This is a genomic window from Mycobacteroides sp. CBMA 271 (assembly GCF_009729205.1).
Classification (GTDB): domain Bacteria; phylum Actinomycetota; class Actinomycetes; order Mycobacteriales; family Mycobacteriaceae; genus Mycobacterium.
The window spans coordinates 229,270-454,690 of sequence record NZ_VTHB01000005.1 but is presented as its reverse complement, the minus strand read 5'-3'; the positions used below and the strand labels follow the sequence as shown (position 1 = coordinate 454,690).

Below are 225,421 nucleotides of genomic sequence, written 5' to 3'. Positions count from 1 at the left end.
TTGTGGGGAGGCAGGTCAAAGACGGCATCGTGCAGCGGGAAGTACCGCGAATCGCGGGATATCAGCTCGCCGCCGGAGTTCCAGAGGGCGCGGATGGTGGCAAGGGCTTCTTCCAGCCTTGTTACCGGCTTGGACCAGTCCACGCCGTAGGGTTCGTTGCCTTCGCGCTCGCCCGTTCCGATTCCCAGGATCGCCCGTCCGCCGGTGAGCAGATGCAGTGTCGCGACCGCTTGAGCAGTGACCGCGGGGTTTCGGCGACCGGCGTCGGTGACGCTGACTCCGAGCCGCAGGCGCCCGATCCGATTGCGCGCCGCGAGATTGCCAAGCACGGTCCAGGGTTCGAGGATCGCGTCGACCTTCGGGACCAGACGTGCTGCACCGACGTAGCGGCGCGTGCCGATCGAACGGGGGAACAAAGAGTTCAGATGATCGCCTACCCAAAACGAGTCCGCGCCGGCGGCCACCGCGCCAAGATAGTTTGCACGCAACGGCGCAGTCGGCCATGGCTGCGCATTGACGATCTGGTCGAACACTCCGACCCCGAAGCGGCTCTTCGAATTCGACCGTAGCCCCATAGGTCTCTGTCCTTTCCCTGTGCGCCGCTGGACTGGCCACCTTCGAGCATGGACAGCGCACCAGGTACTCGATGGTGTTCGTGCCAAGTATTGCGGGTGCCGAGGCGACGTGGAGTGCGATCTCAGGAAGATCTCGGCAGCCGGACTCGGCTTGTATCTAGTGCTGTGCAGTCACCAAAGCTCGCCTTTGTATGGCATCCCGCTGCCGTGTGGGTCGATTGGAAACTGGATTGCGGCGGCCTGGATGAGGTGGTCCAGGCTGCCGACCATGCCGCGGGTACGCAGATGCACGCACCCGCGGATCTTTCGCTGCCAAAGTCATTGTGAGGAAAGGGGATCCGTGACTTAATCGTCACAGTGACGTAATGGCGGCGACTCCCCCCCGTGGAGGGCTCGTCGGTGGGGTAGTGCTGCTCAATCACTTATGGGTGTCCGGTTAGGCTTCGGTCGACGGGGGTCGGGGCGCACCTTATTGGCGGTGCTTCGTCACAAGGCGGTCGTCATGTCGTTCCGCGTAAGTCGGCATTGCCCGGGCCCGGGTCGATTCGGATGAGTATCGGACGTTCTCGGCTTGGCTGGCGATTGGTTGCCGTCCCATGTGCGATGGGTTGACGCGGCGAGGTGAGCCCACCTGGGGATCCTCAACCGAACGAAACGTCACAGTGACGGTTCTGGGCGGTGGGGCTGGACGGCCAAATGTGGGCCTAATCGTCGAAACAGGTTGTGCGCGAGCAGTTTTAGGCACATGGTTGGCCGGCGCTGTTCGGGTAGTCGCGTCGATGTATGACGCACGCCCAGCAACGCGGACGCGCGGACAATCATTCCTGGCGGCGGGTGGGTGAAATCGGTTTGGGTGAACCCGAGGGCTGTACTGCCGGAACGCTCCTGATGGCGCCCCAGCATGTATCTAATGCCGATAAGACACATTATGTCAGTTAGAAGTCTGATTATTGCAACGGATGCATGATCTGCCCCTGCTGTCCTTGTCCTTGTCCTTTCCGGATTTAGTTGGCCATTTTCCGGATGATCATGGCCATCTACGGATCCGGTGGTGGTTTCCGCATATTAGTGGCCACCGCATGATCGTCGATCTGCGAGCCGAAGCATGCAGTCATCCCTGAGCGAGGCAAGAGACGCCTCGATGCCGTCGAGTCGCTGGCGGGGGCCAGTCCGGGCCAGCTAGGCCGATTGCGAGCGCTGTCGGCTATGCGGTTGCGTGCTAGAAGTCCGCTCCCCGTCAAGCCGCTGAGCATGTGGCGCATGTTTGTGCCACCAGTTCTGGGTGGAGGTGTCAACGGCGACGACAGCGGCGCAGGAATCGTCGCGCGGATGGAAGCCAACACGGTAGATACGCCAGGCCTTATGACGCCGCATCTTGCCGATTCGGCAAGATTATTTGCCAACAACGTGGACAGGTGATCAGGTTGGAGGTATAGCGAAACAGGTTCCCGTCCTCACGCGAAGGCCCTGATTGGTCTGAGCACTGGAGATCCAGACGGCACGCAGGGTTTGTGCCCGTGGCGCTTTGGGCAAGAGTCCGCCGAATCTTGAAAGCGATTGTCAAAGACGAGACTTCGACTGTCATGTCGAGGTGGAGATGAAGGAGCGGAACCATATGACAGCAACAACGGGTCAGCCAGCCGACCGCGGGGCTACTCCAGCGACGATGCCGAAGTCTGGAGCGGAGTGGGATGGGCTATACGCCAGCAAAGCTGAATTCTTCAGCGGGGAGCCCAACTTCTCATTGATGGAAGAGGTGCGTGAGGTCCCGCCCGGCGGCAAAGCGCTAGACGTGGGCTGCGGTGAAGGCGCCGATGCCGTATGGCTGGCACTACAAGGCTGGGCAGTTACGGGACTGGATGTTTCCCAGGTTGCATTGGATCGAGCCGCGGCGCGATCCATACATGCGGGAGTGCAGGTGCAGTGGGTCTGCGCCGGCCTTCTCGACGCAGCGTTTCCGCCAGCTTCTTTCGATCTGGTTTCTGTGCATTACCCCGCATTGCGCAGCTCTGCACAGCGCGACTGTGAACGTGCACTGCTCGAAGCGGTGGCGCCAGGCGGGTTGTTGCTGATGGTCTATCACGCTGGATTTGACGGAGACGAAGCCAAGGCCCGCGGGATCGATCCGGCTGAATATGTACTGCCCGCCGACATGATTGCCGCCCTTCTACGTGGAAACTGGCACATCTCCATCGATACTCTGGTCCCACGAGAATCGCCGACTAGCGGTGCTGGACACGAACTTGCCCATAACGTGATTCTGAGGGCGCAGCAGAAGCCTTCAGTGGCCACCGATTGAGTCCGAGTTTGGTTGGTAGGCCACAGTTCTCACGCCGCATTCCCGGCTGCAAAACCCGCCAGTCTTGCGCACAATCTAGTCCCTGCTGAAAGGCCACCTGCAGCGCAACATTCAGACGCTTGCAAGTTGTCGTCTGAAACAGCGTCCGCACTCGGCCAGATTTATTGGACGGGAAAGGGGCGGCGATATCATGACATTCGGTCTGTGCAAACAGATCGGTCCGCATACCCAGGGCATCGCGTATTCATCGCCGTCAATGGCGCGCGATCCGGCCGCATCGCATTCAGTTGCCCTCTGCTCAGCATCCGCATCAGGAGTCTTGAGAAATCTCCGCACAGTTAGGTGCAGCCGGGACACCGTTGAATCGGTCGGTGATCCAGGCGATGCTTCTCTCGCCATCGACGAATTGCGGCAGCAGGCTGTTGATGTCGAGTTTATTGAACAGCGGCGGTTCTTCGTTGGTCCAGAACGTGACGTCCGCACCCATCGCGCACCAGTCTTTTGCAGTCTGGCGAGCAGATTCGTAGGGCGAGAAGGGGTCCCACCGGTTATGAGTGATGTAGACCGGTCCCCTGGGTCTGATGTTCCCGATCCGTTGCGCGGCCAGGATGCCCTTGAAAGGGTCGGTTTCGATCAGTTGATTTAGGTCCGGTTTGAACCAGAACTGCAGATGGCGGAAAGCGTAGTCGATCCCGCCCTGCATGAGGCAGGTGTGCCCGCTCCAGTCGAGCATCTGCAGACCCCGGGGTGTCAGCGAATCCCGTAGGGGCTCTTGAGTCTCTGGGTACGACGCGATGGTGCCCCGCAAAAGGTAGCCGGCAATCACTGCTAGGAAGTTACCGTCGATCCCGGGAATGGCTGCGGCGATATCGGTGGGCGGCGCTGCTGCGTATGTCCCGGCAACATTGAGTTCCGGCGCATAGGTGGGTGTCAGTTCGGCAGCCGACAAGGAGGCCTGCCCACCGGATGCCCAGCCCCAGAATGCTATGGGCCCATGCGGATTTAGCGATGTACCCGGTAGTTTCATTGCGGCCCGCGCGGCATCGATCAGCGCGGTTCCTGCCGCGACACGGTTCAGGAACTGGGGCGAGGACTGGGAATGGATGCCCATCCCCACGCCGTCAGTGACCACGATCGCAAACCCGCGCGCAAGTAAGGTTGCGATGAAGCCTTCCTCGTAGTTGAACATCAGGTCAAAACCCTGGGAGAAATGGATACCCTGACTGAACATCCGCGATGGTGCGCATTGCTCCCCAACCCCATACGGTCCGGTCGCGTAGGCCAACAGCGGCCTCGGGCCGCTGCCGGCCCAAGGGACATCAGGCTCGATGTAGGTGCCGGTGACAGCGACGGGGTTTCCTCGGGCATCGGTGCTGCGGTACATGATCCGCATTCCGGTTCCAACGAATTCGCCCAACTGACCGGACGGCTCCAACACCATGCGTGAGGGCTCAGAGCGGATAACGTCCCCGGGCCGACCCGACGGGAGCGGTTCCGGTGGCGTGTAGAACTCCTCAAATTCACGGTCATCGGCGCGTGTGTCCGGGGCTGCTGTGAGCCCGAACATCGTGAGAAGAACGAGAATTACTGTGGCAGTGAAGAATTTAGATCCCCTACCTCCCCAGTGGCGCGGGCAGGACATGTAACCTGAAGCGGCCAATGCACGCTCTCTTGTGTTCCTCATGGTCCTGAAACCTTTCTTTCGTCATGCACCGCAGGCAGGACGCCAGCAGGTATTCACTCGAGTGCCGTTGTGTGAAATGCACTGGTTCAGGGCATCAGCGAACGCGACAGGGGAACGCACTCCCCTGCTCCGGACGAAGGGATGAAGATTTACGAATGTGTGTAGGCATCGAGGCAACCCCCGTGCAGGGAACCGGCATGAAAGACCAATGGGGGTCCTCCAAGAACTTCAAAACTCTCGATCTCGCCGAGAACTACGAGATGGTCGCCGGCCTCTAGACATTGCGCGGTGCGACATTCGAAGCGTGCCAGGACATCTGGTAGCACTGGCGTGCCGCCCTTTCCTTCCACCAATTCCAGCTGGGCGAACTTGTTCGCGGCGGGGGTGGAGAACTGCCGGCACAGGTTGTCCTGGTCTGCGGCCAGGAGGTTGACAGCGAAGTGGGTGGCCTCGACGAACGCGGGCAAGCTGGGCGCATTCTTGCCCAGACACCACAGCACCAGCGGGGGATCCATCGATACCGATGTGAAGGAGTTCACCGTCATCCCGACTCGGCGTCCGTCAGCGCCGCGGGCCGTGATGACTGCGACCCCGGTGGCATACTGACCGAGTGCGCACCGCAGATCCTGGGCCTGGAACCGGCCCGCGTGTGCGACACGTTTCTCGAATTGGATGCGGGTGGCGGCCTCGGCGTCGAACCACCACTGAAAGAACTGGCGCGGATCGTCGAAGCCGTCAGCGATCGCGGCTGCCAGTGCGGGATTGACGCTGGCCTCGCCCAGAAGCGCAGTTTGGTGGCCGGCCAGAGGTTCCAGCATCGAGTTTGTCCATTCGACAGCCCATTGCGCCCAACCACGCCAGAACTTCTCGAACGTGGCGCGCATCCAGGTTTCGTCGAAGCCGCGACCATTGTGGCGGTTTATAGCGTCGAGGTAATAGGTGGCGGCCTGCGCGGCCAGGTTGGCGCCCTGGGCAGTCACGGGATCGTTGAGGACGACCGCATCTCCGATCCCCAGCACCGCGCGACCTGACGGGAGGGTGGCGACCGGTCCGCGTACGCGCGGGGTGAATCTGCTCCGCAGTACTCCTCCGTCGTCGGTGAGTGCGATGTCGTGGCAACGATCGAATTCGGCGGGTGCGAATTTCGCGAGCAACTCCAACGAGCGTTCGAGGTGCCCGTCGGCGTCGGTGATGTCGTCCCAGCAGTCCATCGGGCCGCCGGGAACGCCTTCGAAGACCAGGATGTCGCAAGGACCGCTGGCGGTCAGTGCAGGCAGCGTGATGAGCTCTCCGACGCCGGGTACCAAGGTGAAAGCGACCGTGGCGTCGTCGGATCGGGGTCGCATCCCGGTGATGTAGGTCAGAGCCAGCACTCGCTGCGGACGATCGAAAGGCGATCGCTCGTGGTCGGGGGGAAACAGGCGTCCGATGTCGCCGCGACCGGTCGCGATGATCACGAGGTCGTGAGTGCGGGCGCACTCTTCGAGATAAGTGACGTCGGCACTGCGCACCACAAGTGTGCCGCCCCGTTCTTGCACCTCTTCGGCCCATGTAGCGCATTTCACGCGCTGATCGACAGCCTGCGCCGGCGCCGACAGCGGAGCCGACCATGTGCTAGGGGTGGCGCCAGTCACAGTTATAGCGACAGCGTTGATGTCAGGGCACGCGCCGCGCCAGTGATCGAGACCTAGCTCTCGCTCGGTGGTCAGCGCTGAGTCGAACATGCATTGGCTCGATAGCACTGGACCCGTGCGGATCTCATCGGGTGAGCGGTCGCTGACCAGTGTGACTTCGTGGCCAGTTTGGAGCAGGCCAAGCGCCAGTTGACACCCGGACTGACCTGCCCCCACAACCGTGATGCGGGCCATCAGGGGCTCGTCACCAGTTGTGCGAGGTAGGCCCCGGCTTGGTCGGGATCCATGTACCAGTCGAAGAAGTCGCGGGCATTGTCGAACCCGCGGCCGAATCGGGTGGCGATCTCGGGCGCGTGCTGGGCGGCGGTCAGCAGCTCGATAGCGTGCGGCGGTGGTGGGGTCAGCATGAAGTTGGTCCACGTACTGACGTAATAGGCGTATTCCCAATAGTTTTCGAACGTCTCTTGCATAAATTTGTGATCGAACGATCGATCACCGTGACCGAGGATGCTGGAAAGGTAGCTTGCCGCGCACTTGCTTGCGTTGTTGGCGCCCTGCCCGGTGAGCGGATCGTTGAGGACCACGACATCAGCCATGCCGAGCACATGGGCCCCAGATGGCAGGGTGGCCACCGGATGACGTACGGTAGGCGGAAATCTTCCCGACACGATCCCTAAATCATCTGTCAGAGAAATGTTTTCACATCGTTCGGCCTCCCAGGGGACGAATGAACGCAGGATCTGCTTGGAGTGTTCGAGGTGTTCTTCAGGTGACTTCACCTCATTCCAGTGGTCCATGGGACCGCCGGGGACACCTTCGAACACCATGATTTCGCACGGGCCGGTCAGTGTGAGCGCGGGGAATACGAAGTATTCACCGATGCCGGGAATCACGTTGTACACCACGGCGCTGAACTCCGGCCGCGGCACCATCCCGTGTACGTAGCTCAAAGCCAACGCGCGCTGCGGCTTGTCGAAGGTGGAACGTTGATCGTCGCGGATGAATGCCTTGGCGATCTCGCCTTTGCCGGCAGCGACGATGACCAGATCCGATTCGCGAGCGTATCGTTCGAGGTCGGCGATACCGGCTTCCTCGACAACGAACTCCCCTCCGCGGCGGATAAATTCGTCAATGAAGCGGGGCATCTTGACGCGTTGGTCCACCGATTGCGCTGGTGTGTCCAACAGTGCCGACCAGTCGATGGCTTTGCCGCCCGCGTCGAGACTGTCTGGGGGCGCTGGGATAGAAAACGACACTCCGTCGATGTCGGGTGCCTCATCGGCCCACAAGTCCAGCCCGAGTAGGCGTTCGTTGTTCAGCGCGGTGGCGAACATGCATTGGCTCGAGGTGACCTGGCCCCCGGCGATGTCGGTTCCGGTACGGTCGCTGATGACCCGAACCTGGTAGCCGTGGCCAATGAGGCCGATGGCCAGTTGCAGACCGGACTGACCGGCCCCGACGATGGTGACGCTTACTGTGCGCGACATATGATGCACTCCAAGGATGCGGTAGGGAAGCTCTGGGATTGTGTTGCAGTTTTCGGGGTTTGGCCTATTCGGCGAGCGCTCCGGCGGCTGACACCGCCTGCTCAGGGCCCATCGCGGAGTAGCCGCCATCGACGGCCCAATCAGCACCAGTCACACCCGCAGCCGCCGGCGAGAGCAGAAAGCCGATCACCTCCCCGATCTCGTGCGGATGTCCGGTACGTCGGTTGAGATGAAACGGTGCGGCCAGGGAATCGATCTTGGAGCGGTTCCCGTCGACCATCTGCTCCATACCCGAAGACCAGGTCCATCCCGGGCTAACGGAGTTCACGCGGATGCAGTCGCCAGCGAAGTCCATGGCCATAGAGCGGGTGACCTGAACTAGTGCGGCTTTACTAGCGGGATAGACCCAGCGCCCCGTCTGGGCCACTTTCGACGAGATCGAGGTGACGTTAACGATGGCGCCGTGGGGTGAGGCTGCCAAGTGGGGCCGGAGCTTACGCGCCACTGACACCGCACTGACCACATTGACGTCGAAGGCGGAGTGCCATTGGCCCCGAGTCGATTCCGCCCCATCGTCTGCGTAAATGCATGCGAGATTCACCAGCCCATCGACTCGGCCGAACCGTTGCACGGTGCGCGTCAACGCCGCGTCGACTTGAGCGTCGTCAGTCACGTCGGTCAACTCGAACATGACCCGCTCCCCTAGCTCGTCGATTAACGAGCGCGGACCCTTCGCATCGATATCGAAGATCGCCACGGCGGCGCCCGCTTGATGCAGCGTGCGCACAACTCCACGCCCTATGAGAGTGGAGCCGCCCGTCACGACGACGGTGTGCTTGCGCAGATCGGTCACCAAACCTCCATTAGCCATCGGCAATACATCTGAATGCAAACTGAAGTTAGTAACGGGCGAACGTGTCTGCTATCCGCTCAACGCGGCCGTTGTCCATCCGACGTGGCGTACGCCACATCCGCCGCTAGAGCTGTGCGCTGGAGGCCCGCTGCGGAAACCGGTGTCGCGAAACGTATTCATCGAGATGCACCCGACATTCGGTCATCGAGGTCAGTAAGCATGTCCCCTCGCAGCGATCGCGCATCGTCATCGACTCGATGACTGAACTGCAACGCCGGCAACGCACGAAGGTGAGCGCAGCGCCCGGTCATCACGCATTACATCCATGGGTAGGCCTGCCTCTCTGGTCCTTGAGATCTGGGCAGGAGCGGCTAACGTCCGCCCGAAGTTCGAGGGCGTGCGCTACATGCAAGCCGCGGATCAGACAGTCTCTGAACTGACGTCGAGAATGTAGCTACGGGCCGAAATCTCGCCGCGGGCAGCGCGCAGCAGTCGATAGTGCGGACAACCGCACGCGACGGAACGTTTGCTGTTGCTAAAGCGCGCGATGCGGTCTCGGCTCGATCGAGGTGGTCTGTCAGGCCTCCCGGGGACGCGGCGGCGGTAAGGCCAGCGATGAACTGTGGTGGGTCGGGCACAGAAACCGTGTAATCAGGCTCCGCGCTCCCCGGAGTAAGGGTCTCGGCGGCGGCGACCGTCCAAAGTAGCCTCACCGTTCCTACGACTCCGACGATGGTCCACTAGCTATTTCGTATGTTCTGGAGGTGACTGAAGGACGATCTAGGCATCACTCCCCCGGATGGTCTGACGCCGAACGGGCTAGCCCGCTTGGGCGGTCGATGTAGGACGGAAAGACGATTGTGCATGGCCTACCGATCTTGTTGCGCACCTCGATGACACGGCAGGTCTCGCTTCGCTGAGACCTGCCCGACGTCACCGCTACCGGTCGGGAACGAATTGTTGACCGCAGATCTGAAGAAGCAACGGCCAATGCGTCACCCAGCGCGCTTTGCGCCACTGATTAGATCGGCGGTAATCGAACTTCTGAGGGCATCGGCGTCGGACGTTGCGTCGCTGTTCATCAGCACAGCGACAGCGTGGCGCTGATCTTCGGTCAGCACCACCATGTTTGTGGCGCCGACATCGACGCCTGAATGCCCGACGAGAGCCGTTCCGGCGATCGTCTCTTCAGTCCAGCCTAGGCCCTGATAGTGCACGATCGAGGGCTCGACCTGTCGGCGCAGCATCGCAGCCACCGCGTTCGGCGACAAGATCGCTGGCTCGCCGCCGAGCATGGCGCGAAGCGACGTAGCAAGGTCGGCCACCGAGCAACGGAGCATTCCAGCAGGGACGTCCAGATATCCTTGCTGCGGCAGCTCGACGAACTCGCCCTTCTCGTATGCGTAGGGCTTCGCAAGCACATCCGGCGCGAAATCTTTGAGGTACCAACGTGCATTGTGAATTCCGAGCGGGCCCAGCACATGGTCGTAGACATACGAAGCGAAAGGCTGTTGGCTGACCTGCTCGACCACGTACCCCGCCAAGGCCACGGCGACATTGCTATAGGACCACAGGCCGCCTGGTTTCGTGCGAAGGAAAGTACCGGACGGCGAATAGGTGGAGCCACCTTCTGAGAGATAGTCCCGCAAGAAGCGCGACAGACTTTGCGTGGGATCTCCAGCTCCAGATGTCTCGTACCGTTCTTCGTACCCGCCGTCGGAGATGCTGGACGTGTGAGTGAGTAGCTGTCGAGGTGTGATCGGGTCCCGTGGATAGTGGGCGTTCTTTACCGAGAAGTCGATAAAGTCATTGATATCACTGTCTAAATCTCGGCCGCGCTCCTCGAACAGGTGAACCAGAGCGGCGGCCGTGAATAGTTTGCTCACCGAAGCGAGATGCACGGGGGTGTCGACGGTCAATCGTCGCCCCCGATTCACGTCAGCGAAACCAAACGCCGCCGTGTAGTGCGCTCCAGTGCCTTTGGACACGATCGCGACTTCTACCCCAGCTACCCCTGCCCCCTTCATACGGACCGGAACGCCGGCTTCAAAGCCACGGCGCCAGCCTTCGAATGACTGGTTTGCATTCTTGGTACCGCATGCCGACAAAGCCGCGGGGACAAGGAATCCGGCGGATACCAACCTGAACACCGAGCGTCGCGTGAGATTCATGATCGAAAGCTCCTTGCACGGAAGAGATCTGATGGCGGCCAGCGGACCGTTGGCTTGAGTGCATGACTACGGTGAAATCGACACAAATGTCAGATGCCAGCTTGCAGTGCCATGTAGCTAAGACAACGCTGCTCCATTACGGCGTCATACGCCATCGGTCCTGCGATCATGGCCTCCATCCAACTCGATGTAGTTCTATCCAGTTGACGCCCGAGGGGATTTTTTCCCCGTACATCGGTGACACTTCTGCTGTAGTGGCGGTTCCTATCGAGCCCATTCTTCTTGCCCCCAGCGGTGTCGGGTGCGCCTGGCCCGAGTCTGACGACCACCCTGCAAGGTGTCGTAGCTACAGATCTAAGGTCAGGCGAAGACAGTTGGCTCGGCTGATACAGATCATGATGGTGTCTCCGCGGGCGCGCTCTTCGTCGTCGAGCACATCGTCGCGATGATCCGGCGTCCCGTGTAGAACAGCCACCTCGCAGGTTCCGCAGACGCCCTCTCGGCAGGAGTATGCCGTGCCAGGGAGCACACCGAGGACTACATCGAGGATGGTGCGGTCCGCGGGGACCGTGAGGACCTGTCCGGAACGGGCAAGTTCGACTTCGAACTCGTTGTCTCTGTCAGTGAGCGTTTCGGCCGATGTAGACGCAGCGGCGAACCGTTCGACGTGCAACGCGTCTGACGCGAGGTGCTCGGTGCACAACGCCTGCACCGCAGTCAGCATGGGTTCGGGGCCGCAGCAGTACACCGCCGTCCCGGGCTCACAGGTTCCGATGACCCGGTCGAGATCTGGTATTCCATGTTCATCTTGCGGGAACAGTTCGAGTTCACCGCCGAGCGCCGTCAATTCGTCTACGAAGGCCATGCTTGTGCGGGACCGGCCGCCGTAGATTAGCGCCCAGGGCTTGTGTCGGCGCGTTAGTTCACGTGCCATAGCCAGAATAGGTGTCACCCCGATTCCGCCAGCGATCAACAAATACCTTTGCGCATCTTTCAGACTGAAATGGTTTCGCGGACCACCGATTTCCAGCAGACGGCCGGTGAGATTGGAGTCATGAACTTCCCTGGATCCTCCGCGGCCCTCGGCGGCGCGAAGCACGGCGACTCGATACAGAGTCGAGTCCGCCGGATCTGAGCACAGTGAATACTGGCGGATGAGCCCGGATGGCAGATGCATGTCGATGTGAGCGCCGGGCCCCCAGCTGGGCAGCTCCTCGCCTTGCGGATGGCGCAGTTCCACGGAGAGCACATCGGCGGCTTCGCGGTTGATCTGTGTGACGAGTAGCTTCTGCGGCCCCGCTGTCATACGGCACTTCCGCTGGGCTGAGGCCGCCCGATAGCGGAACGCTCTGCCTGTAGCAGATCACGCATCACCCGTTTGGCGAACTTGCCCGCGCCCGTTTTCGGGATGGCGTCTACGAAGCGTATCTCGTCGGGGAGCCAGAACGCCGGAAAGCGTTCGCGCAGATGATCACAAAGCTCCTCGCCGCTGGCTTTCGCGCCGGCGCGCAGCGCGACGAAAGCGAACGGCCGTTCTACCCAACGGGCATGGGGCACCGCGACCACGGCGGCTTCAGCGACCGCGTCATGCCCCATCAACGTGTTCTCCAACTCCACTGAGCTGATCCATTCACCGCCTGACTTGATCAGATCCTTCTTGCGGTCAACGAGGGAAACGAAGCCATGCTCATCCACGGTGGCTAGGTCCCCGGTGGAGTACCAGCCGTCCCGGAACACGGAATTCGTGGCCGCATCTGCGCGGTAGTACTCATCAGCGATCCATGGGCCGCGCATCTGGATTTCGCCAATCCCTGCGCCGGAAGCAATTACGTTGCCGTCGTCGTTTACCAAACGCATCTGCAGGCCTGGCAGCAGCCTTCCCTGTGTTGAACGCACGTCCAGCTGTTCATTGCGTGGATGGTCGGCCATCGCACGCGGCGCCCTGCAGATGTGAGTGCACGGCGACGCCTCGGTCATTCCGTATGCCTGAATGAACAAGGTGCCATAGCGGTTTTCGAATTCGTCGGCCAATGCCCTGGGGATGGCCGAACCCCCGCACATGATGCGGTCGAGGGTGGAGAAATCGCGTTCCCGTTCGCGCTGGGCTTCCAACACGCCAGTCCAAACCGTGGGCACCCCCGAGGCTACGGTGACTCCGTGAGCCTCGATCAGGTCGGCGATGTCGGCTGATGTTGGCCGCGCACCTGGAAGGATTAAGGTGGCGCCCGTCATCGTCGCCGAGTAGGGCAACCCCCATGCGTTGGCGTGGAAGAACGGTGTCATCGGCAGAATGACGTCCCGCCCCGAGATGGCCAATGCGTCGGCGGTACACATCGTGGTGGCGTGCAACACTTGTGACCGATGGGTGTAGATGATGCCTTTGGGCCGGCCAGTGGTCGCGGACGTGTAACACAGCCCGGCCGCACTGCGTTCGGCGACGTCGGACCATTGATAGTCAGTGGACTCCGTGTCCAACAGCTCGGCGTAACTATGAACTTCTCGTCGAGAGATGTTGGCGCCGAGAGCATCTGGCAGCGGGCCGACTACCACGATGTGACGCACCACGGAGATGCCGTCCAGGGCTTTGTCGAGCAGGCTGAGGTGTTCGGCGTCAACGATCACAACCTGGTCATCGGCGTGGTCGATCACGTAGCGAAGATCTTCGACTGGCAGGCGGAAGTTCAAGGTGTGCAAGACAAAGGCGGCTGCGGGGATTCCGAGGTAGCACTCAAAGTGTGCAACGGTGTTCCAGCACAGCGTGCCCACGCGGTCACCCGCACGGATCCCCAGCCCGTGTAGGGCCGCAGACAGCCGACGGGCCCGTGCGATCGCGTCGCCGTAGCAGGTGTGCCGATCCCCGTGCCGGGTTCGTTCGATGATCTTCGTTGTCGCGTACAACTGTTCGGCGCGTGTGACATACGACCCGAGGGTCAGATCCGTATCCATCATCGGCGATTAGCCTTGCGCGGAGAAGAAGCGGGCGACTTCACTGCGAAAAGCCTCGGCGCGCTCGACCTGGGCCCAGTGCCCGCATCGGCCGAGGACAACGAGATCGGCATTGGGTAGCACCTCGACCAGTTTTAGCGATGTTGCTGTCACCGGGACGACGCGGTCGGCCACGCCGTGGATCAGCAGCGTCGGCGTAGCGATCTTCTCCAGCGTCGTGAACGGCAGTGATGCGTCGTCGATGTGGCGTTGCCGCGGGGCGGGAAACAGGTTCGACCATTGTTCGGCTACGCCGGGTGCCAACGTGGCCTCGTAGCGTGCCTTCACTAGTTCTGGGGTGACGTGTGATTTGTCGTAGGCCATAAGTTCGAATATTCCCCGCATATTCTCCTCGCTCGGGGTGTAGCCGTAGAGCTGGTCGACCTCGCGGCTTACGGGGAATGTCACTCCCGCCGAACCCATCAACACCATCTGCTCGACGAGTTCGGGGTAATGGGCCGCGATGCCTAGAGCGATTCCACCGCCCATCGAGTTGCCAACCAGTCTTGCCGGCGCAAGATCTAGTGCGTCAAGGAATGAAGCGACGTGCTCCACCCGGTTGGCGTGGGTGAAGTCGATCGATGGCTGCTGCTGGGTGCCACCGTAACCGACAATGTCCGGTGCGATCAGGGTGAAGTGTTGGGCCAGTTTGGATGTCATCGTTGCCGCCCAGTTCGCCCGTCCCGACACGCCGGGCCCAGAGCCATGCAGCAGAACGATCGTCGGGCCCACGCCGGATTGTAGGTACTTCGTGCTGTATTCGTCGTGCTGGATCGTCTTTTCGATGATCGTTGAAGAATCGGTCGTATGTGTCATGTTGTGCTTCTCCGTTCATAGATCCCATGGGTGATGTGCTGTGCGGCAAGCCGTAAGAGTGAGCTCAATGCGGGGAGTTCACCCCATGGAGGTCACGGGGTTTCTCGCAGAGTCGCGTCGAAGAACGCAAGCAGTTCCCGCCACGCGTGTGTCGCCGCGTCCTCGTGATAGGTGTCCCGGGCATCGTTAAAGAAGGCATGGCCCGCGTTCTCGAGAACCAGATCGGCCTTCGCGCCGGCGGCTTGGGCCTTGGTAACGAAGGCCACGGCGTCTTCGGCCGGGATGAGGGTGTCTTGGCTTCCGTAGAACAGCTTCGCTGGGCAAGATAGATTGGCCGCCCGCGTCAGCGGGGACGGCTCGGGGGGCGCACCCAGCGTCCCGTACCCAGCTGGCGGTCCGTAGAAAGGCGCTGCGGCTGCCCACCCGCCGTACGGGTCTGTAGCCGCCAACAGTGCGAGATATCCACCGAAGCAGAAGCCGACCACGGCGACCCGTTGCGGATCCACACCTGCTAGCGAAACCAGCGCCTCGCGCGCCGAGTTGAGGCCGCTCACGAGCTTGTCAGGGCCCAGATCGAAGATACGGCTTAGTGCACTGGGATAGTTGCCTGCAGCCGCATCTTCGACGATTCCACGGTCACCAGCGAACATATTTGGCGCGATCGCCGAGTAACCGCACTCCGCGAGCCGATCGCATAGGGACGCGAAATGATCAGTGAGTCCCTCGATCTCGTGAACGATCACCACACCCGCACCGGTGTTTTTCGTGGTCGTCGTAGCCAGGTAGGCGTCGGCGGACTGCTGATCGCCGAGGCTGATGGTGACGCGCTGGGTCATTGTGCTCCTTTACGGTGACTGGGTTCAGCGCGGCCCGCAGGAGACGGAGCCGCGGCACCCGAGGGTGCTGGACTTTGGGTGAAGGTCAGCATGCGGAGGTGCCGGCCTGACCGCTCATATCCAAGGCAATATCGACGATCATGTCTTCTTGGCCACCGACCAGACGCCGACGACCGACTTCGAGCAACAACGCGCGGGCGTCGACTCCGTAGCGCTCGGCGGCCCGTTCGGCGTGCCGCAGAAACGAGGAGTAGACGCCCGCGTAGCCGAGAGTTAGTGTCTCGCGGTCAACCTGGACCGGCCGGTCGCGCAATGGTCGGACCAGATCGTCAGCGGCGTCCTGAAGTGCGTATAGATCGCAGTTATGTTCCCATCCAAGAAGATTGGCCACAGCGACAAAAGGTTCGATTGGGCAGTTCCCGGCTCCAGCGCCCTGCCCCGCCAGGGATGCGTCGACCCTTGTCACCCCTTCCTCGACGGCTACGATGCTGTTGGCCACTGACAACGACAGATTCTCATGAGCGTGCACGCCGATTTGCGTGGCGGGGTTCAAGGAGTCCCGGTAGGCGCGGACACGGTCACGCATCCCGCGCATCGTGATACGGCCTCCGGAATCGGTGACGTATACGCAGTTCGCGCCGTAGGTCTCCATCAGCTTCGCTTGTGCCGCAAGCTCAGCGGCGGACACCATATGGCTCATCATCAGGAACCCGGAGACATCCATGCCCAGTTCGCAGGCGGTGGAGATGTGCTGGGCGGAGATGTCGGCCTCAGTGCAGTGAGTTGCGATCCGCACTGACCGCACTCCTAGGTCGTAGGCGCGCCGCAGTTCGGTGATGGTGCCGATCCCAGGTAACAGCAAGGTGGTTAACACCGCACGGTCGATGTTGGCGGCGGCCGCCTCGATCCACTCCCAATCGGTGTGGCTGCCAGGACCGTAGTTCACCGAACTTCCGGCCAGGCCGTCGCCGTGGGCGACTTCGATGGCGTCGACGCCGGCGGCATCGAGCGCAGCGGCGATACGGCCAACGTCAGCAGGGTTTATGCGATGCCGGACAGCATGCATGCCGTCACGCAGAGTGACGTCTTGCACATAGACGGTGGTGCTCATCGGATCACCCCCGCTGATGATGTTGTACTGTTGTGCAACAACTTGTTTCGAGAGCCGATAGCATCGGCGACGCGCAACGCGGCAGACGTCATGATGTCGAGGTTGCCGGCGTAGGCAGGCAAATAGTGTGCAGCGCCTTCGACTTCAAGGAACACCGAAACTCGAGTGGTTACCTCATCCGCAGCGCGGGCCGTCAACGTGTGGATCGGCTCGACAGGGTCAACTGGGGTGAACTGAACTTCCTGCTTGAGACGGTAGCCGGGCACATACTGTGCTACTCGCATGGCCATGCTGGCGATCGAAGCTCTCACCGAGTCGTGGTCGACGTCGCCAGTCAAACAGAACACGGTATCGCGCATGATCATTGGTGGTTCAGCAGGATTGAGGATGATGATCGCTTTACCGTGCGCTGCCCCGCCGACCAATTCAATTGCGCGGGAAGTTGTTTCGGTGAATTCATCGATGTTGGCCCGGGTTCCCGGGCCCGCTGAGCGGGACGCAATGCTGGCGACGATTTCGGCGTAGTGGACCGGCGTGACCGCGGCGATGGCGGCGACTATCGGGATGGTTGCTTGTCCGCCGCAGGTGACCATGTTGAAGTTGTCGGTGCCGGCGTTGAGGTGCTCTTCGAGATTGACCGGCGGCACCACGAAGGGTCCGATCGCCGCAGGGGTTAGGTCAATGAGTGTCTTACGGTGGGGTCTTAGTTTTTCGGCATTGGCGATGTGCGCCTTGGCCGAGGTGGCATCGAAGATGATGTCGATGTCGCCGAAATTCGGCAACGCGATCAGTCCGTTGACACCGTGGTGGGTGGACGGAACTTTGAGCCGGACAGCTCGAGCCAATCCGTCCGAGTCGGCATCGATGCCGACCATCGCCCCGACCTGCAGGGTGTCGGATAGGCGCATCACTTTCATCATTAGGTCGGTGCCAATATTGCCCGAGCCGATAATCGCGACTTGTGTCTTAGCCACAGTGCTCCTTTGCGGGGAAATTTGCTGACACCGATCCCAGTACGCCGATATCAGCGCGGACGTGTGTACCTGGTGGTGTCGCCACCATCGGCCCGAGGGCTCCGGACAGAATGATCTGCCCGGCACGCAGTGGCTGGCCGTACTGCCTGGCGGTGCGCGCCAGCCAGGCTAAGGCGTTGAGTGGGTCACCCAGGCAAGCGGCTCCGCTGCCCTCCGAGACCTGAACATCGTTCGCATACAGCTGCATCGGAACATCGCGTGGTTCGAAGTCGTCGACGGACAGTTGCTTATGGCCCAACACAAACAGCCCGCTTGATGCGTTGTCTGCGATGGTGTCAGTGATGGTGATATCCCATTCCGCGATGCGGCTATCGACGATCTCGAGTGCGGCCACTGCGAAGTCGATGGCGCCGCGAACCTGGCCTGCATTGAGGTCGCCCTCGGCGAGGTCATCCTTCAGGATGAAGGCGATCTCCGCTTCAGCCTTGGGCTGCAAGAGCCTTCCGCGTGGGATCGATTCTGCGCCAGTGATATCCATATCGGCGAACAGCACTCCGAAGTCAGGCTGGTCAACTCCGAGCTGCTGCTGCACCGCTTGCGACGTCAGGCCGATCTTGCGGCCAACGACCACGCCGCCGGTCGCTTCCCTGCGCCGAGTCAGTTCTTGCTGTACGGCGTACGCGAGGTCGATGTCCTCGCCTCCGATCAGTTCACGTACCGGCGGCACCATCTGGCGCAGCCGAAAGCCTTGGGCAAGGCGGTCGGCGACAAGGGCAACGAGATTGGTGTCGATTTCGGTGGTGCTCATGGCTGCGGGGCCTCCGTAGTGCTGGTCGCGTGCGGCGGGCCGATTTTCGTCCCAGTGGTCAACACGGTTGCAAGCGAATGGTTCTGGATTGTGATTGAAGTTAGTGATGAGCGTCGGTAGTCGCTATCCACTCGACGCGGGCGTTGTCCACAGGCTTGTCGGTGCGAGGTGCTACGAATGCACATCTGCGGCCGTGGCGGTCCCGTTCCAGCCTGAGACAAGTGATAGATACTCAGTGGCGGCGTGCAGGTTTCGCTGAGCGCGATGATGCACTGTCTGCCGACGGCGGCGAGGGTGAACGAGACGGAATCGGCAGACCTTCGCTGCTTGCCCAGTCGGCGGCCATGAGCTCGTTGGATGGCAGCGTCTCGTCGAGCGCCTTTCGGGCCACTTCGACTCCGGCTACGGGCAGGTCCGTGCCGAGCAGCCCCAGTTGGACCAGCAGCGAAGCTTGATCCCAATAAATGTGCTCATGGTGCAGCTTGTCGCCGCGGAACCCGACGACAGACACGATCGGGATTTCCACGTACTTCCCGGTCGGCGCGACACCTGGTAGAAGCCAAGGTATTTCGCGATCGTGAGTCAGGCAGGCAACGAATTCATCGACAACCCGGGTCGGCCCGACGGTGCGCGAGATGGGAATGACCCGTTGTTCGGGGTTGTGGTCGACGAAGTGATACTTGTAGAAGCGGGCGAGCAGTTCGAACCCTGTGCCGCCGGTCATGGTGGGGATGTGATTCACGTAGGGCTCGCTGACCATGGTGGTCAGCGTCGCGCCGGCGTCCTTGGTTTCGAATTCCAGCCGCAGATGTTCATCCCATAGCGCGTTGAGGTCATAGTGGGGTCCCATTGTGGCCCTGAGGAGTTCGATCATGCGAGCGAATCCGAGATCGGTGGCCCGCACATCGTAGCCGGGCTGTTGCGGGTTGGCGAACAGATGCCGCGCGCCCTCGTAGATGTCAACGGACACGGAATCATGCCCGTCGGCGGCCGCTGCCACGGCGGCCTGCGCTGCCTCTGAACTGTGTTCGTCGTCGCCGGCAAGATGCAGCCCGAAGGGAATTGAGATTTCCATCAACTCCTGCAGATGGCGGTCTAGGTCGAGGGGGTAGAAACTCACGCCGCAGTCGATCCGGGTACGCGCGGCCGTTAGCACCGCCAATAGGCCACCCATGCAGTAGCCGACGGCGGCGACCTTTCCGACATGTTCAGGTCGCGCCCGCAGGTACTGCACGATGCGCACCACATCGCCGACAGAGCGGTCGATGTCCAACGATCGGTATAGGTCGGACTGTTGTTGCGGTGCTGCGGCGTCATCGCCCGGTTCGGCGCTCGGCGCTACCCGCCAATACAGATCCGGGACTACGACGACGTAGCCCTCCTCTGCCAACAGATCAGCGTGCTGACGGATTGCGTCGGTGAGACCCCAGACCTCGTGCAGCAGAACGATACCGGGGCCCGAACCTCTACTCGGCGTAGCAACGTAGGCCCGCAGCACGCGGCCATCCTCAATCGCCACATCGACGTATTCGCTCATTGTTGACCTCTTTTCACTGTAAGACCTGCCGCGCTACAAGAAGAAGCTGAGATTGGCGATAGGTTCGTCGGCGTTGATCAACGTGGCCTTCTTGCGCGCGATCAGCCAGGAATCGTCGTTTGCGGTCAACATGTACTCGTACCGGCCGGCGAAGGTGTGCTGCTCATGGCGGCGCAGCTCGGTGAGGTTGAAGTTCGCATAGACGGCGATCGTGTCTGGGTTTGCGTCGTCTTCTATCTCGATATTGGCCAGGATCCGGCTCATCCGCGATGGAGGATCTTGGGCATAGGCCTGGCCGCTGTTGAGCCGCATGATGCGACCTTCCAAGCCCTTGCGATCGAGGTAGGCGATCGCAATGTGCTTAAGCGGATCGTTGTCACCATCGTTGCAGGGCACCCAGTATTCGGCTTCCGGAGCCCATAACGCCATCCATTCGGTGTAGCGGCTTTGGTCGAGCAGTCGCGCTTCGCGATAGAGGAACTGGCGCACCTGCTCGATCCCGAGCATCATCGTCATTTCTCAGACTCCGATCGTGTCGTGGACATTCTTCGACAGCACGTCGCGCCAGTAGTGATACAGGCCGCGCGCGTTCGCTTCGTCGGTGACTTGCGCTGTGACGGAACCGTCTTCATGGTGCGTTTCTCGATGCATACCGCGTCCCAGGTATAGCCACGGGTTGACATTGGCGGCCAGGCCCATCTGGATGCGCTCGAAGACGTCCTGGTCGTCGCTGCCGCCCATGCCTGCCGGCGGGAAGAACCCCTCATGTCCACGCAGCCGGGCGGTGTTGACCGCATCGGGCACGCCTTTGAGTAGCGCCGGAGTGAGGATGACTTCGGTCAGATCGACGCTGATCGGGCGCAGCCTCCGAACCATGCCCGAGAGGACGCCTAGGTTGGGCCATACCCCCATGTGGCTACCCCCAGCCATCATGAGCTCGTCTGCCCGTTCCTCGCCGTGGTTATCCTTGAGCGACTGGATGTAGTCACCTTGCGGTCCACCACCGCGCAGCACGTGGTCGCGGACCGAATCATGGTGCAGCCGGTTGTAGGGCCTGATATCCATCATCGAATGCCCACTACCGAGGTAGACGTTGCGGGCTTCCGATGTCTCGCTGCTGACCTCACTGATGTCGATGCCCTGCTGCTCGGCGAGCACATCGAGCAGAGATCGATGCAGCAGGTTGACGTGGTAGAAGTCGGCGGTGTTGTCGAGCTGCAACTTCCAATTGCCTCTGAAATAGAACCGGTTTACTCCGGCACGGCACTCAATTTCGCCAAGGGGCGAGAGGTCCAGGAACAAATCGATCTGCTCTTTGACCAGCGGGCCCAGATGCTCGTCGATGCCTGGGCCATCTTCGGCCAAGCTGGCGAAGATGAAGCCGCGGTAGAAACCCACCCTGGGCGGCTTGGGCAGATCAAAGTCAGATTTGCGAAAGTCCGGGCCATAGCCGTCCGGGTAGGGAACGCCGATTAGCTTGCCGGAGTTTCGGAAGGTCCACAGATGGTATGGGCAGCGGAACGTTCGGGTGTTGCCCGACTCTTCCGTGCATAGGATCGCGGCTCGATGGGTGCAGCGGTTCATCACCACATGGATCTCGCCAGCAGCATCGCGGGAGAAGATGATGGGTTGGCGACCGATGAAGCTGGTGCGGAAGTCCCCAGGATTGGGAACCTCGCTTTCGTGTCCGATATAGGCCCAACCGCGCTCGAAGATGATCTCCATCTCCGCGTCAAAGATCGCGGGGTCGGTCAGCGCCTTGCCATGAATTCGGTCGGGCAGCACTAAGGCGTCGATGTCATCCGCTGTCAGCTGTCGTGCTGTCACGAATTTCTCCAAGTTTCTCGTCGGGTTGGGTTGATTCCCGGTCGGCCGGTGTCTCAGAGCCACCGGAAGAAGATCCGGGCGGCTTCCCACAGGTCGCCTTGCCACGTACGACGCTATGACGTGTTTGCGAGTGGCACTATCCGCCCAGCGCTGCGGTTGTCCAGATGCTGTCGCAGACCCGAAAGCGCGCGAGGCCAGCACCTTTGGGGCTCGCTATAACAGTGAATGCCGTGGACCGGTGTGATCCAACTAGGCGACAAGAGGGGGCTGGTCAGCGCCTTAAGGTCTGGGAAGGAGACTCGCCGAAACGTCTGCGGTACTCCACCGAGAAACGTCCCAAGTGCATGAAGCCCCAGTCCAGCGCGATGTCGGTGACGCTGGCTCCCGATCGAGGATCGGCGCTGGCGAGGGCGTCGCGGGCCCGGTTGAGACGAACCTCCCGTAGGTAGGCCATCGGCGAACAGCCCACCAGGTCGTGAAACCCCTGCTGCAGAGCCCGCACGCTGACACCCGCGTCATTGGCGAGTTTTTCGATGGTCAGGGGAAATTCCGGGTGCTTCTCGATGCGTTCCAGAGTGCTCTTGATCGGGCGCGGAGCTGCTGGGTGCTGTTGAGCTCGCAGCGCCGCGCTGTAGTTGTGTCGATGTGCGAGGAGCAGTCCGGTCAACAAGACGGACTCGAGTTGCGACTCCAGCAGCGGGTGCTCCAAAAGCCCTCCTGGGCGCTGCATTTCAGTTAACAGCAGGTCGAGTGCGGCACGCCAGCTCCGGCCGCGACTCGATCGCAGATCCATCGCGAGTTCGAATCGAAGTGGCTCAGATGCTGGCCGCCCGATAAGTGATTGGAGATGTCGCTGCAGGTGCGCGTCGTCAACGCGCACGATGACCTGCGTGCACTCCGGCGCCCACTGCATCGAGCAGTGCCGCCGGGGATCGAGCACAGAAGCGATGTCGGAGGTTGAGGTCATCTCCTCGCGGCCCGAGACGATAACCGCGCTGCCGCGCACCGGCACTTGGATCAGGTGAAACGGCAACTTAGGAGCATCGGCCTCGATCCTGATTGCGGTGCCGTATTTCAGTCGCATCACGCCGAGGTTGTTGATCTGCACCGCGCTGAATCGGGCGTTCACGTCCTCCTGGCCGAGCCGGTCGAGCCGGTGGGTGGTGATGGCGTTCGTCACGGCTTCTCGGACACAATCAAGGTCATCGGTGTGCACAGCATGCTGCGCGATTGCGGGGCTGACACCTGTCATCGCCGTACTCCTTCGCGGAGCCAGTCCGACCGACTATGGATGGCCTCATCTTCAGATGGCTCCGAACCTCTAGTCTCCCCCGCTGCCAGCAAAGACTCAAGACCCGGGACAGTCCCGTTCGCGGCTGCCGTACCCATGGTGTTTAAGCTGGTGCCGCAGCATTGAACACCGCGAAACACTTGTTCGAGTTGAAGACATCGGTGGTCACGAAAGAAGACCAGCTCAGTCCAAGTCCCAATTCCTCCATGGCGCCAGCCAGGCAGAACCAGTTGAGCATCTCGTGCTGCCCCGCATCCACCAGGTCTCGGGAGGCGGTCCCATTCCAAGTCGCCCAGTCGCGGCGCACGAAGGCATCGTAGAGCCGGCGATCAGCGTCAGTGTCCGGGCGCAGGTGCCACGCCTTGTCATTGAGAAAGGCGTGTGACCAGCTTGAGGAGGCAACGAGGGCGACCCTCTTGTTGGTGTGATTCAAGGCCCGGGCCACCGCGGCACCGAGGGCGTAGCAGCGTGACGGTGATGGGCCTACTGGGTCCAGTCGTTCGTCATGAATCTCGGCGAATCGGGCCAACCCGCCGCGGCGCACGATGGCGTGCTGGCCGTAGCAGTTCACTGTGATCGGCAAAATCGGATACGGAAACTGTCGGCCTGCATGGGCGTAGTCCAAGAACAGCTGGGTGTTGGCGATCGCGTGCGGGAAATGCGTTCCCTCACGCTTCTGATAGGAGTAGGCGATATCGAAGCCGTCCTCGATCAGATCGTTTGCCAACTGGCGTGCACCCGCTTGGTCTCCACGCAGCGTGAACGTGGTGTCGTCGGGCAATCCCCACACATTCGGCACTCCCCGTTCGTTCATGACTGCGAACGCCTCGACTTCGCTTTGCCCATAGGCAAGCACACAGAACGGCGGTACCACTTCCTCACGGAAATTCTCGTACTGGTCATCGCCCCACACCACGACCACATCGGGCTGGAACGCATCCAGTGCTTCGCGGCAGCGCCGCATCCCCTTGAGCAGTTCATGGCGATGCCCGCCAGCTGCGGCCGTCCCGCCATCGTCGCCCCATTCACGTTGCATCAGTTCTGGCCAATGCGACGAGTCCTTCTCAGCCTCGGGAATGCCAGGATCGGTCAGCGTCCAGCGCAGTAGATCAGCCATGTGAGGATCGGGCACGGTTAGCAACGGATAGTGGGTCAGTCCCAGACCCAGAAACTGCGCCATGATGGTGTCTCCTTCGTTGTCTCGTCGAATGTCGGCTAGCGGGGTTGGCCTAAGCCATCCGCTGCAAATCGGTGACCGGTCAATGCGTAGGCGTTGCGCCATCCGATAGCCGCGCACATATCGGTGTCAAGGCGTTCGGTGGGCCCGGCCAGAACCGCCCCGGCTGGGGTTTCCTTGGCCGGGAACGGATAGTCGCTACCGAACAACACGTGATCGGCGGTAAATCGATGGACCGCCAGGGCTAAGCTCTCGGCGTCATAGGTCAGCGAATCGCTGCACAGCCTCCGGGCCAGGGCTGAGGGCAGCCGTTCAGCGGGCAGCGTCGGGTCTTTCAGCATTGCGCCCCGATCTAAGCGCGGCAACAGCCAGGGCAGCGTCCCGCCACCATGGGCCAGGCATAGATGCACCGCAGGGCGACGTTCGAATGCTCCACTGCTCAGAAGTTCGGCCGCGGCCATCCCTGTCTCAGAGGGCATGCCCACCCCGAAACTCATCACCAGCGACGTCAGCCTGGCGTCGAGCATGTTGTCTGCCGGATGAATGAGTACGAAAGCATCGAGTTCAGCTGCTGCGCTGAAGAACTCATCGAAGTCTGGGTGGGACAATTCGCGGTCGCCCACGCGGGTGCCGATCTCGACACCGCGAAAGCCCAACTGGCTCATCGCACGTTCCATCTCGGCTACCGCCGCCCTTGGATCCTGCATGGGCACCGCACCCAGGGCCGCGAGACGGTCTGGGAACCGTCCCGTCAGATCAGCGAGAAAGTCGTTCTGTGCCTGCGCCAGCGCGATGGCGCCCTGCACCGGCGCGTCGTGACAGAACGTGATCGGTGTCGGTGAGACCAGCTGCACCGCAACGCCGTCGGCGTCCATATCGGCAATCCGACGTTCCGCAGACCAACACCGATCGTCGATCTCACGGTATGGGCGACCACCGACCTGGATCTGGGCCGTCGTTGACGTGTGCATCTGCACCGATGGCCAATGTCCCCACGGGAAGAGCGTCTCCAGATCCGGCAGCGACGGCGCGATCGCATGAGTATGGATATCTACCAACCCGCCGCTAGCGGCGGGTTGCAACCCCTCGGCATCCACATTCACATCCATCACGTTGACTCTCTCCCTGATCCAGCGGTCGGTGACCTGCGTCTCACAATTCTATAGGCAAGATTAGCGCTATCGCCGATAGATTCGTCAACACGCCTTGGTGTTAGCGCTTCTACATGGGGGTTTCGGTAGTAAACTTCACACAGAAATGCGCATGTTTTGATGCACACGAGAGGAGTGCTGATGGGACAGATCCCGAAAACCAGCGGTGGGCAGGCTTCTCGACAGTCCCGGGCGCAGCAAGTGGCGTCCAGTATCGAGGGTGAAATTCTTGAGCAACGCATGGCGGCCGGCGCCCGGGTCGGACTACGGACCGACCTCATCAGACGTTTTAACGTGAGCGCCACCGTTATCAATGAAGCTCTCGGAATTCTGCGGGAGCGCGACCTCATCGAAGTCAAACCCGGCCCTAACGGTGGAGTCTTCGTCTTCAATCCCCCACCGCAGGTCCGCTTGGGCGGCATCGACGTATGGCACCAAAATCTCACCGTCGATCCCGAGGATCTGTTCGAGGCACGCCGCTACCTCGACAATCTGTTCGCCCCCGTCGCCCTGCAGCGGGCACAGCCCGAGGACATCCAGGCCATGCAATGGGCTCTGGACGACATGAGCGCCGCTCAACACGATGCGAGGGCGTCGCTGGCGGCCACCATGCGACTACACCTGGCCATAGCACGAGCCTCGCGAATTGAAGTCCTGGTCGGCATCTATCAGACAATCACGACCACCCTGACTGCGACCATGACCGAGGCGCGCTTTGTCGCCGGGATGGCCGACGTACGGGGACGCCACCTTCAACTACACGCCGACATCGTCGCCGCGATCCGCGATGGGGATCCCATCGCTCTCGAGAAACTTATGTCTCAACATCAGGAGAACATGACTCGCATCGTGTGAACGTCGGCAACCTGACGCCGATGGCCGTGGAGCTCTTGCAATGCCAAGAATCCGACGTCGTGCCCATCCATCCGTCAACCCCGAATCCAAAGCGCAACACAGTGTCTTGAACAACGCACTCTCGAGGTCCAGTCGATCAAACAGCTCTGTCCCACAAGCGTTGTCCGTACGAAACCCTAGGTAGGAAACCATGAGGATCGCCAAGCTTCGGTTGCAACACTTCCGCGGTTACGAAGAAGAAACAATGATCTTCCACCGCCACGCGGTGATCTCAGGTGAACCACGCGCAGGCCGGAGCGATCTCGTTGAGGCCCTGCGTCGAGTTCTTGATCCGCGAAGCACACACGGCCCTGTCGACCCGCTCGACATTCATCGAAATGGGGATGACCTGGCCGATGAGCTCACACTTACGGAAGTGGAAGTCACATTGCTCGACCTTGGAGTCGAGCTGGAAGACCTGCTATGGGAACACCTGACCACCTTCAACCCTGACACTGGTGAGACAGCATCCTCCGGCGACATGCAGACGGCCGTCCGAGGGGTTGCGCTGTGTTACCGAGCGAGTTACGACCTCGAAACCGATACCGGAATGCACTGGGTTGATTTCCCACTCTTCAGTGCACCAGATATCGGTGATTTCGCACGAGTACGCCGCGACCTTCGGGACGCGATACCAGTCTTGTTTCTGAAAGCCGGTACACCACTGCAGATCCGCTCTGACGGAACGCTACGTAGGTTGGTGTCAGACTCCGATCCATTGGGCCTCGCTGAAGCGCTCACTGTTCTGGATTCGGACGTTCGGGCAGCTACCCAAATGTTTTCGCGATCATCGGCAATCGCCGGCGGTATCGAAAGCGTGTTGGCCTGCGGGGTCCGGGATCTACTTGGGGTCATCAATGAAAACTCTGTCGAGCTTGTGCCTGAAGACGGGACACTCGCTGGACTTCTTCGCACACTCGAACCTGTCCTGACATTGGATTCGGCTGGGGCGCTTCCCGTTCGATCTCATGGATCGACTGTGCAGAGCATAGTGACGACCGCCGAAGCGGTCGCGACCACCGCCGCACAAGGCGGAAGTTGCGTTGTGGTGGCAGACGATTTCGGAGATCGCCTCGATACGGCAGCAGCCCAATACTTGGCTCATCGACTTCAAACAACCGCCGACCAAGTCATCATTACAACGCGCCGCCCAGACGTCGTACGGGCCTTCGCTCCCGAAGAGCTCATACGCCTCACACGACGCGACGGGCGCCGCAGGACTCATCGCCTCGACCACACACCCGACAAGAAAGAACGCTTGCGTCGGCGGCTCATTCTTGATCAATTCATGGCCGCGATCACCTACCGGACAATCGTGCTGATGGAAGGCCCCACCGATGTGGAAGGGTTCGGCGCTGTTGCTCACCGTATGGCCAAGGAAGGAAACAATAGTCATGGCAACCTTGAGGCCCGATCTACACGATTGGTGTCTCCGCCCGGTAGCGACGGCGGCATAACTCGGCTCCCGGGATTCGCTCAACTCGCGCTGACCCTTGGGTTCCGCGTCCGTGTGGTCATAGACAACGACAAAGCTGGGCTTGAAGAGAACATCGACAAACTCCCGGCCAACGTGGAGCAAGTCGTCATACTGCCTCCGAAGACCGCCGTTGAAGCAGCACTTATTCGGGGATTGCCCTTCGAGGTACTAGAAGATGCTACTACCGCACTCGTCGACGCCGGAGAAATCGACGCAATACCCGAATCAGTCGATGACCTCACCAAGTACCTGATCAAGTCAAAGACACTCAAGAACAGCGCCGTGCATGTCGCATGGGCTCATCTCGTGTCCGAAATACCTCCAATAGCAAGACAACTCATCGAGATTCTGTGCCAGCCTGCGACGCAACAACGCCTCGATCTGCCCGACATAGAGCACGCGCCGTGACCGAGCCATTCGTCGCCAATGGACCCGAACAACAACAGGTGATCTCCACAGAGGCGCAAATGACGGTGGTCCTTGGCGGGGCCGGAACAGGCAAATCTACGTGCGCATTGGCCGCCGCCCGAGCACACCTGGAACGGGCAACAACCCCCAGACGCGATCGGGCGCTCTTTCTTTCGTTCTCCCGGGCGGCAGTAGCACGACTAATCGAACACAGCGGGGGCATCCTCGGTGAGCACGCCGAGAGAGTCGACGTCTTGACCTTCCATGCACTGTCATATTCGATTGTTCGAAGGTTTGGCTCACTCCTAGACCAACCTGGCGTTGTCTTAGTTAACAAACACTGCGCGGCGATCAGAGATCTAGCCCCCCATGAGATCGGGTACGACGACCTGCATCCAATGGCGCGCGAGATACTGGAGTACTGCCCCGCGGCGAAAGAAGTCATCCAAAACCGTTGGAGTCTAATAATTGTCGACGAGTTTCAAGACACCGACTCTGATGAAGAAGCACTCCTGGCTCTGATCGCCGTCGGCGCTCGCCGTATTCTGCTCGGCGACCCGAACCAATGCATCTACGCTGACCTTCCGATGCGCACCGGCGTTCGCGTTGAGCGAATACTCGAGGCTTGTACCGCTGCCGGATCCGCGAACGTTATCGCGCTCCCAACACGGTCACATCGCGATCCTACTGACGTTATCCCCTTGCTGGCCCAAGAAATACTGAATCGGCGGTTCAATTCCAAGCCCGTGATCGAGGCAATCGACCTTGGGCGCCTGAAGATTTGGCGAGGAATCAGTGCTAACAACGAAATTGAAGTAGTTGATGACGCCATCCAGGACCTGCGCGCAGAGGGGCACAACGTTGCGGTCTTCACCCATCACGTCGATACGCTCGCCAAGCTCGCTGACGGACTCGAGAAACGAGGAATCCCCGTCGACGTGGCAGGCTTGAGCGATGCCCTCTCATGCGCACTCGACGCTCAAGTGGCGATGCTGAAGTACGCCGTCGAGGACATCAAATGGGAGAAGGTGTTGGAGGCGCTAGGAATCTTTGTAATTAGCGCTCAACGCGGTAAACAACGGCCGCCGCTCGTCGATCATCTCGTCTATGGCGGGGGGTCGGCCATGTTGTGGCGAAAGCTCACCAGTCTTAGGGAACTCCTGGAACTGACAGAGGGAATCTCCGAACTCATGGCGATCACATCGGACGCCCATCGATTGATCGGTCTTCCGGCGAAGATCTCCGCATGGGAGCGTGCCTCATTGCTGTTACGTCCGATGCGTGCCCGTGCGGCCCGCCAGCTTGGGACGGGCGCTGGCCTGCGACTCATCGTCCGAAACATCGCCGCTGCGGCACGGGAAACGAGCGCTGCCGAGCTGACACTGTCACGAGCTGACTACGAGGATCCGGAGCGGATCCAACTCATGAACCTCTATCAAACCAAGGGCCGAGAAGCGGACGCTACGGTAATCATTTTGCGTGAAGATGATTTCATGGGCAAAGAACGCGAACCGTTCCCCAACACCAGCCGATTGCTCTATGTCGTGTTTACGCGAGCCCGCAAACGTATTGTTGTGTTGCTCATCGGCAACGGGCTTCCGCCAGCGGTCACGCCACTCCTGAGTTTGGCGCACTGGGCACCGCACGGTCGCCTACCGGCCGTGTAGAACAGTGCATCCTGCACGTGAACTTCTCACTACCGCAAAGAGTCTGACAGCCATCCGACACTACCGATAGCTGTGCCTTTACAGGTCCGCATTCAGCGTGAGCGACAGTGAAGTACGCCTGGCCATCGCTCGAAAGATGAATCCCTGCGGTGATGACCCCTGACGCACCGAAGATGCTCTACGGCAACCTAACTGAACTTTGATAGCCCACAGTTCCATCGTGCCGATCGGACTTGAGTTCCCCATTGGCAGCCATCGTTTCGAGCAGGGGCTTGACCTGGCTCGCCTTAAACACGGTGCGGTACAGAGCGAAATGGCGAAGGTCGCGTACGGTGGTCCATTGGGTTCCCGCTGCTCGTATGCGCGCTGTTATCAGACGTTTGAGCGGCTCCGTGTTCGGTTCGAACTCAATTTCCAATGTCTGCTGATCAGGGTCACGTGGATCGCGGTAGCCGGCCCCGGACACCGAATCCACGTCCCACATAGCCTCTTTCATCTTCTCAAGTCCGCGGACGTGGGTGGTACCGAAAACCAGATACAAAGATTTGCCTCGAAGATCGATGAGTTCGAAGTCGAGGATGTACTTGAAGCCAGCGCCTCGAATCGTGTCGCGATAGTGCTGTAGTAGCCACCGCGCCTTCATCTCGGATGGTTGTTCGGCTATCTGCCTCCACCCCGTTCCCCCGAATACCTCATCGCCCTGCGTGAGATCGGTGACCTCGGCGAAACGCGAAAAGTACTGGGGCAATATGGTAATGATGACTTCGCTGTTGCCGTTTTCTGCGACACGGCGGACCAAGTCCAATGGCACCGCGCTGCCCCATGTGTCTAGCACCACCAGCATGGGCCGCCCCCACGCCGAATGGGCGGTGAGCAACTGCTCCAGAGTGGGAACGCATTCGCCGGTCTCGATATCGACAGTGATCCCGTATTTTGGGAGGTTCTGTAGCGCGACAGGGGCCGCGGCCACAGCGAGTCGCTCATTTAGCAGCGTGGTGCACCTGGGGTCATGGTCGACGAACAACAGTCGCATCTTGCGGCTCGTGGTTCGCAACTTGGGGTCATCGAGGATGGCGCGTAGAGCGATAACTGGCGACCCATGCGCGCCATCGGTATAGATACCCGGTCCGGCGAACCCCTCTGCGTAGGTGACGTCACCGCGCCAACCCCGCGCCATGATCGTGGCCGAGCTCCTCGGCTACAGCTACCAAGTCGCTCACCTACACGCACAAAAAGCAGCGCAAACCTGGTCTCAATACGCTGCAGGTACGGCCAGCAGCAAGCGAACAAAACAGGTCAGGCGATTGCCCGAGATCCATTGAGAATGAACAACGTTGGCGCTGCCGGACTGCTCGACCCGCCTCTGATCATCGAGCGGCGACACCGCCGGGAGCCGTCCGTGCGGTCCGGAATTCCAGCGGTGTGACACCTGTGCGCCGCCGAAAGAAGCGGGTGAATGTGGTGGGTTCGGCGAAGCCCACGGAGCGGCCGACGGCCTGCACTGGTGTGGTGTCGTGGGCAAGGAGTCGTTTGGCTTCGAGCAACGTCCGTTCGTCGACGAGTTGTTTGACGGTAAGTCCGGTATTGCGCAGAGCGCTGCGATTGATCGTGCGCGCCGAGTAGCCCAGCTGCCGGGCGTAGTCGCCGGTGTTTCTTGTTGCGGCGAAGTTGGCGTCGATCGCTGCGCTCAGCGCCTCGAAAAGACCCTCTGCTGGACGTGGCACAGCGTCGTCGGCCGCCGCCGGATCGGCCAGAGCGAGTTCGACGATCAGGACGCCCAGTACGCGCGCCACGAGTTCTTCGTGCATTTCCGGTGGTATTGGACGGGCCGCGGTCTCGATGAGGTCATCGAGACGTCGCCGACCCGCAGATGCATCCGCGGTGGCCTGGGCCCATAGAGCCCGCCGTTGAAACGATCCCCTGAGCGAGCGTGCCCGCTCGTCGAGCCGGGTGGGCTGAAACAAAACGACCGTCGCGGCGACGGGTTCGGGATTTGTGGCTGTCGGTGTATGTGCGGCATCGACATCGAACCACTGCCATTCCTGGACCTGCCCTGCGCGCACCCAGAGCACATCTCCGGGGCTCATCGCGTACTCGACGAAATCCACGGCGTGGTGCAGCGTTCCCGTGTGGCACACCAGTAGCAGATCGAAGTCGACTCGCTGAGGCCGCAAGAACTGCTCTCTCTGCGGCTGGGCACGTGCACGCAATTTGGCCAGTGACAGCACTTCGATCGCCGGCCGTGTCGTCGAGTACCCGACATTCCAAATCCTGGCTTGTCCAGTTTTGTTCACTATATGACCTCAAATCACCATGACATCTGTGTCAGCGAGTCCAACAATAGAGTGCGTCACCTAGCGAAGATTGAGGACACCATGAACAATCCATCCTTGGCGATCACCGGTTCGACCGGCCATGTCGGTGGGCTCGTCGCTGGCCAGCTTGCACGCGAGGGCATCGCGCTGCGCCTGCTGTCCCGCAACCCACACAACGCCCCCACGCTTGGCGGCGCAGTGGCCATCCAGAGCTCTTATGCCAACGACGACGCCACGCGCGCCAGCCTGGCCGGAGTTGATGTCCTGTTCATGGTGTCTGGCTCCGAAAGCGCTGATCGTCTCGACCAGCATCGAGCATTCATCGACGCGGCCGTCTCGGCGGGCGTCGGTCACATCGTCTACACCTCGTTCGCCGGCGCAACGCGCGACGCCATCTTCACCCTGGCTCGCGATCACTGGGCCACCGAGCAGCACATCCTCGGCAGCGGCATCTCGCATACGTTCCTGCGGAACAACTTTTACATCGATGTGCTCCCAGAGTTTGTGGGCGAGGACGACGTCCTACGCGCTCCCGCCAGCCACGGGCGGCTCGCTGCCGTCACCCGCGCTGATGTGGCACGTGTGGCCGCAGCCGTCCTAAAGAATCCGGCCGCGCACGCCAACGTGACCTACACCCTGACCGGTCCGCAAGCGCCGACATTGTCAGAGGTAACCCAGACAATCTCCGAGGTTTCGGGTCGCTCGGTGACCTATCACGACGAGAGCGTCGAGGAGGCCTATGCCTCACGCCGCCGGTGGGAAGCCCCGCAATGGCAGTACGACGCCTGGGTGTCGACCTACACGGCCATCGCCGCCGGGGATTTCGAGCGCGTGACCAACGACGTCCGCACAGTCACGGGAAACGGGCCCGAGAGCCTGCGCCAGTATCTGCAGACCCGTCACTGACGAAAATCGTTCTGTCGCAAGCCCAGTAGGCCTTCCGTATCGCTCACCTCAATCAACTCCTGCGCAACCACAGCGCCGGGTTGTTCCACCCTCAATGAAAGGAACCGTCATGTCCTCCCAGAAGCAACAGGTCGTCGAGCTGCTCAACGCCATCGCAACCGGCGCGCCCGAACCAGCCGACGTCATCAGCACCGACAAGTACATTCAGCACAACTTGGCAGCCGCTGATGGCCTCGCCGGCTTTCACGCGCTGCTCGACGCCGTGCCCCAGGGTGCGTCAGTCAACACCATCCGGGTGTTCCAGGACGGCGACTACGTCTTCGCCCACTCCGACTACAACCTCTTCGGGCCACAAATTGGTTTCGACATCTTCCGATTCGAGAACGGACAGATCGTCGAGCATTGGGACAACCTGCAGGCGACGGCCGAACGAAACCCGAGTGGCCGCAGCATGATCGACGGTCCGACCGAGGCCCGAGACCTCGATAAGACCGACGCCAACAAGGAGTTGGCTGAGCGCTTCGTCCAAGAAATTCTCGTAGCCGGCCAGATCGACGCCCTCGCTGATTACTGCGACGGCGACCGGTACATCCAGCATCACCCCCTGATTGCCGACGGTGTGTCCAATCTGGCCGCAGCGTTCAAAGCCTGGGCCGACGCCGGCATCGTGGCCAAATACGAGCGCATTCATCGTGTGCTGGGTGAGGGCGATTTCGTCCTCGTCGTCAGCGAAGGCCACTTCAACGGCGAGCACACGTCGTTCTATGACCTGTTCAGGATTGAGAACGGCAAGATCGCCGAGCACTGGGACGTCGTCGAGACGATCCCCGCGCGAAGCGAATGGAAAAACGACAACGGCAAATACTAGGTTGCCGCAACCTCTTCAGCGGCATCCGAGCATTGCAGGCGTCGATCACCTCGACGGCCTAACCGGCGCTGTGATACCTGTCCAGATGGGCGCGGGCCTGCTCGGCAGTGATAGTTCCGCGCATCAGCTGATCCATCAATGGCAGACGCCCCTGGTTGAGCTGACCGTACCAAAGGCGCAAGGTTAATTCCTGGGGCGTGAAACCCGCTAAGACCAATGAAATAACTTCTCTAGGAAGCAGATTGCGGCGATGGAACGTGCGGATCCACTCGGCGATCGTGTCTTCATCCAACAGGCAATGCATCTCAAAAACTGGCCTCAATCCACTGGTGATAGTGGCGTTTCGCGGCGTCAAGCTCATCTTGGAAAATCACGCCGTGATCGCGAACTCGGTCCCCGTTGCTCTCGACGTACGGCTCTGCAAGGAGCTGCACCACCTTGTTCAGTGGAGTACCGCCAGGACGCCAGGCAACAGGCCACTTCTTCCTACGAACTGAAGGACGGCCCGGCATGAAGCCATCCACGGTGCCCGCGGTCAGCGAAAACTCCCCTGCCGCATGGGGTGTCTGATGAGGCGACGGCGGGCTGGCACGCAGCTGCACTGCCGCCGGATCCCCCTTCGACTATCAGGCCCGAGAACGAACTCACCGATCGCGCACAACGCAGTGACGGTGTCCTCGGGGCTCAGTCCGAGTTCAGCAGCCAAGTCACTAACGGTTGTTGCCATGGGCTTCCCCTTCGGCGGAAAGTCAATACCCTGCCACCAATTCTATCGGGGCAGCGTGACAACACCGGGGTCTACCGAGACGCTCTCAAACCGACGCTGTAGCCGGTGGCGGGTCGTCGTTGCTTGCTATTGGCAAGTTGGACTCTTGATATCGAGAGCTATCTATGGGCCGCCTCTTGTGCGATTTCTTGGATGGTCGCAACGACGATGGCTGGCTGCTCAAGGTGAATGGTGTGGCCGGCATCGACGTGAATGTGCCTGCCGTCCGGTGTGCTGGTCGCCAATTGTTGATGTGCGGAAAGCATCTCTTCGTGGGCCGCGCGCCCGGCCGACCGCCGGGGCCGGTTGACAGCCGCGCCAGAAATCCAGGGGCGTCCGCATTTTTGCTCAGCGGAAAAAAGGTTCAACCGTGCCACTGAGCTTGACGACCATCGGATTTCCGCGGCGATCCTTCGCGGTGGGGACTTCAACACGCACCCAACCCTCGGCCACGTTGTATTCGTGAACATTGGTTTTCTCGACACCATTAAAGCGAATACCCACGTCGCGGCGAAGCACCTCTTCGCTATAGAAGGCGCTACGCGGATCGATGGAGAGGTGATTCGGCGGAACGCCTGTGTTCTGATCCTCGGACATGATGGCCTTCGTTGAATGCTGCGTTAGGTGCTCGGATTGTTCTCGAAGAATCTACGCGACCCTGCAGTAGTGGGTTGCGCGTAGGTCTAGGAGGGCCGCTCTCCCCTGCCGCTTCTGATGAATTCCGCACGTTCGTATCGGGAGGAATGCCCCACTCTCCCATCGTGCGCATCCACCAAGCTGAGTACCGCATCTTCGTAGGCGATCAGCGCCTGCGCCATCGACGTACCCCACTGTTGCTGCATGGTTGCGTGCCTGGGTGGCGACTCGAACTGGCGTCTGGCTAGGCGTCGTGACCACTGAATGCGACCTGACTGCTTGGGGGGCACCACTTGGGTGGACACTATGACGTGGCCCTTTCTGCAACAGTTTTCAAAGTCGAACTTGGCGTCTCCGATGTCGATCACGGTTACTACGCCGATCACGCACTGACCGTGGCCCGTCATCCCAGCGAGACCGATGAGCGGATGGTGGTGCGCTTGTTGGCGTTTGGGCTTCGTGCACACCGACTCGGCGACGTCGACGGCGAGTTGGCGTTCGGGCCAGGCCTGTCCACTCCTGGTGTACCGGACTTGCGGCTCGCCGACTACACCGGCCGGATCCTGGAGTGGGTCAACGTCGGCCAGCCCGATGAACGCGCCTTGGGCAAGGCGGCCGGCCAGGCCGACCAGGTGCTGCTGTTCCCGTTCGCCGCTGGCGTGGCCACCTGGTGGCGCACCGTCGGCCCCAAAGTGGCGGGGCTGCCGAACCTGTCGGTGATGCAGATACCGCACGCACCGGTGCAGCAACTGGCCCAGACTGTCGATCGACGGGTCTCGGCGCAGGTGATGGTGATCGAAGGTCAGGTGACGATGACCGTGGGCGGAGTCGACGTCACCTTCACGCCCGAGCCATTGGAGTGAACGTTTGAGCCCAAGGTGCTGGTCGATGGCGCAGGCGCCATGGACGCTGACGCCATCATTGTCGGGCGGCCCTGGCCGGACTGTGAGACACAAGATCTTGGTGTCGAGGAGCCGATGCGCTGCACACCGGAGCAATACGGCGGTATCGAATATGCAGGGTTACCAGTAGAAGTCTGATTATTGCAACGGATGCACGGTCTGCCCCTGCCCCGGCTCCTGTGGGCGCTTGGTCAGCCGTTGTCGAGACTCGCGCTGAGGCGATCGACTAGTAGCTGGGTGCGTCGTTTCGTGGTGCTGGTATTGATCGGTAGATCAGTGAAGTCGGCGGCCGTGAGAGTTCTACCGAGGAGCTCTTCGACACATGTGATGCAAAGGTTCCCATCGATAGCAGGATTCGCTTGTGCCCACACATCGTTTTGCAGCATGTAGTACTCGTCGACCGTGGACATGTCGAGACCACAGCCGAGGCATCGCCAGTCGCAGATAAAGAGCTTCCACCGATATGTAATTCTGGAGCCGTCCCGAAGATTGATATCGCGACCACCAAAGGTATGTACGACGCGAGCTACCGCAGTGCCGTGCTCGTCCAGGCATGCATTTACAGCCTGCTCAATCTCCAGAGTGGTCTGCAGAACGCTGCGTGACGATTCGGTGGCGGCTGTCGCCTCAGAGTCTGCGAAACGGCTCATGTCGAGTACCCATTTCACGGTGACGCCAGGTTCATAGATCACCTCGGCGCTATTCACGATGTCATCTGGCTCTGTTGTCACTGCGTCCCTCGATCGTGTCTGCCCGCGTCACGGAGATGGAGCGATCTGCTTCTGGGCGTTGCCCACTCAATATTACGGGGTCCACGAACCGGCCGATCACCCCGGATCGACCGGATAGCCGCAAGCATCGAGGCGCACGTAATATTCACGGGCCGAACGGATCCGGTTCGACCACCTTGCCGATGGAGCCCTTCGCCGACACAATCCATGACATATTCGGTTGTGTCCCAGAAGATCTCACCACGGTGAAGGCAACTGAAATGCAGCGCTGAAAGTCGTGGACTCCCCAACGTTGTCGAGATCAACAAGCCCGCGCGGCTGCGCCGCGCCCGGGTGGTCAGCGGCGATGTTGTCAAAGCTCATGATCAGACCGATTGTGCTCATCGAAAAACCTCCATGAGCTGTCGGCCGTCGGTGACACGGCCAAAGCAGAAAGATTGTTGACGCAACTGTTGCGAACGCAACTATTGGATGCTAGGTTGGCTATACCGGTTAGGGATAACCCGATCGAGTAGACAGGGAGGCCAGGGTGCATGCAAGCAATCGTGCTTGAGGATTTTGGGACACCAGAGCGGTTGCTAGTTCGCCATGACTTGTCGACGCCGCCGGCGCCTGGCGTTGGCGAGGTTACGGTGAAAGTACTTGCCACAGCGTTGAACCCGATTGACAACAAGGTGCGAACCGGGAGTATAGCCAATGTCATTGGCGCTAGTTTGCCGATGGTTTTGGGGTGGGATCTAGCTGGTGAGGTCATTGAGACTGGCGCGGGTGTGACTAGGGTTGCGGTGGGCGATTTTGTGGTGGCGATGTCGGCGCAGGCGGCGACCGGGATTGGTACATGGGCAGAACTTGTGAAGTTACCGGAAGACTTGGTGACTGCCGCTCCGGTGTCGACAACGGTGGCGGAGGCGGCGTCGATACCGCTGGCGGCGGTGACAGCATTGCAGGCCGTGGATAAGTTGGGGCCCCGCAACGATCGCGCGTTGTTGTTGGTGTCGGGCATTTTGGGTGCGGTGGGCCGCTACGTTGCAGAGCTGGCCGCGCTGAACGGTTGGGAGGTGGTCGGGCTGGTGCGAGACATCTCCAAAGTTCCACCGGGATACGGTTTTACCACTGTCGATGCTGCATGTGCCCCCTTGTTCGACGCGGCTGTTGATACCGCGGGTGTTACTGAAATCGCGCAGGCAGTCGTTGACGGTGGCGATATCGTCTCGCTGGTGCCCACCGCTCTCCCCCGCGTTGAACGAGGTATTCGACTACATCAGTCGTTTGTCGAGGAGAACGTGCGCCATCTGGCGGAGATAGTCAATCTCGTTGATAACAAGGAACTCTCAACACGAGTACATGCCGTCTATCCGTTCAGTGCCGTTGTGGACGCGGTCACCGCTTTTGAGGCGGGTGGCCAAATCGGCAAGACCATCTTGGTTCCTGACCATATCTACTACGCATAAGCGCAACGTCGGTGTTTGTTGCGCCCGAGCACTTCACCCGAGAGCAGGTACCGAGCTGATTTGTCCGCACCACTTCAGTCAGATTTCTAGCGTCGAAAACCATTGAAAGGTAATCATCATGAGCAACGAAGTAACCGAAATTGAGAACCTGCTGGACGACTACGCAAAGTCACTCAACGACGGTGATGCCAAGGCTGCGCGGGCCGTCTATGCCCGCGATGGAGTGTTTTACCCGTACAACCTGCCTACATCCAAGGGCGAGCAGCTCGAAGCTACCTACCAGGATATCTTTGACACGATCCAGCTGGGCGTGAAGTTCAACATTCACGAGATCGCCGTCGCGGGTGAATTCGCCTACGCTGTCACCGATTCGCGAGGTACGGTGAAGGTCAAATCGATCGACGCCTCTGTCCCGGAGGAAAACCGCGAGGTGTTCATCCTGCGTAAGGAGAACAGCGAGTGGAAGATCGCGCACTACTTGTTCAACAAGCCGGCCGCACCGCCCGTACCCGGCGCTTAGGTCATTGTGTGCGGTGGAGACCGTCGGGGGCTCCACCGCACACAATGAGAAGAAGCAGGATTCTGCGGCAAGAAGATAGGAGCATGTCTGTGGTGGAGCAACCAAAAATTAGCCCCAAAAAGGAACGTGCGTGGCGAGACTTCCGACGGGCGCAGGCTCTTGTCGACCGCTATCTGGATGAGGACCTGCGCGCGCATCAGGGGATCAGCATGCAGATCTACGACGCGCTGGTCCAACTTTCGGAGGCACCCGATCAGCGGCTCCGCATGAATGAATTAGCCAGCGCGCTAACATATTCCGCTAGTGGCATCACTCGGCTCGTGGATACTCTCGAGCGCCACGATTACGCTCGCAGAGAGCCTGACGCAGCCAGTCGGCGTTCGATCTTCATCAGGCTTACCGCAGCCGGTCTCGATAAGCTTCAATCAACTTGGCTCACACATGTTTCCGGCGTCCAGGAGGCATTCGCAAGGCATCTCACCGATACCGAGGCCGCCACCTTCAGCAAAGTCTTCCAGAAGATCATTTCGCATCGCGAATGATCGGCCCGGACAGCCATGACAATCCGCGGAGGAAATTATGCTTGCCGCTGTTCTGCGCCGATCCGTACCATCTTCAGTCCTCGAAGTCGAAGAACTCCCAGTCCCTGTCGTCAAGGGGCCCGGCTGGGTTCGCATTGCGGTGAAGGCCGCCGGGATGAACCGCTCAGATCTACATTTGCGTAAAGGTCTGAGCGATATGCGCGTATTCCCGATCATCCCTGGCATTGAAGCTGTAGGGACCGTTGATGACGAGCTTGAGACAGGCCTGCGGCCTGGCCAACAGGTCGCGGCAATGCTCGGGGGAATGGGCCGGCTTTTCGACGGCGGGCACGCCGAGTTCACTGTTGTTCCCGCCTCTACAGTCGTCCCGTTCCGGTCCGATCTGCCCTGGGCGACAATTGGACAAGTGCCCGAAACGCTGCAAACCGCCTACGGAAGTGTGGTTAGGACACTGGCGATAGAAGCCGGTCAGCGGATCCTGGTGCGGGGAGGCACCTCGGCATTGGGGTTCGCGGCCACCGCGATTGCCAAAGAGCGCGGGGCAATCGTGCTCTCAACGACCCGCTCCGCGGACCGCCTCGACACCCTTGCGCAATGGGGCGCCGATGTCCCGATCCTCGACACCGGCAACATTGCGGCGCAGATCCACGAGATGGCGCCGGGCGGTGTTGATGCAGCCCTGGAACTCGTAGGTGCGCCCACGCTGCGTGACACACTGCTCTCGACACGCCCCGGCGGGACCGTCTGCTTCACCGGAATGCTGTCCAACTCGTGGATCATCGAACAGTTCTACCCAATAGATTTCATCCCCCGTGGCGTCAGGCTCACATCTTATTCCGGAAACGCCGCAGACCTGCCTCCCTCACTTCTGCAGCGATACCTCGATCGCATCGAACGGGGCGAGTTTTGTCTGGGACCGCGAACGGACTACCACCTGCGGGACATGCAACAAGCCCTCCAGGATATCGACAGCAACACCGTTGTCGGCAAAGTCGTCATCGTCACCGGCAACTGAGACTCGCTACTAACCGATACAAGCGAACACCAACATGATTGGAGCACGAAGTGCGCGCAGTCTGGTACACGGGCCGAGGTTCCGCCGATGACGTTCTTCAGTTCGGGGCACAGCCCAAACCTGTCCCGGGTCCCGGCGAAGTGCTGCTGCGAATCCGCTACTCCGGCGTCAACCCAGGTGATGTCAAAAAACGATCCGGATGGCAAGACGCACCGATGCCCTATCCATTGGTGATTCCACACAGCGACGGGTCCGGATGGATCGAAGCCGTCGGCGAACATGTGGACCCCAGTCGCGTAGGGCGGGCCGCGTGGTGTTTCGGAGCACAGTCCTACCGGCCAAAAGGCACGGCCGCCGAATACGCGGCCGTACCAGCAGATCGCGTGATCGACCTACCCGGTGAACCGACCGATGACATCATGAAAAATGCTGCCTGCCTGGGTATCCCGGGGATCACCGCCCATTATGGACTATTGGCAGATGGACCCATCAACAACAAAGCCGTCCTTATCTACGGGGCCGCAGGTCGCGTCGGGCTTCTAGCTTGTGAGATCGCCAAACACCATCGCGGACACGTCATACCAGTGGTCCGGCGGCCAGAACAGCACCGGGCCCTCACCACACGCGGATACACCCACACCGTCCTCGACGACGGCAACGATTTCATTCCGCAAATCAAGGAACTGGCCCCCACAGGCATCGACCGAATACTCGACGTTGACTTCACGGCACACATTGAACAGAACACCAAAATACTCGGCACCAACGCCACAATCGCGGCCTACTACTCATCGAACTCGAATCCGCCAATCCCCTACTGGCAATTGGGATTCGCCAACACAACTATCCGATTCCTCGGCAGCGACGACTTCCCACTCCAAAGCAAACAAGACGCCGCACACGACCTAACTGCACTTCTGAGCGAAGGGCTCACGCTGCCCATCGAAGGGGTATGCCCGTTGAGCGAGACCGCCACCGCCCATAAGGCCGTAGAAGCCGGAAAGCAGCTCGGATACACCCTCATAGGCGTCGATTGAGGAGATCTGGCTTCTCGATCACTCCGCAATGATGCCGTTCTATCGCTCGCTGGAATCTTTCACGAAACACGCACATGCACAATATATTTCGACAGATGGCCCATGTGTCGGCACTGTATTTTGGCAGATCGTAGGCCTGCTTGAATTGACCGGGGTGCTGCCTTGTGGTCGGTACCTACGAGCCGGAATCAATGCTGAGGCCGCCAAGGCCCGCAACCTGCGTGTCCCTTCACGCGACTGACAGGGTGGCTAATCAAGCACCCATCTTCAAGACGGTTACTGCAATAGCTCCATAACGAGAGCCTCCGGGCATTAGCTTCCCCGGATCATCCCTTGCGGGCCTGCTCAGAGGAACGGTTCGGCGGGCGGGTTAGGATCGCCCATGAAGTACTCATCAAAGGGCATGTTGAACACGGCTAGACAGACAGCGTCGCTGTTGTCGGTGGCGCCGTGCTCCATCCAACCGCCGGCGGGAAACCACACCCATGATCCTGGACCGTACACCTTGGGTCCGTGCATTCCGTTGGTATAGAACTCGCCCTCCTGCACATACATACCGTGACTTGCGTGATGGCAGTGCCAGATGTTCACAGTCCCAGCCGGGTAATGCACCATCTGTACTGACATGCCGGTCACTGGGTCGTCGGTGAGCATTTTTGTGTAGTAGACCTCCCCCTTGATCTTCGGCTCAACAGTCTTAACCCAGGCGATGTCCGGCTCATACGTGCCGTCTACGTCACTGAGGTTTGTTGGGGTGGAACCTAATTCATAGTTCATGACTAATAATTCCTATTCCATAGGGAACTGCATGTGTCATGGTTGTCGAGCCGCTTTGAGCGTAAGTCTTTGTACCCGAACAGATACCGTTATACACGAGAAGGCGCGAAGCTGTCGCTAGTCTTGATTCAATGCTCAACTACACGCTACTGAAAGTTCAAAGTCATTACTGCACAAGAGTAAATAGGCACGCTGAAGTTTTCACTTGCTAGTGTTGTCGTGTACAGGTGGTCCTCGGTGTAGTAGCTACTTCATATCGAAAAGACCTAAAGCGCAGGTTAACTGGGTATGCCTTACCGCCAAGTGATCAGGAAAGTTTCCAAACTTGGTTGGCGTCTACCCAGTCCGCGTCGCTGTCACGCCAAGCTCTTCTGATGACAAGGTTGACAACCTGGCCACCTCGGGAGCGCGCATACTGCTACTCGCCTAACAACCGCGTCAACCGCTATGGCAATCGCTGACTGGAGATCCGGTCGGGACGTGTGGAATCGTTAGTGATCGGTCTGGAAATATGCTTGACCGTTCGTGGATCTTAGTTTCGGCACTCATCGCGCACTCTCCGTTCGTGCAATGGTCACTTGCTTGTACACGGGCTCACGCAAGCTTCCCCCGCCCTGGCCGAGGAGTTTTTTGGTGATCTGCGCAGCCTCAGGATGGGTTGACCGCTGGCTGGTGTGCGGTTCTAGTTACAGCGCTTCAACGGCGGGTGGTTTCCAGGTGCCTTCGGTGATGCCGGGTTCGCCCCAGTAGGCGCGGATGTAGAGGGAGAACGGCCCGTTCGGGGCAGGTAGCCAGTTCGACTCGTTGTCCGGTCCAGGAGATTTCGCGCTGGCGTACAGCGTCAGTGACCCGTCGGGGTTGCGTTTGAGGTTCTTGTTCTTCGTCCCTAGCGAATACCGCTTCAGATCGTTGGGGTGGAACAGGTGCTTGTCGTTATACAACGTTAGTGACCAGAACCCCTTCACCGGCGGCTCCTGTCCGGCGGCGAAGGTGACCTTGTAGGCCTTCTCGCCAACCATCGCAACACCGGTGGCGTCGTTATCGGTGTAGAAGTACTGAGTTTCCGTCGGCCGGTTGTCGAACATGTTCGATCGTGCTGTGCCGGTCCGGTCAAAGTAATCGATGCCGAACTGCGCGTTATTGGTGGAGCGGTTCCAGCCGTTGCCTACGGGCCGCCCGTTGTGGGCCCACTGGAAAAACGGCCCGATGACATCTCGTTCGGTGGCCACCGCGGTGTCGACGAGGACCTTCTTGATGTCGGGGTTCTGATTCGCCGAGACCAGCAGCGCCCGGAACTGCGCGTAGAGCGCTTCCTCGCCGGGCAGAGGCGAGACCTGATCCAAGACCGCACCGAACTCGTCGAAGAACTTCTCCGGCACAACCCATTTCGTTTCACCGGCACCGGCATCGGATGGCGGCCCGGCAATAGTGGGGGCCTTTGCCCATTCGGTGGTCTTCATCTTGCCGTCGAAATCGCTGAGCGGATAGAAGTCGATCTGGTTGATGACGGACTGGATCGCGACGTGGTCCTCGGGGGTGTCATCCATAAATACGCGTGGTACTACGTTGGCCAGCGATGTGGAGCTTCTGATCACGGCTTGCACACCGTCAGGGGTGTTGCCCTTCCAGTTCGGTCCTGCAACCAGATAGAACCCGGGCTTGGTTGCGTACGGTTTGCCGAGTTCGCCGAATTGATCGGTGCGCGCGTCGTAGAGCGCATATACCCAGAATCGGTCGCCGAAATCGGGTACCTGGGCGATGACCGGCTGGTCATCGAGCGAGAAGTACCCCAGTCCGTACACCACGTCTTGATTGGGGCAGGTGACGAACGTCTCGGCTGGATCAATGTAGTTGGCGAGCATGCCGAGACGGCCCTGTGGCGCCACCGGTAGGACGCCGTTGAGTAGACCGGGGTGTGGAGCCTGGGTGATCTGGGTGCGCCGGTTGAGCATGTTGATCATCGGCCATCCCCAGACATAGGCGAACTGGGCGATCGTCTGCGCGTAGCCGGGAAACATGCCGACACCCGAAGCCGGCTGAGTGAGGTCTGGCGCACTGGCCGGTGCGTTAGGAGCCGCTGGCGATCTGGAGCTGTTGGCTTCTGTGTCCTTCGAGCCTGTGTCTGTCGTGCACGCGGCGATGGCAGTGGCGACACCGGCGGTCGCGGCGGCGATCCCCGCACTTCGAAGCACCCCACGTCGGGTCATTCGCGTATCCATTGTCCCTACCTCTCCTCTTCCCGGTTCTGGTATTGCCAACCGTATTCAAGTCGACCCTGGCCGGGCGCCCGTTGCACGATGGCCTTTCAGATCTATTGAATGTGGCTGTGCCGGTGGATATCAGGGCCAATTCCGGAGCTATCACCCTGACCGGACGATACCACTGGGCGAGGAGCGGTTAGTGCTCCCGGTACTGCTGCTGGGGTTTGCTCCCGACAGTACCGCTCCCGTTCTGATGAGCCCCGTCAGCTGCCTTGGAGCGCTGGCCATTGGTGACGGCCTGACCCTGTGCAGCCTGGGTTCCGCGCTGTTGCGGGGAGCAGAGATACGCCGCCCGTCGTCATTGAGATTCTCCTCCCCCCGGCCGCTCTCGTGGAAGTATTGCCGCTTACACGAGTTTGTTGATTAGTCAGATCCGATTGATGCGGGTCACCGCTCCCCGTCCGGACCTGCCGAGTCTTCGTCCCAGATTTGAATAGCACAGAAGGAGGCGGAGCAAGCTTCTCTCTGCGTCGGGATCGCGACATGTGATTGGTGCCGACGCGCCTACCCGGCCGCGAAATAGGGCAGCCATCTCTCCATCATCGAGCGGTAGCGAACGGTTGCGTCGAGTTGGGCGCTGATGGCGAATGTTCCGCCAAAAACTCTGGCGTACATAAGAAAATCTCTCGGTGGCGATACGCGGGCAACTTGGCCGCTCCTGTCTGCTCTTCCGATGTAGGGTGCCATGGCCTCGGAAAACCAGTCTCTGGAAACGTGGAAACGCTCGGTGCGGGCGGGCCCGGTGAATAGATCAAGCTGCTTGCGCAGTTCGTTGGCGTCCAACGATCCAGTCTCGGAGAGAAAGTTGATCTTCCGCAGTCCTTCGACTAGCAGTTCATCGTCATCCTCAAAAGCTAACTCCCCCATGGTCCACAGAGCATTACTTGCTTCTTTCGAGAACGGTGTGGCTGCGCCGAAGTCGATCACCGCCATCCGGCCGTCGGGCAGCATCAGGAAATTTCCTGGGTGTGGGTCGCCGTGGACCAGTTGAGTTTTCGCCGGGGCCGCCAAGACGAATTCACACAGACGCTCGGCGGCCAGGTTGCGTTCGTCTTGACTACCCGTATTGATTAGTTCGCTGATCGGCGTTCCTTCGACCCATTCGGAGACAATCACTTTCGGCGAACTGGCTAGAACAGCGGGGACAAAGAAGGTGGAATCGTTGCGAAAGGCTCGCGAGAACGCGCGTTGGTAGTCGGCTTCCTGCCGATAGTTCAGTTCAGCCTCGGTGCGTTGGATGTACTCGTCGATGAAGCCTTGCATGTCAATGCTGGGAGCTATCTTGACGATCAGACCGTTCATGCGCGCCATGACCTTCAAGTCGCTACGCAGTGCGCCATCTACTCCGGGGTACTGCACTTTGATCGCTACCACACGCCCGTCGGACCAAATCCCTTTATGCACTTGACCGATGCTCGCCGCAGCGACCGGCTGATCGTCGAAGGACTTGAAACGTTCGCGCCAGCGGGTCCCCAATTGCCCGTCGAGAACCGAGTGGATTCTTCGGGCAGGCAAGGGCGGCGCTTGGCTTTGCAGTTTGATCAATGCTTCGCGGAAGGGAACCGCCAACTCGGCTGGTATCGCAGTTTCCATGACGCTCAGCGCCTGCCCGAACTTCATGGCGCCGCCTTTGAGCTCGCCAAGGACTGCGAACATCTCCTGTGCAGCCCGCTCAATCAATTCTGCGTTGACGGTCTCTCTCGGGCTTCCGGCGGCGCGTTTTCCTATGGCCGCGGCAGTCCTTCCGGCCATTCCCAGTGAGAACGACGCGATTTTGGCGCCGCGGCGCAGGCCTCCTGACCGGGGATCGTCCATGGCTACTCCCCTAGTGTTCTTTGGCGGCAAGGATTTTGCGTTCGGCCTTCTGCAGTTGAATCTGCAGCCATCGTGTCTCCCAAAAATTTTCTCCTGCGGCGCGGTCGAGCAGTTGTCGGTGTGCGTCTCGACTAGCGGTCCACGCACCGATGTGCGCCGGGTCCGCAGTCAGGACTACCTCCGCGAGGTGCAGTGCTCGTTCTGGTTGGTTGTCGACGATCAGTTCCTGCGCGATCTGCGCTGGATCAGCCATTTCGCACTGGTGGTAATCGAACGCACTAAGGTCTACGTCGTACTCGGAAGCGTGGGAGCGCCGACCTGTAATTGACACTGCTGCACCAGCTTCGGCGAAGGCGCCCGCGACAGCAAGGCCTGTGCCGCTGGTGCCACCCGTCACCAAAACGCGAGTGTCGGGGAACGAAAAAGACACCGTCATGCCCTCGCCCCCTCCGACAGCACAATCGGCGCGACGAATCGCTCAAGAAGGCGGCGCTCATCTTCAGCGGTATCGCCGGGAACGATCAGGAGTGACAAGATGATGCGCGACAAATACTGAGCCCGCTCTCGGGCCTCGGCGGACTCGTCATGAAGAAACGCGCGGATCATCGCACCAATCACCTCTGAAGACATGGCGAAGTCTCGCCCGATCTGCAGGTCTTCACCACTGAACCATGCTGATTGAGCGGGGTTTTCGCGCACCATTGTCACTGCCAGCATGACTGCGTCGATCAGACGCTTCGCGGGATTGCGGATGCGTCTCACCGCTGTGGCGACATCGGTGCCGATCCGCTGCGCCTCCCGGTGTGCGAACGCGGTGCGCAGAGCATCGCGGTCATCGAAGTACCGGTAGATCGTCATCCTCGAACAGTTGGCCTCGCTGGCGATATGACCAATCGTGGTCTTGCCGACACCAAACTCTAGAAAGCACCGCCCCGCCGCGTCGAGAATCTGGTCGGCCGCAATCGATGCCTGATCATCACCTGTCAGCCAGTTTTTGACCACCGAATACTCACCTCTCATCACCGTCTCAACTGCGAGACATGTTACATGTTCCGGCTAGGGTCACACATGATGACATGTTTGGCAATATGTAACATACGGCAGCGACATCGATCGCTGGATAATTCACCCAACTACGCTGTTAATCAATCGATTACGTGATTTACCGTGCCGCTATTGCGAACTTCCGTTGGAGGAACGGGAGTACTGGCCATCTGTCTTTGGCGGGCACGACGACCTGTGTGCTTGCTATGCGAGCCCGCGAGCGCCGGCCAAGGTACCGACACCTGAAAACTAGCCACCGTTGGTGTCGTCGCTGTTGCTAACGTTGTTGATGTGTTGGGCATCAATGCGGCCGAATGGGTCGGTCGACCGACGTTAGAGGGTGTGCGGGTTCGACTGGTTCCGTTGGCGTTGGAGGACGCCACCGGACTTGCGGCTGCTGTGGATCGCCCGGTCGCCTTCGAATGGACGGTCGTGCCGCGGGATGTGCCATCGGCGCAGGATTACATCACTGCCGCCCTGAACACACCCGACCGATTCGCGTTCTCGGTGACAGATCGGCGGTCGGGCAAGATCGTCGGGACTACCAGCTTCTACGACATCAACGCTTACCATCGCTCGCTGGCGATCGGGGCCACGTTCTACTCGGCAGCCAATCACGGCGATGGGGTGAACCCGGAAACGAAGTATCTGTTGTTGCAGTATGCCTTTGAGCAGCTCGATGCCGTTCGCGTGGTCTTTCATACCGACGAGCGGAACGAGCAGTCGCGAGCCGCGATCCTCAAGCTGGGCACTACCTTTGAGGGGGTGCTGCGCAAGCAGTTCCCCCGGCCGGATGGCACCTGGCGGACCACTGCCCAGTACTCACTGATCGATGACGATTGGCCGAACACCAAAGGACTGCTGCAAGAGCGGATTCGGAGTTAGCGGCTTAGCCCACGGACACCTACGCCGCGGAACCCGGCGATATCGACGTCAGCTGAGCGGCCACCTTGACTGCGCGCCCGGCCTGGTAGCGTGCGGCGTCCAAGGCGTACTCCGTGGGCGGGATGCCGAAGCCGGCGACGTGCCCGGCCCCGTGGGGATTGCCCCACTGCAGCTGCTGGGCTATCGGAACCGGGGCGGTGGCGCCGGGCGGCACGATGATCCCGCCCCAGTGGGTGAAGATCGTCGTGAAGTTCGTCAGGGTCGTCTCCTGACCGCCGTGCGTGCTCGCGCTGGAGACGAAGGCCCCGTATACCTTGTCGGCCAGCTTGCCCGCCCGCCACAGGTCGCCGGTGCTGTCGATGTACGTCTTGAGTCCAGCGGCGATTGTGCCGTAGTGGCTGGGCGTCCCGAACAGGACGACGTCGGCCCATTCGATGTCGTCGGTGCGGGCCTCGTCGGCTGGGAGTAGGCGCACGTCGGCCCCCGCCTTGGCTGCGCCCTCGGCGGCGGCTTCGGCCATCCGCTTGATGCTGCCGGTCTCGCTGTAGTAGATCACCGCGACGTTAGCGATCGTCTGCTCACTCATGCCGTCGATCCTGGCGCGGGACCACGTGAGCCGTCTAAGACCAACTGGGTGGGCCGCGATACTCCACAGGTATCGATCCTGGTGAGGGGCGGATACGATGCCCTGGTGGAGACGCGAGAGTTGCGATACTTCGTCGCTGTCGCCGAGGAGTTGCACTTCGGACGAGCGGCGAATCGGCTAGCGATCGCGCAACCACCGCTGTCGCGGGCAATCCAGCAGCTCGAACGGCGACTCGGAGTGATACTGCTGCACCGCAGCACCCGCCCAATATCTCTCACGGCGGCCGGGCAGGTGCTGCTGGCGGAGGCCCGGGCCACGCTCGACGCGGCCGACGCCGCTGCGCGCCGCACCCGCCGCGCCGCCACCGCGAAGCCCGGTGTGGTGCTGGCGACGAAGGCCGGAGCTTCCAGTGAGCTGTTGGCGAGGCTGCTGGCGGCCTACGCTGCGGAACCCGGCGCTGTCGAGATCGAGGTGGTGCTGTGTGGACCCGGCGAGCAGGAAAGACTGCTACGTGACGGGCGCGCCGATGTCGCGCTACTCCAGCGGCCCTACGACAGCACGGCGGGATTCGACGTCGAGGACCTGCACACCGAACGGCAGGTCCTCATCCTCCCCGCGGGCCATCCCCTCGCTGACCGGCCACACATATCGACCGCCGAGGTGAACGCCCTGATTGACCTGCCGCTGCCGCGCTGGCCACGACCGGACGGGAGCTATCGCGACGGCACTGGCCCGCAGGTGCGCGATCACACCCAGCTGTTCCAGCTGATCGCGCTCGGACGGGCTTACGCGTTTGTGCCAGAGTCGGTCCGGTCAGCGTTGAGCGATGCTCATGCCATCGTGGTGGTGACGGACGCACCAGCCGTTACCACCGTCATCGCCTGGCCGCCACACAGTCGATCCCAAGCCGTAGCCGACCTAGTCCGCGCCGCGACATGTCTATAGCCGACAATCCGCCACGGACACGTGGCGGAATCTGGATTGCCATGTCGGCCTAGAGATTACGGAACGGCAAGGGTGGACAGCATCTTGGCGGTAACGGTCGTCAACTGCTGCTGTGAGATACCTGGCGGCGTTGCAACACCGATCCGGTAGCTCATCGCGAGGCCTGCAGTGGCGAGGACAAACGCACGCGCCTCAAGCTCGGAATCCGGCAGCGGCCCCAGGTGTTGCAGGAGGTACGTCCGCGTCAGCATCTGGAGTCTCTCTTCGACTCCTCCGAAGATGCCGACCCGCGTTCCCTCGGATTCGAACGCGCGCACCAAATCGCTGTGCTCGCTGAGTGTCTCGGTGATGACACTAAGGCATTGCGCGACCGCCTCGGCGGGCTCAAGGGTGATGGTCGCGAACACGACCTGCGTGAAATTCCGTTCGAGGGTCTTGGCGAGTCTGCGTTGAAGAACGGCCGCGATGTCCTCCTTGTTCGCAAAGTATCGGTATAGCAAGCCGATGCTCATATCGGCCTGTTGAGCGATCCTGTTGGTGGACGTGCCTGCGATTCCCTGTTGTGCAAAAAGGTGAGCTGCGGCCTCCAGTATCCGCTCGCGAGAATTGTGTGCACGCTGTTGTACCAGGTTACGGCCTCTAGGCATGATCGATCCAATTAGAGTAGAAGGTGAGTTATCGCTCATCTTATTCTGTCGACATGGAATCTGCTACATCGATCGCAACACCGGAGTCGGGTGACGGATGAGCGGGCTCCGAGGAAATTGTGTCGCCTACCACACTCGGAGCATTCGGCGAGAAGCTCTGTCCTGCAAAGAAACTGAAAACACCGATGCGGAATTCTGGCCGGTCGGGGAACTCTGCAAAACGGGAACTGTCAGTCGCGCTACTACAAATGGAGATTCTCATGGTCAGTGTTGAAAACTCGACACCCACTGCCTTCCGGTGGGAAGAGCGTTCTCGATCCAGTGACGCATCGGCTCAGAGGCGGCGGATAAAACGTCTGACCGGCTTCGACGTTTTCCCACGCCCGGAGGTTGCGTCCGAGTGGGCCCGCCTTCGCACCGTCGGTGATCCGGTGGCCGAACAGTTTGTGGCCGAGACGATCTACGGCGAAATGGGACGCGAGAAGACCAACGAACTCGTCGACCGTGCTCTCGCCGGTTCGGTTGATGATGTTCCAGAAGCGCCTGAATCGATGCGTGCATTGTTCGCCGAATTCGAAAACATTCCAGAGTGGGTCAACCCCGAACTCGTAGAGGCCGGCGCAGCTGTATGGCGCCGGTGGGCTTATCACATGGGCGCCATGGCAAATGCCGCGACGATGGATACATACACGGAGGGATCACTCGCTGTCCCCCTCGTGCTGGCAGGCGGCTATGCCGGACAGAGCGCGCTACACCGCTACCTGGAAACAAGCCGCTGGTGGATCGAGTCGTGCAAACCCGGCGCCGCGTTGACTCCGGGCTCCCGCGCCCGCGCAATATCAATGAAGGTTCGGATCATGCATGTCAGCATTCGGAAGGGCGTGCGACAGCACGCCGAATGGGATGCCGAGCGGTGGGGCTTGCCAATCAGCCAAGCGGAGATGCTCCTCACGCTCATGGGCGGGAGCGTGGCGCCGGGTCTGGGCCTGTGCGCGTTGGGCCACATAACGTCTAAGCGTGAGATCGAGGCCTGCATGCATTTCAGTAGGTACCTCGGGCACATGCTCGGCGTACGGTGCGACGCGATCTACCCCACGAATTTAGGGGACGGCATTCGCATCCTTTACATGTTCGGTACAGCACGATCCTATGATTCGGGGGAAAACGGTCGGCAGCTGATTGAGTCATTCGTGCCCTCATTCTCCCCCGCTCCGAATGCACGCCTTGGCGATCGCCTGCGCGCGGCCGCGCACCTTCGGGTGCAGGCGGCGCACGCACGCCTATATGTCAGAGCCCGCATTCGCCGACAGCACCACATCCCGGCGCCGGGAATTGGGCTCGTATACCTCGCGGCCCGAATCCCGCTGACTCTGGCGCTTGAGGCCGCCCGAAGGGTCTGCCCGCCGGTCGACCGCCTCTGGCAGTCAATCAACATGCATGCATGGGAACGCTGGCACGCATGGGCGCTGGGCAATGAGACCGAACAATTCACCGCACCGGAGCTTCAGCGCTAATCGGAAAGCGTTGCACCGGAGATCGGCATGGACGGTCAGCTCTCGGGAGGGGCGGCTAGAGTTTGGCCAAGAGTGGCGGGCCGAACAGTTCATAGCGGATGTCTTCGGCGGCAACACCTTTGAGTGCAAGTGCGTCGGCGACGTGTCGGATAAACGGGCGGGGCCCGCAGATGAACGCGACGGACTGCTGATCGACTGCGATCTGCTCGCCAAGGATCATGCGTCCGGCGGTCGCGCCTACGCGGTCCTTCTGCAGCGTGGTGTACCAGCTGTGCAGGCGCGCATTGGGCAGCCGGTCCACCAGCGATGTCAGCTCATGTCGGTACGGATGGGACGACATAGCTCTGTCCGCGTGCAGCACGCGGATGTCTCGGGTGGACTGCTCGGCGACCAGGTGATGCAGCATCCCTAGCATCGGTGTGCAGCCGATTCCTGCGGAAATCAGCAGGAGCGGGCGCCCGGATTCATCGAGCGTGAGTTCGCCGGCGGGTATGGAGATGCGAAGTTCATCGCCTTCGAACACGTTCTCGTAGATGAAGTTTGATACCTCGCCCGCTGGTATGGCGCCATCGCCGGGTAGACGTTTGACTGCGATGCGCCAGCTGCCCTGTGATGAGCTGTGCGCCAGGCTGTATTGGCGGCTTTGTCGTGCACCGTCGGCCAGCTGCACTTGGACCGAGATGTACTGTCCGGGGAGAAAGTCCGGAAATTTCCCGTTCAGGGGGGCCAGTTCCAGGCTGACGACATCTGCCGATTCGAGGGACCGCGCCGTGACGCGTGCTTGTCTCCAGATGTCGCCGGCCGCCACACCTGCGCTGGTGTAGAGCTCACGCTCCCGAGTGATCAGTTCGTGGGCCATCAACCAGTAAAGCTCGGTCCAGGCCTGCACCACGGCCGGTGTGGCCGCCTCACCGAGCGAATCGGCGATCGCCGAAAACAGATGCTCGTACACGACAGGGTATTGATCGGCCACCACACCCAGGGATGCGTGTTTATGGGCGACGCGGTCAAGCACGACGCCGTAGCGGTCGCCGTTGTCCTCGAGGAGAAGTTCGGCGAACGCGACAATGGATGCGGCCAATGCTCGGGCTTGATCGCCGTTGGCCTGATTGCTCCGATTGAAGAGGTTGCGTCCCAGCTCAGGATGCGCAGTGAACAGGCTGCGGTAGAACTTCGGCGTGATGTCATCGAGTGCGCCGGCGACCACCGATGCGGTGGCTCTGACGGTCGTCAACGATTCTGCAGAAATCATCGGGTGGCCCCTTCTGTGATGGTCAACGGTAGTTTTCGCAGCAGCGGCCCCGTCGGCGCCGCTACGAGATCCTGCACTGTCCAGTCGTTCAACTTGTCGTAGAAGGCGGACTGCGACACCCGCAACGCGCTGCGCAGATGACAGCCCTTACTCAACGGGCACGCGGCTGACCCCTCGCATGGGATGACCTCCCGCTCCCCTTCTAGGCCGGATGCGAGCCACCCCACCGGACTGCGCAGCCCGGCTTCTGAGATCCGTATTCCGCCGTGGCGCCCTCGGACGGTTTCCACGACCCCCAAGGCGCCGAGCCGCGCCACCGCCTTGGACACATGCGTATACGGAACCCCCAGCTTGACGGCCACATCAGCGGTCAGCAGCTGACGCTCATGGGTTTGGGCCGCCAGCAACATCGTGATGCGCAGACCGATATCGGTGAACTTGGTCAGCTGCATGCACCAGACGCTACCTAATAAGTATAAAATATGCATATTAAAGTGACTTTTGACACCCTGGGGCGGCGACGAATTCTGCCCCGCGGTCGGCATGGAGGTGGACCCTCGATGCAATGAAAAACTTTGCAGCACTGCGCGTCTCCGAGAACCCACCTAGGTTTGGTACTGATACCGCGGCGCAACCCGAGAACGAACTCGCCGATCGCGCACAACGCCCTCAGGCATGATCAGGAACAAGGAGATTCGACAATGAGGTTCGAACTCAGGGCAAGTCCGTCGTCATCACCCTGGCTGGTCGCCTGACCGCCGGTGTACTCGGCCAAGCAGGAAATCGCCGAAGCAGGAGGCGATCGCAATCACCTGTGCTCAACGAGATCCACCATTGGCGCGCGAGCTACGTGGTCGAGCCTTGCTGCGCAGTCGCCCTCAGCTGCAAGGGTATTGCCCGTTGAGAACACAATTCAACGGTGGTGTGTAGGAACCGCTCAGCACGCCTCTCATGCCACCTGTAGCGGAACCGCCTGGTGCGATGGTGCGATTCCAATTCGCGGGGCCAAGAACGTAGTGCGTGCCAGACTGTGCAAGGCTGCTACTCCAGGTGTGTTGGACGGACTCTCCCATCGGCAAGTCGAATTCAAGCTTCCAATCGCTTAGCGGCACTGTGCTCAAGTTGGTGATGGTGAAACGGGCGATAAAACCGGTCTGCCACGTCGAAGTCACCGACAACGTCGCCGTGACCGCAGCCGCGTGAGCAACGGGCGCGCCGGGGAGCCCGAGGACGGAAAGGACCAACGCCGACGGGGCTACGGAAAGTGCTGCACGCCATCGTTTCACGTACCTGTCAAGTCTGGCCATAGCAGCCAACATTAAAGCCAGGCGTGCGATGTCGGCTCACGCATCGCGGCTACGCTGCAGTACCTTTGCTCAACTGAGACCGTCATGAAATTTAACCTCGTTCGACCCCGAACTTCGCCTCGGTCCGGGGTCGAACGCCCCTCAGGCTGGATTCACTTTGAAAAGTGCTGTGCTAGTGCAGATTTCTTACGATCAGCCCCAAGTTGGCGACGCCTGAACCGTAATCGACGAACTCGATTCCGGTGACGACTCTTTCTGAACCGTGAGAACGTCAGCCATCCACACGCGGTGTTCCTGTCCAGTTGCGGATCGCGGCGACGAACTCGTCGGGCGCATCCGACTCCACGTATGCGCCTGCGCCCTCGACGATCACGGTCTGGTGGTTAGGGAACGTCGCTTCCAGCCGTTCGCGCTCCTGGGTGCGGAGGCCGATGTCGGCAGTGCCCCACACGATCAGTGTCGGCAGGTGGTTGAGTTCCGCCAGGCCGGCCTCGACCTTGGCGAAGAAGGTCTTGCTACCGATGATCTGGCCGGGGAGCACGGCGGAGGCCCGGCGCCCCTCTGGGGTATCCAAAGCCCGGCGATAGTGGGCCATCTCGCCGAGAGTTGGCTTACGCCTTCGGTGGCCCATGGGTATGAAGGCGTTGACGAGTAGGTTCAGGCGCTGGGCCAGGAAGCGCATCGGAAGACCACCGATGATGCGAGAAAACCACTCGAAGTGAAAGACGCCGTTGACCGGCCATGCCCAGGTGTTGGCGAGCACCAGTCGGTCGAAGACACCAGGCCGCTGTTGGGCGGCAGCCAACCCGATCGGGCCGCCCCAGTCCTGGCCAACCAGAGTGACACCGTTAAGGCCGAGCGCGTCGATGAACCCGGTGACCACCTCTGCGTGCTCTTCGGGAAGGTAACGGTAGCCGGGCTTCGGCGCGGACAGCCCGAATCCCGGATAGTCGAGGGCGATGCACCGAAAGTCTGCGCGCAGCGCGCAGATCACATCGCGCCAGAGGAACGACCAGGTCGGATTGCCATGCAGGAGTAGCAGTGTGGGGCCCGACCCCTCGTCGACGTAATGCACTGCGTGCCCATCGATGTCGACGAATCGGCTCTCGAACGGGAACAGGCGGCTGTCGACCCAGGACGGTCGTGCGTTCTTGGTGGTCTCGGCCATGCGGGCCCCCTCTTGGCTCGGTATCAAGGTAGACTTGAGCATGTCACGCTTACTTTAGATAATCAAGCATGAGGGAGAATGATGCGTAGCTACGGCCAATACTGTGGGCTCGCCCGCTCTCTGGAGATCGTCGGCGACCGCTGGAATCTGCTGATCATCCGCGAGCTCCTCATTGCCCCTGCTCGCTACCGTGACTTAAGCGACGGCCTCCCCGGCATCGCGACCAACCTGCTCGCCGACAGGCTCCGCGACCTCGAGGCCTCCGGGGTGATCGAGCGGCGACTAACCGGCGAGGGCAGTGTGGTCGAGTACGTTCTTACGCCGTGGGGTGCCGAACTGCGCCAGCCGATCGAGAGTCTGCTCCGCTGGTCTACCCCGCTTATGGTCCGCGGCCCCGCCGACGATGACACCTTCCGCCCCGAGTGGCTCGCTCTTGCCGTCCCCGCCCTGCTCAACACCCGGGTCAAGATTCGCTCCTCGGTGACGATAGGCCTTGAGATCGGCGGCCCACGTCTTCAGCTCCGCGCGACGCGCTCGGGCTTCGAGGTCGGTGTGCACGATGGGCGTGACCTTGACGCCACCGTCCGCGCGGACCCCGTCTACATCCTCGGCCTCGCCGCCGGCGCACTCCCCCTCAACGACGCGCGCACCCTCGGGCTGGTCGAGGTCGACGGCGATGAGGCTGCGGCCCGAACCGCCTTCGCTGCCTAACGGACGCCGAGTTCCTTGAGCAGTACCCGAACTCGCTGTTCGATGTCGTCGCGGACGGGGCGGATCGCCTCGGCGGATTGTCCAGCGGGGTCGGCCAGATCCCAGTTCTCGTACCGCTTCCCGGGAAAGTACGGGCAGGTGTCTCCGCAACCCATGGTGACCACGACATCGGCCGTCTGTACGGTTTTATCGGTCCAGGGTTTGGGGTACTCGCCAGTGATGTCGATGCCGACTTCGCGCATGACTTCGATTGCGGCCGGGTTTATTTGGTCGGCCGGTTCTGAGCCTCCCGACATTCCGATGGCGTTGCCCCCGGCGAGATGTGTGAAGTAGCCGAGGGCCATCTGCGAGCGGCCAGCGTTGTGGGTGCACAAGAACAGCACTGTCGGTTTTCCGTCGGTCACCGTTCTGCTGCTTCCTTGTGCGCATTAGGAGGTGAAACATGTTCGGGTTCGGGCGTGAATCGATGCCGCAGCGTCAGCGAGACGTACACCAGGGCCACCAGGACCGGGACTTCGATGAGGGGGCCGACGACGCCCGCGAGGGCTTGACCGGAGGTGGCGCCGTAGGTGGCGATCGCGACCGCGATGGCCAGCTCGAAGTTGTTCCCCGCCGCAGTAAACGCCAGCGTGGTAGTGCGCGAGTACCCGAGCCGTAGCGTCGCGCCGAGCAGGTAGCCGCCGACCCACATGATCGCGAAATACGCCAGCAGCGGTACCGCAATCCGCGCCACGTCCCACGGCTTGGCAATGATCTGATCACCTTGCAGGGCAAAGAGAATCACGATGGTGAACAACAGCCCGTACAGCGCCCACGGGCCGACCACCGGCAGGAACTTCGACTCATACCAATTGCGGCCCTTGGCCTTCTCTCCGAGGCGCCGCGACAGGTACCCGGCCAGTAGCGGGATACCCAGGAAGATGAGTACCGATTTGGCGATCTGCCAGGGTGAAATACTGATCTCGGTTTGGGGCAGGTTCAGCCATCCAGGCAACACCGACAGATAGAACCAGCCCAGCACTGCGAACATCAATACCTGGAACACCGAATTGAGCGCCACTAGGACGGCGGCAGCTTCGCGGTCTCCGCAGGCCAGGTCGTTCCAGATGATCACCATGGCAATACATCTCGCCAGGCCAACGATGATCAAGCCGGTGCGGTACTCGGGCAGATCGGGCAGCAGCAGCCACGCCAATACGAACATCAGCGTCGGACCGAGCACCCAGTTCAACGCCAGGGAGCCGATCAGCAGCCTGCGATCTCCGGTGACGGTGTCGAGCCGGTCGTAACGAACCTTGGCCAGCACCGGGTACATCATGATCAGCAAGCCGACCGCGATTGGCAGTGAAATGCCGTCGACCTGAATCTTTTCCAAGACTGTGTTCAGGCCAGGGACGTTGCGGCCGAGCAGCAGTCCCGCGGCCATCGCGACACCGATCCACACCGGCAAGAACCGGTCTAGCGTCGAGAGTTTTGTCTGGCTCATCGAGGAGAGCAGCACGACGGTGCCGAGGCGGGGTCGTCGCTGCCGTCTTGGGTGATCAATTCGGGATTGGTGCCGAAGGTCTCCGAATCGGCCAAAACCGTATATATCTCCCACTTCTCATGGTCTGGTGCGGTCACCCACACCTTGTCCTGGGTGGCGAAACAGCACGTGGTGCCGATCTGTTCCTCGGTGAACATGTCCGCCTCGGTCAGGCGTGCGATCTCGGCGTGCACCTGTTCGCTGGAGTCCACCTGCACCCCCAAATGGTTGATGGTGCCGCCGCGCCCCGGGTTCTCCAGCAGCACCAACTTCAGGGGCGGTTCGTCGATGGCGAAGTTCGCATAACCCGGCTTCTGCTTCGCCGGTTCCACTCCGAACAGCTTTGAATAGAACTGAATTGACACATCAAGGTCATCAACATTCAGGGCCAGCTGCATACGGGACACCGGAGCCACCTCCACAACTAATGAGATATTCGTCGAACTGGTCGGACGGCGCCAGTCTGCCACATCTTTGACATATGTCAAAGCATTCGGGATGCTGGCACCATGCCCAAGGCACTCCCCCTCGTGGACACCTCCGCTCCGGTCTGTTGCGCACCCGTCGCGGCCGGCCCCATGGGCGATGAACAAGCACTCGAGGTGGCGCTTCGGCTCAAAGCGCTGGCCGACCCCGTCCGGGTAAAGATCATGTCCCAACTGTTCAGTGCACCCGACGGCGAGATCATCAGCGGTAACCTGGCCGTCATCCTCGAGCTGACCGAATCGACAGTCAGTCACCACATGAACCAACTGCGCAAGGCTGGGCTCGTGGAGTCGGATCGCCGCGGCATGAACGTCTTTCACCGCCCCCGTCCCGACGCGCTCACCGCGCTGTGCGCAGTTCTCGACCCCAATTGCTGCCGGTGATCAGTACTACCGTCTAGAGCGCGGGTGGTACGACCTTGCAGTTGACTACAGTGAAATTGGTTGTAGGGCAGGTCTATCCGCCGATTGTCACTGATAGTTGGGTGTTACCACGGCGCAAATAAGTTCGATGATCGTGGAACTGAGTTCGACGACGGTTTCGGCGCCTTTGTGTGCGAGATGTTGGACGATCAGTTCGATGGCGCCGGCCACAACCGCATTGCATAGCCCCAGACTCAAAGGCGGCAAGGAGGTTTCGCTGCTAGCGTGCAGCTGCTGTAGGAGCGGGGCGATCCCCGAAACGAACTCTGCGATCGCTTCGTTGCGCCGGGCGCGCACCCGCGGACCCGCTCCTAGTGCCTCTAGGAAGAACATTCGTGCCGCGGCCGGTGCCGCTGCGATGACCGCGAGCAATCTGTTGACCGAGGCTGGCAATGTGGCCAGGGTCAATTCCGGCTCGCCCTCTTGGTCTTGGTCTGTCCGCGCTGCAGCGGAGATGAGCAGCTGAGTGCAGCGGTAGGTGTGCAGGAAGATAGCTTCCTTGCTGTCGTAGAGGTCGTACACGGTGCGACGCGACACCCCGGCACGGTCGGCAATCTGCGCCACCGTGGTCTCGGCGTACCCGCTATCGCCGAACAGCTCGACGGCGGCGGCCAGGATTCGCGCAGTCTGCGAGGTGAGGACTTCGTCGCGACTGAGTTGGTGGCGGTGCCTGGGCAGCGGTTCGGCGGCTCCCCCAGCCAACAGCTCGAACGTGGCCTGGGCCAACTTGGCGTCGTCCCTCGCAACGTTCGAGTCGGCGATAGTCATCTCGGCCATCCTATGTCGGCCGGAGAAACGCAATGTGCATTTTCTTCAATATAAACACGCTCTGTGTATCTATATGAGTGCACGTCAACGCCTCAGAAGGGGGATTTCCGTGGTCCTGGCCCGCGCGGGCCTTGCTCTCATGCCGCGTCACATCAACCTTGGCGCGGCCCGCTTCGCTGTAGTGCCAAACAGGGCCCGCGTCATGCAGGTAGTCGCCGTGGCGTTGGCGGCTAATTGGCCTTCTTGCCAGTATCTTTCAAGAATGTCGGATGCGCTGGACCTTCGGGCACTGTTCAGCGACCTAGTCAGATTCGAGACTGAGCTTTGGGCCGCTGTCGATAGGCGCCTTCGCGCTGAATGCAATCTGCAGCTGGCCTGGTTTGAGCCGTTGCAGGTAGTGGCCGAGCACGGTGCGTGTCGAGTGCAAGATATCTCGGAACATCTTGCGATCACGGTGGGTGGAGCAAGCAAGCTTGTAGACCGAATCGAAGGCGCGGGGCTTTGTCGCAGACGATCTAACCCCGACGACCGGCGTTCCTCGCTCGTGGCGCTCACGCCGGCCGGCAAGGAAGCGATGCGGCGGGCGAGCAAGGTATTCGAGACCGAATTGCGGACCCGCTTCACGGCCGCCGTGTCCGAGAAATCGCTTCGGGATTTTGCCGAGACCCTGGGAAAACTACGTTCGGCGAGTTGGGCTACTGAGTTGAGCAATGATCGATAAAGCTAAACCGTGCCTAGATGATTGGGTTATCTGCACCAACTGTTTGGGGTGAGGATGGCTCGCCTCGGTGGGGTTAGGCGAGCCACCCTCACCCGGTCTGGATGACTTCGGCTATCGGGCTAGCTCGACTTGTTGAACATGTATCGGGCGATCTTCCACTCGTCGTCCTCGACCCGCAGGATGAAAAGTTCGCGGTTGAACTCGGGATGCTCCTCCGCCGTTCCATTGACACGGACGGTTCCGTGACTTTGGGTCAGGACGTAAGCATCGGTCTCGCCGACGAGGCGCAGCTCATCGATGGCAAAACTTACGTTCAGGTGAATGGCCTCGAATGTCTGCTTGTACGCGGTGCTCAACTCCGGCCCCACTGAGGTCGGCAATGTACTCGGCATAAAGACCCCGTCGCTTGTGTAGGACGCGACGGCGGCATCCACGTCATCCTCATTGAGGGCTTGAAAGTAACTGGTTAGGCGCTCGCGGATCTTGGCCTCAGCGCTCATGGCGCACTCTCCATCTTTGTGTTGGTAGGTAACTTCCTGTGCACCCCTGCCAACTACCTTCCGGAGAAATATATTCCACGGAATTGAAATGAGGGTTCTAGCGTCGCGGACATCGAGGCGGGCTGTAGCGTGTTGGCCGTGAACTCCTCGCGTGTGTATTCCTCTGTTGCGACTCTGACCTGCGCCGCTTCGTTCGTCGTGGCGCTCGCTGGGTGCGGCTCCGATACGAAAACGCCTACCGCAAGCTCTCTTTCGGTCACGGGAGCGGCCACATCTTCCGTCGCCGCGGCGAGCGCTTGCCCAACGGCCGCGCCGCAGAGCGGTGGCACACCCGAGTGGACGTTGGCCGGATCCAACGGCAGTGTTGCCGTCACCGGGTCGACGGATACGGCGGCGCCGCGGGTCACCGTCACCGCCCCGTTCGGTGTCACGGAGACTCAGGTTCACACGCTGCGGGCCGGCGACGGCCCGGTCGTGGCCGATACCGACACAGTTTCGGTCTGCTACATGGGCGTTAATGGTCGCGACGGGTCCGTGTTTGATAGCAGTTACGAGCAGGGCGCCCCGGTTGAGTTCCCGCTTGACGGCGTTGTCGCGGGCTTCAAGAAGGCCATCGCGGGCCAAAAAGTCGGATCCACGGTCGGTGTCGCCATGACCTCTGCGGACGGCTACCCGAACGGCCAGCCCCGGGCCGGAATCAAGGCGGGCGACACGCTCGTTTTCGCGATCAAGATCCTCGCAGTCTCGCAGTGAGGCGAGCCCGTCCGAGCGTAACCATCTGACGCTGCAGGCGGCCACCCTCAGTCAGCGGCTCATGAAGCCTCAATAGACTTCTTCGCCATGACAGATAGAGACAGGGCGGAATCTGCGCCGACTCAAGCCGAGGGCATCGTCCTCGATGAGAACGGCTCCGGGGTCCAACCGCCGGTCTCCGACCGGATCCGTCGGGCGTTCTGGTGGCTGGAACGACTCGCGCCGGCCATCGGGTCGCGGTGGGCGGTCGAGTTGTGGTGCACCCCACCGGTTATCGAGTCGAGTCTGCGGATGCCCCCCGGCGTCCCTCCAAGCACACCGCTGGAAGCCCACTGGGACGGGCATCGAATTGTCGGCGAGTCATGGGGCGAAGGGCCGACGGTCTACCTCGTCCATGGCTGGGGTGGGCGTCGGCCGCACCTCGGAATGTTCATCAAGCCACTTGTCGCGTCCGGCCATCGTGTGATCGCGTTCGACCTGCCCAGCCACAACGAATCCGCCGAGGGTGCGCTGGCCCCAGGGCGTACCACTCTCATCGAGTGCGCCCACGCGGTCGCGGCGGTCATCCAGGCGCACGGGCCCGCCCGTGCGGTCGTCGCTCATTCCCTCGGCGCGAACGCCACGACATTCGCCGCGGCGCAGGGCGCGCCAGTCGAACGATTAGTGTTCCTGGCGCCGATGGGCGATTTCCCCCTGTACCTGGATCTCTTCGCCGCGCGTCACGGCTTCGGTCGCCGGATCCGTGCGGGCCTGCAACGACGTCTGGAGCGACGTATCGGGATGGTGCTTTCCGAGACCGAGCTTGTCCGGGTCGGCGCCCGCACCGGGCATCCCCCGCTGCTGCTTATCCACGACCCCGATGATCCGGACACGCCCTATGCGTGCAGCGAGCAGCTAGTCCGGTCCTGGCCGGGCGCACAGCTGATGACGACCCGCGGGCTCGGTCGGCTTGCGCATTTCCGAATCCTGCGGCATCGACCGGCAATCACCGCGGGCATCGAATTCATAGGCGCCGCCGGGGACCGCGAGTGAGGCGAACGTGATTAGCCGGCCTGCGCCGGCGTCATGGACTGCTCGTGTTGGGCGGCGCCAAACATAGCGACCGCTACTGCCGAGACGATCGCGACGAGGAAGGCCACGGTCACCAGCCAGCCCAGCCCAGGGCGGGCGGTGTCACCCAAGAGCACTACGCCCGTGACACCGGGTACGACCGTCTCACCGACAACCAACGCTGCCGCGGCGCCGTTGACCGAACCCACCTGCAGCGCAACGGTAAACAGGTAGAAGCCGCCCACTCCCGCGATGATCAGCGCGTAAGCCGCGGGATCGGCGAACAGCACCTTCGGGTGCAGCGGATCAATGCCGTCCAGCACACGTACCGCGACGGCCATTGCGCCATACAGAATCCCCGCCGACAACCCGGCCGGGATCGCGGCGCGGGTCCCGAGCAGGCGAATGAGGCCGATGCCGGTGAGCAGCACGGCCAGCGCGACCACCAGCACGCCCCAGTGAACGGAGGGTGCCACGGCATCCTCGCCGCGATGACCTGCGGTCACGCCCAGCACACATAACGACAGCAGGACGGCGGAGATCGCCAGCCAGTCTCGTCGGTGCAGCCGTACGCCCAGCACCGCGATGCCGAGCACCGCGGTGATCACCAGGTTGGCACTCATAATCGTTTGGGAGAGAAACAGCGGAATTAACCGGGCCGAAACCAGACTGCCTACGAACCCGACGACATCGAGAACCATCCCCGCGATGAACGCAGGAGTGAGCACGGCGGCGACTGTCGACCTTAGTGTTGGGCCGTGGTTGCTCGGTGGCCTCTGGTTCGTGACGGATTGACGAGCGCCGTAGCCCTGCAACACCGAGGCGGTCCCGTATCCGGCGCACGCGAGCAGCGCCGCCGCGATACCAATCAACATGAAACAGCCGCGGCGTGGCGGACGATGGTCGGCATCGGTCGATTGTATTTGCCGTCCGCCGTCGTCCCCCACCCTCCCGGCGACAGCAAATGAACCCGTCGACGCCGGGTCTTTGTGGAAATTCGCATTCGCCAACTCGCGTTCAGCGTCGGCACTCGTACAGTCGTTGCCCGTGCGCTTGTCGAATACGGACGATTCAAAACATATCGGGTTGTCGCCAGCGGCGAATCAGTAAAGCTCCTTGTGTTCCAATGTAATTCGCTCGTGCTGTCTCAGAAAAGCCGGCGGGCTTCGTAAAACAACTGGCGCTTGCGAGCGCTCGCATTTCTCGACAGGCGTAGAACTAATGCTCGGCCGAAATGTGCAGTAGGTTCTTTTGCAAGGAAAACAATCGAGCCGGGGGGTGATATGACGCTTACGCAGGTATTCGATCGGCGCCGCAATGCCTTGACGTTGTGGCGTTTCATTCTCGCGACTGGTGTGGTCTTCTGGCACTCTTGGCCCCTGACCGGCCGCGGGATCAGCTACGAACCGGTGGTGCGATTACTCGGCGACATATTCGCTGACGGATTCTTCGTCATTTCTGGATTCCTCATCACGGCCGCGTGGATGCGCCGGCCACATGTGAAGGAGTACTGGGTTTCCCGCCTCTTACGAATTCTTCCGGGCCTCTGGGCGTGCCTGCTTGTGACTGCATTCGTGATCGCGCCGATCGCTGCCAGAATCCAGCACGCCTCAATCACATGGTCGTCCGAAGTCGGATATGTCGTCAACAACGCCCTGCTCAATGTGGCCTACGAAGGCATCGACGGCACCCCGACGGATGTGCCGTATCCGGGGGTCTGGAACGGATCCATCTGGACCCTGTTCTTTGTGCTGGTTTGCGACCTCATGGTGTCTGTGCTCGGATTTGTCGGTCTACTGAAGCAGCGGTGGGTGATTCCGACACTGTTTGTCCTGGCGACATGTTGGTCGGCTTACGTCTCGTACACACCGCCGCTGTACAGCATGGCGCAGGTGTTGGCTCGATTCTTCGTAGTGTTTCTCGCGGGCGCCCTCCTGTATCAGCACCAGGACAAGGTGCCGGCCCGCTGGTCGTTGGTTGTACTCAGTGTCGCCATCGTGGTGGCGTCCGGGTTCACACAGAACTATCGAGTTATCGGTGCCCTGCCCCTGGCCTACGCCGTCGTGGTCTCGGGTGCACTCGTGCGTAAAGCACGGCTACGCAACGATTTTTCGTACGGCGTCTACATCTACGCATTCCCGATTCAACAGCTGCTGGCCACTTGCGGCCTCTCCCGCTTGAATCCGCTCGTGTTCTTTGTGGTCGCGACGACGGCCACCTTGCCGGTTGCCGCGGCGAGTTGGTTCGTGGTGGAGAAGCGTGCGGCGGCCCTGAAGTCCCGGATTTTCCGGAAGACGGCCCACGTGCGTGCTGTTGCCGCAGACGGTTCTGCCGCTACCGGGAGCCGTACGCGCGCGTCATCACAGTCGTCAGATGGCTGATGATGTCCTGTGGTGGAGTCCGATCGGCGATGAGGTGCATGACAATTGCGCCGCGCAGCGTGTTGAGGGTGAGTCGGGCGTCGATACCCGGGACGGCCTCGCCCCTGGCAATGGCTTGTTCGATGATCACCTGAAGTTGATGTTCAAGCGGACTGAGTGTTCCCGCCTCCAATCCGGGCATGTCCGTCGTGGCATCGCTATCGGCCATCAACCCGATGATTCCGGCGCGCACCGCCGGATCGCAGGCGTATTCGACAATGCGGCTGATGAATTCGTGCAGGTCGGCCTGCAGGTTCCCGAATGATGTTGTGGTCCAATCGGATGCGAATTCGCCGAACAAAGTCTCAGACACCAGCGCCGCCCGGGTAGGCCACCACCGGTAGATTAGATGCCGAGTAACGTTTGCCCGAGCGGCGACCCGCGAGAAGTTCAGCTCGGTGTAGCCGCGTTCGGCGAGAATCTCGCGGGCCGCGGCCAGCACGGCCTGGTGTCGTGCCGTATCGCGCGGTCGCCCAGATGTTTTGATGATCTCGTCGGCGTCCATGGCCTCCATCATCTCAGTCAGGTTTGATTGAGCTCGCCAACGACCTGGCCGGACAGTGCGGCCAGGGCTCTGCTGACCACGACGGGATTGTCGTACTCCTGCCACCGAGCGATCAGCCCATCGGTGAGTTCGAACAAACCGATGTACTCGTTTCGGTAGGCGGTGCCCTGACCACGCACGCTGCAGTCGCCGGTGTACGTGGCGATCACTATCGTGGGGTCGAGGAGATCGAAAACCTGGGTGACCGTTATCTCGAACTTATCGAAGGTGGCGAAGATGCCTTCGAGCAGTTGGATGAACCCGTCCCTGTCCAGGTCCGGCACGGCCTCCTCATAGGGCAACCGGAAGAACAGCGTCTCGTGCAGTTCGGCTCGCACCTTGTTGATGTCGAGGGCCGTGATTCCGGCCAACGCGCGCACGACCGACTCCTTATTGCTCTCGCGGATCTGGATGTGATCAGTCATCGCAGTGCACCTTTCGCTATTGCTGACTATGGCGCGCCATCACGGCGCCCAGGCGTTGTGTGGTTGCGATCCATTCCGTGACGATGTCGTGCACCAGATCACGGGCGGTCCGGATTTTGTCTATCGATCCGACAATCTGCCCGGCAGGTGACCCGGAGAGCTCCGGAGACTGGGCGCGCATGAACCGTCGATATGCGCGTCCGTACACGATCCCTTGTAAGGGCATGGGAAGAGTTCCGGGTGAGTCGGGCCCCTCCCACGCCGCGGTCCACGCGGTGCGAATCTGCCGGGCGGGCTTGCCCGTCATGGATCGGGAACGCACGGTATCTGTGTAGTCAGCGCGCAGCAGGTTCTGCACCACCCACGGCGCGGTTGATGCTTCCGCGACAGTGAGCCAGATCGATCCTGTCCATACGCCTTGCGCGCCGAGAGCCATTGCGGCAGCCATCTGTCGCCCGCTGCCGACACCGCCGGCCGCCAGTACTGGAACATCGGGGCCGACGGTGTCCACGACAGCGGGCACCAACACCATGGTGGAGATTTCGCCGCAGTGCCCACCGGCTTCGGTGCCCTGCGCGATCACTACATCCACGCCGGCGGCCACATTGCGCCGCGCGTGCTCCGGTGTGCCGCACAGCGCTCCTACCAAGATGCCCTTCGCATGGGCAGCGGTGATCGCGTACTCCGGCGGCGGCCCCAACGCGTTGATAATCATCGAGACCGGGTGATTCAGTGCCGTTTTCAGCTGCCCGGGCACCTGTACTTCGACACGCAGCCCCGTCGCCACCACGGCTGCGTCATCGTCGTCGGGTGACGGCGGCACGCCATGGTCGGCGAGCAGTTTTTCAGTGAACTCGCGATGCTCAGGCGGGATCATCGCTTCTAGTTCTGCGGGACTGTGCTGCGTGCCTTGGCCGACGAACTTCTGCGGCATGGCGAAATCGACTCCGTACGGCCGCCCGCCGGCGTGTTCGTCGATCCATGACAACTCGGCCTCTAGCTGTTCGGCATCAAATGCCAACGCGCCCAACACTCCGAATCCTCCGGCGCGGCTCACCGCGGCCACTACGTCGCGGCAGTGCGAGAAGGCGAACAGCGGGAACTCGATACCCAGCCGTTCCTCGATCGGTAGCGATCGGTCAGTGTGCACTGACCGTCATCTCCTCGAAATCCGCTTGCACAGCGGGGATATGCGCGGCGCCGTTGGGCAGTACCCAAAACTGGCCGGTCTTCACCGCCGCAACCACCATCGCCGCCGCATCGTCGGGGGTCATCGAATCTGGGTTCGCTCGAACGTCCATGAGCTGCAGCATCACGGTGGTGATCTCGTCAACTTCTTGTCCGGAGGCGAGGACTCGCGACTTCATGGTCTCGGCGATGGGAGTGGCGACCATACCCGGACACACCACGCTGACCCCGATGTTGCTATCGCCAAGTTCTGCCCGGAGGCCCTTCGACAATCCGACCACGCCGTGCTTTGCGGTCGCGTAGGGGCCGATGAACGGCCCGGTGAGCAGTCCACCCATCGACGCGATGTTGACGATGTGGCCTTGCTCGCCCGACTCCAGCATTCGGGGAATGAACGAGCGCACCCCGTTGATTACGCCCCACAGGCAGCAGTCCACGACCCACTTCCAGTCGGCGAGAGACAGTTCCCACTGGCGGCCCATTGTCGAGACGCCCGCATTGTTGCAGACCAGATGTGCGCTGCCAAAGATGTCAAAAGTTTTTTGCGCCAACGCTTCCACGGAAGCGGGATCACCGACATCCGTCACGCTCCCCTCGCATTCCACCCCCCGGCTACGCAGCCCCTCCACCGCCGCCTGTAGCCGATCCGGATTGATGTCGGCCAGCATCACCCGCATCCCCTGAGCGCCGAAGGCGGCGGCCATCGCGGCGCCGATCCCCGACGCCGCGCCCGTCACCACGGCGGTCTTGCCTGCGAGGTCCTCGATCACGTCGGCTCCGTTCCGGTCGTCGTTGACTTTCCACACAGAGTGTGTCGAAACACGGTGGCTGTGGCAAGCCCCAGTTTTCGCTTGCGACAATGGACGCATGGTTGAGCAGAGTCTGTGGATGCAGAAGGTCGCGGCCGATCCTGGCCATTCGCAGTGGTACATCGAACGCTTTCGCTCCTTGGCGCGTGACGGTGAGGATCTGTCCGGTGAGGCTCGGTTCGTGGATGCGATGGTGCCGCGCGGTGCCCGCATCCTCGACGCGGGTTGTGGCGCCGGTCGGGTGGGTGGATCCCTTTCTGCGGCAGGCCATCACGTCGTCGGTGTCGATGTCGACCCGGCGCTTATCGAGGCGGCCGGACAAGACCACCCGGGACCGCAGTGGTTGGTTGGCGACCTTGCCGAACTCGATCTGCCCGCACGTGGCATCGCCGAGCCGTTCGACGTCATCGTCTCGGCCGGAAATGTCATGGCGTTTCTCGCTCCAAGCACTCGTGTCCAGGTGCTAGGGCGATTGCGGGCCCATCTCGCCGAGGACGGTCGGGCCGTAATCGGGTTCGGTGCCGGCCGCGACTACGCGTTCACCCAATTCCTCGACGACGCGGCAGCGGCTGAGCTCACGCCGGATCTGCTGCTCTCCACCTGGGACCTACGGCCTTTCGTCGATAACTCCGATTTCCTCGTCGCGGTGCTTCGGGAGGGAAACGCACGTCGTGAACGCTGAGGCCCACGGCACGGCGGCCGCGCCAGGCAAGTCGCGATCACTGGGATGGAGCAGCGCAGTTTGCAGCGACGCTCGGCGTGTCGGGACGTGATCGGGCGGGTGTCACGATTCATGCCACGCCCGCCCCGGAAATTACCGTGAGTCGCCGACGGGTCGTTATCGCCGGGCTCGGCGACAGCGGTCTGCTCACCGCAATCCGGCTCGGCCAACATTGCGATGTTGTGGGGATCTCGGTCAAGCCCGGCTTGGTCAGCGGCCAAGAGCTGGGTGTGCGGTTGTCGCGCCCCGACGAATGGGCGCGCAACTATTGGGTCCCATTCGACCGGTTTCGCGGACTGGACCGCGTGCGTACCCTGCACGCCGCGCTCACCGGCGTCGACCTCGGCGCCCGCACGGTTTTCGCCCGCAGCGCCGACGGCTCAGCGTTGGCGGAACCGTATGACACGTTGATTATCTCGACCGGTGTCAGCAATGGCTTCTGGAGACAGCCGACTCTGCAGTCGAGTACCGAAGTGGCTGCGGACCTACGCGCGGCACACGCGTGCCTGGCCTCCGCACACACGGCAGTCGTCATTGGCGGAGGGGCCGCTGCAGTGAGTAGCGCCGGCAACCTCGCGATGACGTGGCCGAATCTGCAAGTCGACCTGTACTTCCCCGGCGAGCGCGCGCTGACGCAGCACGCGCCGCGAGTGTGGGAACGGATCCGTCGGCGGCTGAACGAACTTCGAGTCGGGCTACATCCCGGGCACCGCGCGCTCATCCCCGAGGGGTTCGCCGTGAACCGGATCACGGACGAGCCGGTTCAGTGGAGCTCCGGGCAAACGCCGGCACGTGCCGATGCGGTGGTGTGGGCTATAGGTCGCGTCCGGCCCAATACCGAATGGCTTCCCACGGAGGTACTCGACGAGCACGGCTTCGTGCGTGTGACACCGCAGCTGCAGGTCCCCCGTTATACCGACGTATTCGCGGTCGGCGACGTCGCGGCCAGCGACCCGCTGCGCACCTCTGCCCGCAACCGCGCCGATCGGCTTGTTGCCCACAATGTTCGCGCCCGGTTCGCGGGGCGGGCCTTGCGTGCATATCGCCCGCCGAAGCATCGATGGGGTTCGGTACTCGGAACGCAACCCGACGGGCTGGAGGTCTTCACACCCTCGGGCCACGCATTCCGCTTCCCCGCGTGGTCGATAGACCGCGTACTGCAACCCTGGATCGTCAGGCGCGGTATCTATCGCGGCATCCGCCACAATTCGCCGTTTTCGTCCATCGACGAAGCGCTCGAATCACCCCGAAAGGATTGATCGCATGAACGTCGGTAGCAAGAGCGTCATTGCGACCTGTGCTGGCCTTGCGGCTCTGGCCACGGCGTGCGGGTCAACTCCCCCGACCTCGCGTGAACCGGTCAGCCGCACCGACTTACAGCGCCACGATCTAAGCACTCCGGGGCACGAGGCCCTGCAGACACGCGTCGATTTCCAGCCGGGCGCCACCGCCGCGCGCCACAAACATCCCGGCGAGGAAATCATCTACGTACTCAAGGGCACGTTGGTCTACGACATCGACGGTCAGGGATCGAAGACCGTCACGGCCGGTGACGTACTGTTCGTCCCCCCTGAGACCTTCCATTCCGTCCGCAACATCGGCGACGACGAGGGTTCGGAACTTGCCACCTACGTCGTCGAGAAGAACAAGCCGCTCGTCGTTCTGGCGAAGTAGGAGAACTAGCCAGTCGTCGGATTGGAATAGACACGGCGGGGCGTAATGAAGACTGCCGCCCGCCGTTCCTCGGCCATCACGCGGTCGTAGGTGTCCCAGTCGTCATGGGTGCCGCCGGCAGCCTGAAAGATGGTGCGCAACAAAAGCCGTAGGGCTTCCCCGTCGACGCCGGGATCGGGGTCGTCAGGTCCGAGGATCTCTGCGGAGCCTTCGACGGTTGCCCACTGCCATCCGGCGCGAACCACGATGGTGGCCCGCGGGTCGGTGCGCAGGTGGTCCAGCTTCCGGGTGCCCCCTGCCGCCACCAACGCGACGATCGGTGCTCCGGTACGTGGATGCGGCATGACGCCGGCATTGATCACCGACGATTGAATCCCGCCGTCAGCGCGCAGCGTGCTCAGCACGCACAGCCCATTATCGAGTTCAACCAACTCGGCGAACGCGGTTATGTCCGTCACGATGGGGATTTCCTTCCCGTACTTCCCCCGCGGTTACCGCCACCAACTGTAGGCGTCGTGGCCCGAGCCTGGACTTACTTGCCGGTGCGCTCGCGGTGCTTGCATCCGGGCCAGCAGCAGGGGCGGCGCTTGCCTTCTTCGAGTTCCTCCTGGGTTCGCCGAATGCGGCGCTCCCGGGTGACCTTCTGCTTGGCGTCCTCGACCCAACAGATGAACTCGTTGCGTCCCAACGGCGTGATGTCCTGCCACAGGGCCAGCGCCGTGGGGTTCCCGACGAGCGCGGTACGCAGATCCGTGGGCAGCGTGTGCACTACCCCGCCCTCGACCTTCGGACCACTCACGGGGCCGGGTTTTCCGGAGCCGGACCTGTCGGCTCATACCCGGGCGGCGGCGGACCGTTCAACGACTGGTACCCGGGTGGCAGTGGCGGACCGCTGGGTGCCGGTCCGGCATACGGGTCTCGCGGCGCCCTCGGGGTCGACGAGCCCGGATCGGTCATCGAGATGTAGCCCGGGGGCAGCTTCGGCGCGGGACCGGCTCCGGCGGGTGGCGGCGCGACCGTTCCCTCCTGGACTCCGGCAGCCCCCTCCATGTTGCCGTCGCGCGCTTGATGCCAGAGATCCCGAATCGTTCCGAGCGGGCCGGACCCGGTCCCAGATCCGTACACCGGGTTCGCGATCTCGGGGACCTGCGGTCCGCCAGGTGGTGGAGGTGGCGGCGGACCGAGGGGTTCGGAGGCCGCAGCTGCCGCGTCGGGGGTCGACGGCCCAGGGCCCGGTGCCACAGGATCCGCGACGGCCACTGCGGACAGAGATAGCGCACTACCTGCGATGATCACGGCTGCGAACGCTGACTTTGCCGTGCTGACTGCCGGCCTAACGCGCTGTCCTTCGGTCATGAATCCGGGTGTCCTCTCTGCCGGAACGTTCAGCCATGGTCGCACAGGTATTCGCGGGTGTGCAGTGCACGATGCGGCAGACTCATTTTCGTGGAAGCACCTCGCACGTTCAACAGACGCGGTTTCTCCAAGGTGGTGCTCACAGCGGCGGCCGGTGCTGCGACGCTCGCCGCGTGCAGTGGGGCGACTGTCGAGACCACGCCCCAGCCCCCGCAGTTCCCGCCGCTCAAACAGATAGACGCGGGTCTCCTCAACGTCGGCTACATCGAGGACGGCCCTCCCAACGGGACGCCGGTAATCCTTTTACACGGTTGGCCCTATGACATCCACAGCTACATCGACGTGGTTCCGCTGTTGGCGGCACGGGGATTTCGGGTGCTGGTGCCCTATCTGCGTGGCTACGGCAGCACCCGGTTCCTGTCCGGCGAGACGTTTCGCAACGGTCAACAGGCCGCACTAGCCACCGATGTCATCGACTTCATGGATGCGCTCAAGATTCCGTCGGCGGTGATCGCCGGATTTGACTGGGGCGCGAGGGATGCAAACATTGTCGCCGCGATCTGGCCCGAGCGGGTCAAAGCACTTGTCGCGGTGAGTGGTTACCTCATCGTGAACCTGGAAACCAACCAGCAGCCGCTGTCACCGCAGGCGGAGCTGGGCTGGTGGTATCAGTACTACTTCTCCACCGACCGCGGTCTGCGCGGCTACCGGCAGAACACCCACGAATTCAACAAGCTGATCTGGCACAACGCCTCGCCGACATGGAAATTCGATGACGCCACCTATGACCGGTCGGCAGCGGCATTCGACAATCCCGACCACGTTGACGTCGTCATCCACAACTACCGTTGGCGCCTTGGGCTGGCTAAGGGGGAACGGCGTTACGACGGCATCGAAACCACATTGTCGGCCAAGCCCACCATCGCCGTGCCGACCATCACCATCGGCAGCGATTTCGACGGACCCGCCAAGGACGGATCGCCCTACCGCAAGATGTTCACCGGCAAGTACGCCCACCGAATACTCGACGGGATCGGACACAATGTCCCGCAGGAAGCACCCAGAGAGTTCGCCGCCGCGATCGCCGACGCCAACGCCCTCTAGAATCGCCAAGGAACAGGCGAACAGGTAGGGAATGAATTCACTCGGATTGTCGATCGGGGCTACGCAGCTGGTTGCCACCGATGGCAACGCTGACGGCGTTCCCGTCGTGCGAAGTTCGATACTGACACTGCACGAGGACCGGCCTTCGGAGGTCGGGATCCCGGCCGAGTCCGGCCTGACCCTCACCGGATTCGTCGACCGAGTCGGAGACCCGGTGGGGATCGTCGGGGCAGACGGATCCGTGCACAGCGCAGATTGGGCACTGGCCGAGGCCATCCGTGTCCTCATCGCCGACGCGGCGGTCGACGCGCGATTCGACACTCCCCCCGCGCTCGCGGTCGCGGTGCCCGCGCATTGGGGCGCACAGTCGGTCGCTGCGCTCCGTGCCGCCATCGACCGAGTGCCGGCGCTGGCACCCGGTGGGCAACCGACGAAGCTAGTGCTCGACGCGCAGGCAGCGCTGGTGAGTTCCCGTGATCGCCTCCCCGATCGAGGCGTCATCGTGGTGTGTGATTTCGGCGGCACCGGGACCAGCATCACGCTGGCCGATCCCGCAGCCAATTTTGAACGGATCGGCGAAACGGTTCGCGATCGCGACTTCTCCGGTCAACGGATCGATCAGGAGCTGTTGCTTCAGGTTCTCGCCGACCTGAACCAGGACCCGGACGGAACGGCGTCGTTGGGCGCCTTGACTCGGCTGCGTGATCGGTGTCGCGCCGCCAAGGAACACCTTTCGACAGACACCGCCACGGTGGTCCCGGTCGAGCTGCCCGGTATCAGCGCCGACGTGCGGCTCACTCGAGGCGATTTAGAGGACGGCATCAGGGAGCCGCTCGCCGCGTTGATCGTCAAGGTCCGCAAGGTCTTGGAGCAAAACGACATTCAGCCCGCCAGCGTCTCGGCCGTTTTCACCATAGGCGGAGGATCTGCTATACCGCTTGTTACCCAACAGCTTTCGGAGCACATGCGAAGCCCGATCATCCCCGCGCCGCAGCCTAGGCTCGCCGCCGCGCTCGGGGCGGCCATCATGGCCGGTCAGCCCGATGACCTGCCGTCGCTTGAACAGACGCAGATGAGGCCGGTGCCCACCGGTGACGACACCGCGAAGAGCCCAGCGTCTGCGCCCATCGACACAGTCGAATCGGGTCTCGCGTGGTCGCAGGCCGACACGTCCCCGGAACTACAGGAGTTTCAGGACTACAACACACCGGTCACCGCTGCTCGGCCGGAGGTCACCTTCAGTCCCGGACCGGGCGACTACCGCGACGCCGAACGAATGCGTTGGTTCCAACGGCCCGTGCTCTGGTTCTTTGTCGCGGCGGTGTTCTCCGCGGCGGTATTCACCGCGCTTTTCATCGCATGGCAAGACCGCGACGACGACACCGCGCCGTCGACGACGCGCTCGTCGCCCACGACGACAGCGTCAAGTACACCGCACCCCTAAGGCGGGCTCAGTCGCGCGAAAGCGGAAACAAAAAGCTTCTGAAGCGATTTCATGAGTCGCGCGCGCGGGTATGTGTCGGGATCGGTGAGCAGCAGGCGCCCGGATTCCAACGCCGCGGCCAGCAGATGACGTGCCAACAGCTCGTGGTCTTCATTGGCGTCGAAATTGCTTGATTCCCTGAGTATTTCCGCGAGTTGATATGTAATTGCGGCCCTGCCGCGTTCGACCCGTTTGTGGAATGCGGGTGTGCCACTGTCGACGACGAGGTAGATCGCCCGCCAGCGCAGCGGTGCGTCGGCGACCGCCCGTAGGAAGGTGTCGAGCAGATGGTTCATCGCCTCGACGAGGTCTGTCTCCCCCGCCGCCGGGATGGCGTGCGCGATCTGTTCGAAGACCCGCTTCTCTTCTCTGTCGAGTGAGCTGCGCAGCAGGTGGTTGGTGTCGGTGAACAGGCCATAGACGACGGGTCTGGTGACGCCGGCGCGGCGGGCGACCGCATCCATGCTCACTGCTCCGACACCGTCGGTGTTGATGATGTCCAGCACCCCGTCCAGGAGCTGCTCGCGTCGTTCCTCCGGCGTCATCCGCGGCGCATAGGCGCGATTGCGTCGCGGTGTGACGGCGGGCATCGGTAGGCGCATCCTTCCACTGTTCATCGGCGACGGGTTGCAAAGCTACATAACTGTATCTTATAGTCCCTCTCCAAAGCTACATATCTGTAGCTTTGGAGAGGATTGGCATGACGGTACCCGCTTCCAGCGGCCGGTTTTGCATCATTGGCGCTGGTTATGTAGGTAATGGGATGGCCCGTGCGTTCCGGCAGTCTGGAATTGACTACGACCATTTCGAAGCCACCGACGCGATCGGCGGGAACTGGTCACACGGGGTATATGACTCGACACACCTGATCAGTTCGAAGGCCTCCACTCAATACGTCGAGTACCCGATGCCCGCGGACTATCCCACCTTCCCCAGCGGGGCACAGATGCTTGCCTACCTCAACGACTACGTAGATCACTTCGGATTACGGGACAACATCGAGTTCGGCACCGAGGTGGTCAAGGTCCGCCCGTTGGATCGCAAAGGCATGACAGGGTGGTCGGTCGAGTTGGCCACCGGCGAGGTCCGCACGTATCTAGGTGTCGTGGTCGCCAATGGCCACTACTGGGAACGGAACATCCCGGCTTATCCGGGCAGGTTCACCGGCCGACAATTGCACTCCAAGGACTACAAGCGGCCTGCAGATTTTGGTGACGGTGAACGGGTACTCGTTGTTGGCGCGGGTAACTCGGCCAGCGATGTGGCCGTCGAGGCCTCGGCGACCTTTGGTCATGCCGACATCTCGATGCGCGGCGGCTATTGGTTTATCCCCAAAACGATCTGCGGCATCGCCGTTTCTGAACTGGACCGGTTATGGGTGCCCATGGCGGTGCAGCGACCGGTATTCAAGCTCCTTCTGAGGTTGTCGTACGGCTCGTACCGCCGATACGGGCTCGACGCGCCCGATCATCGGCTGTTCGAGAAGGACGTGACGGTGAACTCCTCGCTGATGTACGCACTACAGCACGGCAGGGTTTCGCGCCGCCGGGAGATCGAGCGATTCGACGGCACTACAGTGAATTTCGTCGACGGAACCGCCCGCGACTATGACGTCATCGTCTGGGCCACCGGTTTCCGCACCCGATTCCCGTTCCTCGACGAGTCGATGTTCGTGTGGGAGAAGGGCAACCCGCTCCTCGTCGAGCATGTACTGGTCCCTGGGTACGCCAATATCTATCTTTGGGGCCTGGTGGCACCGCGATCCGGTGCTGGACGCATCATCTCCGCCGGTTCGGAATTCATGGCTGAAATCGTTGAGCTACAACGGCTCTTCCCGGTCCCGCTCGCGGACCTGGCTGCCTCGCGCCTAAGTGCCCGGTCTTCGATGCTCGCGGGTTCGGCCGAAATCTTGGGCCGGATTCGCCTGCTACGGAGCGCGATCCGTTGGTATGCGCGTCGAGCTCGAGTGCTCGGGGGCAGCCTAGCCGCTCGCACGCTCATCTCGTTGGAGTCGAGTCAGCCCGCCCCGTATGTCCCAGAATCCATCCCGAGTGAGGAGCCAGTCGCATGAGCCTGCCCACCCCTACCCCGCGCAGTCGCGCGGTGGTGACCGGAGCATCGTCGGGAATCGGCATCGCGTTGGCCGAACAACTCGCGCAAAGGGGCTATTCGCTCATCGTGGTGGCCCGCCGCGAGGATCGGCTCCGGACACTCGCCTCGCAGCTGCAAGATGCATACCGAATCGCCGTGGAGGTCCGCGCATGCGATCTCGCGGACCGCGATGCGCGCGGGAAGCTGGCCGATGAACTTCGTGACCGCGAGATATCGATCCTGTGCAACAACGCGGGCTACGCAACCTACGGCGATATTGCCGAACTGTCCGTGGAACGTGAGATGCGTGAGGTCGAGGTCAATTCCGTTGCAGTGCATGAACTGACGCTGGCAGTGCTGCCCGGAATGCTGGAACGCAAGGTCGGTGCCATCCTCGTTACAGGGTCCACGGCGGGAAACCAGCCCGGCCCGGGCAACGCCACCTACGCTGCGTCGAAGGCATTCGCCAACACCTTCGCCGAGTCCCTGCATGGCGAGCTGCGTGGTACCGGGGTTTCCTGCACCCTGCTGGCCCCCGGCCCGGTGCGCACCGAGTTCAGCGAGGTCGCCGAACTGTCGAATCTCGAACGCCTGCTGCCCGATCCACTGTGGGTGAGCGCCGAGCAGGCGGCAGCGGTCGCCATCGCGGGAGCGTCCAAGGGCAAGCGGCGCGTGGTGCCGGGTGCCTTCGCCAAGGTGCAGACCGTCAGCGGTCAGTACACCCCCCGCCCGATCATCGGGCCGATACTGCGGGCCGTCTACGGAAAGGTCAGATAGTGGACTGGGAACCTACCGTCCGTACCAATGGTCGCCGGATCGGGAGTGACATCAGGCGTGCCCTCGCCATCGGAGACCCACGGCGCACGCTGTACCGCGATGCTCATTACTTCACAGCCACCGTCGAAGTAGACCCTGATCGGATGCGGCAATGGCTGCCGGCCGGGGTGCGACTCGCCGAACCTGGTCGCGCAGACGTATTCACGGCGTACTTCCCGGACTGCAACTACGGCTCGGTCTATCACGAGGCGGGACTGTTCGTACACATCAAGGCGCGCGGAAAGACCGGGATCCATTGCCCGTGGATGATTCTCGACGATGACGTTGCCCTCATCCTGGGTCGTGAGCTCCTGGGATACCCGAAGAAGCTCGGTGAGATCGACTGGCAGCTGGGCGAGGACACGATCCGTGCGACCGCGACGCGGAGGGGGCAGAGGCTCATCACGATGGGCGGTCGCCTAGGCGAGGTGATGACGGATGCGCCGCCCATCCTGGGACGCCCACACCGCAACGTCGCAAGTCTGACCGGCGCATTCCTGCCCTGGGTGCTGGCATTCACCCCGGGTGAAATGCCCATCGAGGTGCGCCGCATCGAGGATGCGCACCTGGAAATCGGTGGATCCGAACGGGATCCGATCGATCAGATGGGTCTGGGCCGCATCGTGGAGGCACGCCTGCATCGCGTCGACCTCACCGCCGGACTGCCCCCGATCCCCATCAGGCCCCTCACTCCCCTCTTCACCGCCACCCGCCTACGACCGAGAGTTCTCTGAGACATGACCAACATCCTGAATGAGACCGTCGAATTACCTTGTGGTACACAACTTCCAAACCGCATCGTGAAGGCGGGGATGAGCGAGCAGCTCGCGGCGAGAGACGGCAGTGTCACCGACGAGCTGCTGCGTCTGTATGCCATCTGGGCGCGCAGTGGGGCCGGGCTACTGATCACGGGCAACGTCGTGATCGACCGCACCGGATTGGTGGAACCCCGCAATGTCATCGTCGACGGCGAGCGGTGCATCCCCGGCTTGCGTCGCTGGGCCGATACGGTCCACGAAACGGGCACGAAGTTGTGGATGCAGATCAACCACCCGGGACGTGTCGCCACCGTGCCGTTCAACCGCCGCCCGGTCGGACCGGCCGCGATCCGCGAGCCGGTTCCGGGCTTCAATTTACGCAAACCGCGTCAGTTGTCCGCGGTCGAGATCCGAGCGCTGGTTGCGCGCTATGCCCGCAGCGCAGAGCTGGCGGTGGCCGCCGGTTTCGACGGTGTGCAGATCCATGCGGCGCACGGATTTCTGCTGTCCCAGTTCCTTTCTCCGTTGGCGAACGCGCGTACCGACCAATACGGCGGCGACGCGGCCGGCCGACGCCGGATGCTCCTGGAGACGGTCGCGGCGGTGCGCAGCACGGTGGGACCGGCGGTGGCGGTCTCGGTGAAGCTGAACTCCGGCGACTTCCAGCACGGCGGGTTCACCGAGACCGAATCCCTGGACGTGGCAAAGGCGCTCGCAGACGCCGGCGTAGACCTGCTCGAAGTGTCGGGCGGAAACTACGCGGTACCCGCGATGGAGGGCGTGGCCCACCGCGGCCGTGCCGCCACCACAAATGGATACTTCCTCGATTTCGCGACGAAAGTACGTGCCGCAATACCGATCCCGCTCATGCTCACCGGCGGACTGCGCACCCGGGCGGCCATGGAAAATGCGGTGGCAGGCGGTATGGACGCGGTGGGCATTGCCCGGCCGATGGCGTTCGTTCCCGATTACCCAGCACGCATCCTGTCCGGTGAACTCGAACCGACACTTCCGTCAGGCCCCCGCACACTGGGCTACCGCCCGGTCGACGGCTACCTCCAGCTCGCCGCGCACAACCATCAGTTCCACCGGATGGCTGCCGGGCTCACCCCGCAGCACACAGCCGGATACGGCACCGTGGTGAAAGCCCTGACACGGATTGGCATCTCGGGCGCCACTCAGGCAATCATCCCGAGGAGCGTGCGGTGAGCCTGACGGACCGACTGCACACCGAACCATTATCGATCCCCCGACCGGCGAGTATCGCGCCGTTTCCGCACATCGATGTGTTCGACAAGGCGCTCCACGCACCCGGTGGATTCGGCGCGCGTCTGCGTACCGCGCGCACCGCGGCCACAGATTTTCGGCGCGAGTTCTTGGCCAGCGGACACCCGGACACTGTCACGACCCATGACCTGATCTCGCTGCCCTACCCCACGCGATACGGGCTCTTTCGGGCCGCGCTGAGCCCGACGCCATTCCTGACGATCACCAACCGGATGCTGGCAGTGCGCTGGACCGAGACCGACGGCACCAAACGCACACTTCTCTTCGAGCCCAGCGACCACGAACTTGATTCCTACACACCCTATTTCGCCGAATTGGATCGGAAGACCCCGGCCCCCGCGCGCCGGTTGTTCGTCACCGAGCACTCCGATGTGCTGACCGCATGCCGGAACGCGGGCATCGACCCCGCCGATGTCGACTATCTGGCATTCGACCATCTGCACACCCAGGACGTGCGGCGCTGGCTGGGCACTACGCGTCCACAGGCCGATATCAGCCCGGATCATCCCGTGCCCGCAGCCTTCCCGAACGCCGTACTGCTGGCGCAGCGCGACGAGCTGGAAGCCATGGCAGATCTCCACCCCTTCCAGCGCCCCTGGTACCAGCCGGCCACGTTCGTGGACCTGCCGCCGGAGAAGATCCTGCCACTGAATGGCAGCGTGCTACTGGGACCTGGCGTGGCACTGCTCGTCACGCCAGGCCATGCGGCGGGCAACCAGTCGCTGGTGCTCAATACCGACACCGGCATCTGGGCCGTCAGCGAAAACGCCATCGCCGCGGAATGTTTGACACCGGAGCACTCGCGGATACCAGGGCTCGCGCGCTCCACTCGGGCCTGGGGGCACGAGGTGGTGCTCAACGCGAACACCGTCGAGACCACCTACGAGCAGTACAACTCGCTGATCATCGAGAAGAGCATCGTGGACCGCTCGCAGCTCGATTCACGATTCTCGCAGTTCTTCCCATCCAGCGAGCTCACACCTGCGCGCCTGAACCCCGGGACGGCACCGACCTTCATGCACAAGGCGATTCGCCACGGATGACACGCCTTCCCTTCTTGTCTCCGGGGTCGGTCAGGTGTTTCGTGCCCGCTGATACCGCGCGGTGTGGAAGTCGCGGTTGCCGAATTCGGACTCAATGACGGTGAGACGCTTGAAGTAATGGCCGATGGCCAGCTCCTCGGTCATGCCCATGCCGCCATGTAACTGCACGGCCTCCTGGCCCACCAGCCGGGCCGCACGCGAGATCGTCGCCTTGGCCGCGGATACCGCACGAGCCCGGCGCGGACCATCGAGGTTGAGTGAGGCGAGGAGCGAGGCCGCAACCGACTGCTCGACCTCGATATGCATATTCACCATGCGGTGTTGTAGCGCCTGGAAATTGGATATCGCCACACCGAACTGCTGACGCTGCTTGGTGTATTCGACCGTATCGGCCAGCACCTTGCGTAACATGCCCACTGCTTCCGCCACGGTGGCGGCGGTTGCTTCGTCGAGGGCCGCGTCGATCGCCGGCCAGGCGGCGTCCACCGCGGAGACGCGCGCCGAATCCGGCACGCGCAGACCGGTTATTACCAGATCGCTGGCATGGTGATCGTCGATCGTGCGGTAGTGATGTGTGGCCATGCCTGCGGGCGGATCGGCGGGATTGAACGGCACCGCGAATAGTGTCAGGCCCGCGGCATCGGCGCTGGCGCCGGATGTTCGCGCGGTGATGAGCAGATGGGTCGCGATGGGTGCATCGCTCACCACGATCTTCTCACCGTCGAGAACCCAGTCTTGTCCCTCGCGGCGGGCGGTGGTCCGCACGGAATGGAACGATTGCCCGGACGTTGGCTCCAGGGCGGCGAATCCGGTCACAACCTCGCCCGCCGCGATACCCGCGAGAAGTTCCGCGGCCAGCGTGCCGTTCGAGCGGCGCAGCAGGCCGCCACCCAGCACCACGGTGCCGATGAACGGCTCCACAACGAGATGCTGTCCCAGCACCTCAGCGATCACCAGAACCTCTTCTGCGCCGCCGCCAAGCCCACCGTGGTCCTCCGGGAGAGGTGCGGCCAAGATGCCGAGCTCTTCGGCGAAGGACTTCCATACCTTCGGCTGCCAGCCGATATCCGAGCGCGCGGCGCGTCGGCTGGTATCCAAGGCATACCGGGTGGACAGGAAGTCCGAGACGGAGTTCTTGAGGAGCTGTTGTTCGTCGGTGAGGCTGAAATCCATGGTGATATTCGCTCTTCGTCTATCAGAGGCCCAGTTGGGCCTTGGCGAGGATGTTGCGTTGAATCTCGTTGGAACCGGCATAGATTGATCCGGCCCGATCATTGAAGTAGTGCAACGGCGCCACCGCTTGCCATAGCTCGCCGCTGTGGTACCCGTCGGCAGGCGGGGTGTATTCCACCACCGGACCACCCGGCTTCGTGACATGAGGCTGATACACCCGCCCACGCGGGCCCGCGGCCTCGAGTGTCAGCGTGGTCAACGCCTGCGACAGCTCGGTGCCCAGAATCTTGAGCATCGAGGATGCCGTTCCGGGATTACCTCCGCTCGCCACAACCGCAAGCACCCGATGTTCGAGCACCTCCAGCACGTCGACTCGGATGGACACATCGGCAAGCTTGGCGGCGAACACGGGATCGTCTGCAAGTACGCCATTTTCGGTGGGCATGACCTGTGCCGCGGCACTCAGCTGATCAAGTCCTACCTGCAGCATCGGGGCGGCAGCCCCGCCGCCACGTTCGAACTCGAGCAGGTACTTCGCGACGGTCCACCCATCGTCGATCTCGCCGAGGACGTTGGCCTTCGGTACGCGAACGTTGTCGAAGAACACAACATTCTGCACCTCCTCCCCTGAGCTCATCACCAGCGGCCGGACCTCGATACCGGGCGAGGTGAAGTCGATAAGGATGAAGGTGATGCCGAGCTGCTTCTTCGGACCCTTGGTGGTGCGGACCAAGGCGAACATCCAATTCGCCTCGCGCGCATGGGTCGTCCAGATTTTGGAGCCGTTGAGGATTAAGTCATCGCCGTCGGCCACCGCCGACATCTGCAGCGACGCCAGGTCCGAGCCGGACTCGGGCTCGCTGTATCCCTGGCAGAAGAACACCTCGCCCGTGAGAATCCGGGGCAGGAAGAAGGCCTTCTGCTCGGGCGTGCCGAACTTGACGATGGCATGTGCGACCATACGAATTCCCATGGGCGACAGCGCAGGTGCGCCGGCAAGCATCGATTCGACCGCGAAGATGTAATGCTGCGCAACACTCCACGGCTGGCCTCCGTGCTTGACTGGCCAGCCCGGCGCCGCCCAGCCCTTCTCGTGGAGGATCGCCTGCCACGTCATGCTGGCCTCGTGGTCGCTGTACACGCTCGTTTGCAGGCGTCCGGCGGCGCGTAGGTCCTCGGTGAGGTGCCCGTTCAGGAATGCCCGGACCTCCGTGCGGAATCGTTCATCCTCTGCCGAGAAGGCCAGGTCCATTTGTGCCCCAATGTCCGTTAATCTGGATGCAAGCGCATTCAGATTAACGTCCATGCTGTTCCGCTGCAACACCGCATCCTGTAAGACTGGGCGAGTGTCATCCCCCGCCGGCCGCTCGTACAGCGGCCTCCCCGCCGACGAACGCCTGGCCCGGCGTCGGCAACAGCTCCTGGACGTGGGGCTGGACATCCTCGGTGCACCGGACGGTCCGGGTGATCTCACGCTGCGTACCGTCTGTCAGCGTGCGGGCCTGGCCCAGCGTTACTTCTACGAAAGTTTCACCGACAAAGACGATTTCGCAGTGGCAATTTTCGACTGGGCCATCGAGGGCCTGACATCCACGATCGAAGCAGAGGTGGCGGCGGCGCTGCCGCGCCAGCAGGTGAGAGCGGGTATTACCAGCGTCGTTCGCGCCATCGGCGCCGACCGTCGTATCGGACAGCTGCTCTACAGCCCGAGTCAGGTCAACCCTGTTTTGGTTCGCAAGAGGTTCGAGGCGACGGCGTTGTTCGTATCGCTGTTCGCGCAGCACCTGCGGGACTGGTTCCGTCCCGACGATCGCGGCAACCTGCCCGTGCTCGCGCATTTCGTGGTGGGCGGAGTGGGGCAGGCCGTTGCTGCATGGCTGCATGGGGATGTCGCCGTCAGCGAAGAAACCCTCATCGACCAGCTCGTCGAGATGCTGCTGGCCCACGGTCCGGAGCGCTCCGCGCATTAGACCCGCAATGGCCTCTAGGTCCCTATGGCTCGAGAACGCGGACGACCGGAAATGGGCGGGTTGCGAGGTTCACGATGCCGAACACGCGCCCGGACTTGAGCGACACTCGGAAAAGGTCTTGAGTACACCCGCCGCTACTTCGAAGATATGGGTGTGAACTACGGCGAGGTGCTCGAGAAATTGGTCGCATGGGCGCTGGAGACGGAGAACGTCCGGGCGCTCGTAGTCACCGGCTCCGCGGTCGCCGGGGATGCGCATCCCCTGTCGGACCGCGATATCGAAATCTACGCGGCCGATCCCGATGAGCTTGCCGTGGAGGATTCCTGGTGGTCATCGCTCGGCGAGGTGCTCGTCGTCGAACGCCTCGAAGACGAAGACCTCGGGTACCCGACCCGCCTGATCCACTACGCGGGCGGAAAGCTCGACTTCACTCTGATTCCCGCGGAGGACCTTGGTGAGACGGAGCACGTCCGACCGTTTCACGTGCTCCTCGATAAAGACGGCAGCGCACCCGATCCGGCGTCTGTGCGTCCGCTCGACGGCGAGCTGCCCGACGAAGACGAGTTCGAGGAGTGTATGCACTGGGGCTACGCCGCGGCGCTGATGTGCGCGAAAGCCGTAACACGCGAAGAACTCTGGTCGGCGAAGCGGCGCGATGAGGACCTCAAGGAAGAACTGCTTCAGATCATCGAATGGGACCACCTCATGCGATATGGGACGAGTCACGACACCCACTACCTGGGCACGCGCATGAACGGCTGGATGGATGCGGACATCCGCGACGAACTGGGCGGCTGTTGGGGCCACCTCGATGCCGCCGACACCGCGGCGGCATTGCGTCGCACGGTGGACCTGTTCGCCCGCTTGGCGACGCGCACCGGAAATGCGCTCGGTTTCGAACCGTTCCGTCACGAACGGCTGAGAAGTGAGATTGAGCAGATCCTGGCGCTACGCGCCTAGGAGGTCATAACACCAGCACCCTCCTCCCCCTCGACATGGATGACACGCTCGAAGCCTGCGCTTGGGCCCTGCATGATGGAGGTCATGGAGTCGTCCCGCGCCGATCGGTGGCTATGGGCGGTCCGGCTGATGAAGACGCGGCCGGACGCCGCTGCGGCGTGCCGGGGTGGGCATGTCCGGATCAACGATCGACCGGCGAAGCCGTCGACGATGGTGTCCCCCGGTGACGAGGTTCGCGTGTTGGTGGGTGATACGACGCGAATCGTGAAGGTGGTAAGGGTGATCCAAAAGCGGGTCGGTGCCGCCGATGCCGTGACCTGTTACCTCGACCGAACGCCGGCCCAGTCTGAGGGTCTTCAGGTTCTGGTGGCTGTGCGTGATCGTGGTGCGGGGCGGCCGACTAAACGGGATCGGCGAATGTTGGAGAGGTGGCGTGCGGGCCGGGAATGAGCCCTTAGTAGACGTCGCGAACGTATCGGTGGCTCTTGATGAGCTCGTTGACGTACGCGTGTGCTCCGGCGGCATCCATCGCCCCGCAGCGGGCGACGATATCGTGCAGCGTGGCGTCGACGTCCTTGGCCATGTGGTCGGCATCGCCGCACACGTACACGTATGCACCGTCCTGTAGCCAGGCGAACAGCTCTGTCGCGTTCTCCAGCATGCGGTGTTGGACATACTGTTTCGTGTCCCCGTCACGGGAGAACGCAAGGTCGAGGCGGGTCAAAGAACCCGAATCGACGAAGCCCTGAAGCTCCTCGCCGTAGAGGAAACTGGTGGCACGCCGCCGGTCTCCGAAAAACAGCCACGAACGCCCAGTGGCACCTGCGGCCTGGCGCTCCTGCAGGAATCCGCGGAACGGTGCGATACCGGTCCCCGGACCGATCATGATGATCGGCACGTCCTCGGCGGGCAGCCGGAACGTGTGGTTGGGCCGCAGATGTACCAGCATCGTCTGCCCGCGGTCGGCCAGGAATGTCGATGCCACACCGCCATACGTGCGATCGGCGTCGGCGTATCGGATGGTCGCCACGGTCAGATGCACGGTGTCGGGGTGGACGGCCGGGCTCGAGGCGATGGAGTAGTCGCGGAACTGCAGCGGGCGCAGGTTGTCGACCAGATCATCAACGGTCAACCCCCCCAGTCTGATCAGGTCCAGGACATCCTTGCCGTACAGCCACGAATCAGGTGCCGGGGTGACATCGCCGGTGAGGGCGGCGACGGCGTCGGCATCCTCGGTTCGATCGGCGACTAGCGCGCGAAGCGTCCGTGACGGGGTGCGGATCTCCAGATGATCGGACAGCAGCGCACCGAGCGACTCGTCGTGACCGGCCACCCGATGCTCGGCCGCGACGCCCAACTCGGCCAGGATCGCCCGGACGAGAGCGGGATCGTTGGTGGCGTGCACGGCGATCGAATCGCCTGCCTCGTAAGTGATCCCGGAACCGGAGAGATCTACCTCGTAGTGGCGCACTTCCTTATCGGATTCGGGGGCGGTGAGCACCCGATTGGCGACGAGTCTGGCCTCGACGGGTTCATGGCGGTCGCGCTTGTGCGGGGCGGGCGCCTCGGTCACCACGGCAGCCGCCGCAGGGCTGGAGTGCTCGGCGGCAAGGAGTTTGACCAGATCGGTCGTCCAGTCCTTCGATGGCCCAAGATATGGTCCGTCGACATCGACGCGTTCCGTCAGCCGTGTCGCACCGAGGACCGCAAGGCGGTCATCGAGCAGCAGGCCGGCATTGCAGAAGAATTCGTAGCTGCTGTCACCGAGTGCGAGCACCGCGAAGTTCAGATGCTCAAGCCGATCTGCCGCCTCGGCGCTGAGCGCCTCCCAGAACAGCAGAGCGTTATCGGGAAACTCACCGTCGCCGAATGTCGACACCACCACGATGAAATGGGTAGCCGATTGCAGGTCCGTGATATCGACCTGATTGAGCTCGATGGCCTCGGACTTGACGCCAGTGGCCTCCTCCAGCGCCTCGGTGAACGACATGGCGGCGTCCTCGGCATTGCCCATATCGGTGCCGTAGCCGACGACGATCGAGAAATCCGGCTGGGCGGTCACTGCGCTCCCTCGCTCACACGCGGGCCTATCCCAGCGTTGGGTAAGGGGGACCTTACTTCAGTGGGTCCCGATATGGCGATCCCCCTGCCTCGGGGTCGGCACGCCGCTACCATCCGACCGTGGCCTGGCTGAGCACCTGGTGGCAGTTCGATGTGATCGACGGGTACAAGGGCCCGCTGCTGCTGGGCTTTGTCGCCTATGTGGTGACCTTTGTCGTCACGCGGACCATCACGAGGCTGATCCGCGCCGGTAAGGGGCCATTTCGCAATATCAGCAGCAGCGGTGTGCACCTCCATCACTCCACCCCGGGTGTGGTGTTGCTGATCGTGGGCGGATTTACCGCGCTTGGGTCCCCGCCGCTGTCGATCTGGACCTACATCGCCGGCGCACTCGTAGGAATCGGCGCGTCGCTGGTCCTCGACGAGTTCGCGATGATCTTCCGGCTCCAGGATGTGTATTGGACGCAAGAGGGTCAGCTGTCGGTCAGCGTGGTCATGCTGGCCGCGGCGTGCGTGGGGCTTGCCGCCGTGGGTGTTTCGCCGGTCAACGTGGACGGCCTGACCGGAATGGTCTTACTGGCCCGCGGTACCGCGGTAGCGGTACTGCTCATCCACCTGGTGCTGGTGGCGGTGACTGCACTCAAGGGCAAGTACCCGACCGCGTTGGTCGGCCTCTTCATCGCCCCGATTGCATGGGTTTCCGCGTTCCGGCTGGCACGCCCGACATCCCCGTGGGCACGGTGGCGTTACTCGGAGGGCAAGCGTGATCGAGCGCAGCGCCGGACCGTCGAATTCGATGGCCGGTGGGGCCCGGTGCGTCGGCGCTGGGAGGACCTTATCGGCGGCACTCCCACGGCCGGGTCTTAGTCGCAAGTAACAGGATCAACCGACCGATTGGCGCACTCGCCCGGCGATGTCGCTCAGGGCGGAGGTGTCGTGCACCGGCGTGTCCCACTCCGGGGCGATAGGCAGTTGCACCCAGCTCGTGCAGCCACCGTGTTCCGTGGTCCGGATCACACGAATGGGTGCGGCCAGGGGGCACACCCGCACCACGAGCACCGTCAGCCGATGCTTCGGCCGGAAGTCCAGACGGTCGGCACGGATGGATTCGGCAGTCCAGATATGCAGTGAAGCAATCTCTTCGAGCCCTTCCGGTCGGTTGACCTCGACGGCGGCCATTACCTCGGCGCCGGCACGCACAATGACTTCGGTTGCGGTGCTATCGGTTGCGGCGGCTTTCAACACATCGTGGTGCTCCGGGCGCACCCGCTCGGCGTGGCCGTGGACAGCGGTCGGGAACAGCAAGAAACGGGAGTCGGCGACGGTGAAGCGTTTCTCGTGAATTCCGCCCTTGCGCAGCAGAATTGTCTGGCGACCGTCGAGCATCGCATGCACCGCTGCGCTCCATTCCTTGAGCGCGAGCTGGGTGCCAGCGGCAACGGTCATGGCCAGACGTTACGCCGCGAGGCCCTATTTGCGCGCCCGTCAGGTGTCGGGGAATCCTGCTAGCGTTGTTGAGTAACGAGATTTCACGGATTGTCGATATGCACGTCGGGGGACGTGGCGGAAGGTAAATGAGAATGCCCTTGACGGCGAAGTTGATTGTTGGTTCTGGCGCAGTGGCGTTGTCACTGTTCGCAGGCAGCGGGATTGCCTCCGCGGAACCGGATGTGAGTGCCATCGTCAACACCACATGCACGTACCCGCAGATCATGGCGGCCCTGAACGTGCAGTCACCCGAGGCGGCTCAGCAGGTGAACGCCAGCCCGATCGCCGGCGCATGGCTTCAGCAGTTCGTCGCTTCTCCGCGGGTCAAGCGGCAGCAGATGGTCGACGAGGTCAAAGGCATGCCGGCGGTACAGGAATACACCGTCCTGATCAATCAGGTTGCCACTTCCTGCCGCAACTACTGACGGCAGTTCCTCACACCGGGTAGTTCCCATGGTGTGAACGGATCGAGATGTGTCGGTGAAACGGCGGCAGTGGCTGGGACATCTGTCGGCCCTATGTTGTCCACATGAACGGCGATCTGATCAAAGTCGTCGACCTGAATCCGCAGACACATGATGCGGATCTAAGGCAGGCGCAGTACTTTCACGATCTGCTCGGCGAGCAACGGGCGGTGGCGTGGCGAGAATTGGCCAACCACATAGCATCGCTTGAACGACGACAACAGCGCGGCAAGCCATCCAGTCATGCACGCCTGCAACGGCTTATCGGTGCCAAGCGTTCGGAGGTCGTGGTACTGGACCAGCTGATGTGCGCGCTGAATGACAGGTTCCCGATATCGCTTGTCGCTCAGTCGGATAACGGCGAATACCCGGTACGCATCTCGGGCTGAGAATCCTCCAAGGGCGTGAGGATGGTGGCGAGCCACGTGATCGTCAAGGTGATGGCGGCAAGCGAAGCGGCCAACGTCCACGCCACCGGATCCGATCCATCCGCGGTCTGATGCCACCACAGGGCGGCCAGACTGATCACCGTGCTCAACGCGGCGGTATAGGCCGCGGCGCAACACCAGCGGAAATACCGTCGACGCAGCGCCACCGCGGACACCACGCAGGCCACCAGGAACATGATGGCCGTCCCCGGTACCACCGCATCGACATGCAGGGTCGGATTGGCATGTGCGCCGAGATTGGACCACCGGCCCACCGCGGCCACGCCTAAGACGACCGTCGCCGCCAACGCCGTCCGTCGCCGAGCCGGGCTCATCCACACGTCTTCAAGCACCTGCAGCTCGATCGCGCGCAGCGTGTCCTCGATCCCGGCGTTGCTCCGCTGAGTACTCACCCGATGCCTCCTGATTCCGAACAGTCTCGACATTAGAGGTCGTATGGATGGCCGTGACAGTTCCCCAACAGGCGAGCACCGGCTTCCCCGGATAGAGCGAGCAGTGAGCCACGTGCTGGCTGACCGTAACGTCACGCCAGAATTCTGCTCGTTTTCCCAGCGTGACGTTACTGTCGGGAGGCATTCGACGTGTAACTAGACGGGCCGACCATTTGCCTGGGACCGCGGCTAGCATTGGGACATGACAACGCAGTTTGACGCCGTGATCGTCGGGGCCGGCTTCGGCGGTATGGGCGCGGCCATTCAGCTCAAGGAGCTGGGGCTGAGCAATCTGGCGATCCTGGATCGCGAGGACGACCTCGGCGGTACCTGGCATGTCAACCACTACCCCGGTCTGGCGGTCGACATCCCCTCGGCGACCTACTCCTACTCATTCGAACCGAATCCGTACTGGTCGCGGTTGTTCGCGCCGGGCGCCGAGCTCAAGCAGTACGCCAGCCACGTGGCCGACAAGCACGACCTGCGCAAGTACATGCGTTTCAACACGCCGGTGTCCGGTGCGCGCTGGGATGAGGAGGAGCAGCACTGGGTTGTCACCACCGAATCGGGCGATACCGTCACCGGCAAGTATCTGCTCACGGCCACCGGCTACCTATCTCAGCCGAAGATGCCCGATATCGAGGGCATCGAGTCTTTCGCCGGGAAAATCATTCACACCACCAAGTGGGATAACAGCTTTCGCGCCGCTGGCCACAAGATCGGCCTGATTGGCACCGGCGCTACCGCCGTCCAGCTCATCCCCGAGCTGGCCAAGGATGCGCAGCAGCTGACGGTGTATCAGCGCACCCCGATCTGGGTGGTGCCCAAGGCCGACGCGAAGGTGCCCGGCGTGATCAAGAAGCTTTTCGCAAGGGTCCCGCGCACTCAAAAGATCGCTCGCACAGTGGGTTCAGCGATTCTCGAAGTGATCATGGTGGGCGGCGTGTTGCATTTCCGCCAGTTCCGGCAAGCCAACAATGGGGCCGCGATGCTGGCCAAGGCGCACTTGTTTGCGCAGGTGCGCGATCGCGAGCTACGTCGCAAGCTGACACCCGACTACGACTTCGGCTGCAAGCGTCCGACATTCTCGAACACGTATTTCCGCGCGTTCGCCAAGAAGAACGTGAGCCTCGAGACGGCATCTATCGAGCGCGTCGAACCCGATGGCATCGTGACCTCCGATGGTCGCAAGACCGTCATCGACACACTGGTTCTGGCCACCGGTTTTAATCTGTGGGAGTCGGCCTTCCCGGCATTCGAGGTGATCGGTCGCGAGGACTACAACCTCGGAAAGTTCTGGCGGGACAGCCGTTTCCAGGCCTTCGAGGGTATCACCGTGCCGAAATTCCCGAACCTGTTGACGCTCAATGGGCCGTACTCCTACAGCGGATTGTCCTACTTCGACACCATCGAGTCGCAGATGAGGCACATCAAGCGGCTCTTCGGCGAGATGGCGCGCACCGGTACGGAAACCTTCGAGGTCACCGATGAAGCCAACGCCGAATTCCTGAACCGCATGGTCGGTAACCTGGACAATTCGGTGTTCTATCTCGGCAGCTGCCAGACGGCGCGAAGCTACTACTTCAATCAGCACGGGGAGGCCGCACTGCTGCGCCCGACCTCGACGGCCAGTGCGTACAAGGAGCAGGAGTCTTTCCCGTTGGAGGCCTACCAGCTCGCCTAGGAAGCCGGGCCGGGCTTGAGGTTAGGACTCAACGAAGAACACAGTCACCGCACACCGCCGAGCGATTGTCGGTGAGCTGGTAGATGAGGCAGCAGCTGCGTCGCCGGAAATCCGGCCCCGTGCGCAGCGCACCATCATCGATGCGTGGGTCGCGAAGATACATGTCGGCCACCGCGCGGGCGGCGTCGGTCAGTTCGGGTCGTGATGCGGCGATGAGGTGCGCGGCACTGTTGACGGCCGATCCAACGTTTCCCCACAGCACCCGTTCACTGACCCCGGTCTGTTGGAGGACCTGTTGAGTGAGCGCCTCGATTGCCGGCCCCAGACCGGGGACCGCGGATCCGGTTCGCGCGGTGACGGACAGCGGAAACGGACCACCCAATCGGTCCTGCCACCACAGGTCATCCGCGGACTGCGAGATATCGACCCGACCGCTCGCCGCAGCGCCGATCACGGGCGCAACGATGCGGGCGACGAGCCCGAGATGGGCGATGGAGGACGCCACGCGGAGGTCGACGCCATCGGGGTCTCCCCCAATGCGTGCAGCGAGGCTGCTGCGCACCGCATCGATTCGTGCGCGTAGCGTCCCGGATCCATCCACCAATTCGGCCATCGGTCGCCACGGTGCGTGCGGCGAATCGCCGATATCGTGTGTCTCGACTGAGAAGAACGGCCCGAACGTGGCCAGCTCGATGGACAGGGGCGGTGGTCCCAGGCTCAACGGGTCCTCCTTCTGTCGCGGACGATGCTGTGTGTCTTATCTTGCTGCACGAGTCGTGGGTTGAGGATAAGTTGGATCTTGACTGGCCGTTCGCGGGAAAGGTGGGTTGGTGACTGAGCAGGTCGGGGACCTCACATCAATCGATTTCGAGTATCGCTACTCTCACCCCGCCGCCAAGGTGTGGTCGATGTTGACCTCGCCGTCCTTCTTCGGGCAGTGGGTCAAGGACTTCGCCCCGGCGCGATATGAGGCAGGAGTTTCCTTCTCGTTCAACGTGTTTCCGTTCGTGAGCACCGGATTCGTCGGAGAGGTCGACGGGCGGTTTACCGAGGTGATCGCCGACCGGGTGTTGGCTTACCGGATGGCCACCCGTGACGGTTCCATCGCGATCGACTCGCGCTGGTCGCTGAGTCCGGACGAAATGGGGACACGACTGGAGATCGAGGCGTCCGGATTCGATCCGGACGATCACGACCAGATGCGGTTCAGGCAGTTGTGTTCGGTGGGCTGGCCTGCGGTGCTGGCCCGGATCGACGATGTGCTGCGCGAGGGCTGATAGCGCGGCGCACCGCGAAGTAGCGCGGTTACTCGACGACGCGAACCAGGTAAGGGGTCATGTCGTTGAAGCGCACCGCTGACACCTGCACCGCGGGTTCGGATGCTTCCAGCATCAGGTTGTTCCCCAGGAACATCGTGACGCTTTGGCTGCCCTCGGGGCCGTAGAAGATGAGGTCACCCGGAAGTGCCTGTGACGGAGGAATTTTCCGCCCCACGTTGTACTGATCGCTGGACCTGCGGGGCAGCTTGATGCCGGCTGCCGCGTACGAGTACACCATGAGCCCAGAGGCATCGAATCCGGGAACTTTCGGCGCCGGTGCGGCAGCCGGGGCGGGAATCAATCCCAGCAGGCTGGTGGTCGACGCGGGTGCGGCCGGCGTGTTGTCGGTACTGGTGGTTGGGCCGTCGGTGTTGCCCCCGCCATAGGTGAAGGGCACGCCGCGTTGAGACAGGCCTCTGGCGATCACTGCGTCGATGGTCTTCTGAGTGTCCACGGGACGTTTGATGACGTCGGCGGAGGCCAGCCCAGGCGTGGTGAACAGTAGGGCGATGCCGAGCATGGCGGCGTACGTGCGTTTCATGGGATTGTCGCTTCTCTCCGGCCGTGAGCTCGTACCCGTGGGTGGTTCCTTCCGGCCGGCGACGACCACCACGATCCTTTGTACCTGCGCCTCTTGCAATATCCCAATTAGGTTCTGCGACATAGCCAATGAGTTGTCGTACCGTGACCGAATGGTGATACAGAGTCCATGCCCGGCCGCGTGTCAACCCATGCACTCAACGTTTCTTGAGCGCCGTCGGCGTGCCGGTCGTAGGCTGACGTCATGACCGATCACGACCGCCTTGCTACCCGCCGCGAGATTGCCGACGCGCTCACCAGTGCATTCGAACGGCGTCATGAAGTCCTTGATCTGATTGTGGAAGCCGATGACAGAAAGAGTGCGATCGATGCGATCGCTGCCTTACTGGGAACCTCCCGTTTGGGCGGCGAGGCGGTCATGGGTATGTCGTTCGCTCAGCTGACCAAGGACGCGCGCCGCAAGAACGCGGCGGAGCTCGAGGATCTCAACAGCCAGCTCACCTTCACCCTCATGGAGCGCCCCGCGAGCTCGGGCGAGAGTCTCGAACTGCGTCCGTTCTCCGGAAACTCCGATGCCGATATCTTCGCGATACGCACCGAAGAGGTGGGCCAAGCGGGCGACGGCTCCGGTGCCCCGGCCGGTGGCCTCGACGACGAGCTGAAGGCCGCGCTGGCGCGCATCGACGACGAAGAGGCGGCCTGGTTCGTCGCGATCGAAGGGCCCAGCAAGGTGGGCATGGTCTTTGGTGAGCTGGTCGACGGCGAAGTGAACGTCCGGATCTGGGTTCACCCCGACCATCGGAAGAAGGGGTACGGCACGGCGGCTCTTCGGAAGTCGCGGTCGGTGATGGCGGCGTACTTCCCCGCCGTCCCGATGGTGGTGCGGGCGCCCGGGGCCGACCTCGCCTGAGCGACGCGCACCGCGCGCGAGATCCGAATTCGCCGTTAAGGTAATTGATTAACGTATTTGAACACCTAGACACGCCGCCGCGGTCGCATCGCTTCGGATCGTTGAATGTCGAAACATTTCGGCTACTGTTGTCCGCGTATGAGCGCGTACGAGGAAACTCCGATGGGCATCCTGGTGTCGCAGATTTACCGACTGCTGTGGTCGCGCGCGACGCTGATTGTGCGCGACTTCGGTGTGACGGTTCCGCAGATGGAGTGCCTGGCCGTGCTCCACGCGCAACCCGGTGTATCCAACGTGGAGATCGCCGCCGAACTTCGGATCACCCCCCAAGCGGTGAGTCTGGTGCAGCGGTCGCTGGAAGAAGCCGGCCTCGTGTGCCGTGCGCGCCGGGTGGCGGATGCCCGCGTGCTGACCACACAGTTGACCGCGAAGGGCCGGAAGCTCTTCGAGCATGCCGACGCGACTCTTCGCGAGGACGACGACGAGATTCTCGGTGATATGACCGCGAAGGACCGCACCCAGCTACGCAAGCTGCTGGGCGGGGTGATCGAGGCGATGTCAGCGAAGTAGCCCGGCCGTCCCTGATATGCAAAAGCGCTCGGTGTCAACGCTATTGATGATGTTTGTTGGGTTCTTGATGCCGGCCTGGCCGGTTTCTAGCTCTTTTGGGAATTCCTGGACTCATTCCAGATAATTGGTGCATACTGGCGTTGTGGCCTTCACCCCGGATGAGTACGCGGCGCTGCTGCGGACGGCGGATCTGCGCGTTACCCGCCCCCGGGTCGCGGTGCTGGAAGCCGTGGAGGCGAACCCGCATGCCGATACCGAAACCGTCTTCGGCGTGGTGAGAGCCGGTCTGCCCGAGGTGTCTCGACAGGCCGTTTACGACGTATTGGCGGCGCTTACCTCGGCCGGCCTGGTGCGCAGGATTCAGCCCTCGGGCTCTGTCGCACGGTATGAATCGCGGGTCGGTGACAACCACCACCACGTCGTGTGTCGAACCTGCGGTGTCATCGCGGACGTCGACTGCGCTGTCGGTGCGGCACCCTGCCTGACCCCGTCGGACTACAACGGTTTCATTCTCGAAGAGGCCGAGGTCATCTACTGGGGCCTGTGCCCCGACTGCGCTTCCGGGGAAGCGCACACACGAATTTCGGGATCACACACGTGATCACAGCCCACATCACTACCCACTCCCGAAAGGAACGCTGTGTCTGAGAACGTAGAGAACACCGAAAGTGGTTGCCCCGTCGCCGGAGGACGCCTGAACTACCCCTCCGAGGGTGGTAACGCCAATCGCGAGTGGTGGCCCAAACAGCTCAATCTGGGCATTCTCAAGAAGAACCCGCCCGCGGCGAACCCCTTGGGTGAGGCATTCGACTACGCCAAGGCCGTGCAAACCATCGACGTCGACGAACTGAAGAAGGACGTCGAGCACGTGATGACCGCCTCGCAGGACTGGTGGCCCGCCGATTTCGGTAACTATGGCCCGTTCTTCATCCGCATGGCATGGCATGCCGCGGGCACGTACCGCGTGGGCGACGGCCGGGGCGGTGCCGGTGCCGGCATGCAGCGGTTCGCGCCGCTGAACAGCTGGCCCGACAACGTGCTGTTGGACCGGGCGCGTCGGCTGCTGTGGCCCGTCAAGAAGAAGTACGGCAATACCCTCTCCTGGGCCGACCTCATCGTCTTCGCGGGAAATCACGCCATGGATGCCATGGGATTCAAGACATTTGGTTTCGCCTTCGGCCGCGAGGACCGCTGGGAACCCGAGGAGGACGTCTACTGGGGCCCCGAACACACGTGGCTGGGCGACGAGCGTTACACCGGTGATCGGGACCTGGAGAACCCGCTTGCTGCCGTGCAGATGGGTCTGATCTACGTCAATCCCGAAGGCCCTAACGGCAATCCGGATCCGTTGGCCGCGGCGATCGATATCCGTGAGACATTTGGTCGGATGGCGATGGGCGACGAGGAGACCGCGGCGCTCATCGTGGGTGGTCACACCTTCGGCAAGACGCACGGCGCCGGCGATGCTGGCCTGGTCGGTCCCGATCCCGAGGATGCGCCGCTGGAGCAGATGGGCATCGGTTGGAAGAGCTCGTACGGCTCCGGCAAGGGTAATGACGCGATCGGCAGTGGCCTGGAGGTCATCTGGACTCACACTCCGACCAAGTGGGACAACAGCTTCCTGGAGATCCTGTACGGCAACGAGTGGGAACTGGTCAAGAGCCCGGCCGGTGCGCACCAGTGGCAGCCCAAGGACGGCGGTTGGGCCAATTCGGTGCCGATGGCCCAGGGCACGGGCAAGACGCATCCCTCGATGCTCACCACCGACCTGTCTATGCGCTTCGATCCGATCTACGAGGAGATCACCCGGCGCTGGCTCAGCCATCCCGAGGAGCTCGCCGATGCCTACGCGAAGGCCTGGTACAAGCTGATTCATCGCGATCTGGGGCCGCTCAGCCGGTATCTCGGTCCGCTACTCCCCAAGGAGACCTTGCTGTGGCAGGACGTCATTCCCGCCTCGGAAACCACCGTCGGCACCGATGACGTCGCGGAGCTGAAGAAACAGATTCTCGCATCGGGTCTGACTGTGCCACAGCTGGTTTCGACCGCATGGAAGGCGGCGGCCTCGTTCCGCGCCAGCGACAAGCGCGGTGGAGCCAACGGCGGGCGAATCCGGCTGCAGCCGCAAGCAGGCTGGGAATCCAACGAGCCGGACGAGCTCGCCCAGGTGATCCGTACTCTCGAAAGCATCCAGGATTCGTTCAACGCGGGCGGCAAGAAGGTCTCCTTCGCCGACCTGGTGGTGCTCGCTGGCGCCGCGGGTGTCGAAAAGGCGGCCAAGGATGCCGGATTCGACATCTCGGTGCCGTTCACCCCGGGCCGTGGCGACGCAACGCAGGAGCAGACCGACGTGGAATCGTTCTCCTACCTGGAGCCGACCGCCGACGGATTCCGCAACTACCTCGGCAAGGGCGCGCAGATTCCTGCCGAATACAAGTTGATCGACAAGGCCAACCTGTTGGCCCTCTCGCCACCAGAGCTGGCTGTTCTCGTGGGCGGCCTGCGCGTGCTGGGTGCGAACTACCAGGGCTCCGAGCTCGGTGTGCTCACCGACAAGCCCGGGACGTTGAGCAACGACTTCTTCATCAACCTGGTCGATATGGGCACGCAGTGGACACCGTCATCGGCCGACGACGGCACCTACGTAGGTACCGACCGCGCCACGGGTGTGGCGAAGTGGACCGCCAGCCGGGTGGACCTGGCCTTCGGTGCGAACTCGGAATTGCGGGCTCTCGCCGAGGTTTACGCACAGGACGATGCCAAGGAGAAGTTCGTCAAGGACTTCGTCGCCGCATGGGTCAAGGTGGCCAACGCCGACCGGTTCGACGTGAAGTAGGCAGATAAGTGCAACGGCCGGTTCCCGCATCGGGGGCCGGCCATTGCGCTATCGGGACTAGTCGTCCTCGGGTAAGCGAAGAGTCGTCAGCGGCACGCCGGCCTCCTCGAAGATCTCCTCGATCGCTGCCCAGTCCTTCTTCCCCACCGCCGACGCGATCTGTGCGACGTTGTGCAGGACGAACCGAAAGGGTTCGTCGTCGGGAGTGCCGAATCCTCCACGCAGGCAATCGACAAGGGCGTCCAGATTGCTGCCGAAGTAGCCACCTGGCCCATTCACCGCGCGCCCGAGCTCGGCGAAGAGGTCTGCCCGCGAATGGATATGGGAGCCGTCTACGACATAGGTCTTCATGCGCCTTCAACCTCACAGAATGACTGGTAGTGATCGCCCGTGTAGTAGACGTGCGGCGGATCGCTGCGCGGGGTGCCGCCGGTGATGATGCGACGGGTACCGCGCGTCTTGCTGCCCGGTGTGCGAACGGTGTACTCGTGGTAGTACCCGCGAGGTTCCGACGGCAGGATGCGTTCACGATTCTGGAACACGACACCGTCGTTTCGCGGATGTGGAAACGGCCCGTCGGCATGGATCAGGTCCAGTGTTGCCGAGGCCTCGGAGGGCAGACTCGACAGCGCGCACCGGGCAATGGTGGCGCGTGCCGGAGTGGGCTCGGTACAGCCGATAAGCACCAGCGCCAGGATGGCGGCACCGACGGCACGCAAACGCTGCGACATGCCTCGACCGTACTGCACGTGCAGCGGTGATCTGCAGAGCTATCGAGATCCTCCCTGTAGCACAGCGAGTTCCGCACGTTGGGCATCATGCTCGGCGTCCGTCAGTGCGCGCTGCTCGTCGGCGGGGTCAGCGAACAGGAAGGAGCCGGTGCCGGGTGCCCCGGCCAGCCCGAGCTTGTTCATCCGCTTCGGCACCGCCGCGCCCTGGTATTCCAACGCAATGGCGTGGCCGTGCTCGTCGGCACCGGCCAGTGGCTGGTGCAGCTCGACGTACTCGCCATGTGGAAGCCGTTTGATGATGCCGGTCTCGACGCCGTGCTCCAACACTGCCCTATCGCTGCGCTGCAGACCAATGGCCCATCTGTAGGCGACGTAGTACACGACTGCCGGCAGGACGACGATGCCGATGCGGCCGATCCACGTCGTGGCGTTCAGGGAGATGTGGAACTTCAGTGCGATCGTGTCGTTCATGCACGACAGGGTGAGCAGGATGTACAGGGAAAAGGCTGCGGCCCCAATGGCGGTGCGGACCGGGGCGTCACGCGGTCGTTGCAGCAGGTTGTGATGTGCGTTATCGCCGGTGAAGCGTCGCTCGATCCACGGCCAGGCGACGATCACCCCGAACGCGAGCATGATGCCCAGGATTCCCCACAGCACCGCGGGGATCGTGTAGCCGAAGGCTGATAGCTCCCAGTCCGGCACGAGCCGCAGCAGACCGTCGGTCCACATCAGGTAGATATCGGGTGGTGACCCGGCCGCCACCTGGGATGGCTTGTAGGGGCCAAGGTTCCAGATCGGATTGATCTGAAGGAGTCCTCCCATGAGTGCCAGGACAGCCGTCACGATGGCCAAGAATGCGCCGGATTTCGCCGCGAACACCGGAACAATCCTCACCCCAACGACATTGGACTCGCTGCGGCGCGGACCAGGAAACTGGGTGTGTTTCTGGTACCACACCAGTGCCAGGTGCACGGCGATGAGCGCGATCATGATGGCGGGCACCAGCAGTACGTGCAGGACGTAAAGTCTTGGCAGGATGACGTTTCCGGGAAAATCGCCGCCGAACAGCGCCCAATGCATCCAGGTGCCGATGATCGGCAACGACATCATGCCCTGGGTGACCACACGAAGTCCGGTGCCGGACAGCAGGTCGTCGGGTATCGAGTAGCCCGCGAACCCCTCCGCCATGGCGAGTATGAGAAGGACCGAACCGATTGCCCAATTGGCCTCGCGCGGGCGCCGAAACGCCCCGGTGAAGAAGATGCGGGCCAGGTGCACCACGATCGAGGCCGCGAAGAGCAGCGCCGCCCAGTGATGGATCTGTCGCACGAACAGGCCGCCGCGTACTTCGAAGCTCAGATTGAGAGCGCTTTCGTAGGCCTTCGACATCTGCATACCGCGTAGCGGCTGATAGACGCCGTTGTAGGTGACCTCGGCCATCGACGGGTCGAAGAACAGCGCGAGGTAGGTGCCCGAGATCAGCAGCACCACGAAGCTGTACAGCGCGATCTCCCCCAGCAGGAATGACCAGTGTGTCGGGAAGACCTTGTTCATCTGTCTTCGTAGACCCGATGACGCGTGATAGCGCGAATCGACTGCACCGGCAAGCTTCGTTGCTTGACCCATAGCTGCTCCTGGGGGAAGAGACTTTGTGCCTACTACGGAGAGTAGTACGTAATTACTACTCGCGGTAGTAGGTATGGCGATCTGCTGTGCTGATCGCCATCCCCGGGCTACTGGTGCAGCGGCGCTAGTTGCGCTGCACCGATTGGTAACGGACGAACCATCCCGGTAGCGCGCCGTACCACAGGGACCAGGCCACCATGGGGCCACCGATGGCAATCACGCCGCTGGCCGCGTTGAGCGGGCCCGAAACGGTGAAGAGTCCCCCGATCGCGCACAGATTTCCAACGATCGCCAGCGCCGAGATGACGACGAGGTATGACGGAAAAATCTTCGTCGCCCGCTGCAGACCGAGGATGGCGGCGAAGTAGGCCACGCCGGCGAATGCGACCGGGGCGGCGATCACGAATCCCGCGACGTGCAGGACGTACAACGCTTCGTCGCTAATTCGGTCGGCGAGCAGGTGAGCGGTTGCCCACACGCCGATCTCAACATTGAAGACCGTCATGAACATCAGTTCTGCGCCAAAGGTTATCCATGCGTACGGCCCCTCCCCCTCCGCGCGTCGGATAACGGTGGTCAGCCATCCAAGCGACCAGATTTGTGCGAAGAAGAACACCGTGAAGGCGACCAGACCCAGGAGTATCCACTGCGACCAGCTGTCGTAGAAGGTTCGCACGGTGCTTTGTTTGGAAGCGTCCGGAAAGACGGAGAGCGCCATGAATGTCGCGACGATGACTCCGGTGGCCCCCAGAACGGCCACGACGTCAACGACTTTGGAGTTCCTGCGAAGAGCTTCGGCATAGCTGCTGGGCACTGTTAATCCTCTCGGTTTGCTGCGGTTGTCTTCATTGTCGGATGATTGGGGATGGCGATGGCACGCACGATTTCGGTGAGATCGTCTGTGAGATAAGGCAATTGGCTCGGGCTATGAGCGGCCAGGAATTCGGTGATCAGCTCGACGCTGGCGGCCACGATGAGGTGACAGAGCCGTCGACTCAAGGCCGGAAGTTGTGGGTCTAGGCGTCTACGTAACTGTCGGTAGCCGGGCGTAATGGCGTCGACGAACTCATCGATCGCCTCGTTGCGGCGTACGCGCACACGGGGGCCCGCGCCGAGGGCTTCGAGATAGAACATCCGCGTCGCAGATGCGTTGGTGCCCATCGTTTCTAGCAGCGCCCGTATCGAATCGCGCACGTGATCGAGACTGGTGGGATGTTCCCGCGAGGTGGTACCCAGTCCAAGCTTCGTCAACAGCGCACCGAGTGTTTGGTAAGCGTCGAGGAACACCGCCTCTTTGGTCGGATACATCTCGTAGAACGTCTTGCGTGATACACCGGCCCTTTGGGCGATGTGCAGGACTGTTGTTGTCGCATAACCGGTTTCCGCGAACAGTTCGATTGCCGCGGCGGAGATCCTGGCGCGCTGCGCGTCGAAGACATCTTTGCGGGACAGCTGGTGACGGTGCCGCGGTAGCTGCCGCGGCACGCCCGCCGTCAACAGGTCCAAGATTGGCGAGGATACCTTGGCGCTCATCTTGTCCGTGTCGATGACATTAGACGCCGGAAGTCTGTGGATTGGGGTGGAAGAGCACCCGTGTTCCGTTCTTGGGCACCAAGACCACGGACTGTCGAACGACTCGTTCTTGTCTCTCGTGAGCGGGCTGGAAATCGCCATGGCGCAACATCGTGTGCAATACAGTCTGCAGCTCTAGCATGGAGAAATTCGCTCCGATGCACCGCTTGATTCCGCCCCCGAACGGTAGCCATGCGTACGTCTGCGGTTTAGCGTCCAGGAATCGTTCGGGCCTGAATTCGTCAGGTTCCGCATATGTTTCGGGGTGATGGTTTATCGCGTTGATGTGGACCACAATGTGCGTGCCGGGCGCGACGGTGTGATTACCCATGCGGAATGGGGCGGCGGCATAGCGGCCGGTGAAGGGCACCGGGGGCCGCAGCCGCAACGTTTCGTTGATGACCGCCGTCGTGTATGTCGCGTCGCCATTGATTGCTTCGGCGCGTACGCGGGCGAGACTCGCGGGATGGTGCAGTAGCAGGTCCATGAGCCAAGCAAGTGTGGTGGCGGTGGTCTCATGGCCGGCTAACATCAGGGTGATCAGATCGTCCCGAATTTCGCTGTCCGACAGGCCATTGCCGTCTTCGTCGGTGGCTCGCATTAGCACGGCGAGGACATGGTGCCGCTCCCCCAGCTGTGGGTCTGTGCGTCGCTTGCGGATCAGTGCTCGGACCGTTTGGTCGATGTCGTGATTGACCTTGGCCAACTCCGGCCACCACCGCAATGCGCCTGCTCGACGAAGCGCGTAGCGCAGCGTGACCTGTTCGGATACGCCGAGATCTAGTAGGCGCTCAAACGGGCCGCCAATACGACGAACCTCGACGGGGTCGTCGACGCCGAAGATGACCTTGACGATGACGTCAAGCATCAGATGTCGTGCGGCATCCAGCATCGGGAATGGACGGTCGGTCGGCCACGATCGCATCGCCTTCTTGGTCGCGCGCTCGATCACGGGGGCGTAGCCGTTCAAGGCCGAACCGTGCAGTGGCGGTATCAACAACTTTCGTCGCCTGAGATGCTCCGGTTCCTCCTGGACGAACATCGACCCCGGCCCGTAAATCGCTTCGGCCGGGCCCACCCCCTTGCCGCCGAGGAGAACGTCCGGCGGCGCCGTCAACACCTGCTTGGCCAACCCAGGGTCGGAGACGACCACGATGTCCCCGAAACCGAGAACGGTGGCCTTCATCGCCGGTCCAAAATGTCTGAGAACCGGACGCAGGAGCCGCTCGCCGCCGGCAAGGTAGCCCGCCCCGTACAACGCGCCGAGCAGGCCTTTCAGGCCGCGTGGCTGCGGTAGTCCAGGTATGGGCGTCGAATCGGCCTGCGCTGGTCCGACGTGCAGATCTGTTGCCACCTCAATGTCTCCCGGAATCCTCGCATAATCAGAAACAGTCTGTTTCTCGTTAATGAGAGTACACAGTGATTCTCTAATTTCAAGAAGGTGGGTGCGGCCAGTAGATAGCAGAGCAACTGCTCTGTTATCGTCGGTGCGTGCCGCGCCCGCGCATCCACTCCGTCGACGATCTCCTCGATGCCACTGAGCAGATCGCGGTCCACGCCGGCCCGTCGGCGGTCACGGTGCGGGCAGTTTCGCAGGCGACAGGAGTTTCCAACGGTGCCATCTACCACGCCTTCGGGTCGCGGGGCGCCATGGTTGGGCAGGCGTGGTTGCGTGCCGCTGCACGGTTTCTCGAGATGCAGCGCGCCGCGGTCGATGAGGCTTTCGCGGCCGGCGAGCCCGCTGACACCGCCGCGGTGAACGCCGTCGTTGCGGCCGCCGACGCGCCTGCGGTCTTCGCGGAACGGTTCCCCGAATCCTCGTTACTCGTGCTCGGCGTGCGGCGCGAAGATCTGCTGGGCTCCGACATTCCGCACGATGTCGCCGAAGCCATGGGGGGGCCGGATGCGGCCCTCGTCGCGCTGTTCATGAGATTGTCCCGCGCCCTGTGGGGCCGGGACGACGGCCGCGCGGTCCGGGTCATCGAGGACTGCATCGTGGGATTGCCGACAGGGCTACTGCTGCGCGGCCGTCGCCCTCCCGACGCGGCATCACGATCTCGACTGGAGGCCGCGGTGCGCGCCATCCTTGCCCTAGATCCCCCCCGCCCAACAGCCCGATCCCCAAAAGCGGAGGGCGCCAACATGAAAGGAAATACGCCATGACAGCCTCCCTTGAACTCCAGGACACGATCGCCGTGCTCAATCTCGGTACGGATGAGAACCGCTTCTCCCCCGACTGGCTCGATGCCGTCGACGGCCTCCTCGACGACGTGCTCGGAAGCGCGCAGGCCCTTGTCACCGTGGGAACCGGCAAGTTCTACACGAACGGTCTGGACCTGGATTGGCTTATGGCCCACGGAGATCGAACCGACTGGTACATCGGACGCGTGCAGGCGTTGTTCAGCAGGGTCCTCACCTTTCCGCTGCCCACGGTCGCCGCGGTGAATGGTCACGCCTTTGGCGCCGGCGCGATGCTTGCCGTTGCCCACGACTACCGGGTGATGCGGTCCGACCGGGGCTACCTGTGCTTCCCGGAAGTCGATATCCAGATCCCGTTTACCCCGGGAATGGCGAGCCTTATCCAGGCCAAGGTCACCCCGCAGACCGCGGTCACCGCTATGACCACCGGGCACCGCTACGGCGGCGATGCCGCCGTAGCCGCGGGCCTGGCAGACCGGGCCGCCGCAGAAGACGAAGTTCTGAGTGCCGCGCTCGACCTGGTGAAACCATTGGTAGGCAAGGACAGCGGAACATTGGGCGCCATCAAGTCGACGATGTTCGCGACCGCTATCGCGGCCCTAGGAGCCTGATTACTGCGGAGGGATTACCGGCGGGCGGCAGACGTTGCCCACCGGATCCCACCACCAGCCGTTATCGCACGCCAGCGGAGTCGTCGCGACGGGTGGTCGACAGATGTTGGCGGCCGGATCCCACCACCCACCAGGGCAGTCGGGCACGGCAGAACTGACTGCGGGCGCTATCGCCGCGACCGCCGCGAAGGGGAGCAGTGATCCCGCAGCCGCGATAGCCACCCGGCGGATAAGCATCTTCATTCGGAACACCTCCGAAGATCGGGTATGTAGTGCGTGCGAGCCTACTCCGTCCCGATAGTGCGGCTCCGTATCTCCAGTAGGCGGCGCGCGATGATGTCGAGCCCGTACCCGAGCAGCCCGATGACAAGGATGACCGCAACCACCTGATCGTAGGCGAGTTGGTCGCGTGCGTTCAGGATCTGGTATCCCAAACCCGATCGCACACCTAGCATCTCGGCAGGGACGAGGACCACCCAGGCGATGCCCAGCGCGATGCGCACTCCGGTGTGAATATGCCCGCGCACCGCCGGAAGCACCACCGAGGTAAGGACCTCGATGCGGGTGGCATGAAACGAGCGCGCCACATCCAGGTAGCCGCGCTCGATGCCGTGGACACCGGCGGTGGTGTTGAGCAAGATGGGCCACACTGCCGCCGCGGCGATGAGGAAGATAACGGGCTGGCTCCCGATTCCGAAGACCGCCACCGCGATCGGAGTCCACGACAGGGGAGATACCATCCGCAAGAACTGGATGACGGGGCGCGCGGCCCGTTCAGCGGTGGTGCTTACGCCGAGCAACAATCCCGCCGGGATTCCTATCAGGGCCGCCAGGGATAGCCCGATAAGTAGTCGCCACAGGCTGATTCCGATATCCGGCAGCAGCACACCGCGCTGCAGCAGCGCGGCGACCGCGAGCAAGGCCTTGTCTGGAGCCGTCTGGCGCAGGAGCGAATGCGGCTCACTGAGCACCGAGCTAGCGAGCCACCAGAGTCCGATGCTGGCCCCAATGGCAAGTGAGGGCGGCCAAATCTTGTTCAGCAGCAGCAGTTTCCGGCTGTCATGTGCGCGCACCGGGGCCGTCGCGGGAGGGCGTTCGATGATGCTCATAATGCCTGTACCTGTTCGATTCGGGTGAAATCGGAAGCGATGCCGAACACGTTCGGTCCACCGTGGGCGGCTATCGCCTTGCGAACAAAGGTGTCGTCGACCAGCTCGTCGTGTACCCGCGCCGGATCCAGGCGGTCGAGGAATCCGCGGTCACCATCGACGACGGTGTCGTGCATCGATTCGACGAGTCGCTGCGTAAAGCTCCGATACGGAAATGGCTGGTAGCCCAGACGATGCGGACGCCAATCCGGATGTTTCAGCGGATACGGCGGATTCGGATACGTCAGCGCCGTCTGTATGGCAGGTACGGGCTGCGGCAGGTACTTACCGCCGCCGAGTGCACTCGCCGCGTACTGCCGGTCGGCATCGATACGCAGCTGTGCCGCGACCACTGCATCAGTGACACCCTGAACGGCGGAGGAACGACTGGCGATCACGTCGTCGCGCGTGACGAGTACACAGCACGCATGATCGCGCCAGACATCGCCGAGAAATGTGTGAATCCGCCCAATCTTCTTGATCTGCGCGATGGCATTGAATGGGTCGGCAACGACGTATCCCCCGATGGATCGATTGGCCAGCGCCGGCACCATATCGGAGGGGCTCATCACGACGAGCTCGACGGTGCGCCGGGCCCGCGACGCATTGCTCCTGATCACTGGGCGCAATCCGTGGGTGCGCAACAGCTGTTGCAGCACGATGTTGTGAATCGACCACCAGAACGGAATGGCCACCTGTGATCCCGCGAGATCGTCCAGATGCTCGATATCCGGTGCGACGGTGAGCGCAGATCCGTTGGTGTGATTCCAGCCGAGGACCCGCACGCCGTGCCCGAGCACCTGACGGAGCTGGATCGCCATGGGCATCAACAGATGTGCGATGTCGATCTGGCGCGCCATGAATGCCTCCGCGAGGGCGGCCCAGCTGCGGAACAGCACCGGTTTGGCCGCACTGACCGTGCCGGCGGGAAACAATCCCGAGGAATGTGCCACCAAGAGCGGAGCCGCGTCGGTAATCGGCAGATATCCGATCCGCAGTTGACCAGTGGTATTGGTGGCATCGGTGGTCGCGGCGCGGACCAGTCCCGCAGCGCCGAAAAGACCTGCTGCGGTCGTTATTCCGGCGGCACCCGCCAGCACGGAGCGGCGCGAGGCGGTCGCATTCACTCGGCACCTGCTGCCGGCTGATACTGGACAAGTATCTCTCGGCGTATCCGTTCGTGATGGCTCGCGGAGTCGTCGCCGAGTGACCACTCCTGGCGTATTCGTCCGTCATCGCCGAGTAGAACCACCCGGTGTGCCAGTCGCAGTGCCTCGTCGACGTCATGGGTTACCAGGACCACCGCGACGGCCAACTCGGCGGCTAGATTCGCCAGCCACGATTGCAGATCGGCTCGGGTCGCGGGGTCGAGAGCGCTGAACGGCTCGTCGAGTAGCAGGAGTTTCGGGCGGGTCGCGGCGGCGCGCAGAATGGCGACCCGCTGGGCCTGGCCACCGGAGAGTTGGTCCGGATACCGGTCCGACAGGTGTTGAAGCCCGAAGTGCCTGACCAGATCTTTCACGTAACCGTGGTCGAATCCGTTGCGGTGCAGTGTGAAGCGCTTCGCGAACGCGATGTTCTCGGCAACGGTCAGCCACGGCATCAACAGGGCATCCTGGAACACAACGCCGGTGCGCGGGCGTACCCCATCCGACGTCCAGACGGCCGTTCCCGAAGTCAGTTCCTCCAAACCCGCGAGCACACGCAACAGGGTGGACTTACCGCTCCCGCTGGGTCCCAGGATCGCCAGGAACTCGCCAAACGTGGCATGGATGTCGACGTCGCGGAACGCCACCGTCGACCCGAAATGCAAGGTGGCATTCGTTATTCGTACTGCGTCAGTTCCCACCGCAGTTGTCCTTCCGAGGGTGACTGAATGGGCAGGAAGGCGGCCTCGCGGAAGCGCCGGTTCGCCGCGGTCCCCAGCGCGTATCCGGCACCCCCCGCCAATGTGACCTCCAGCCGCGATGCCTCACCGGCCAGCGCAGCCGCGTCGAGCCGAAGCCGAAGAAGATCGGCGGTACTGGATTTCGACGGAGTGGACGCATAGGAGTAGAGACGTTCTCGTTGCGCGCGATTCCGCTGCGTGAGCTCTTTGAGCTCCATGGCGAACTCCCCGGCGCATACCCCGCGTGCGGTGTGTGCGCCGTGTAGAGCGGCGTCGCTAACCCCGGAGCAGAAGGCGGTCTGCAGCAAGAGAAATGCCGGCCGGATCCGGGCGACGAAACCCTGCAGGTCGGTGCTGATGACGTCCTCGGCGGGGACGTGCACACCGTCGAGGTGCAGGGACGTCGAGGCCGTCGCCGTCAAAGCCATCAGATTCGGCGGCTTATCGATGTGCACCCCCGGTGTGGCCACGTCGACGACCACCACATGGGTGCTGGTATCGGCCATGCGCACCGGGAGCACCATCACGGCATCGGGGAACACGTTGGAGGCCCAACGGATTGGGCCGGTGATGCGCAGCCCATCGCGGCAGGTCTCGGCACGCAGCGGTACCTCCCCCAGCCCCGCAACCTGTTTGAGGCCGGCCGCCATCGCGGTGACTCCGGGGCGGCGCCCACTTCCCAGAGCTGGCAAGTACGCGGCGCGCAAGGATTCCGGAGCAAGATTCAGGTATTCCATGGTCATGCGATGCGCCCAGGCCGAGAAGCCCACGGCCAGGCTGCTACCCGCCACCCGTTCGATCACCTGCACCATCGGTGTGAGGTCTGTACCGGCGAGACCCGCGTCGAAGAGGCCCTCCTCGCCCAGGGCCGCTATGTCGGCGCGCACGTCGGTCTGGCCCGAGTCGAGAGCTGAGGCGCGGGCGGAGACCAGCTCGCCGACACGCTCGAGCACCGCGCCCGAGTCCTTGGCCAGAGCGGCCGTCATAGCGAGATGTCTCCCAGCCCATGCAGTCTGTCGACGGGGGTGTCGACGGCCTGGCGTGCGCGGAGCACAGCAGTCTCATCGGGGGCGTCGTAGAAGCACAGGCATTTGTCCATATCTTCGCGGACATACGTTCGCAAGAAGCTGACCTCGGGCACATCGGCGTACCTGGGTGCTTTGGCCTTCTTGCGGGCAAGGTACGTCTCCATATCCAGGTCGGCGGGCAGATCCCATTCCACCAGGTACCCGGCGACCGGACGCGCGGACTTCAGTTGGTCGAGGTCGGCACCCACCAGACGAACCGGGTGTGGCCCAGAGACCGAATCGGCCCTAAGTGAGTCCGCGTCCAGTAGCGGAGCGTCGCGGTGGAATTCGGCGATGACGAATAGGCGGCGCGCCTCGCGTGTCACCTGCGCTTCGATCAGTTCGCCGCCGTCGCGGTGCAGTCGCCCATCGACCTCCTTGAGGAGTTGGGTGGCATCGATGTTGTCGGCGGGGTCGAGGGCGATCTCGTAGAGGTGCAGCGTCACGGAACTCTTCCTTCTTCGGTGGGCGACACCAAGACCGTCGCATGGACAGACCGGTCTGTCTATGGGGCTTGGTTGAGTTACCCTGCTCGCATGAGCCCCATGTCAGCACCGCCGGCCGCCGAGGCCGTTTCGACTGCCCGTGTGCTCGGTCCCGCCGATCGGCTGTTGCGTGCGGCCTCGGATCTCTTTGCAATGCAGGGTATTCGCGCGGTTGGGATCGATCAGATCCTGCGTGAGGCGGGCGTTGCCAAGGCGAGTTTGTACAGCACCTACGGGTCAAAGGATGCACTCGTCATCGCCTATCTCGAAGAATCGGATCAGCGCGATCGGAACCGGTGGAATGACGCCGCGGCGGCGCGGCGTGATCCCACCGCGAAGATCCTGACCTTCTTCGATCTGGCGGCCACGGCGGCGGAAGCGAGGGACTTTCGGGGTTGTCTATACGCCAATGCCGCCACCGAATTCCCCGGTATGGAACTCGAACCAGTACGTGCACATCGTGAGTGGGTACGCACCACCGTGGTGGCACTGCTGCGCGGATCCGGGCGAGCGCGTCCAGACACCATCAGCAGGCAGGTGCAGCTGCTCTACGACGGAGCTCTCACGGCGTCGAAGATTGAGCGATCCGTAGCGCCGATAACGTTGGCACGCAAACTGGCCCGTGAATTGTGTACCGCGAGACCTTGACCTCTGGTTGGATTGGGCCATGACTGAGGACATCAAGGTGGTGTCGGCGAGCCGCGATGTGGACGCACCGGCAGCAGTGATCTTCGAGCTCATCGCCGATCCTGCGCGTCAGCGTGAATGGGATGGCAACGAGAACCTCGGCGATGCCGCCATCGGTCAGCGCGTGCACGGCGTCGGCGGCGTGTTTGTCATGAGGTTGACCACGGGTGCCGATCGGGAAAATCGGATCGTCGAGTTCGGCGAGGGGCGCCTGATCGCCTGGCTTCCCTCGGAGATAGGCGGGCGACCGCCCGGGCATTTGTGGCGCTGGGAGCTGCAACCGCTTGGCGACGCCCGTACTCGGGTCACTCACACCTACGACTGGACGAACCTCACGGATGAGAAACGGCTGCCCCGCGCCCGTAGCACCACTTCGGAAAGGCTGCAGGACTCGGTAGACAGACTCGCTGCGCTGGCCGAGCAGTCGTAGCTCAAAAAACTGGGCGCCTAGGCTTGACCTCAAGTTAACTTGAGGTTGAACACTGGGCTCATGGCCACGAAGACACCGAATCTGCACCAAATCCGGCCCGATCTGTGGGAGACCAGGACCTACACTCCCTTCCCCGGTCTGACCACGCACGCCTACCTGTGGACCCGCCCCGAGGGGAATGTGCTCTTCTACAGTCCGGCCACCGATGCCGATTTCGGGGCCATCGCAGAGCTGGGTGGGGTTGCCCACCAGTACCTGTCGCACCAGGACGAGGCAGGCCCGATGCTGGCGGTCGTGAAGCAGCGTTTCGGGTCGGCATTGCACGCATCGGCCAAGGAACAGACCGAGATCGGTGAGCATGCCGAGCTCGACGTCGCCACCGACGAGCGCCACGTCGATACCAACGGCGTGGAAGTGATACCCACACCCGGACATTCGAGAGGCAGCACAAGCTATCTGGTGACCGGCGCCGGCGGCGACAAATACCTCTTCACCGGAGACACCATGTTCCCGACCGAGGGCGGGTCGTGGTCGACCTTCCTGGTACCTGGGCGAGGCGATGCGGACGAACTCTCCGCGAGCCTGGAGCTGCTCGGCAGTCTGGGCCCCGACGTCGTCATCTCCAGTGCCTATGGCGGGGATACCGCGGTGTACGAACTGCCCGACGGCCGCTGGCGCGACCTCATCGCGCAGGCGCAGCAGAGCGTGCGGCGCGACTAGGTGTACTGACAGCTAGGGCCGGACGGCCTGCGGAAAGCCGAAGACCCCGTTCGGATCGTACGTCGAGGCAATCTGCCGCAGCCGCGGCAGATTGCCTTGGTAGTAGGCCGAACCCCAGTCGGGCATGCGCGGGTCGATGTAGTTCACATAGGCGGCGCTGCCGCAGATCTCGCCGAGCCGGTCGCGCGCCTCGTCCACGCGGTGGGACGCGGTCGTGGAATCCGTCCCGACGCCGTGGTAGATCTGGATGGACGCGGCGGCCTGTCGGTGCGGGAAGGCGGTGGCGTCAGCGGGAATTCGGCGCACCGCCCCACCCAGGCTGTCGAAGATGAGCGTGAGGCCGGGTGGGCCGGTGAGGAGTGCCTCGATCCGTGTGGTGTCCACGCCGGAGTTGGGGACCATTCGTGAGGACGCCACGAAGGCTTCCCGCTGCAGTTGCCCGGGCGCGGCGCCTGTCCACGATGGATGGCATTGAGCCACGGTGAGTGTGGAGCAACCGCCCATGAACATCATGGCGTCAAGGAAGGTCTTCTCGGCATCGAAGCGTTCCACGGGCCTGATACCGACGGCGCTGCTGAGATCGTCGATGAGTGCGCGTGGATGCGTGGTTTCGGCGATACACCCGACGATCCTGCACTGCGGTGTGGCCCCGCCGATGGAGTGCAGGGTCGTCCACAACTCATCGGGTGCATCGGCCATGAATGTCAACCACCCGTGCATGATCGCGGCCGTATCCCCCGGCGCGTAATCCAGGGTAAACACCGTCAGATTGGTGGAGGGCGCGGTGGCGAAGGTGAACTCCGTTGCCATGCAGAAGTTCCCGCCACCGACTCCGCGGATTGCCCAGAACAGGTCCGGTTCGGAATCCGCCGACAGGACGCGGATTTTGCCGTCAGCGGTTACCGCGCGCGCCGAGACGAGCTGGTCGCAGGTGAGCCCGAACTTTCGGGTGAGCACCCCTATTCCGCCCCCAAGGGTCAACCCCGCGATCCCCACGGTGGGACAGGATCCGCCTCCGAGCATCCGGCCGGCGTCGGCGATACCCGCGTACACGTCGATGAGTCGCGCGCCGGCCCCCACCACTGCCAGCGGCCCGGTCACCGAGACCGCGGACATGCGCCCCAGGTCGACGACCAGACCGTCATCGGGGATGCAGTACCCGGCATAGCTATGTCCGCCAGCACGTGCCGCAAGAGGAATCGAGGCGTTCGACGCGAACTCGACACATCGCGCCACGTCCTGTTCGGAGGTGCAGAAGGCCACCGCGCCGGGGCGATTCACGTCGAACAGTGGATTGAATGCCCAACTTGCCTCTGGCGCCCCGGCTTCCCCGCGCACCACTAGGGATCCGGATATCTTGCTACGCAGGTCTTCCCATCGCGGGGCAACGGGCGTGTCCGGGGATTTACGTCGAGAACACCCTGCGATCGTCGCCCCGCCCAGAGTCAAGGCCACCGCGGCGGACAGCACGGTACGCCGGCTAATCGGCGGTGGTGTCATCATCGGCCTCCTGTCAACAATCCCCCATCCTGTCGCTTTGAGCGGGCGGGCGTGCCGTACCCCGGTAGATTGACCCACATGACGGTGAGCCCGGCACCTGATCCGGCCGCAGACATCGCGATCAGCCCCGCCGGGCCGCAGGTTGGAGCCTTCTTCGACCTCGACGGCACCCTGGTGGCCGGATTCACCCCGACGGCGCACGCCCGTGATCGCATGCTCCGCCGACAGGCAAGCGTTGGAGAGATTCTCGGCGTGCTGGAGGCCACCTTTCGGTACAAGTTGGGCCGCATGGAGTTCGAGCGCCTGGTGGTGCGCGCGGCCGGATACCTACGCGGCGACCCGCTCACCGACCTAGAGGACGTCGGTGAGCGAATCTTCCACCAGCACAACGCCTCAATGATCTACCCTAAGATGCGCGAACTCGTGCAGGCACACCGGAGGCAGGGGCACACCGTGGTGCTCAGTTCCTCGGCGCTAACCATTCACGCCGAGCCGGTGGCGCGCGACCTCGGGATAGCCCATGTGCTGTGCAACCATTTCGACGTCGACGCCGATGGATTGCTCACCGGCGGAATACGCAAGCCCATCGTGTGGGGGCGCAACAAGGCGACCGCGGTCAAGCGTTTCTGCGAATCCAATGATGTTGACCTGCAACGCAGTTACTTCTATGCCGACGGTGAAGAGGACGTCGACCTCATGACCCTGGTCGGCGCACCCTGCCCCGTCAACCCCCGTGGCAGGCTTGCCGTCATGGCAGCCGAACACGGCTGGCCCGTCCTGCGATTGGACGATCCGAGGCCACGTGGGATGGGCGCATCACTGCGCCGTTTCGTGCACCTGGCTCGGCGATAGGCTTGCGGGCATGACGGGGCGCTATGTGGCACTGGGAAGTTCGATGGCGGCCGGGCCGGGTATTGCACCGCGTGCGGCTGGCTCACCGCGGCTGGCCGGGCGTTCGGCGCGCAACTATCCTCACCTGGTCGCCGAGCGCACAGGCCACGGCCTTGTCGACGTCACCTACTCGGGCGCAACCACCGCGCACATCCTGAGTGATCCCCAACACACCGCGCCTCCCCAGATCGACGCCCTCGACGGCTCCGAGGAATTGGTGACCATAACCATCGGCGGCAATGACGTCGGCTACGTGCCGTTTCTGATGGCGGCCTGCCTGCCGCGCATCCTGACTCACCTGCCGGTCGTCGGCGGAGCGCTGCGCGACATCCTGGACCCCGGCGCGCGGGATGCCGCTCTGGCCCAGATCGGCGTGTCCCTGCGTACCGTCGGTCAACAGGTACGACACCGCGCACCACACGCCCGGGTGTTTTTCGTCGACTACCTATCGCTGCTGCCCCCACCCGGCGAATCCGCGCCGCCGTACACACGCGCCGAAGCCGATACGGGGCGGCACCTTGCGACCGAACTTGCCGCCGCCACCGCGGCGGCGGCGCGAGACACTGGCTGCGAGATGGTCGCGGCATCGGCCGCAAGCTCCGGCCATCACGCCTGGTCGGCGCGGCCGTGGACCACCCGCCCCGGACTTCCCTGGCCGTGGCGAGCGGCGCCGCTGCACCCCAACGCAGATGGGATGGTGGCGGTCGCCGATCTCGTCATCTCCGCATTAGACACAGCGTTTTAGACGCGACGTTCAAAGCTTGAGGTTCCGTGATGACCGCCCGTGCCGCATTGCAATACTGACCGGGTGCGCACACGTCGTCTGTTGATCGTCCTCGCCGTCGGAGTCGTCGCCGGAATCGGATTCGCGAGCCCGGCCTCGGCCGTCGCGCCGCCGGCAGACGGGACATACCGGCTGATCGAGCAGGGCGGCGGCGAGGTCGCCTGGAAGCTGTCCTCGGTGTGCGTCCAAGCATCGGGCACTCGCATCCAGTCCGACTACACCGATCCCACCATCCAAACCGAGGGATGCACGCTCAACGTCACCAGCTCGACCCCGGACATGCTCAAACACAGCGACAAGATCCAGAACTACTCCACCAGGGCCAAGATCTCCGACGGACAATGGACATTCATCCAGGCCCAGCCGCAGGGCATGACCTGCCCGGACGGCTCCTTCGCGCCCACGCAGGAGAAGTTCGTCCTCAACGACGAGACGATGACCGGGGTGCACACCACCATCCACAGCGCCGTGTGCGGCGGCCAGCCCGGACTGACCAGGACGCCCTTCAGCCTGCAGTTTGTGGCACCGCCCGGCACACCCGTCGAACGCTTCCCGCTGTACTGCGACGGATTCGCCCACTGCTGGTGACCGGCTAAGGCAGCAGCGGCACCCGCCAGAGCGACGTGCCCGGACCGATGACCCACAGCCGGGTCATCGTCAACCGAGTAATCAATAGCGCTCCACGGATCATCACCGCAGCCAGCGGCAACTCGGCCAGCACGGCGGCCAGAATCGCCCACCGCAGCTCTGCTGGCCCTGCGGTCATCACGTCGAACCAGGCATCGCAGATGAGCAGCACACCGGTGGTGAACGCTGTCAGCACCAGCAGCTGGCGGCGCAGCAGACCCAGTACCGCGGTGGCCGCCATGAAGGTCACCAGCAGGATGTCGAACCCGACCCATGTCGCCGTCCACCGCTGCGCCACATAGTTTTCCGGCAGCATGAACGCCAGATAGGTGATCCACGGGATCAGCGCGACCGATCCCCCGATCATCAAGCTCAGCCGCAGCACGCGAAACCTGGCCAGATTCGGCGGTGCGACCTCGCTGAGCGGGCGTTCCAGCCGTTGGATCAGGTCCTTGCGTTCGGATGCGGACAGGGCCGCGATCGTCTCGTCGGACAGATAGTTCTGGGTCATGTCCAGCTTCCTCCCAGGAATCCTCATCACAATGTCACCGTGCCACCAACCACGCCAACACCCGTCCCGGCGCCGACACCGATCCCACAATTGCCTGCCAACGACTTTCATCAATACAGTCACGGTGTCTCGGCACTCGGCGGCTGGTTCCCCGTCACCGTCCAGGCGCTCGCGATCGTTGTCCTGCTGGCGGTCATCGGATGGCGGACACGACGGTGGCGTCTGCTGGGGGTGCCCGTCAGTGTCGTCGTCGGCGCACTCGGCGCTCTCGCGGCGTGGATGTACATGAGCTCCGAGGGGCTGGCGTCGGATCCGGCGCCGTTCGCTCTATGGGTGTGGATCGGCGTTTTCGTGGCTGCTGTGGCCGTTGCCGTCATTGGCTTTCGCGGCGCACGGTGGTGGCGGCGTGGCGTATCTGTACTCGCCATCGCACTCACCCTGCTGGCGGCTCTGGTGTCGCTGAACCGCTGGGTGGGTTACTACCCCACCGTGCAAGCAGCGTGGGGCGCGGTGACCGCAGGCCCCCTCCCCAATGAGACCGATATGAGCGAGCTTGCGGGACTGCGCAACTCGCATCCGGCGGCCGGCAGGCTCGTCCAGGTGGAGACTCCCAGCGATGCGAGTGGCTTCACACACCGCGGCGAGTACGTCTATCTGCCACCGGCGTGGTTCACCGGGGACACTCCGCCGCGGTTACCCGTGGTCATGATGATCGCCGGTGAGTTCAACACCCCGGCCGACTGGGTTCGCACAGGTAATGCCACCCAGATGATCGATGACTACGCCAAGACGCATGAGGGTCAGGCGCCGATTTTCGTGTTCGTCGACGTTGCGGGCAGCTTCAACAACGACACCGAATGCGTCAACGGGCCGCGCGGCAACGCTGCCGATCACCTCACCGAAGACGTTCGCCCCTATGTGGTTTCACAATTCGGAGCCTCGGCCGACCCTGCCAACTGGGGCGTTGTCGGCTGGTCGATGGGCGGGACGTGCGCCATCGACCTGACCGTCATGCACCCCGACCTGTTCTCCACCTTCGTTGACATCGCCGGCGACCACGGTCCCACCGCCGGAACCAAGCAGCAGACGATCGAGCGGCTCTATGGCGGCGACGCCTCCCGGTGGGATGCCTTCGACCCCCGCACCGTCATGGCCAAGCACGGCCCGTATGCCGGAGTGGCGGGATGGTTCGAGGACGCGATACCGCCCGCCGGAAGCACGAAGCCCGGTGGCGCGAAACGGCCTACCGCCAACACCCCCACCGGGATGGGCGGGCACGATGAGGTGACCGATGACGATCGGGAAGGCGCCGCCGCGGACCTGTGCGCCGCGGCCCAACAGGTCCAGATCTCCTGCTCGATTCATCAGATGATTAGCGGTCACACCTGGCAATTCGCCAGCCGAACCTTCTCGGATGCGCTGCCGTGGTTGGCGGCGCAGATACGCACGCCAGGATCCGTCGGCTGACTCGGCGCTACAGAATGATCCGTCTTTAGAGGAAATGCACCATCGATACCGCGCCCGCTAGCAGGCAATACACGGCGAACGGGGTCAGTGTGCGCGTGTGGAAGTACTTGGTGAGGAAGCGGACGGTCAGGTACGCCGCCACCGCCGCCACCAATGAACCAACTAACACCTGGCCGAGAATGCCTTCACCCTGCGGCCCGGCCAAGGTGGGAAGTTTGAGCACACCGGCAGCCAGGATCACCGGAGTGGCGAGCAGGAACGCGAACTTGGCGGCGTCTTCGTGGTCGAGCCCGCGAAACAGTCCGCCGACCATCGCAACACCCGAGCGACTGATGCCGGCGAGCAGCGCCAGGCTCTGTGCAAGGCCAATGCTGCCCGCATCCACGTAACTCAGATCAGAGATCTGCTTCGGGCTTTCGGCGCTGTGCGCGCTGGCGGTCTGCGCTATCTGCCGCCTGCGTAGCACCTCTGCTCCGGCGAGTATTAGTCCGTTGATGAAGAGAAAGGCTCCGGCAGCGCCGGGTTTTGCGAACAATGCACGCAGCGAGTGCTCGAGTAGGAGCCCGAGTAACCCCACCGGAATGGTCGCGGTCACGATTAACCAGCCGAGTCGCTGGGTTGAGGTCTCGATCTTCCGGGTGCGCAGCGATGTCACCAGGCCCCCGATGATGTTCACCCAATCACGCCAATAGAACACCAGAAGTGCCAGCGCGGTTGCCACGTGCAGTCCGACGACGAACGCCAGATATGGGGTGCCTGTGTCCGAATCTCCTTGCGTCACCAAGTTTTGCCACGAGCCACCGATCCATGCCGGCACCAGCACCGAGTGGCCGAGGCTCGACACGGGAAACAACTCGGTGATGCCCTGAAGTGCTCCGATGACGATGGCCTGGGTGTAAGTCAACGCGGACAATGGGCCCTCCTTACGGGTGGGATGGCGGGAATGGATCGGGAATTCGGCCCACACCCTGCCACAGGAACCTGGGAGAGCGCCGGTCTGGGTGATGCGCGTCGTTCCTCACGCCAGATGATTGCGCAGCGCATCGAGCAGGTCCTGCCACCACTCGCCATGCCGCCGCAGGAACAGCCCGTCGGGAAAGGTGTGGCGCGCAACGTGATCCTGTGGGACCGTCTCCCAGCCGAGATGTTCGACCGTCACCCGCGTCTCGGCGTTGTCGTGGCTCACCGGTTCGAACCGGACCTCAACGGCGGTCATCTGGTCGTCGGTGAAGCTCTCCTGACGCCAGGTGAGACCGAGGCGGTTGCCGGGCTCCCACGTTGTGACCCTGCCGATTTCGAAATCCGAGCCGTCCGGATACGACTCGACGAAGCGACCGCCAAGCTTGGGTTCGATGGTGAGCGTCCCGCGTCGGTGCCGGGTGAATCGGAAGAGGGTGTTGGGCCGCCACCACATCCCGATATCGCTGACGAATACGTCGAACGCCCGCTGCGGGGTGGCACGCACCCGCAGCGACACCAGGATCCGCGAAGTCACGAACGGTTCCTTCTCTCTTCGCGCAAGCGGCTCATCGGACCTGTTGCTCTTCGCGCAAGCGGCTCATCGGACCTGTTGCTCGACGTGTTCCTTGAACGCCAACAGCTGTATGGCCCAGAGCTTCTCGATCTCATCGAGCCATGCCTTGAGTTCTGCCATGGGAGCCGGCCGTAGCGTGTAGATCCGCACCCGGGCATCGAACTCTGGGTGAGATTCCTCGACCAGCTCGGTGGACTTGAGGGTGCGCAGATGCCTGCTGAGGGCCGCGGGGCTCAGCCCGACGACCTGCGCGATCTCCCCAGCACGGCACGGGCGGTCCCGCAGCAGCTCGACGATTCTGCGCCGGTTGGGATCTGCCAGTGCGGACAGCGTGCGATCTATGCTCGAGGGCTGGGTCAAACCCAGCCCTCGATGCTCAGGCCGCTGGCCTTCTCGGCTTCCTCTCGCGAGACGGTCTTCACCGTCTGGCCAAAGGTCCAGACATGTCCTTCGGGGTCCCGGGCCCGGTAGACACGATCGCCGTAGAACTGGTCGGCGGGCCGCATCAGGATCGTGGCGCCTGCCGCTTCGGCTTGTTCGCAATGCAAGTCGATATCGCTGTCCGCGGCGTTCAGATGGACGTGGACGGTCTGCGTACACCTACCGCCCACCGATTTTGGGCTGCCTACGCTGGCATCCCACTCCGACCCCACCATGAGATAGCTATCCCCGAAACGCATTTCGGAGTGTTCGATCTTGCCATCGGTGCCGGTGATGACCATGGACCGTTCGAAACCGAAGGCCTTTTCCAGCCAATCGAGAGCCGCCGACGGATCCTGGTAAACGACCGCCGAGGCGAAACTTGGACGTGTGCTCATGGTTGATATTTAACGCTTGCGTTGAATATCTGTCAACGGTTGCTCACGGAGCGAAACTTAGGGGTTGACCTTGGCGATGACGCGTTCGGCGAAGCTCTCCAGGTTCTTGATCTTGGTGTCCAGCGGCTCGGTGTCCGGACCGACGATGTAGGGAATACGGAAGCCGACGATGACGTCCGTTATGCCCTTGTCCTCCAAGCGCTTCACGCCGTCAACGGTGAACCCGTCGATCGAGATGACATGAACCTCGAACGGCTTGTCCGCCGTCCCCTCTTCCTCGCGGAACCGGTTGAGCTTGGCCAGCAGCTCGTCCAGGTCCTCGGTGCCACCGCCGTGCATCCAGCCGTCGCACCGCGCGGCGCGACGTAGCGCGGCATCGGCATGTCCGCCGATGAGGATCGGGATCGGCTCGGTGGGGGCCGGGCACATCTTGGTCTTGGGGATGTCGTAGAACTCGCCGTGGAACTCGAAGTAGTCGCCCGTGGTGAGCCCTTGGATGATCGCGATGCACTCATCCATGCGCTTACCGCGCTTGGCGAACGGCACATTCATGAGTTCGTAGTCCTCGGGCCAGGGGCTCGTGCCCACGCCCAGTCCGAGGCGGTTGCCGGTCAACGCCGCGATAGACGCGGCCTGCTTGGCGACCAGGGCCGGCGGACGGATCGGCAGCTTCAACACGAAGATGTTGAAGCGCAGCGTCGAGGTCACCGCACCGAGCGCCGCGGTGAGCGTCAGCGCCTCGATAAACGGTTTATCTTCGAGGAATTCGCGGTTCCCGTCGGGCGTGTATGGATACTTTGCATCCGACTCGTAGGGATAGGCCAGGCTATCGGCGATGGTCATGCCGTGGTACCCGGCCGCCTCGGCCGCCTGAGCCAGCGGGATGTAGTACGACGGATCGGTCATCGCCTCGGCGAAGGTGAACCGCATGCAATCCTCCTAGAGAGCCCTAAGACAGCTCCGGTGCTGTCGCTAGTACGCACTCTAGCGGTTCGCGAAATCTGAACTCGCGTATTGGTTTTGCTATCGCGGTGCAGCCCCGGATCGAGCCGATTTCACCTTCTCGTCGGCGCCGGCGATGACGAAAAATAGTGTGGGAATAACGATTTCGACGGCGAGCATGACGAGCCAGAACGGGTGTGGTTTCCCCAGGTCGATCAGGGAGGCCACTCGGCCGAGCCCGCCCACCAGCAGGCCGGCTGCCAGGAATCGGATGGCTAGCGCGGAGATGGGCGTCTGGCGTGCCACCCAGATCCAGGCCAGACCGTAGACCGCGAACAGTCCGGAGAAGAACCGTTCCTGGCTGTCCGTGCTTGCGGTGACCTCTCCCCCGCCGATCACCGTTACGGGCCCGCCGATGAGGTGATAAAGCCCGATGGCCAGGCAGATCGCGCCGGTCAGCACCGCCAGGTACTTGAGCACTTTGTCCATCTCCGCAGCCCTTCCGTGGATCTGCACACTTGATAGATCGTTCTAGTGGGACCGTACAATGCGTGGCAGCCGGAGACAAGGCTTCTGGAAAGGACAGGCCATGCCCGCCGATACCCGCGACCGCATAGTCGCCGCCACCTGTGAGCTGTTTCGCCGACAAGGAATGACCGGTACCGGGCTCAAGCAGATCGCGCAGAGCGCGGGGGCGCCGTTCGGGTCGATCTACCACTTCTTCCCCGGCGGCAAGGTGCAGCTGGCCGACGAGGCCATCCGAACCGCCGGCGCGATGTACCGGGACCTGGTGCTGACGATCTTCGAGGATGCCGGTGCCGCCGATCTGCCGGTCATCATTCGGACCGCCTTCGACGCCGCGGCCGACAACCTGGTCGCTACCGATTACGCCGACGCCTGCCCGATCGCGACGATCGCCCTGGAGGTGGCGAGCACCGACGAGACACTGCGGGTGGCCACCGCCGAGGTCTTCGCGGACTGGATCGACCAGGGCGCCAAGCGCATTGCCGGATCGGGTCTGCCGCGCGAGACCTGCCGGAGTCTCATCCTGGGTTTCATTGCCGCGCTGGAGGGTGCGTTTGTGCTGAGCAGGGCGCTGCGCAGCATCGAGCCGCTACGGGCCGCCGGCGCCACGGTATCGGCGGCGGCGGCAACCGCCCTCGCTACGCATCGTATGGAATAAAGCGGACTACGGTCCGGTTATGCTGGTATCGGAACAACCATCAGGAGGTTCTCACATGCCAGCCATTACTCCGGCCGCTCTAGGTCTGGACATCTTGACGCTGCCGCGCATACCGGCGCCCGAGCCCGCCGACGCCGAGCGTCCGGTGCGGTCGATCACCACCGGCCCCCGCGGATACGAGGGCGAAGGATTCCCCGTCGTGCGCGCCTTCGGAGGCGTGTCGTCGGCCGAGTTGGACCCATTCATCCACATGGACCAAATGGGTGAGGTCGAGTACGAACCGGGTGAACCACGCGGGACCGATTGGCACCCCCACCGCGGCTTCGAGACCGTCACCTACATGATCGACGGGAGGTTCGCGCACCAAGACTCCCATGGCGGCGGCGGGCTTATCCACGACGGTGCCACCCAATGGATGACGGCAGGGTCCGGAATTTTGCATATCGAAACTCCCCCAGCGGAATTGGTCGAGAGCGGCGGAATCTTCCACGGCATTCAGCTGTGGGTTAACCTGCCGGCCCGCGACAAGTTCCTCACCCCTGCCTACCAGGCCATCGAGGGGCCGGAGACCACGCTGGTCAGTTCCCCCGACGGCGGCGCACTGGTACGGATCATCGCCGGTGACATCGGCGCGCACCACGGTCCGGGCAGCACCCATACGCCGATCACCTTGGCGCACGCCACTATCGAACCGGGAGCGCAGTTGAACGCGCCGTGGAACCGGGATTTCAATGCACTCGTCTACGTGCTGTCCGGACGTGGCACGGTCGGTGCGCTGGGGCATCCGATCGAGCAGGGGCAGCTTGCGGTACTGGGCCCCGGCGACCGAATCACGGTGCAGGCCGACGCCGGCCAGGACGGAAATCGCCCGGCGCTGGAGGTGCTGCTACTTGGCGGCCGGCCGATCCGTGAACGCGTAATGGCCTACGGGCCCTTCGTGATGAACACCAAGGCCGAGCTGATCCAGGCCCTGCAGGACTACCAGGCGGGCCGCTTCGGCGTCATTCCGCCCGACGCGCTGATGCCACACGTCGCGCGCTGACCGTGAACCGCCTACCGCCGGAATGCCCGGCGGTAGGCGCTCGGCGTTGTTGCCGTCACCTTCCGCAGATGCGTTCGCATGGCGGTAACGCTGCCGAATCCACACTGCGCGGCAATGGATTCCATGGTCATATCGGTGTTCTCCAACAGTTCGCGGGCGCGAGTAGCGCGCTGCACGTCCAACCACCGTTTAGGCGTGGTGCCCACCTCGTCGCCAAAACGCCGGTTGAAGGTGCGCAGGCTCAGATGCGCGTGCCGCGCCAACGTCGACACATCGTCGATCTCGGCGAGACGTTCGGTGGCCCAGCTCAGCGTCGGGCCCAGACCGCTGGCATCGTGAGAAGTCGCGCTGGGCGGGATGAACTGAGCCTGGCCGCCATCGCGGTGCGGTGCCATGACATTCCAGCGAGCCAAATTTGACGCCGCGGTCGCGCCCAGCTCGCGTCGCACCACATGTAGGCACAGGTCCATACCCGCGGACAGGCCCGCGGACGTGAGGATGTCACCGTCATCCACATACAGCGCATCGGGTTGCAAGTCGACCCGCGGATAGAGCCTGCGCATGTCGTCGCAGTACTCCCAATGTGTCGTGGCCCGACGCCCATCCAGCAGGCCCGCTGCGGCGAGAACGAACGCACCCAGGCAGATGCTGAACACCACTGCTCCGCGCTGGTGTGCGCTCACGAGAGCCTCCAGCACGTCGTCCGGCGGCGGATAGTCGTGCGGGGCCCGCGCCGGAACGACGACGATATCGGCGGTCTGGAGCGCATCAATGCCGTGCTCCACCTGGAGAGTGAAACCGTCTGGGGTCCAGACGGTTCCGGGTCGGTGCCCGCACGTCAGCAGGTCAAAACCATCGGGCTGTCCGGCACGCCCCGGCCCTCGCCGGAACATCTGCACGGCACATGCCAGGTCATAGGTGATGACGCCGTCGAGCGCCAGTGCGGCAACCGTCTTGGTACCCATGCCCCACTATGGCATGAATCCGAGTATCTATGGCATTCATGCCACTGGCCGATGTTCACGTACCCGCATGTACTGATGGGGTGGCGACGACAGAACTGGACTGGCAGTGGGCGACTCGGACCGGCGGAGAGGTCTCGGCATCCCAGCGGCGGGCGCTATTGGGACGGCTATTTCGTGCGCTACCCGGGATGGTTACCGACGCGGTCAAGACCCGGATCGGTCGCCGCGGTCAGGGGCGGGTGACCTTCGGAACGATCGCGGTGCCCGATTCGGCGCTCGCCCTTGCCGCTGAGCAGGAGGCGCGTGACGCGGTGACCCCGCACGTGCTCGAACACTGCTATCGCACATACTTTTTCGGAAAGGCGCTCGCCGCGATGGACGGTGTGCAGGTCGACGACGAGTTGGTGTACGTCGCGAGCCTGCTGCACGATCTGCAGCTTGAGCACCCGACGCCGGGGCGGTGCTTCGCCGTCGTAGGCGGTGAGCGTGCCGCGCGGTTCGTCAGGGACCAAGGGGCCTCGGAAGAACGTGCAGAGGCCGTCGGCGCGGCCGTCGCGGCGCACATCACCCTCGGTGCCAGCGAAAACCTTTCGGACCCGGGAGGTTTCGTATCGGCCGGCGCGGGAACCGATGTGTTTGGGCTCCGGCTCTCCGACCTCGACGCCGCCTGGGTGGACGAGCTACTGCGGCGGCACCCCCGATTGGAATTCAAGCAGCACATGCTCAAGGCCTGGGCGGCGGAGGGTGCCGCGGTTCCGAACGGGCGCGCGGCATGGCTGACCCGCTATGCGGCATTTCCGATGCTCGTCAAGGCCGCTCCCTTTTCGGAGTAGTCCGCGCCGGCTACCCCTGCAGCAGTCGGCGCAGCAGATGCAGGGCCACGGTGGTCGCGCGCTCACGAATTTGGTTGCGATTTCCCGGGATCACGACCCGAAGCTCGGCCTTCTCCCCCGCTGCGGTCTTGGCGCAGAAACACACCGTGCCTACCGGCTTCTCCGGGGTGCCGCCACCAGGCCCGGCCACACCCGTCGTCGACACCGCGACATTGGCGCCCAGCGCCTTCAGGGCACCGTCCGCCATGGCCTCGGCGACCTGGGGCGATACCGCGCCGTGGGTGGCAAGAAGCTCCGGATCTACCTGCAACTGGCCGACTTTGACATCATTGGCATAGCTGATGATGCCGCCCAGGAAGTATCCCGAGGAGCCCGGTACGTCGGCGATCCGTGCGCCCAGCAGTCCGGCAGTACATGATTCCGCCACCGCCAGGCGCTTGTCGGCGAGGAGCCGCGCCACCTGCTCGTCGACCGTCGAACCGTCGGACGAGAATAGCGACGGCCCGTGGCGCTGCGCAATGAACCCGTAGAGGCTGTCCCATAAAGGCTGGGCCGATGGTTCGAATCGGGTGACTACCTCCACCTCGCTGCGCCGCAGGCACGTGGTGATCTCGAGTGCGGCAAGGTCTCCCAGCGCTGTCTCGGCGAGGCGCAGGGTCTCGGCGATATCGGGCTCGGTGATGCCGTACAACCGCAGGGTCCTCTGCTCGATGGCCACGGCATCCTCGCCGATGAGTGCACGGAAGCGCTCAGCGTCGACCGCCGCCGGCCACATCCGCTGCAGCTCATGAGGAGGCCCCGGGAGTACCACGACGACCACTCCGGCGGCGCTCAGCACGGCTCCCGGCGCGGTACCCACCGGGTCGAGTACCTCCCCTGCTGCCGGCACAAGCGCCTGTTTGGCGATGCCGATACGCAACGCCTCCCAATCGACGTTTTCCCATCGGTTGGCCATCGGCCGTAGCCGATCCATGATGGATTCCTCCAGGGATTCATCGAAAACCATTGTGGTACCGGCAAATTCGGCGACGGTCGGCAGGGTCATATCGTCCGCGGTGGGGCCCAAGCCGCCTGATGTGACGATGACGTCGACACCTTGGCCGGCGAGAAACTTCAGCTGGGCCGTCAGATCCTCCTCGCGGTCTCCGCACACGCAGATATGCGCTACGTCCACTCCCACTTCTCGTAGCCGCTCGGAAAGCCACGGGCCGTTGGCATCGGCGACCCGCCCCGTGAGGACCTCCGTGCCAGTGACGATGATTCCCGCTCGCAGCATGCCAGCAGCCTAGGCGGGTCGGTCCCGCGTCACGGCTGAGGCATCGACGAGGCCACGGTGATCGAGTGCGGCAGGTGAACGGACCGCGCCATTGGATGAGCACCCGGGACTGGTACGTCCGTCCATTTCTGCCCCGGTCCTCAATTCGAGAAGAATGGTCACGACGGTATGCCAAAAGTGGTAAGGCCGCGCAACAAGAAAATGCCGGTGCGAGAACGTCGACCTTTTCAAGAAGTCGACACCGTCAAGATCGTGCAATTACCACAATTAGAAAGGAGACGGCGCTAATCTTGCGGAATCACAGCGGCATCCAACGTCGGAGGTTGTGCGATGAACAAGGTCATCAAGGTCGGGCAGTTCGTATTAGCAGCTGGCTTCATCGCCGCCCCGATCGCTCTTCTGAGCGCGGGCCCGGCGTCGGCGCAGCCGACACCCGCCCCGGCGGATGTGTGCTTTAACGGACCGTATCCCTCACCCCCGCCCCCGTGGGGGCCGGGAAACATGGAAGGGTGTGTCAACCCCGACAGCTGGTTCGAGAACTGGGGCTGGCGGTACGGCGGTCGCGACTGGCGGGGTGAAGGCGGGCGACTGCCGGCCGCACCCCCCAACTGGAAGTATGTGGGCCCGGGTTGCGAATACAACAGCAACCCGAATTGGCAGTACACCGGCCCGGACTGTCAGCGCGAAACTCCGTAGTCAGGCCTGAGCTCTCAGCGGCTATGTGAACGAGCCGCTGAGAGCGAGTTCCGCCTCATGGGTCAAAATGGTCGCCAAGGCCTGCGGATTCGACCAATAGAAATAGTGCCCGCCCGTCACCAGGATGCTCGTGAAATCCCCCGTGGTGTACGGCTCCCATCGGCGTGGCGGCGCGAACTTCGGGAGCACCTCGTCGTCCTTGGCGCTCACCTCGGTGATCGGCGTGGTGATCCGGCGACGCGAGATCGATTGCAGGCCCAGACTGAAATCGGTCACCGCATTGCGTCGCGCCTGTTCTAGCAGCGATTCATCCGAAATTTTCTTCGGCGGCCAGTGGCCGCGCTGCTCATCGGCCTTGAGCCTCCAGAGCGCGTGTTCCTGGGGGTTATGGCCTCGGGTCTTGGCGTACAAAGCGTCCATTCGCCACAGCGACGGGTGCCCGCTCACCACCGGGACGAATCGGCCCACCGCGAAGTCGCGCGACTCCAACGCCTGACACACCGCGTAACCGAACAGTCCGCCGAAACTCTTCCCAGCAAGGACCGGTCGACGGCAACCGAGTCCGATGACCGCCGACGCGGATTCTGCCGCAAGCGCGCGCAGATTCTCCGGTGACGGCTCCTGGGATCGGGTGCTGCGTCCCGGCATCCGCCACACCCCGAAGTTCACCCCGGCCAGGAAAGGGACGAGGTGTTGCTCGCCGGCGTGGTTCGCCCCCGCGCCGGGGAAAAAAAGCACGGTGGGCAAGGACTGTTGATAGGGCCTGGGCCACCACCAGCACTCAAGCGGGGCGGCAGATGGAGTAACGGTCACGATCAGCTAGTTCCCATCGAACTCGGACTCGCCGACCCCTTGGGCGATGAGCAGTGCGACTCGCGCACCGACCGCCTCAAGGGTCAGGTCGGGCGTGAACTGGAACGCCGTGATCTGGATGTTCAACTGCTTCCCGGCACGAGCCGCGAACTCCACCGCCATGAGGGAGTCGATTCCCAGGTCGGCTATCGGCCCGGTGGGGTCGATGCTGTCCACATCGACCTTGAGCACATTGGCGAGCTCCTTAGCCAACTCCTTGGTGACCATCGGGCCGCGCTCCTCCTCCGGCAACGCCAGCACCGCCGCACGGAAGGCGGCCTGCTCATTGGACACGGCGGCGGCTTCCGCGGAGAGATGCGCGAAACGTGTGCTCTTGCCCGTCGAGGGCAGCGGAGTGCGCAACATCCCCCAGTCGACATTCGCGATGGCGACGTGGGGAAGCGGGAAACGGGAGCACTCGTGCATGAACGCCGCCCCGTGATCCATGTTGACCCGACGCAGCCCCACCGAGTCGAGGAACGTCAGAATGGCCTCCGATGTCTCGGCCATGCCGCCGCCGCTCATTGGGCCCCAGCTCACCGACAGGGCGGAAAGCCCAGCCGCGTGCCGTGCCGCAGCGAGTCCGTCCAACACGCTGTTGGCCGCCGCGTACGTCAGCTGAGGCACGATGCCGACGAGGCTGCTGATTGACGAATACAGCACGAAGTGATCGAGCTGGGAGTTGCACTCACGCGTGGCCTTGTCCAGGTTCAGCGCACCGCCGACCTTGGGCCCGAATACCTTGTGCAAGGACTGTGGCGTGATGTCCCCGATCACATCGTCATGGGCGACCGCGGCGGCATGGAATACGCCGCGCAGCGGGTGTCCCGAGGCCTCCACCTTTCCGATCAAATCCACGACCTGGTCGTAGTCGCTGATATCGATCTGCTCTTCCCACACGTCGACGTCCACGGCGCGCAGCGCGTCGATCTGCGCCCGTGCGACATCCGTTGCTGCTCCGCTGCGGCCGGCGAGGACCAGATGGGTAGCCCCGGCCTTGACCAACGAGCGCGCGGTGGCCAACCCGAACGCACCGAATCCGCCGCTGATGAGATAGGAGTGGCCAGGACGCACCGGAGCCGGATCGGTCTTGCGAGGCAGCAGCTGGGGGGTCTGATTTCGGAAATCGAGCACGATCCGGCCCATGTGCTCCGCGCGGAACACCGCCTCGAACGCACCAACCAGCTCGCCGATCGGGAACCTCGTGTACGGGAGCGGGGTGAGCTTGCCCGACATGAGCATCTCGGTGCACTCGCGCCGCAGCTCGCGAAACACCTCCGGCCGCAGTCGCAGCATGCGGTCCATATCGATCGAGTGAAAGGTCAAGTTGCCGCTGAACGGCTTGAGCTCCATCGCCCCGCCGAAGTACATGTCCGCCTTCCCGATCTCGATGATCCGGCAGAACTCGCCGGCCACCGCGAAGTTCTGGGCGATGACCTCGCCCGGCAGCGAGTTGTAGATGACGTCTACTCCGCGCCCTTCGGTGATCCGCAGGATGTCGTCGACGAAGCCGACCGACCGTGAGTCAAACGCTGCTGTCGCGCCGAGTTCAAGCGCCGCACGCCGGCGCTCCTCGCTCCCGGCGGTCGCGTACACAACTGCGCCCATATTGGCCGCGACCTGCACGGCTGCCATGCCCATGCCGCCCGCCGCGCCATGCACGAGGACCGTTTCTCCCGGCTGGAGATCTGCAAGCTTGTAGAACGCATACCCCGCGGTGAAGAACGGGACACCCGAGCCCACCGCAAGCGGATCGAAGTCCTCTCGTTGAAGATGCTCTTGGGCTATCGGCTCCCATGCTGCGCCGCCGTCCAGGTCGAACGTCAAGTAGCGACGTAGGAGACCTCGCTCGGCGACCGCGATGCTTTCGCCCACCCGAAGCTCGTCGACCTGTGCACCGACGCGTGTGACGACACCGAAACCTTCCATGCCGGGGTCCAGCTTGAAATATGTCTCGCCGAGCTCGCGATCGGTCAAGATGCCGAGGACCTTCAACGGGTCCTTGTAGTTGAGCCCGACGGTCTCGATGCGGACCTCCACTTGCCGGGGTCCGGGTTCGATGCGCTCGCATGCTCGGAGGGTGAGGTCCTTGAGCGACCGCGTGCTCGGGATCTGCACCTCATAGGCCACCTCAGGGTCGGCGGGCTCGAACGGCTCCTCCCACGGCGCGACCAGCTCAGATAGCGACCGGCGCATCCGCTGCGTTTGTCGTTGTCCTGCACGTACGGCGACTTCTTCGGCCCTCGTCATCGCGCTGATTTCTGCGGCCACCTCCTGCGCCGTTGCCGAATCAGTGAGATCCACCAGGGACCATTTGGCGGGGTGCTGCTCGTTCGCCAACACGCGCCGCGCTCCCACGAGTGCGGCCTGGTCCAGGTTCAGGCACGGTTCTTGGTCGCCCGGCGCGATGAAGGCGCCCCGGCTTACGAGGACTACCTGCACGTCCGGATTCACGACGCCGCGCTCGGTCTCCGCCTCCATCACCGCCGTCAGGGCTTGGGCGACCGTGACGACGTGGCAAACGTTGGCCTCCGAGGCGTTCCCGGAGCCAACCGCCACGACGACGCGCAAGAAGTTATCCCTGTCCAGCGCTGCCGCGAAGACCGCGGCAAGTTCGGCTCGTTGTGCGGCGTCGCTCAGGCGCGTGATGGAAGCATCGCTGCTCGCCGCGCGTCGGGCTCCGTCGACGACGGCGGCGCTAACCTCCCCGATCTCCACGAGTGCGTTCACCGGGTGGGCCGCGGCGGGAGATACGACAGGTCGGCTGTGTTCTCCGTCGACCTCCTCGTCGAAGGGTTCCCAACGCGGCTCGTAGAAATAGTGGTCCAATTCGGACAGCGGGTCCGCGGCCGTCCCGACAGGACGCAACGTCACCCCGGTCATGGCCAAGGCGACATCGCCATCGCGGGACGCGAGATAGGCATTCGCGCGCAGCGGCTGCGCGCTGATGATCTCGACGATCGCGATCGGGTCGTCGGGCACCTCGTGATAGAGCCGCACGCGGTCTACCGACGCCGGCACATGGGCCACCGGGGGAACATCGAGCTCCGGACGCGCCGCCAAGAGGACCGCGATGCACTGCAGTGCCGCATCGGCAAGAGCGGGATGGACGGTGTGCCGTAACTCGGGCGCCAGAGCCGTACCGTCGTAGGCCATGCGGCTCGGCGGGCTCGTCAGCTCCGCGACGCAGCCGGCGGAGCTGATACGCACACTCCGGATTCGCTGGAAAGCCGGACCGTATGGAAGCCCGACCGCGGCCAATCCCTTGTAAACGTCGTCACTCTCGAAGACCCTGTCGCGCGCGGAGAGCGTCGGGACGTCGATCCGCAAAGACCCGGGGTTCGCCTCGACCAGTCGGCCGTTGGCGTGCGCCGTCCACAGCTGGGTGTGCGCGGAGCGGCCATGGATGGTGAATCGCTTGGTCGTCTCGTCCACGGCGAGACGGGTGATTGGTGCGTCGTGTTCGGCGACGACCAACGGCACCGCAAAGACCACCGAGTCCAGTCCGGCGTGGCCGCGGCCAGTGCGTTGGCGCACCGCCGACATCGCCGCATCGAGATATGCGGCACCTGGCAACACCACCGAACCGAGGACCGTGTGGTCGGTAAGCCACGGCAGGTTGGCCGCGGCCAAGGTGACCTCCCATTGGGGTGTCACCCCGTCTGCTCGGTCGCCGAGGAGGGCGAAGCGATCGGCGTCGCCGTAGCGTGCGCGCAGCGTCAGGGGGTCTTCCTCCCACAGCTCGTCTTGCGACCACGGGTACTTCGGCAGGTTCAGGTGCGGGATCGGGCCGGTCTCATAGACGTCAGCCTCGCCGGGGGCGTCGATGGCGCCGACCGCGTACAAGTCGGTGATGGCTTGGAGCACTGACTGCTCGTCATCCTGATCGCGGTGCAGGGTCTGGATCGCAGCGCCGGAGACGCTGTGCCGCACGAAGCTCTCGCGGATGTTTCCGATGAGCACCGGGTGCGGTCCGAGTTCGAGGAACACCCGGTACCGGTCGGCGATGAGTGTGTCCACGGCCTTCGCGAAAAGGACGCTTTCGCGCACGTTGTTCACCCAATAAGCCGGGTCCGCGAACGCCTCGCCGTCGATCTTCTGGCCAGTGACCGTCGAGTACAGCGGTACATCTGACGGATGCGGTACGAGCCCCCTAAGTGCGGTCGCGAGCTCATCGAGAATGGGGTCCATCAGTTGGCTGTGATACGGGACCTCCACGTGCAGCATCCGGGCGAAGACCCCGTTTTCCGCAAGCTCATCGTGCAATGTCTGCAGTGCCTTCGAGTCCCCCGACAGCGTTGTTGCCGAGGTGCTGTTGACCGCCGCGACACACACCGCGCCGCCAAAACGTGCGGCTCGGCGTTGGGCCTCCTCGGCGTCGAGACCGACCGCGAGCATGCCGCCGGAGCCCGCAGTTTTCGCCTGCAGGCGGGAGCGATGGAAGGAGACGGCGGCGGCGTCCCGCAGGGACAATGCGCCGCTCACATAGGCCGCGGCGACCTCACCAACGCTGTGCCCCACCACTGCCGTGGGTCGGATCCCGAACTGTTGGAGGTGCTTAGCCAGTGCGGACTGGACGAGGAAGTTTGCCGGCTGGGCGATCTCGGTGCGGGTGACGCGAGAGTCTCCTCCCGATCGCAGGAGCTCCGCGATTACCGACCAGCCCGAAACCTCCTGGAAAACCGCGTCGATCTCGGCGGCCGCGTCAGAGAAGACACGGGAGACGCCGTCGGTTTGCAACAAACCGCGTGCCATTCCCCACCACTGCGGGCCCATGCCGCTGAAGACGAACACGGGATCGGAGATCCCTTCGACCAGGGCACGAGCCGGAGCAGCTTCGTCGCTCTTGGCGTAGGAATTCAGTTGGGTGAGAAGGTCATCCGCGTCGCGGTAAATGAAGCCCTTGCGGAGGTAATGCTGTGCCCTGCGACCGGTGACTGCGGTCTTCAGGCGTTGCACCGTCTCATCGGAGACTGTGTCCCCCGTGCCGCTTTCGGAGCGCAGCAGCTCGGCATAACGGCCGGCGACCTCGTGGAGCGCGACGCCACTGCGTGCGGAGACCGGGAAGATCCGGATGCTGTCGCGAACTGGAACGGCGGGAGCTCCAACAGCTAGGGGCCGCGGCGGCTCCTCAACGATGACGTGCGCGTTGGTCCCGCCGTACCCGAAGCTGTTGACCGCCGCATACGCCGGGGTGCCCACGTCGGGATACTTTTCGATCTCGGTTGGGATCCGGAGCCTCAGCTCGTCGAACGGGATCTCGGGGTTGAGCTTGTCGAGGACGACCTGCGGAAGGATGGTCCGACGCTGCACGGTGAGCGCGGCCTTAATCAGCCCGGCGACACCCGCTGCGGCCTCCGTGTGCCCGAAGTTGTTCTTCACCGATCCGATCACCAGCGGTTCGATGCGGCCGGCCGCCTGGCCATAGGAGCGACCTAATGCTTCGGCCTCCAACGGATCTCCGACGCTCGTGCCCGTGCCGTGCGCCTCAACGTATCCGATGAGGGCCGGATCGACGCCCGCCTCTTTGAGTACCCGCTCCGCGAGTCGCTGCTGGGATACCGGATTCGGGACGGGCAACGCCAGTGTTCTGCCGTCCTGGTTCACGCCGCTGCCCCGGATCACCGCATATATGCGGTCGCCGTCGCGCTGCGCCTGCTCAAGGTTCTTCAACACCACGATGCCGACGCCCTCGCCGCGGCCGTAGCCGTCGGCGGCAGCATCAAACGACTTACTGCGGCCGTCGGCAGCGAGGAACCTGCCTTTACACATGGTGATGAACGTTTCCGGCTGGAACATGATGTTCACCCCGCCGGCGAGTGCCACATCGCATTCGTCGTTCGCGACCGCCCGCACCGCGAGGTGCGTCGTAACGAGGGAGGACGAACACGCCGTGTCCACGGTCATGCTCGGCCCCCACAAGTCGAGCGCATGAGCGATGCGGTTAGACAGCAAGGTCTGGGACGCGCTGAAGGCGGCGAAGTTGTTGATCTTCTCCAGGTTGCGGGCCAGCGCCCGGCTAACCATGTTGTCGTTCATGAAGCCGCCGATGAACGTCCCCACGTTCCCGCCCAGGGCTTGTCCGGCGATGCCCGCGTCGTCGAGCGCCTCCCAGGTGGTTTCGAGAAGAAGTCGCTGCTGCGGGTCCAGCACGGCGGCCTCGCGGTGTGAGATCCCGAAGAAGTCCGCGTCAAACCGGCGGAACGACTGGGTGAGGAAGCTGCCCCGCCGCGTGTACATCCGGCCCGGGGTGTCGGGATCCGGATCGTAATATTTGTCCGCGTCCCAACGGTCCTTCGGAATATCGGCTACGGCGTCGCCTTTGCGAGACACGAATTCCCAGAAACTGTCCGCGTCCTCGATGCCGCCAGGGAACTTGCACCCGATGCCAATAATGGCCACTGCGACCACTGCGGTGTCCTCTCGTCACGACCAACGGATCACCATTATGGGCTCGTCCGGGAATTGCCGACGGGCTTATCTGGGAATTATCGAGGGGCCATGTGTGGGCATGCCCGTAACCCAAAAATGATGCGTCTTCTAAGCATTTCGACCTCGCGAATTTGGCACCGAATTTGCACAATGAAGACACCAGTCACATGCAAGACTGACGGGGCCGTTTCATAGATACGACCCGTGAAGGAAGCCCCTCATGAGAAGCGCGTGGGTGTATCTGGTTGTACTGGCGGTCCTGGCCGTCGCCGCGGCGTTCATTCTCAAACTGCGTTCGAGTGAAATCCCGGATGAGGCAATGGGGACCGTGAGCCGCCTTCCGATGCTGGGCAGCCTCACCGAGCGGACAATCGCATACGAGGCCATTGGGTCCCCCGGGACTCCCGCGACAGTGTCCTATCTTGACGACAGCGGCCACAATCAGAACGTCGAAACGGTCCTGCCCTGGGAGCAGGCGCTGCGCACCGTGGAGCCATCCCTTGTGACCAGCATGGTCGTGCAATCCAACTCCTCGGGAGTTGGCTGCAGGATCACCGTCAACGGGAAGGTCCGCGATGAACAAGTGGCGACCGCCACCGGCGGCATTGCGAGCTGCAAGGTGCAGGTCGCGTGACCAGGGACGAGGCTGACGCCGACACCGGACCGATACAAGCTGCTGGTGAAAGCGCCGGGTTTGTCTCGCGCTCAAGGGGATTCGGCCGCCGAGTGCGCAACGAATTCTCCGTGCCGTTCCGTCGGGAGACATATACCGCCGGTGGTGAGCAGCGCAGACCGCTATATGCCCGACTCTTGTACGGACTCTCCATACCCATCGTTGTGCTGTGGGTGCTGCTCGCCTGCGGGCTCAATGCTGCAGGCCCCCAACTAGAGAAAGTGATCGAAGGGCATGCCTTGTCCTTCCTGCCCGACGAAGCGTCGTCGGTGCAGGCGCTCTCCAATATGGGCAAGTACTTCGGCAACGGCGGCACGAACAACTTCGTGGCCGTGCTGGCCGAGGGAGACAAGCCGTTCGGCCCGGAGATGCACCGCTACTACGCGGAACTGATGGAGAAGTTCAAGGCGGACAAGAAGCACGTCATCACGACGATCGACCTATGGTCCGATCCCTCATTCGCGCCGGCATTCGAAAGTCAGGATCGGAAGGCCTCCTTCAGTTACCTCAACCTGGGCGGCAACATGGGCACCGCGCTGGCCATGGAGTCCACCCAGGCCGTGCGCGACATCGTCAAGGAGTACCCGCCCCCTGCGGGCGTCAAGATCTATGTGACCGGTCCGTCGGCCGTCGTCAACGACGAACTGCTCGCGATCAACCGGTCGATCCTGCCGATCATCATCGCGTGCGCTATCTGCATCACCGTCATCATGTCGTTGACCTACCGCTCACTGTTTACGGCCGCGATGCCACTGCTCGTGGTGGCGGTCGCGTTGGTCACGGCCCGGCCGATCGTCGCCCTGCTCGGCCAGCAGGGGATCATCGGCATCTCCATTTTCGCGTCGAGCCTGCTGGCCGGAATTGTCCTCGGCGCGGGGACGGACTACGGCATCTTCCTGCTCGGCAGGTATCAGGAAGCAAGACGGGCGGGCCAGGATCCGACCACCGCGTACTACACGGCATTAGCGAGCGTGCAACGCATCATCTTCGCCTCCGGGCTGACCGTGGCGGGCGCGACCGCGTGCATGACTCTCACCAGGCTCGCCGCGTTCTCCACCTCCGGTCTGCCTTGCACCATCGGCATCCTCACCGCTCTCGCTGCGGCGTTGACCCTCGGTCCCGCACTGCTGGCGATCGGATGCCGGCTCGGCCTTTACGAACCGCGCGGCGACCGTGCCGTTCGGCGCTGGAGGCGTATCGCCACCCACGTCGTCCGTTGGCCCGGACCGGTACTCGCGGGCAGCATGGCCGTGCTCGCACTCGCGATTCTGGTCCTGCCGTCGTATGTCATCAGCTACAACGAACGCGCGGCCCAACCGGACAACACGGAGGCGAACCTGGGTCTGGTGGCCGCGGATCGGCACCTGCCGCCCAACCTCCTGAACCCGAACCTGCTGTTCATCGAGGCCGATCACGATATGCGCAATTCCGCGGACTTGATCGCACTCGCCAAGCTGACGAGCGCCGTGTACTCCGTGGAGGGAGTCCAAGCGGTACAAGGCATTACGCGCCCGCTCATCTCGCCGCTGCCCCAAGGAACCCTGACCTATCAAGGCGGATATGTCGGCGAACGGATGGCCCAGATAGCCGAGATGGTCAGCACTCAGCTCAACGGCATCGCCAAGATCACCGGTGAGATCGATCAGCTCTCGGTGGGTGTCAAAGAGGTCCTCAACGATCTCCAGGTCGTCCAGCGCGCCGCCGAGCTGCCCGGCGGTGGCGTGCAGGCCACCCGAAAACGCCTCGTCGAACTGTTGAAAATGGCGAAGGCGATCCATAGCCAGATGAAGCCGGTCGCCGCGAGCGGAATCGATGCGGCAGGCCAGCTCGTCGATATGGTCCCCGACTGCAGGGAGGTGCTGCCCTGCAACGCGGCGCTCACCGGACTCACCGTTCTCGATGGACTGAACCAGGCGGGCGAGCGCAAGTTCGAGGACATGGTGGACGCCTCGCAGGTCGCCACGCAGTCGTTGCCGAGATTGGTTAATCAGGTCCGGATGCTTGACGGTTTCCTCAACGACGCCCAGCAGACGCTCACTCCGATCCGCGGCATGGCCGACTCGCTGCTGGTGCAGATGAACGAGGTGACGGCGTTCCTGCGAGAGATCGCCGACACCTACATGAAGGGAGACCCTGGCGGGTACTTCTTCCTTCCGAGCCAGGCATTCGAATCGCCCCTGTTCCAATCGGCTCTGTCCGTCTTCTTCTCCCCCGACGGCAAGATCACCCGAATGCTCGTCATGGGCGATGTGAACTCCTTCAGCCGAGAGAGCATGGATTACAGCGCCAAGATCGTCCCTGCGGCGAAATCGGCACTCAAGGGCACCTCGCTCGGCGGGAGCACGGTGAGTATCGGCGGCGCCGGGGGCACGTTGCTCAACATCGCGGCCTTCGCCAAGGAGGACTTCATCACCAGTGCCGTAGCGGCTTTCGCGTTCGTGTTCTGCGTCGTGCTGCTGCTGTTGCGCAGCTTCGTTGCGGCAGTCGCCGTTGTCGGGACCGTGGGATTGTCATTTCTTTCCGCGTGGGGACTTAGCGCTGCCATCTGGCAGTACGGCATCGGTCTGCCCTTGCACTGGGCGGTCGTACCGTGCTCCTTCATCTTCCTTGTCGCGGTCGGCGCCGACTATAACCTGCTGCTGGTCGCCCGGTTCAAGGAAGAGCTCCGCGCCGGAATCAAAACGGGGATCATCCGTGCCATGGTGGGGACCGGCAGCGTGGTCACGACCGCGGGCCTGATCTTCGGTTTCACAATGTTTGCGTTGATCGCCGGGTACTCCAGCACCCTCGCGCAGATCGGTACCACCGTCGGCGTCGGACTTTTACTCGACACGCTCATTGTCCGTTCGCTCGTCATCCCGTCCATCGCGACCCTCCTCGGGCGGTGGTTCTGGTGGCCCATGCGGGTGCCCTGCCGTGCACTGCGGGAGACGGACCCGGCAGTGCGCGCGTGATTCGATCCTTCCGATCGCGGATCAAATTGCAATGCAACAGCTTTCGCCACTATCACGGAAGCGGAGACCGGGCGTGAACAGTCGTCGTCTTGATCGTCGGGCGAGTTTTACGGCGCAATCTTGCGCTGCCCAACGGGCAGCGGAGACCTTGCAGCCGGCGGGGCGGCGCCTTCTCAATGATCCGTACTCGCGGCATTTTGTTCGCAGCCCCATCTTGCGGGCCTGGTTGATCCATCCGCTGGCGGCTCGCCTCTTCATTGAGGGTCTCAAGTATGTGTTCGGTGCTGCCGGACATCTCTTCCTGGTCTTGAGGGTGCGCTACACCGATGACATCCTCGAAGCTGCTCTCAACGACGGCGTCACGCAGGTTGTGCTGCTGGGTGCCGGATTCGACACCACCGCATTGCGTCGAGCCGTAGGCGGCCCCGTCAAGATTTTCGAGGTCGACGCGCCTACCACCCAAGCGGACAAACGCGCCGCCGCGGAACGTCTCCAATCAGCCGAAGGTGACGACGAGACCGTATGGGTGCCCTGCGATTTCGAACACGACGTGCTCCGTGAAAGACTCCTCGCCAACAACTTTGATCCCACCCGGCCAAGCCTGATCATCTGGCTCGGCGTGACCGCCTACCTGACCCAAGACGCGCTGGACGCGACACTCGCCGATCTCGCGACGCTCTGTGCGCCAGGCAGCCTGGTGGTATTTGACTACCTCGATACCAGTGTCGTTACCGGAGAGAGCGATTCTGTTCGCGCCCGGCTATGGACGGGGGCGGCTGCACGGTTTGGGGAGCCGTATCTCACCGGCCTCACCGCGGCCGACGCCGATGCGCTGCTGGCGGCGCACGGTTTCCGGTGCCGCCAGCACCTGACCACCCGCGAATTGCTGCAGCATTATGCGCCAACGTATGTCAGTCGATTACCTGTCGACGGCCGGGCGGCGATCACCACCGCGCAGCGCAGCTAGCCGCGAATCAGCGTCCACATCCGGCGCGGCACGCCTTCCTCGCCGAGGCTCGGTGGCGCGTCACCTTCATCGATGAAGCCAAGAGCGACAAGATCATTGGCGATCGCGGAGTCTCCAGCCCGGATCGTGACGACCGTCCGGCGTGACGCGCGCGGGCCCTCCGCCAGCTGGCGGGCAAGCTGGGCCACCGCCGCTACCCGTGCGTCTTCCGGTACCCACGAACTGATGTGCGGCACTAGCTCGCTGGTCGAGGTTCCCGCATCGGAGTAAACGTCGATCGAACCGGCCGGGCGCTCGCTCATCGTGACGCGGTACCGATCATGGCTGGAGGGCTCGAGGCGCACCACTTCCCCATTGGCGGAGGGTATTTCGAGAACTGGCGGGCGGGGGCGAACATCCTTTGCGGTGCGAAGTCTTTGTCGCGCACGGCGCACGAGGTATCTGCCCCAGGCCGCGATATATAGCGGCTGCGAGGCGCGGGGCGCAATGGGCTGGGAATCGGCTCTGGCGCAGGGAAGTGCCAACAGCTGACGCCTCATCGCATCGCGACTCGCGGCCGTATTCACCAGAATCCAAATGTGGTGGTCCGATATCTGACCGTCGTAGCTGCGCAACTGGTGCCGAGTCTGTAGCTGAGTCCAGCCTAGCGAGGAGGCGAACATGTTTGCGCGAACATTCGACACCGCGACGGGTATCAGCGCGTGTGGGATGGCAGGGTTGCCCTCGAAGGCCGACAGTGCGGACGTCAGCTGAGCCCATCTGCTCACTACCGGGGAAACGTCGGCGGACCAGATGGAGATCTCGGCGCCGCCCGTGCGCGGATCTCTGCCGGTCACCGAGAACTGGCCCACCACTTTTTCGGTGTCGTTGTCGATCCGTACCAGCACATAGGATACGCCTCCGGCCTTCGCATCCCCCAGGGCCGCACGCCAGGTGTCCGCCCACATCACCGGTGAATGTGCGGATTCCCAGTCCATATCGTCGCGGCCGAATGCCGGGGAAAGCCTGGCGGCGAACCTCGACGCGGTCTCGCGCCACGACGGACCGTCCGACAGTCGAGGTGCTCTCAGTGCCACGGTGACCCCATCGATGGTGACGGGACCCCGGTCAACCCCCCGCGGGAAGCGGGATTTGCTGTGCACCGCGCAAGGCTACAGGACAGTAGTAACCAATCGATAGCCGTGAACGTGCTGTCAGGTGGCCGGCACGAGCACGAGCGGAATTCGCTTTGCGCCGATCAATCGATGGGACACCGAATGCCCAAGTAATACGTCGAGTGCTGATACGGGCCCGCCTCGTGGGCTGCCCAGAATGATCATGAGAGCCTCGTTCTGCTGTGCCACCTCGAGAAGCTGAGCGGCCGCGGGGCCGTGCGCGCGGTGATACTCCCAGCGCACGTCCCGCCCCGCGAGCTCTTCGCGAGCTCTGGCCTCGGCAGCCGATACGGCCTCCTGGGACTGCGACTCCCAGCTGTCCGTATCGGGATCCAGTGGCTCGTCGTCCATGTCCAGAATGTGCACTACGTGCACACATGCATTCAATCGCCCGGCCAAATCCGTCGCGAAGCGCAACGCGGCCGTACTGGGTGGCTGCCGATCCCATCCGACCACCAGATGGGCCACCGGCGACTCGGTCATACCTACATCCTCACGCCAGCAGCCACCCGAGCGCCAGCCCCGCGGCGCACGCCGCGATGCTGGCGAGCAGCGCGCCGAACGTGTTGTACAGGGCGAGGGACCAACGGCGCTGCTCGATCAATCGCACGGATTCGACGCTGGCGGTACTGAAGGTCGTATAGCCGCCGCAGAAACCGGTGCCGAGGATGGCGAGCAGTCCGGGCGACGCGTCGTGGAAGATCACCAGGCCGGCCAGCATGCCGATGAGGGCCGATCCACTGACATTGATGAGCAGAGTGGTCCAGGGAAATCGAGAGGTCCGGCGCTGCTTGATCGCGGAGTCGACGACGAACCGCACCACGGCGCCCAGGGCGCCGGCCAGGATCACGACAATGGCCATCATGTGGTGTCCCCCGAATAGCGGGCGAGGGCCCGCGCCGCGGTGGCTATCCCGGCCAGCGCGGCTGCCAAACCCGCTGCGACGCTGACCAATGCGTACCCCACGCCGATGCCCGTGAAGCCGTGGCGGGTGAGCGTGCTGACTTCCAGCGCGAGCGCGCTGTAGGTGGTGAATGCACCACACAGACCCGTCCCCAGACACAGCCGGAGGCGTTGGCGCCAGCCCGCATCCGGCCCCAGCAGCGTGAGCGTCTCCAGCAGCGCGCCGAGGATGAACGCCCCGGAAAGGTTGGCCGCGAACGTCCCCCACGGCCATGAGGTGCCCGAGGCCGGCCACATCAATTCGAACCAGTACCGCAACGCGGTCCCGACCATGCCGCCGAGGAACACCCACAGCAGCGCGGACGGTTGAAGATGTAGGGGTCGCGTGGACTCATTGCGCTCTTCGCGGTATCCACCTGCCACATTCGGTCCCATCGTGTTACGACACACCAACACAGGAACTATCAGCCATCAGTGGCGGTTCGGGACAGGCCCCGGCGAGATCCATCGCGCGTGACGAATATAGCGCGGCGGCTCAGTAGACGTCGCGGACGTAGCGTTTCTCGGCAACCAGTTCCTTGCGGAACTCGAGTGCCTGCTCCCCCGACATCCGTCCGTGTTTCTGGGCGACGGCGAGCAATGCGCCGTCGACATCCTTAGCCATGCGGCTGGCGTCTCCACACACATAGACGTGCGCGCCCTCGGATAGCCACTGCCACAACTGCGCCCCCTGCTCCAGCATCCGGTGCTGCACGTAGATGCGTTTGTGCTGGTCACGTGAGAATGCAAGATCGAGACGGCGCAGCGAGCCGTCTCGCAGGTACCCGTCGAGCTCGTCGCGGTAGTAGAAGTGCTGGTTGCGGTGCTGATCACCGAAGAACAGCCAGTTGCGACCGGTATGCCCTAGCGCGCGACGTTCCTGCAGGAATCCGCGGAATGGCGCGATACCGGTTCCGGGGCCGATCATGATCATCGGCGTGTCCGCCGTATCGGGCGGTCGGAAATGCGGTGAGCGCTGCAAGAAGATCGGGACAGGAAGGTGCTGCGCGCGGTCGGCCAAGAAGGTCGACCCCACCCCGCCCCGCGCCGACCCGTCCGGCCCCCGATATCGGACGATGGACACGGTCAACGCGACGGCCCGCGGGCTGACCAGGGGGCTCGAGGAAATCGAGTACTGGCGCGGGGTGAGCCGGATCAGGACCTGTTGCCATTCTTCGATATCGGCACGGATGGGAAACTCGCGAAGTACGTCGAGGGCATTTCGGCCCTGCCGCCACAATGCGCGCGCCTCGGTGGCCGAGTCGCTGGTGCCGCGCAGCAGCTTTTTCGCTGGTTTGTCGGTGCGTCTCTCGGCGATGAACCGCAGCAGGTCGTCGGTCACTCGGCAGATGTCGTAGTGACTGGCCAGGGCGGTGGCCAGCGGAAGCTCGCCGCCGTCGATCGTAATGGGCAGCGCGCCATCGAAACCGGTTGCGGTAAGCCAGCGTTGGACGTCTTCGTCGCGATTGGTCGGGTAGATTCCCAGCGCGTCGCCCACCGAGTAGTCGACATCGTGACCGGAGAGGTCGAACTCGATTCGTCGCACCTCCTTGCCGGAGCCGGGGGCCGAGAGAATCTCGTTGTGCGACAACGCCGCCAGGATGGGTGCGCCCCGGGTGAAGCGTTCCGGTGCGGTCACCGGAAGCCCGTTGCTGCGTAGTCGCCGGACCGCCTCGGTGCTCGCGGCGGTCCCCTCCCCAATTGCCTCCAGCAGGTCTGCGGTCCACGACGCGATCAGCGATCGGTCGGCGGCCTCGCCATCGACCCGGCCGAGGACCGGGGTGGCGCCGAGCTCCTGCAGGCGCGTGTCGAGAGCTTTCGCGTGGCCGCAGAAATCTGCGTACGCACGATCCCCGAATCCCAGCACCGCGTAGCGCATGTGGTCAAACGGGTGGGTGGTCCCCGGGATCCCTGTCAGTGCCGACCAGAACCGTGCCCCGTTATCGGGCGGTCCGCCTTCGCCGAAGCTGCTCGCGATGACCACTGCCGTGCGGACCGCGCCGAGATCGGCGGGGTCGCACTCGTCCATCGCGGTGAGCGTCGCCGATATCCCCGCGGTCTCCAACAGTCGATGCACCGAGGCGGCCGCGTTCTCGGCGTTGCCGGTCTGCGATGTCCACAGAATCGCTATGTCCCCGAGCGCTTGTGTTGGCGCGTCGACTGCCTCCTTGAGGACGGTCCGACCGGTGGGGCGCAGCATCACGGCGCTGACTTTGAACTCCGGCTGTAGCGAATCGGGGTCGACGGCATCGTTGGTCACGGCGTTGATCGTCAGCCCGGGCCCCTGGATGTCATTCCAGTGGAAGGGTGCAAAACAGCTGCCCCGCTTGACCCTATCGCTGACGACCGCGGGAAGCTCGGCACTGCCGCGACGCGAGGCGACTTCGACGATATCGCCCTCGTCGATTCCGAGTGTCGCGGCATCGTGAGGATGAATCTCGATAAAGGGCGACGGATGGAGCCGATCGAGTGTCTTGATACGTCCGGTCTTGGTGAGGGTGTGCCAATGATGTTGCAATCGACCGGTATTCAGGATCATCGGATAACCGTTACCGGGGAGCTCGGCGGGATCGCGATGCGCTCGGGCGTGGAACATAGCGCGGCGTGAGGGGGTGGCGAACGCCAGCCGCGGCACGTGGCCGTCCTCGTCGATGTACAGGTCCTGGCTGATCCCGTCGTTCAGATACCGAATCGGATTCCTGTCTGCAGAATTCCCCGAATCGCCCGGCGGGCAGGGCCATTGCGCAGGACCTTGCCGCAGCCGTGCGTAGCTCACCCCGCGCATGTCGTAACCCGTGCGCGGATTCCAGAATGCGCGGATCTCGTCGAATATCTCCTCGCTTGTGGAGTAGTCGAAGGCATCGCCGAATCCCATCGCGGCGGCCACATCGCAGATCAAACGCCAGTCGGGCTGGGCGTCGCCGGGCGCATCGGCGGCCCGGTTGGTCAGGGTCACCGTCCGCTCCGAGTTGACCGAGACGCCGTCGGATTCCGCCCACAGCGCGGCAGGCAACATGACGTCGGCGTACTCGTTGGTGGCCGTGGACAAAAACGTGTCCTGGGTGATCACCAGCTCGGCTCGACGCAGCCCGTCGATCACGTTCTGTCGATTTGCCACCGAGGCAACTGGATTGGTGCAGATGATCCAACACGCCTTGACGCTCCCGGTCGCCATCTGGGCGAACATGTCGACGGTGCCGGTACCGAATTCCTCGCGGATGGTCCCCGGTGCCAGCTGCCACTGCTGTTCGACGAACTCCCGATCGGCGGCGGATTTCACGGAGCGCTGGCCGGGTAGTCCGGGCCCCATGTAGCCCATCTCCCTGCCGCCCATCGCATTTGGCTGGCCCGTCAACGAGAACGGTCCGCTACCCGGCCGGCAAATCGCCCCGGTCGCCAGATGCAGATTGCAGATTGCGTTGGTGTTCCAGGTGCCGTGGGTGCTCTGATTGAGGCCCATCGTCCATAACGTCATCCATTCGCGGGCCTCTCCGATCCACCGTGCGGCGGTGCGGATGTCGTCCTCGGCCAGCCCTGTGACCGCGGCGACCGCGGCGGGTGGATAGGCGGCGAGGAAGTCCGGCATACCCGACCAGCCGTCGGTGTGTTCGGCTATGAAATCGGAGTCGATGTCACCGTTCTCAACCAGCAGATGCAGCAGTCCGTTCAGCAGAGCTAGGTCGGTTCCCGGCGTGATCTGCAGGTACAGATCGGCTCGTTCGGCGGTGGCGGTGCGTCGCGGATCCACCACGATCAGCCGCGCGCCACTGGCCAACCGGTCGGCCATGCGCAAGAACAGGATCGGGTGGCAGTCGGCCATGTTCGCGCCGATGACGAGGAACAGGTCGGCCTGCTCGATATCGGCGTACGAACCCGGAGGTCCGTCCGAGCCGAGGGATTGTGTGTATCCGGTGCCGGCACTGGCCATGCACAGCCGAGAGTTGGATTCAATCTGCGTGGTGCGGATGTACCCCTTCGCGAGCTTGTTCGCCAGATACTGAGCTTCCAAGGTCATCTGACCGGACACGTACAGGGCGACGGCATCGGGGCCGTGCGTGTCCAGGATCTGCCGGAGCCGGCGCCCCGCGTCGACGGTCGCCGCGGCGAGCGGCGTGGGGACGGGCTCTTGTCCGCGTTCGGGACGGATATACGCGCTGGTCATCCGGCCGTCGGCGGTCATCAGCTGCGCATGGGTGGCGCCCTTGGTGCACAGGCGGCCGTGGTTACTCGGGTGCAATGCGTCGCCCTCGACCGTGGCGATGGTGACCGGGCCCTTTCCGTTCACGGTCACCGTGCCCGATGTGGAGCGCACCACCACTCCGCAGCCGACACCGCAGTACGAGCACGCGGCGCGGTGCTCGACGGGCGGCGCACTACATTCGGTCACCCCGCCATGGTGAGCGAATCAGATTCCCGGAAGCTTCCGCGCAGGTTATCCGGGCGTCAACGCGTCCTCACCGGCGTCACTATTTGATCGTGAGGTTGCTTCTTCGCCAACTACGGTTCGTTACAGCGCCGACGGGGCTGGAGTTCCACTAGCATCAGCACCGGGTCGACGCTCGTTTCACCAGCAACACATATTCGAAGGAGCTAGACATGGTTATGCACGTGATCTGGATGATCATTCTTGGTCTCATCGTGGGGTTCGTCGCGCGACTGATCGTGCCCGGCAAAGAGAACTTCGGTTGGATCATGACCGCAGTGCTGGGCATTGTCGGTGGGTACGTCGGTGGGACGCTAGGGAGCCTGGTGTTCGCCCCGCACAAATTCACGCTTACCCCGCCGATCAACCACGCCTTCCTCGGCGCGCTCGTTGGCGCGGTGATTCTGCTCGCTGGCTACAAGTTCATCGCGGGAAAATCGTCCTAGAGCCAGGCAGCGTCAATTCTGCTTTCGCACCAGCTTGATGAGGGACAGCAGAATTGTTGAACCAAGCAGCGCGGCGAAAAAAGTGAACCACTTTCCGCCGTTGGCGGTCTCGTAGTAGAAGCTCAGGAGAAATCCGCCAAGTAGTGCTTCGGCGACGCCGACCACGATGTACCACGGCCACCGCGAGGGCGATCGTTCATCCTCCTGCACGGTGCTGAGTGGACCAATAACAAAGCGGCAGTTCGCGAATGCTAGATCCGCGGACTGCCGCTTTGTTCGATGTCAGACCGGGACCCCGGGTGCAGGCGCGGGCGCGGGCGCCGCAGGAGGTGCGGGTTGGCCAGGAGGCGCCGGTTCAGGAGTAGCCGCGCCCGGAGCCGCGGGGGCCGGCGGTGGCGGCGGTTGGTTGGGATCGGCCGGCGGTGGCGGTTGGTTCGGGTCCGCCGGCGGTGGTGGCGGTTGGTTGGGATCGGCTGGCGGCGCGGTCGGCGGAGTCGGCGGGGTCCAGGGGCGAATCGACCCGGTCAGTGCCTTGGCGATTCCCTTGTCTACCGGTGAGGCCGAGGTGCCTAGCCACACGACGAACCAACGGTCCTTGCCCTTACCCACCGCTGCGGCCCAGATCTGGCCGGTTTCCTTGGCGGCGTCGTCGAACTTCACCTCGTAGTACGAGGAGGCTGCGGGCATGCCCGCCACCTCGAAGCTCTGGTCCTCCATGTTGACGCGGTTGCCGGGGTACGGCATGAAGAACTCGCCCATATCCGAAGCGAGCCTGCGGGAGGCCTTCTGGTTGTCGGGCTCGGCGCCGGCGAAAAGCTTGAGGTCCAGGCGCCCCAGCAGGATGCTGCCGTTTGGTGCGGCCGGATTGGTCAGCAGCGCCGATCCGTAGGTCAGCCGGCGTGCATCCGATTGCGTCCAGCCTTGGGGCACAACGTAACTAAACCCGCCCTGGTCATTGTTGACTCGTCCGGCGTCTGCCGGAGCTCCGGGCGCAGGCGTGGTGGTGGGCGCGGGGGTGCCGGGCGCCGGGGAGGCCGGAGCCGTCGTCACGGTGGTCGGCGACTCCGGATTGGGAGCCGGCTGTCCGGGGGCGGGCGGTGGAGGCACATCTGTGGTGACCAAGTGGATATCCGCCGTGCGTAGCGATGGCAGCGCCTGGTTTGCCGGTGCGGCGGCGAGCGAGATGGCTCCTGCTCCGGACAGCGAGGCGACCGCGACGGCCGCTGCGATTACTCGTGTCCGTTGCGCCCGCTTGGCCGCCGATGTTGCCCGTGGTTGCTGCATGTCCATGAAGGTACCGTCTTGTCGAGCACGTGCAAGCGTTAGCGGCAATCGGCGCGCCCAATGTGCCGAAAGCCGCCAGCGGCGCCAGCCCAGGGTCATTCGACGCGGTGGCAAGGGGTTTGGCTGATCGGACGCAAACATAGGCTTCCTCTCGAAGTCCCCGTTTCCAGCTATTGCGCCGCCTGAATGACGACCTCGTGGGCCTTCACGGCAAAGTATGCCGACGCTTCGGGTGTCAGCCGTAGTTCTGCCGCGGCGACCGCGGTGATATGCGCCGTGAATATCGTGGTCCCGGCGGTTGCCGTTACAACGACGGTGTCGCCGTGCGCGGTGAGTGTCGTGATGGACACGGCGATAGCGTTCCGAGGGCTACCTCCCGGCGGAGACATGTGCACACCGACGGTTCGCGGCCCGAACACCGCGACCGCATGCTGTCCGGACGAAGCGCTCCCGGTGCCGGCCCACACGCCATGGATGACCAGGTCGCCGGCACGCAGCGCGCCATCCTCGTCCATCGTGCCCTCGACAAGGTTCACCCCCGCGAACCGCGCCCCAAACTGGCTGCTCGGACGGGCCAGGACCGTGGTGGTGTCGCCCAGTTCGGTGATACGACCGCCCTCCAGCACCATCACTCGGTCGGCGATGGCAACCGCGTCCATGATGTCGTGGGTCACGATCAGGGCGCTGTGCCCGTCACGGCCCAGGACCCGCCCCAGTAGTGCCCGAATCGCGGGCGCGCTGTCGGCATCTAAACCGGACAGCGGTTCGTCGAGCAGCACCAAATCGGGTTCGGTCGCCAGCGCACGTGCGATGGCCACCCGCTGCGCCTGACCTCCGGACAGCTCACCGGGACGACGCCGGGCAAGATCGCCCGCGCCCACCGACTCCAGCCAGCGATCGCGCGACGCGGAGATGTCGCCGCGGTGGAGCCGCCGGGCGCGCAACCCGAATTCGACGTTGGCCGCCACCGTCAGGTGCGGGAACAGCAGCGCTTCCTGTAGGAGAAGCGCGGTGCGACGTTGGTGGGTAGGGACGAAAGTTCCTGTGCCACAACTTGTCAGCACGTGGTCGCCCAGCCGGATCTCACCGGTGTCGGGTCGTAGCAGACCCGCGATCAGTGCAAGCAGCGTGGACTTTCCGGCACCGTTGGGGCCGACAACCGCCACCGTCTCCCCCGGTGCGACCGTGAATGCGGCGTGCACCCCGCGCCCGGAATGCCCGGCGTCGAATCGCAGCTCACTCATAGCTGCCCTCGCCAGCTCCGCGCACCAACGACAGCAAGGACAGCCGCTGCCACCGCCACCAGCAGCAGCGAGAGCGCCACCGCCGATTGGGCATCGGATTCGCGTTGCAGGTAGATCTCCAGCGGAAGGGTGCGCGTCACGCCCTGCCGGGAGCCCGCGAACGTCAACGTGGCGCCGAACTCACCCAGCGAGCGTGCGAAGGCCAGCACGGTGCCCGACGTCAGCGCGGGCATCACCAAGGGCAACGACACGCGCCGCAGCACCGTGGTGGGTGGTGCACCGAGGCTGGCGGCGACGTGGTCATACCGCTCCCCTGTCGTGCTCAACGCGCCTTGCAGGCTGATCACGAGGAACGGCAACGACACGAAGGTTTGAGCCAACACCACGGCGGAGGTCGAAAACGCGATTCGGATACCCGCTGCGTCCAGGTAGTGGCCGAGCAAGCCCAACTTGCCGAAGGCGTACAGCAGCGCGATGCCGCCGACGACCGGTGGCAGCACCAAGGGCAGCAGGATCATCGGCCGCAGCAACCGGGTGAGCCACCCGGGACCGCGGGCGAGAACGAGGGCCAGTGGGACGCCGAGCAGCAGGCATAGCGCCGTGCTCGCCAGGCACGTCCTCAGGCTGAGCAGGAGTGCAGCCTGGGAGGCGGGACTGGTCACGAGCGCCGGGAATTGGAGCCAGTCGGCCCTGACTATCAGTGCCAGCAGCGGCAGCACGATGAGCACCGCGCCGAGGGCTGCCGGTAGGTACATCCATCGGGGCAGGCCGTGGGCCGGCGTCACGGCGCAGCGAATCCCGCCGCCGCGAGGATCTTGTGCCCCGCGTCCCCGGTGACGGTTTCGATGAACTGGTTCGCACGTTCGGGGTTGTGAGTACTCGCCGTCACCGCGATCGGATAGGTGTTGACGATGGTCCGCGCCTCAGGGAATGCGACCGCCGCGACCTTATCGCCTGCCGCCTTGGCGTCGGTGACGTAGACCAAACCGGCATCGGCCTGTCCTGCGGTCACCTTGTTCAGCACGTCGGTCACCGAGGATTCCTCGCTGACCGGATTCAGTTGTACACCAGTCTCTTTGGATGCCGTCGCAGTCGCTGCTCCGCACGGAACCTGCGGCGCACACACCACCACATCGAGGCCCGGACGGGCCAGGTCGGCGAAGGTGGCAATCCCCTTGGGGTTACCCGGCGCCGTCACGATCGTCAGCGTGTTGGCGGCGAAGTCGACGGGATTGACGACGGAGTGCGCCTTCCATGCCTTATCCATGTTGGCCGAGTCGGCGGTTGCCAGCACGTCCGCCTCGGCGCCCTGCGTGAGTTGGGTGACCAGATCCGACGAGCCGGCGAAGGTGAACTCGACGGTTGTCCCGGGGTGTGCGCTTTGGAACGTCTTGCCGATTTCGGTGAACGCTCCACGCAGCGATGCGGCGGCTAGCACGTGCAACCTGACGGCGGCCGTGTCCGCGCCCGTCGACGCGGCTCCTGTGCTGCTAGTGCCGCCAGGGGATGTCGTTTGCGTGTCACAGCCGGACAGGCTCAGCGAACCCGCAAGGAGAACCGCTGCGAAGGACTTCAGTGGACTCACGATCCGTCTGCTGGTCACCGGCACAACCCTAGCCGCCGCCCAAGGACGGCACGGCGGTCAAGGGTATTGCTACCGTCCAGTAATATTGGGCCTCAAACCCGCGCGACCCGGCTGCCAAATCCGGGGTATGAGGTCCGGTTTGTGCCACGATCAAGCTGATCAGGCCTGGCCTCAGGTGTAGATGGGCAAGGCTTGCAGGAAAGGTGAGGAAGGTACCGCCATGGACGTACTGGTAACCGGAGCGGTTAACGAAGTCGGCCGGGCGGTGGCTGCGGAGTTCCGCAACGCCGGCCATCGGGTCGTCATCACCGGCCCCAACGCCGATGAGCTGGAGATCGCCGCCAAGGAGCTCGAGGTCGACGCCATCGTGTGCGATAACGGCGACCCGGACAGCCTGGAGGAGAACGTCGAGCTGTTCCCCCAGCATCTCGATGCCATCATCAACATCCCCAACCCTGTCTGGAGCGAGCCCGGCCCGCATCTGGGCACCCTCACCGACACCGGCGAAGCATGGCTGTCCCGGTACGAGTCCAGCGTGCTGACCGCGGTGCTGACGGTGCAGTCCATCGGAGACCACCTGCGGTCCGGTGCGGCCATCGTCAACCTGTGCACATTGGGCACCCGCGACCGGTCGGGCGCAACCAGCGCCGCCAAGGCGGCACTGTCGGCGTGGACCGCCGAACAGGCTCAGCGGATGGGCACCCGCGGGATCACCATCAACACCATCGCTCCCGGGCAATCGGCCGACGCCAACTACGACGGTCTGGACAGCGCCGACGATGCGCAGGATCTCGTCGTTGCCGAGATCGCTCGCCTGGCGTTGTTCCTCACCAGCGCGCAGGCACGTCACATCACCGGCCAGACCCTGCATGTCAGCCGCGGCGTCCCGGCCGGCGTTAGCTGACCAAAGCTGGAGTGCACTCCAGCTATAGAACATCGAATTGCCTTGCGAGGCAAGACGCTAATGCCGCATCGGCCGGCCGGGCGTAGGCTGACCGCGTGACCATTCGGCTCGGATATCAGATCCCCAATTTCTCCTACGGCACCGGCGTCGCCGAACTCTTCCCCACCGTCGTCCGACAGGCGCGTGAGGCGGAGGCGTCCGGCTTCGACACGGTCTTCGTGATGGACCACTTCTATCAGCTGCCCATGATCGGAACCCCGGACCAGCCCATGCTGGAGGCCTACACGGCTCTGGGTGCACTGGCGAGCGCTACCGACACGATCCAGCTCTCCACGCTGGTCACCGGCAACACGTACCGCAACCCGACGCTGCTGGCCAAGGCCGTCACCACTCTCGACGTGGTCAGCGGTGGACGCGCAATTCTGGGTATCGGTGCGGGCTGGTTCGAACTCGAACACCAGCAGCTCGGTTTCGAGTTCGGCACCTTCACCGACCGTTTCGAGCGGTTGAGCGAGGCACTCGAGATCATCCCGCCGATGCTCCGCGGCGACCGGCCTACCTTCGAGGGCAAGTATTACCGTACGGAGACCGCGATGAACGAGCCGCGCATCCGGCCGAACATTCCGATCATGATCGGCGGTAGCGGGGAGAAGAAGACGTTCGGTCTGGCGGTGAAGTACGCCGATCACCTGAACCTTCTCAGCTCGCTCGATGAACTCCCGCACAAACTATCGGTGCTGCGGCAGCGCTGCGAGGAGGCCGGACGCGACCCTGCGACCCTCGAAACCTCCGCCTTCTTCTCGGTGTTCATCGACGACGATTCGACGACGGCCTGGAAATTGGCCGCCGAACAGTTGCGCAAGAACGGTCTGGACCTGGAGACCCTGCCCGACGACGTTCGGGCGCAGGTGCTCGGACGCACGCTGGTGGGTAGTCCCGATGAAATCGCCGAGCAGGTGCAAACTCGAGTCCTCGACCAGGGAATCGACTCCGTGACCCTCAACGCGACGGCCAACGGGCACGTTCCTGGCGTGGTGGAGCTGATCGGCAACACTCTTCGCCCGCTGTTCAAGGACTAGTCGGTCGGATTCGGCCTGTATCGCGCGATCCTTCGGCAGGATGTGCGATATGGACGCACCGTTCAGCTTGCAGCCCGCCGCTTCGGCCGTAGCAGCGCTTCTTCCCGGAGTGTCGGACGACCAATTGAGCGATCGGACGCCGTGTACCGAACTCACGGTTCGCGCGCTGCTCAATCACCTGATGGGCCTGTCGTTGGCGTTCCGATACATGGCTGCGCCCGAGGAGGCAGCGGCGGCGGGCTTTGAAGCGTCGGGCCCGTCGTTCACCGAGGATCTCGATCCGCAGTGGCGCACGCTGCTGCCGCGGCGCCTGACCGACCTCGTCGAGACCTGGGCGCAGCCAGGGTCGTGGGATGGCGAGTCGACCGTTGCCGGAAACGTCATGCCCAACGATCAGGTGGCGATGGTGACGCTGGATGAATTGGTGCTGCACGGCTGGGACTTGGCGACCGCGACCGGTCAACCGTTCGAGCTGCCCGCAGGCACCGATCCGGGTCTGTACGGGTTTGTCAGCGCGCTTGCCTCCGACAGCGGCATACCCGGACTGTTTGGACCGCAGGTGCCGATTTCCCCGGGTGCCCCACGGTTCGACCACATGCTCGCCATGTCGGGACGTGATCCGGGCTGGCGGCCCGAGAACATGTGAGATATTTCGCTAAACTAACTGACGCGACGTGCATGGAAATCCCGACTACGGTTGGGGTGTTGCACCAAGTGTCAACCAAGGTGAATAAGCCCAGTTGAGACGCCATTCAATGAGGAGTGATCGATGAGCACGACACCGGACGCCGCCGGCCCTGCGGTGCCTACTGTCGCCAATTCCCAGCCCGATGTCGCCGGCATTGCGGCTCCGAAGTCCAAGATCAAGGACGCGCTGACACCCACCCACCGGGTGGTCATCATCGGCTCGGGATTCGGGGGCCTGACCGCCGCCAAGACACTCAAACGCGCCAACGTCGACGTCACCCTCATCGCGCGCACTACGCATCACCTCTTCCAGCCGCTGCTGTACCAGGTCGCGACGGGGATCATCTCCGAAGGAGAGATCGCTCCGCCGACCCGTCAGATCCTGAAGGATCAGCACAACGCGCAGGTGGTGCTCGGCGATGTGACGAGCATCGACCTGAAGAATCAGATCGTCCACTCTGCGCTGCTCGGTCATGACTATTCGACGCCGTACGACAGCCTGATCGTCGCGGCCGGTGCGGGTCAGTCGTACTTCGGGAATGACCACTTTGCCGAGTGGGCCCCGGGGATGAAGTCCATTGATGACGCTCTCGAGCTGCGCGGACGCATCCTCGGCGCCTTCGAACAGGCCGAACGGTCCAGCGACCCGGTCCGGCGCCGCAAACTGATGACCTTCACCGTGGTGGGTGCCGGTCCCACCGGTGTTGAAATGGCCGGGCAAATCGCCGAATTGGCCAACGAGACCCTCAAGGGCACCTTCCGCCACATCGATCCCACCGACGCTCGGGTCATTCTGCTGGACGCTGCGCCCGCAGTGTTGCCGCCCTTCGGTGCGAAGCTGGGCGCTAAGGCCGCCAAGCGGTTGGAGCAGCTGGGCGTGGAAATCCAATTGGGTGCGATGGTCACCGATGTGGACCGCAACGGACTGACCGTCAAGCATTCCGACGGCACCGTGGAGCGCATTGAGTCATGGTGCAAGGTGTGGTCTGCGGGTGTCTCGGCGAGCCCCCTCGGCAAGAATCTGGCCGAGCAGTCGGGTGTCGAGCTGGACCGCTCCGGCCGCGTCAAGGTGGAGTCGGATCTATCGATTCCCGGTCATCCCAACGTGTTTGTGGTTGGCGACATGATGGCGGTCGATGGCGTGCCGGGTGTCGCGCAGGGCGCCATTCAGGGTGGGCGCTATGCCGCCAAGCAGATCAAGGCAGAGCTGAACGGTCGCAGCGCGGAGGACCGCACCCCGTTCAAGTTCTTCGACAAGGGGTCGATGGCGACGGTGTCCCGCTACAACGCGGTCGTCAAGATCGGCAAGCTGGAGTTCAGTGGATTCATCGCCTGGCTCAGCTGGCTTGCGCTGCACCTGGTGTACCTCGTCGGGTTCAAGAACAGGCTGGTAACCCTGATCCTGTGGTCCGTCGCTTTCATGACGCGCTCGCGCGGCCAGATGGCGATCACCGAGCAGCAGGCTTGGGCGCGAACACGTTTGGATCAACTTGAGGAGCTTGTCGCGGAGAAGAGTGGCGATGAGGAATCCGCGGACGAGGTTGCGCGGGAAGCGGAAAAGGCCGCTAGCTAGATCTGGGGAGCTATTCTGTGCTGCTCGGCGGGTAGGCGCCGTCCCTGCCAGGTGAGTAGGGTGGCGTCGCCCGCGAGGTGCAGCACGGTGGCATCGGCCGGCTGCTGGTCGACCAGATGCATTGTCGGATAGCGCAGTTCGCTGATCAGTGCGAGCGGACTGCCCAACTCGTCATCGGTCACCGATCCCGCCCCCAGTTCGATGCAATGCCGCAGCAGGGGACGATCATCGATGTCGGCATCGAGCTGTCCGCTCCAGAACCCCGAAAACTTTCCAGCCTCCCCCGTCCTGCCGATCTGCACGCGTTCGCGCAGGCGCAGAGTCGCGCTCGCCTGTGCGTGCACGGTGACGTGGGAATGATGGGATGCGTTGGCCGCCACAATGGTGAGTGCCGGATCGAGATCCAGGTCGCCCTGGACCGTGCAATTCCACGTCATCGACGATCGGACCGTCGTGCGGCCGGGTAGCGCCACCGCCGCCGCCACCGATCGCACCCGCAGCGCCGCGCCCTCGCCAACGTCGATGCGCACAGAAATCTCGTCGCCACCAAGCGGATTCGCGGCAACTCCTACTAGGTGAACGGTATCGGTGGCGGTGAGTCGAGCCTGCAGGCTTCCCGAGCAGCGCAGCCGCGGCAGTCTGCCCTTCTCCGCGATGATCTCGACGTCAGTGCGCATGGGGATTTGTTGATGTTCGCGCAAGCGGCTCACCCAGATGGCTACGCACCCATGCCAGCACCTCGGCGGCCGTCGGATCCTCGGTCAACGAGATCATCGCAGTAGGGCGTCCCTCACGGACCGCCGTCGCGTCGCGCGCCATCACGCCCAGATCGGCGCCCACCATGGGAGCCAGGTCGGTCTTGTTGATGACGAGTAGATCCGAGAAGGTCACGCCGGGACCGCCTTTGCGCGGCACCTTGTCACCGCCGGCGACATCCACGACGAAGATCTGCACGTCGATCAGGCCCGAGGAAAAGGTCGCCGTGAGGTTGTCGCCGCCCGATTCGACGAGGATGAGGTCGAGCGGATCGTTGGCGGCGATCAGATCTTCGATGGCATCCAGATTCGCCGTGATGTCGTCTCGGATGGCGGTATGCGGACAGCCGCCGGTTTGCACCGCGGTGATGCGCTCATCGGGAAGCACGGCGTGCCGACGCAGGAAGTCAGCGTCCTCGGTGGTGTAGATGTCGTTGGTGAGGACCGCCACCGAGATCTCGTCGCGCAGTGTGCGGCACAGCGCGGCGACCAATGCGGTCTTACCGGATCCCACGGGTCCGCCCACCCCAATGCGCAGCGGCTCCCCCGGTTGGCGAATGCGTCGCGGCCGGTCGATGTGCTGGTGCGGCTGGCCGTCCAGGAGGTGTGGTGGCATTTTAAGATCCTCGGTTCCAATCTCCATTAACTACGAAACAAACAGGGGCCGTTCGCGTGTCAGGTGTTGCTCGGCAAGCGCGTCGAGCAGTGGGTCGGACAGGCTGGCAAGTTCGGTGGCGGCCAGGGTTGCTGTCTCCTCACACAAAACCGTCAGGGCCAGTGTGCCCACCGCTACCTCGGCCGGGTCCAGAGCCAGCAGTCGCTGGCCGGCGGTGGCCGACCCGGTGAGCGTGGTGTAGACGACCACGAGGGCGACGTCGCGTCCCGTCAACCCCGTTGCCGCTCCGATGATCCCGTACACGACCGCCAGATGGGGCTGCGAACCGTGCGGGCTCCAATCGATATGTGGCCAGGCGCGCGCGGCCAATCGCCGCAGCCCACGGCCCTGGGCGCGGGAGGCGTCCCGGGCGGCCCGGGACGGTGTGCGCGCATCCGTTTCGGCATCGGCCCGTATCGGATCAAGCCGACCGGTCGTGATGGCCGCGGCAAGAGACCCGGCGACCAGGCCGTGGGTCCGGATACGCCGTCGCAGATACGCATTGAGTGTGGCGCAGTCCCGGACGAGCCCCTGGGCGATGGCCTCCTCCACCCCGCCGGAGTGCACATGCGAACCAGTAGGCAACCGGGAATCGGCCAGTGTCAACAGCAGTGCGGTGGTCGCGCACGTATCCGAGGCGCCCATCAGAACAGGAAATATCGCTGCGCCATGGGCAGCTCGGTTGCCGGCTGCTCTTGCCATACTTCGCCGTCGATGCGCACCGTGAAGGTATCGGGATCTACCCGGATATCCGGCATCGCGTCATTCATCGGCAGGTCTGCCTTGCCGCGATGGCGCACGTTACGCGTGGGAACCAGCCTGCGCCGCAAGGAAAGCCGGGCCGCCAGGTCGTCTTCAATCGCTGTTGGTGACACAAAATGCACGGCCAAGCCGGGCGCCACGTTGGGCATGGCGCCGAACATCGGCCGTGGCAGCACGGGTTGTGGGGTGGGGATGGAGGCATTGGCGTCACCCATGGCGGCCCATGCGATAGCGCCACCCTTGATGACCACGTGCGGTCGCACGCCGAAGAATGCGGGTTCCCACAGCACTAGATCGGCCAGCTTGCCGACCTCCACCGAACCCAGCTCGTGGTCGATGCCATGGGTAATCGCCGGGCAGATGGTGTATTTCGCGACGTACCGGCGCACTCGATTGTTGTCGTTGCCGTTGGCCCCGGAAGGGTCTCCTTCCAGTGCGCCACGGCGTTTCTTCATGACGTGTGCGGTCTGCCACGTGCGCATCACCACTTCGCCGATGCGTCCCATCGCCTGGCTGTCGCTGCCGATCATCGAGATGGCGCCGATATCGTGCAGCAGATCCTCGGCCGCGATGGTGGACGGACGAATCCGGCTCTCCGCAAAGGCAAGATCTTCCGGCACGGCGGCGTTGAGGTGATGGCAGACCATGAGCATGTCGAGATGCTCGTCGAGGGTGTTGACGGTGTGCGGGCGCGTGGGATTGGTGGAGCTCGGCATCACATTCGGGTGGCTGGCCACGGTGATAATGTCCGGAGCGTGGCCTCCGCCGGCGCCCTCGGTGTGGTACGCATGAATCGCGCGCCCGCCGATCGCCTCGAGAGTGCCTTCGACGAAACCTGTTTCGTTGAGGGTGTCCGAATGCAGCGCGACCTGAACGTCGGCTTCATCCGCGACGCGCAGGCAGGCGTCGATTACCGCGGGGGTGGTACCCCAGTCCTCGTGCAGCTTGAAACCCGCTGCGCCGCCCCGTAACTGCTCCCACATGGATTCGGGGTTGACGGTGTTGCCCTTGCCGAGCAGCAGCACGTTCACCGGCCACTGGTCCAGGGCTTGCAGCATTCGCCCCAAATGCCATGCGCCGGGCGTCACTGTGGTGGCTTTACTACCCTCGGCGGGGCCGGTGCCGCCGCCGATCATGGTGGTGATGCCGCCGCCGATGGCTTCGTCGACCAGCTGCGGACAGATGAAGTGGACATGACAGTCGATGCCGCCCGCCGTGATGATCCGGTCATTGCCGGCGATAATCTCCGTCGACGGTCCGACGATCAGCCGAGGATGTACCCCGTTCATAATGTCGGGGTTGCCGGCTTTGCCGATGCCGACGATGCGGCCATCGCGAATGCCTATGTCGGCCTTGATTATTCCCCAGTGGTCGATGATTACGGCGCCGGTGATGACGGTGTCGGGGGCTCCTTCGGCGCGTGTCAGCCGGCTCTGCCCCATCGACTCCCGCAGCACCTTGCCGCCGCCAAAGACCGCCTCCTCGCCCGCCAGGCCGGGTCCGCCGCAGCGATCTTCGGTGATCTCGATGAGTAGATCGGTATCGGCCAATCGGATGCGATCACCGGTGGTGGGGCCGTACAGCTTGGCGTAGTGCTCTCTCGTGAGCCTGGTCATGCGGGGTCACCTTTGTTCGACGCTCTTCGCGCAAGAGGCTCATCGACGTTCGATGTTCTTTGCGCAAGCGGCTCATCAACGTCCAGCTTGCCCGGTGCATCGAGGGTCAGCCCGTGGACCTCCCGGCGACCGCCCAGCGGTACCAGCCGAACTCGCTGGGCGATACCGGGTTCAAAACGCACCGCGGTACCCGCGGGGATGTGCAACCGATGGCCGTGTGCGGCGGCGCGGTCGAAGTCGAGGGCTGGATTGGACTGTGGGAAGTGAACGTGGCTGCCCACCTGCACCGGTCGGTCTCCGGTGTTTACCACGCCGAGCTCGATGACGGTGGCGCCCGCGTTGAGCTCGATGTCGTCCTGCGCGAACAGGTATTCACCCGGGATCATCTGACTCATCCGATCGGGTGATGCACGGTAACGAGTTTCGTGCCGTCGGGGAACGTGGCCTCTACCTGGACATCCGGAATCATCTCGGGCACACCGTCCATGACGTCTGCGGGACCGAGCACCTCGCGACCACTGACCATCAATTCCGAGACCGTCCTTCCGTCCCGGGCACCTTCCAGGAGATGGTCGGTGATGATCGCAATGGCTTCGGGATGGTTCAGGCGCAGGCCTCGGGACTGGCGTCGTCGTGCCAGTTCCGCCGCGTACGAGATGAGCAGCCGTTCCTGCTCGTGCGGGGTCAATCGCATAAGGGGCGATCCTGCCACGAACCGGGTCACCGGGCACTTTCACCGCTGGACTACAACAGCGGTGAGTTCTGCCGTGCAGTCGCGATCTTGAATGCGAGAATCCTCTTCAGCTCGTCGTGTGTGGAGTCGATCAGGAGGGTGCGCGATGCGGTACGGAACGATGTTGAGGTGCGTGGCGTCGGCCGCGGTGCTGATGACCGGGTGCAGCCAACCTAGCGAGGGGATAAAGCCGGTCGCGGCGCCATCCACAAGTGCTGCCGATATGCCGATGACCGCAGGCACGTCGACTCCCCAGTCCGTCCCCACCACCACAAAGGCGCCTGCACCCCCACCTCTGGTAGTCACACCGGACAAGATCGACTCGATCCTGAGTTCGCGCGCCGAGGTCGGGAAGATTCTGGGAACCACCTTCGAGTACGACAACAACCAATCGACACCGGCAACCGATGTGATCAATGGTCCACCGGAGTGCACGAATCTGGACTATCCGCGGGCCCGCCAATTGGGATCCGAATGGACGACCTACCGCTGGAATTATTACCGCGAGTCGAAGGACAACACCGCGTACATCGTGGGTCAGGTGGCCGTCCTTTACGCCACTCGTGAGGAGGCTGCCGCGGCATTCGCTCAGGCGTACCCCGTATCCGCACTGAAAACGTGCCCGGACGCGCAGATTTCCACGGGGGATGACAAGTGGAAAATCAGCGGCATCACGGAAATTACCGATACTGCGGCCAAATGGGCACAGCTTCAGGTCAAAGAAGGCGGCTCCCCCTGGCATTGCTTCTTCGACTTCCGCACCAAGAACAACGTGCTTTTCGGGGGGTACCTATGCCAGTACGGCGACGGCGTTCCGGGGCTCACAACCATTACCGACCGCATCGCCGCATGGATCCCGGAGTGAAAGGAATGATCGTGACGAGACGTTTGGTGCACCGGCAGGCCGTCGTTGCCGCGTGCGCGGCGGTTGTCCTGGCGGGATGTTCCTTCTTCGGAGATGCTCAGCAGAAACCGGTGACATCCGTGCCGTCGCCGGTTTCCAGTGCGTCGAAGACGTCGACATCCGCTTCGGTAGGCACGATCACTCCCGAGAAGGCCAACTCCCTCATCATCCCGAAGGACGACGTCGCCGAACTTGTCGGGTCCGCGCTCGATTACGAGGGCAAGGCCTCGGATCCGCAATCGTCGACCGCGGAGGGCAAGGCATCGTGCCGAGCTCTACTGGTGCCCTTGACAACTGACATCGGCAGTAAATGGACGACCTATCGCAACGTGTGGTACCAGGAGGCCAAGGACACCTTCGATCACTTGGTCATTCAGCGTGTTCTGCTGTATCAAGCGAAAGATGATGCGCGGGAAACCTATTCGAAGGAGTTCCCCGCCACAGTACGTGAGTGCACGGGTGAGGAACTGAAGACAGATACGGCTACCTGGCGGGCAAATGTGCGGGAAGTCACCGAAGACCGTGCGCTATGGGTACTTGACCATCTCGCCGACGGTCAACCCTCGGGGTCACGTTGCGCGACAGAGGTGCGCATCATCGACAACCTGCTCTTCTCGGCGATGGTCTGCCAGCAAGGAAACGGAGTGCCCACGGTCAAGGCGATCATGGACAGGATGGCGGCGGCCACCAAGCCGAAGTAAGTCAGTCGTCGGGACGGGCGTGTAACACTAGGCGCGAGCGATCCGATGTAGCCATGATTTGGGTCGAATTGCGTCTGATGTCGACAGGGAGGGATTTGGATGCGTCACGTGTTGGCCGCCGCAGGGGTTGGCCTGGTAGCGATGCTCGCGGTGAGTTGTGGCACCGACTCGGGCGGGATCAAACCGATTCCGGTAGGTGCGACCGCGACATCGACCGTGCAGGGTGACTCGCACGACGCCTTGTCCCCGACGAGCCCCAAGACCACTGCCCCGTCCATCACGACGTCGCTGGAACCGCCTCCGCCGGTGGTTGTTACCCCGGAGAAGGCCGAAGCCATGCTGATCTCTGCCGATGACGCCGGCAAGATTGTCGGCTCGCCGCTGACCTTTGAGGTGAAGAGTTCGCGTCCGGAGGATTCGCCGAGAAGCGGCAAATGTCAGGCGCTGGCGGGACCGTTCACCGACGTTCTGGGCGACGAGTGGACGACGTACCGGCACACCGTTCAGAAGGAATCAAAGGATCGGTACGACCACATCGTGTGGCAAGCCGTGGTGCTGTTCGCCGATGCGAAGACCGCGGCCGACCAGTTGAAGAAGGCCTTTCCGGACTCCTTGAAGAGCTGCGTCGACACCGAACAGCCGACCGGCGACCTCGACTGGAGGGTGGAGAGTTTTGCTGCTGACGGGAAGACGGCGAAATGGGTCGAGCAGCAGCTCAATGACGGGAAGCCATCGGCGTGGCGGTGCTTTTTCGAGTACCGGGCCAAAAACAATGTGATCTTCGGTACGCGGCTGTGCCAAGCGGGCAATGGAGCGCCGGCGTTGACCGCGATCGTTGACCGCATGGCGGAATGGATTCCGGCATGAGCGCCACGAGCACGGCAGGGGGCCGGATGACACGTACTGGGGTGAAGGTGTTGTGCGCGACGGCGGTCGGCGCACTGGCGCTGGCTGGATGCGCCGGTCGGCAGGAGGCCACCGAAACGTCAACGGCAGCGTCCACTACGACATCGCGGACGGTCAACGCGCCGGCTCCGGCGCCCACCAGCAGTGGTCCGGCCGGTCTGACCGGATGGCCCGGCCAGGACAAGATCTCTGCGGACGCCATGGTTTCGGCGATGTTCACCGACGAGGAAATCTCGACGGTCTTCGATACAAATGTCGCCAAGACAAACAAGCGGGACAAGCCCTTCACGGCCACCGAGTCCGACGACGCGAGTTGCAATGCGACGCAGGGGCTCACCGTGGAGTCGGTGGGGACCGATTTCGAGGCGTTCCGCGCGACCGAGATGTTACTCGGAGACGATGCCAAGAAACCCGATGCGCAGGTCTATCAGGGGATCGCGGCATACAAGGACCGGGACGCCGCACAGAAGCAGTTCGAGCAGGCTGCTGGCGAGATAAAGGGTTGTGACGGTAAGACATACAACTTCACCGATCCGGCCGGGCAGAAGGTGCCCATGACGGTGTCGGTCTCGGCGTCGACGTCCAAGAAGGTGACCTGGTCGGTCGCCTACGGCTCGAGTAACTTCCGCTGCTTCGTGTCGTACAACGGCGTCGCGAATGTGATTGTGCAGACGCAGGTTTGCGCACAAAGCAACTCAAAACTGCTGGTGCAGAAGATGGCCGACAGGATCGTCGACAAGCTGCAGCTCAGCTAGCAAGAGCTCCCCGGGTCCAGGTGGGGACCTTGGATCCGGGCAGGGGGACGAGGGTGGCGACCCGACCATCGGGGGGCTGGTCGCCATCTCTCGAAATGAGCTCGGGTGGGCGCACGGGGGTCGCGCCCACCCGGGTCTCACAAGTTCTGCAGCCGCACCTGACCGCGTGCGATCGTCCGATCCTCGTGGTCGGCGATGGTGACGAGCCACAGCTGCTGTCGTCTGCCCCGGTGAATCGGGGCTGAGGTCGCGGTGAGTGTGCCCGCGGAGATGGCACGAAGAAAGTCGGTGTTGTTGTTGACGCCGACCACGGGGCTTTCCTCCCCCAGCACATTGGCCCGCCAGATGAACCCCGACACGCTCGCCACGCTCTCCACCACCGAGCAGTACACGCCGCCGTGCACGATCCCATTGGGTTGCAGCAGGCTTTCGGTGATGGTCAGGGTGGCCGACACTCCGTCGGGTGTCAGCGATGTGTATTCGAGGCCCACCAGTTTGTCGAATGGCGAGGTGGGCATCTTGCTGAGGTGCTCCGACGTGTCTGGCATTCGATGTTCATATCAGTGCAGCGCCCGACAACGAAGAAGGGCCCCACGTGCCGAAGCACGTGAGGCCCTTCCTTCGTATGGACCGGGGGTCTCTGCAGCCCTCAGGACTCCGCGGCGGTCCGGGTGTCTGGTCGCGCAATTGCGCGTTCGACATAAATGAGGATAGGCAAGGCTGCCCTAAATTGCAATACCTTTGTGGCGGACAGGCAAGCCGAGTGTCATGAAGCGGTCGAGGATCGCCTGCCCACGGCGCATCCCGTCGGTCTCGCTCGACCGTGCCAGCAGCGGGACATGGGTCGCCGCTCCTACCACGGTCGAACCGACCAGCTGCCACATCTGGCCGATTTCCATTGCGCCGGAACTGATGTCCGACAACCGTGTGAACAACGGGGCCAGGGCGCGGTGGCATCGATGTGCGGTCCAGGCGGCGAGTGCGTCCTCGCTGGGAAAGACGACAACCTGCTCGCGGTCCCGATCTGGATCGTCGGGCAACACGCGCAACGTGGGGTCGACGACGCCGGCCCAGTCGATGCACCCTTCGGAGTCGAAGTAGACCCATAGGTTACCCAGGCCCGGATCCCAGGCGCGTCCTTCCAGGACGACCAGGGCCACCAATCTGCCGACCACGGTGTGAACGAGGGCGTCCGCGAGCTGATGAACGGCGACAGAGTCACTGCCGGTCTCCTCGATGGCCCGGGCGTACATCTGCTCAAGCCGATCGGTGTTCAGCGCACGAGCGAGCGGCCACCAGCGGCGCCGTCCCACATCGGACATCACTGCTACGCCGTAGGCCCGCGGACATTCCGGGTACAGCTCGCGGAGCCGCACGCTGGATTCGTGCAGCGCCAGTGATTGGCGGATGGACATCCCCGCAATAAGTGGGTCGTCGAGTGCCAGCGTCACCGTGGCAGCCTCCCTTCACGTAGACAAGATAGGTAAGCCTAACCACATGTAGGATGACATCGCCAGGTGCGGGTGTTGTGACAGCCCTCACCGAAGCTCCTGATCATCGGGCTGCGCCGATAGGTGGCCGCCCGCAGCGCGGGAGTAGAGCGAGACCGGATCGGCCCGAGGAACAAGGTCGCGTCCCGGTTCGTTGGCTGTCAGGAGTAGTACGACTCCATGTAGTACGGCATTGCGTCGGAGGTGAACGTAGAATGTTCGGAATGGCACGCCTGGGCGAACTCGAACGCGCGGTGATGGACCATCTGTGGTCCTCGCCCGAACCCCAGACTGTGCGTCAGGTCCACGAGGCATTATCGGCGCGGCGAGACCTCGCCTATACGACCGTGATGACCGTTTTGCAGCGTCTTGCCAAGAAGGACCTGGTGGTCCAGCATCGCGACGACCGTGCGCATCGCTATGCCCCGGTTCACGGCCGCGACGAGCTGGTGGCGGGCCTGATGGTCGATGCGCTAGCGCAGGCCAACAATTCGGGTGCTCGCGAGGCGGCATTGGTGCACTTCGTGGAGCGCGTAGGCCCCGATGAGGCCGATGCGTTGCGTCGCGCCCTGGCCGAGCTCGAAGCGAAAGATCCATCTGCTGGCGGTCGCCCCACCCCGTAAGGGACACTAGTGATGTGTCCGCCCTGGCGTTCGCGATTCTCGCGCTGCTCCTGACCGGTCCCGTACCGGCGTTGCTTGCGCGTGCGCGCTGGCCGTACCGCGCACCCCGGGCCGCCATGGTTCTGTGGCAAGCCATCGCCGCTGCTGCTGTTCTCTCGGCATTCAGCGCCGGGCTGGCGGTGGCGAGCCGGCTTCTGGTCCCAGGCCCAGATGGTCACCCGACCGCCACGATCACCGGTGAAATCGACCGTCTCGGTTGGGGTTTGTGGCTGTTCTACGTGGCGGTATTCGCCATCACGATTCTCATCGGTATTCGGCTGATGGTGTCGGTCATTCGCGTGGGTGTCCGGACGAGGCGCCGCCGGGCCCACCATCGCGCGATCGTCGATCTGCTCGACCACAAGGGTTATTGCGAGAACTGGCGCGGTGGTTACGACATTCATCGCCGTCGCGATCACGACGTGCGCGTGCTCGAGGTCGACGAGCCCCTGGCCTATTGCCTGCCGGGTGTGCGCAGCCGCGTGGTCGTCAGTGAGGGGACGCTGAGCACGCTGGGACATAACGAAGTGGCCGCGATCGTCGCGCACGAGCGTGCCCACTTGCGGGCGCGCCATGACCTGGTGTTGGAGGCCTTCACCGCCGTCCACGACGCGTTCCCCGTGATCGTCCGTAGCAAGAATGCGCTGGACGCGGTCAAACTGTTGGTCGAGTTGCTTGCCGACGACGCCGCGGTACGCACCGCCGGGCCCACTCCCCTGGCCCGCGCGCTGGTTGCGTGTGCGGGCGGACCAACCCCGGTTGGCGCGATGGCCGCGGGTGGACCTACCACTCTCATCCGGGTCCGCCGCCTAGGCGGTCGCGGCAACAGCCTGGCGTTGTCCTGTAGCGCCTACGCCGCCGCTGCAGCGATCTTGGTGGTGCCCACATTGGCTGTTGTCATCCCGTGGTTCACCGAACTGCAGCGACTATTCAGTCAGTGACCCCCCAGTAGGTGACCCGCGCTCGCGGGTTGAATGAGCCTGCGCGAGAATCTGGCTATGAGCCGCTTGCGCGAAGAGCATCGGTTCAGATGAGCCGCTTGCGCGAAGCGTGAAGGGCTTGGAGCACAACACGTCAACGAAAGGATGTGCTGGTGACGGCTGCAGAAGGTAAGGCACAGATCGGCGTGACGGGTCTGGCCGTCATGGGCTCGAACATCGCGCGGAACTTTGCGCGGCACGGATACACCGTCGCCCTGCACAACCGGTCGGTCGCGAAGACCGATGCGCTGTTGGCCGACCATGGGTCCGACGGAAACTTCATCCGCAGCGAGACGGTCGAGGAGTTCGTTGCGGCCCTCGAACGCCCGCGTCGGGTCCTGATCATGGTCAAGGCCGGTGACCCGACCGACGCCGTCATCGAAGAGCTGGCGGCGGCGATGGAACCCGGCGACATCATCATCGACGGCGGTAACGCGCTGTACACCGACACCATCCGTCGAGAGGCCGCGCTGGCCGCTCGCGATCTGCTTTTCGTTGGCGCCGGAATCTCGGGTGGTGAAGAGGGTGCGCTGAACGGTCCTGCGATCATGCCGGGCGGGCCCGTCGAGTCCTACAAGGCGCTTGGTCCCCTACTGGAATCTATTGCGGCGCAGGTCGATGGCACACCCTGCTGTACGCACATCGGCCCCGACGGATCGGGGCACTTCGTGAAGATGGTGCACAACGGCATCGAATACTCGGATATGCAGCTGATCGGCGAGGCTTACCAATTGCTCCGCGACGCGCTGGGCATGTCGGCGCCCGATATCGCCGAGGTCTTCACCGAGTGGAACGGCGGCGAGCTGGAGAGCTACCTCATCGAGATCACCGCGGATGTGCTGGCGCATACGGACGGCAAGACTGGACAGCCCTTGGTCGACGTCATCGTCGATGCCGCCGAGCAAAAAGGCACAGGTCGCTGGACCGTGAAGTCGGCCCTGGATCTCGGGGTGCCGGTGACGGGCATTGCGGAGGCCGTGTTCGCGCGTGCGTTGTCCGGATCGCGTCCGCAGCGTGCAGCGGCGGCCGGATTCACCGCCGGAAAGCTCGGCGAGAGGCCAAGCGATGCAAAGCAATTCGTGGAGGATGTGCGTCAAGCGCTGTATGCATCGAAGATCGTCGCCTATGCGCAGGGGTTCAATCAGATCGCCGCGGGCAGCGCCGAGTATGGCTGGAACGTGAAGCCCGGTGACCTGGCCACGATTTGGCGGGGTGGTTGCATCATCCGTGCGCAGTTCCTGAACCGGGTCAAGGACGCATTCGCCGAGCAGCCGGATCTGGCAACTCTGATCGCCGCGCCGTACTTCCGGACCGCGGTCGAGAACGGAATCGACAGCTGGCGACGCGTGGTGGTGACGGCAACGCAGCTGGGCATCCCCGTCCCCGGCTTCGCCTCGTCGCTGTCGTACTACGACGGTCTGCGCACCGATCGGCTCCCCGCCGCGCTCACCCAGGCCCAGCGTGACTTCTTCGGCGCGCATACCTACGAGCGCGTCGACTCCCCCGGCAAGTTCCACACGCTGTGGAGCGGCGACCGCAGCGAGGTAGAGGCCTAAGGGCCAGAGTAAGAGGCCTAGGGCGTGACGTTATGAAGTTTCTGGATGGACAGCGACCACCGTACGACCTGACCTATGACGACGTCTTTGTGGTTCCGAATCACTCGGATGTCTTGTCGCGGTTCGACGTCGACCTAACCACCGCCGACGGCACCGGCACCACGATCCCGATCGTGGTGGCCAACATGACGGCGGTGGCCGGGCGACGGATGGCTGAGACGGTCGCCCGCCGCGGCGGAATCACCGTGCTGCCACAGGATCTTCCGGTGCAGGCGGTCGCGCAGACCGTCGAGTTCGTGAAGAGTCGCGATCTGGTCTACGACACCCCGGTGACGCTCTCGCCCGATGACTCCGCCGGTGAGGCGATGGCGCTGATCCATAAGCGGTCGCACGGGGCCGCCGTGATCATCGAGAACGGCAGGCCACTGGGGCTGGTCACCGAGCAGGCTTGCACGGGGATTGATCGGTTCACCCGTGTTCATGACATCGCGGCTACCGATTTCGTCACCGCGCCCGAGGGAACCGACCCGCGGGCGGTCTTCGACCGATTGGGTGAGGCGCACGTGCCGGTGGCGGTGCTGACGCGTCCCAACGGAACGATGGCGGGGATCCTCACCCGTACCGGCGCTATCCGGGCCGGTTTGTACACCCCGGCAGTCGACGCGGCTGGGCGCTTGCGTATCGCCGGAGCGGTCGGCATCAACGGCGATGTCCAGGCGAAGGCAACCGCGTTGGTACAGGCCGGCGTGGATCTGCTGGTCATCGACACCGCACATGGGCACCAGCAGAAGATGCTGGAGGCGCTCGCCTTGGTGGCGGAGCTGTCACTAGGTGTGCCGATCGCCGCGGGCAATGTGGTGTCGGCACAGGGCACGCGGGATCTGATCGAGGCCGGTGCGAGCATCGTGAAGGTAGGCGTGGGCCCCGGTGCCATGTGCACTACCCGGATGATGACCGGCGTGGGACGCCCGCAACTCTCGGCGGTCATCGAATGTGCCGCCACAGCAAGGGAATTTGGTGCCCACGTGTGGGCCGACGGTGGCGTTCGGCGTCCGCGGGATGTTGCCCTGGCGCTCGCGGCGGGAGCCGCCAACGTGATGATCGGTTCCTGGTTCGCCGGCACCCACGAATCCCCCGGCGACCTACAGCTCTCGGCCAGCGGTCGTCGCTACAAGGACAGCTTCGGTATGGCGTCCAAACGGGCGGTGGCGGCCCGCACCTCCGGCGACAGCGCCTTCGATCGGGCCCGTAAGAGCCTGTTCGAGGAGGGTATTTCGACCTCCCGGATCGAATTGGACCCGCAACGTCCGGGCGTCGAGGACCTCATCGACCACATCATCTCGGGTGTGCGCAGTACCTGCACGTATGTGGGTGCACGTACCCTGACCGAGCTGCATGAGCGGGTGGTGCTGGGCGTCCAGTCGGCCGCCGGATTCGCCGAGGGGCGCCCGCTTCCCGAAGGTTGGTGACCTGCCGGCAACCTGCACGGTTACCATGAGCATCACGATGGTCACCGTGTTTGATCAATCAAGCGTGACCACGCAAGCCTAAGGGGGCCAGCCAGCGGTGACGGTCTTACTCACCGGGCTGAGTCTGTTTGCGTTCATCGCGCTGACCGCAGGAACCGCACTCTTCGTGGCGGCCGAGTTCTCCCTGACCGCCTTGGAGCGCAGCTCCATTGAGGCGCGCGCCAAGACCGGCGACGGCCGGGACCGGATGGTCAAGCGGGCGCACAGCACCCTGTCGTTCCAGCTCTCGGGTGCGCAGCTCGGCATCACCATCACCACACTCGTCACCGGTTACCTGGCCGAACCGGTGATCGCGCGCCTGCTCACACAGTTGATCGGCTACGCGGGGGTCGCGGTGAGCGGAGCGATATCGCTGGCGCTGGCCCTGCTCATCGCCACCTCGGTATCGATGATCTTCGGTGAGCTGGTACCGAAGAACTTCGCGCTGGCGCGCCCCATCTCGACCTCGCGCGTCACCTCAGGGCCCATGGTGCTGTTCTCGGCCGTGTTCAGCTTCGCGATCCGTGCGCTCAACGGTGTTGCCAATTGGGTGCTGCGCCGAATGGGTATCGAACCCGCGGAAGAGCTGCGCTCGGCGCGTTCACCGCAGGAGCTGGGGTCCCTGGTGCGGACCTCGGCACGCAGCGGTGCGCTGGACGAAACCACCGCGGTGCTGGTCGATCGGTCGTTGCGGTTCGGGAGCCGCACCGCCGAGGAGCTGATGACTCCGCGCACCGAGATCGAATCGCTGGAGGCCACCGATACGGTCGCGGATCTGGTCGCTATCGCTGTCGACACCGGCTTCTCCCGGTTCCCGATCACCGAAGGCGACCTGGACGCGACGATCGGCATCGTCCACGTCAAGCAGATCTTCGAGGTGCCACCGGATCAGCGCGCCACGACCACATTGGCCAGTCTGGCCCGGCCGGTTGCGGTGGTGCCCTCGACCCTCGACGGCGACGCGGTCATGGAGCAAGTCAGGGCGAACGGTATGCAAACCGCGCTCGTGGTCGATGAGTACGGCGGCACCGCCGGCCTGGTCACGGTCGAGGACATGATCGAGGAGATCGTCGGCGACGTCCGGGATGAGCATGACGACGCGACCCCTGACGTCGTCTCCTCCGGCAGAGGCTGGGTGGTCTCGGGGCTGCTGCGCATCGACGAGGTCGCTGCGGCGACCGGGTACCGGGCTCCCGAGGGTGAGTACGAGACGATCGGCGGTCTGGTCCTGCAGGAGCTAGGCCACATTCCGACGGTGGGTGAGACCGTCGAGCTGTCGGCGGTGGTGCCCGACCATCCGCTGGCCGAATTGCCGAGCTGGCGTGCGCGGGTGGCGAGTATGGACGGGCGCCGGATCGACCAGATCGAGCTCACCGCGCTGTCCGAAGACCACCCAGCCGACGGTCGGGAGGAATGACCACCATGGGCGGTGACATACTCGGCGTACTCCTTACGGCCGCATTGCTTTTGGCGAACGCGTTCTTTGTCGGTGCCGAATTCGCGCTGATCTCCGCTCGTAGAGACCGCCTGGAGGCGCTGGCGGAGGCGGGCAAGAAACGCGCGGTGACGGTGATGATGGCCGGCCAGAAACTGTCGCTCATGCTTGCCGGCGCCCAGCTCGGCATCACGATCTGTTCAATCCTGTTGGGCCGCATCGGTGAACCCGCCGTCGCGCATCTGCTTGAGCGGCCCTTCGACCTGATGGGCGCACCCGCCGCGGTGACCCACACCGTCGCGTTCGTGGTTTCGCTGTCGATAGTGGTGCTGCTGCACGTGCTGCTCGGTGAAATGGTGCCCAAGAATATCGCCATCGCCGGACCGGAGTCGGCGGCCATGCTGCTGATTCCGCCGTACCTGGTGTACATCCGGCTGGCGCGGCCGCTGATCGGCCTCTACAACTGGTGCGCCAACGCCGTGCTGCGACTATTCAAGGTGCCGGTGAAGGACGAGCTCGAAATCACGGTGTCCACGGTGGAGCTCTCGGAGATGATCGCGGAGTCGCTGTCCGAGGGGCTTCTGGATGAGGAAGAACACACCAGGCTCCGTCGTGCGCTGCAGATCCAGCATCGCGTGGTCGCCGATGTTGTGGTGCCCGCTAACCAGATTCGATCGATCGCCGTATCGGGGTCGGCGCCGGGGCCTTCGGTGGCCGCCGTGGAGCGCGCGGTGATCGAAACCGGGTATTCGAGATTCCCCGTCATGGGGCCGCGCGGGGATTACCTGGGTTATCTGCACATAAAGGACGTCTTGACGTTGGGTGACGACCCGGAGGCGATCGTCGACCAAGAGTTCATTCGGCCACTGCCCCGCTTGCATGGTTCTGTTCCGTTGCCAGAGGCTCTGTCGACACTTCGCCGTAGCAACAGCCATCTGGCCCTCATGTCGACCACGGACGGGAGCATAGTGGGCCTTGTCACACTCGAAGACCTGGTAGAAGACCTCGTCGGCACCGTGCGTGATGGAACACACCGCATATAGATCGGTTTCGAGGTGATCGCTACCAATGAGTAGGATCAATGTTTACCGATTCGCACGAGCGTCCGGTCCCAGACCCCCGACAACACAGAGGAGTTGCGATGAGTGATCGCGTCGATGTGGGCAACCTGCGAGTGGCGCGGGCGCTGTACGACTTCATCACCAATGAGGCACTGCCGGGCACCGGTGTGGATGCCGACACCTTCTGGACCGGGGTCGACAAGGTAGTCACCGATTTGGCTCCGCGGAACCGCGAGCTCCTGGACCGCCGCGACGACCTGCAAACACAGATCGATCGCTGGCACCGCCAGCGTGCGCTGGAGCCACTGGATCATGCCGCGTATCGGGAGTTCCTCACCGAGATCGGGTACCTGGTGCCCGAGCCCGAGGATTTTGCGATCACCACCGCGGGCGTGGACGACGAGATCACCACGACGGCCGGACCGCAGCTGGTTGTTCCGATTCTGAATGCGCGCTTCGCCCTCAACGCCGCCAACGCGCGCTGGGGTTCGCTGTATGACGCGCTGTACGGCACCGATGTGATCCCGGAAACCGATGGCGCCGAAAAGGGCTCGTCCTACAACAGGATCCGCGGCGACAAGGTTGTTGCCTACGCCCGCGAGGTGCTCGACGGCGCAGTGCCGCTGGCGGCCGGATCGTGGAAGGACGCGGTCGGCCTGAAGATCGATGACGCCCAACTGCTCATCGAATTCGGCGACGACTTGTCCTCGGGATTGGCAGAACCCGAGCAGTTCGTCGGGTACACCGGCAAGCTCGGTAAGCCGCAATGGTCGGTGCTCCTGGTCAACCATGGCCTGCACCTTGAGGTCCTCATCGACCCCGACTCCCCCGTCGGGTCCACCGACAAGGCCGGTATCAAGGATGTCGTGCTCGAGTCGGCGATCACCACGATCATGGACTTCGAGGACTCGGTGGCCGCCGTGGACGCCGAGGACAAGGTGCTCGGATACCGTAACTGGCTGGGGCTCAACAAGGGTGACCTTTCCGAAGAGGTGGCCAAGGGTGGCAAGACCTTCACCCGCGTGCTGAACGAAGACCGCGTGTTCACCGCCCCGGACGGCAAGGGTCAGCTGACCCTGCCGGGCCGCAGCCTGTTGTTCGTCCGCAACGTCGGTCACCTGATGACCAATGACGCCATCGTGGATTCCGAAGGAAACGAGATCCCGGAGGGCATCCAGGACGCGCTGTTCACCAGCCTCATCGCCATCCACGGGCTGCGGTCCGGCAAAAAGAACGGCGCGCTGAAGAACAGCCGCACCGGGTCCATCTACATCGTGAAGCCCAAGATGCACGGGCCCGAGGAGGTGGCCTTCACCGCCGAACTCTTTGGCCGTGTCGAAGAGGTGCTCGGACTTCCGCACGCCACTCTCAAGGTCGGCATCATGGACGAGGAGCGCCGCACCACCGTCAACCTCAAGGCCGCCATCAAGGCCGCCGCCGATCGCGTGGTGTTTATCAACACCGGCTTCCTGGACCGCACCGGCGACGAGATCCATACCTCGATGGAGGCCGGGCCGATGTGTCGCAAGGCCGCCATGAAGAAGCAGCCGTGGATCCTGGCCTACGAGGATCACAACGTCGACATCGGGCTGGGCGCCGGCCTGGCGGGCAAGGCGCAGATCGGCAAGGGCATGTGGGCCATGCCGGACCTGATGGCCGATATGGTCGCGCAGAAGATCGCGCAGCCCCGCGCGGGCGCCACCACCGCCTGGGTGCCATCCCCCACTGCCGCGACCCTGCACGCGCTGCATTACCACGAGGTTGACGTCAAGGCGATCGACCAGGAGCTGGCGGGTAAGCACCGCGCTGAGCTGGACGATTTGCTCACCATTCCTCTGGCCGAGTCGCGCCAGGACTGGACCGCCGAGGACATCCGCGAGGAGATCGACAACAACTGCCAGTCAATCCTGGGCTACGTGGTGCGCTGGATCGATCATGGCGTCGGTTGCTCCAAGGTCCCGGACATTCACGATGTGGGCCTCATGGAAGACCGCGCCACCCTGCGCATCTCCAGCCAGCTGCTGGCCAACTGGCTGCGCCACGATGTGATCACCGAGGACGAGGTGGTTGAGGGTCTGAAGCGGATGGCTCCGGTTGTGGACCGGCAGAACGCCGGCGACAAGGACTATCGTCCGATGGCTCTGGACTTCGACAGCAACATCGCGTTCCAGGCCGCCAAGGAGCTCATCCTGGAGGGCGCCGACCAGCCGAACGGGTACACCGAGCCGATCCTGCACCGGCGCCGTCGTGAGTACAAAGCCGCGGCGGCCACATAGCCGGACGGCGGTCTTTACGTGCGTCGACTTCGTGCTGCCGGGTACGGCGGCGTGTCGGTTTGGACGCGGTTTGGTTGCGCGCGCAGGGGTATCGGCGGTCTGGGACAGTAGACTCGGGCGCACGCGCAGCGGGGCTCGTAGATAGCCGTAGACAGGTACGCAGCACAGGATGAGAAGGGTCGCGACGACACATGGGCAGGCACAGCGCATCTGGGTCGGGTAGCCCGGACGGTCGGGACGAGAACGACGATTGGGAACCCGAGCACGAACCGGAGTACGGGTCGAGTGCCGGGCCGGAGTTCGACGGCACCGGATCTGGCGGTTCAGGCCTTGATACGGGCAGCTGGCAGCGTTCCCATCGCAGTGGTGGCAGTAACTGGGGTGTCAGCAAGGGGTTGATCGGCGCGATCGCGGCGGTGCTCGTGGTGGCCGTGTCCATTGGACTGTGGTGGTACTTCGACAGGCGGACCACCGACAACCAAGCCGAAGCCGCCGCGACCTGCGTGCACGGGAACAACACCATCGCCGTGGTTGCCGACCCGTCGATCGCGGACCGGATCGGCGAACTTTCCGAGCGATTCAACAAGAAGCACGAGGTGATCGGCGACTACTGCTTCACGGTGTCGGTGCGTCCCGCGGACGCCGCCAACGTGATCAAGGGGCTGACGGGCCAGTGGCCCGCCGAGCTCGGTGCGCAGCCCGCAGTGTGGATCCCGGGGAGCTCGATCTCGTCGGCGCGCCTGAAAGCGGCATCGAAGACCAATATCGTGAGCGACAGCCGGTCGTTGGTCAGTTCACCGGTGGTGATTGCGATGACGCCGAAACTGCGCCAGGCGATCCCCAACGATAAGACGTGGGCGGATCTTCCTGCACTGCAAAGCGTTCCGAACTCACTGGACGGCTTTGGGCTTCCCGGATGGGGCTCGCTACGACTAGCGCTGCCGTCGAGCGGCAACGCCGATGCACCGCAGCTAGCCGCGGAGGCGGTAGCCGCGGCAAGCGTCCGCCAGGATGAGTCGCCCGAGCTCGGGTCGGGTGCCGCCGCGGCGTTGGCCGCGACCGCTCCCAAGCTGCCCGCGAACAGCCTCGCTGATGCCATGGGAGCGCTGCTGGACGGCGGCGAGCAACCCGGCGCTGCCGTGCATTCGGTGGTCACCACAGAACAGCAGCTCTACGCCCGGACCCGCAGTAACGCCGACGCCAAGAAGGTCGTCGCCGCGTGGCAGCCGGCAGGCTCGACACCTATGGCCGACTACCCCACCGTGCAGCTGGACGGTGCGTGGCTGTCCGAAGAACAGCACACCGCGGCAAGCCAATTCGCGCGTTATCTCGGCGAGAAGGACCAGCTCAAGGATCTGGCCGCGGCTGGATTCCGTGCCGAGGGCGCGGACCTGCCCAGCAGCGACGTGGTGAGCTTCGCCAAGATCGAGAAGCCGCTGAGCGTCGACGACAAGGTGCGCGTCGCGCTGGCGGACGGCACCTCGGCCACGCCCGGAACGACCACGATCATGCTTGCTTCCTCGCCTGCCCCCGACGTCAAGCTCGCGGATATCACCGGGGCGTTGGCCAGCCGGGTGCGCGCCATCCCCCAGAGTTCGGGTGTCGGCCTGTGGATTTACGACGGCAAGGAGGGCAACACCGTGGTGCGGCTCGGCGGCGCCGGCGATGACGTGGAAGGCGTGCCCCGGTCGCAGAGCGTTGCCGATGCGCTGACCGCGCTGCAGCCGACCGGCAACGGTGCGGTGGCCTACACGACCCTGCGCGCGCTTTATCAGGACGCGGTCGGTGGCTTCCGCCCGAATCAGGTCAACTCGGTGTTGGTGGTGGCCGGGCGCTCGCACACCGATCAGTCTCTGGACGGACCGGGCCTCATCGACACCATCAACCGCCTCAAGGATCCGGCGAAGCCGGTGCGCATCAACGTGATCGACTTCGGTGGCGATTCGGATCAGCAGACGTGGCAGTCGCTCACTCAGCAGACCGGGGGCGTCTACCAGAACTTGCCGGCATCGAACACCCCGGAGCTGGCCGCCGCCATCGCCCGATTCGTGTCCTAGCTTTTTTCGCGAGCAGACACGTATTGCACATAAAACCCGGTGGGCCGTGCAATACGTGTCTGCTCGTGAGGGAGTTTCTACTCCGCGAAGGCCTCGATCGGCGGGCAGGAGCACACCAGGTTTCGGTCGCCGTAGGCACCGTCGATGCGGCGCACCGGCGGCCACACCTTGGGGCGGAAGCCCTTACCGAGCGGGTAGGCGGCCTCGGTCCGGCTGTATGGGTGATCCCATTCGTCGGCGGTGAGGGACTCGGCGGTGTGCGGGGCGCCGCGCAGCGGGTTGTCCTCCACGGGCCACACCCCGGAGCCGACCTTGTCGATCTCGCCCTTGATGGCAATCATCGCCGCGCAGAACGCGTCGACCTCGGCCAGGCTCTCGCTTTCGGTGGGCTCCACCATGAGGGTGCCGGCCACCGGGAAGCTCATGGTCGGCGCGTGGAATCCATAGTCGGCCAGGCGTTTTGCCACGTCGTCGACGGTCACTCCGGTGTTCTTGGTGATCTCACGTAGATCCAGAATGCACTCGTGGGCCACCATGCCGTTGTCGCCGGTATAGAGCACCGGGTAGTACTCGTCGAGGCGCCGGGCCAGGTAGTTGGCCGAGGCGATGGCGGTCAACGATGCCGCGCGTAGGCCGTCGGGTCCCATCATGCGGATGTAGGCCCAGGTGATCGGCAGGATCGACGCCGAACCATAGGGAGCCGAGGAGACGGCGGCGCCACCGGGCAATTCGCTGGCGTACGGGTGTCCGGGCAGGTACTGCGCGAGGTGGTTACGCACCGCGACCGGTCCGACACCCGGCCCACCGCCGCCGTGCGGGATGCAGAACGTCTTGTGCAGATTCAGATGGCTGACGTCACCGCCGAATTGTCCGGGACGGGCGAGTCCCACGAGGGCATTCAGATTCGCGCCGTCGACGTACACCTGTCCCCCGGCGTCATGCACGGCCGCGCAGATGTCGGCGATGTCGTGCTCGTAGACACCGTGGGTGGACGGGTACGTGATCATGATCGCGGCCAGGGTGCTGGCATTGTCCGCGATCTTGGCGCGCAGGTCATCCAGGTCGACATCGCCGTTCTCGCGACACGCCACCACCACGACGCGCATCCCGGCCAGCGCTGCGGAGGCGGCGTTGGTGCCGTGCGCGCTCGACGGGATTAGGCACACCACGCGATCGCTCTCGCCGCGGTCGATGTGGTACTGCCGGATGGCCAGCAGCCCCGCATACTCGCCCTGTGACCCCGCGTTGGGCTGCAGACTCACCTTGTCGTACCCGGTGATATCGGCGAGCCAGCCTTCAAGATCGGCGATCACGGTGCGCAGGCCGCGCGAGTCGCTCGCCGGGGCGAAGGGGTGCTGTGCGGCGAACTGCGGCCAGGTAATGGGCTCCATCTCGGCGACGGCATTGAGCTTCATGGTGCAGGATCCGAGCGGAATCATGCTGCGGTCCAACGCAATATCTTTGTCGGACAGGGCGCGCAGGTACCGCATCATCTCGGTCTCGCTGTGGTAGCGATTGAATGCCGGATGTGTCAGGTACTCCGTGTCGCGGGTGGAGATATCGGAGGTGTGCGGGGCTTCCAGGGTTTCCTCGAACATATCGGCGCCGAACGCCCGCAGCACCGACACCAGGTGCGTCAGCGTCGTCGCCTCGTCGCAGGCGATGGACACGTGGTCATCGTCGGGGCTCCAGATGTTGACGCCCTCAGCCTTGGCGGCGGCCTGGATCTCGGCGGCCTTGCCCGGGACGTGTACCAAGACGGTGTCGAAGAATTGCTCATGCACCACGGTGTGGCCGCCGCGGGTCAATCTGGAGGCCAGTAGCTGCGCGTTGCGGTGCACCCGAGTGGCGATGGTGCGCAAACCTTCCGGGCCGTGGTAGCTCGCGTACATGGCGGCCATGATCGCGAGCAGCACCTGGGCGGTACAGATATTGCTGGTGGCCTTGTCACGACGGATGTGCTGTTCGCGGGTCTGCAGTGAGAGCCGATATGCGGGCGACCCGTCTGCATCGACCGACACTCCGACCAGACGTCCCGGCAGTTGCCGGGCGTGGGCGGTGTGCACGGCGAGATATCCGGCGTGCGGTCCGCCGAATCCCATGGGCACACCGAAACGCTGGGTGGTGCCGAAGGCGACGTCTGCGCCGATGTCTCCGGGCGGTGCGATAAGCGTCAAGGCCAGCAGATCGGCGCCCACCGACACCAGCGCGCCGCGTCCATGGGCCGCGGCGATGAGCTGGGTCCAGTCGCGCACCACCCCGGATGCGCCGGGCAGCTGCACGATCACCCCGAAGAATTCGCCGTCCGGCAGCCCCTGGCTCAGATCGGCGGTCACCACCTCAATGCCGAGCGGTTCGGCACGCGTGGTGATGACGGCGGCAGTCTGCGCGTACAGATCGGCGTCGATGACCAACCGATTGGACGGGGACTTCCCGGCGCGGTGCATGAGCGTCATCGCCTCGGCGGCGGCGGTGCCTTCGTCCAGCATGGAGGCGTTCGCAATGTCCAGGCCGGTGAGTTCGGCGACCATGGTCTGGAAGTTCAGCAGCGCCTCCAGACGGCCCTGGCTGATTTCGGGCTGGTACGGCGTGTAGGCGGTGTACCAGGCCGGGTTCTCCAGGATGTGCCGGCGCAGCACGGGCGGCGTCAGCGTCTCGAAGTAGCCCTGCCCGATCATGGACACCGCGATTGTGTTGTGGCTCGCCAGCTTTCGTAGTGCGTCCAGAGCTTCGTGCTCGGAGGCGGCTGCCGGAAGGGCGTCGAGTCCGGTGGCCCTGGGTCCGTCGGAGCCACCGTGCAGTGCATCGAGGATGCTGGCCGGAACCGCCCTCTCGGCGAGTTTGTCGAGGCTTGCCACTCCGATAGTGGCGAGCATGGTGTCGATATCGGCGGCGGTGGGACCGATATGGCGATCGGCGAAGGACATGACACTCCCGGAGGGCCGAGTCGCGCGGCAGGCGCGCGACAGCATCTCCCCTCCCTCTGTCATCAACCCGTCACGGGCGCCTGAGAGATTCAGCTGCTGGCCGGGTTTCAGCCCAGGTCACAGCCTTTCCCCGTCGGCGGGTGGCCTGGTCGTGGGACCAGCTCACCGCTTTCCAGAGGCATCGGGGCCGAGAGCGGTTCGGGGGCCTGAGAGATTGGCGGAGAGGTGTTGCTCCTTCGGCGGCCATGACTGGCGATCATGGCACTCTCCCGCCCACGGGCGATGCGCGACCAGTTTACGTGAATCAAGCGTCTGGTCCAGACCAGTGAGTGCGTAGAGCCGGATCAGCCGATCTTGCGGGCGCGATCCTTGCGACGTGATGCCAGCTCGTCCTCCGGCGCCGCGACGGACTCGCCGCCGTCGGCGCGCTCCCCCGGGAACTCGGCGATGGCACCGGTCAGCTCCCGCATGGCGCCGCTCACCGCGATGCCGAACACGCCCTGTCCACCCTGCAGCAGATCGACAACCTCTTCGGCGGAGGTGCATTCATAGACGGTGGTGCCATCGGAGAACAGCGTGATGTTCGCCAGATCCTCGACGCCGCGTAGGCGCAGGTGCTCGACGGCGACCCGAATGTTCTGCAGCGAGATTCCGGTGTCCAGCAGTCGCTTAACGATCTTGAGGACCAGGATGTCCTTGAACGAGTAGAGGCGCTGGCTGCCCGATCCGGCGGCACCGCGAATCGAGGGAACCACGAGTGAGGTGCGCGCCCAGTAGTCCAGCTGGCGATAGGTGATGCCGGCGACCTGGCACGCGCTGGGGCCGCGGTAGCCGACGAGCTGGTCGGGCACCGAGTCATCCGGGAAGAGGCCAGGCTGTACGGGCCCCATGGAAGCAGAAGACTCAGCGGACTCAGCCACGCCGTTGCCCAAAGACATCTCTAGCTGCCCCTGCTGCGGCTCTTCAACCACTTCTGCTCCCTCTCGCGATCGCTTCTTCGGCCATTCGTCCCGCGGATCCCGTCTGGATCCGAGTTCGCCGTAGTGCGTTCGTCCAAGCACGAATTCTCCGAGCATACGCTCCTTGCGTTGCCCCGTGCCGGCCGCTGAGTCAAATTATGACCTCCGCAAAATCTCGGTCAACGCGACGCGCCCGGGGTGTGACTGTCAAGGTCAGGTTGAGACTTTCTCGTTACTTTTGGCCCGACTACGGGCCTTCGGTGGCCTTGAAGTCATCGGGCGACACGCTGTCCAGGAACTCCTTGAACTTCTCCACCTCGTCTTCGCGCAGCGCTCCGCCCGAGTCTTCGTCGTTCTCGTCGGGAATGATCAAACCCGCTTCGGCGAGCACGGCCTCCTCGACGTAGATCGGTACCCCAACACGCAGGGCGATCGCCACCGAATCCGACGGTCGCGCCGACACCCGGATATCGCTGTCAAAGACGAGGTCCGCGTAGAAGGTGCCCTCCTGCAGATCCACGATTCTTACTTCTTTGAGCGAATGCCCAAGGGCACCAATGAGATCTCGAATCAGATCATGAGTGAGAGGTCGCGAAGGCTCGACTCCCTGCTGCTCCAGGGCAATGGCTGCGGCCTCTGACTGGCCGATCCAAATGGGCAGGTAGCGATCACCATCGGACTCGCGCAACAACAGCACCGGCTGGTTCTGGGGCTGTTCCACGCGGATTCCCACGACTCGAACTTCACTCATCGTGCCTCCAACACCAGTACTTCTGTCGTACCGCGAGTCTAGTCCTCAGCGATCGAGGACGCCGCGCACCGCGGACTTGATCATGGCGCCGTGGAGCGCGATCGACAGCGCTGCCACCTCCCGGATCAGGTCATCGGCGCGGTCGCGGGCTCCCGCCTTATTGGCTTTGACGGTTGGGCCGACAATTTGGGCGATCAAATCGGTCTCGCGGTCGACGGCCGACCGGAAGGTGCGCAGATGCCGCGGCTCGACGCCGTAGTCGGCCAGCTCGGCGGCGCATTGGACGATCAGGACGGTGTATTCGTCGAAGAAACCGCCCGGGCCGGCGGTGATGATCCCCGCCTTGATGAGCGAGGTCAGCAGCACTTCGTCGGCGCCGGACCGTGACAGCAGGTCTTCGCGGCTTAGCCGCGTGGGGCGCGTGGACGGAATTCCTTGATGGGCAACACTGTTGGCGCTGTCACTATCAGTGATGGCAAAAAGACGAGGGCCGCCGGTGAATCCCGCCAAGTCGGGCAGCGCTCCGTCCGGCTGCGCGTCGAGTTGTTCCTTGATCACCTTCAACGGCAGGTAGTGATCTCGCTGCGCGGTCAGGATGAACCGGAGTCGCTCGGCGTCATAGGCCGAAAACCGGCGATACCCCGACGCGCTGCGCGACGGGGTAACCAGTCCCTCCGATTCGAGGAATCGAATCTTCGAGATCGTGACGTCCGGAAACTCCGGACGCAATAGGTCGAGTACCGACCCGATCGACATTCCGGTGAGAGTCGGCCGGTCGGGAGCTGTCACCGGTCGATGTTCTTCGCGCGGGCGCTCATCACAGCCCTTGGTTCTTCGCGCGGGCGCTCATCACTGGCCCCCCGCAGCCGCCTCGTCGCCGGCTGACTTCGGTCCGGTGAGGAAGACCAGACGGAACTTCCCGATCTGTACTTCGTCGCCGTTGGCGAGAACCGCCGAATCCACGGGCTCGCGGTTGACGTAGGTGCCGTTGAGGCTGCCCACATCGACAACCTGGAATTCGTCACTGTCAAGCCGGAATTCGGCGTGACGACGGCTTACCGTGACGTCATCGAGGAAAATGTCGCTATCAGGGTGCCGTCCGGCCGACGTGGTTGCCTGATCAAGTAGAAAGCGCGATCCGGCGTTGGGTCCGCGTTTGACGACCAACAGCGCCGACCCGGCGGGCAATCCCTCGACACCCGACACATCGTTACCGGCCTGCGCGGGCGCCTCCAGCTCGGTGGCGAAATCGGCGCGGAACACTGAGGTCGTCTCCGCGGTGACCTCGCCTGACGTGTCGTCCTTGTCGTTATCGGTCACCATCGCTCCTTCTTCCTCGCCCCTGGAGGATTCGATTGTCAGTGCGGATCTCGCTGAGCCTGATGCTCGCCGCGACCCTCATGCCGCTCATTTCCGACCGTACCGTCTGACTGCCCGTAACGGGCCACCTCTGCCGTATCCGGCAGCGGTCAACCCGAAATCGCGGTCATCGGACTGCATGGAGGACAGGTGCCCTCCTAATCGGTGGCGTCACCATATCCCGATGCGTCTAAGAGGTCGTTAAGAGCGGCGTCGAGATCTGCCGCGCTGGCGACTTCGAGGTCCACCAACCAGCCCTCACCATAGGGATCGGAATTTACCAGCTGTGGGTTGGAATCCAATTCGCCATTCGCGGCAACGACTTTCGCTGTAATGGGCGCGAACAGGTCTGATACCGACTTGGTGGATTCCACCTCACCGAATGTCGAGCCCGCGGTGAAATCGGAACCGGCGTCCGGCAGCTGGACAAACACCACATCACCGAGCTGTGACTGCGCGTAGTCGGTGATTCCGATGCGCACGGTGGTGTCTCCCGTGCGCCGCACCCATTCGTGCTCCTCGGTGTAATGCAGGTCGGCGGGAATTTCGGTCACGGTGAGTGGTCCTTGCTCTCGGTGAGTGTCTGCGTGGGCTGCATAGTTTAAGTGTCGTGCTCTGGCTACTTGCCGGGCTGAGCGTATTGGCGCGGTTTCGGTTCTCGCAAGGTGGTGATGTCGACACGCGCCGGCTGGTCGATGGTAACGCTTCCGCCCACGCGCGAGACGGTATCGACTGCGCCGCCGGGAATGTTCATCGCGGCCGCCAGAGTGGGCGGATCGCCTATCGCCAGAAGCGAATACGGAGGGCTCAGCGTCATCCTATCGACGGTGAGCTGTCCGGGGGCCCCGGTGACCCACGAATCGGCCCCGATGCGCACGGATTGGTCGTTCGCCTTGATCTCGATGGCCTCGGCCCCGGCCGCCCGGAGTTCGTTGATGATGTCCAGGAGCGCCTCGGGGCCGAGGCCCTGCCCGGGGTCGTTGATGGTCAGGACAACTCCCGGGCCGGTGGCACCGACCGTCCCCACCATGATCGACAGTGCGGACAGGCGGGCCTTGGCGTCGTTGATGACTGCCTGATTGCCGGTTCCGCTGGCGCGCATGGTGATAAGGCTCTGTTGCAGGTCCGCGATCTCCTTGTTCAAGGTGGCGTCGCGCTGTTGCAGCGAGTCGAGCAGCACCAGCAGGTCGGCTGGGCGCGCGGCGTCGAGGCCATCACCCGATTCGGTTTGGCGTACCTGGGTGGTGATCGCGAGGCCTAGCAGCGCGCACAGCGCCACTCCCAGCACGCCGAAGGTGATCTGGGAGCGAGTGGGTGGCCGCCGCGTCTTGGGCATCTCATGCTTGCCGGGGTGCGCGGCGCTGTCCGCGGCCCTATCCAGGTCGTGCGGTTCGGGTTGTGCATCGTTCACGGGCTCACGCTCCAAACAGCCTGCGCCGCAAGGCGGCAGCGTTTCCGAAGATGCGAATGCCGAGAACGACAATGATGGCTGTTGACAGCTGTGTGCCGACCCCAAGCTGGTCGCCCACGAACACGATCAGGGCCGCCACCAGCACGTTGAACACGAAGGACACCACGAAGACCTTCGAATCGAAAATTTGGTCCAGGTAGGCGCGGGCGCCGCCGAACAGCGCGTCGAGCGCGGCCACCACCGCGATAGGCAAGTACGGGGCGACGGCGTCGGGCACGTTCGGGTGAAACACCAGCCCCAGAACCACGCCGATCGCGAGCGCGACTATGCCGATCATCGTCTACTTCCTCTCCACATCACGTTCCGCTCAGAATCATCTGAATCATCGACTACCGGCCGGAATTTCTTTGGCGTACTTGACGTCCCGGTTGACTGCCGGAGCCATGTGCACGTTCTCTTCGGTCGCCAGCGTGAGCCGTATGCCGTAGGACTTCTGCAACAACCGCATCCGCGCGATGCCCGGACTGCGCTCGAAGGAGGACTTCATGGTGTTGGCCGGACCGATGGCCACGATCCGGTACGGCGAGCTGATGGGCTGGTTGTCCACCAGGATCGCTCCCCCCGCCTGGCGCATCGTCACATTCGGGCCAATGCGTATGTCCGAGACCGAAACCGCCTCCGCGCCACTGGTCCACAACGAATTCACCACGAGCTGCATGTCGCGGTCCAGGATGACCTGCTGGCTGCGCGGGATGCGCTCCTTGGAGACGTCCGACAGGTCGCCGGTGCTGCCCGGGTCGGCCAGTGTGACAATGAGTGCGGGTCCACTTACCTCGGTGGTCGCCGCCGCAAGGCCCAACTGGTCCAATCGATTCAGCAGGTCCTTACCCTGCTCATTGCCTTCCAGTTGGCTACGCCTAGCGCCGGCCACCTCGGCCGACAGTCCGTCACGCGTGGACTCCAGCTCTCCTGAATCGCGCTGCGTGCTGCGGATGCTCGCCAGCAGCCCCTGCTTCTCCTGCTTGACCCCGGGTGCGATCCGAGTGGTTTGAGCTACGGCGACCGCGAACACCGCGGCGATGGCGATGGCAGCGATTGCCTGCCAACCCCATTCGGCCCATCGTGAGCGTGGTCTGGCTCCGTGTTCCCGGGCAGCGGCGGCTTCGGTGTACCCGGCATCCAGGTGATCGGAGAGCAGGGTGCGCAGAAGGGAGGGCACCGGATTGCGTTTCGGTCGGTTAGCAGTGTGGTGGCCCAAACCCTCGTCGGGCTCGAAACCTCCCATGAGGTGTGGTCCGTTGCCGTGTATGGGGTCCGCGGCCGCGCCTGATCCTCTTCGCGCAAGCGGCTCATCGGCCATCAGGTGCTTACCTTCGGCAGTTGCCGGACGATCATGACGATCTGCGCGATGTACAGCACGAACGTCCACAGATAGATACCCAGCCCCCAGATGAGGAACGCCCACCCGCACGGTCCGATCACCCTGCCCCACAACGAATCCCATTCGCCGATGAGGATCAGCGGGAAGGCGGACATCAACGCGAAGGTAGCGGCTTTGCCGAGGTAGATGACCGGGAGCGCCTCGATTCCGCGGCTGCGCACGATGGGCAGCCCGAGCGTGAGAATCAGGTCGCGGGCCAGCAGCGTCAGCACGATCCACCACGGCACGATGTCGCGGATCGCGAACGCGATCGGGGTCGTCACCATATACAGCCTGTCGGCCGCGGGGTCCAACAGCGTTCCGAGATGCGACGACTGGTTCATCAGTCGCGCGATCTTGCCATCGGCCCAGTCGGTGAAGCCACTAAGCATCAGGATGGCGATGGCCCAACCGTCCGAGTGGGTCACCAACACGAGATAGAGAAACAGCGGGATGAACGCCAGCCGAATGACGCTGAGCACGTTCGGGACCGTCAGAATCCGGTCGTCTCGGTCCGACGTGTCGCGCCCGACAGGCTCATCACCGGTTGACGGTTCCCTGCCTTCTGACGCTCGTCGCGTTAGCGGCTCATCGGCACCCATCCGGCCAGCCTCTCATATCCGCGGAGCGATACCCCGCGTAAATTACGAGCCTGTCGTCAGCTGAAGACGCCCGGCAGGTTCAAGATCGAGAGGCTGTCGTTCTTGCGCGGATCGTCGTGGATCATGTACGTCCACGTCGAGGTCGGCCGCGCGAGCTTTGAGAGATCCAATCCCTGTTCCTCGTCAACCAGATTCGCGGTTTCGAAGGTCTGCTGCGCTGCTTCCACCGCGTCGGCAGCCAGCGACGCGAATGCGTCGACGGCCAACCGGTGGAACTCGTCGATGGGATTCTGCCGTCCGAGCGCCCGCAGATGAATGCTCTCGCGCACGTCGGACAGGTAGGCCAGGTTGTCGGCCCAGCCGCGGTCGAGGTGGTACAGCATGATCTGCCGCGAAATACGTTCGAGCCGCTCGTCGGAGAGTTCCCCGGCCAGCTCCTCATAGCGTTCCGCCGAGCGCTCCTGCAGCTCCTTGCGCGCGGTGTCGGTGCGCAGCAGGGTCTCGCGGCGGTCGGAGATGATGGCGCGCTGCTGGGCGATCAGCTGGTTGTACCGCCATGTGTTGGCGTGCAGATCGAGCATCGCGCCCTCGGCGATGCGCTGGGCGTGGTCGATGAGACCGCCTGCCTTGGTGCTGACGATCCCGCCGTCCTCGTCGGTTTCGGTGGGTAGTTTGGCCGAATCCAGGTGCGCCACAACGACCTCGTCCTCCCAGCTGGAGAAGAAGACCGACGACCCGGGGTCGCCCTGGCGTCCCGAACGTCCGCGCAGCTGGTTGTCGAGCCGCTCGGTGCGATGTCGCCCCGTACCGACGACGTGCAACCCGCCCACCTCCACGACGGCGTCGTAGTCGGATTCGTCGGAGCCGCCCAGGCGGATATCGGTACCGCGCCCGGCCATCTGTGTGGAAACCGTGACGGCGCCCCGCGCTCCGGCCTCGGCGATGACGCGGGCTTCCTCGGCATCGTTCTTGGCGTTCAATACGACGGCGGGGACACCTGAGCGCACCAAACGGTGGTGCAGCGCCTCGGATTCGGCGACATCGTGAGTGCCCACCAGTACCGGCTGGCCGGTGGCGTGGATCTCGGCGATATGCGCGACGATGGCGTCGTTCTTGCTCGCCTCGGTGATGAACACGCGGTCGGGCTGGTCCTCGCGGATGTTTGGGGTGTTCGGCGGGATCGGCGAGACGCCAAGCTTGTAGAACTGCCGTAGCTGCTCACCGGCCGCCAGCGCAGTACCCGTCATCCCGCAGACACGTGGGTACCTGTTGATGAGGGCCTGCACGGTGATGGTGTCGAGAACCTCACCGGTGTCGGTGGTTTCGATGCCCTCCTTGGCCTCGACCGCCGCCTGCAGGCCATCGGGCCAGCGTTGCAGCGTCGCGATGCGACCGCGTGAGGAGTTGATCAGATGCACAGCCCCGTCGCGCACGATGTAGTGCACATCGCGTTCGAGGAGCACGTGTGCGTGCAGGGCCACGTTGACTTCGGTGAGGGTGGTCCCGACGTGATGCTCGGAATACAGGTCGATGTTCCCCAGCTGCTTCTCAAGCTTCGTGGCGCCGACGTCGGTAAGGAAGATGTTGCGGCGGTCGTTATCGGCTTCATAGTCTTCGCCCGCGATCAGGTCGCGTACCGCCTCGATGACCTCGGAACTCGGGGCTTCCCGATGGCTCGTGCCGGCCAGCACCAGCGGCACCAATGCCTCGTCGACCAGCACCGAGTCGGCTTCGTCGACCACCGCGACATCGGGGCTCGGTGAGACCAGGGCGTCCACGTCGATGGCCAACTGGTCGCGCAGCACGTCGAAACCGATTTCGTTGACCGAACCGTAGGTGACATCGCTGGCGTACGCCTTGCGACGCTCTTCGGCCGTGGATTCCTCGGTGATCCAGCCGACCGTCAAACCCATCCGCTCCAGGAATGGCCCCATCCATTCGGCGTCGCGTCGGGCCAGATAGTCATTGACGGAGATGACGTGCACGCTGCGCCCGCCCAACGCGTATCCCGCGGCGGTGATCGCGCCGGTAAGGGTCTTACCCTCGCCGGTGGCCATCTCGATGACATCGCCGTCAAGCATCCGCAGCGCCCCCAGCAGCTGAACGTCGAATGGCCGCTCTTCGATGGTCCGCTCGGCGGCCTCCCGCACGATCGCGAGAAACTGGCCGATGTCCTTGGACTCGATGCCCTCGGCAAGGTCGAGCTTCTTGGCCGCCTTGGTGAGCTGTTCGTCGGTGAGGTCTTTGGCCTTCTCGTCGTACTTCTTCGAGGCTTCCACGAGGTCCAGCGACTGGCTCTGGTTCTTGTCGGTGGTGGCCCCGAGTAGTTTCCAGAACTTCCCGGTGAACCGTGAGGCGGTGTTCGACTTGCGCACATGCACACGGTACGCGGTGCGGTGGGCTGTCCTCTCCGTGAGCGGGCGCTCGGCGATCACAGGTCGATGACGAGCTCTCCAGTTCCGGAGCGGTCAGCACAACGCGATACGCAGGGCAGCATGCTGCCCGTGTCGCGTTCGGGTCCGGTGAGCAAGGTGTCGCGGTGCTCAACGGCACCACCGGTGACCCTCACTTCACACGTCCCGCAGAAGCCCTGTGCGCACGAGTACGGCGCTTGCGGATTGTGCCGCAGGATCGCAGCCAAGGCACTCTCCCCTGCCGATACATTGACCCGCTCGCCACTGCGGGCCAGGACGACCGTGAAGGGCGCGCCGTCCACGACGGGCGGCGCCGAGAACCTTTCATAGTGCAGTTCCACGTCGGGACGGTCGATCAGTGCTGTGCGGAGCAGCTCGAGCATGGGGGTGGGGCCGCAGCAATAGACCGCGGTGGCGCCGGGGATGTCCCCGAGAAGGTCTGTGGCTGACGGCAATCCATGTTCGTCGTCGGTGCGTACGGTGATCTTCTCGCCGAAGGTCCGGAGCTCATCCAGGAATGGAATCGAGTCTCGACTGCGCCCGGTATAGACCATCGACCAATCCAGGCCGAGTCGTTCAGCGGTCATGAGCATCGGCAAAATCGGGGTGATACCGATACCTCCGGCAACGAAGCGAAGGCGCTGTGCGGGCGACCCGTGGCCAGGCACGGCCATCGGTAAGCCGTTTCTCGGCCCTTTTACCCGGATGAGTGCCCCGACATGCAGGGTGTCGTGCACCTCGATCGAACCCCCACCACCGTCGGGCACTCGGCGGACGGCAATCCGATAGCTGTCGCGCACGGCAGGATCCCCGCAGAGGGAGTACTCCCGCATGCGGCCGGAATCCAGGAGGAGATCCAGATGTGCCCCGGCCGTCCACGGTTCGAGCTCACCGCCTTCCGGAGCGGTCAAGGTCAGGGCGACAACGTTCTCGTCATGGGCGACGACCTCTCGGCGGGCGACTCGCAGGGTCTGTACCCGGTTGACCTCGATGGGCTTGGTGACCCGCGTCAGTCGTGCGAAGAGGCTGAAGGATGCCTCGACCACCCCGCCAACGACGACCAGCAGTGGATCGCGGGAGTACTTGCCGCGCAGCGTCGGTGGCACCTTAGTGATCTCGGCGTCCAGCGGTAAGAAGTAGGACTTAGCCGATCGTTTCGATGTGGTGCTCGTGCTCACAACGCCGCGCTCCGTGCACCCGGCGAGGATGCCAAGTACGCGACTGCTTGAGCAGTGGAGCCGATCTCATCGGGATGGAAGCTGGGCCGGAAGTAGCCGAGCGTCGAGGTAACCAGCCACCTGAGCTTGGGCAAGAGCCCGCGGTGTGCACTCCTGAAGTACTGGAGCCATATCCGGGAACGGGAGTAGTGAACTGTTGGATCCTCGCGCATGATGAGGAACGCGCCGCGCAGGACCAATACGGCCAGCCCTAACATCGCGAGCACCATGGCGCGGCTTCGCTGAAAGTAACTTGTGCTGAAGTAGTTCGCGACATCGTGGGCCACACTGCGGTGTTCCATTTCCTCCGCGCCATGCCATCTCAAGACGTCGGTCATGGTCGGGTCCGCACCGTGCTCGGTCCAGGTGGCGTTAAGGGCGAAGTCCCCGAGCACAGCTGTGTAGTGCTCGATGGCGGCGATGAGCCATAGCCTCTGGACCAGGTCGCTGTGGCGCACCCGTGCGGACCGAGATTGCCTCGGCGCCAGCACCTTGCGAAACAAGTATTCAGCCTGACGCAAGTACGGGCCGGTGCTGATGCCATGGGCCTCTAAGAACTCGCCCACGGCCCGGTCATGAACCTCCGCGTGCATGGCTTCCTGCCCGATGAAGCCGCGCATCTCACGAGCGAGCTTCTCGTCCTTGACATAAGGCAGTGCCTCAGCAAATACCTCGCAAAACCATCTTTCCCCTTCGGGAACCATGATGTGCAGCGCACTGAGGGTATTGGACGCAACGGGTTGACCGGGGATCCAGTGCAACGGGGTGTCACTCAGGTCGAACGTGACATCTCTTGCGCGTATCTCGATGCCCTGAGGTTCATGGACCGCCGTCATTGAAACCGCCTCTCAACACTGAAAAAGCGAGCAAGAGTGACATTCTTCACTCGAATTGACCGAACGGTAACATGATGGGCACGGCCGGGTCTATGGCTCACGTGTCACATAGCGCGGCAGTATGTGCCCTATGTCACCTTCGGGAGTCGCTCGCGGGGCGGCAGGGGGACGGCGGATCTCTAGCAATATGACCGAGCGGTTAGGTGGCGTTTGCGCAGAACTGCTGGACCTCCAGAAAATGCGAGGTCCAGCAGTTCCCTAGGCCGTGGTTTATCCGGCTAGCAACCCCTTGGCGATATGCGTGATCTGAACCTCGTTGCTGCCGGCGTAGATCATGAGCGACTTGGCGTCGCGCGCCAGCTGTTCCACGCGGTACTCGGTCATATAGCCGTTGCCGCCGAAGAGCTGCACGGCGTCCATCGCGACGTCGGTGGCGGCCTCCGAGCAGTACAACTTGATGGCCGAGGCCTCCGAAAGTGACGGAGTCTTGTCCTCGGACAGGCTTTCGATCGCGTGGAACAGCATGTTCCGGATGTTGAGTCTGGCGACTTCCATCTTGGCCAGCTTGAGCTGGATGAGCTGGAACTGGGCAATCTCCTTGCCCCACAAGGTGCGCGTTTTGGCGTAATCCACCGACAGACGTAGGCATTCCTCGACGACGCCGAGGGCCAACGCGGCGACACCGATGCGTTCCATTGAGAAGTTGGCACGTGCGCTGTCCCGACCGTCACCCTGCTCATTGGTCTCGGTCTCCCCGAGTAGGCGGTCCTTGCTCAGGCGTACGTTCTCGAAGAACAACTCTCCGGTGCGGGAGCTATGAATACCCATCTTGCGGAACGGTTTTGACTGCACAAAGCCGTCCATGCCCTTGTCTAGAACGAAGGTCAGCACCTTACGGTCCCGCTTGTCGACGGACGGGTCCTTCTCGTCCAACTTGGCGTACACGACGATCACATCGGCATCGGGTCCGTTGGTGATGAAGGTCTTCTGCCCGTTGAGGATGTAGTCCTCGCCGTCGCGCGTTACGTAGGTCTTCATGCCGCCGAATGCGTCAGAACCGGAGTCGGGTTCGGTGATGGCCCACGCGCCCACCTTCTCGTAGGTGACCAGCTCGGGCAGCCAGCGCTCCATTTGTGCGGCGGTACCACGGGAGGCGATGGTCGGCACGGTCAGTCCCATGCTCACCCCCATGCCCGTCACCAAACCCATACAGACGCGCGAGATTTCGCTGGTGAGCACGAACCCCATGCCCGCCGACCCGCCGGCGAGGCCCATCGCGCCCCCGCCGCCGTCGCCCTTCTTGGATTCCTCCGGGGTTTCGCCAGCGGCGAGTGCGGCCTCGCGGGTCTTCTTCTTCTCGATCTGCTTTTGCATCGCTTCCTTGGCGAGAGCATCGATGCCGAAGGTGGCGAACATCTTCCGGATGATGGTGTACGGCTCCATCTCGCCGGACTCCAAGGCATCGACATGAGGTCTTACCTCTTTGTCGATGAACTGGCGAACGGCGTCACGCACCGCGAGGTCTATGGGTGACCAGTCGAGCATGTGTCCTGCTTTCTCGCTTGAAAGTGATACGGCGCCGAGTATTTCGGCTAGCCGAGCTCTTTGGCTAGCAATTCCTTGAGGCGGGTGACGGAGTCTTCGAGCTCTGCCTGCACGGCCTTGTCGATGGCGGTGCCGATGGCTCCGGTGAGCATCTGTCCGGTAAACGAGGCGTCGACATTGACCGTGGTGTTGTCGGCGTCGATCTCCTCCACGCTCGAGGCGATGACGGCCTCGACGCCGGCCATCCCCGTGCCGCCCAGCTTGAATGTGCCCTTCTTGGTGGATAGCACCTCGTCGGCCGGGGTGAAGTCCTGGACCGTCCACTCGACGGTGTTGGCCATGCCCATCAGGGTGACGATCTCGGAGAACTTGGTGCCGACCTTGATGTCTTCTACTGCGGGGACATCGCCCTTGAATCCGGTGTGGATGGTCATCCACTCGTCGTATTTGTTGAGGTCCGGCAACACGGACCAGAGCTTGTCGATGCTGTACGGGAGATCAATGCTGGAGTGCAGCTCGGACATGGGCGAAGAACTCCTCTGTTGATAGGGCAGTCGATGGAATGGTCTGTGGATCAGTCAATGTGTGAACCAACGGTTCCGAACGTAACATACATACCCTCGTGTATGTAAGATGCATTTATCGCAGATCTCGCCCCGCGAGAACACTAATTGCAGGTGTACGGCGGTCGGATACCGACAGATCTGTGGGTGTCTGCGTCCGATTCCCTTGCTACCGGGCAGTAGCTCACGATGCATTACATACAACTGTGCTCGTATGTATTACAGTGGCGCTCATGACGACCCCCGAGGGCGTGAGCAGTGACGCGGCGCCCCTCGCTGCCGGACCGTTCGAGAACGGGAGGCAACGGCCCGCTTCGGAATCTACCGCGGAATCCCCCTCGGCGGCGGTGAATTCGACTCCTGCCAGCGGGGCGATCGATATTGAGATCACCCGCCCGAAGGCCACGTTGCATCCGCCTCCACTTCGGGTGGAAGCCAGGCGGTTCGGTCTCACGGTCACCCGGCTGATCGGCTCCGGCGCACGCCTCGCGGTGAAACCGCGGCGTGGACGCTCGCTGGAGGTGCGCGCGGCACATGAACTACGCCGGACGTTCGCACTGATGGGGCCGACGTACGTGAAGCTGGGGCAGCTCATTGCCTCCTCCCCCGGCGTCTTCCCGGAGACGCTCTCCAACGAGTTCCGCACGCTGCTCGATCGGGTGCCACCGGCATCCTCCGAGCTGATTCGTCAGACCGTTCGGGAACAGTTAGGTGCCGATCCGGCAACGATATTCGCGACATTCGAAGACGAACCGTTTGCTTCGGCGTCGATCGCTCAGGTGCACCGCGCGACACTCAAGTCGGGTGATCGGGTGGTGGTGAAGATTCAGCGCCCGAAGATCCGCACCAGGCTGGCCGCAGATGTCCGGATCATTGGGCGCCTTGCCCGCATGATCGTCAAGACAGATCTGGGGCGCGCGAGCAATGCGCCCGAGATCGTTGAAGACTTCGAGCAAAACCTCAACGAGGAGCTGGATTTCGCGGCCGAGGGGCACGCCATGGAGCAGTGGATCGCGAGCCTGGCCGACACCGAGTACGGCGATAAGGTGCGCGTTCCCAAGGTTTTCTGGGAGTACACCACCGAACGCGTGCTCACGATGGAATACGTCGAAGGTATCCGGATCGACAACGTCGGTGAGCTTGCCGCCGCGGGGTTCGACGGGGTGGGACTGGTCAAGGCCATCGTCTATTCGCTATTCGAGACGGGATTTCACAAGGGGCTCTTTCACGGTGACCTTCATGCCGGCAACCTGTTGGTGGACTCCAACGGGCGAATCGTATTCCTGGACTTCGGGATTGTCGGGCGCATCGATGAACGCAGCCGCAAGATCTTCACCGAGATCATGGTGGACCTGTTCGTGAAGAACGATCACGCGGCAGTGAGTAGGGGTATCTACAAGCTCGGCGCCATCGGAGATCGGGCTAAGGCGGTCGACTCCACGACAGCCGCCAAGACAATCTCTGATTTCACCAATCCCCTCCAGCAGTCCAAGCTTTCGGCGATCTCGTACGGCCAGCTCGGTAAGCAACTGGCCATCATGGCCAAGGAGTACGACGTGCGGCTCCCGCGTGAGCTGGTGCTCATCGCCAAGCAGTTGTTGTACGTGGAGCGCTACATGAAGCTGCTGGCACCCGACTGGGCGCTGCTCTCGGACCCTTCTTTTATCGGCTACTTCGGGAACATGGTCATACAGGCCGAGCAGTCGCGTCTTGAGGAAACGGCGGCACGGGAGGCTGGGGCCTAATCAGAAGGGCTGAGCTTTCGGTGTCGATAGTGCGTAGCGCAGAGTCGAGCGGTGCGCCCACCGTCGGTGATTCCACGATGGTCAGTAGCATCGCCTTGGCACGTGCCCAGCGCTGATCCCGCACCTCCTGCGGTGCGGTCATGCTGTTGACCAGAATTCCGCGTACGGCATCCATCGCGGTCAGCGTGGTGTTGCGGATGACACGCAGCTCCTCTTCGGTCTGGCTTATCGACTGGCCCAATGTCGAGAATTGCTGCATCACAATGAATTCGAACTGATCCATCTGGGCGGAGAGCTCGGGATCGGTGCGCGCGGCGATCCACAACTCCATGGTGGCGATGAACATCGATCCCTGGTGCATCCGCCACAGTGCGTCTAGGCAGCGACTGACGAAGTCGGCGTCGCTTTCCCGGTCCAGTGCGATCAGTTCGGAGAGGATCCCTTGGCCTTGTTTGAACGCCAAGTGCCGCACCGATTCTCCCAGTAGCTCGGATTTCGACTGGAAATGGTGCACCAGCGCCCCGCGGGTGACGCCGGCACGTTGTGCGACCCGGGTGGTGGTCGTGCCGGCGTATCCGTACTTCACCAGGCAGTCCACCGTGGCGTCCAGCAGCCGACTGCGCATGGCCGCGCTGCGCTCCTCTTGGGTGCGTCGCTCCCCACGGTGATTGCGGGCCGCCGACTGCGCGGGACTTCCAGCGGTCCGTGTCATTCTGCGACCTCATTGTTGATGTCGTCGCGGGCCTGCTGGTACTCCGATATCAGGGTGCCGAAGTAGGTGAGGATCTCGGGGTCTCCCACCGGCTGCCATTCCGGGGCAAGCAGTTTGGTGTAGCGCTCGACGTAAAGCAGCTGCTTGCCCACCAGGATGAACTCCTTGGGCAGGATGGCGTCGTGCTCGCGCCCCAGCGCGGTGAGCTGCCGGCCGATCGTGCCGTAGGAGATCTTGTTCAGTGACGTGCCCATGGGGCGGGTCACCCTGCGCAGCGACTCGGCAACCTTGGCGGGATCGGCGCCGGGGTCGATGGCACCCAGCTTGATCAACGTCCGTGCCGCCGCTTCGTCATCGGGTTCGATGATGAGGGCGCCAATCAACTCCCGCAGCGTTTTGCGGGTCCGCTCATCGAGCCGGCCCACGATTCCGAAGTCCAGGAATACGATCCGCCCCTCCGGATCCACCATCAGGTTTCCGGCGTGTAGATCGCCGTGGAAGGTGCCGGCGGCGAAGGCCGAGTCGAACAGGGTCAGCATGAGCGTCTTGACCACCGTGGGACCGTCGAATCCGGCCGCGCGGATCTCGTCCGCGTTGTCGATCCGGATGCCCTCCACATATTCCATGGTGAGCACCTTGTCGGTGGATAGATCCGAATGGATCTGGGGTACACGCACTTTCGTTGCATACTTGGAGTCCGCGAGGCCCACTGTCCAGTCCCGCATGGCTTCGGCTTCCAGGGTGAAGTCGAGTTCTTCAGCGAGGTTGGCCTCGAAATCCTCCATCACCTCATAGATGTTGGACATCCGGCCCATCTCGGTGAGTTCGAGACCGCGGGCGATTTGCTTGAGGATCTGTAGATCGGCCGCGAGTCGGGTACGGATCGCCGGGCGCTGGATCTTGACGACAACTGCGGTACCGTCCTTCAGCGTTGCCTTGTGCACCTGGGCGATTGACGCCGATGCGAAGGGGACGGCGTCAAATGTGCCGAACACCTCTTCGGGTGGTGCACCGAGTTCCTCGGTGAGCATTGACCGGATGGTCCGCGGATTCGCGGGTGGCACCTGATCGAGTAGCGATCGGAACTCGGCGGAAAGGTCTTCGGGGAACATGCCTGGAGACGAGGCGATGAGCTGCCCGAACTTCACGTAGGCGGGCCCCAGCTCGGCGAATGAACGCCGCATCTCCTTGGCTACCACCTGGCGCAGGTCGCGCTCGGTGGGCCGCTGGCTCAGGATTCGGGTACCGGCCTTGAGGAGTTGGCTGGCCGTCGCAGCGAGCCGATCGAACTGAACATCGGCAGACACCGGATCGAGTTTCCGGGGCCGCCGGGGCGGGTCTGCTGCATCGCTCACCGCGACTCCCTTCGTCCGTACTGCGGCATCTACGTGGTCCGACTTTACCGACAAGCCGGTATGTATGTTAATCGAACGGTAGATGTGGCGAGCGATGACCAGCGAAGAAGGATCGTCTTACCCGTGGAGCGAAAGGCTCAACGCTGCGCGCGCCGGGCCCTGGCGATCTGTTCGTCGGCGAAATCCAGCACGATCTTCGTCGGGTACAGCGCGACCTTGAGCACGCGAATCAGCGGATCGACGACGTCGATGAGGGTCTCAAGGCTCGTCATCGTGCTGGCCAGGGTCGAGGTGGTTTCGGCCAGGTTGTTCAACGTGAGGTTTAGCGAGTCGAGGGAGTCGTCCAGGCGTTCCAGACTTGAATCGAGGTGATCGAGCATGCCCCCGACCCGGTCGGTGAGATCGTGCACTTCGACCGCCATGGACTCGATGTGTCCGACGGTGCCATCGATGTTTAGTGCGACGTTGGCCAGCTTGCGGATCTTGCGCGCCGGTGCGGGCCGGTTGCCGTTGCGGGTATAGACCTCCGCCATGGGAGTCACCTTTCCGTTGCTGACAGCCTAGGCGAAGGGGTAATGGGCTTTGATGAGCTATCCCGCCGCGTGGGCATTTGATGCATTTTTGTGACGTAGCGCACAGCGCTGGCTCATGGGGCAGATACTCGCTGAGACGCATGATTTCCGGCACGTCGGCCAAAGAAGGAGGCTTCGCCGAGTCGCGTACCGCTGCTGTAGCCCTTGCCGTCCTGGGCGATGTTCGATGCGCTCGCGCCTGCTGCGTAGAGGCCGGGCACGTGCTGCCCGGATTCGTTGAGCACGCATCCGTCGGCATCCGTGCGGAGCCCGCCGAGCGTGAAGCCCGCGTATATCGCTTTGCCCAGGGTGAGGTCGAACGCACCCCAGGGCCCGGTTCCTTGCGAGGCAAGGTATTTCGGGTGCTTGTGGAAGTCGGGGTCCTCTCCCCTAGCGGCGTGCTCGTTGTAGTGCTGCAGCGTCTCCTCGAGATTGCCGGCCGGGATACCCAAGGCCTCTTCCATTTCCGAGACGGTCTCCCAGCCGTCGATAAACGGCGTTAACGGCAGAGTCGGGCGATCCATGTGCTCGGAGTCCACGATCAGATACGCGGTGTTGTCGGGCTGGTCCATCACAAACCCGGAGGTCCGCGAGTGGTAGGAGTCCTCGGCGACGAATCGCTGCCCGTTCTTGTTGACGATGATTCCGGTCAGCAGACCCGACGGCGGGTAAACCGGTGCGGTTACGAAGATCTGATGCATGTTTCGGGTGTCGGCGCCCGCGGACACCCCGAGCCTGATGCCGAGCCCGTCGTCATAGGTGCTGCCGAGGACGAAGGGTTTCTCGGCGAGCTTGGGGGTGTATTCGGCCACCATCGCGGGGTTCATCACGAATCCACCCGCCGCGATGATCACCGACTTCGCCCGTATCGCACCGGTTTCGGAGAAATGCTTCCACGTCGCACCCACGACGGCGCCGCCCGCGTCGAGGATGAGCGCGGTGGCGCCGGTCTCGTAGTGGATGGGGACGCCCAGCTCGCCGGCACGTTGGGCGAGCAGTTCCACCACCATGCCCGCGCCACCGGTATCGCCCGGTCGGGGAACCTTGTGTCCGCGGGGCGCGGGGATCGCCTCGTCACGGTAGGGCCAGACCAGCTCGTTACCCGTGAACATCAGCCCTTCGGTGTTGGGCTGGATGACGGCCTTCTCTGGGTAGAAGCTGCGCTCGAATTGAAATCCCAGTGCTTCAAGCCAATTGAAGTGCTCGACGCTTCCGTCGCAGTACAGCCGGATTTTTTCGGGGTCGGGATCGGGAGATACCGCCATGAGGTACTTGTACATTTCATCGGCACTGTCGGCGTGTCCGGTCGCCTCCTGCACCGCGGTGCCGCCGCCGAGGTAGAAATGTCCACCCGCCATCGCGGTGGTGCCGCCCGCGACGGCGGCACGTTCCAGGACCAGCACCCGAGCTCCGGCTTCGGCGGCTGAGACGGCGGCGCACCCGCCTCCCATGCCAAAGCCAATGACGAGAACATCGATGTCATCCGACCATTCAGTAATGTCTTGGACCGCTACGGTTTCCGGTATCGCTGATGTCATGCCTGCTCGCTCTTGACGTAGTTGTAGAAGGCCCGGATCTCGGGCGGGACAAAGGCCAATTCCATGTGAGGCAGGGCGGCCTCGGGTGCCGACAGATAGGCAAAGCGCATGCCGCCGGGCATCCCTCCGTCCTGGATCACCTGTGTGCCCTGCGCCGTGGCGTCGGCAACGGCCGTATCGAGGGAGGGTGGTTCCATGCACACGTGATGTAAACCTGCGGCACTGCGTTCCAGGAACTCCGTGTAAATGCTTGTCCCGTGGACCGGCTGGATCTGCTCGAGTTGCATGTCATCGAGATAGCTCAGTGCGATGGTCGCGGTGAAATCGGCCGGTGCGCCGCGATAGGTGCAGATGTCTGGACCAAAGTGCACTTCTGGAATTCACGTCCACTTCTTGGCCCCGAAGGCTGCGCTGAGCATGCGCTCCGTGGCATCGAGATCGTCAGTCACCCAGTCAATTTGGGTGACGCGTCCAAATCCAGGAACATCCGGCGACACTGCCGATGTGGTCATGGGCCGATAGTAGCGTCCGCTGTGGTGCGCGCCACGTCAGCCCGCGGTGTAGGCCTGGGTCGTGCGGTCGGCCATGCTGCGGGCCTGCGCTGGATCCATGCCGGAGGCGATCGCGGCCTCGTACCACCGCTCGCTGGAGCCGACCATGAACGCGCGGCCCTCATCGCCAGCCGCCCAGGCTGCGCCCTCTTCGGGAGTGATGCGATCGTCTGGTGACGCGAGGTATCCCGCGAGGCCGAGAAGCCCAGAATCCCACCCCACTCCCACGGCGCCGGGGCCGAACTGCAGCCAGTGCTCGTCATCGTCGCTGATGTCGGAGATGTGTTCCAGGGTGAAGGTGGCCCGGTCGTTCTGCTCGGGGGTGATGGTGACCTCGATCCAGCTCATGCCGCCGCACTCCCATGTCGCCGCGAAGGAACGTGGCGCGTCGCACGTCAGCACCGTCCCGGATGCGTTGCCTTCCAACGAATAATGTCCGCCCAGGCGCAGATCGCCGGTGATCGGCAGGAACCATCGTGGGATGCGCTCGACGTTGGTACAGGCGTCCCAGAGATCGGTGGCATCGGTGTCGTAGGTCTGACTGACCGTGATGACACGTGCCTCGCGGGCCTCGAATGTCTTGGTGCCGACGGTGCGGCGGACGGCGTTGAGCTGGTGCTGAACGTCGATCACGGGCTGCTCTCCTTGGGTGTTGTAGCGACGCGGCGTTGCCGCTTGCCGCGGGCGATTTCGGTGGCCAGTGCATCCAGGTGTGGAGTCCAGTGGCGGCGAAACGTGTCCAACCAACGGTCAACCTCGCGCAGTGGAGTGGTGTCCACGCTGTACAGGCGGCGCGCCCCCTCGCTGCGGACCGTAGCAAACCCATTGTCGCGCAGTACCTTTAGATGCTGCGATACTGCCGGTTGGCTAATCGCGAATTCGGCGCGGATCACGTCGGTGATGGCACCCGAGGGCATCTCCCCCATGTCAATCAGCTCGAGAATGCGTCGGCGCACCGGGTCTCCGAGGATGTCGAAGGCATGCACGTGCTCGATGTTAGAAGTATGTGCTTATATAAGTCAAAGGTAAATTATTAACCCCAGGTAAGCGGGTCTAGCTCGGTAGACCGAGGCGCCAGACTCCCCTGCCGTGACGGGTTCCCGGGCCTCGCAAAGTCTAAGGGGTTGATTAAACGCCGGTCCAGGCCGAATCGAGCCGGTGTGCGACGTCGATGGTGCGTGCCGCCATGGCGCGCGGATTGTCGACCTCGTTGGCCACGTACTTGGCGATGAAACGGCTGATCAGCTGGTCGACACCCGCGAGGATGCGCAGCAGTTCCCCGCGGATGGTGGTCGAGGCCACGTCGACCGTGATGTCCGAGGGTCCAGGGGGTGCGACATCGATGATCAGCTGCAGCGGTGCGGCGGCGCGCGCGGTGGCCTTGAGGTTGATGTTGCCCGCGACCTTGAATCGGCTCTTGTCGAGTTTCAAGTCGATCAGCAGGTCGATGGACAGCGGCACCTGAATGTCGAAGGTGATGATGTCGCCGTCGTTGCGGGTCACGATCGGCTCCTGGATCTGGACCTTCGCGGTGACCTTCGCGATCTTGCCGGGCCCCTGAGCCATGGGGCCGACCTCGAACGGCTCGCCGGCGATCGACGCGACCGCAGCCTTTACCCGGTCTTCGCTGACGGCAATCTCAAAGAACGCCCTGCCGAATTCCTCGTACGAGAGGTACCGGGGGTCATCAGCCTTGCTGTCCATAGTGAGAGATACGGTCTCACGGACCGGGCCGGAAGTGCCAACGCCCAGTTTGCGGCGTGTCTAAATATTTGCCGAGGTTGGCGGTCATGGTCACACGTCGGAAAGGTGACCTGATCCTGGTAGAGCTGCTCGAGTTGCTCGTGGTTGAGCACGGCTGCGTGGTCGCTCCAGTTGTCCGCGGTGCACACTGCCCTGCAGGTGCGCGGGAAGGCACGTTTCACCTGCTTCGCGAGCAGGTCACGTAGCTGCTGTTCGTCCTCGTCCATCGTTGGACAGCCGGTCTGGGCGAGTTGAGTGACAACGAGGACCCGTTGCATGCCTCGAACCCTGCTCTGGCGCAATAACTTCAGATATGGCTTGCTCACCGCGCGCACCAGCACTTCGGCGCCGCGCGCCCGGCTCTGCGGCAAGTGCACATTTACCAGTCGACTGACTTGCAAATGTGCTACGGTCGGACCATGTCAGGCAGGACCGTGGCACCGACGCAGCGGCGCGCGCAGGCTGATCGGCGGGAAGCTACTCGACAGGCGCTGCTGGATGCGGCCATTGAATGCTTGGTCGAGGAGGGATATGCCGCCCTGACTACTCGCAAGGTCGCCGCGCGCGCTGGTGTCTCGCAAGGCGCGCAACAGCATTACTTCCCTGGTCGAGTGGATCTCGTTGTGCAGGCTGTGGGTCATCTCGCGGAGCGGTTGGTCGCCGAGGCCCATGAGCAGGTCCGTACCCGGCATCGCGATGAGCGCCGACGGGTCGAGGCCTTGTTGGACCGATCATGGGAGCTGCATTGCGGTCCCGTCTTTCGGGCGGCCGCCGAGCTGTGGGCCGTGGCGCATTCGGACGCAGATCTGCGCGGACCGATCGAAGACCTCGGCCGCGCGCTGGATCGGCAGTTCGCGGAACTCATTGCCGAGATGCTGCCCGCTCTTGCGCGAGATGAGGTCGGGCGCACACTCTTCGATATTGCGTTCGCGACCACGCGCGGTCTTGCCTTGCGGCGGTTGCCCGGTCTGGAACTCACCGTTGATCGGCGCTGGCATGCCGCGCGAGCGCTGCTGTTGTCCACCTACGACGGCCTGACCGGAACGGATGCGGTGGCATGACATCTCCCGATCCCCCAGTGCTCGTCGAGCAGCGTGGCGCGGTGACCATTCTGACCTTGAATCGGCCGGAGAAACTCAATGCGCTGAGTCCGGCGGGGGCGGCTCAAATGCTGAGTGCATTTCGCTCGCTGGCGGTGGATGAGGTGTGCCGCGCGGTGGTGCTTACGGGCGCTGGCCGGGCCTTCTGCACAGGCATGGATCTGCTGGCCGGACTTGATTCGGGTGGTGATCGCGGGGTGGTTCAGGGCAGGTATCACGATCTGTCGTGCGTCGCCGACGTCTTCCTGGCCGTTCGTGAGATCCCACAGCCGGTGATAGCGGCAGTGCACGGGCACGCTGTCGGTGCCGGGTTGGCTCTGGCCGCAATGGCCGATATCCGTGTCGCGGACACCACGGCTCAATTCGGGCCGGTGTTCACGCGCCGCGGCTTCTCGGGAGGCGACATGGGCGCCTCCTGGTGGCTGCCGCGGCTGATCGGATTCGCCAATGCCGCCGAAATCCTTTACACCGCTACATCCTTCGATGCACAACGTGCGCTCGAACTGGGTCTCGTCAGTCACGTCGTCGAGGACGGCGCCGATATCGATGCGGCGATTGCACTGGCCGGGCAGATCGCAAGCAACGCTCCGTTCGGAGTTTCCCAAACCAAGGAACTGCTCAACGCGGCAATCGGCGTGGCTGAGCTCCGCGAGCATATGCGTACCGAAGTGCGCACCCAGGTGCTCTGCTCCCTCACCGACGATGTGGTGGAAGGGGTGGGTGCGGCCTTGCAGCGCCGTGCGCCGACCTTCACGAATCGTTGAACGCGAAAGACCACCTGTTTCCAGGTGGCCTTTGTTGTCGGGCTGACAGGATTTGAACCTGCGACCACTTGACCCCCAGTCAAGTGCGCTACCAAGCTGCGCCACAGCCCGCTGCCGTCGTTGCACAGCAGACGGAAGCCTACCGTAGGTCTGGTCGGATCCTGAACTCGGATGACGACCGTCGCCGCCGATTCCCTGGAATCACTTGTGTCGCAACAGAATCATTTGCAACATTTGGTCGTTACTTGTCGGAGTGCCGTCCTATCATTCGAACATGAGTTCGGTAGTGGACATCGATGCAGGTCAGATTCTTTCGGGGCTGACTTCTGCCATCGATGCGCTGTCGGATCTTGATGCTCAGACGCTGACGCAGTGCGACCGCCTGGTCATTCTTCGTGATGTGGAAGCGCTCGTGCGCCGCATCCCCGCGGCGACCCATGGCGTCGTCAATGAGCTTGTAGCCGAGTATGTTCCGGGCCAGTTCGGCGGTGCCAGTGTCGCGGATGTCCTCGCGGACACGCTGCGGATCACCCGGTCTGACGCACGCCGGCGCGTCCGGGACGCCACGGAATTGGCTCCGCGCGCCGCTCTCAGCGGCGAGCCGATCGAGCCGGTGCTCGCCGGCACTGCCGCCGCTCAGCGGGCCGGTATCGCCGGAGGCGACCACATTGCTGTGATCCGCCAGTTCTGGGATCGCCTCCCCCGCGCAATCGATGTGCTGACCCGGGTGGCGGCTGAGGGTCAGCTGGCGCAGCTGGCGGGGACGCTCCGGCCCGATGAGCTCCGCAAGGCCGCCGATCGGCTCCTGGCCTACCTCGATCCCGACGGCGGCCTCACCGATGATGTCGACCGCGCCCGGCGTCGAGGATTCCGCCTGGGGCACCAAGGTGCCGACCTCATGACGCCCGGGTCATTCGATCTCGATCCCGAGTTGCGCTCGTATCTCGACGCGATCTTCGCGAAGTACGCCGCGCCCGGCGCTTGTCATCCCGATGACGAAACCGCTTGTGTGGATTCTGATCCCGATGAAGCTGCGGTAGCGCGAGATGCGCGATCGGTTGCTCAGCGTCGGCACGACGCCCTCAAGGCGGTCTTCCGGTCTGCACTGGCTTCGGGTGAGCTCGGACGTCATCGCGGTCTGCCGGTGACGGTGGTAATCACCACGACACTGCGGGAGTTAGAAGAGGGCGCGGGAGTGGCGGTGACCGGCGGAGGCTCACTGTTGCCGTTGGCCGATGTCATCCGGATGGCTAGCCACGCCCATCACTACCTGGCGATTTTCGATGGTGGCGGCCGTGCCCTTCACCTCGGGCGCGCTAAACGGATAGCCACCGAAGACCAGCGAATCGTGTTGGCCGCCAAGGACCGTGGCTGCACGTATCCGGGGTGTGATCGACCGGCGTGCCACTGCCAGGTGCACCACATGAACGAATGGGCGGTCGGCGGAAGCACCGACATCGACGACCTCACGTTCGGATGCGAAGCACATCACCAGCTACTGGGCACCGAGGGGCACCACTGGCGGGCCGTGCGCGGCACTGACGGCAGAACATGGTGGATCCCGCCCGAGCATGTCGATCCGATGCGCACGCCGCGTGTCAATTGGTTTCACCATCCCGACGGCTACCTGCGGGAGTAGAAAAGACATCGGCCCCGCCAGGGATTAACCCGACGGGGCCGATGAGGCAATGCTGCTTACTGAGTTACTGAGACCGGAGTAGTTACTCCGGGATGGTCAGTACCTGTCCCGGCTGGATGAGATCCGGGTTTGCGATGCCGCTCGCGTCGGCGATCTTCTGGTACTGGTTGCCGTCGCCGTAGAAGCGCTCGGAGATGGCCCACAGGGTGTCACCCGACTCGACGGTGTAGGTCCGGGGCTCCGGCGCGGGCGCCGGCTCCTCGACAGCCGCGGGAGCAACCTCGATCGTCTCGGCTGCCGGAGCGGCCGGGGTGTCGGTCTGGGTGCCAGAGGACCACACGGAGTCCGCGCCCGAGTACAGCACCAGGTTGCGGTCATCCTGAAGAACGAGCTTCACGTCCGACTTGCCCTCGGTGCCGCTGCTCCACAGCGCGCCGCCACCGTTGTCGTAGACGACGAAGTTGCCGTCGCTCTGTACCTCTGCACGGCCCGCGGCATTCCCGCCAGTGCCGGCTGCCCATACGGCCTCGCCGCCGTCAATCAACACCAGGTTGCCGTCATCCTGCAGAGTCAGGGAGTACGCGCCGCTGTTCGACGTGAGGCTCTGACCGGCATCCAGCTTCTGGCCTGAGGAAAGTGTGTCCGCCACTGTGTTGCGCCCTTCGATAGGTGGTTTTAGTACCGCCGCAGGATGGTAGACGGTGTAGCCAGCTTAGGTCGGCAAACCGAAAAAATGGGCGATTCGGATCGGGTAGATCTCAACATGAGTGCGAATATTGGGTGAACGGAGCTTGAGAGGGCAATGTGCGTGTGGTCTTTTTGCTTGTGCCCGTTGCTATCTCGCCGGCAGTTAGCGTTTGGGTCCACGCTTTTCGCGCACGCGGACGTTGACCCGGATGGGAGTTCCGTCAAAGCCGAAGCTTTCGCGCAACCTGCGCTCGAGGAATCGTCGATACCCCGCTTCGAGGAAACCGGTGGTAAATAGCACGAAGGTGGGCGGCCGGGAGGTGGCCTGTGTCACGAACAACACCTTCGGCTGCCTACCTCCACGTACCGGTGGCGGTGTGGCGGCAACCACTTCCTTCACCCAGGTATTGAGTTGACCGGTGGAAATCCGCTTGTCCCAAGATTGCAGCGCAGCCTCGAGGGCCGGCACCAGCTTCTGAACCGCGCGACCGCTCTTGGCTGAGATATTCACGCGCTGCGCCCATTTGAGCTGCGAAAGCTGAAGGTCTACTTCACGTTCAAGGAGGTCGAGGCGGTCCTCGTCCACCAGGTCCCATTTATTGAACACGAGCACCAATGCGCGACCGGTCTCGATGACCATCGTCAGCACCCGCTGGTCCTGCTCGCTGATGGGCTGGGATGCATCCAGGAGGACGATCGCCACTTCGGCGGATTCAATGGCGCCATGAGTCCGCAGCGACGCGTAATACTCGTGACCGGAGGCCTGTCCCACCTTCCGGCGCAGACCGGCTGTGTCGACGAAACGCCATGTCTTGCCGTCGAGTTCGATCAGGGTGTCCACTGGATCGACGGTTGTTCCGGCGGTGTCATGGACCACGGCCCGCTGGTCCCCGGACAGCCGATTGAGCAGAGAGCTCTTGCCCACGTTGGGTTTTCCGACCAGTGCCACACGGCGCGGGCCGGCCTCGCCCGATCCTCGACCGGAAACGTCGGGCATATCGGCAACCACACGGTCAAGTAGGTCCGCCACACCGCGACCGTGCATGGCGCTGATCGGGAAGGGCTCCCCCAGTCCCAGCGACCACAGTGCCGCGGCGTCGGCCTCTGCGCGGTCGCTATCAACCTTGTTGGCTGCCAAGAAGACTGGTTTGCCGGAGCGGCGCAGAAGCCTGGCCGCATCCTCGTCCGTGGAGGTTGCCCCCACCGTGGCATCGACCACCAGGATGATCAAGTCGGCGGTCGCCATCGCGTGCCGTGCCTGCTCGGCGACGAGCTGCTGCAGGCCTGTTGCGTCGGCCTCCCATCCTCCGGTGTCCTGCACCGTGAACCGGCGATCGAGCCACTCGGCGGGATAGGAGATGCGGTCGCGGGTCACCCCGGGAACGTCCTGGACGACGGCCTCGCGCCGCCCGATGATCCGGTTCACCAACGTCGACTTGCCGACGTTGGGTCGGCCGACCACGGCCACCACCGCGGGTGGCGCCTCCGGCTCTCCAGATTCCTCATCGCCTTCAGCTCCATCGAGTTCGGTGAATTCCCACTCACTTTCATCGATCCATGTGCCATCGGTCATCGTGATGCCCCTGCCCTAGTACGCACCAGGTCTAGCAGGTGGGCCACGACCTGTTCTTGTGTCATCTCGCTGGTGTCCACTTCCACCGCATCCTCTGCCGGATGCAACGGAGACACTGCTCGTGTGGAGTCCAAGTGGTCGCGGCGCTGTACGTCGGCGAGCACTCGCTCGTATTCGTCAGCGCCGCCGCCATTTTGCGCGTTGCGCCGCTGCGCGCGTGCCGGTGCCGACGCGGTGAGATAGATCTTCACATCGGCACCGGGCAGCACGACGGTGCCGATATCGCGACCCTCGACCACTACCGCGTCGGTGCCCTCAGCCAGCTCGCGCTGCCGCTGCACCAGACGCTCGCGCACGGCGGGCACCGCCGAGACCGCAGAGACCGCGCCGGTCACCTCCGCACCGCGGATGGGAATCGAAACATCTTCTCCGGCAAGCAGTGAGGTCCGATCATCTGGGTCCGAACCGACCGTCATCGGGACGTGTTCGGTAACCGTCGCGATGGCATCCGGGTCGGCGAGATCAACCCCGGCGCGCAGTACCCAAAGTGTGGCGATCCGGTACATCGCGCCGGTGTCCAGATACGCGGCGCCGAGTTGCCGGGCGAGTTCCTTGGCCACCGATGACTTACCGGTGCCGGATGGCCCGTCAATGGCCACCACGATCCGTGTCACAACCCGACCGCCTTGTGGAGCGAGCCGATCTCATCGCGGCCAAGGGCGCGAAGGCTACCGGGGCGCTGATTGCCCAACATCACGTCGCCAATCTTGATGCGTACCAACTCCACAACCGGATGACCCACGGCGTCGAGCATGCGCCGCACGATGCGGTTGCGTCCCTCGTGCAGGGTCAGCTCGATCATGGTCTTGCCGTCGCCGGTGCCGACAAACTTGAAATCGTCTACCTTCGCTGGTCCGTCATCGAGAGTCACGCCGTCACGCAGTTGCTTGCCGAGGCTGCGTGGCGTGGTGCCTGACACGGTTGCGACGTACGTCTTAGGCACCTCGTACGACGGGTGCATGAGTCGATGGGTCAGCTCCCCGTCGTTGGTGAGCAGGATCAGGCCCACGGTCTCGGCGTCGAGGCGCCCCACGTTGCGGACGCCCTGATTGTGCCGGACGCGATCCTCAATCAACTTCCCGATGCACGGGCGGCCGAGGTCGTCCGACATGGTCGAGAGCATGCCGAGGGGCTTGTTGAGGGCTAGATACACCAGCTCGGAGTTCATCACCACGCGTACGCCGTCGACGTGGACGACGTTGACGGCCGGATCGATCCGTTTGCCCTGCTCGGTGACAATCTTGCCGTCCACCTCGACGCGGCCTTCGTAGATCATTCGTTCGGCCACTCGGCGTGACGCAATTCCCGCTTGCGACAACACTTTCTGGAGTCGAATACCTTCATCATTCATGGGTCAGTCCTGATCAACTGTGAAGGCGGGTGCAACCGCCTCGGTGGGTGCGCGGTTCAGACGCGCGAATCTCGGCTCGTCGCTGAGATTCTCGGTGAGGTCGTCGATGACGTCGATACCGGGGAGGAGCGGCGCAATATCGGGCAGGTCCGACAGCGAGGTCAGTCCGAGCCGCTCTAGGAATAGCTCGGTGGTACGGAACATGACCGCCCCGGAATCGTCGTCGGTGCCGGCCTCGGCGATCAAGCCGCGCATCAGCAGGGTGCGCATGACGGCGTCCACATTCACACCGCGGACGGCGCTGACGCGGGAACGTGTCACGGGTTGGCGATACGCCACCACGGCCAGCGTCTCCAGTGCGGCACGGGTCAGCTTGGAGCGCGCCCCGTCTAGCAGCAGCTTCTCGACGTAGGGGGCGTACTGGGCGCGGGTGTACATGCGCCAGCCGTCGGCGGTCTCCCGCAGGTCGATACCGCTGGTGCGGTCGGTCAGGATTTCGGAAATCCGTTGTAGCGCTTCGGCGACGCGAACTAGCGGTTGGGCGAGAATGGAGGCCAGGGCCGCGGCGCTGATCGGAGTGTCGACCACCAGCAGCAGGGCTTCGAGGGTGCTGACGAGTTCGTCGTCGGTCATCGGGACGAATTCGTCAGATTCTGGTGCGTCGACCTCGGCGTCGCTGTCCTGAAGTTCGGAGGCCTCGCCAGGCGCTTCGATGGAATCCACGGGAGTGTCGAGCTCGGTGGACTCACCGAACTTCTGAGCCTCCTGAACCGAGGTCGTCTGCTCGCTCATGTGTAGTCCACTGCCTTTTCTAGATCATCCTGCGCCGGGCGCTCACCGGTCCATGAAACTTGGAGCGGTCCAAGCGGTTCGGATTGCTCAAATAATACCGTCTTGGATCGGTACAACTCGAGTACGCCCAGGAATCGGGCCACGATCTCGATGGGGGCCGAGCATTCGGCCACCAGTTCGGTGAACGTCATCCATTGTCCTGCACCACGTTCGGCGAGTAATTCGACCATCCGTTTGGCGTGTTCGGGCACAGATACGCGTGACACATGCAGATGACTTAGTCCCACTGTCGGCACCGGCCGAGGGGTGAACGCGCCCGCCGCGAGCTCGGCGAACTGGGCCGCGTCCAATCCGATGTGGACCGGCGGGAGCAGCTCGCTGAACCGCTCCTCCAGTGCCACCGCACGCGGGTACGACCGCAGGGCGGCGGCCTCCAGCTCGGCGAACATCTCGGCCACATGTTTGAACGCCCGGTACTGCAGCAGCCGGGCGAACAGCAGGTCGCGGATTTCCAGCAGTGCCAGATCACTGTCGTCATCCACCTGACCGGAGGGCAGCAGACGGGCGGCCTTCAGGTCCAACAGTGTGGCCGCCACCACCAGGAACGCGGTGACCTCATCGAGGCTGTAGGTGTCCCCCAGGGATTTGGTGTAGGCGATGAACTCGTCGGTCACCTGATGCAGCGCAACCTCGGTGACATCGAGTCGATGCTGCGAAATCAGTTGCAGCAGTAGGTCGAACGGGCCGGTGAAATTGGTGAGCTGGATCTGGAAGCCACGCGCTTTGGCGGGCTCGGGAGCCGCAGCGTCGGCGACATCGGGCTCGGGCACCGCGGTGTCAGCCGCGGGGGCCTCCCGCGGCTTCTCCAGATCCACGGTCACGGCTCGAACCGGTCGATTACCTCGCGGGCTAACGAAATGTACGCCAGAGCGCCCGTGGACTTGGGCGCCCACGTCGTGATCGGCTCGCCTGCGACGCTGGTCTCCGGGAACCGGACGGTGCGGGTGATGACGGTACGGAAGACCAGCTCGCCGAATTGGCCGACCACCCGTTCCATGACCTCGCGCGAATGCAGGGTGCGGGTATCGAACATCGTGATCACGATTCCGGACACCGACAGCTTGGGATTGAGCCGATCGCGCACCTTGCCGACCGTGTCATCGAGCAACGCCAGCCCACGCAGCGAGAAGTATTCGCACTCCATCGGGATGACGACGCCGTCGGAGCAGGCCAGCGCATTCACGGTGAGCAGCCCCAGCGATGGCTGGCAGTCGATGAGCACATAGTCGTAGCGGTCGAGCACCGGATGCAGCGCCCGTGCCAGCGAGTGCTCGCGACCGACCTCGTTGACCAGCTGGATTTCGGCCGCGGAGAGATCGATATTGCTAGGAATTAGGTCGAGCCCGTCGACGCGGGTGCGGATGAGCACGTCGTCGACCGAGACCCGCGGCTCTACCAGCAGGTTGTGCACTGTGGTGTCCAGCTCGTAATGAGCGATTCCCAGACCTGCCGACAGTGCACCCTGCGGGTCGAGGTCCACCAACAGCACACGGCGCCCAAACCCGGCCAGTGCGGCACCCAGATTGATGGTCGACGTGGTCTTGCCCACCCCGCCCTTCTGGTTGCACATCGAAATGACCTTGGCCGGCCCATGCGACGTCAGCGGCTTGGGCCGGGGAATGTCCTTAGGTGGACGACCCGTGAGGTCGAGGTCAGCGTCTTCGGCGGGGAAGTCGGCGTCGACATCCTGGTCCGTCACGTCACCTCCCGGTCCACTGCCTGATCCTCTTCGCGCGAGGGGCTCACGGTGCTTGATTCTCTTCGCGCGAGCGCCTCATCGGTGGCATTCGGGCAAGTCTAGTGGGGTTGCGACCGCAGATAGCGGCAACCCGCGCATGCGGGCTGCGATGAGTCGCTTGCGTGAAGAGCGCCGGCACCAGTTATCGCGCGCGGGGGTGCGCACCGGCCCATACTTCGCGCAGCGAACTCACCGTGACCAGTGTGTAGATCTGTGTGGTCGTCACCGAGGCATGGCCGAGTAATTCCTGGACGACGCGAACGTCGGCGCCACCCTCTAGGAGGTGCGTTGCAAAGGAATGCCGCAGTGTGTGCGGGGACACCGCCGCGCTGATCTTGGCGCGCTCGGCGGCATCGGCGAGCACCTGCCAGGCGCTCTGCCGTGAGAGCCGTCCACCCCGAGAGTTCAGGAACATTGCCGGGACGCCACCTCGTCCGCGGCGCGCCAGGTCCGGACGTCCACGCACCAGATAGGCCTGGAGCGCTTCCACCGCGGGCCGCCCCACGGGCACGAGTCGCTGCTTGCCGCCCTTGCCCCACAGCAGCGCCGAGCGGGCGTGCACGTCGACATCGTCGACATCGAGCCCCACCGCTTCGGAGATGCGAGCACCCGTCGAGTACAGCAGCTCCAGCAGCGCACGATTGCGCAGATCGAGTGGCCCGACACAGGCACCGGTCTGACCGCCGCCCGCGGCGGCCAGGAGTGCCTCGACCTGGTCGAGGGTCAGGCTCTTGGGCAGCCGCCGGTTGGGTGTCGGCGGTTTGACGGCGCGAGCCACATCGATGGGTACCAGCCCTTCGATGGCCGCAAAGCGATGTAATCCGCGCACTGCAATCAGGGCGCGGGCCGCCGAGGAGGCCGACAGCTCGGGCACGCCGTTGTCGGGATCGCCCCGGCGCAGCGTGACGACGAAGTCGCTGACATCGGGTTCGGTGACGTCGGCGAGCCGGCCGATCTTGCGTTCTGCGAGATGCTGTTGGTAGCGGCGCAGGTCGCGGCGGTACGAGCTGAGCGTGTTGGCGGCGACGCCGCGTTCCACATCCAGGTGGTCCAGATAGGACTGCATTTCGCCGCCGAGCGCACCGACCGCTGTTGTCATATCGCTGCTTTGCGTTCCGCGAAGGCTGTCGGTCGGTCCGGCCAGGGCGCATCGAAGGGGCGAGTGTGGTGGCCGGTCAGCGCGACGTGTGCGGACAGAATGCCTGCCGCGGCAATGGCATTGACGATCTCGCCGGCAAGCACCATGGATACCGCGTCGGGCAGCGGTAGCCAATGCACCGTCATGTCGGCCTCTTCGTCGTGGCTTTCGCCGCGGCCCGGATGCGTCAGCCCGGTCGCCAGGAACACCCTGACCACCTCGTCGGTGAACCCGGGCGAGGCGGCGGCATCCACGAGTACCCGCCAGGTGGTGGCCTCGACGCCCGCCTCCTCGAGCAACTCCCGGGCGGCGGCCAGCTGCACGTCCTCGCCTGCGATGTCCAGCAGGCCCGCGGGCAGCTCCCAGAGCCGGTGCCCGAGCGGATGGCGATACTGATGCACCAACGCGATCTGCCCGATCTCGTCAACCGCTGCGACGGCCACCGCCCCGTAGTGCTCGACAACCTCTCGGATCGCGCTGCCGCCGCCGGGCATCGCGACACGATCACGGCGCAGCGCCAGAATCCCGCCTTGGTAGATGGGCTCGGACTCCAGGGTGACGAACTCGTGGCGTTCTTCCTCCTCGGGGCCCCCGGAGGCAGTATCAGTCACTGTCAGGGTCCAGCGGAAGGCGCTCGCCCGCTTTGTATTCCATGGTGGCGCGGATGAACGCGGCGAACAGCGGGTGCGGGCGGGTGGGTCGGCTCTTGAGCTCCGGATGAGCCTGGGTGGCCACCGCGAAGGGATGGATATCCCTCGGATATTCCACGAACTCCACCAGATGCCCGTCAGGGGATGTCCCGGAGAACCGCAGACCGCTCTCGGCGATCTTGTCGCGGTACGGGTTGTTCACCTCGTAGCGATGCCTGTGCCGTTCCGACACCTCTGTCGACCCGTACGCCTCCGCGACGATCGAATCGGGCGCCAGGACGGCGGGATAGGCGCCGAGGCGCATCGTGCCGCCGAGGTCCGCCTCACCGGCGACGGCCCGAACCTGATCGGCCATGGTGGCGATCACCGGGCTCGGGGTGTCGGGATCGAACTCGGCCGAGTTGGCGTCGGCCAGACCCGCCGAGCGCGCCGCCTCGATCACCATGCACTGGAGGCCCAGACACAGGCCGAGTATCGGGAGACGCCGCTTACGGGCGTACCGAATGGCGCCGAGCTTGCCCTCGATGCCGCGGATGCCGAACCCACCGGGGATCAGCACACCGTCGACGTCGCCGAGTTCGGTCTGCGCACCGGCCTCGGTCTCGCAGCTGTCCGAGGGCACCCATTTGATGTCGACCTTCGTGTGGTGCCGGAATCCTCCGGCCCGCAAGGCCTCGGTGACCGATAGGTACGCGTCAGGTAGGTCGATGTACTTGCCCACCAAGGCGATTCGTACCGACTCGCTGGGTTCATGGACACGCTGCAGCAGATCGCCCCACTCGGTCCAATCGACGTCGCGGAACGGCAAATTGAGCCGGCGCACCACATACGCATCGAGCTCTTCGCGATGCAGCACCTTGGGAATGTCGTAGATCGACGGGGCGTCCGGGGTGGAGATGACGCCGTCGACATCGACGTCGCACATGAGCGCGATCTTGTTCTTGAGCGGCTCCGGCACGTCCCGATCGCACCGCAGGATCAGTGCGTCGGGGGTGATGCCGATGCTGCGCAGCGCGGCCACGGAGTGCTGGGTTGGCTTGGTCTTGAGCTCGCCGGACGGCTTGAGGTACGGGACCAGCGAGACGTGCAGGAAGAAGACGTTGTCCCGGCCGACGTCGTGGCGGATCTGCCGCGCGGCCTCCAGGAAGGGCTGGGACTCGATATCGCCGACCGTGCCGCCGATCTCGGTGATGACCACGTCGGGCCGCTTGCCATGGGCATCGGGCTCGGCCATCGCCAGGATACGGCTCTTGATTTCGTCGGTGATGTGCGGAATCACCTGCACGGTGTCGCCGAGGTACTCCCCGCGTCGCTCCTTGGCGATCACCGACGAATAAACCTGTCCCGTCGTGACATTGGCCGATCCGGAGAGATTGCGGTCCAGGAAGCGCTCATAGTGCCCGACGTCGAGATCGGTCTCGGCTCCGTCCTCGGTGACGAACACCTCTCCGTGTTGGAACGGGTTCATGGTGCCCGGATCGACGTTGAGATACGGGTCGAGTTTCTGCATCGTCACTTGCAAACCACGCGAGGTGAGCAGCTGCCCGAGGCTGGAGGCAGTCAGTCCCTTGCCCAGCGAGGAGGCAACTCCACCGCTGACGAAGAGATGCTTGGTAGCGGTTTGAGGATGCTTGCGAAGACTTGCCAAGTTGGCTCCCGTGACGACTGCGCAGGGCAATTCTTCATAGCTCGGGGCCCTGCTGACCCACGGAACCTCACCCTAACAAACGCGACGGCAACCGGCACTGAACACGCCGCGCGGTGTGGCTTAGATCGCTCACGACACGCGATTCGATGCGTGCCTACGGCACGGTGATCGAAGTAGCTCCCGGTCCCAGTCCATACCGACCGGAGTGTCCGTCGGACTGTTCACGCAGCGCCAGGACGGTGGTGATGCGGCCCGAGGCCATTTCGATGTCGTCGACAGTGCTAGCCGCGGAGGCCATGGATCCGTCGGCCCGCGTAACCGCGATAGATGCGATGCCGGTGGCCGACCCGCTGCGTCCGGTGAGGACGGTTCCGGATCCACGTCGGTCCAGTGCAGCGGCGAAGCGTGCGACGGTCGAGCCCTTGTTTCCGGCGTCGTCGGGCAGTGCTCCCCCGGTGACGACCACGGCGAGGTTCGCTGCCGACACCTGTCCATCCGTGTAGGTGATGAATCCGCTCTGGCGCAGGGCCGACAGTGCGGTGTCCCGCTGCGCATCGGTCACCGGCGGCGCCGGGTCCTCTGGTTTGTGCGCGGGAAGCTGGAGCACGATGCCCACCAGGTCGCCGGCCTGCGACCCCTGGTCGACCATGTCGGTGCGCAGCTGCGTCCCGGCGGGCAGGATCGACGAATTGACGATGGTGCGCAACCGCTCGCCCTGGTTCGCGTCGGTGAACTGATCGGTCAACCCGACCCTGCCTGACACCGAGCCGCCGGCCGTGGTGATCAGCTGGGCGATCGCGTCGACATCGGAGCGGTCGGCTTCCGGGGTGGTGAATAACACCACCTTGCGATCACTCAGCGCATCCTTGAGCATGCGGGGCGCCATGGTGGCATCGAAATTACTTGCGGCATTGAGCTTTTCGTTGAGCGCGTTTTTGTCCTGGTTTAGGTCCTCGATCTGCCGCTGCTGGGTGCGTTTGTCCTCACGCAGCCCCGACAGCAGTGTGTCGTTGAGCAGGCCGGAACCGAGTACGACACCTACCGCGAGGGCTAAGAACACCGCGGCTAGAGAAATTGCATGCTGGCGCAGGGTAATCACGTGTGGTCCCTCGTGGAAGGTGGCTCGTCAGCTGACTAGGTTCTGCGCCCAGACGATGAGGCGGTTCCAGTAGGCGAGCAGCCATTCGGCCGCGCTGTCACCCGCGCTGGTCACCCACAGCATGGTGATCACTGCCACCAGCACCGCCAGGATCAGCAACGCGATTGCCCCGCCGGAGAAGCGGTTGCGGTACAGCGTCGCAACGGCTTTGGAGTCGACGAGTTTGGCGCCGACCTTCAGTCGGGTTAAGAAGGTCGACGGGTTCGACTGCTGGCGTTCGCGATCAAAGAACTCCTCGATGGACGCGGTATGCCCCACGGTGACGATGAGTGATGCCCCATGATGATCGGCCAGCAGCAGGGCCAAGTCGGCGGCCGAACCTGCGGCCGGGAATGTCACCGCGCCGACGCCCAGATCCTGAATGCGTTCGAGTCCGGCCGCATGTCCGTCGGCGTCGGCTGGAAGCACCACCTGCGCCCCGGATTTCAAGACATCGGTGCTCATCAGCAGCGGGTCGCCCACCACGATGAGCGGTCGGTATCCGGCCTTACGCAGGATGTCGGCGCCCGTGCCGACACCGATGAGAACGGGTTGGTACTCCTTGATGAACGGCTTGAGGTTCTTGAGGTCGAAGGCAGCGCCGACACCGTCGGAGACCACCACGACGTGCCTGTTGCGCAGGTCGATGTCTACGTCGGGGATGCCGATGCCGTCGATGAGCAACGGGCTCTCGCTACGGATGAATTCGATGGTGTTCCCGGAGAAGGCTTCCAGGTGTGCGACCAGACCGGTCTTGGCGTCGGCCATCAGATCGTGGATGTCTGCGTCGGTCCGCGGAGTCCCGGCGATGAGGCGGCGGTCGCCGTTGTAGATACCGCCGTTGTGCACCCGAACCGTGGAGCCGTCCTTGACCTTCTTGAAGACGTCCGGGCCGATGCTGTCGATGAGGGTGATGCCGTTGGCGACCAAAACCTCGGGACCGAGATTCGGGTAGCGCCCGGAGATCGACGGTGAGACGTTGACCACGGCGCTTACCCGCGCGTCGACCAGCGCATCGGCGGTGACGCGGTCGAGATCGAGAATGTCGATGATGGCGACGTCACCCGGGTTCAAGCGTTGCAGCAACCGGTTGATGTCTCGATCGGAGCGCACTGTTCCGACGATGCCAGGCCTTGAACTGCTGCTACGAGTGAGCATCGTGGTCAAGTTCATGACGGTGATCATGGCGCGATGGGCCGGTGAGCAGGTGGAGGCGCGCCGTAACACCTGTCACATTAGTCACTCCCGTACCCCTAGTTGGGGCACACCAGAGACGTTTGGAGCGTAGCTAGGCTCTAGAAGTACGGCGCGTGCTCTACTTCTCGCTGCGGGCCGCGTCGAGCAGCTCGCGGGCGTGCGCGCGGCCGGTGTCGGAGTCGCCGAGGCCGGCCAACATCCGGGCGAGCTCGGCCACTCGGTCCTCATCATCGAGACGCCGGACACCGCTCCCCTTGCTGCCCACCCGGTCGACGGTCAGATGGATATCTGCGAAGGCAGCCACCTGCGGCAGGTGCGTCACAACGATCACCTGGTGGGTGTGCGCCAGCTTCGCCAGCCGTCGGCCAATCTGTACGGCCGCACGGCCACCCACGCCGGCATCGACTTCGTCGAACACCATGGTGGTTCCCGCTGTTGACGCGGCCAGTACTACCTCGAGTGCCAACATCACGCGTGACAGCTCGCCACCGGAGGCGCTCTTGGCCAGCGGCAGCATCGGGTTGTCGTGATGTGCCGCGAATCCGAACTCGACGGCATCGGTGCCCGAAGACCCCGCGTGCACGGCCTGCCCGGGTGTGAGCTGCAGCGGCGCCGAATCATCCGCCCTGGCGGGAATCGGCTCGACAGCGATGGTGAATGCGGCCCGATCCATTGCCAATCCGGCCAGCTCGGCGGTGACGGCCTTGCCCAACGCCTTGGCTGCCTTGGCGCGTGCCTTACTCAGACCCGTTGCCGCGGCAGCGAGTTCGCCAGCGAGCAGATCCACGCGCTGGGATAGAGCGCTGAGTGCCTGGTCGGAGGTGTCGACCTCGGCCAGCCTGGTGCGCGCGTCCTGAGCCCAGGCAAGCACGCCGTTGAGGTCGGCGGCGTATTTGCGCGTCAGCGTGCGCAACTGACCTTGGCGGGCCAGCTTGTCCTCGAGTGTGCTTGCATCGCTAGGCAATTCGTCGGCGAAGGCAGTGAGTTCACGCGAGACGTCACTGACCAGGGTCAGCGCCTCGGTCAATTGGGGCGCCAGGGCCCGTAGCGCGGCGTCATCGGTGGCTTCCAGCAGCGACTTGGCCTTCGCGATGCGCTCGATCGCCGCATCGGAGTCGCCCGCCCCACTGTCCGAGCCGTAGTCGGCTCCCGCGAGAGCACCACGGGCCGAGGTCGCCGCGTCACGCAATGCATCGAGTTCGGAGAGCCGATGGATATCGGCGGTGAGCTGATCGTCCTCCAGCGGTTTCGGGTCGATCGCATCTATTTCCTTGAGCGCGAAGGCGAGCCGGTCGGCTTCCTGCGCCAGCTCACGGGCTCGGTTGGTGCGGTCGATGAGGTCGCGTCGTGCGGTCAACCACTGCTCGCGCAGCTTGCGGTAGGTGGTGAGTTTTGCCTCGATGCTGGCTGGACCTTCCGAGGCGAATCGGTCCAGCGCCGCGAGCTGCTGCTCTGCGCGCATCAATCGCAGCTGGTCGTTTTGGCCGTGCACCGTCAGCAGGCCTGCGGTGAAGCCGGCCAGCGATTTGGCGGGCACGCTGCGTCCGCCAAGGTACGCCCGCGAGCGGCCATCGGCGGTAACCGTTCGGGCGGCGATGACGCTGCCGTCGTCGTCGCGTTCTGCCCCAGAGGAATCCAAGAGTTCGGTGACCTCGGCGGGTTCGGCGCCGAGGGGGTCCGCGGTGAGGAATCGTCCTTCGACGACGGCGCGCTCTGCGCCCGCTCGCACCCGGTTGGCGTCGGCACGCGCTCCGCCAAGCAGATGCAGGCTGGTGACGACCATCGTTTTACCGGCTCCGGTCTCGCCGGTCAGCACGGTCAGGCCGCTGTCGAACTCGGCGGTGGCGGCGGGGATGGCGCCCAGGGACTCGATACGAATCTCGGTAAGCACGGTTACCTTCCCCGCCAGCCCTTGACGGGCAACTGGAACTTGCGGACCACCCGGTCGGCGAACGGCTTGCTGTCCAGGCGCGCCCACAGCACCGGTTGATGCCCGCGGACCACCTCGACTCGTCCGCCCGGTGGCACCCGGATCTCCCGGCGTCCGTCGCAGAACAGCAGCGCATCATGCCCGTCGGGCTCGATCTCGACCGCGACGGTGGCGGCCGGGCTGGTCACCATCGGCCGGGCAAACAAGGCGTGAGCATTGTTGGGCACCACCAGGATCGCGTCCAAATCGGGCCACACGACTGGTCCGCCGGCCGAAAACGCGTAGGCGGTCGAACCCGTCGGTGTCGAGATGAGGACCCCGTCGCATCCGAAGGCCGACACGGGTCGAGCATCCACCTCGAGCACCACCCCGAGCACACCCAGCCGGGGGCCCTTCTCGATGCTCACTTCGTTGAGTGCCCAGCCGCGCTCGGCCACCTCGCCACCGATGCGGACCAAAACGTCCAGCGTCATCCGGGTCTCTACGCGGTAGGTGCCCTCGACGACATGGGTGAGTACGGCGTCAATCGCCTCGGCCTCAACCTCGGCGAGAAATCCAATGCGGCCCAGATTGACCCCGAGCACCGGCGCGGTGGCGCTGCGCGCCAGATCGGCCGCCCTCAGGAAGGTGCCGTCTCCGCCCAGCACCAACACCAGCTCGCAGCCGGTGGCGGCATCCTGATCGGCATCGACAACCTCGACATCGACGCCGAGGGAACGGAACTCGACAGGATCCAGGTGTACCGGGCCGCGATCGATCGCCTCCGCGGTCAACACCCGCAGCGCGATACCGTTCTCCCCCAACGTTTTCGCGACTCGCCGGGCGGTTTCGGTCACTTCATCGCGCCCGGTATGCGCGACTAGCAAGATCTTACGTTCGCTCACGTGAGTCTCATGTTCTTCGCCCAAGCGGCTCATCACTGCGGCCCTTCCGTAATAGCCTCGGCAACGGCGGTCTCGATATCCAGGCCGGAATCTGTCTTCCGGAGCCACAGGAAGTATTCGACGTTTCCGGAAGGTCCGGGCAGCGGGCTGGCCGTCACTCCCGCGGTGTGCCAACCGCGCGCGAGGGCACGACGGGCGACGGACACGACGGCGTCGGCGCGCAGCTGCGGATCGCGCACCACACCTCCCGCGCCGACGAGCTCCTTGCCCACTTCGAACTGCGGTTTGACCATCGGCACGATATCGGCATCCGGTGTCGCACAGGCAATCAGCGCGTCAAGGACCAGGGCAAGCGAAATGAAGGACAGGTCGGCAACGATCAACTGAGCAGCCCCGCCGATCAGCTCCGGAGTCAAGGCACGCACATTGGTGCGATCCAGCACGGTTACTCGGTCGTCGGACTGTAGTGACCAGGCCAGCTGCCCGTACCCCACGTCGGCGGCCACCACCTCACGGGCGCCCGAGCGCAGCAGCACCTCGGTGAAACCACCCGTCGACGCGCCGGCATCCAGGCACCGCTTGTCGTCTACGCAAAGCCCTTGGGGGCCAAAGGCATCCAATGCCCCCAGAAGTTTGTGGGCTCCACGCGAGACCCACCGGTCTTCCGATTCCCCTTGCACCACCAGGGAAGCAGTCGCGGGAACCGCGGTGGCGGCCTTCGATGCGGGAATGCCGTCGATGCGGACTCGCCCCGCGTCGATGAGTTCGGCGGCCTGTTGGCGTGAGCGAGCGAGCCCGCGCCGCACCAACTCGGCGTCGACCCTGGCGTGCCGAGCCATGGTTATCCCTGCTCCGCGGATTCCAGTGCTCGGACCAACACGTCGTGCGCCTGCTCAAGGACCTGTGCCTGAGTTTCCAGATCCAGTTCGGCCTCGGCGCCGTCAACGACAGACGGTGGGACGAGCTGTCCCAGCAGCGCGTGCACCTGGGAGCTGACCTCGTCAGGGTCGGGACCGGAGGTCTGGCGGGCCGCGGCGTGCGCAAGGTCGTTGGGCGTGGTCATCGCGCTCAAGGCTAGTTGATGGCTGCTACGTCGCAGGGTCGGCGACACACTATCCGGCAGAAAGCTGTCGCAGGACCTCTTCGGTGTGGTCATCGGTGGCGACGATGGGCCGGACCGCCGGTGCCGCACCGGTGGCCCACACCGCGGCTGCCAGCGACTGCGCCAGTGACAGGGATGAACCCGAATCGTTCAACGCGCTCACCGAGATCTGATCCGCATCCACCGTGACCTGCCACGACGCCTTCAATTCGATGCGTGCATCGGCTTCCGGCAGGTGCAGAGAGCTCAGATCAGTCCCCAGAAACCTCGGCCGGTGGGTCACCTCCGCCCAGATCGCGTCGATGGCGCTATTCACGCCGGTGAGAACCATGAGACTGGGCAGGCCTGCGGCATTGGCCCCGGCGATGTCGGTGTCGAGGCGATCGCCGACAACGAGCGGGCGGGCGAAGCTGCCCCGAGCCAACGCATCCTCCATCAAGGCGCGACCCGGCTTTCCCGCCACCACCGGATCAGCATCGGTGGCGGTGCGCAGCGCGGCGACCATGGACCCGTTACCAGGCAGCAGGCCCCGCTCGGTCGGCAGCGTTGCGTCGACATTGGCCGCCACCCAATAGGCACCGGCGCGAATGGCGAGCGCAGCCTCGGCGAGGATGGCCCAGCAGGTTTCGGGCGAATGTCCCTGGACGACGGCTCGGGGCGCCTTATCGAAGGAGCGCACCGGGGTGAGCCCGACGGCCGACACCTCGGCTGCCAGTGCCTCCGTGCCCACAACCAGGACGGCGTCATCGCGGCGAAGTGCTTCCGCGAGCAGCCGCGCGGCGCTCTGGGCACTGGTGACAACGTCGCCGGGCTCTGCGGCGAAACCCAATGAGATGAGGTGCTCGGCCACCTCGGGGGCAGATCTGCTGGCGTTGTTGGTGACGTACAGCTGCCGCACGTCGCCGGCGGCTGCCAGCGAGGCGATGGCATTCGGGGTGGGTTCGGCGCCCCGGAAAACCGTGCCGTCGAGGTCAAGGAGCAGACAGTCGTATGCGTCGACGAGTGTGTCAGGCAAGCTCGGCGGCCCGATCCTCGGCGTCGGTGTGACCCTCGGCATCGGCGTCGGCGGCGTGCAGGAACCATTGCACTGCTTCGGTTTTGCGGTCCAGGGCCAACAGAATGTCGGCGTACGCGTAGAACAGGCGAGCCGCGACCACGCCGATACGCTTCGGATCCGGCGCGGGCGTGGACAGCACCGCCAAGGCCTGATCGAGCTGACCCATGTCGGCGCGCGCCCCGGCGATGACGATGCGTAATTCATCGGCGGCATCGCCGGTCAGGGCCTTGGCCTCGTCGCCGCGGGCGAGTTCGATGGCCCGCTCGGGCCGGCCCACTCCCCGTTCGCAGTCGGCGATGAGCGCCAGTAGCGGCGATCGGGTGCCCATCCGCTTGGCCGCCCGCAGCTCGGACAACGCCAGTGCCCAGTCGCCGCAGTGATATGCGGCGATCCCCAGCGCCTCGCGGACGCCGGCGATGCGGGCCGCGCGGCTCTTGGCGGCTTTGGCATGGTCGAGCGCGGCCTGCGGATCCTCGTCGAGCAGGTTACCCGCGGCCACCATATGCCGGGCCACGGTGTCGGCGGTGTTCTTGTCGAGGCTCAGGAGCTCGGCACGGACGTCCGGCGCCAACTGTTTGGCCTCGACCTCGTCGGGAATGTGCGGGCCGAAATTCCGCGGGGCCTGCGTGCGGTCCTCGGCGCGACGGGGCCTGCTGGGACGGTCGTCGCCGCGGTCTTCGGAACGGCGCGGTCGTGCGGGGCCGCTACCACGGTCGTCGCGGCGTGCGCCGCCGTCACGCGACGGCCGACCGGTTCCCTGCTGCTTGGGTCCCTGTCGATTGGGTCCTCGGTGGTTGGCGTCTTGCCCCACGGGCATCTCCTTGTGTCGATCCGCCGCTTGCGCGAAGACCATCTGTTACTGCGCGAGTATGCCGGTAGCAGGCCCTCCGCCGGAAATTCGGTGGCGATCCATGTGACCGATTGCGCAGACTGGTGGCTATGAGCCATGTGCAGCTCGATGCCATCGGCTACTACCTCCCCGACGGCAGAGCGCTACTCCACGATGTGAGCCTACGGGTGGGCGAGGGCAGCAAAACCGCACTGATCGGCCCCAACGGGACCGGCAAGACGACGCTATTGCGCATCATCGCCGGCGATACTGATCCGCAGGACGGGGCCGTCACCCGCGGTGGCCACCTTGGCGTGATGCGACAGTTCATCGGCTCCGTGCGGGACGATTCGACGGTCCGCGATCTGCTGACCTCAGTAGCGCCCGATCGGATCAGACTGGCCGCCGAGCGCCTTGACCGTGCCGAGCTCGCGTTGATGGAGCGCGACAGCGAGCAGGACCAGCTGAACTACGCGCAGGCGCTGGCCGATTGGGCCGACGTCGGTGGCTACGAATTTGAGACCGAGTGCGATGTGCACACCATGGCCGCGCTGGGAATCCCGTTTGACCTGGCTAGGTTTCGCGGCGTCAACACGCTCTCGGGTGGCCAGCAGAAGCGCCTGGTTCTGGAGTCGCTGCTGCGCGGGCCGCATGAGGTGCTGTTACTCGACGAGCCCGATAACTATCTCGATGTCCCGGCGAAGCGCTGGCTCGAGGAGCAGCTCGCCGAATCTCCTAAGACGGTGTTGTTTGTCAGCCACGACCGGGAGCTGATCAACCGGGCGGCCACCCAGATCGCCACGCTGGAACCCACCCGGTCCGGGTCCACGCTGTGGGTACATCCGGGTTCGTTCGCGACGTACCACCAAGCCCGGGCTGACCGGAACGCCAAGCTCGCCGAATTGCGTCGGCGCTGGGACGAGCAGCGGGCCGCGCTACGCGAGTTGGTGTTGATGTACCGGCAGAAGGCCGCCTACAACTCCGATATGTCGAGCCGTTTACAGGCAGCCGAGACGCGGCTGCGCCGATTCGACGAAGCAGGGCCACCCGAGGCGGTACCGCTGCGGCAGAACGTTCGCATGCGCCTTACCGGCGGTCGCACCGCCAAGCGCGCCGTGATCGCGGAGAACCTCGAATTGTCCGGTCTCACAAAACCGTTCAACACCGAACTCTGGTATGGGGATCGCGTTGCGGTGCTGGGAGGCAACGGCACCGGCAAGTCGCATTTCCTGCGCTTGTTGGCCTGTGGCGGCACCGATCCGGAGGCGGATCAGCTGCCGGTGGGCGACATGATCCCCGAGCCGGTGCACCATGACGGACAGTTGCGGTTGGGTGCGCGGGTGCGTCCTGGCTGGTTCGCGCAGACGCACCATCACGAAGGGCTGATGGACCGCACGCTGCTTGATGTCCTGCATCACGGAGATGAGCGACGTGCGGGGCGCGGGCGCGAGCAGGCCACGCGGATTCTGGATCGCTACGGGCTGGCAGGATCGGCTGAGCAGAGCTTCGGCTCATTGTCCGGGGGCCAGCAGGGCCGGTTTCAGATCCTGCTTTTGGAATTGATGGGGTCGACGCTGCTCCTGCTCGACGAGCCGACCGACAACCTGGACCTGCATTCGGCCGAGGCGCTCGAGGACGCGCTGGCGGCGTTCGACGGCACCGTCATTGCGGTCACCCACGATCGGTGGTTCGCCCGGACCTTCACTCGGTTCCTCATCTTCGGTGAGGACGGCAAGGTGAAGGAATCGGCCCAGCCCCGATGGGTGTAGGGCTAGCGGACTCGCTGCACTCCAGCGATGTTTCGCTTTCCGCGCCGCAACACCAGCCAGCCGCCGGTGAGGTAATCGGTGTCGGCCGGGGTCCACTCCTCGGCGTCGATCCTGGTGTTGTTGACGTAGACGCCGCCCTCCTTAAGGGTGCGGCGTGCGGCGCCCTTGCTCTCTGAAAGCCCGCTGGTCACTAGCAGATCCACGATGGTGGCGGGTTCGCCGTCCGCGAGCCGGGCGGGTGCGCCGTTGCCGGCCTCGGTGAGCGCCGCGGTGAGCGTGCCCTCGTCGAGCCGGTCCAGTTCGCCGCGCCCGAATAGCGCCCCGCTGGCGAGTTCCACGGCCGCAGTGGCGCTTTCGCCGTGCACCAGGGTGGTGACCTCGGTGGCCAAGCGGCGCTGGGCGGCGCGTTCGTGCGCGCGCTCCGCTGTCGCGGTCTGGAGTTCGCCGATCTCGTCGGCGGACAAGAAGGTGAACCAGCGCAGGTAACGCACCACATCGGCGTCGGCGGTGTTGATGAAGTACTGGTACCAGGCGTACGGACTGGTCATCTCGGGGTCGAGCCAGAGATTGCCGCCGCCGGTGGACTTGCCGAACTTCGCACCGTCGGCGGAGGTGACCAACGGGACGGTCAACGCGTGCACCGAGGCGCCGTCGAGCTGCCGGGCCAGCCGGACACCCGCGACGATGTTGCCCCATTGATCCGAGCCGCCGATCTGCAACGCGCAGCCGTACTTTCGGTGGAGCTGCACATAGTCGTTGGCCTGCAGCAGCATGTAGGAGAACTCGGTGTAAGAGATGCCGTCGCCCTCGAGGCGCCGGCGGATGGTGTCGCGGTCAAGCATGACGTTGACCGAGAAGTGCTTGCCCAGATCCCGCAGGAACTCCAGGGCGGTGAGCTGACCGGTCCAGTCGAGGTTGTTGGCGACGATGGCTCCGGTTGGGCTGTCGGCATCGTCGCTGAATTCGACGAACCGTTCCAGCTGACCGCGGATCCGGTCGGCCCATTCGGCCACGACGTCTGAGCCGTGCAGGCTGCGTTCGGAGGTGTCGCGCGGGTCTCCGATGAGGCCGGTCGCTCCCCCCGCGAGCACGATTGGCCGGTGTCCGGCGCGCTGGAAACGGCTCAGGGTGAGCAGGGGCACCAGGTGCCCGGCGTGCAGGCTCGCCGCGGTGGGGTCGAATCCTCCATAGACGCTGATCGGTCCCTTCGCTACCTCGGCCGCGAGGGCCTCAAGGTCCGTCGTTTGCGCGATGAGACCGCGCCAGCTCAGCTCGTCGAGTATGGAAACCACTCGGCAATCATCCCCTATCGGATTCAGCGCGCCGGATACCAGTCATGCCAGCGCGGTGCCGGGGTGCCGACGAGGTCATCGGCGACTGTGGTGATGACCTCGCGCAATTCGAGATGCGTCATCTGCGTGTGGCCGGTGATCAGCCATGTGGGCCGGTATCCGCTTGTGGCGCTCGCGGACTGCGCTTGTACGCCGAGACCTCCGAGTACCCGTCGAGCCAGAATCGCCAGGGGCGATCCGCCGCCATGCTGACGCCCACCCGGGGCCCGGAGCGCGCCTTCTGCATGCGGTTCAACGTGATTCGTACCGGACTGGACCCGTGGAAGACGTCGACGCCGTTGTCCTCCGGGGTAATGGCGAGGGCGGCGCCGAGGTTTCCAGGCCCCCGAGCCAATCCCGCGTCGTCGCGTGCGGTGGGGCGTCGCTGCCGGCACACCGGCGCGCCGTCGACAATCGCGCCGGCGCGCATCAGGACTCCGCCGGCGACCCCATCCGAGCCGCAGACAACGTTGGCGCACAGGTGAATTCCGTGACTTCGGTACACGTATAGGTGCCCGGCCGGCCCGAACATCACCCGGTTGCGATTCGTCGGCCCGCGGAACGAGTGCGACGCGGGATCGGGCCATGGACCGTCGGGCATTCCGCCGTACGCCTCGACTTCGACGATCACCGCACGCACACCCCGGGACTCGATGGTGGCTCCGAGCAGGCGCTGCGCGGCCTTCACCGGATGGATCGAGAGAATCTCGGCGCTCACCCCACGATTGTCCTTGACAGGCGGTCGCAACGAGCCCACTATTCACCATATGATGAGTTCATCGAATGGTGAATTAACTAACGGTCGACACCGTGCGGCGATTGAGGTCGAGAATCTTCGGGTGATTCGGGGCGGTTTCAAGGCGCTCGACGACGTGTCGTTACGAATTGCACACGGCACCATCACGGGCCTGTTGGGACCGTCCGGATGTGGCAAGACAACCCTGATGCGCTGCGTCGTCGGTACCCAGATCGTCGAGTCCGGGACGGTACGTGTGCTCGGCCTGGAGGCAGGATCTCCGGCGCTGCGCCGCAGCATCGGCTACGTCACGCAGAACCCGACGATCTACAACGATCTACGCTCGATCGACAATGTGCGCTACTTTGCCGCGCTCTATGGCCGCACTAAGGCCGACGCCGATGCCGCGCTTGATGCCGTTGGTCTGCGGACACACCGCCTGGCCTACTGCGGTGATCTGTCCGGAGGACAACGCGGACGCGTCTCGCTCGCCTGTGCGCTGGTAACCCAGCCCGAGCTCTTGGTACTCGATGAGCCGACCGTAGGCCTGGACCCGGTGATGCGCGCCGAGCTGTGGGAGCAGTTCCAACGCCTCGCGGCCGCCGGCGCCACGCTGCTGGTCTCTAGTCATGTCATGGACGAGGCCGATCACTGTGGCGACTTGGTGCTCATGCGCGAGGGCCGGGTGTTGGTCCACACCACACCCAGTCAGCTGCGTCGTGACACCGCGTGCGAAGGGCTGGAAGAGGCCTTCCTCTCGGTGATCCGGCGCAGCGAGGTCCCGGCCGCCTAGCCAGAAGGGAATGAAACGGTATGTACGCCCAAGCCTATTTGGGGGCCTATGTGGCCACCACCGGACGAGTGCTGCGTCAGCTACGCGCCGATCATCGAAGTATGGCGATGATCCTGCTCATCCCCAGCGTGCTCATCACCCTGCTGTACTTCCTCTACCGGGACCTGCCCACCGCCCCTAATCGCACGTCTCCCTTCAATATCGCCTGTCTTTTCGTGCTCGGCCTCATCCCCTTTGTGGTGATGTTCCTCATCACGTCGATATCGATGCAGCGCGAACGGGTTTCGGGAACCCTGGAACGTATCTTGACCACTCCCCTGCGACGCTTTGATCTGTTGGCCAGCTACGGCACCGCCTTCTCGCTTGCGGCCGCGGCACAGGCCACCATCGCATGCCTGGTCTCGTACGGATTGTTGGGTCTGTCCACCGCGGCCGGCGCGGAGTGGGTGTTCCTGATTGCGATCGGTAACGCGATACTCGGAGTCGGCCTGGGCTTGCTGTGTAGTGCCTTCGCGCGCACCGAATTTCAAGCAGTGCAATTCATGCCGGTGGTGGTGATTCCCCAGCTGCTGCTCTGCGGCATTCTCGTCCCCCGTGCGGCAATGCCCGAATGGCTGCAATGGTTCAGTAACGTGATGCCGGTGAGCTATGCGGTCGAGGCGTTGCAACAGCTGGGTACCCACCCGGATCTGACGGATGTGGCGGCACGGGATATCGCCGTCGTGTTCGGCTGCGCGGCGGTGGCGTTGTGCCTGGCCGCCGCCACCTTGCGTCGCCGCACTCCATGACGCCCAAGCGGCCCGGCCGTCGCCCGGGCGCCAGTAAGGCGCGCGAGGAAATTCTGGCCAGCGCGCGAAAACTGTTCTCAGCCAGTGGAATCGACAAGACATCGATGCGGGCCATCGCCGCTGATGCGGGCGTTGATCCCGCCCTGATACACCACTACTTCGGAACCAAGCTCGACCTGTTCCGCGAGTCCATCAAGCTGCCTGCCGACCCTGAGCTGCTCCTTGAGCCCCTCCGTCAGACCAAGGCCGACGATATTGGCCACATGTTGCCCAAACTCCTGGTGACGGTGTGGGACTCAGAGTTGGGCGCCGGCATGTTGGCCACCGTCCGGTCCCAGCTCAGTGGCACAGACACCAGTCTGGTCCGGGTGTTCTTTCGCGATGTCGTGCTCAAGGCCCTTGGTGATCGCGTCGACAACCCGGTGGGATCGGGTGTGCTTCGCGCCGGGTTCGCCGCGACCCAGATGCTGGGCATCGTGATGGCGCGCTACATCATCAAGCTCGAACCGATCGCCTCGATGTCTGCCGACGAGATTGCGGATATGGTCGGACCGAACATTCAGCGGTATCTGACCGGCGACCTGCCGTCAGAGAGCTGACTGAGTGAGTCGCTCGTGCTCCTCGTCGGACACGTCGCGCGCCTCGTCGGGCAAGAGCACCGGGATCGAGTCCTCGATCCGGTACGCCTTACGCAGGCGAGGGTTGTACAGGAGGCCGTGGTGCTCGTCACCAACGAGCAGGAGCGCCCCGCGGTCGATCGGGCACACCAGGATGTTGAGTAGCGCAGCGTCAAGAGTCATGTCAAGGGATATCAGCCGAGCGGGATGTTCTTGTTGAAGATTTCCTGACCGCCGCCACCGCTGACGCCGATACCCGGGCCGGGATTGACGTTCGGCGGCCCACCGTTTGGGTTGTTAGTTCCGTTGGTGCCGGTGATACCGATGTGGACGGGCTGCTGTGGCTTCTGAGCGGCCTTGAGGAATTGGGACTGCGTTGCGATGACCGACTTCAGCGCATTGATCAGCGGCATCTGGCTAGGCCGCTTGTCGAGTGCGGCTTTGAGGGCGTCATTTTGTGCCGAACTGACCTGGGCGCCCTTGGACCGCAGCTGCAGGGACGTACGGACCAGGTTCGAGACCTG

Annotated in this window: 227 protein-coding genes, 1 tRNA gene, 3 pseudogenes and 2 riboswitches (2 of these 233 running past the window's edge); of the genes and pseudogenes, 86 read left to right on the top strand and 145 right to left on the bottom strand. The window is 63.5% G+C overall.

Annotation, left to right across the window (positions count from 1 at the left end; translation table 11 throughout):
* Positions 1-575, bottom strand: the 5' end (the start) of a protein-coding gene (locus FZI91_RS16005) for an LLM class flavin-dependent oxidoreductase (protein ID WP_155940020.1). The gene continues 586 nt to the left of window position 1, outside the view; only the first 575 of its 1,161 coding nucleotides appear in the window; the start codon lies at positions 573-575; its stop codon lies beyond the left edge, outside the window.
* 1,597 nt (positions 576-2,172) lie between these two features.
* On the opposite strand from FZI91_RS16005, the gene FZI91_RS16000 reads away from it, so the two are divergent.
* Complete coding sequence (locus tag FZI91_RS16000) at positions 2,173-2,874, top strand: bifunctional 2-polyprenyl-6-hydroxyphenol methylase/3-demethylubiquinol 3-O-methyltransferase UbiG (protein ID WP_239001865.1); 702 nt, start codon at positions 2,173-2,175, stop codon at positions 2,872-2,874.
* A 310-nt stretch (positions 2,875-3,184) separates the two neighbouring features.
* Here the strand turns inward: FZI91_RS16000 and FZI91_RS15995 are convergent, their stop codons facing one another.
* The 18 genes from FZI91_RS15995 to FZI91_RS15910 all read right to left on the bottom strand — a co-directional run bounded on the left by FZI91_RS15995 (position 3,185) and on the right by FZI91_RS15910 (position 25,174).
* Entirely contained in the window at positions 3,185-4,441 is a 1,257-nt protein-coding gene (locus FZI91_RS15995) for a lipase family protein (RefSeq protein WP_239001856.1), read from the bottom strand.
* A gap of 266 nt (positions 4,442-4,707) precedes the next feature.
* A complete protein-coding gene (locus tag FZI91_RS15990; RefSeq protein WP_239001857.1) occupies positions 4,708-6,282 on the bottom strand; it encodes a styrene monooxygenase/indole monooxygenase family protein in 1,575 nt (524 codons plus the stop codon).
* A gap of 143 nt (positions 6,283-6,425) precedes the next feature.
* Positions 6,426-7,679, bottom strand: coding sequence for a styrene monooxygenase/indole monooxygenase family protein (locus FZI91_RS15985; RefSeq protein WP_155940016.1), 1,254 nt, complete (start codon positions 7,677-7,679; stop codon positions 6,426-6,428).
* A 64-nt stretch (positions 7,680-7,743) separates the two neighbouring features.
* Entirely contained in the window at positions 7,744-8,532 is a 789-nt protein-coding gene (locus FZI91_RS15980; protein ID WP_313884537.1) for an SDR family oxidoreductase, read from the bottom strand.
* A 995-nt stretch (positions 8,533-9,527) separates the two neighbouring features.
* The gene (locus FZI91_RS15975) at positions 9,528-10,559 is read right to left on the bottom strand and encodes a serine hydrolase (RefSeq protein ID WP_243733995.1); all 1,032 of its coding nucleotides are present in this window, start codon (positions 10,557-10,559) and stop codon (positions 9,528-9,530) included.
* A gap of 490 nt (positions 10,560-11,049) precedes the next feature.
* Entirely contained in the window at positions 11,050-12,009 is a 960-nt protein-coding gene (locus tag FZI91_RS15970; RefSeq protein WP_155940010.1) for a PDR/VanB family oxidoreductase, read from the bottom strand.
* Complete coding sequence (locus tag FZI91_RS15965; protein WP_155940008.1) at positions 12,006-13,652, bottom strand: long-chain-fatty-acid--CoA ligase; 1,647 nt, start codon at positions 13,650-13,652, stop codon at positions 12,006-12,008. The genes FZI91_RS15970 and FZI91_RS15965 overlap by 4 nt, the downstream gene beginning before the upstream one ends.
* 6 nt (positions 13,653-13,658) lie before the next feature.
* Positions 13,659-14,504, bottom strand: a complete 846-nt coding sequence (locus tag FZI91_RS15960; RefSeq protein WP_155940006.1) for an alpha/beta fold hydrolase — start codon at positions 14,502-14,504, stop codon at positions 13,659-13,661.
* A 92-nt stretch (positions 14,505-14,596) separates the two neighbouring features.
* Positions 14,597-15,340 (bottom strand): dienelactone hydrolase family protein, encoded by a 744-nt coding sequence (locus FZI91_RS15955; protein WP_155940004.1) that lies wholly within the window; start codon positions 15,338-15,340, stop codon positions 14,597-14,599.
* An 85-nt stretch (positions 15,341-15,425) separates the two neighbouring features.
* Positions 15,426-16,451, bottom strand: a complete 1,026-nt coding sequence (dmpG, locus tag FZI91_RS15950; RefSeq protein WP_155940002.1) for a 4-hydroxy-2-oxovalerate aldolase — start codon at positions 16,449-16,451, stop codon at positions 15,426-15,428.
* Positions 16,448-17,425 carry an acetaldehyde dehydrogenase (acetylating) gene (locus tag FZI91_RS15945; protein WP_162526431.1) on the bottom strand — a complete coding sequence of 326 codons (978 nt, stop codon included), beginning with the start codon at positions 17,423-17,425 and terminating at the stop codon, positions 16,448-16,450. Before FZI91_RS15945 ends, dmpG begins: the two co-directional genes overlap by 4 nt.
* Positions 17,418-18,233 carry a fumarylacetoacetate hydrolase family protein gene (locus FZI91_RS15940; RefSeq protein ID WP_155940000.1) on the bottom strand — a complete coding sequence of 272 codons (816 nt, stop codon included), beginning with the start codon at positions 18,231-18,233 and terminating at the stop codon, positions 17,418-17,420. The genes FZI91_RS15945 and FZI91_RS15940 overlap by 8 nt, the downstream gene beginning before the upstream one ends.
* 232 nt (positions 18,234-18,465) lie before the next feature.
* Positions 18,466-19,770, bottom strand: a complete 1,305-nt coding sequence (locus FZI91_RS15935) for a dienelactone hydrolase family protein (protein ID WP_155939998.1) — start codon at positions 19,768-19,770, stop codon at positions 18,466-18,468.
* Positions 19,771-19,803: 33 nt separating this feature from the next.
* Positions 19,804-20,286, bottom strand: coding sequence for an aromatic-ring-hydroxylating dioxygenase subunit beta (locus FZI91_RS15930; protein ID WP_155939996.1), 483 nt, complete (start codon positions 20,284-20,286; stop codon positions 19,804-19,806).
* A 3-nt stretch (positions 20,287-20,289) separates the two neighbouring features.
* Positions 20,290-21,798, bottom strand: coding sequence for an aromatic ring-hydroxylating dioxygenase subunit alpha (locus FZI91_RS15925; RefSeq protein ID WP_162526432.1), 1,509 nt, complete (start codon positions 21,796-21,798; stop codon positions 20,290-20,292).
* A gap of 70 nt (positions 21,799-21,868) precedes the next feature.
* Positions 21,869-22,849 carry an AraC family transcriptional regulator gene (locus FZI91_RS15920; protein ID WP_155939992.1) on the bottom strand — a complete coding sequence of 327 codons (981 nt, stop codon included), beginning with the start codon at positions 22,847-22,849 and terminating at the stop codon, positions 21,869-21,871.
* A 142-nt stretch (positions 22,850-22,991) separates the two neighbouring features.
* The gene (locus tag FZI91_RS15915; protein WP_155939990.1) at positions 22,992-24,068 is read right to left on the bottom strand and encodes an extradiol ring-cleavage dioxygenase; all 1,077 of its coding nucleotides are present in this window, start codon (positions 24,066-24,068) and stop codon (positions 22,992-22,994) included.
* A 35-nt stretch (positions 24,069-24,103) separates the two neighbouring features.
* The gene (locus FZI91_RS15910; protein WP_155939988.1) at positions 24,104-25,174 is read right to left on the bottom strand and encodes an amidohydrolase family protein; all 1,071 of its coding nucleotides are present in this window, start codon (positions 25,172-25,174) and stop codon (positions 24,104-24,106) included.
* A gap of 183 nt (positions 25,175-25,357) precedes the next feature.
* Between FZI91_RS15910 and FZI91_RS15905 the strand changes: the two genes are divergently transcribed.
* The 3 genes from FZI91_RS15905 to FZI91_RS15895 all read left to right on the top strand — a co-directional run bounded on the left by FZI91_RS15905 (position 25,358) and on the right by FZI91_RS15895 (position 29,662).
* Positions 25,358-26,071: a FadR/GntR family transcriptional regulator gene (locus FZI91_RS15905; RefSeq protein ID WP_155939987.1), complete on the top strand. Its 714-nt coding sequence runs from the start codon at positions 25,358-25,360 to the stop codon at positions 26,069-26,071.
* Between the two features lie 244 nt (positions 26,072-26,315).
* Positions 26,316-27,995 carry a hypothetical protein gene (locus FZI91_RS15900; RefSeq protein WP_166548258.1) on the top strand — a complete coding sequence of 560 codons (1,680 nt, stop codon included), beginning with the start codon at positions 26,316-26,318 and terminating at the stop codon, positions 27,993-27,995.
* The gene (locus FZI91_RS15895) at positions 27,992-29,662 is read left to right on the top strand and encodes a UvrD-helicase domain-containing protein (RefSeq protein WP_162526433.1); all 1,671 of its coding nucleotides are present in this window, start codon (positions 27,992-27,994) and stop codon (positions 29,660-29,662) included. Before FZI91_RS15900 ends, FZI91_RS15895 begins: the two co-directional genes overlap by 4 nt.
* A 178-nt stretch (positions 29,663-29,840) precedes the next feature.
* Here FZI91_RS15895 and tcmP read toward each other — a convergent pair whose 3' ends face one another.
* Both tcmP and FZI91_RS24245 read right to left on the bottom strand, forming a co-directional pair.
* Entirely contained in the window at positions 29,841-30,839 is a 999-nt protein-coding gene (gene tcmP / locus FZI91_RS15890) for a three-Cys-motif partner protein TcmP (RefSeq protein WP_239001858.1), read from the bottom strand.
* 190 nt (positions 30,840-31,029) lie between these two features.
* Complete coding sequence (locus tag FZI91_RS24245) at positions 31,030-31,956, bottom strand: helix-turn-helix domain-containing protein (protein WP_155939981.1); 927 nt, start codon at positions 31,954-31,956, stop codon at positions 31,030-31,032.
* 81 nt (positions 31,957-32,037) lie between these two features.
* Here FZI91_RS24245 and FZI91_RS15875 point away from each other — a divergent pair, with 81 nt between their 5' ends.
* Together FZI91_RS15875 and FZI91_RS15870 are read left to right on the top strand one after the other, a co-directional pair.
* Positions 32,038-32,883 (top strand): SDR family oxidoreductase, encoded by an 846-nt coding sequence (locus FZI91_RS15875; protein WP_155939979.1) that lies wholly within the window; start codon positions 32,038-32,040, stop codon positions 32,881-32,883.
* Positions 32,884-32,992: 109 nt separating this feature from the next.
* A complete protein-coding gene (locus FZI91_RS15870; protein WP_155939977.1) occupies positions 32,993-33,751 on the top strand; it encodes a nuclear transport factor 2 family protein in 759 nt (252 codons plus the stop codon).
* Positions 33,752-33,809: 58 nt separating this feature from the next.
* Here FZI91_RS15870 and FZI91_RS24010 read toward each other — a convergent pair whose 3' ends face one another.
* From FZI91_RS24010 to FZI91_RS23715, 3 genes are all read right to left on the bottom strand, one after another.
* Positions 33,810-34,112: a hypothetical protein gene (locus FZI91_RS24010; RefSeq protein ID WP_239001859.1), complete on the bottom strand. Its 303-nt coding sequence runs from the start codon at positions 34,110-34,112 to the stop codon at positions 33,810-33,812.
* Between the two features lie 753 nt (positions 34,113-34,865).
* Positions 34,866-35,114 (bottom strand): DUF3297 family protein, encoded by a 249-nt coding sequence (locus tag FZI91_RS15860; RefSeq protein ID WP_155939975.1) that lies wholly within the window; start codon positions 35,112-35,114, stop codon positions 34,866-34,868.
* A gap of 86 nt (positions 35,115-35,200) precedes the next feature.
* Positions 35,201-35,359: a hypothetical protein gene (locus FZI91_RS23715; protein WP_243733979.1), complete on the bottom strand. Its 159-nt coding sequence runs from the start codon at positions 35,357-35,359 to the stop codon at positions 35,201-35,203.
* Positions 35,360-35,464: 105 nt separating this feature from the next.
* Here FZI91_RS23715 and FZI91_RS15855 point away from each other — a divergent pair, with 105 nt between their 5' ends.
* Positions 35,465-36,016 carry a YaeQ family protein gene (locus FZI91_RS15855; protein WP_162526434.1) on the top strand — a complete coding sequence of 184 codons (552 nt, stop codon included), beginning with the start codon at positions 35,465-35,467 and terminating at the stop codon, positions 36,014-36,016.
* A 230-nt stretch (positions 36,017-36,246) separates the two neighbouring features.
* Here FZI91_RS15855 and FZI91_RS15850 read toward each other — a convergent pair whose 3' ends face one another.
* On the bottom strand, positions 36,247-36,786 hold the full coding sequence (locus FZI91_RS15850; RefSeq protein WP_155939971.1) for a hypothetical protein: 540 nt from the start codon (positions 36,784-36,786) through the stop codon (positions 36,247-36,249).
* Positions 36,787-37,023: 237 nt separating this feature from the next.
* Positions 37,024-37,170 (bottom strand): hypothetical protein, encoded by a 147-nt coding sequence (locus tag FZI91_RS15845; RefSeq protein ID WP_155939969.1) that lies wholly within the window; start codon positions 37,168-37,170, stop codon positions 37,024-37,026.
* Between the two features lie 149 nt (positions 37,171-37,319).
* On the opposite strand from FZI91_RS15845, the gene FZI91_RS24115 reads away from it, so the two are divergent.
* The 5 genes from FZI91_RS24115 (at position 37,320) to FZI91_RS15820 (ending at position 41,351) form a co-directional block, all read left to right on the top strand.
* Entirely contained in the window at positions 37,320-38,237 is a 918-nt protein-coding gene (locus FZI91_RS24115; protein ID WP_155939967.1) for an NADP-dependent oxidoreductase, read from the top strand.
* Positions 38,238-38,355: 118 nt separating this feature from the next.
* Complete coding sequence (locus FZI91_RS15835) at positions 38,356-38,757, top strand: nuclear transport factor 2 family protein (protein WP_155939965.1); 402 nt, start codon at positions 38,356-38,358, stop codon at positions 38,755-38,757.
* Positions 38,758-38,840: 83 nt separating this feature from the next.
* On the top strand, positions 38,841-39,299 hold the full coding sequence (locus FZI91_RS15830; RefSeq protein WP_155939963.1) for a MarR family winged helix-turn-helix transcriptional regulator: 459 nt from the start codon (positions 38,841-38,843) through the stop codon (positions 39,297-39,299).
* A gap of 37 nt (positions 39,300-39,336) precedes the next feature.
* Positions 39,337-40,314, top strand: a complete 978-nt coding sequence (locus FZI91_RS15825; protein WP_155939961.1) for a zinc-binding dehydrogenase — start codon at positions 39,337-39,339, stop codon at positions 40,312-40,314.
* Between the two features lie 50 nt (positions 40,315-40,364).
* Positions 40,365-41,351, top strand: a complete 987-nt coding sequence (locus FZI91_RS15820) for an NADPH:quinone reductase (RefSeq protein ID WP_162526435.1) — start codon at positions 40,365-40,367, stop codon at positions 41,349-41,351.
* Between the two features lie 345 nt (positions 41,352-41,696).
* On the opposite strand, the gene FZI91_RS15815 is transcribed toward FZI91_RS15820, so the two are convergent.
* The 3 genes from FZI91_RS15815 to FZI91_RS15805 form a co-directional block, all read right to left on the bottom strand.
* The gene (locus tag FZI91_RS15815) at positions 41,697-42,128 is read right to left on the bottom strand and encodes a cupin domain-containing protein (protein WP_155939957.1); all 432 of its coding nucleotides are present in this window, start codon (positions 42,126-42,128) and stop codon (positions 41,697-41,699) included.
* A 686-nt stretch (positions 42,129-42,814) separates the two neighbouring features.
* Positions 42,815-44,335 (bottom strand): DUF1254 domain-containing protein, encoded by a 1,521-nt coding sequence (locus FZI91_RS15810; protein ID WP_155939955.1) that lies wholly within the window; start codon positions 44,333-44,335, stop codon positions 42,815-42,817.
* 558 nt (positions 44,336-44,893) lie between these two features.
* Entirely contained in the window at positions 44,894-46,204 is a 1,311-nt protein-coding gene (locus tag FZI91_RS15805; RefSeq protein WP_155939953.1) for an AarF/ABC1/UbiB kinase family protein, read from the bottom strand.
* Here FZI91_RS15805 and FZI91_RS15800 point away from each other — a divergent pair.
* Positions 46,203-46,532 carry a hypothetical protein gene (locus FZI91_RS15800; protein ID WP_155939951.1) on the top strand — a complete coding sequence of 110 codons (330 nt, stop codon included), beginning with the start codon at positions 46,203-46,205 and terminating at the stop codon, positions 46,530-46,532. The two genes, FZI91_RS15805 and FZI91_RS15800, sit on opposite strands and share 2 nt — an antisense overlap.
* Before the next feature lie 104 nt (positions 46,533-46,636).
* Here the strand turns inward: FZI91_RS15800 and FZI91_RS15795 are convergent, their stop codons facing one another.
* Positions 46,637-47,206, bottom strand: coding sequence for a TetR/AcrR family transcriptional regulator (locus FZI91_RS15795; RefSeq protein ID WP_162526436.1), 570 nt, complete (start codon positions 47,204-47,206; stop codon positions 46,637-46,639).
* A 333-nt stretch (positions 47,207-47,539) separates the two neighbouring features.
* On the opposite strand from FZI91_RS15795, the gene FZI91_RS15790 reads away from it, so the two are divergent.
* The gene (locus tag FZI91_RS15790) at positions 47,540-48,133 is read left to right on the top strand and encodes a GNAT family protein (RefSeq protein ID WP_309224164.1); all 594 of its coding nucleotides are present in this window, start codon (positions 47,540-47,542) and stop codon (positions 48,131-48,133) included.
* Between the two features lie 19 nt (positions 48,134-48,152).
* Here the strand turns inward: FZI91_RS15790 and FZI91_RS15785 are convergent, their stop codons facing one another.
* Positions 48,153-48,719: an NAD(P)H-dependent oxidoreductase gene (locus tag FZI91_RS15785; RefSeq protein ID WP_155939947.1), complete on the bottom strand. Its 567-nt coding sequence runs from the start codon at positions 48,717-48,719 to the stop codon at positions 48,153-48,155.
* 105 nt (positions 48,720-48,824) lie between these two features.
* Between FZI91_RS15785 and FZI91_RS15780 the strand changes: the two genes are divergently transcribed.
* Positions 48,825-49,664, top strand: coding sequence for a LysR family transcriptional regulator (locus FZI91_RS15780; RefSeq protein WP_162526437.1), 840 nt, complete (start codon positions 48,825-48,827; stop codon positions 49,662-49,664).
* Between the two features lie 56 nt (positions 49,665-49,720).
* Here FZI91_RS15780 and FZI91_RS15775 read toward each other — a convergent pair whose 3' ends face one another.
* Positions 49,721-50,311 (bottom strand): TetR/AcrR family transcriptional regulator, encoded by a 591-nt coding sequence (locus FZI91_RS15775; protein WP_162526438.1) that lies wholly within the window; start codon positions 50,309-50,311, stop codon positions 49,721-49,723.
* Between the two features lie 260 nt (positions 50,312-50,571).
* On the opposite strand from FZI91_RS15775, the gene FZI91_RS15770 reads away from it, so the two are divergent.
* Complete coding sequence (locus FZI91_RS15770) at positions 50,572-51,825, top strand: oxygenase MpaB family protein (RefSeq protein ID WP_155939943.1); 1,254 nt, start codon at positions 50,572-50,574, stop codon at positions 51,823-51,825.
* Positions 51,826-51,880: 55 nt separating this feature from the next.
* On the opposite strand, the gene FZI91_RS15765 is transcribed toward FZI91_RS15770, so the two are convergent.
* The 4 genes from FZI91_RS15765 to FZI91_RS15750 form a co-directional block, all read right to left on the bottom strand.
* A complete protein-coding gene (locus FZI91_RS15765) occupies positions 51,881-53,077 on the bottom strand; it encodes a globin domain-containing protein (RefSeq protein ID WP_155939941.1) in 1,197 nt (398 codons plus the stop codon).
* Positions 53,074-53,529, bottom strand: coding sequence for an Rrf2 family transcriptional regulator (locus tag FZI91_RS15760; protein ID WP_155939939.1), 456 nt, complete (start codon positions 53,527-53,529; stop codon positions 53,074-53,076). The genes FZI91_RS15765 and FZI91_RS15760 overlap by 4 nt, the downstream gene beginning before the upstream one ends.
* A gap of 426 nt (positions 53,530-53,955) precedes the next feature.
* The gene (locus FZI91_RS15755) at positions 53,956-54,384 is read right to left on the bottom strand and encodes a cellulose-binding domain-containing protein (protein WP_155939937.1); all 429 of its coding nucleotides are present in this window, start codon (positions 54,382-54,384) and stop codon (positions 53,956-53,958) included.
* Positions 54,385-54,655: 271 nt separating this feature from the next.
* Complete coding sequence (locus FZI91_RS15750; protein ID WP_155939935.1) at positions 54,656-55,552, bottom strand: alpha/beta fold hydrolase; 897 nt, start codon at positions 55,550-55,552, stop codon at positions 54,656-54,658.
* Between the two features lie 81 nt (positions 55,553-55,633).
* On the opposite strand from FZI91_RS15750, the gene FZI91_RS15745 reads away from it, so the two are divergent.
* Positions 55,634-56,263, top strand: a complete 630-nt coding sequence (locus tag FZI91_RS15745) for a helix-turn-helix domain-containing protein (RefSeq protein ID WP_155940141.1) — start codon at positions 55,634-55,636, stop codon at positions 56,261-56,263.
* On the opposite strand, the gene FZI91_RS15740 is transcribed toward FZI91_RS15745, so the two are convergent.
* The 3 genes from FZI91_RS15740 to FZI91_RS15730 are packed head-to-tail and all read right to left on the bottom strand — an operon-like array spanning position 56,260 to position 58,195.
* Positions 56,260-56,667: an arsenate reductase ArsC gene (locus FZI91_RS15740; protein WP_162526439.1), complete on the bottom strand. Its 408-nt coding sequence runs from the start codon at positions 56,665-56,667 to the stop codon at positions 56,260-56,262. The genes FZI91_RS15745 and FZI91_RS15740 overlap by 4 nt on opposite strands.
* The gene (gene arsB, locus FZI91_RS15735) at positions 56,664-57,749 is read right to left on the bottom strand and encodes an ACR3 family arsenite efflux transporter (RefSeq protein ID WP_155939933.1); all 1,086 of its coding nucleotides are present in this window, start codon (positions 57,747-57,749) and stop codon (positions 56,664-56,666) included. Before arsB ends, FZI91_RS15740 begins: the two co-directional genes overlap by 4 nt.
* On the bottom strand, positions 57,746-58,195 hold the full coding sequence (locus tag FZI91_RS15730) for an ArsI/CadI family heavy metal resistance metalloenzyme (protein WP_162526440.1): 450 nt from the start codon (positions 58,193-58,195) through the stop codon (positions 57,746-57,748). The genes arsB and FZI91_RS15730 overlap by 4 nt, the downstream gene beginning before the upstream one ends.
* Positions 58,196-58,297: 102 nt before the next feature.
* Between FZI91_RS15730 and FZI91_RS15725 the strand changes: the two genes are divergently transcribed.
* Complete coding sequence (locus FZI91_RS15725) at positions 58,298-58,657, top strand: Rv2640c family ArsR-like transcriptional regulator (protein WP_155939931.1); 360 nt, start codon at positions 58,298-58,300, stop codon at positions 58,655-58,657.
* Positions 58,658-58,744: 87 nt separating this feature from the next.
* Here the strand turns inward: FZI91_RS15725 and FZI91_RS15720 are convergent, their stop codons facing one another.
* The gene (locus FZI91_RS15720) at positions 58,745-59,464 is read right to left on the bottom strand and encodes a TetR/AcrR family transcriptional regulator (RefSeq protein ID WP_162526441.1); all 720 of its coding nucleotides are present in this window, start codon (positions 59,462-59,464) and stop codon (positions 58,745-58,747) included.
* 262 nt (positions 59,465-59,726) lie between these two features.
* Here FZI91_RS15720 and FZI91_RS15715 point away from each other — a divergent pair, with 262 nt between their 5' ends.
* Positions 59,727-60,185, top strand: a complete 459-nt coding sequence (locus FZI91_RS15715; RefSeq protein ID WP_155939926.1) for a MarR family winged helix-turn-helix transcriptional regulator — start codon at positions 59,727-59,729, stop codon at positions 60,183-60,185.
* A gap of 119 nt (positions 60,186-60,304) precedes the next feature.
* Here the strand turns inward: FZI91_RS15715 and FZI91_RS15710 are convergent, their stop codons facing one another.
* Positions 60,305-60,685, bottom strand: coding sequence for a nuclear transport factor 2 family protein (locus FZI91_RS15710; RefSeq protein ID WP_155939924.1), 381 nt, complete (start codon positions 60,683-60,685; stop codon positions 60,305-60,307).
* A 138-nt stretch (positions 60,686-60,823) separates the two neighbouring features.
* On the opposite strand from FZI91_RS15710, the gene FZI91_RS15705 reads away from it, so the two are divergent.
* Both FZI91_RS15705 and FZI91_RS15700 read left to right on the top strand, forming a co-directional pair.
* The gene (locus FZI91_RS15705) at positions 60,824-61,438 is read left to right on the top strand and encodes an FKBP-type peptidyl-prolyl cis-trans isomerase (RefSeq protein ID WP_375234381.1); all 615 of its coding nucleotides are present in this window, start codon (positions 60,824-60,826) and stop codon (positions 61,436-61,438) included.
* A gap of 87 nt (positions 61,439-61,525) precedes the next feature.
* Positions 61,526-62,470, top strand: a complete 945-nt coding sequence (locus tag FZI91_RS15700; protein ID WP_155939922.1) for an alpha/beta fold hydrolase — start codon at positions 61,526-61,528, stop codon at positions 62,468-62,470.
* An 11-nt stretch (positions 62,471-62,481) separates the two neighbouring features.
* On the opposite strand, the gene FZI91_RS15695 is transcribed toward FZI91_RS15700, so the two are convergent.
* On the bottom strand, positions 62,482-63,363 hold the full coding sequence (locus FZI91_RS15695; protein WP_155939920.1) for a hypothetical protein: 882 nt from the start codon (positions 63,361-63,363) through the stop codon (positions 62,482-62,484).
* A gap of 408 nt (positions 63,364-63,771) precedes the next feature.
* Here FZI91_RS15695 and FZI91_RS15690 point away from each other — a divergent pair, with 408 nt between their 5' ends.
* Complete coding sequence (locus FZI91_RS15690) at positions 63,772-64,869, top strand: acyltransferase (protein WP_155939919.1); 1,098 nt, start codon at positions 63,772-63,774, stop codon at positions 64,867-64,869.
* Here FZI91_RS15690 and FZI91_RS15685 read toward each other — a convergent pair.
* Genes FZI91_RS15685 through FZI91_RS15670 form a run of 4 tightly spaced genes read right to left on the bottom strand, consistent with a single transcriptional unit; the run spans position 64,823 to position 67,835 of the window.
* Complete coding sequence (locus tag FZI91_RS15685; RefSeq protein ID WP_155939917.1) at positions 64,823-65,425, bottom strand: TetR/AcrR family transcriptional regulator; 603 nt, start codon at positions 65,423-65,425, stop codon at positions 64,823-64,825. The two genes, FZI91_RS15690 and FZI91_RS15685, sit on opposite strands and share 47 nt — an antisense overlap.
* Before the next feature lie 5 nt (positions 65,426-65,430).
* Positions 65,431-65,877, bottom strand: coding sequence for a nuclear transport factor 2 family protein (locus tag FZI91_RS15680; RefSeq protein ID WP_155939915.1), 447 nt, complete (start codon positions 65,875-65,877; stop codon positions 65,431-65,433).
* Positions 65,878-65,893: 16 nt separating this feature from the next.
* A complete protein-coding gene (locus FZI91_RS15675) occupies positions 65,894-67,027 on the bottom strand; it encodes a nitronate monooxygenase family protein (RefSeq protein ID WP_162526443.1) in 1,134 nt (377 codons plus the stop codon).
* Positions 67,017-67,835, bottom strand: coding sequence for an SDR family NAD(P)-dependent oxidoreductase (locus FZI91_RS15670; RefSeq protein WP_162526444.1), 819 nt, complete (start codon positions 67,833-67,835; stop codon positions 67,017-67,019). Before FZI91_RS15670 ends, FZI91_RS15675 begins: the two co-directional genes overlap by 11 nt.
* Positions 67,836-67,932: 97 nt before the next feature.
* Between FZI91_RS15670 and FZI91_RS15665 the strand changes: the two genes are divergently transcribed.
* From FZI91_RS15665 to FZI91_RS15655, 3 genes are all read left to right on the top strand, one after another.
* Positions 67,933-68,556: a bifunctional 2-polyprenyl-6-hydroxyphenol methylase/3-demethylubiquinol 3-O-methyltransferase UbiG gene (locus FZI91_RS15665; protein WP_155939911.1), complete on the top strand. Its 624-nt coding sequence runs from the start codon at positions 67,933-67,935 to the stop codon at positions 68,554-68,556.
* Between the two features lie 137 nt (positions 68,557-68,693).
* The gene (locus FZI91_RS15660) at positions 68,694-69,854 is read left to right on the top strand and encodes an FAD-dependent oxidoreductase (RefSeq protein ID WP_162526455.1); all 1,161 of its coding nucleotides are present in this window, start codon (positions 68,694-68,696) and stop codon (positions 69,852-69,854) included.
* Between the two features lie 4 nt (positions 69,855-69,858).
* Positions 69,859-70,269: a cupin domain-containing protein gene (locus tag FZI91_RS15655; protein ID WP_155939907.1), complete on the top strand. Its 411-nt coding sequence runs from the start codon at positions 69,859-69,861 to the stop codon at positions 70,267-70,269.
* 5 nt (positions 70,270-70,274) lie between these two features.
* On the opposite strand, the gene FZI91_RS15650 is transcribed toward FZI91_RS15655, so the two are convergent.
* From FZI91_RS15650 to FZI91_RS15640, 3 genes are all read right to left on the bottom strand, one after another.
* A complete protein-coding gene (locus tag FZI91_RS15650) occupies positions 70,275-70,727 on the bottom strand; it encodes a TIGR03618 family F420-dependent PPOX class oxidoreductase (RefSeq protein ID WP_162526445.1) in 453 nt (150 codons plus the stop codon).
* A gap of 74 nt (positions 70,728-70,801) precedes the next feature.
* A complete protein-coding gene (locus FZI91_RS15645; RefSeq protein ID WP_155940135.1) occupies positions 70,802-71,029 on the bottom strand; it encodes a YdeI/OmpD-associated family protein in 228 nt (75 codons plus the stop codon).
* Between the two features lie 35 nt (positions 71,030-71,064).
* The gene (locus FZI91_RS15640; RefSeq protein ID WP_162526447.1) at positions 71,065-71,625 is read right to left on the bottom strand and encodes a hypothetical protein; all 561 of its coding nucleotides are present in this window, start codon (positions 71,623-71,625) and stop codon (positions 71,065-71,067) included.
* A 90-nt stretch (positions 71,626-71,715) separates the two neighbouring features.
* Here FZI91_RS15640 and FZI91_RS15635 point away from each other — a divergent pair, with 90 nt between their 5' ends.
* Together FZI91_RS15635 and FZI91_RS15630 are read left to right on the top strand one after the other, a co-directional pair.
* Positions 71,716-72,729 (top strand): alpha/beta hydrolase, encoded by a 1,014-nt coding sequence (locus FZI91_RS15635; RefSeq protein ID WP_309224165.1) that lies wholly within the window; start codon positions 71,716-71,718, stop codon positions 72,727-72,729.
* 31 nt (positions 72,730-72,760) lie between these two features.
* Entirely contained in the window at positions 72,761-74,173 is a 1,413-nt protein-coding gene (locus FZI91_RS15630) for an Hsp70 family protein (RefSeq protein WP_155939901.1), read from the top strand.
* On the opposite strand, the gene FZI91_RS15625 is transcribed toward FZI91_RS15630, so the two are convergent.
* Positions 74,170-74,802, bottom strand: coding sequence for a TetR/AcrR family transcriptional regulator (locus FZI91_RS15625; RefSeq protein WP_239001860.1), 633 nt, complete (start codon positions 74,800-74,802; stop codon positions 74,170-74,172). The genes FZI91_RS15630 and FZI91_RS15625 overlap by 4 nt on opposite strands.
* A 110-nt stretch (positions 74,803-74,912) precedes the next feature.
* Here FZI91_RS15625 and FZI91_RS15620 point away from each other — a divergent pair, with 110 nt between their 5' ends.
* The 5 genes from FZI91_RS15620 to FZI91_RS15600 are packed head-to-tail and all read left to right on the top strand — an operon-like array spanning position 74,913 to position 80,207.
* Entirely contained in the window at positions 74,913-76,283 is a 1,371-nt protein-coding gene (locus FZI91_RS15620) for an NAD(P)/FAD-dependent oxidoreductase (RefSeq protein ID WP_155939900.1), read from the top strand.
* On the top strand, positions 76,280-77,080 hold the full coding sequence (locus FZI91_RS15615; RefSeq protein ID WP_155939898.1) for an SDR family oxidoreductase: 801 nt from the start codon (positions 76,280-76,282) through the stop codon (positions 77,078-77,080). The genes FZI91_RS15620 and FZI91_RS15615 overlap by 4 nt, the downstream gene beginning before the upstream one ends.
* Complete coding sequence (locus tag FZI91_RS15610; RefSeq protein ID WP_162526448.1) at positions 77,080-77,853, top strand: acetoacetate decarboxylase family protein; 774 nt, start codon at positions 77,080-77,082, stop codon at positions 77,851-77,853. The genes FZI91_RS15615 and FZI91_RS15610 overlap by 1 nt, the downstream gene beginning before the upstream one ends.
* Positions 77,854-77,856: 3 nt before the next feature.
* Positions 77,857-79,086 (top strand): tRNA-dihydrouridine synthase, encoded by a 1,230-nt coding sequence (locus tag FZI91_RS15605; RefSeq protein WP_155939896.1) that lies wholly within the window; start codon positions 77,857-77,859, stop codon positions 79,084-79,086.
* Positions 79,083-80,207: a hypothetical protein gene (locus FZI91_RS15600; RefSeq protein ID WP_155939894.1), complete on the top strand. Its 1,125-nt coding sequence runs from the start codon at positions 79,083-79,085 to the stop codon at positions 80,205-80,207. Before FZI91_RS15605 ends, FZI91_RS15600 begins: the two co-directional genes overlap by 4 nt.
* Positions 80,208-80,237: 30 nt before the next feature.
* On the opposite strand, the gene FZI91_RS15595 is transcribed toward FZI91_RS15600, so the two are convergent.
* Both FZI91_RS15595 and FZI91_RS15590 read right to left on the bottom strand, forming a co-directional pair.
* On the bottom strand, positions 80,238-81,380 hold the full coding sequence (locus tag FZI91_RS15595) for an acyl-CoA dehydrogenase family protein (protein WP_155939892.1): 1,143 nt from the start codon (positions 81,378-81,380) through the stop codon (positions 80,238-80,240).
* Positions 81,381-81,402: 22 nt separating this feature from the next.
* Positions 81,403-82,632, bottom strand: coding sequence for an acyl-CoA dehydrogenase family protein (locus tag FZI91_RS15590; protein ID WP_155940132.1), 1,230 nt, complete (start codon positions 82,630-82,632; stop codon positions 81,403-81,405).
* Between the two features lie 94 nt (positions 82,633-82,726).
* Here FZI91_RS15590 and FZI91_RS15585 point away from each other — a divergent pair, with 94 nt between their 5' ends.
* The 3 genes from FZI91_RS15585 to FZI91_RS15575 all read left to right on the top strand — a co-directional run bounded on the left by FZI91_RS15585 (position 82,727) and on the right by FZI91_RS15575 (position 84,760).
* Positions 82,727-83,350, top strand: coding sequence for a TetR/AcrR family transcriptional regulator (locus FZI91_RS15585; RefSeq protein WP_309224166.1), 624 nt, complete (start codon positions 82,727-82,729; stop codon positions 83,348-83,350).
* A 147-nt stretch (positions 83,351-83,497) separates the two neighbouring features.
* Complete coding sequence (locus FZI91_RS15580; protein ID WP_155939888.1) at positions 83,498-84,310, top strand: aminoglycoside 6-adenylyltransferase; 813 nt, start codon at positions 83,498-83,500, stop codon at positions 84,308-84,310.
* Between the two features lie 84 nt (positions 84,311-84,394).
* The gene (locus tag FZI91_RS15575) at positions 84,395-84,760 is read left to right on the top strand and encodes an RNA-binding S4 domain-containing protein (RefSeq protein WP_155939886.1); all 366 of its coding nucleotides are present in this window, start codon (positions 84,395-84,397) and stop codon (positions 84,758-84,760) included.
* Between the two features lie 4 nt (positions 84,761-84,764).
* Here the strand turns inward: FZI91_RS15575 and FZI91_RS15570 are convergent, their stop codons facing one another.
* On the bottom strand, positions 84,765-86,372 hold the full coding sequence (locus FZI91_RS15570; RefSeq protein ID WP_166548257.1) for a sulfite reductase flavoprotein subunit alpha: 1,608 nt from the start codon (positions 86,370-86,372) through the stop codon (positions 84,765-84,767).
* Positions 86,373-86,491: 119 nt separating this feature from the next.
* On the opposite strand from FZI91_RS15570, the gene FZI91_RS15565 reads away from it, so the two are divergent.
* Positions 86,492-87,238: a hypothetical protein gene (locus FZI91_RS15565; protein WP_162526035.1), complete on the top strand. Its 747-nt coding sequence runs from the start codon at positions 86,492-86,494 to the stop codon at positions 87,236-87,238.
* A gap of 15 nt (positions 87,239-87,253) precedes the next feature.
* Here FZI91_RS15565 and FZI91_RS15560 read toward each other — a convergent pair whose 3' ends face one another.
* Positions 87,254-87,817 carry a DUF1802 family protein gene (locus FZI91_RS15560; protein WP_155939884.1) on the bottom strand — a complete coding sequence of 188 codons (564 nt, stop codon included), beginning with the start codon at positions 87,815-87,817 and terminating at the stop codon, positions 87,254-87,256.
* Between the two features lie 134 nt (positions 87,818-87,951).
* Between FZI91_RS15560 and FZI91_RS15555 the strand changes: the two genes are divergently transcribed.
* Both FZI91_RS15555 and FZI91_RS15550 read left to right on the top strand, forming a co-directional pair.
* Entirely contained in the window at positions 87,952-88,284 is a 333-nt protein-coding gene (locus FZI91_RS15555) for a hemophore-related protein (RefSeq protein WP_155939882.1), read from the top strand.
* 104 nt (positions 88,285-88,388) lie between these two features.
* Positions 88,389-88,712 (top strand): hypothetical protein, encoded by a 324-nt coding sequence (locus FZI91_RS15550; RefSeq protein WP_155939875.1) that lies wholly within the window; start codon positions 88,389-88,391, stop codon positions 88,710-88,712.
* On the opposite strand, the gene FZI91_RS15545 is transcribed toward FZI91_RS15550, so the two are convergent.
* Positions 88,670-89,164, bottom strand: coding sequence for a hypothetical protein (locus FZI91_RS15545; RefSeq protein WP_162526036.1), 495 nt, complete (start codon positions 89,162-89,164; stop codon positions 88,670-88,672). The genes FZI91_RS15550 and FZI91_RS15545 overlap by 43 nt on opposite strands.
* Before the next feature lie 241 nt (positions 89,165-89,405).
* On the opposite strand from FZI91_RS15545, the gene FZI91_RS15540 reads away from it, so the two are divergent.
* The gene (locus FZI91_RS15540) at positions 89,406-90,887 is read left to right on the top strand and encodes an NAD(P)/FAD-dependent oxidoreductase (protein WP_155939872.1); all 1,482 of its coding nucleotides are present in this window, start codon (positions 89,406-89,408) and stop codon (positions 90,885-90,887) included.
* A 28-nt stretch (positions 90,888-90,915) separates the two neighbouring features.
* Here the strand turns inward: FZI91_RS15540 and FZI91_RS15535 are convergent, their stop codons facing one another.
* Positions 90,916-91,581: a (2Fe-2S)-binding protein gene (locus FZI91_RS15535; RefSeq protein ID WP_309224130.1), complete on the bottom strand. Its 666-nt coding sequence runs from the start codon at positions 91,579-91,581 to the stop codon at positions 90,916-90,918.
* A 136-nt stretch (positions 91,582-91,717) separates the two neighbouring features.
* On the opposite strand from FZI91_RS15535, the gene FZI91_RS15530 reads away from it, so the two are divergent.
* Positions 91,718-92,164, top strand: a complete 447-nt coding sequence (locus tag FZI91_RS15530; RefSeq protein ID WP_162526037.1) for an SRPBCC domain-containing protein — start codon at positions 91,718-91,720, stop codon at positions 92,162-92,164.
* Positions 92,165-92,192: 28 nt separating this feature from the next.
* Here FZI91_RS15530 and ripD read toward each other — a convergent pair whose 3' ends face one another.
* Complete coding sequence (gene ripD / locus FZI91_RS15525) at positions 92,193-92,747, bottom strand: NlpC/P60 family peptidoglycan-binding protein RipD (RefSeq protein ID WP_155939870.1); 555 nt, start codon at positions 92,745-92,747, stop codon at positions 92,193-92,195.
* Between the two features lie 243 nt (positions 92,748-92,990).
* Between ripD and FZI91_RS15520 the strand changes: the two genes are divergently transcribed.
* The 4 genes from FZI91_RS15520 (at position 92,991) to katG (ending at position 97,062) form a co-directional block, all read left to right on the top strand.
* On the top strand, positions 92,991-93,656 hold the full coding sequence (locus FZI91_RS15520) for a GNAT family N-acetyltransferase (protein ID WP_155939868.1): 666 nt from the start codon (positions 92,991-92,993) through the stop codon (positions 93,654-93,656).
* 162 nt (positions 93,657-93,818) lie between these two features.
* Positions 93,819-94,226 carry a MarR family winged helix-turn-helix transcriptional regulator gene (locus tag FZI91_RS15515; protein WP_155940127.1) on the top strand — a complete coding sequence of 136 codons (408 nt, stop codon included), beginning with the start codon at positions 93,819-93,821 and terminating at the stop codon, positions 94,224-94,226.
* Between the two features lie 142 nt (positions 94,227-94,368).
* A complete protein-coding gene (locus FZI91_RS15510; protein ID WP_162526038.1) occupies positions 94,369-94,827 on the top strand; it encodes a Fur family transcriptional regulator in 459 nt (152 codons plus the stop codon).
* A gap of 39 nt (positions 94,828-94,866) precedes the next feature.
* Positions 94,867-97,062, top strand: coding sequence for a catalase/peroxidase HPI (gene katG, locus FZI91_RS15505; RefSeq protein WP_162526039.1), 2,196 nt, complete (start codon positions 94,867-94,869; stop codon positions 97,060-97,062).
* Positions 97,063-97,119: 57 nt separating this feature from the next.
* On the opposite strand, the gene FZI91_RS15500 is transcribed toward katG, so the two are convergent.
* The 6 genes from FZI91_RS15500 to FZI91_RS15475 form a co-directional block, all read right to left on the bottom strand.
* Positions 97,120-97,413: a barstar family protein gene (locus FZI91_RS15500; RefSeq protein WP_155939864.1), complete on the bottom strand. Its 294-nt coding sequence runs from the start codon at positions 97,411-97,413 to the stop codon at positions 97,120-97,122.
* The gene (locus FZI91_RS15495; protein WP_155939862.1) at positions 97,410-97,793 is read right to left on the bottom strand and encodes a ribonuclease domain-containing protein; all 384 of its coding nucleotides are present in this window, start codon (positions 97,791-97,793) and stop codon (positions 97,410-97,412) included. Before FZI91_RS15495 ends, FZI91_RS15500 begins: the two co-directional genes overlap by 4 nt.
* Positions 97,794-97,832: 39 nt before the next feature.
* Positions 97,833-99,419, bottom strand: coding sequence for a cytochrome bc complex cytochrome b subunit (locus FZI91_RS15490; protein ID WP_155939860.1), 1,587 nt, complete (start codon positions 99,417-99,419; stop codon positions 97,833-97,835).
* A 124-nt stretch (positions 99,420-99,543) separates the two neighbouring features.
* Positions 99,544-100,233, bottom strand: coding sequence for a hypothetical protein (locus FZI91_RS15485; RefSeq protein ID WP_162526040.1), 690 nt, complete (start codon positions 100,231-100,233; stop codon positions 99,544-99,546).
* 2 nt (positions 100,234-100,235) lie between these two features.
* A complete protein-coding gene (locus tag FZI91_RS15480; protein WP_155939858.1) occupies positions 100,236-100,952 on the bottom strand; it encodes a TetR/AcrR family transcriptional regulator in 717 nt (238 codons plus the stop codon).
* A 19-nt stretch (positions 100,953-100,971) separates the two neighbouring features.
* Positions 100,972-102,345, bottom strand: a complete 1,374-nt coding sequence (locus FZI91_RS15475) for a cytochrome P450 (RefSeq protein WP_162526041.1) — start codon at positions 102,343-102,345, stop codon at positions 100,972-100,974.
* Positions 102,346-102,482: 137 nt separating this feature from the next.
* Between FZI91_RS15475 and FZI91_RS15470 the strand changes: the two genes are divergently transcribed.
* Complete coding sequence (locus FZI91_RS15470; RefSeq protein ID WP_162526042.1) at positions 102,483-103,154, top strand: TetR/AcrR family transcriptional regulator; 672 nt, start codon at positions 102,483-102,485, stop codon at positions 103,152-103,154.
* On the top strand, positions 103,151-103,801 hold the full coding sequence (locus tag FZI91_RS15465) for an enoyl-CoA hydratase-related protein (protein WP_155939855.1): 651 nt from the start codon (positions 103,151-103,153) through the stop codon (positions 103,799-103,801). The genes FZI91_RS15470 and FZI91_RS15465 overlap by 4 nt, the downstream gene beginning before the upstream one ends.
* On the opposite strand, the gene FZI91_RS15460 is transcribed toward FZI91_RS15465, so the two are convergent.
* The 6 genes from FZI91_RS15460 to FZI91_RS15435 are packed head-to-tail and all read right to left on the bottom strand — an operon-like array spanning position 103,802 to position 108,350.
* Positions 103,802-104,044: a hypothetical protein gene (locus FZI91_RS15460; protein WP_155939853.1), complete on the bottom strand. Its 243-nt coding sequence runs from the start codon at positions 104,042-104,044 to the stop codon at positions 103,802-103,804.
* Positions 104,045-104,085: 41 nt separating this feature from the next.
* Positions 104,086-104,910, bottom strand: a complete 825-nt coding sequence (locus FZI91_RS15455; RefSeq protein ID WP_155939851.1) for an ABC transporter permease — start codon at positions 104,908-104,910, stop codon at positions 104,086-104,088.
* Entirely contained in the window at positions 104,907-106,076 is a 1,170-nt protein-coding gene (locus FZI91_RS15450) for an ABC transporter substrate-binding protein (RefSeq protein ID WP_162526043.1), read from the bottom strand. Before FZI91_RS15450 ends, FZI91_RS15455 begins: the two co-directional genes overlap by 4 nt.
* Positions 106,073-106,798, bottom strand: coding sequence for an ABC transporter ATP-binding protein (locus tag FZI91_RS15445; RefSeq protein WP_162526044.1), 726 nt, complete (start codon positions 106,796-106,798; stop codon positions 106,073-106,075). The genes FZI91_RS15450 and FZI91_RS15445 overlap by 4 nt, the downstream gene beginning before the upstream one ends.
* Positions 106,774-107,823: an acyl-CoA dehydrogenase family protein gene (locus FZI91_RS15440; protein WP_155939850.1), complete on the bottom strand. Its 1,050-nt coding sequence runs from the start codon at positions 107,821-107,823 to the stop codon at positions 106,774-106,776. Before FZI91_RS15440 ends, FZI91_RS15445 begins: the two co-directional genes overlap by 25 nt.
* Positions 107,820-108,350, bottom strand: a complete 531-nt coding sequence (locus FZI91_RS15435) for a DUF4242 domain-containing protein (protein ID WP_162526045.1) — start codon at positions 108,348-108,350, stop codon at positions 107,820-107,822. Before FZI91_RS15435 ends, FZI91_RS15440 begins: the two co-directional genes overlap by 4 nt.
* A 90-nt stretch (positions 108,351-108,440) precedes the next feature.
* On the opposite strand from FZI91_RS15435, the gene FZI91_RS15430 reads away from it, so the two are divergent.
* From FZI91_RS15430 to FZI91_RS15420, 3 genes are read left to right on the top strand one after another with little or no spacing between them, the layout of a single operon-like run.
* Positions 108,441-109,037: a TetR/AcrR family transcriptional regulator gene (locus tag FZI91_RS15430; protein WP_155939848.1), complete on the top strand. Its 597-nt coding sequence runs from the start codon at positions 108,441-108,443 to the stop codon at positions 109,035-109,037.
* A gap of 19 nt (positions 109,038-109,056) precedes the next feature.
* Positions 109,057-109,506, top strand: coding sequence for an SRPBCC family protein (locus FZI91_RS15425; RefSeq protein WP_155939846.1), 450 nt, complete (start codon positions 109,057-109,059; stop codon positions 109,504-109,506).
* 60 nt (positions 109,507-109,566) lie between these two features.
* Positions 109,567-110,226 carry an MBL fold metallo-hydrolase gene (locus FZI91_RS15420; RefSeq protein ID WP_155939844.1) on the top strand — a complete coding sequence of 220 codons (660 nt, stop codon included), beginning with the start codon at positions 109,567-109,569 and terminating at the stop codon, positions 110,224-110,226.
* A gap of 12 nt (positions 110,227-110,238) precedes the next feature.
* On the opposite strand, the gene FZI91_RS15415 is transcribed toward FZI91_RS15420, so the two are convergent.
* On the bottom strand, positions 110,239-111,729 hold the full coding sequence (locus FZI91_RS15415) for an FAD-binding oxidoreductase (protein WP_155939842.1): 1,491 nt from the start codon (positions 111,727-111,729) through the stop codon (positions 110,239-110,241).
* A 75-nt stretch (positions 111,730-111,804) separates the two neighbouring features.
* Between FZI91_RS15415 and FZI91_RS15410 the strand changes: the two genes are divergently transcribed.
* The 3 genes from FZI91_RS15410 (at position 111,805) to FZI91_RS15400 (ending at position 113,989) form a co-directional block, all read left to right on the top strand.
* Positions 111,805-112,578: an HAD family phosphatase gene (locus tag FZI91_RS15410; RefSeq protein ID WP_155939840.1), complete on the top strand. Its 774-nt coding sequence runs from the start codon at positions 111,805-111,807 to the stop codon at positions 112,576-112,578.
* Between the two features lie 10 nt (positions 112,579-112,588).
* Positions 112,589-113,362 (top strand): SGNH/GDSL hydrolase family protein, encoded by a 774-nt coding sequence (locus FZI91_RS15405; protein WP_155939838.1) that lies wholly within the window; start codon positions 112,589-112,591, stop codon positions 113,360-113,362.
* A 63-nt stretch (positions 113,363-113,425) separates the two neighbouring features.
* Positions 113,426-113,989: a hypothetical protein gene (locus FZI91_RS15400; protein ID WP_162526046.1), complete on the top strand. Its 564-nt coding sequence runs from the start codon at positions 113,426-113,428 to the stop codon at positions 113,987-113,989.
* Positions 113,990-113,993: 4 nt separating this feature from the next.
* Here the strand turns inward: FZI91_RS15400 and FZI91_RS15395 are convergent, their stop codons facing one another.
* A complete protein-coding gene (locus tag FZI91_RS15395; RefSeq protein ID WP_155939837.1) occupies positions 113,994-114,539 on the bottom strand; it encodes a hypothetical protein in 546 nt (181 codons plus the stop codon).
* Positions 114,540-114,578: 39 nt separating this feature from the next.
* On the opposite strand from FZI91_RS15395, the gene FZI91_RS15390 reads away from it, so the two are divergent.
* Entirely contained in the window at positions 114,579-116,006 is a 1,428-nt protein-coding gene (locus tag FZI91_RS15390; protein WP_162526047.1) for an alpha/beta hydrolase family protein, read from the top strand.
* Between the two features lie 25 nt (positions 116,007-116,031).
* Here the strand turns inward: FZI91_RS15390 and FZI91_RS15385 are convergent, their stop codons facing one another.
* The 6 genes from FZI91_RS15385 to FZI91_RS15360 all read right to left on the bottom strand — a co-directional run bounded on the left by FZI91_RS15385 (position 116,032) and on the right by FZI91_RS15360 (position 119,789).
* The gene (locus tag FZI91_RS15385) at positions 116,032-116,919 is read right to left on the bottom strand and encodes an undecaprenyl-diphosphate phosphatase (RefSeq protein ID WP_155939835.1); all 888 of its coding nucleotides are present in this window, start codon (positions 116,917-116,919) and stop codon (positions 116,032-116,034) included.
* Between the two features lie 105 nt (positions 116,920-117,024).
* Positions 117,025-117,501: an SRPBCC domain-containing protein gene (locus FZI91_RS15380; RefSeq protein ID WP_162526048.1), complete on the bottom strand. Its 477-nt coding sequence runs from the start codon at positions 117,499-117,501 to the stop codon at positions 117,025-117,027.
* Between the two features lie 63 nt (positions 117,502-117,564).
* Positions 117,565-117,900, bottom strand: a complete 336-nt coding sequence (locus tag FZI91_RS15375; protein ID WP_155939833.1) for a helix-turn-helix transcriptional regulator — start codon at positions 117,898-117,900, stop codon at positions 117,565-117,567.
* The gene (locus FZI91_RS15370; RefSeq protein ID WP_155939831.1) at positions 117,897-118,358 is read right to left on the bottom strand and encodes a VOC family protein; all 462 of its coding nucleotides are present in this window, start codon (positions 118,356-118,358) and stop codon (positions 117,897-117,899) included. The genes FZI91_RS15375 and FZI91_RS15370 overlap by 4 nt, the downstream gene beginning before the upstream one ends.
* A gap of 57 nt (positions 118,359-118,415) precedes the next feature.
* The gene (locus FZI91_RS15365) at positions 118,416-119,288 is read right to left on the bottom strand and encodes an LLM class flavin-dependent oxidoreductase (protein ID WP_155939830.1); all 873 of its coding nucleotides are present in this window, start codon (positions 119,286-119,288) and stop codon (positions 118,416-118,418) included.
* A 93-nt stretch (positions 119,289-119,381) separates the two neighbouring features.
* Positions 119,382-119,789 carry a DUF4345 domain-containing protein gene (locus FZI91_RS15360; RefSeq protein ID WP_155939829.1) on the bottom strand — a complete coding sequence of 136 codons (408 nt, stop codon included), beginning with the start codon at positions 119,787-119,789 and terminating at the stop codon, positions 119,382-119,384.
* Between the two features lie 100 nt (positions 119,790-119,889).
* Between FZI91_RS15360 and FZI91_RS15355 the strand changes: the two genes are divergently transcribed.
* Together FZI91_RS15355 and FZI91_RS15350 are read left to right on the top strand one after the other, a co-directional pair.
* Positions 119,890-120,483: a TetR/AcrR family transcriptional regulator gene (locus FZI91_RS15355; protein WP_155939828.1), complete on the top strand. Its 594-nt coding sequence runs from the start codon at positions 119,890-119,892 to the stop codon at positions 120,481-120,483.
* 55 nt (positions 120,484-120,538) lie between these two features.
* Positions 120,539-121,525, top strand: a complete 987-nt coding sequence (locus FZI91_RS15350) for a pirin family protein (RefSeq protein ID WP_155939827.1) — start codon at positions 120,539-120,541, stop codon at positions 121,523-121,525.
* Between the two features lie 11 nt (positions 121,526-121,536).
* On the opposite strand, the gene FZI91_RS15345 is transcribed toward FZI91_RS15350, so the two are convergent.
* Positions 121,537-122,490 (bottom strand): GlxA family transcriptional regulator, encoded by a 954-nt coding sequence (locus FZI91_RS15345; protein ID WP_155939826.1) that lies wholly within the window; start codon positions 122,488-122,490, stop codon positions 121,537-121,539.
* Between the two features lie 29 nt (positions 122,491-122,519).
* On the opposite strand from FZI91_RS15345, the gene FZI91_RS15340 reads away from it, so the two are divergent.
* Positions 122,520-123,323 carry an HD domain-containing protein gene (locus FZI91_RS15340; RefSeq protein ID WP_155939825.1) on the top strand — a complete coding sequence of 268 codons (804 nt, stop codon included), beginning with the start codon at positions 122,520-122,522 and terminating at the stop codon, positions 123,321-123,323.
* Positions 123,324-123,333: 10 nt separating this feature from the next.
* Here FZI91_RS15340 and FZI91_RS15335 read toward each other — a convergent pair whose 3' ends face one another.
* Complete coding sequence (locus FZI91_RS15335; RefSeq protein ID WP_155939824.1) at positions 123,334-124,599, bottom strand: competence/damage-inducible protein A; 1,266 nt, start codon at positions 124,597-124,599, stop codon at positions 123,334-123,336.
* A 330-nt stretch (positions 124,600-124,929) separates the two neighbouring features.
* Between FZI91_RS15335 and FZI91_RS15330 the strand changes: the two genes are divergently transcribed.
* Complete coding sequence (locus FZI91_RS15330) at positions 124,930-125,295, top strand: hypothetical protein (RefSeq protein ID WP_155939823.1); 366 nt, start codon at positions 124,930-124,932, stop codon at positions 125,293-125,295.
* Positions 125,296-125,316: 21 nt separating this feature from the next.
* Here the strand turns inward: FZI91_RS15330 and FZI91_RS15325 are convergent, their stop codons facing one another.
* Together FZI91_RS15325 and FZI91_RS15320 are read right to left on the bottom strand one after the other, a co-directional pair.
* Entirely contained in the window at positions 125,317-126,042 is a 726-nt protein-coding gene (locus tag FZI91_RS15325) for an alpha/beta fold hydrolase (RefSeq protein ID WP_239001759.1), read from the bottom strand.
* 72 nt (positions 126,043-126,114) lie between these two features.
* A complete protein-coding gene (locus FZI91_RS15320; protein WP_162526049.1) occupies positions 126,115-132,558 on the bottom strand; it encodes a type I polyketide synthase in 6,444 nt (2,147 codons plus the stop codon).
* Between the two features lie 256 nt (positions 132,559-132,814).
* Between FZI91_RS15320 and FZI91_RS15315 the strand changes: the two genes are divergently transcribed.
* From FZI91_RS15315 to FZI91_RS15305, 3 genes are all read left to right on the top strand, one after another.
* On the top strand, positions 132,815-133,213 hold the full coding sequence (locus FZI91_RS15315) for an MmpS family transport accessory protein (RefSeq protein WP_162526089.1): 399 nt from the start codon (positions 132,815-132,817) through the stop codon (positions 133,211-133,213).
* Positions 133,210-136,206, top strand: a complete 2,997-nt coding sequence (locus tag FZI91_RS15310; protein ID WP_162526050.1) for an RND family transporter — start codon at positions 133,210-133,212, stop codon at positions 136,204-136,206. Before FZI91_RS15315 ends, FZI91_RS15310 begins: the two co-directional genes overlap by 4 nt.
* A gap of 73 nt (positions 136,207-136,279) precedes the next feature.
* Positions 136,280-137,173, top strand: coding sequence for an SAM-dependent methyltransferase (locus tag FZI91_RS15305; protein ID WP_309224124.1), 894 nt, complete (start codon positions 136,280-136,282; stop codon positions 137,171-137,173).
* On the opposite strand, the gene FZI91_RS15300 is transcribed toward FZI91_RS15305, so the two are convergent.
* From FZI91_RS15300 to FZI91_RS15280, 5 genes are all read right to left on the bottom strand, one after another.
* Positions 137,170-138,315, bottom strand: coding sequence for a GNAT family N-acetyltransferase (locus tag FZI91_RS15300; RefSeq protein WP_155939818.1), 1,146 nt, complete (start codon positions 138,313-138,315; stop codon positions 137,170-137,172). The genes FZI91_RS15305 and FZI91_RS15300 overlap by 4 nt on opposite strands.
* 51 nt (positions 138,316-138,366) lie before the next feature.
* A complete protein-coding gene (locus tag FZI91_RS15295) occupies positions 138,367-138,810 on the bottom strand; it encodes a universal stress protein (protein ID WP_155939817.1) in 444 nt (147 codons plus the stop codon).
* A 10-nt stretch (positions 138,811-138,820) separates the two neighbouring features.
* Complete coding sequence (gene crcB, locus FZI91_RS15290) at positions 138,821-139,192, bottom strand: fluoride efflux transporter CrcB (RefSeq protein WP_155939816.1); 372 nt, start codon at positions 139,190-139,192, stop codon at positions 138,821-138,823.
* A complete protein-coding gene (locus FZI91_RS15285) occupies positions 139,189-139,665 on the bottom strand; it encodes a CrcB family protein (RefSeq protein ID WP_155939815.1) in 477 nt (158 codons plus the stop codon). Before FZI91_RS15285 ends, crcB begins: the two co-directional genes overlap by 4 nt.
* A 13-nt stretch (positions 139,666-139,678) precedes the next feature.
* Positions 139,679-139,751, bottom strand: a riboswitch (Fluoride riboswitch).
* A gap of 14 nt (positions 139,752-139,765) precedes the next feature.
* Entirely contained in the window at positions 139,766-143,656 is a 3,891-nt protein-coding gene (locus FZI91_RS15280; RefSeq protein ID WP_155939814.1) for a bifunctional nitrate reductase/sulfite reductase flavoprotein subunit alpha, read from the bottom strand.
* 209 nt (positions 143,657-143,865) lie between these two features.
* Here FZI91_RS15280 and FZI91_RS15275 point away from each other — a divergent pair, with 209 nt between their 5' ends.
* Positions 143,866-144,138: a GlsB/YeaQ/YmgE family stress response membrane protein gene (locus FZI91_RS15275; RefSeq protein WP_155939813.1), complete on the top strand. Its 273-nt coding sequence runs from the start codon at positions 143,866-143,868 to the stop codon at positions 144,136-144,138.
* 12 nt (positions 144,139-144,150) lie between these two features.
* On the opposite strand, the gene FZI91_RS23825 is transcribed toward FZI91_RS15275, so the two are convergent.
* From FZI91_RS23825 to modA, 5 genes are all read right to left on the bottom strand, one after another.
* Positions 144,151-144,348, bottom strand: coding sequence for a GlsB/YeaQ/YmgE family stress response membrane protein (locus FZI91_RS23825; protein WP_309224125.1), 198 nt, complete (start codon positions 144,346-144,348; stop codon positions 144,151-144,153).
* Between the two features lie 72 nt (positions 144,349-144,420).
* Entirely contained in the window at positions 144,421-145,422 is a 1,002-nt protein-coding gene (locus FZI91_RS15265; protein WP_155939812.1) for an APA family fibronectin-binding glycoprotein, read from the bottom strand.
* A 170-nt stretch (positions 145,423-145,592) separates the two neighbouring features.
* Positions 145,593-146,666, bottom strand: coding sequence for a sulfate/molybdate ABC transporter ATP-binding protein (locus FZI91_RS15260; protein WP_155939811.1), 1,074 nt, complete (start codon positions 146,664-146,666; stop codon positions 145,593-145,595).
* Positions 146,663-147,451, bottom strand: coding sequence for an ABC transporter permease (locus FZI91_RS15255; RefSeq protein WP_162526051.1), 789 nt, complete (start codon positions 147,449-147,451; stop codon positions 146,663-146,665). Before FZI91_RS15255 ends, FZI91_RS15260 begins: the two co-directional genes overlap by 4 nt.
* Entirely contained in the window at positions 147,448-148,269 is an 822-nt protein-coding gene (gene modA / locus FZI91_RS15250; RefSeq protein ID WP_375234361.1) for a molybdate ABC transporter substrate-binding protein, read from the bottom strand. Before modA ends, FZI91_RS15255 begins: the two co-directional genes overlap by 4 nt.
* 202 nt (positions 148,270-148,471) lie before the next feature.
* Between modA and FZI91_RS15245 the strand changes: the two genes are divergently transcribed.
* The 4 genes from FZI91_RS15245 to FZI91_RS15230 all read left to right on the top strand — a co-directional run bounded on the left by FZI91_RS15245 (position 148,472) and on the right by FZI91_RS15230 (position 152,494).
* A complete protein-coding gene (locus tag FZI91_RS15245; protein ID WP_155939810.1) occupies positions 148,472-149,155 on the top strand; it encodes an SDR family oxidoreductase in 684 nt (227 codons plus the stop codon).
* Between the two features lie 95 nt (positions 149,156-149,250).
* Positions 149,251-150,234 carry an LLM class F420-dependent oxidoreductase gene (locus tag FZI91_RS15240; RefSeq protein ID WP_162526053.1) on the top strand — a complete coding sequence of 328 codons (984 nt, stop codon included), beginning with the start codon at positions 149,251-149,253 and terminating at the stop codon, positions 150,232-150,234.
* A 49-nt stretch (positions 150,235-150,283) separates the two neighbouring features.
* Positions 150,284-150,880 carry a TIGR03086 family metal-binding protein gene (locus tag FZI91_RS15235; protein WP_155939809.1) on the top strand — a complete coding sequence of 199 codons (597 nt, stop codon included), beginning with the start codon at positions 150,284-150,286 and terminating at the stop codon, positions 150,878-150,880.
* A 123-nt stretch (positions 150,881-151,003) separates the two neighbouring features.
* Positions 151,004-152,494, top strand: coding sequence for an NAD(P)/FAD-dependent oxidoreductase (locus tag FZI91_RS15230; protein ID WP_155939808.1), 1,491 nt, complete (start codon positions 151,004-151,006; stop codon positions 152,492-152,494).
* Here the strand turns inward: FZI91_RS15230 and FZI91_RS15225 are convergent.
* The 6 genes and pseudogenes from FZI91_RS15225 to FZI91_RS15200 form a co-directional block, all read right to left on the bottom strand.
* A complete protein-coding gene (locus tag FZI91_RS15225) occupies positions 152,491-153,171 on the bottom strand; it encodes an urease accessory protein UreD (protein ID WP_155939807.1) in 681 nt (226 codons plus the stop codon). The two genes, FZI91_RS15230 and FZI91_RS15225, sit on opposite strands and share 4 nt — an antisense overlap.
* Positions 153,161-153,865, bottom strand: a complete 705-nt coding sequence (gene ureG, locus FZI91_RS15220; RefSeq protein ID WP_155939806.1) for an urease accessory protein UreG — start codon at positions 153,863-153,865, stop codon at positions 153,161-153,163. The genes FZI91_RS15225 and ureG overlap by 11 nt, the downstream gene beginning before the upstream one ends.
* A gap of 30 nt (positions 153,866-153,895) precedes the next feature.
* On the bottom strand, positions 153,896-154,549 hold the full coding sequence (locus FZI91_RS15215) for an urease accessory protein UreF (RefSeq protein WP_155939805.1): 654 nt from the start codon (positions 154,547-154,549) through the stop codon (positions 153,896-153,898).
* Positions 154,549-156,282, bottom strand: coding sequence for an urease subunit alpha (locus FZI91_RS15210; protein ID WP_155939804.1), 1,734 nt, complete (start codon positions 156,280-156,282; stop codon positions 154,549-154,551). The genes FZI91_RS15215 and FZI91_RS15210 overlap by 1 nt, the downstream gene beginning before the upstream one ends.
* An 80-nt stretch (positions 156,283-156,362) precedes the next feature.
* Positions 156,363-156,668 (bottom strand): annotated as a pseudogene (locus FZI91_RS15205) (urease subunit beta); the annotation flags it as partial.
* A 5-nt stretch (positions 156,669-156,673) separates the two neighbouring features.
* Entirely contained in the window at positions 156,674-156,976 is a 303-nt protein-coding gene (locus tag FZI91_RS15200) for an urease subunit gamma (protein ID WP_155939803.1), read from the bottom strand.
* 145 nt (positions 156,977-157,121) lie between these two features.
* Here FZI91_RS15200 and FZI91_RS15195 point away from each other — a divergent pair, with 145 nt between their 5' ends.
* The 4 genes from FZI91_RS15195 to FZI91_RS15180 all read left to right on the top strand — a co-directional run bounded on the left by FZI91_RS15195 (position 157,122) and on the right by FZI91_RS15180 (position 160,281).
* Positions 157,122-157,880: a sensor domain-containing protein gene (locus FZI91_RS15195; RefSeq protein ID WP_155939802.1), complete on the top strand. Its 759-nt coding sequence runs from the start codon at positions 157,122-157,124 to the stop codon at positions 157,878-157,880.
* Positions 157,865-158,620, top strand: a complete 756-nt coding sequence (locus FZI91_RS15190) for a sensor domain-containing protein (protein WP_155939801.1) — start codon at positions 157,865-157,867, stop codon at positions 158,618-158,620. Before FZI91_RS15195 ends, FZI91_RS15190 begins: the two co-directional genes overlap by 16 nt.
* Positions 158,621-158,719: 99 nt before the next feature.
* Positions 158,720-159,487 (top strand): sensor domain-containing protein, encoded by a 768-nt coding sequence (locus FZI91_RS15185; RefSeq protein ID WP_155939800.1) that lies wholly within the window; start codon positions 158,720-158,722, stop codon positions 159,485-159,487.
* Positions 159,484-160,281 (top strand): sensor domain-containing protein, encoded by a 798-nt coding sequence (locus tag FZI91_RS15180; protein WP_155939799.1) that lies wholly within the window; start codon positions 159,484-159,486, stop codon positions 160,279-160,281. The genes FZI91_RS15185 and FZI91_RS15180 overlap by 4 nt, the downstream gene beginning before the upstream one ends.
* A 137-nt stretch (positions 160,282-160,418) precedes the next feature.
* On the opposite strand, the gene FZI91_RS15175 is transcribed toward FZI91_RS15180, so the two are convergent.
* Entirely contained in the window at positions 160,419-160,829 is a 411-nt protein-coding gene (locus FZI91_RS15175; RefSeq protein WP_155939798.1) for a PaaI family thioesterase, read from the bottom strand.
* 177 nt (positions 160,830-161,006) lie between these two features.
* Positions 161,007-161,696 carry an iron reductase gene (locus FZI91_RS15170; RefSeq protein WP_239001764.1) on the bottom strand — a complete coding sequence of 230 codons (690 nt, stop codon included), beginning with the start codon at positions 161,694-161,696 and terminating at the stop codon, positions 161,007-161,009.
* 290 nt (positions 161,697-161,986) lie between these two features.
* Between FZI91_RS15170 and FZI91_RS15165 the strand changes: the two genes are divergently transcribed.
* From FZI91_RS15165 to FZI91_RS15130, 8 genes are all read left to right on the top strand, one after another.
* Positions 161,987-162,394, top strand: coding sequence for a BlaI/MecI/CopY family transcriptional regulator (locus tag FZI91_RS15165; RefSeq protein ID WP_155939797.1), 408 nt, complete (start codon positions 161,987-161,989; stop codon positions 162,392-162,394).
* Positions 162,395-162,408: 14 nt separating this feature from the next.
* Positions 162,409-163,374, top strand: coding sequence for a M56 family metallopeptidase (locus FZI91_RS15160; RefSeq protein WP_162526055.1), 966 nt, complete (start codon positions 162,409-162,411; stop codon positions 163,372-163,374).
* A 146-nt stretch (positions 163,375-163,520) separates the two neighbouring features.
* Positions 163,521-164,969 (top strand): NADP-dependent phosphogluconate dehydrogenase, encoded by a 1,449-nt coding sequence (gene gndA / locus FZI91_RS15155; RefSeq protein ID WP_162526056.1) that lies wholly within the window; start codon positions 163,521-163,523, stop codon positions 164,967-164,969.
* 32 nt (positions 164,970-165,001) lie between these two features.
* Positions 165,002-166,438 carry a GuaB1 family IMP dehydrogenase-related protein gene (locus FZI91_RS15150; protein WP_155939796.1) on the top strand — a complete coding sequence of 479 codons (1,437 nt, stop codon included), beginning with the start codon at positions 165,002-165,004 and terminating at the stop codon, positions 166,436-166,438.
* A 97-nt stretch (positions 166,439-166,535) separates the two neighbouring features.
* Positions 166,536-167,894 carry a hemolysin family protein gene (locus tag FZI91_RS15145; protein WP_162526057.1) on the top strand — a complete coding sequence of 453 codons (1,359 nt, stop codon included), beginning with the start codon at positions 166,536-166,538 and terminating at the stop codon, positions 167,892-167,894.
* Between the two features lie 5 nt (positions 167,895-167,899).
* Positions 167,900-168,955, top strand: coding sequence for a hemolysin family protein (locus tag FZI91_RS15140; RefSeq protein WP_155939795.1), 1,056 nt, complete (start codon positions 167,900-167,902; stop codon positions 168,953-168,955).
* Between the two features lie 98 nt (positions 168,956-169,053).
* A complete protein-coding gene (locus tag FZI91_RS15135) occupies positions 169,054-171,249 on the top strand; it encodes a malate synthase G (RefSeq protein WP_155939794.1) in 2,196 nt (731 codons plus the stop codon).
* Positions 171,250-171,440: 191 nt separating this feature from the next.
* Entirely contained in the window at positions 171,441-173,306 is a 1,866-nt protein-coding gene (locus tag FZI91_RS15130; protein ID WP_155939793.1) for a substrate-binding domain-containing protein, read from the top strand.
* A 77-nt stretch (positions 173,307-173,383) separates the two neighbouring features.
* Here FZI91_RS15130 and gcvP read toward each other — a convergent pair whose 3' ends face one another.
* The 15 genes from gcvP to FZI91_RS15055 all read right to left on the bottom strand — a co-directional run bounded on the left by gcvP (position 173,384) and on the right by FZI91_RS15055 (position 189,271).
* Positions 173,384-176,233 (bottom strand): aminomethyl-transferring glycine dehydrogenase, encoded by a 2,850-nt coding sequence (gene gcvP / locus FZI91_RS15125; RefSeq protein ID WP_155939792.1) that lies wholly within the window; start codon positions 176,231-176,233, stop codon positions 173,384-173,386.
* Positions 176,234-176,417: 184 nt separating this feature from the next.
* Positions 176,418-176,515: riboswitch (glycine riboswitch) on the bottom strand.
* Positions 176,516-176,577: 62 nt separating this feature from the next.
* Positions 176,578-177,204, bottom strand: a complete 627-nt coding sequence (locus tag FZI91_RS15120; protein WP_162526058.1) for a MerR family transcriptional regulator — start codon at positions 177,202-177,204, stop codon at positions 176,578-176,580.
* Between the two features lie 235 nt (positions 177,205-177,439).
* Positions 177,440-177,943: a bifunctional nuclease family protein gene (locus tag FZI91_RS15115; RefSeq protein ID WP_155939791.1), complete on the bottom strand. Its 504-nt coding sequence runs from the start codon at positions 177,941-177,943 to the stop codon at positions 177,440-177,442.
* A 45-nt stretch (positions 177,944-177,988) separates the two neighbouring features.
* On the bottom strand, positions 177,989-178,732 hold the full coding sequence (locus FZI91_RS15110) for a MerR family transcriptional regulator (RefSeq protein ID WP_162526059.1): 744 nt from the start codon (positions 178,730-178,732) through the stop codon (positions 177,989-177,991).
* A 60-nt stretch (positions 178,733-178,792) separates the two neighbouring features.
* Complete coding sequence (garA, locus tag FZI91_RS15105) at positions 178,793-179,266, bottom strand: glycogen accumulation regulator GarA (protein WP_155939790.1); 474 nt, start codon at positions 179,264-179,266, stop codon at positions 178,793-178,795.
* 194 nt (positions 179,267-179,460) lie between these two features.
* The gene (gcvH, locus tag FZI91_RS15100) at positions 179,461-179,856 is read right to left on the bottom strand and encodes a glycine cleavage system protein GcvH (protein WP_162526060.1); all 396 of its coding nucleotides are present in this window, start codon (positions 179,854-179,856) and stop codon (positions 179,461-179,463) included.
* 65 nt (positions 179,857-179,921) lie between these two features.
* Positions 179,922-180,638, bottom strand: a complete 717-nt coding sequence (locus FZI91_RS15095) for a DUF881 domain-containing protein (RefSeq protein WP_239001765.1) — start codon at positions 180,636-180,638, stop codon at positions 179,922-179,924.
* Between the two features lie 79 nt (positions 180,639-180,717).
* A complete protein-coding gene (locus tag FZI91_RS15090; protein WP_005058551.1) occupies positions 180,718-181,050 on the bottom strand; it encodes a small basic family protein in 333 nt (110 codons plus the stop codon).
* A gap of 45 nt (positions 181,051-181,095) precedes the next feature.
* A complete protein-coding gene (locus FZI91_RS15085) occupies positions 181,096-182,073 on the bottom strand; it encodes a DUF881 domain-containing protein (protein WP_155939789.1) in 978 nt (325 codons plus the stop codon).
* A complete protein-coding gene (locus FZI91_RS15080; RefSeq protein ID WP_155940107.1) occupies positions 182,073-182,630 on the bottom strand; it encodes a CDP-alcohol phosphatidyltransferase family protein in 558 nt (185 codons plus the stop codon). The genes FZI91_RS15085 and FZI91_RS15080 overlap by 1 nt, the downstream gene beginning before the upstream one ends.
* 161 nt (positions 182,631-182,791) lie before the next feature.
* Positions 182,792-185,116, bottom strand: coding sequence for an accessory Sec system translocase SecA2 (gene secA2 / locus FZI91_RS15075; RefSeq protein ID WP_162526095.1), 2,325 nt, complete (start codon positions 185,114-185,116; stop codon positions 182,792-182,794).
* A 50-nt stretch (positions 185,117-185,166) separates the two neighbouring features.
* Complete coding sequence (locus FZI91_RS15070) at positions 185,167-186,327, bottom strand: PDR/VanB family oxidoreductase (RefSeq protein ID WP_375234362.1); 1,161 nt, start codon at positions 186,325-186,327, stop codon at positions 185,167-185,169.
* Positions 186,324-187,202 (bottom strand): metal-dependent hydrolase, encoded by an 879-nt coding sequence (locus FZI91_RS15065; RefSeq protein WP_155939788.1) that lies wholly within the window; start codon positions 187,200-187,202, stop codon positions 186,324-186,326. Before FZI91_RS15065 ends, FZI91_RS15070 begins: the two co-directional genes overlap by 4 nt.
* 270 nt (positions 187,203-187,472) lie before the next feature.
* The gene (locus tag FZI91_RS15060; RefSeq protein WP_155939787.1) at positions 187,473-188,747 is read right to left on the bottom strand and encodes an acyl-CoA dehydrogenase family protein; all 1,275 of its coding nucleotides are present in this window, start codon (positions 188,745-188,747) and stop codon (positions 187,473-187,475) included.
* Positions 188,748-188,794: 47 nt separating this feature from the next.
* Positions 188,795-189,271, bottom strand: a complete 477-nt coding sequence (locus FZI91_RS15055; RefSeq protein WP_155939786.1) for an SRPBCC family protein — start codon at positions 189,269-189,271, stop codon at positions 188,795-188,797.
* Positions 189,272-189,543: 272 nt separating this feature from the next.
* Between FZI91_RS15055 and FZI91_RS15050 the strand changes: the two genes are divergently transcribed.
* The gene (locus tag FZI91_RS15050; RefSeq protein WP_155939785.1) at positions 189,544-191,055 is read left to right on the top strand and encodes an AarF/ABC1/UbiB kinase family protein; all 1,512 of its coding nucleotides are present in this window, start codon (positions 189,544-189,546) and stop codon (positions 191,053-191,055) included.
* On the opposite strand, the pseudogene FZI91_RS15045 reads toward FZI91_RS15050, so the two are convergent.
* From FZI91_RS15045 to FZI91_RS15010, 8 genes and pseudogenes are all read right to left on the bottom strand, one after another.
* Positions 191,052-191,680, bottom strand: a pseudogene (locus tag FZI91_RS15045) (TetR/AcrR family transcriptional regulator). The gene FZI91_RS15050 and the pseudogene FZI91_RS15045 sit on opposite strands and share 4 nt — an antisense overlap.
* Positions 191,681-191,763: 83 nt before the next feature.
* Positions 191,764-193,122: an AarF/ABC1/UbiB kinase family protein gene (locus FZI91_RS15040; protein WP_162526061.1), complete on the bottom strand. Its 1,359-nt coding sequence runs from the start codon at positions 193,120-193,122 to the stop codon at positions 191,764-191,766.
* Positions 193,123-193,259: 137 nt separating this feature from the next.
* Entirely contained in the window at positions 193,260-193,655 is a 396-nt protein-coding gene (locus tag FZI91_RS15035; protein WP_155939783.1) for a hypothetical protein, read from the bottom strand.
* Positions 193,656-193,768: 113 nt separating this feature from the next.
* Positions 193,769-195,232, bottom strand: a complete 1,464-nt coding sequence (locus FZI91_RS15030) for an FAD-binding protein (RefSeq protein ID WP_155939782.1) — start codon at positions 195,230-195,232, stop codon at positions 193,769-193,771.
* Positions 195,229-195,744: pseudogene (locus FZI91_RS15025) on the bottom strand (VOC family protein). The gene FZI91_RS15030 and the pseudogene FZI91_RS15025 overlap by 4 nt, the downstream one beginning before the upstream one ends.
* A 36-nt stretch (positions 195,745-195,780) precedes the next feature.
* Entirely contained in the window at positions 195,781-196,416 is a 636-nt protein-coding gene (locus FZI91_RS15020) for an SRPBCC family protein (RefSeq protein ID WP_162526062.1), read from the bottom strand.
* Positions 196,413-196,769, bottom strand: a complete 357-nt coding sequence (locus FZI91_RS15015) for a helix-turn-helix transcriptional regulator (protein ID WP_162526063.1) — start codon at positions 196,767-196,769, stop codon at positions 196,413-196,415. Before FZI91_RS15015 ends, FZI91_RS15020 begins: the two co-directional genes overlap by 4 nt.
* 142 nt (positions 196,770-196,911) lie before the next feature.
* Positions 196,912-197,487, bottom strand: coding sequence for a hypothetical protein (locus FZI91_RS15010; protein ID WP_155939781.1), 576 nt, complete (start codon positions 197,485-197,487; stop codon positions 196,912-196,914).
* Positions 197,488-197,573: 86 nt separating this feature from the next.
* On the opposite strand from FZI91_RS15010, the gene FZI91_RS15005 reads away from it, so the two are divergent.
* From FZI91_RS15005 to FZI91_RS14995, 3 genes are all read left to right on the top strand, one after another.
* A complete protein-coding gene (locus FZI91_RS15005; protein WP_155939780.1) occupies positions 197,574-197,732 on the top strand; it encodes a hypothetical protein in 159 nt (52 codons plus the stop codon).
* A 213-nt stretch (positions 197,733-197,945) separates the two neighbouring features.
* Positions 197,946-198,587, top strand: a complete 642-nt coding sequence (locus tag FZI91_RS15000) for a TetR/AcrR family transcriptional regulator (protein WP_162526064.1) — start codon at positions 197,946-197,948, stop codon at positions 198,585-198,587.
* Positions 198,584-199,390, top strand: coding sequence for an enoyl-CoA hydratase/isomerase family protein (locus FZI91_RS14995; protein WP_155939778.1), 807 nt, complete (start codon positions 198,584-198,586; stop codon positions 199,388-199,390). The genes FZI91_RS15000 and FZI91_RS14995 overlap by 4 nt, the downstream gene beginning before the upstream one ends.
* Positions 199,391-199,427: 37 nt before the next feature.
* Here FZI91_RS14995 and FZI91_RS14990 read toward each other — a convergent pair.
* Positions 199,428-199,501: transfer RNA gene (locus FZI91_RS14990), tRNA-Pro, on the bottom strand.
* Positions 199,502-199,664: 163 nt separating this feature from the next.
* Between FZI91_RS14990 and FZI91_RS14985 the strand changes: the two genes are divergently transcribed.
* The gene (locus FZI91_RS14985; RefSeq protein ID WP_155939777.1) at positions 199,665-201,029 is read left to right on the top strand and encodes an HNH endonuclease signature motif containing protein; all 1,365 of its coding nucleotides are present in this window, start codon (positions 199,665-199,667) and stop codon (positions 201,027-201,029) included.
* 82 nt (positions 201,030-201,111) lie between these two features.
* Here the strand turns inward: FZI91_RS14985 and FZI91_RS14980 are convergent, their stop codons facing one another.
* From FZI91_RS14980 to FZI91_RS14895, 18 genes are all read right to left on the bottom strand, one after another.
* A complete protein-coding gene (locus FZI91_RS14980) occupies positions 201,112-201,678 on the bottom strand; it encodes a LysM peptidoglycan-binding domain-containing protein (protein WP_162526065.1) in 567 nt (188 codons plus the stop codon).
* A 201-nt stretch (positions 201,679-201,879) separates the two neighbouring features.
* Positions 201,880-203,289, bottom strand: coding sequence for a ribosome biogenesis GTPase Der (der, locus tag FZI91_RS14975; RefSeq protein WP_155939776.1), 1,410 nt, complete (start codon positions 203,287-203,289; stop codon positions 201,880-201,882).
* Positions 203,286-203,951 carry a (d)CMP kinase gene (gene cmk, locus FZI91_RS14970; protein WP_162526096.1) on the bottom strand — a complete coding sequence of 222 codons (666 nt, stop codon included), beginning with the start codon at positions 203,949-203,951 and terminating at the stop codon, positions 203,286-203,288. The genes der and cmk overlap by 4 nt, the downstream gene beginning before the upstream one ends.
* A gap of 8 nt (positions 203,952-203,959) precedes the next feature.
* Entirely contained in the window at positions 203,960-204,700 is a 741-nt protein-coding gene (locus FZI91_RS14965; RefSeq protein ID WP_155939775.1) for a pseudouridine synthase, read from the bottom strand.
* A gap of 3 nt (positions 204,701-204,703) precedes the next feature.
* Positions 204,704-205,492, bottom strand: coding sequence for an SMC-Scp complex subunit ScpB (gene scpB, locus FZI91_RS14960; RefSeq protein WP_155939774.1), 789 nt, complete (start codon positions 205,490-205,492; stop codon positions 204,704-204,706).
* Positions 205,489-206,373 (bottom strand): ScpA family protein, encoded by an 885-nt coding sequence (locus FZI91_RS14955; protein WP_162526066.1) that lies wholly within the window; start codon positions 206,371-206,373, stop codon positions 205,489-205,491. The genes scpB and FZI91_RS14955 overlap by 4 nt, the downstream gene beginning before the upstream one ends.
* Positions 206,370-207,251, bottom strand: a complete 882-nt coding sequence (locus FZI91_RS14950) for a ParA family protein (protein WP_162526067.1) — start codon at positions 207,249-207,251, stop codon at positions 206,370-206,372. The genes FZI91_RS14955 and FZI91_RS14950 overlap by 4 nt, the downstream gene beginning before the upstream one ends.
* A gap of 181 nt (positions 207,252-207,432) precedes the next feature.
* On the bottom strand, positions 207,433-208,389 hold the full coding sequence (gene xerD / locus FZI91_RS14945; RefSeq protein WP_155939773.1) for a site-specific tyrosine recombinase XerD: 957 nt from the start codon (positions 208,387-208,389) through the stop codon (positions 207,433-207,435).
* A complete protein-coding gene (locus FZI91_RS14940) occupies positions 208,386-209,039 on the bottom strand; it encodes an NUDIX hydrolase (RefSeq protein ID WP_162526068.1) in 654 nt (217 codons plus the stop codon). The genes xerD and FZI91_RS14940 overlap by 4 nt, the downstream gene beginning before the upstream one ends.
* Entirely contained in the window at positions 209,032-210,726 is a 1,695-nt protein-coding gene (locus FZI91_RS14935; RefSeq protein ID WP_162526069.1) for a CTP synthase, read from the bottom strand. Before FZI91_RS14935 ends, FZI91_RS14940 begins: the two co-directional genes overlap by 8 nt.
* 154 nt (positions 210,727-210,880) lie before the next feature.
* Entirely contained in the window at positions 210,881-211,825 is a 945-nt protein-coding gene (locus tag FZI91_RS14930) for a copper transporter (protein ID WP_162526070.1), read from the bottom strand.
* Between the two features lie 27 nt (positions 211,826-211,852).
* Positions 211,853-213,037: a putative cytokinetic ring protein SteA gene (gene steA / locus FZI91_RS14925; protein ID WP_162526071.1), complete on the bottom strand. Its 1,185-nt coding sequence runs from the start codon at positions 213,035-213,037 to the stop codon at positions 211,853-211,855.
* Between the two features lie 142 nt (positions 213,038-213,179).
* Positions 213,180-214,952, bottom strand: coding sequence for a DNA repair protein RecN (recN, locus tag FZI91_RS14920; protein WP_162526072.1), 1,773 nt, complete (start codon positions 214,950-214,952; stop codon positions 213,180-213,182).
* Positions 214,953-214,954: 2 nt separating this feature from the next.
* Positions 214,955-215,908, bottom strand: coding sequence for an NAD kinase (locus FZI91_RS14915; protein WP_155939769.1), 954 nt, complete (start codon positions 215,906-215,908; stop codon positions 214,955-214,957).
* The gene (locus FZI91_RS14910; RefSeq protein WP_155939768.1) at positions 215,908-216,714 is read right to left on the bottom strand and encodes a TlyA family RNA methyltransferase; all 807 of its coding nucleotides are present in this window, start codon (positions 216,712-216,714) and stop codon (positions 215,908-215,910) included. Before FZI91_RS14910 ends, FZI91_RS14915 begins: the two co-directional genes overlap by 1 nt.
* A gap of 2 nt (positions 216,715-216,716) precedes the next feature.
* Positions 216,717-216,938: a hypothetical protein gene (locus FZI91_RS14905; RefSeq protein ID WP_155939767.1), complete on the bottom strand. Its 222-nt coding sequence runs from the start codon at positions 216,936-216,938 to the stop codon at positions 216,717-216,719.
* 49 nt (positions 216,939-216,987) lie between these two features.
* Positions 216,988-217,992, bottom strand: coding sequence for an HAD-IIA family hydrolase (locus FZI91_RS14900; RefSeq protein ID WP_155939766.1), 1,005 nt, complete (start codon positions 217,990-217,992; stop codon positions 216,988-216,990).
* The gene (locus FZI91_RS14895) at positions 217,985-218,632 is read right to left on the bottom strand and encodes a tetratricopeptide repeat protein (RefSeq protein WP_162526097.1); all 648 of its coding nucleotides are present in this window, start codon (positions 218,630-218,632) and stop codon (positions 217,985-217,987) included. Before FZI91_RS14895 ends, FZI91_RS14900 begins: the two co-directional genes overlap by 8 nt.
* Before the next feature lie 341 nt (positions 218,633-218,973).
* Between FZI91_RS14895 and FZI91_RS14890 the strand changes: the two genes are divergently transcribed.
* Positions 218,974-220,632 carry an ABC-F family ATP-binding cassette domain-containing protein gene (locus FZI91_RS14890; RefSeq protein WP_155939765.1) on the top strand — a complete coding sequence of 553 codons (1,659 nt, stop codon included), beginning with the start codon at positions 218,974-218,976 and terminating at the stop codon, positions 220,630-220,632.
* Positions 220,633-220,634: 2 nt separating this feature from the next.
* Here the strand turns inward: FZI91_RS14890 and tyrS are convergent, their stop codons facing one another.
* Both tyrS and FZI91_RS14880 read right to left on the bottom strand, forming a co-directional pair.
* The gene (gene tyrS / locus FZI91_RS14885) at positions 220,635-221,924 is read right to left on the bottom strand and encodes a tyrosine--tRNA ligase (RefSeq protein WP_166548256.1); all 1,290 of its coding nucleotides are present in this window, start codon (positions 221,922-221,924) and stop codon (positions 220,635-220,637) included.
* Between the two features lie 139 nt (positions 221,925-222,063).
* Complete coding sequence (locus FZI91_RS14880; protein ID WP_162526073.1) at positions 222,064-222,681, bottom strand: DNA-3-methyladenine glycosylase; 618 nt, start codon at positions 222,679-222,681, stop codon at positions 222,064-222,066.
* A gap of 49 nt (positions 222,682-222,730) precedes the next feature.
* On the opposite strand from FZI91_RS14880, the gene FZI91_RS14875 reads away from it, so the two are divergent.
* The 3 genes from FZI91_RS14875 to FZI91_RS14865 are packed head-to-tail and all read left to right on the top strand — an operon-like array spanning position 222,731 to position 224,879.
* On the top strand, positions 222,731-223,492 hold the full coding sequence (locus FZI91_RS14875; RefSeq protein ID WP_155939763.1) for an ABC transporter ATP-binding protein: 762 nt from the start codon (positions 222,731-222,733) through the stop codon (positions 223,490-223,492).
* 20 nt (positions 223,493-223,512) lie between these two features.
* A complete protein-coding gene (locus FZI91_RS14870; protein WP_155939762.1) occupies positions 223,513-224,280 on the top strand; it encodes an ABC transporter permease in 768 nt (255 codons plus the stop codon).
* On the top strand, positions 224,277-224,879 hold the full coding sequence (locus tag FZI91_RS14865) for a TetR family transcriptional regulator (RefSeq protein ID WP_155939761.1): 603 nt from the start codon (positions 224,277-224,279) through the stop codon (positions 224,877-224,879). Before FZI91_RS14870 ends, FZI91_RS14865 begins: the two co-directional genes overlap by 4 nt.
* Here the strand turns inward: FZI91_RS14865 and FZI91_RS14860 are convergent.
* Both FZI91_RS14860 and FZI91_RS14855 read right to left on the bottom strand, forming a co-directional pair.
* Positions 224,868-225,080 (bottom strand): Trm112 family protein, encoded by a 213-nt coding sequence (locus FZI91_RS14860; RefSeq protein ID WP_155939760.1) that lies wholly within the window; start codon positions 225,078-225,080, stop codon positions 224,868-224,870. The genes FZI91_RS14865 and FZI91_RS14860 overlap by 12 nt on opposite strands.
* 11 nt (positions 225,081-225,091) lie before the next feature.
* Positions 225,092-225,421 carry the 3' portion of a hypothetical protein gene (locus tag FZI91_RS14855; RefSeq protein ID WP_155940097.1) on the bottom strand. The gene runs 150 nt beyond the window's last position, so the window shows 330 of its 480 coding nt (coding positions 151-480); the start codon falls outside the window, past its right edge; it ends in the stop codon at positions 225,092-225,094.

What these genes read in the sequence shown, in the direction of transcription:
- FZI91_RS15750 (WP_155939935.1), bottom strand. Translation starts at nt 55,552, where the DNA reads ATGGCCGAGACCACCAAGAACGCACGACCGTCCTGGGTCGACAGCCGC.
- FZI91_RS15430 (WP_155939848.1), top strand. Translation starts at nt 108,441, where the DNA reads ATGAGCCCCATGTCAGCACCGCCGGCCGCCGAGGCCGTTTCGACTGCC.
- FZI91_RS15265 (WP_155939812.1), bottom strand. Translation starts at nt 145,422, where the DNA reads ATGCAGCAACCACGGGCAACATCGGCGGCCAAGCGGGCGCAACGGACA.
- FZI91_RS15715 (WP_155939926.1), top strand. Translation starts at nt 59,727, where the DNA reads ATGTCGGATGCGCTGGACCTTCGGGCACTGTTCAGCGACCTAGTCAGA.
- FZI91_RS14985 (WP_155939777.1), top strand. Translation starts at nt 199,665, where the DNA reads ATGAGTTCGGTAGTGGACATCGATGCAGGTCAGATTCTTTCGGGGCTG.
- FZI91_RS15930 (WP_155939996.1), bottom strand. Translation starts at nt 20,286, where the DNA reads ATGACGATGATGCTCGGGATCGAGCAGGTGCGCCAGTTCCTCTATCGC.
- FZI91_RS15760 (WP_155939939.1), bottom strand. Translation starts at nt 53,529, where the DNA reads ATGCAGCTGACCAAGTTCACCGATATCGGTCTGCGCATCACGATGTTG.
- FZI91_RS15725 (WP_155939931.1), top strand. Translation starts at nt 58,298, where the DNA reads ATGCCCAAGGCACTCCCCCTCGTGGACACCTCCGCTCCGGTCTGTTGC.
- FZI91_RS15425 (WP_155939846.1), top strand. Translation starts at nt 109,057, where the DNA reads ATGACTGAGGACATCAAGGTGGTGTCGGCGAGCCGCGATGTGGACGCA.
- FZI91_RS15540 (WP_155939872.1), top strand. Translation starts at nt 89,406, where the DNA reads ATGACAACGCAGTTTGACGCCGTGATCGTCGGGGCCGGCTTCGGCGGT.
- ureG (WP_155939806.1), bottom strand. Translation starts at nt 153,865, where the DNA reads ATGCCACCACACCTCCTGGACGGCCAGCCGCACCAGCACATCGACCGG.
- FZI91_RS15190 (WP_155939801.1), top strand. Translation starts at nt 157,865, where the DNA reads ATGGATCCCGGAGTGAAAGGAATGATCGTGACGAGACGTTTGGTGCAC.
- FZI91_RS15465 (WP_155939855.1), top strand. Translation starts at nt 103,151, where the DNA reads ATGACAGCCTCCCTTGAACTCCAGGACACGATCGCCGTGCTCAATCTC.
- FZI91_RS15625 (WP_239001860.1), bottom strand. Translation starts at nt 74,802, where the DNA reads ATGCCCGCCGTCACACCGCGACGCAATCGCGCCTATGCGCCGCGGATG.
- FZI91_RS15810 (WP_155939955.1), bottom strand. Translation starts at nt 44,335, where the DNA reads ATGACCCGACGTGGGGTGCTTCGAAGTGCGGGGATCGCCGCCGCGACC.
- der (WP_155939776.1), bottom strand. Translation starts at nt 203,289, where the DNA reads ATGACCGATGGCACATGGATCGATGAAAGTGAGTGGGAATTCACCGAA.
- FZI91_RS24010 (WP_239001859.1), bottom strand. Translation starts at nt 34,112, where the DNA reads ATGAGCTTGACGCCGCGAAACGCCACTATCACCAGTGGATTGAGGCCA.
- FZI91_RS15765 (WP_155939941.1), bottom strand. Translation starts at nt 53,077, where the DNA reads ATGATTTCTGCAGAATCGTTGACGACCGTCAGAGCCACCGCATCGGTG.
- FZI91_RS15655 (WP_155939907.1), top strand. Translation starts at nt 69,859, where the DNA reads ATGAACGTCGGTAGCAAGAGCGTCATTGCGACCTGTGCTGGCCTTGCG.
- FZI91_RS15815 (WP_155939957.1), bottom strand. Translation starts at nt 42,128, where the DNA reads ATGAACTATGAATTAGGTTCCACCCCAACAAACCTCAGTGACGTAGAC.
- FZI91_RS15030 (WP_155939782.1), bottom strand. Translation starts at nt 195,232, where the DNA reads ATGACATCAGCGATACCGGAAACCGTAGCGGTCCAAGACATTACTGAA.
- FZI91_RS14890 (WP_155939765.1), top strand. Translation starts at nt 218,974, where the DNA reads ATGAGCCATGTGCAGCTCGATGCCATCGGCTACTACCTCCCCGACGGC.
- FZI91_RS15710 (WP_155939924.1), bottom strand. Translation starts at nt 60,685, where the DNA reads ATGAGCGCTGAGGCCAAGATCCGCGAGCGCCTAACCAGTTACTTTCAA.
- FZI91_RS15455 (WP_155939851.1), bottom strand. Translation starts at nt 104,910, where the DNA reads ATGAGCATCATCGAACGCCCTCCCGCGACGGCCCCGGTGCGCGCACAT.
- FZI91_RS15035 (WP_155939783.1), bottom strand. Translation starts at nt 193,655, where the DNA reads ATGGCGGAGGTCTATACCCGCAACGGCAACCGGCCCGCACCGGCGCGC.
- FZI91_RS15365 (WP_155939830.1), bottom strand. Translation starts at nt 119,288, where the DNA reads ATGCGGTTCACCTTCGCCGAGGCGATGACCGATCCGTCGTACTACATC.
- FZI91_RS15370 (WP_155939831.1), bottom strand. Translation starts at nt 118,358, where the DNA reads ATGAGCACACGTCCAAGTTTCGCCTCGGCGGTCGTTTACCAGGATCCG.
- FZI91_RS15275 (WP_155939813.1), top strand. Translation starts at nt 143,866, where the DNA reads ATGGTTATGCACGTGATCTGGATGATCATTCTTGGTCTCATCGTGGGG.
- FZI91_RS15605 (WP_155939896.1), top strand. Translation starts at nt 77,857, where the DNA reads ATGACCAACATCCTGAATGAGACCGTCGAATTACCTTGTGGTACACAA.
- xerD (WP_155939773.1), bottom strand. Translation starts at nt 208,389, where the DNA reads ATGACAACAGCGGTCGGTGCGCTCGGCGGCGAAATGCAGTCCTATCTG.
- FZI91_RS15495 (WP_155939862.1), bottom strand. Translation starts at nt 97,793, where the DNA reads ATGTCGCAGCGTTTGCGTGCCGTCGGTGCCGCCATCCTGGCGCTGGTG.
- scpB (WP_155939774.1), bottom strand. Translation starts at nt 205,492, where the DNA reads ATGAGCGAGCAGACGACCTCGGTTCAGGAGGCTCAGAAGTTCGGTGAG.
- FZI91_RS15775 (WP_162526438.1), bottom strand. Translation starts at nt 50,311, where the DNA reads ATGCCTAGAGGCCGTAACCTGGTACAACAGCGTGCACACAATTCTCGC.
- gcvP (WP_155939792.1), bottom strand. Translation starts at nt 176,233, where the DNA reads ATGTCCTTCGCCGATCGCCATATCGGTCCCACCGCCGCCGATATCGAC.
- FZI91_RS15690 (WP_155939919.1), top strand. Translation starts at nt 63,772, where the DNA reads ATGACGCTTACGCAGGTATTCGATCGGCGCCGCAATGCCTTGACGTTG.
- FZI91_RS15915 (WP_155939990.1), bottom strand. Translation starts at nt 24,068, where the DNA reads ATGGCGCAGTTTCTGGGTCTGGGACTGACCCACTATCCGTTGCTAACC.
- FZI91_RS15085 (WP_155939789.1), bottom strand. Translation starts at nt 182,073, where the DNA reads ATGGCCGATGAGCCGCTTGCGCGAAGAGGATCAGGCGCGGCCGCGGAC.
- FZI91_RS15685 (WP_155939917.1), bottom strand. Translation starts at nt 65,425, where the DNA reads ATGATGGAGGCCATGGACGCCGACGAGATCATCAAAACATCTGGGCGA.
- FZI91_RS15875 (WP_155939979.1), top strand. Translation starts at nt 32,038, where the DNA reads ATGAACAATCCATCCTTGGCGATCACCGGTTCGACCGGCCATGTCGGT.
- FZI91_RS15825 (WP_155939961.1), top strand. Translation starts at nt 39,337, where the DNA reads ATGCTTGCCGCTGTTCTGCGCCGATCCGTACCATCTTCAGTCCTCGAA.
- FZI91_RS15440 (WP_155939850.1), bottom strand. Translation starts at nt 107,823, where the DNA reads ATGACGGCCGCTCTGGCCAAGGACTCGGGCGCGGTGCTCGAGCGTGTC.
- FZI91_RS15260 (WP_155939811.1), bottom strand. Translation starts at nt 146,666, where the DNA reads ATGAGTGAGCTGCGATTCGACGCCGGGCATTCCGGGCGCGGGGTGCAC.
- FZI91_RS15195 (WP_155939802.1), top strand. Translation starts at nt 157,122, where the DNA reads ATGCGGTACGGAACGATGTTGAGGTGCGTGGCGTCGGCCGCGGTGCTG.
- FZI91_RS14965 (WP_155939775.1), bottom strand. Translation starts at nt 204,700, where the DNA reads ATGAATGATGAAGGTATTCGACTCCAGAAAGTGTTGTCGCAAGCGGGA.
- FZI91_RS15175 (WP_155939798.1), bottom strand. Translation starts at nt 160,829, where the DNA reads ATGCCAGACACGTCGGAGCACCTCAGCAAGATGCCCACCTCGCCATTC.
- FZI91_RS15285 (WP_155939815.1), bottom strand. Translation starts at nt 139,665, where the DNA reads ATGGGACCGAATGTGGCAGGTGGATACCGCGAAGAGCGCAATGAGTCC.
- FZI91_RS15720 (WP_162526441.1), bottom strand. Translation starts at nt 59,464, where the DNA reads ATGACTATCGCCGACTCGAACGTTGCGAGGGACGACGCCAAGTTGGCC.
- FZI91_RS15350 (WP_155939827.1), top strand. Translation starts at nt 120,539, where the DNA reads ATGCCAGCCATTACTCCGGCCGCTCTAGGTCTGGACATCTTGACGCTG.
- FZI91_RS15590 (WP_155940132.1), bottom strand. Translation starts at nt 82,632, where the DNA reads ATGGACCTGGCCTTCTCGGCAGAGGATGAACGATTCCGCACGGAGGTC.
- FZI91_RS15140 (WP_155939795.1), top strand. Translation starts at nt 167,900, where the DNA reads ATGGGCGGTGACATACTCGGCGTACTCCTTACGGCCGCATTGCTTTTG.
- FZI91_RS15520 (WP_155939868.1), top strand. Translation starts at nt 92,991, where the DNA reads ATGACCGATCACGACCGCCTTGCTACCCGCCGCGAGATTGCCGACGCG.
- FZI91_RS15700 (WP_155939922.1), top strand. Translation starts at nt 61,526, where the DNA reads ATGACAGATAGAGACAGGGCGGAATCTGCGCCGACTCAAGCCGAGGGC.
- FZI91_RS15695 (WP_155939920.1), bottom strand. Translation starts at nt 63,363, where the DNA reads ATGTTGATTGGTATCGCGGCGGCGCTGCTCGCGTGCGCCGGATACGGG.
- FZI91_RS15580 (WP_155939888.1), top strand. Translation starts at nt 83,498, where the DNA reads ATGGGTGTGAACTACGGCGAGGTGCTCGAGAAATTGGTCGCATGGGCG.
- steA (WP_162526071.1), bottom strand. Translation starts at nt 213,037, where the DNA reads ATGAACTTGACCACGATGCTCACTCGTAGCAGCAGTTCAAGGCCTGGC.
- FZI91_RS15910 (WP_155939988.1), bottom strand. Translation starts at nt 25,174, where the DNA reads ATGGATGTGAATGTGGATGCCGAGGGGTTGCAACCCGCCGCTAGCGGC.
- FZI91_RS15960 (WP_155940006.1), bottom strand. Translation starts at nt 14,504, where the DNA reads ATGACACATACGACCGATTCTTCAACGATCATCGAAAAGACGATCCAG.
- FZI91_RS15480 (WP_155939858.1), bottom strand. Translation starts at nt 100,952, where the DNA reads ATGAGCGCCAAGGTATCCTCGCCAATCTTGGACCTGTTGACGGCGGGC.
- FZI91_RS15555 (WP_155939882.1), top strand. Translation starts at nt 87,952, where the DNA reads ATGCCCTTGACGGCGAAGTTGATTGTTGGTTCTGGCGCAGTGGCGTTG.
- FZI91_RS15095 (WP_239001765.1), bottom strand. Translation starts at nt 180,638, where the DNA reads ATGCCCAAGACGCGGCGGCCACCCACTCGCTCCCAGATCACCTTCGGC.
- FZI91_RS15170 (WP_239001764.1), bottom strand. Translation starts at nt 161,696, where the DNA reads ATGTCCATCCGCCAATCACTGGCGCTGCACGAATCCAGCGTGCGGCTC.
- FZI91_RS14870 (WP_155939762.1), top strand. Translation starts at nt 223,513, where the DNA reads ATGTACGCCCAAGCCTATTTGGGGGCCTATGTGGCCACCACCGGACGA.
- FZI91_RS14860 (WP_155939760.1), bottom strand. Translation starts at nt 225,080, where the DNA reads ATGACTCTTGACGCTGCGCTACTCAACATCCTGGTGTGCCCGATCGAC.
- FZI91_RS15985 (WP_155940016.1), bottom strand. Translation starts at nt 7,679, where the DNA reads ATGTCGCGCACAGTAAGCGTCACCATCGTCGGGGCCGGTCAGTCCGGT.
- FZI91_RS14905 (WP_155939767.1), bottom strand. Translation starts at nt 216,938, where the DNA reads ATGACCACGCCCAACGACCTTGCGCACGCCGCGGCCCGCCAGACCTCC.
- FZI91_RS15630 (WP_155939901.1), top strand. Translation starts at nt 72,761, where the DNA reads ATGAATTCACTCGGATTGTCGATCGGGGCTACGCAGCTGGTTGCCACC.
- FZI91_RS15575 (WP_155939886.1), top strand. Translation starts at nt 84,395, where the DNA reads ATGGAGTCGTCCCGCGCCGATCGGTGGCTATGGGCGGTCCGGCTGATG.
- FZI91_RS15235 (WP_155939809.1), top strand. Translation starts at nt 150,284, where the DNA reads ATGGACGCACCGTTCAGCTTGCAGCCCGCCGCTTCGGCCGTAGCAGCG.
- FZI91_RS15115 (WP_155939791.1), bottom strand. Translation starts at nt 177,943, where the DNA reads ATGAGTGAAGTTCGAGTCGTGGGAATCCGCGTGGAACAGCCCCAGAAC.
- FZI91_RS15415 (WP_155939842.1), bottom strand. Translation starts at nt 111,729, where the DNA reads ATGATGACACCACCGCCGATTAGCCGGCGTACCGTGCTGTCCGCCGCG.
- FZI91_RS15245 (WP_155939810.1), top strand. Translation starts at nt 148,472, where the DNA reads ATGGACGTACTGGTAACCGGAGCGGTTAACGAAGTCGGCCGGGCGGTG.
- FZI91_RS15000 (WP_162526064.1), top strand. Translation starts at nt 197,946, where the DNA reads ATGTCAGGCAGGACCGTGGCACCGACGCAGCGGCGCGCGCAGGCTGAT.
- FZI91_RS15640 (WP_162526447.1), bottom strand. Translation starts at nt 71,625, where the DNA reads ATGACCGAAGGACAGCGCGTTAGGCCGGCAGTCAGCACGGCAAAGTCA.
- FZI91_RS15055 (WP_155939786.1), bottom strand. Translation starts at nt 189,271, where the DNA reads ATGTCCGAGCTGCACTCCAGCATTGATCTCCCGTACAGCATCGACAAG.
- FZI91_RS15165 (WP_155939797.1), top strand. Translation starts at nt 161,987, where the DNA reads ATGTTCGGAATGGCACGCCTGGGCGAACTCGAACGCGCGGTGATGGAC.
- FZI91_RS15005 (WP_155939780.1), top strand. Translation starts at nt 197,574, where the DNA reads ATGGTCACACGTCGGAAAGGTGACCTGATCCTGGTAGAGCTGCTCGAG.
- FZI91_RS15330 (WP_155939823.1), top strand. Translation starts at nt 124,930, where the DNA reads ATGAACAAGGTCATCAAGGTCGGGCAGTTCGTATTAGCAGCTGGCTTC.
- FZI91_RS15050 (WP_155939785.1), top strand. Translation starts at nt 189,544, where the DNA reads ATGACGACCCCCGAGGGCGTGAGCAGTGACGCGGCGCCCCTCGCTGCC.
- FZI91_RS15680 (WP_155939915.1), bottom strand. Translation starts at nt 65,877, where the DNA reads ATGACTGATCACATCCAGATCCGCGAGAGCAATAAGGAGTCGGTCGTG.
- FZI91_RS15785 (WP_155939947.1), bottom strand. Translation starts at nt 48,719, where the DNA reads ATGAGTGAGCAGACGATCGCTAACGTCGCGGTGATCTACTACAGCGAG.
- FZI91_RS15340 (WP_155939825.1), top strand. Translation starts at nt 122,520, where the DNA reads ATGGCATTCATGCCACTGGCCGATGTTCACGTACCCGCATGTACTGAT.
- FZI91_RS15065 (WP_155939788.1), bottom strand. Translation starts at nt 187,202, where the DNA reads ATGACGGCGGTCCATGAACCTCAGGGCATCGAGATACGCGCAAGAGAT.
- FZI91_RS15805 (WP_155939953.1), bottom strand. Translation starts at nt 46,204, where the DNA reads ATGGACGATCCCCGGTCAGGAGGCCTGCGCCGCGGCGCCAAAATCGCG.
- arsB (WP_155939933.1), bottom strand. Translation starts at nt 57,749, where the DNA reads ATGAGCCAGACAAAACTCTCGACGCTAGACCGGTTCTTGCCGGTGTGG.
- FZI91_RS15900 (WP_166548258.1), top strand. Translation starts at nt 26,316, where the DNA reads ATGATCTTCCACCGCCACGCGGTGATCTCAGGTGAACCACGCGCAGGC.
- FZI91_RS15355 (WP_155939828.1), top strand. Translation starts at nt 119,890, where the DNA reads ATGCCCGCCGATACCCGCGACCGCATAGTCGCCGCCACCTGTGAGCTG.
- FZI91_RS24115 (WP_155939967.1), top strand. Translation starts at nt 37,320, where the DNA reads ATGCAAGCAATCGTGCTTGAGGATTTTGGGACACCAGAGCGGTTGCTA.
- FZI91_RS15845 (WP_155939969.1), bottom strand. Translation starts at nt 37,170, where the DNA reads ATGAGCACAATCGGTCTGATCATGAGCTTTGACAACATCGCCGCTGAC.
- FZI91_RS15185 (WP_155939800.1), top strand. Translation starts at nt 158,720, where the DNA reads ATGCGTCACGTGTTGGCCGCCGCAGGGGTTGGCCTGGTAGCGATGCTC.
- dmpG (WP_155940002.1), bottom strand. Translation starts at nt 16,451, where the DNA reads ATGAGCACCACCGTCTATGTGCAAGACGTCACTCTGCGTGACGGCATG.
- FZI91_RS14995 (WP_155939778.1), top strand. Translation starts at nt 198,584, where the DNA reads ATGACATCTCCCGATCCCCCAGTGCTCGTCGAGCAGCGTGGCGCGGTG.
- FZI91_RS16000 (WP_239001865.1), top strand. Translation starts at nt 2,173, where the DNA reads ATGAAGGAGCGGAACCATATGACAGCAACAACGGGTCAGCCAGCCGAC.
- FZI91_RS15490 (WP_155939860.1), bottom strand. Translation starts at nt 99,419, where the DNA reads ATGGGTCAAGCAACGAAGCTTGCCGGTGCAGTCGATTCGCGCTATCAC.
- FZI91_RS15210 (WP_155939804.1), bottom strand. Translation starts at nt 156,282, where the DNA reads ATGACCAGGCTCACGAGAGAGCACTACGCCAAGCTGTACGGCCCCACC.
- ripD (WP_155939870.1), bottom strand. Translation starts at nt 92,747, where the DNA reads ATGAAACGCACGTACGCCGCCATGCTCGGCATCGCCCTACTGTTCACC.
- FZI91_RS15800 (WP_155939951.1), top strand. Translation starts at nt 46,203, where the DNA reads ATGGCTACTCCCCTAGTGTTCTTTGGCGGCAAGGATTTTGCGTTCGGC.
- FZI91_RS15965 (WP_155940008.1), bottom strand. Translation starts at nt 13,652, where the DNA reads ATGATGGATACGGATCTGACCCTCGGGTCGTATGTCACACGCGCCGAA.
- FZI91_RS15560 (WP_155939884.1), bottom strand. Translation starts at nt 87,817, where the DNA reads ATGACCGTTGCCGCTGGCACCCAGCTCGCGCTCAAGGAATGGAGCGCA.
- FZI91_RS15620 (WP_155939900.1), top strand. Translation starts at nt 74,913, where the DNA reads ATGACGGTACCCGCTTCCAGCGGCCGGTTTTGCATCATTGGCGCTGGT.
- FZI91_RS14865 (WP_155939761.1), top strand. Translation starts at nt 224,277, where the DNA reads ATGACGCCCAAGCGGCCCGGCCGTCGCCCGGGCGCCAGTAAGGCGCGC.
- FZI91_RS15460 (WP_155939853.1), bottom strand. Translation starts at nt 104,044, where the DNA reads ATGAAGATGCTTATCCGCCGGGTGGCTATCGCGGCTGCGGGATCACTG.
- FZI91_RS14910 (WP_155939768.1), bottom strand. Translation starts at nt 216,714, where the DNA reads ATGGCTCGGCACGCCAGGGTCGACGCCGAGTTGGTGCGGCGCGGGCTC.
- garA (WP_155939790.1), bottom strand. Translation starts at nt 179,266, where the DNA reads ATGGTGACCGATAACGACAAGGACGACACGTCAGGCGAGGTCACCGCG.
- FZI91_RS15835 (WP_155939965.1), top strand. Translation starts at nt 38,356, where the DNA reads ATGAGCAACGAAGTAACCGAAATTGAGAACCTGCTGGACGACTACGCA.
- FZI91_RS15615 (WP_155939898.1), top strand. Translation starts at nt 76,280, where the DNA reads ATGAGCCTGCCCACCCCTACCCCGCGCAGTCGCGCGGTGGTGACCGGA.
- FZI91_RS15230 (WP_155939808.1), top strand. Translation starts at nt 151,004, where the DNA reads ATGAGCACGACACCGGACGCCGCCGGCCCTGCGGTGCCTACTGTCGCC.
- FZI91_RS15995 (WP_239001856.1), bottom strand. Translation starts at nt 4,441, where the DNA reads ATGTTCGGGCTCACAGCAGCCCCGGACACACGCGCCGATGACCGTGAA.
- FZI91_RS15215 (WP_155939805.1), bottom strand. Translation starts at nt 154,549, where the DNA reads ATGGGCGCCTCGGATACGTGCGCGACCACCGCACTGCTGTTGACACTG.
- FZI91_RS15090 (WP_005058551.1), bottom strand. Translation starts at nt 181,050, where the DNA reads ATGATCGGCATAGTCGCGCTCGCGATCGGCGTGGTTCTGGGGCTGGTG.
- FZI91_RS15410 (WP_155939840.1), top strand. Translation starts at nt 111,805, where the DNA reads ATGACGGTGAGCCCGGCACCTGATCCGGCCGCAGACATCGCGATCAGC.
- FZI91_RS15335 (WP_155939824.1), bottom strand. Translation starts at nt 124,599, where the DNA reads ATGCTGCGAGCGGGAATCATCGTCACTGGCACGGAGGTCCTCACGGGG.
- FZI91_RS15955 (WP_155940004.1), bottom strand. Translation starts at nt 15,340, where the DNA reads ATGACCCAGCGCGTCACCATCAGCCTCGGCGATCAGCAGTCCGCCGAC.
- FZI91_RS15420 (WP_155939844.1), top strand. Translation starts at nt 109,567, where the DNA reads ATGGCCACGAAGACACCGAATCTGCACCAAATCCGGCCCGATCTGTGG.
- FZI91_RS14915 (WP_155939769.1), bottom strand. Translation starts at nt 215,908, where the DNA reads ATGAGCCGCTTGGGCGAAGAACATGAGACTCACGTGAGCGAACGTAAG.
- FZI91_RS15975 (WP_243733995.1), bottom strand. Translation starts at nt 10,559, where the DNA reads ATGAAGGGGGCAGGGGTAGCTGGGGTAGAAGTCGCGATCGTGTCCAAA.
- FZI91_RS15515 (WP_155940127.1), top strand. Translation starts at nt 93,819, where the DNA reads ATGGGCATCCTGGTGTCGCAGATTTACCGACTGCTGTGGTCGCGCGCG.
- FZI91_RS15870 (WP_155939977.1), top strand. Translation starts at nt 32,993, where the DNA reads ATGTCCTCCCAGAAGCAACAGGTCGTCGAGCTGCTCAACGCCATCGCA.
- FZI91_RS15500 (WP_155939864.1), bottom strand. Translation starts at nt 97,413, where the DNA reads ATGAAGACCTATGTCGTAGACGGCTCCCATATCCATTCGCGGGCAGAC.
- FZI91_RS15360 (WP_155939829.1), bottom strand. Translation starts at nt 119,789, where the DNA reads ATGGACAAAGTGCTCAAGTACCTGGCGGTGCTGACCGGCGCGATCTGC.
- FZI91_RS15920 (WP_155939992.1), bottom strand. Translation starts at nt 22,849, where the DNA reads ATGACAGGTGTCAGCCCCGCAATCGCGCAGCATGCTGTGCACACCGAT.
- FZI91_RS15745 (WP_155940141.1), top strand. Translation starts at nt 55,634, where the DNA reads ATGCGTAGCTACGGCCAATACTGTGGGCTCGCCCGCTCTCTGGAGATC.
- FZI91_RS15180 (WP_155939799.1), top strand. Translation starts at nt 159,484, where the DNA reads ATGAGCGCCACGAGCACGGCAGGGGGCCGGATGACACGTACTGGGGTG.
- FZI91_RS15395 (WP_155939837.1), bottom strand. Translation starts at nt 114,539, where the DNA reads ATGACCCAGAACTATCTGTCCGACGAGACGATCGCGGCCCTGTCCGCA.
- FZI91_RS15940 (WP_155940000.1), bottom strand. Translation starts at nt 18,233, where the DNA reads ATGAGCACCACCGAAATCGACACCAATCTCGTTGCCCTTGTCGCCGAC.
- FZI91_RS15150 (WP_155939796.1), top strand. Translation starts at nt 165,002, where the DNA reads ATGAAGTTTCTGGATGGACAGCGACCACCGTACGACCTGACCTATGAC.
- FZI91_RS15830 (WP_155939963.1), top strand. Translation starts at nt 38,841, where the DNA reads ATGTCTGTGGTGGAGCAACCAAAAATTAGCCCCAAAAAGGAACGTGCG.
- FZI91_RS14875 (WP_155939763.1), top strand. Translation starts at nt 222,731, where the DNA reads ATGATGAGTTCATCGAATGGTGAATTAACTAACGGTCGACACCGTGCG.
- FZI91_RS15755 (WP_155939937.1), bottom strand. Translation starts at nt 54,384, where the DNA reads ATGGCCAGACTTGACAGGTACGTGAAACGATGGCGTGCAGCACTTTCC.
- FZI91_RS15935 (WP_155939998.1), bottom strand. Translation starts at nt 19,770, where the DNA reads ATGAGCGAATACGTCGATGTGGCGATTGAGGATGGCCGCGTGCTGCGG.
- FZI91_RS15860 (WP_155939975.1), bottom strand. Translation starts at nt 35,114, where the DNA reads ATGTCCGAGGATCAGAACACAGGCGTTCCGCCGAATCACCTCTCCATC.
- FZI91_RS15130 (WP_155939793.1), top strand. Translation starts at nt 171,441, where the DNA reads ATGGGCAGGCACAGCGCATCTGGGTCGGGTAGCCCGGACGGTCGGGAC.
- FZI91_RS15060 (WP_155939787.1), bottom strand. Translation starts at nt 188,747, where the DNA reads ATGCTCGACTGGTCACCCATAGACCTCGCGGTGCGTGACGCCGTTCGC.
- FZI91_RS15200 (WP_155939803.1), bottom strand. Translation starts at nt 156,976, where the DNA reads ATGCGATTGACCCCGCACGAGCAGGAACGGCTGCTCATCTCGTACGCG.
- FZI91_RS15905 (WP_155939987.1), top strand. Translation starts at nt 25,358, where the DNA reads ATGGGACAGATCCCGAAAACCAGCGGTGGGCAGGCTTCTCGACAGTCC.
- FZI91_RS15135 (WP_155939794.1), top strand. Translation starts at nt 169,054, where the DNA reads ATGAGTGATCGCGTCGATGTGGGCAACCTGCGAGTGGCGCGGGCGCTG.
- FZI91_RS15295 (WP_155939817.1), bottom strand. Translation starts at nt 138,810, where the DNA reads ATGACCGAGTCGCCGGTGGCCCATCTGGTGGTCGGATGGGATCGGCAG.
- FZI91_RS15770 (WP_155939943.1), top strand. Translation starts at nt 50,572, where the DNA reads ATGGTCAGTGTTGAAAACTCGACACCCACTGCCTTCCGGTGGGAAGAG.
- FZI91_RS15550 (WP_155939875.1), top strand. Translation starts at nt 88,389, where the DNA reads ATGAACGGCGATCTGATCAAAGTCGTCGACCTGAATCCGCAGACACAT.
- FZI91_RS15595 (WP_155939892.1), bottom strand. Translation starts at nt 81,380, where the DNA reads ATGGATTTCAGCCTCACCGACGAACAACAGCTCCTCAAGAACTCCGTC.
- FZI91_RS15010 (WP_155939781.1), bottom strand. Translation starts at nt 197,487, where the DNA reads ATGGACAGCAAGGCTGATGACCCCCGGTACCTCTCGTACGAGGAATTC.
- FZI91_RS15990 (WP_239001857.1), bottom strand. Translation starts at nt 6,282, where the DNA reads ATGTTCGACTCAGCGCTGACCACCGAGCGAGAGCTAGGTCTCGATCAC.
- crcB (WP_155939816.1), bottom strand. Translation starts at nt 139,192, where the DNA reads ATGATGGCCATTGTCGTGATCCTGGCCGGCGCCCTGGGCGCCGTGGTG.
- tcmP (WP_239001858.1), bottom strand. Translation starts at nt 30,839, where the DNA reads ATGGCGCGGGGTTGGCGCGGTGACGTCACCTACGCAGAGGGGTTCGCC.
- FZI91_RS23715 (WP_243733979.1), bottom strand. Translation starts at nt 35,359, where the DNA reads ATGCAGCAACAGTGGGGTACGTCGATGGCGCAGGCGCTGATCGCCTAC.
- FZI91_RS15970 (WP_155940010.1), bottom strand. Translation starts at nt 12,009, where the DNA reads ATGACAGCGGGGCCGCAGAAGCTACTCGTCACACAGATCAACCGCGAA.
- FZI91_RS15665 (WP_155939911.1), top strand. Translation starts at nt 67,933, where the DNA reads ATGGTTGAGCAGAGTCTGTGGATGCAGAAGGTCGCGGCCGATCCTGGC.
- FZI91_RS15345 (WP_155939826.1), bottom strand. Translation starts at nt 122,490, where the DNA reads ATGGGTACCAAGACGGTTGCCGCACTGGCGCTCGACGGCGTCATCACC.
- FZI91_RS15405 (WP_155939838.1), top strand. Translation starts at nt 112,589, where the DNA reads ATGACGGGGCGCTATGTGGCACTGGGAAGTTCGATGGCGGCCGGGCCG.
- FZI91_RS15225 (WP_155939807.1), bottom strand. Translation starts at nt 153,171, where the DNA reads ATGCGCACTGACGTCGAGATCATCGCGGAGAAGGGCAGACTGCCGCGG.